Below are 228,964 nucleotides of genomic sequence, written 5' to 3'. Positions count from 1 at the left end.
CGCGCGCATTCGTCAAGGCGTGTTCGACCAGTTCCTTCTTTTCACCACGTCTTGGAACCGATACATCGACCTTGCGACCGGTGCGTTCCGTGAGCGCTTCGGAAAGAAGGTCCTGTTCCGCCAGATCATGTGACAGCAGGATCAGCTTCGGCGCGGGTTTGTCGTCATAGAACTGCGCGAGGAAACTCTCCAGGATTTCCGGCTCGTCGAGCGATTTGTCGGCCTTTGGAAAATAGGCCCGGTTTCCCCAGTTCTGGCCTGTGCGGAAGAAAAAGACCTGCACGCAGGTCTGGCCACCTTCCTGATGGATTGCGAATACGTCCGCTTCCTGAACCGATTGCGGATTTATTCCCTGATGGGCCTGCACATGGGACAGGGCCGACAGTCGGTCACGGTAAATGGCGGCGCGCTCGAATTCGAGATCGGCAGAGGCGGCCTCCATCTGCTGGGCCAGTTGCTTTTTGATCAGCTGGCTGCGACCGGACAGGAAGGCCTTGGCTTCCGAAACCAGGCCAGCATAATCTTCCTGGCCGATTTCGCCCGTGCAGGGTCCGGCGCATCGCTTGATCTGATACTGCAGACAGGGCCGGGACCGGTTTTCGTAGTAGCTGTCCGAGCAGGTGCGGATCAGGAAGGCCTTCTGAAGCGCGTTGATGGTTCTGTCCACTGCGCCTGCGGATGCGAATGGACCGAAATAGTCTCCTTTTCGCTTTCTGGCGCCGCGATGCTTGACGATTGCTGCGGACTGGTGATCGCCCGTGACCAGAATATAGGGAAACGACTTGTCGTCCCTGAGCAGGACGTTGAACCGCGGGCGCAGCCTCTTGATGAGATTGGCTTCCAGCAGAAGCGCTTCCGGTTCCGTCTGGGTGACAACGAACTCCATCGCAGCCGTCGACAGGATCATGCGCATGATGCGATTTGACTGTCCCTGCAGCCGCGTATAGCTCGTGACCCGCTTTTTGAGGCTTCGCGCCTTGCCTACGTAGAGCACCTCGCCGTTCTCGTCCAACATCCGGTAGACACCGGGCCCATTGGGCAGGCGTCTGACTTCGCTGGCGATAACGTCAACACCCTTTTTGGCGCTGGGCGTTTTTTCTTCGTCACCGTTTCCGGCTGCTTTTCGGGAATCGGATGTGTCCTGCATGAAAGACATTTAAGCGCACAGACCAGTTTGGGGAAGAGGCTGGGCCGTGCCGGGTTTGTTACAGTGGCCACATCCTGCCGTCAGCTGACATTCCCGAGCATATAGACGGTTGTGATGTAGAACGCGTAGGCGGCTGTCATGGCCAGTCCTGAAATCTTGTTCAGGCAGATTCGGTAGGCCGCGAGGAATGCCAGAAGAACAGCACAGGCCAGCATTACCCAGACGTCCAGTTTGAGCACTTCCGGCGGTACGTCTATCGGAACCACAACGGCCGTGATGCCGATGATCGCGAGCAGATTGAAGATGTTCGAACCGATTACGTTGCCGATGGCGACCGCGCCGTGCTGACGGATGGCAGCCATCACTGTCGTCGCCAATTCGGGAAGCGACGTACCAAGGGCGATGACCGTCAGGCCAATGACGGCTTCGCTGACGCCCCAGTGCATTGCAATGTCCGTGGCTCCGGTAATTGTGAAATGGGCGCCGAGCGGCAGGCCGACGAGGCCAAGAACAATGTAGACAAGCGCGATCCAGACAGAATCGGGAACATCCTCGACATCGTCGAGAGCATCTTCAGTGCCCAGATCCGCATCCACACCTGTGTCGGCAACGGCTGCGCCTGCGGAAGCCGCTGCAATCTTCTTCTGCGCCTTGCGGTGCCGCTGGGCAGTTATTGTGGACGCGGCCAGAAACATTGCGAGCAGACACAACAGAGCCACACCGTCCATCAGGCCGATCGGCGTGAAAAAGCAAATTCCGATGAAGACAACGGTGACTGCTACCATGAACAGGGCGTTGCGTGTTGCGCCGGCTTCGCCGCAGGGCGTGGCTGCAATCAGTGCCGGCAATCCCAGAACCAGCAGGACATTGGCGATATTGGAGCCGACCACGTTCCCGATCGCGATGCCGCCGGCATCTTCGAGCGCCGCCTTGAGAGAAATGACAAGCTCGGGAGCGGACGTTCCGAACGCCACGATCGTCAAACCGATCACCAGGTTGGGGATTCCAAGTCGCTGCGCAATGCCCACAGAGCCCCTGACCAAGACATCGCCGGCAATAATCAGCACAACCAATCCGCCTGCGAGGCTAATATAGTCAAACAGCATCTATGAATTCCGGTTCGGGTTTTTTGCGGCCTGCGCGCATGGTTGTCGGAGGGAGCACGCAAATCAGTTGGGCGCCTTATACGCAATAGATTGGTATGGGGAAACCCAAGGACAAGCATCTTTGCACCGGCACTGTTGCAAATTGCATTTGTCTTAACGGCAAGTTCACCTTGACAGATTGTTGCCTGCTTTCGTCATCAAAACTCCCAAATCTCATTCCTGATCCGCCACAAACGGTCCCCATATGTCCGTATTGGGGGAGTGAGGGCGCGACGAAACCGTCCTTCTTAATCGGCCAAAGAATTTGGCCAACTCAGTATGGATACAGTGGATCTGGAGTATCATTCATGAAACGTCTTGCGATCGCAGGCCTGGCAGTGACTGCCGCAACAGCCGGAACTGCTCCGGTGTGGGCTGCGGACTTGCCCCAGGCGCCGGCTCCGGCCTATGAGGCGGTTCCGGCTCAGCAGCAGAGCATCGACTGGACCGGTCTCTATATCGGTGGCAACCTTGGTTGGGCTTTCGGAAATTTCGACAATCGCGCCGGTGGAACCAATCTGGATACCGATACAAATGGTATCGCCGGTGGTCTTTACACCGGTTACAATTTCCAGGTCACACCGAACATCGTGGTCGGTGCCGAAGCGGATTTCTCGCTGTCGGATCTTGAAGACACGAAATCTGCCGGCGGGGTGACGCTCACCTCCAAGTCGAACTGGAATTCGAACGTCCGGGCACGTATCGGCTACGCCTTCGACCGGTACCTGGTCTACGGTGCCGGCGGTCTTGCGCTTGCGGATCTTGAAGTTTCCGGCAATGGCGACAAGGACAGCAAAACGGCAGTCGGCTGGACCCTTGGTGCTGGCGGTGAAGCGGCGATCACCAACAATGTCACCGCGCGCCTTGAATATGCCTACCAGGATTTCGGTGATCAGGATTTCAACCTGAACGGAACCGGTGTGACTTCGGACTTCAGCAATCAGCTCGTCCGCTTTGGTGTCGGCTACAAATTCTGACATCAAACACAAACGGCTTCAAAAAGACCGGTCCCGAAAGGGGCCGGTTTTTTGTTACACCTGGATACAAGCTTTTCTGAAAATTGCCTTACATCCATGGTAAAACATGAACTTAGCGCTACATGCGGTGTCAGGTCGGAGTGATGCAGCTGACAGGCGCGACCGTTCGAGTGGAGAGGCATATGCGGTTTTTGATGCGCGGACTTGTCGGTCTGGCATTGATGGCAATCATGGTTGGATTCGCCGGGTTCGGCGCCTACAGGCTGTATGGCGCGATGACGGCGGAAGAAACCGCGCGCCAGCGGCCGGCGCGCGAACGCAGCTACACGGTCAATGTTGCTGAATTGGCTCCGCAATCGATCAGCCCGATAACCACTGCATATGGCCAGATCGAAAGTTGGCGGACGCTCCAGCTCAGGGCGAGTTCCGAGGGGCGGCTGGTGGACGTCGCCAGCAAATTCCGCGACGGCGCTGCGGTTGCCGAAGGCGAGCTGCTGCTTCGTATCGATCCGGCAAATGCCGAATTCCAGTTTCTGGATGCGGAGGCCGCACTTGCAGACGCGGACGCACAAAAGGCCGAGGCTGAAGAAGCGATTGTGGTCGCTGAACAGGAACTTGAAGCCGCGGGCCGTCAGCTTGATCTTCGCCGCCAGGCCCGTGAGCGTCAGTTGCAGCTCCGCGACAAGGGCTATTCAACCGCAGTTCAGGTCGAAACAGAAGAACTCGCCGTAGCCTCGCTGGAACAGGCCCTGAACAACCGTCTACAATCCGTAATTACCGCCAGAAAGCGCATCGAACGCATGGATCTGACCGTTCAGCGTGCGCAGCTCGCCCTGGAAGATGCCGAGCGTGTACTGAATGAGACCACGCTGACGGCGCCGTTCTATGGATACCTGGCGGAAGTCGATGCGACTTTGGGGCGCCGTGTCAGTCCGTCGGAAACCCTGGCCCTGTTGATCGATCCGTCGGCGCTCGAGGTCAGATTCTCCTTGTCCACGGCGGAATTTTCACGCTTGCTGGATGACAGCGGCAAACTGATCAAGGCACCTGTTGCCGTCACGCTTCAGCTTGGAGGCAGGTCTGTCGAAGTGCCCGGTCATATCGATCGTGCTGCTGCGATCGTAACGGAAGGCGAAGCGGGCAGAACGCTTTTTGCAACGCTCGATATTGAAGTTGGAACGGTGTTGCGACCGGGTGATTTCGTCAAGGTAGATGTCGAAGAGCCGGAACTTTCCCAGATTGCAGTTGTTCCAGCAGCTGCCGTGACTGAGGACGGCCGGATCCTGATCGTAAGTGACGGAGATCGTATCGACGAGATTCGCGCCCGTGTGCTGCGGCGCATGAAGAACGAAGTCCTGTTGGCTGATGTACCCTTCGGCACCGACTATGTTCGTGAACGTCTTCCGCAACTCGGCAAAGGTCTGAAAGTCACACCACGACGCGTCGATGATGCCGAGACGGAAAACTCTGTGCCCGTTGCAGCGCAGGTGCCACAGGCAACGTCGAGGCCTCCGGGAGATCTGATTGCGCTGGAACCGGAGCGGCGCGCTGCACTGATCGAGCAACTGAACAGTTCAAACATGCCCGAGAACCGGAAAGCGCGCCTGCTGGCGCTCCTGAACGAGCCGATGGTCCCCAAGGATCTCATTGACCGGCTCGAGCAGGGACGCGGCCGCAAGGGCTAGAACACGTCTGAAACGGCACGTGCGAATGTGCCGCAAATGGAGTGAATGAATGCGTTCTCCCGGCGGACCGCGATTTGCGTCTTTCCTGGACTACATGGTGCGTCACCGTACGGCGGCGAACCTGCTTCTGGCACTGATGCTGATTGCAGGACTTGCCGCAGGCACACAGATCAGAACGCAATTTTTTCCTGATTTTGTCCGCGAGGAAGTCGATGTAGATGTCTCCTGGCCGGGGGCCGGGCCCGATGATCTCGATCGCTCAGTTGTCGAGATTCTCGGCCCGCAGTTGCTGGCAATCAATGGTGTTGACGAAGCGACGTCCGTCTCGCGCGAAGGCAGAGCTTCCATAAATCTGGAATTTGAAGACGGCTGGGACATGGGTCAGGCGACTGACGAGGTGAAGGCTGCTGTTGATCAGGCTCGCTCGAGCCTTCCGGATGGAATTGAGGAACCGGTCGTCAGCCGTGGCGTGTACCGTGATCGTGTCACCGATGTCGTCATCTATGGTCCGGTCGATATCGACCAGTTGGCCCGGTTTGCCGAAGATCTCCAGACAGTGCTGTTTCGCGGTGGTGTAACCCGGGTCTCGATTCAGGGACTTGCGAATCCGATCATCCGGATCAATGTCGGCGAAAGCATGCTGGTGCGACATGATCTGTCACTTCGCGAAATTGCGGATGTCGTTTCGGCGGAAATGGAGACGACGCCGGCCGGTGATGTCAGCGGCAGCGGTGCCCGTCTTAGGACCGGGCAGACGCGCAGGTCTGAACAGGAACTTGGCGAAATTGTTCTGAAAGCGCCCAGTCAGGGTGAGAAACTTCAACTGCGCACCGTCGCTGACATTGTTACGGAAGGTGTGGAGAGCGGCAGAGCCTACTACCACAAGGGCGTGCCTGCCGTCGTTTTGAGGGTGGACCGCAGTGCGCAGGGCGACACCATCTCGATCCAGCGGGACGTTGAAAGGATCACCGCTTCTTTTCAGGAGACATTGCCTGAGGGCGTTGTCGTTCAGCTGACGCGAACACGGTCCCAGAACATCATCGACAGGATGAACATATTGATCGAGAACGGCCTGTTCGGCCTGAGTCTCGTTCTGGCATTCCTGTTCCTGTTCCTGTCTGCGCGCACCGCGTTCTGGGTTGCCGCCGGTATTCCGGTGGCCATGATGGCGACGATCGGCCTGATGTATGCCTTCGGATTGACCCTCAACATGGTGTCTGTCTTTGCGCTCATCATCTGCCTCGGCATTGTGGTCGACGATGCGATTGTGGTCGGCGAACACGCGGATTCGCTCCATCGCCGCGGATATCCTCCGGCAGAAGCCGCCAGTCTTGCCGCACGCCGCATGACGGCACCCGTTTTCAGCGCCTCGATCACGACCCTGATTGCCTTTATCGGCCTGATCGCCATCGGCGGACGTTTCGGAACCCTCATCGCGGACATACCCTTCACCGTTGCCGTTGTTCTGATTGCGAGCCTTGTGGAATGTTTCCTGATCCTGCCGGCACACATGAACCACGCCTTGTCAGCCAGCAAGAAACAGCGCTGGTACGACCTGCCAAACCGGGTTTTCAATCGTGGCTTCGTCTGGTTCCGCGAGCACCTGTTCCGCCGGTTCATCAACTGGATCATCACGGTCAGGTATCCGGTTCTCGGTTTCAGTGTCATGATCCTTCTGCTTTCGCTGACCCTCTTCATGGACGGCAGCGTGCGCTGGCGGTTCTTCAACGCCCCCGAACGCTCGGTCGTTTCCGCCAGCATCGCGATGATGCCCGGCGCCGAGCGGGACGACACGAAAGACATGATCGCTGAGCTCGAGCGGGCGCTGGACGTCGTCAATACGCGTTACAGCGAGGAGTATGGGGAAGAAGCCGTCCTGTTCGCCCTGTCGACAGTTGGAGGAACCGCCGGACGCGGATTGAGAGGGGCGGACAGCAAGGATGTCGATCAACTCGGCGGTATTTCCATCGAATTGATCGATCCTGATCTCAGGCCGTACTCGGCATTTCAGTTCATTGGCGATTGGCGAAAGGAGATCAACCGGCCGCCGCTTCTGGAAACACTGGCCCTGCGCGGTGAGCGATCCGGGCCGGGTGGAGATGCCATTGATGTCCGGCTCTATGGAACCTCGACGGAAAACCTCAAGACCGCTGCTGAAAGCCTGAAGCAGGCGCTTGCTCCGCTTGATGGCGTAAGTGCGCTTGAAGACACGCTTGCCTACGACAAACCGGAACTAAGCCTGACGTTGACGCCGAAAGGCGAAGCGCTCGGATTCACGACAGACGATGTTGCCCGCATCCTTCGCAACCGTCTGGAAGGCATTGAGGTTGCTGAATTCCCGGTTGGCCGCCGAACGGCCAAGGTGAAGGTCCTGATGCCGGACGAGGAAACGGACGCCTCATTCCTGTATACGACCCGCATCCGGACAGATGCCGGTACCCACGTGTCGCTGAGCGAAATCGTTCAGGTCGACAGCAGTTACGGCTTTGCTTCCGTCAGGCGCAGCGACGGATTGCGCACGCTGTCCGTAAGCGGAGATGTGTCGGAAGATGATCCGGAAGCGGCGTCCCGGGTAACAAGTCTCCTGGAAAATGAACTGCTTCCTCAGTTGGCTGCCGAATTTGATGTTGAGAGCGAGATGAGCGGTCTGGCGGAACAGGAAAAATCCTTCCTCTCCGACGCAATGATCGGCTTCGCACTCTGCCTCGCCGGCATCTATCTGACGCTATGCTGGATTTTTGAATCCTGGACGCGTCCATTGATGATCATGGTCATCATCCCTTTCGGGTCCATCGGAATGCTGTGGGGGCACTATATTCATGGTGTTCCGCTGTCGATGTTCTCGGTCGTCGGCTTTATCGGCATGTCCGGTATCATCATCAACGACAGCATCGTTCTGGTCACGACCATTGATGAATATGCCAGAAATCACTCGTTCCGGCAGGCATTGGTAAATGGGGTCTGCGACCGTCTGCGGGCGGTTGTTCTGACGACGGCAACGACGGTATTCGGTCTGGCGCCGCTGTTGTTTGAGACCAGCCGTCAGGCCCAGTTCCTGAAGCCGACGGTGATCACCCTGTCCTATGGACTGGGTGTCGGCTTGTTCCTGGTGATCCTGCTGGTGCCAGCGCTGCTTGCGTTGCAAAGAGACTTCGGCCAGTCGGTTTCGAGCGGACGCCGTCTGCTGAAGGCGAAAGGACGCCGTGCGCTGCCGGGTGGCCCGGCCAAGACTTCATAGGTCCCTGAGTGAAAGGACAGGCAACGGGCAGCGACCGTCGTACCGACATGCCGCCGCATTTTGCACGTCTTATTTAAGTTCAACTGCAGCATCGTCGGGAAGCAGTGCTGCCGGTTGTCTTGTATCTGCGTAGGCCGGCACCGCGACTTCGAAAGCAGCCAGCCACCTGACAAGCCCGGGATGATCCCGGCGCCAACCGTCACCAAAGCGCAAATCCAGATAACCGAGTGCGCAGGCAAGCGTCAGACCGGCGGCATCCACGTCTTTCGCCGAAGCAGGCTCTGGCGGGGTGTTCTGTTCGAAATAAGCGAGACCGCGCACGACCTTTTCGCTCTGGTAGGCGTCCCAGGCGGGATCCCGAAATCCCGGTTGCTTGAAGCGCTTTTCATAAACGCGCAGCAGGGCGGCATCCATGATGCCGTCAGCCAGGGCCTGGTCCCGGAGAACTGCAAATCGCGCCTCGCCGGCAGGAAAGAGCTTGTTGCCACCCGCCAGGAAATCGAGATATTCGAGAATGACGGCGCTGTCATAAAGCACGTCACCATTTTCAAGGACAAGCGCCGGGATTTTACCGAGCGGATTTTGCCCCCTCAGACTGTCTGCAGGATCAGCTGTATTGGCCTCTACGATTTCGATCCTGTCCTTGAGGCCCAGCATCGCCATGGCGAGTTTTACCTTGCGGCCAAAAGGGGAGGGTGGCGACGAGCGAAGTTTCATTGTTATGTATCCTTCTGATGCCTGAACAGGGTTGAGGGATCTTTGCGCGTGGCAGTCCGCTTTGATCAACGGCTCAGAGGCGGCGGTACGGAGAGGCTTTTTGCGCGACAGCCGGACCGGTCAACACCCGCACAAGACCGGAATTCGAGATCCTTGGTTAGGCAGATACGTATCTCGTCCAGTTCACCTTTGGAACAGGTGACGGCCATCGCATTGTTTCGCAAGCCGGGATTTGCCAGTCGAAAGGCTTTTTCGACCGTTTCCGGCGAGGCCTTGCCACGTTTGTCCAGCCTGGAAAAGGCCCCGGGGATAGCCACTTTTTCATATGCTTGCCGGGTCAGATCGAAATACTCGTCAGGTGTCAGACCTGAACAGGTGCCATGTTTGCGCCACTGGTGGAACACGAGCCCGTGGCTGGGCATGATGTCTTCCATTGTGACGGCGATACTTTTGTCGATCCGTTTCGGCCCCGCGCAGGAATGCGGATATCCGCGCTCATACTGCGGCCAAAGTCCATGCACCACAAAGCGGAACGGATTGCGCGCATCACATTGGTAGGGGTTCGCGTCATCGCCTTCCTGTCTGCAATAGGTCGGCGACCAGGACAACGACAACACATAGAAATCGAATTCACCGGGCTGATCCGCCGAGGCGGGAAGTGGCAGCAGCATCGTCAGGAGAAATGCCGAAATCAACCTTATGCAGCCTGAAGACGTCATCTCTCCGGAAGCTTCAATGCGGCCGGGCCGTACTGCAATGTGCGCCGTAGACATGCCATTTGTCGAGCGGTGCAAGGCATGTCTCGACATTCCAGCTCACGCCGACGAAGCCGGCGTTTTCTTCAATCAGGTAGTGCAAGTGCTGCAGTGAACCATCAGACAAGCTGGCTTCACCGGTGCAATAGCGCCTGGCGAGCGGACTGACACCATTGACGTGATAGGCGACTTCCCGAATTTCATTGATACCGAGTATCGTCCTGCCACCGTAGTAGTCTTTTTTCGCTCTGGCGACAGAGCCCGCGACGGCGCTCTGGACCGAGGAAGCCGTGCAGTCAGGCAATCGCTTTTTGCCACTTAGTGACCAGTAGGCGCGATTCTCATCTGCAACAGACGGCACCACAAAAGCTGTGCAGACAGCGAGTGCGGACAAAATCAGAAGGGCGAAACGGGCGAAATGCACGGCAAAATCTCCGAAAGGCAATCTTTGCGACAGACGATGGGGGAGTGGAGCCGGAAGGTCAAGAACCAGATCCGGCAAAAACGACCTTGAACGAGAGTTATTCGCCAATCAGTTGCGTGATGTCCCACCCTGTTCCCGGTCCTTGCCGCAATATGTCGCAATACCAGGGCAGGATCCGACTCATTTCATCTGCGAGCGTGAAGGGCGGATTGATGAGTGTCATTCCGGAACCCAGCATTCTCGTGTCCGGTCCGCTTTTGCCGACGCTCAGTTCAAGGGACAGGACATCACGCATTTCCGCGTCACCAAACGCCTCGTGCATGCGTCGGATCGCTCTGGCGTCTTTCAGGGGATACCAGAGAGCGTATGTGCCGGTCGTCCATTTTTTCCACGCTTTCAAAACAGCGCCTGTCATCCGGTCGAATTCGTCGGTGACTTCATATGCCGGGTCGATGAACACGAAACCGCGCTTTTCCTTCGGCGGTAGAAAACTGCCCATCGCCAGCCAGCCGTCAAGGTGAATGGTCTTGACCTGAAAATCTGCGGAAAACAGACCTGAAAGGATTTCAAAATCCTGCGGATGCAGCTCCGTCAGTGTCAGCCTGTCGTTCGTGCGCATGAGATGACGGGAAAGGTCAGGTGAACCCGGATAGGTCCGAAGGTTCCCGTCCGGGTTGAGGCTGCGAACGACGTCCAGCCAGGGAGATAGCAGTTCGGCGACCTGGAGGGGAATATCCGCGTTCAGGATTTTGCCGATCCCTTGCTGCCATTCTCCCGTTTTGCGGGTTTCTTCTGACGTGAGGTCGTATCGGCCAATTCCGGCATGCGTATCGAGGATCCGGAATGCCTTGTCCTTGCGTTGAAAATAGACGATCAGACGTGCAAGTACGGTGTGCTTCAGCACATCACCGATGTTTCCTGCGTGATAGGCATGCCGATAATTCATCTGGTATTCCCTATGCCGGGCTGGATCAGGGTGCAGGTTCGGGCGCGCGTTTCAGGTAGACGACAGACTTGTCACCATTGTTGGCCCTGCCGATTTCTTCAAAGCCCAGGTTCTTGTGAAAACGCAGCGACCCCGGATTGGGAGGGCGTTCGTTGACTTCGCATACAAAGGAGCGTCCTGATCCGGCAAGGAGTTTGAAGAGAGCCGCGTATAGACGATCACCAATGTTCAAGCCGCGCTGGTGTTCGTCAACCACGATACGATCCGTGTAGGCAAAGCTTGTCAGACGTTCGCAGAGCCAGAGATAGTTGGGGCTTTCATATCCCTTGCCGTCCGCGATGCACAGAAGCAGTCCGGCCGGTGCCTCGTCCACTTCGGCGACCAGGCAAACAAGCGCCTGATTGACAAGATCGAGCAATTCTTCCGCCGTTAATTCGTTTACTGCAGGTACAGCGGTGTTGTTCATCAGCAACAAGGTGCTCAGGTCACCCGGTTCGTACGGGCGGATTTTTGCGGGTGACTTTGTAGCGGACATCAAATGGTACCTGAACTTGAGCGGACCCGCCTTATAGGTGGAGCAAGCGCCCATGAAAAGGTACGGTTCGTGTCACTTGAAAAAGAAAGGGCGCAGACAAGCTGCGCCCAATGTCCCGGTCAGTGCCGTCAAAAGGCAAAGACCCACTTATTCCTGTTCGGGTGCGTCTTGCTCAGGCGCTGCTTCGACACTTTCCTCGGGTGCAGCTTCGCTACCTTCCTCGACGACCTGCAGGTTCACGGCCTTTGGGCCCTTGCCCCGGCGATCCGGTTCAGTCTCGAAGGAAATGCGCTGGCCGCTATCGAGTGTCGTGAGGCCGGAGCGTTCGACAGCCGAAATGTGTACGAACACGTCTGCGTCGCCTTCATCCGGCGTGATAAATCCGAAACCCTTGTCGGTTTTGAAGAACTTCACAGTTCCGCTCTGGCGCGGACCGCGCTCTACAGGCGGTCCATCTCTGCGAGGAGGACGGCCTTGCCGGAAACCGTCGCCTTCGCCGCCTTCACGGTTGCCGTAGGCTCCGCGGCCAGCGCCGCCACCGCCGCCGTAGCCACCGTCCCGACCGCCGCCATATCCACCACGACCGCCACCGCCGCCATAGCCGCCGCCTTCTCGGTTGCCGTATCCACCGCGTCCACCACCGCCGTAGCCGCCGCCTTCGCGTCCACCGCCACCGCCGCCGTAACCGCCTTCGCGTCCACCGCCGCCGCCATAGCCGCCTTCGCGCCCACCGCCGCCGCCGTAACCGCCTTCGCGTCCACCACCGCCGCCGTAGCCGCCTTCGCGTCCACCGCCGCCGCCGTAGCCGCCTTCGCGTCCACCACCGCCGCCGTAACCGCCTTCGCGTCCACCACCGCCGCCGTAGCCGCCGTCACGGCCGCCGCCGTATCCACTGTCTCTGTTGTCGCGGCCGTAGCCGCCACCAAAATCATTGTCGCGTCCGCCCCGGTAGCCACCATCCCGGCCCCCACCGAAGTCGCTTCCGCCAAAATCACTGCCGAAGTCTTGCGGACCGCCAAACTCGCGCTTGCCGCCGCGCCGACCACGCGACCGCCGGTCCGAATCGCCATCGTGCATTACAGAATCACCTTAATTACTGTGCCCCTCCGGCACAAATCAGCCAATCTCACCCGCCTTCACAGTCGAGTCACCTCAGGCAGGCGCACTCAGTGCGCCCGATCAACATTCTGGGGTCAGGCTGAAGCATTCTTGCCGCATCCCTCACCAGCCGCTGCGGCTCCATCATAAGGGCGAGAGGCATGAAATCGCAAGAAATTCCTTGGCGGAAGCTTTATTCGGGCTTGTTTTTTAAAGGCCAAGTACTTGACCAATTGGACAAGTCCGGCTCCGTGCCATCACAGGTTTTTCGTGTGGCTTCCTCCAACAGAACAAGACCCGTACCGTTCCAGACCCAGCGGTTCCAGAGACCGCACTCGCCGACGCCGGATCCCTTGAAGTAGCTTACAAGTTGCTGGTCGGCCGGAATCCATCTTGCGTTATAGATCAGATCGGACGCGATCGGACCCTTGTCGGACATCCTTGAGACATGGATCTGACGGGCTGCTCCATCCTTGCCGGAAAGAATGGCTACGTAGGGGCTGTTGTAGGGCGTGGGTGCGCCGCAGGGGACGATGTAAAGCGATGCGTTCTCGGCGAGCGGGACACGAACGGCATTCAGGCTTGCAAATATTGTCGGATCGATCGCCGAGCAAAGACGGTTTGCCGACCAGATGGCGGCGACTTCAGGAGGAAGCTGGTCCGCGCTCAGGATCGGAAGTGCATGAGGAGCATCTTTGGCAGGGTCCGTGCCGGGCGCGACTATCGCGGCAAGTGTTCCGGTTCGGTCCTGCCGGTTGTCGAGCCAGAGCAGGCTTGCCTTGAGACCCTGTAGCGGAACAGGCACGGACGTCGGATCCGTGCCGTCGCCTGCAGCCAGGTGAATCGTAAGGATCTTGCCCTTTTGCATCGCTTCCAGAAGCGTAACGGAGGCGGGGCCCGCGGGATACCAGAAGCCTTCACCGCCAAGCGGGCGGAAGCCGGCAGGCGGGGTAATGGCAGATTGCATCTCGCGCAGTTGCTCGATCGGCAATTCTTCAATCGCGGCTCCGTCCACATCAAAGCGGAGCGTTCCTTCCTGAGGCAGTTCGGTGTTCGTTGTCAGGCGGATCAGCGGCTGGGCTTCCGCCTGCCAGTCCCGGACGATACGCAGATCCACCCAGACCGATTGGCTTCGGGTGAATGACGATGCAAAGCATGCCCCCGTATTTCCGCAGTCGACCGTCCATCCCTCAAAACTCGGCGCAACCCGTCCCGGTTGCGCCGTGCTTCCGGTCGCGGTCATCAACGCGGTCGCGGCAGTGATCAGGAAAGTCAGCAGTCTTAGCGTCATTATGTCCGGTTACCCGATTTTGATTGCCGTTTTCTCATGGGCTTATACATCTTGTACGAAATGCGCGCGGCAAGGTGAAGCCGCTATGATACAGAAACACGACACCGACTTGCTTTGTCCCGCATTTGTTGCTGTGTTGAGCAAGGTTGTTGCAGAGGGAGGCGCGTGTGCCGCAGGAAACGACGAATTCAGACATGGAAGACACGCCACCGATCCAGGTGATGGTCATTCCGGTTACTCAATTTCAGCAGAACTGTTCGCTCATCTGGGATCCGCAATCCATGCGCGGAACCGTGATCGACCCGGGCGGTGATGTTGCGCGCATACAAGAGGCGATCGGCAAACACGACGTCAATGTAGAGAATATCGTGCTTACGCATGGCCACATTGATCATGTCGGCGGTGCGGCTGACCTGGCCGCGGCGCTTGGTGTACCGGTAGAAGGTCCCCACGAGGCGGACAAACCGCTTATCGACCGTGTTGCCGATCAGGCCGTCCAGTTCGACGTTTCCGACGTAAAGCCGGTAACGCCCGACCGCTGGATGGTCGAGGGTGACAAAGTCGAAATTGCCGGCAGATCGTTCGATGTGCTGCATTGCCCGGGGCATTCACCCGGTCATCTGGTTTTTTTCGACGAAGAATTGCGCTTTGCGATTTCGGGTGATGTGCTGTTTGCCGGCTCGATCGGGCGGACGGATCTACCCGGTGGTGATCATGACACGCTGATCCGGTCGATCCAGGAGAAAATGCTGCCGCTGGGAGACGATGTTTCCTTCATTCCCGGCCACGGCCAGGCGTCCACGATCGGTCAAGAACGCGAGACAAACCCGTTTCTGACTTGAAGATCGCTGATGAATTCCCGGCGAGCCGCGGTTGCCTTGCCTGGAGTCAAAGCAGTGTGCGCAGTTCATCGATGCGGTCGTTCACGAGCCACCCGTAGTAGTTTTCGCGCGGCCAGGATCGACCGGTTCGGCGAAACTTGGCTGCGCGGCTCCAGGGATCACCAAGATTGTAAAGGGTTGCGGTTACCCCCGGATTCTTGGAAATGTCCACCTTGCCTACCGATTTGTAGGCCGCGATAGAATCCTGAATGATCGCGGCCATGTAGTGAAGCGAAATGTTCGGATCCATCGTCGCCTTGTAGACCGCGTCCGAATTCGACGCCTTCAGTTTGCGGAAATTGCTCTGGCGCGAAACACGATCCGTCATTTTCAGGACGGTGAGCGGGCTGAGTTGTCCCAGTCCGAAGCTCTGTCCGGCATAAAGCGGTTGGAAAAAGGCTTCGTTGAAGTTCTTTTTTGGGTAGCGGACACCGTCAACGCGTCTTCCCCGAAATTTGCTGCTCCAGACGTTTTCGTAGCAGGACCAGCGGCGGTCGCTGCTTTTTTGGATGTGCTCCTTGCGGCATCGGTCGAACTGCGGACGTTGCACGAATGTATCGACGTGTTCCCCGTTGAGCTCGAAATCGAAATTGATGCCGGCATATGCCAGTGCTTTCACGTAATACGACTGGGCACTGTCCAGTGTGTCGTAATTGTACGTGTGTTCTCCCACGATAGCGCCGATGATATGGATCGGATCGATGCCGTATCTGCGAGCCACCCTCTTGATGGACGACATCAGGCGCCGGTCGCGCTTCAGAACTGCAAGGACCTTGTTGAACTTGGCGTCATAGCTGGATTTGTTGGACGACGTGCGCCGTGCGGAAGCATAGGGAATCTTCGGCTGGTTCCTGAAACGATTGCCTTCGGGAACAACGCGGACGGATTGCGCGTGAGCGTGCTTTGTAACGCTTAGGATCGGGAGCTCCGGGGAAAACATAATTCCCAACGCCATGCAAACCGTGATCAGTCTTGGAAAAAAACTCAAGGGGCCAGTCTTCCTGCACATCATGATCGTTCTGCGCTCGGCGCTATATTATTTACCCGGTGCACGGCACCGGCCTTCAAACCTGTCAATCCAAGCAGAGTTACATAGTTCACTGAGCGCGACAGTAAATAACACATATTTCTATAACCCCCCGTAAAAAGCATCGCTGTGTCAAAGATGCAACTGCAACCTTTCGCTACGGCATTCCCATCAACAAGGAAGTGATCGCGGTCACAATCATCCTTTTCCTGATGTGACCGGCGTCAAGATCGCGATTTGAAACGGTATTTCATGCTGATCGCCGGTCCCATATTCAGGCGTACGGCGCGGGGAACACGGAGGTGATCGTTAAATTCACGGTGATGGCGGAGACCGCATAGCTCGCGCTGGATGGTTACGTTCCAGAGCGCTTCTCCTGCTTCCGCCAGCCGGTCGAGCCGGACCTGGTCCGTTGCTTGCGGGTCATTCTCCAGTTCATTCAATAGTTCGAGAGCCTTTTCCAGTTTCTTGATCAGGCGGGACAGTGTTGACGCTTTTTCATTGAAGATTTCCTGTTCAAGCGCTGCTGCGAGCGGGTCCTTGTCAGCGGGCTTCGTCAATTGAGGGTGTCTGACTGTCATCTTCTTCGGCCGAAAAACAGGTTCAATATCCTGATGTTTGTTTGAAAGATGTCGAACAATCAACATTCAGGAGGTCAATTTTCCAATTTCGAGATCTTTCTCAAAAATAACCAGGCCTCCCAGGGCGGCAAGCTTGAAAATACAGGGGAGGCCCGCATAGGTGACGCTTAACATGAAATTCAATTGCGGTGTCATGTCGACATTCGGATGGTAGCCGGACAGACCGAGCAAGGGCAGCGCGAGTCCGGTTGCGACAGCAAGCGCAGCCTTGGACTGAAAGGCCATGACCGAAAACAGTTTGGAAGCTTCCTGTTGCCGTCCATCAGCTTCGATATGGTCTGCAAGCAGCGCCGGAGGCAGGGCGAGATCCGCGCCAAGAGCGAGACCTGAAAATGCGCAGACCACGCCATATGCGACCAGATCTCCCTCCTGAAGCAAGGCTGCCCAGCAGAAAGTGAAAATCGCTGCCGCGAGCGAGAATTGCCAGGCACGCAGTTTCCCGAATTTTCGCGCCGCGGTTGTCCAGAGCGGCATCGACAGCGCACCGGCAAGAAAATAGATCAGCAAAAAGAGACCGGTATAGGCCTCGGCATCAAGGCGGTCCCGAATGAAAAAGAGAACGAGCACGGCGGGAACCGCGCTTGCAAAAGTGTTAAGGAAGACAAGCCCGAAGAACAGTGCCCGCCATCTGTTTTTCAGAAGTGGCAGCCAGCTTTCCCGCTGACCCTGATTTGCAGGAACATCAAGAGGAGCATTTTGCATCCATCGCACAAGTAGCCAGAGCGTTCCGCAAAGCAGAGGTAGATAGACCAGCGACAGCCAGTGAAATGCCTCGGCGGCGCCGACAACCTGCATGAGCACCGGCGGGGTTACGGCGGCAAAAAGAAGTCCGATCAGACCTATCGCTTCGCGACTGGCGGTGATCCTCGTGCGTTGGCCGGATGTTGTTCGCCAAAGACCGCCCAGAGCCTGAAAGTTGATGGAAACGACAGAAAAACCGGTGGTGCAAATCAATACAGAAATTGCGAACCAGAGCACAGGAGCCGATGCGACTGGATGAAAAAGCATCCAGAACCCGGCGCCGAGCAGGACCGTGCCGAATGCCAGAATTGCAGAGCGAAACGTATGGAACCTGTCGCTCAGGCTGCCGATAAACGGATCCTGAACGGCGTCGACAAGCCGGAGAGCAAGAAGAACCGAACCGAGTGTCGCCAGGGGAAGCTGCAACGACACGGCATAAAAATCGGGAGCATGCAGGTAGATGGGCAATCCGACGAACGCCAGGGGAAACGCCATGGCACCGTAGCGGGCGAGACTTGAGCTTCCGATGTGCCGGTCAACCGGGATCGCGTGAGGTCCTTCTTCTTCACCGTCACGCAATTCCGGTTGCCGGTATGAACTGTCTGATATTGCTGTCGTTTCCTGCCCGCGGCGGTTCACGAACCGGATCCGACCAGTCTGGTGCGCAGGCCCGGGTTCCGCGTCTTGTTGCCCAACCAGATCGAGAAGAATTTCCTTGTAAAGGCTGCATCGCTGATCGTGCCGATCTTGCGTCCGTCGAGGAAGAAGGCTGTACTTCCCTTTGCCGTTCTAACCCCGGTGATTGATTGACCGGGGGAAACATTCGGGAAGATGGCAAGCATCTGTTTTTCCCAGGATGCGAGCTGACCTGCCGAGGCACCGCCCTGACGCCTGATTTCCTTCACCGAACTTTCGGCAATGTCCTGACCCGTGAAGTTTCGCAAATAGGTCAATTTGAGAGCGAAAGGACTTGTGGCACTGTAGACGCCGTTCGGAGCATAGAGTTCGGCGTCGAACACCTTGAAACCGAGATAGGTCATGCGGCCCTTGCCGACCAGTTCGGCGGAGGGGACGGAACGCGCGGCGGAACCGAGATCCGCTGCAGCCTGCGTCGGAGTGAGAATTGTTGCGGACAAGAACAGGCACAAAAAAGCAAATATCGACCAGTTCATGGCTTGCATCGAATTACGCGACATCGTCGACACCCCTTCGGATGAGTTTGATATTGACCACACCAGCTCTTACGCAGGGCAAGTCGTGCCGGATCGCTTTAAGGACCTCAAACTGGCCGAGTAACGCTTCAGGCTTGCAATTCTCGCAATTGCACGACAGTCATGTTTCCTTTGAAAATTCGATGCATTATACTGGGAATAGATAAACCGGCGTCCCGGAGGGCTGCGCCAAGCTATCCAATCGCCTGAAAAGTTCTAGATACACCGGAATTGGTCCGGCGAAACTTCCGCGATATCGGTAAAGGATCTCGAACGGACCCGGTACCAGTCGCCAGGTCAGATTTTGAATGCTCAGTCCCTGCCGAGTGCGCATTCAAAACCTGACGCCATTCATGATGTCCCGGAACAGGGTTCCGGGGATAGAGTCCGGACAAGTGCCATGAGTGAAACCGATCTGAAGCTGAAACAGAAGACGAAAGTCCAGAAGCCGAAACTCTACAAGGTCATTCTGGTAAACGACGATTACACGCCGCGCGAATTTGTCGTCCTGATCCTGAAGGCGGAATTCAGGCTGGACATGGCACAGGCGGAAGTCGTCATGCTGACGGCGCATCAGAAGGGGGTCTGTGTCGTCTCAGTCTATCCCAAGGACGTTGCAGAAACGAAAGCAACGCGCGCAATTGATGCCGCGAGCCAAATGGGTTATCCGCTGCAATTCACCGTGGAACCGGAGTGAAAACCCGAAAGCTGCCGGACGGGTCCGTATCCTAATTCGAAATCTCGGTGTCGACCGGGCTTATCCATCTGCTGTCCATGTCCTTCAGAACACCGGCTTTTCGGGACAGGTCCATCCAGTAGTTGAAGTAGGCTGCCAACCCCGGTGAAGCAGGTGGCATCAGATAAGCGAACAGGAAGCGGCTTGCCGTATCCTCCGGCACAACTGCGGAGTAACCTTCCAATGATATGGCCAGGGCCCGAGCCTGTTCCCGCGTCCAGAGAGCGGCGTCGACCCCCTTCAGCTCTTGAAGATTGCTGTAGTTCTCGACGACACGGAGTTTCGCGGATGGAAAACTCCGCTTCGCAAGCGGTATGAGCACCGGGTCATCAAAAACCGCGATCGTGAGGTCGGGGTTTGATGCAATGACAGCCTTTGACTTGAACTCCTCGACCCGGCTTCGTTTCACGACCAGGGCAAGTGGACTTTCGAAGTAAGGGGCACTGACTGTCAGTGAATTCAACCGATCATCCGTTATGTACAAACCACCTATGGCTATGTCGAACTTCTTCTGCTCGAGGCTTTCCGCGAGGCTTTGCCATCCGTAAGGAACAAATTCCAGATCGACATTCATGCTTTGTGAGAAGCGATACATCATCTCGACATCGTAGCCGACGAGCCGGCCGTCATTATTCACATAGGCAAAGGGCATCACATTCGGGTTGATACCCACCTTCAGGACCCCTGTTGTTTCGATCCGGTCGATCGTATTGATCGCGGTGCCGACTTTCGGGTCCTGATTACCGGCGTCTGCTGCCTGCTCTGTTTTTGTCGGCAAAAGATTGGCGTTGCTTAACTGCTGCACATAGTCCGGCAGGCTGGCTGCCCGGTAACTGATTTCCGAATGAAGCGGAACGTGGGTGCCACCAAGACTTCCGAGCGCCCAGATTCCGGAAAAGGCAGCAGCGGACACGCTCAGCATCAGGACCAGGGCCTTCGGATCAAAGCGCACCTTGCCGTAGAAAATGAACGTAATGGCCGTTGTCACGAACGCGAAGGCGGATACCGAAGCGATTACCTGACCATATCGGGTGATCGCCATGGTCTCGACATAGAGGTTCGTTGTGCCGGAGGGAAGACCAAGCCAGTCGGCCATAAATGTGACGGCCCCGATTGACGACGTTGGCGAACCGATGCTCGAAAGCAGGGTAACGAAGGGCAGCTCCAGCAGTTGCTGCCTTTCGATCGGCAGGTAGTAGTAGAACGCGGCATAAATCAGAAACACCAGGATGAAGAAATTGCCGATCTGGGCAAGTGGATAACTGACAGACAAGGATGTTTCGATGATTTCCCTTTGTTGTTTTTCTTCGCCGTTATCGTTGCTCAACTTGGCCGCATATTGCTGGGCGGCTTTTTGAATCAAGGGAAGCGCCGCAACGGAGAGGGATGTCACGACCGCCACCATGAAAGCTTCCCGCAATCCTGACATAACTTCCCGGTAGGTGAGTGGCAGGAAGACAGTCAGCAACATCGGGAAAACCCAGAGTGCGAGCACAAGGGAGCTCAGCATCACGACCGCGATATAGATTGAAAGGGCGGCGAAGCCCGTCAGGCTGACGGAATTGATGGATTCAGCAAAGAGCGCGCATACGCCGAGCGGTGCCAGATAAACGATCCAGCCCCAGATGCGAATGCAGGCGTTGCGGACTATGGTCAGAATTTCAAGCAGCGGTGTCGGCTTTACGCTGTGCTGGATAGCGATGCCGAAGATCACGCCAATAAGCACAACGGATGGAATATAGTTCTGGCTGAGAGCTTCGAAGAAATTGTCCGGGACCAGCAATTTGACCAGGGAGGTGGCTGATCCCCTGTCATTTGGCAGGCTTGAGGAAAAGTCGACGACTGTTGCAGTCCCGACCAGTGGAACGGTTGAGGCCGCGACAATCAGAAACGCGAATGTCACCCCCCAAAGCAGAAGGTAGACCGGCCAGCTCTTGCGGAAGAGGGTGAGGGCGATGCTTGGCGACAGGCGACCGAGACCAAGCAAAAGGGAAGACACGAGGTAGGGAAGTACCACCACCTCCATCAACCGGATGTAAACGTCACCGAACGGTTGTAGAATCTGCGTCAACGCGGGACTGAAGGAACCGACGAAGATCCCGATGGCGCCGCCGACCAGGACGAGGATGGGCAGCAGTTTGCTTTTCACAAAGAGCGCTCCTCAACTTCGGGTAGCCGCTGGCCGGGTCGCGCAGACCCGCCTCCAAAACCCTAGCAGAAACGGTCGAAGTTGGAAATTTTGCACTATCGGTCAACAGTGCTCTGCCGACCGATAAGTCAGGGACTTGATTGCCTGGCGGTGACGCGCAATCCGAACGTCTTCAGTCGCGCAGCTTGACGATCTTGTCGTCGCCATTGCCGGGAGCGTCGTCATCCGGCCCTTCGCCATCCGTCGCGTCGGCATCCAGGTCAAGAGGTTCGATTTCGCTGTCCAGCGGCTCCGTGATCCCGAGTTCTGTCGCAGGGTCATAGGTTTCGGTGAGGCCGAGTTCTTCAGCCGGACCCTTGCCTTCCATGGCCATCTGATAGTTGGTGATCACGGATTTCAGCTGAGTGATCTGCTCATTGGCCGTATCGACCTGGATCTTGTAACGCTGAAGGCGTTTGTTCTCATCGACCAGGTCTTCCAGATTGTCGGCAAACTTCTGGTTCTGATTGCGCTGATGATTGAGATCCGTGAGTGCTGAATTGTATCGCAGGTTGACTTCACGCAGCTTGGCGTTGGTTGCCATCAGCTCGTTGCGGTCCTTTTCGTGGTTGGTCTGCGCACTGTCGAGCAGATGCTCGATTTCCTGCATGCGCTTCAGAATATCGCGACTGCGTTCCTTCAGCGTTGAGTTTTCGCGCGCCATTTCCTGCAGGGACTGGGCACCGATGCGGCGCTGGGAGGAAAGGTTCTCGATTTCAGCATTCAAGGCATAGATCTCGTTGTCATGCTTGCGCTGCTCTTCTTCCAGACGGGACTTGGCGTAGGTCAATTCCTGGTTGGCAACATCGAGATGCGACTTCAGATCAATGTTGTCGTTGCGAAACTCGATCAGCTCGCGTTTGGCCGATTCCAGTTCGCTGGTTGATTGATTGTTCTTGCGGATCTCATCTTCCAGAAGCTTGGCGCTCTCCGAAAGGTTCTGCTGCAGTTCCTTTTCCCGGTGCTTGATCGCATCCAGGTCCTCTTGCAGCCCTTCCGAGTGCCGCTCGAGGGTCTCGTGCTTGGCCATCAGGTCGTTCAGCTTGCCGCTCAGTTCGGCGACCTGGGCATTGGCTTCCACGAGCGTCGCGCTCTGGATCCGGTATTCGTCATTGACCCGCTTGTTGTTGTCACGGATCGTGACGATATCGTTGCGGGCTGTTTCCAGTGCAGTCCGAGTTTCGGTAGCGCGCTTGCGCAGCGAATGGACTTCCGCCTGGGCGTCTTCCAACTGGGTCGTCAAAGACCTGACCTTGTGGTCAGCGTCAAGCAGGTCCGTGGAAATCTTGGCATTTTCGGACTTCAGCCGAACTTCGGTCTCCACACTGTGTCGCGAGGTTTCAATGTACTCGGACATCATGCGGATGCTGGTCTGGCTTTCCGAAGCAAAGGCCGCCATCTGGTCGAACATCTGGTTGAGCCCGCCGACACGCGACTTGAGCCCGTCCAGATGGTTCATCTTTTCCTGCATCTTCAGGGCGAAGGGCGACAGCTTTTCAATGTTGCCAGTCGGTTCCGGCGCTTCCGGTACCGCCGTTTTCTCTGTTTCCACGCTTGTCTCGGCCCGCTGCTCATGGCCACCGCCCGGGCGCGGGGACTTCGAGAAAATGCCCATTCCTGTCTCCTGAATTTCCTGCCGGCGCCGCTCCGGCGAAATTTACTAGATGTTAATCCTTTATTAACCCATCTGCCACGGTCGTTTCAACGACTCACACCGGGTGGAATGAAGAATATATCGGGATATCTTGGCCCAAGAAGCGAAATGTCCCCGGCCGGCAACCGGGTTTAAACCTATGGTTAACAATTTGATGAGGCTAGGTTGTACCGCCTTGATCAGGTCTTTCGAAAAACTGCCTATATTGCCGTAGCGGCAGGTTGCTGCGCTTTTCGAGACGTTTTCTGCAAGCTGGGTTACCCCGTCGCCTGCCAGGCTTCGCTGCCGCTCGGGCTGGTTTCCGGTATCCGGACTTTCGCGGAGTGTCTTTGCACCTTTGGTGCCGTCGAAACTTCCGGAATGTCAAAGTTGCGGCTGGTCATTGGTGACACAGTGAATGCCGCCACCGCCGTCTGCGATCGACCAGGCATCGACCAGGTGGACCTGCCGGCCAGGAAAATAGCGCTGCAGATGTTGCTTTAGGTCCCGATCTGCCGCCGTATCCAATTCACTCATGGCGACAATGTAGCCGTCACCGACCAGCCAGTTCACATCACCGGGATACCATTCCACGTTGAAGCCTGCCGCCTGGAGATCTTCGGCAAGGCGCAGTTCCGGTTGGTCCTGTGTATCGGCAATCGCCACCGTCGTGGCGTTTATGAACCGCGCTGATCCGTCAATGTGACCTGTCGTAAGATCGTCGGGATGATGGCCATAGGACCAGATGATCTCTGTCAGTCCCAGAGCCTCTTTAAGTATGCGCTCGTGTTCAGACCGGGACAGCCCCGGATTGCGCTGATCCTGACAATCCCAGTTCAGCATGCCGATGCCGGAACCGTTGACTTCCAGGTTGCCCTTTTCAAGCACATAATCCGTCAAGTCCACGACGTTCAAGCCAAGCAGGCCGGCGACTTGGTTCGGTACCTTGTTGTCCTGCCGGTACTCGGCACCGGTTGTTCCGTCCCAGCCGGTAAAGGCCCAGTTCTGGACCCAGACGGTTTCACCATCGGTCAGGTAGATCGGGCCGTTGTCGCGCATCCACGCATTGTCGACCGCGACCTGGTGCCAGGTGATGTTCGCTGTCGTGACGCCCCGTTTCGCCAGAAAGTCCGCTGCAGCCCTCTGTTCCTTTTCCGTGCCGGTGAGAAGGTGCACGTTTTCATACCTCTGCACGGCTCGGATGATATCCGCAAAAGCCGGGCGCAAGGCTGTCTCGTATCTGCCCGGCCACTGCATCCAGACCGCGGCCTGCGGCTCCCATTCCGCTGGAACCCTGGGCGTTGCTGCGGCCTCACCCACGGAGGTCAAAAGCAGACCTGCCAGAGCCGCTCCCAGAAACTGTAACCTTCGGGACTGCATTGATTTCTCGCATTGTTTTGACCTGGAACGTCATCGGGAGTTCAGGTCCATGTTGTTTCAGAAATCGCACCGGTTGGTCAGTGGCCCTGTAGGCCGCGTTTCAGATCCTCCAGATTGAGCACCGGCATGATGTCGATCTGTGCACCGAGGCTTTCCATCAGGGGTTCGTTGTAGCGGGTGAGATTTGCCTGATCGGTTTCCTCGAAGTAGATCGTACCGGCACGCATGCCGTCCTTCATGTAGAAATAGGCGTCTTGGGCGCCTGTGTCTGCAATCAGTTTTTCAATTGCGGCACCTATTGTGTGCTGGGCACCGGCCTTGTTGCCCGCCTCGGTGGGGATCTTGAACGTCATCATCAGGCGCATGTGCTGTCTCCCTTTGCTTCCGGATCGGTTTTCACGGCTTGCGGTCAGCCGCCCATTTCGTCGATGGTCCAGCTGAGCGGCCAGCCCTCCGGCGCTCCGAAGACGCCGTCGCAGCTTGATTTTTCCAGATATTCGACGAGTTCGTAGTCGCCGCTTTCCGCCATCACCTCATGCCGCTCGAAGGCGCCGCAGTCCAAATTGGCGGAGTAATAGGTGGTGCCGGTGACCTGACCCGTATCGGGATCATAAAAGAGATTGTTGACCAGGGCATGATTGGGCTGGTTGAAATCCGGCGGTGTTTCGAATTCCTTCCATTCGTCAAGGGACGGATTGAACGGAATGTGGACAGCCATGAAATAGGGCACGTTGGCATCGGCAGCGGTGCAGGGCACAATCCAGGTCTCCACGTCGCCCTCTGCAAAATACTGCGCACCATAGGCCGGCAGGGTCTCCGCCAGCTTGCAGTTCAGCGTGCGGTAACCCATCATCTGGACAGATTCCGGCAGCTCTTCGACCGTATAGACGAGGCCCCTCGGCCCTGAAGACGCGTCCTGTGACGGCATCACCGGGGCGGGAATGTCGTTTGGCGGCGGCGGCGCTGCAGCAGTTTCGGGCTCCTTGGGAGCAGGCGGGGGCATTGTGGCAGCCGGAGCAATCGCTGTTGCGCTGTCCGCAGGAACACCCCCCCAGGCGACGACGGCATCCAGACGGCCGATCCGGCCCTGTTGTTCGTCCATTTTCAGGAGCGCGTGGGTCAGCCCTGAAAGCCTCACCCGGTAGATGAGGGTGCCGATCGAGCCGCCATAGTCGATCTCGACACGGGCACTCACGCCGCGGCGCAGTTTTTCGATCAGGTCCCGGTCGGCCTCGCCGCCGAAGGTCATTTCATTGCCGGTGTAGATCTTGGCGGCCTTGCCGAAATAGCCGTAATTGTCTTCTTCCAGGCTTTCGATCTCGATGCGGGCACGCATGCCGACATCCAGTTTTGTGGTCGGGCGCAAGGTGACGAAGACATCGCTTCCGGGCTTCGCGCCGCGTTCAAGCTTCAGCTTGAAGGCCTCGTCGTTCGAGCTCTCGCCTTGCGTCTCGGCAATGCAGTAGGTCTTTTCATCACAGCGGACGGACCAGTCGCCATAGTCTGTCCTGGCCAGTTCGGCGGAAACCGGTCCGGCGAGGCAAATCGAAAAACAGGCGGCAATGAATAGTCTCGTCACGCGATCCCCCCTTGCCGAAGCGATTCATCGTTCAAAGCCCGGCAATTGACAGCATGGCGCGGGATTTCCTGCTGTCAAACGAGATTTCCGGTTAGCGGGAATTGATTTGGCGGCGCAGGGCCTGCCGAAACTTGCAGATCTGGCCTGATTGACCGGAAACCTGCGCGACCCAAAAGAACTTCGCCGACCGTGCCTTGAGCCGGGCTTCTTCGTGATGTCCTGATCAGGTCCGGGTCGGTGAGACGTGTTGGCAACTGTGTTTGTCTCAATCTGACTGGCGGCCTCCGCGGAAACGATTGCGGCGCTCTGGAAGGGAATGGATCCCCGATCAAGTCGGGGATGACTTATGAGTTTGGAGCCACGCACGATACAAGACACTGCCGCGCCGGCAATGAGAGAGCGCTGGTCAGCGGCGATACACGAAGGGTTTGGATCAAGTCCGGGTCGGCGCCTTGTTTGGGGCGAGGCATCGGAACCAACCAGCAAGTCATCCCCGACTTGATCGGGGATCCAATCCACCTGTCAACATGTACGAGGCTATCGGTTCAGATCCTCATAGAGATCCCGCCATTCCGGATTGTGTTTTTCGATGGCCTGGATCTTCCAGTCCCGAGGCCAGCGCTTCAGACGTTTTTCACGTGCAATTGCTGCATCCGGGCTGTCGAAGATTTCATAATATACCAGTCGGGTAACGTCATATCGCCGGGTGAAGACACTCCCGGAATTCTCCCTGTGCTCATGTACCCGTCTCGCCAGGTCATTGGTAACACCGGTATAGAGCGTTCCGTTCTGGCGGCTGGCAAGGATATAGACGTAAAACGCCATATCCGGTTGTGACCTGGAATGGATCCCCGATCAAGTCGGGGATGACGCACGAGAATTGAACCTGAAATGCAAAATAATTAGCTCGGGTGAATTGTTTCTCAGCTTCCCTGGATTGAAGATTTGAATGATCTCTTTCACCCAAAGTTTATACTCCAACATTTATTCAATTTCAGATTGAATAACGGAGAGATTGATGCCTTTCAAAGGCTATTTTGCTTTGGGTCTTGTCGGAGTGATCCTCTGGTTAGCCATTGGAGTCTATCGAGATCGACAGGCCGACATCGCCAGGATCATGAAGGATCACAGTCTTTCTGACCTGCAGTTCGCCGCCTACAAAGCCTGCGAAAATCATATGTCGGGAATGCGGCTCAATAGCACCAACAAGTCCGTGCCGGTCGCCATTTGCGCCTGCCAGGCAAAGGCGCTGACGAAAGTCATGCTTCCAGGACAATATTCAAGCCACAAACGGGTCGTGACGTCGATGACCGAAGGCGAAGAAGAGACAGTTCCGTTTGAATTAAGAGAAACGCAATTGCGTGCCGGTTACTCGCCAGCATCAGGATTCAAAAAGTTGTACCTGTCGCTTACGGCATGTGTCTCCGGATATCGCCCGGAAAAAGAGGGGTAGCAAAGGGAACAGGACCGGGCGCGCGAGACAAGCATCTCTAACGTTTGCGAGGCGAGGCCAGTCGGCCTTAGAGCAGTCTTTCCCGAATCCATCAGGCGTGGAACGATTGAGAAGGCACAGACATCGCATCATCCAGAAGCTGTCATCCCCGGCATGATCGGTAGGATCCACTCGTTCCCAGAGCTGTTGGAACGACTACTGCCCCGGCCGCCCGCTCTTCTTCGGTCGTCCCCTACGTTTCTTCTCGTCCACCGGATCCTCATAAGACCCAGCTCCAATCTTGCCGCGCCGCACAGGCTGCACCGGATCATCATTGCCAAGGGGCACTTCAGTTCGGCCGACCGTCATTTCGTCCAGCGTGTTCTTCCGCACCTTGGCGCTTGGGGACGGGAGGGCCTTGGATGACTTTGCGCGGGCGCGGTCTTTTGCGGTTTCCTTTTTCTTGCCGCTGGCGCCTTCCTTGGTTCCGCCGGCGCCGAATTTCCTGGAACCCTTGAAGCCGCCGGTGCGGTCGTCGACGTCGGACTGGCGGGCCATGGCGTCGTCGGCAACGGCGAGTTCGGTTTCCTGGAGGCGCTTGATCTCGTCGCGCAGGCGTGCCGCGGTCTCGAAGTCGAGATCGGCGGCGGCGTCGCGCATCTGTTTTTCCAGGTCCTCGATATGGGCGGCGAGGTTGTGGCCCACGAGAGAGCCTTCCTCTGCGAAGCCCGCATCCACCGTGACGTGGTCCTGCTCGTAGACGCTGTCGAGAATATCGGCGATGTTGCGCTTGACACTTTCCGGGGTGATGCCGTGCTCTTCGTTGTAGCTTAGCTGCTTTTCCCGGCGGCGGTTGGTTTCGGCAATGGCCCGATCCATGGAACCGGTCATGTTGTCCGCGTAGAGAATGACCTTGCCTTCGACGTTACGCGCCGCGCGGCCGATGGTCTGGATCAGCGAGGTTTCCGAACGCAGGAAACCTTCCTTGTCGGCATCCAGGATCGCGACCAGCGCACATTCCGGAATGTCGAGACCTTCGCGCAGCAGGTTGATGCCGACCAGGACGTCGAAGGCGCCGAGGCGCAGGTCCCGAAGGATTTCAATGCGTTCCAGCGTGTCGATGTCGGAGTGCATGTAGCGCACACGCACGCCGTTTTCATGCAGGTATTCCGTCAGGTCCTCCGCCATGCGCTTGGTCAGCGTGGTCACCAGCGTACGGTAGCCTTTCTGGGCGACCTCGCGCACTTCACCCAGCAGATCGTCCACCTGGCTTGTGGCCGGACGGATTTCTACCGGCGGATCGATCAGGCCGGTCGGACGGATGACCTGTTCGGCGAAGATGCCGCCGGACTGTTCCATCTCCCAGGAGCCGGGGGTCGCCGATACGGCGACGGATTGCGGCCGCATGGCGTTCCATTCCTCGAAGCGCAGCGGGCGGTTGTCCATGCAGGAGGGCAGGCGAAAGCCGTATTCGGCGAGCGTCGCCTTGCGGCGGAAGTCGCCCCGGTACATGGCGCCGATCTGCGGAATGGTGACGTGGCTCTCGTCGGTGAAGACGATGGCGTTGTCCGGCAGGTATTCGAACAGGGTAGGAGGCGGCTCGCCCGGCTTGCGGCCGGTGAGGTAGCGTGAATAGTTCTCGATGCCGGCGCAGGAGCCGGTCGCCTCCAGCATTTCCAGATCGAACATGGTGCGCTGTTCGAGGCGCTGAGCCTCCAGCAGGCGGCCGTGATTGTTGAGTTCCTCCAGGCGGTGCTTCAGCTCGTCCTTGATCGACTTGATTGCCTGGTTCAGCGTCGGCTTGGGCGTGACATAGTGCGAGTTGGCGTAGATCTTGACGCTTTTCAGCTCACCCGATTTCTTGCCGGTGAGCGGGTCGAATTCGGTGATCGACTCGATCTCGTCACCAAACAGCGAAATGCGCCAGGCGCGGTCCTCGTAGTGGGCCGGAAACAGCTCGATCGTGTCGCCGCGCACACGGAAGGCGCCGCGCTGGAAGGCGGCGTCGTTGCGCTTGTATTGCAGAGCGACCAGATCGGCGATCAACTGGCGCTGGTCGATGCGTTCGCCGACCTCGATGGCGAAGGTCATTGCCGTATAGGTCTCGACCGAACCGATACCGTAGATGCAGGAGACCGAGGCGACGATGATGACGTCGTCGCGCTCCAGGAGCGAGCGCGTGGCCGAGTGGCGCATGCGGTCGATCTGCTCGTTGATCGAGCTTTCCTTCTCGATATAGGTATCCGTGCGCGGCACATAGGCTTCCGGCTGGTAGTAGTCGTAATAGGAGACGAAATACTCAACCGCGTTGTCCGGGAAGAAGGATTTGAACTCGCCGTAGAGCTGGGCGGCGAGGGTCTTGTTGGGCGCGAGGATCAGGGCCGGGCGTTGGGTGCGGGAAATCACCTGCGCCATGGTATAGGTCTTGCCTGAGCCGGTGACGCCGAGCAGCACCTGGGTCTGTTCGCCGGTCTCCATGCCTTCAACCAGTTCGGCGATGGCGGTCGGCTGGTCACCCTTGGGTTCATACTCGGACTTCAGGTCGATTTCGACCCCGCCCTCCGACTTTGCCGGTCGATCCGGCCGGTGCGGCACCCACATTTCACCGTTCTTGTGGAGAGGGTTGCCGGATTCAATCAGCGCTGACAGGGCCTCGACTGTTGCCGTTGCACCCTGGTTTCCGGTCAGCTCGCCGTATTTGGATTCCGTTTTTTTCTTCTTGTTGTCCTTCTTGTGCTGCTTGAGCCTTTCCTCAAGCTGTTCCGCCTCTTCCAGCGACATGTCCAGCCCGGCGACCGGCATCAGCCCGCCCGCGGCCCTTTCGCGCGCGCTGTCGGCCTTGCCGATTGAGGTTCCCCGCGCGGACTTTGTCGGTTTGGGTGGTTTGTCGGTTGCGGCACGGCGCGCTGTATTTCCTTTTGCGGACTTGCCGGAGGCAAGGTCCATGGTGCTGCTATCAGCCTTGCCGATGGAAGTTCCACGTACGGACTTTGTCGGTTTTGCGGGCTTTTCGATCTTGCCCTTGGCCTTCGCTCCCTTGGGAGACAGTTTCGCCTTGCGGCCTTCCTGAACATCTTTTGCGACCGCGCCGTCGCCGCCTGCACGTTCACGCTCGCGCGACGAAGTGCGCGCCGTCCGGCTGATCGTTCCGGGGGCACCGGGGGCAAGATCCTTTGGTGCTGCCGGGTCCGTGATCTTGGATTTCGGCGCCGGCCTGTCCTCTTCTTCGGCAATCTCGGCCGCCCAGTCGCTTATGGAGCCGGAGAGCGGTGTGCCGGAAAGCGGCTTCTGAGGCGCTTCGCCGAACCCTTCGGGCGCGGACGTGTCTTCGGAACGGGTTTTGGAGGAACGCTTCTGCATGGCAGCAATATGGTCCGGTTCCGCGCGCGAGAAAAGGGGGCAGGGGCCAGTTCAGACGGCTTTTCGGAACTTCCTGTCAGTCTCCTGACACAAGGGTGTCAGGAGGGGCTGGTGACGAATTCTACGAGCGGCTGATTATCGCGCCAGATCCAGATCATTCACGGCACCGAAAAAAGCGTCGACTAACCCCGATTTTCCGGCTCGAGACCGCGTTGCAACTGCTCTTTCACCTTGGCAGCGGCCTCGCCGACCGTGACCTTCTTGTCTCCGTTGAGATCGAGACCCCGGTTGCTCTTGTAGGCCTTTTCCGGATGCTTGAAAATTGCCGATCCTTCCGACTTGCCGAAGGCGACGGGCCACAGAACCGCCATGTAGACATCCGCGAGTTTTGTAAAAGGACGGCCATTGGCCTTGTTCTTCAAATAGGCCTCGACGAAATCCAGTTGACGATTTTCAGTCATTTGGGCGAGTTCGGCGGTGCTGGTGCCCAGTTCTGCAGCGGTCGTCGGCATGAACTGGATCAGGCCAGTTGCGCTGCCACCGGCAAGGTTCTTCTGCTTTGCGGAAAAGCTCCGGCCTGTCTCAAACGCCATGACCGTCATCAGGAAGTTGGGGTCGCACTGAATCCGGGTTCCAATTTCAATAACCTTTTTCTTGAATTCGTCATTACCAAATTTTCGGTCGACGAAACCTCCCCATGCGATGCCGTCTCCCGGTGGAATGGTGTCGGATGCCGTATCTTCCTTGAAGCTGCCCAGTGGTGGCCCGAGCCACCGGATCGCTGCAATCTTGGACCGGTCATAGTCTGAGTTTTTCACTGTGTCGCTTTGATTGCCGCCGAGAAGAGTTATCTTGCCGGCTTTCCCGCTCTGGTCTGGTGAACAGAAGCCGACATGACCCGAGCGGGCACTACCGGGCGGTGGCGACATGACGACGACCGCTCCGGCGGGCACGTTCCCGGTTTTTACTGGAATGGACAGATTGCCCCAGGACTTCCAATTTGCCGCCCGAGCAGCGCCTTTCACGATCGATCCGGCAACTTCACCGCCGGCCTGTTTCATGCAGAAGGCGACGAAGGCCCCGCACCAAGGCAGTACCTTGTTTGTTGCAAGATCCGTCGCCTTGAAATAGGTCAGGACACGATCCCTTCCCAACTGAGTGCCTTCTTTCAATGCGCCGTTGTTCCAGGGATCGGACTGTTCTGCAAGCGCCGTTGGAAGCCAGGTGGCGGCGCCACTTGTGACCGGCAGCAGTTCCGGCACATTTTCCTTCATTAACTTGAACGCAGATCCAAACAGCTTGTCCAGTTTTTCCTCTACAACCTCGTACAGATTGCCGACGGTTCTGGGCCCGGCCGCAATTCCGTTCGCTTCGGCCTCTGTCTTGTCCACCTTGAGGATGTGGTGGTTGTGACGAAAAATGCGCTGCATTTCCTTCTTTCGGTCGTCGTCAAGGCCGCTGACGATTTCTGTAATCAACGTGTCGGACTTTCCGCTCAGTTCCAGTTTTCTGAGTTCGATAGCTGCCAGAGGCGTGACAACGGCGGCAATGAATATGTCGGCGAAGGTTGGAATGTAGGGCCCGGCCTTGTCGGCATCAGGGCTAGAGCCAGCAGCCTTTTCGTGTGCAGTGATAACATCGCTTATTGTACGGGTGTGTTCGCGAGTCAGGAAGGCCATCCCGTAGATCTGGTCTGAGATATTGTCACGGTCATCTTCGACAAAATCCGGATCACCAGAGGCATCCAGGAACTCTTTCCAGCGGGTCGAGGTGATCTGAAATGGGCCGACCGCATCCGTGCCTGGCGTCTCGTTGCCGACATTTGCCATCTTCGTTTCGTAAATCGCGAGAGCGATGAGATAATCAGCGTGAACATAGTTCACACCGGTATCCGGCATGGCGTTGATCCACTCTTCTGCGCGGACACATGTTGTTATGAAAGCCCAGGGAATGACGCCGGGGCGTTCTGCGGCTTCTGCCTCCTCGAGAAATTCAACGGGAAGCCAGCCCCGCCGGATATTGCCAACAACCCGGAACTTGATCTTTCGAAGCTTGCCGTCGGCGGTAAGCGTTTCGTTTTCACCTTCGTCCGGGTCGTCTTCCACGATACTATTGACCGGAATTCTGGGAGACTTCTTTTTCAACTCCGGTAGCGTACCCTGAAATGGGAATTGAGCTTTCGTCAATTTGTAGAACATTTCAGGCCTCGCTATCTTAGTGAACGCTGAGATTAATCCTGAATATTACGTCATTCCAGAAGTAATTTCTGAAGATCCGGTGTGTATTGTGTATTAAGGTAAGCTTCGTTTCCAGTTCTAAATGTCTGATTTCCGATCGACTTCTTGAGTTCAGCGATCCTGGGTCGCAATGTATCGATTGTTGCAGTGTCAGAAATCTCTACATTTGCACCAAACTTCGCGCTCAGTTCGCGCAAATCTTCGCGAAGTTGTGCCAGCGCCTGTTGATTTGACGGATTGTTCTGGAATTCGCTTCGTTCCAGATAGTTCTTGAAGCTCGGATTGCAGGCTCCGGCTTCGTTGATCAGGGCATTTTCTTCACCGGTGGACAGGGTTCCTGTCACCTGCGTGTCGATCGTATTCTGGTATATGCGGATTGCCTCGGTCGTGCGAGTTCCTTTCACACCGTCAGGAGGCAGGCAAAGTGCGCTTTGTATTGCCCGGCTTATCCTCTCCTGTGTGCGCGAATTTGAGGTTCCCTGACCACGATTCGGCCGGAGCACTTGCGTGTTCGCGCGTACAACGGGGCTGCCGACCACCGGGGTCCGGTTGATCGTGTTTTCAACCGTCGGCTGAATGCCTGCAGAACCGAAGGTGGAATAGTCGTTGATGTTTGTTTCGATCGCGAATGGGAGGCAAAGGCGCAAGTAGGAACGGAGGACGTATTCGGCTTCCGGTTTGTTGGAAAACTGTTTCCCTCGAAGGTTCTTTCGAAAAGTGTGACGCGAGTTCAGAACAACAGAATTTACCGTCGACGAATCGATCTTGAGCAGCAGCCCATTGTAATTTTCGACACTTTGTACGGCCAGTCCAAATGCGAGAGCCGCAATCGTGAGTGCTTGTGTGGAAGCGCCGGTGATTCCCATGATCCCCGTCGTTGCCGCACCGATCGAGGTAATCTGGTTGATTAGCGGACCGTTCGAACGCCTGCGATTGTCCAGCCATTGCAGGTAGGAATCGCATCTGCGGTCTATATCGTTGAGGCCTTGTTGAACTATCAGGGTCCATGTCTTTGCATCGACGGCACCGATGTGACACGTCCCAGCTGGGCCACCATATGCCGCACCGGCGAGTCCAGCCTCTTGGCATAGGTAGTTGAAATAGAGCCGCTGCAATCTGTGTGTTTTGGTCATGTCCGCTTCGGTCGTGGGCAGGCTTGCACCGATGCCACGGGAAAGGAATGACTGCGAAGCGGGTTCGCAAGCAACGAGCAACAACCCGGCGAAAACGCTCAGAAAAAAGCGCAAAAAAATCCGGTGTCCGCGAACGCGCGGACTCCTGCTGGCCGTCATGAGACCACTCCGTAAATACGCTGAAACACCCATGCCGCCCGGCCGCGGGCACGCACTTTTACCAACTATCCGGGCCGGGGCTTCGACGTGTCAATTGTTTGTTAACCAATTGCAGGCCGGGGTTGTTCCAGCGAGCGGGGGGCACCCGGTGCGGTACAGCTGGATGGAACTGACGCACCGGATAAGTCTCTGCCGCATAGTTCTTATTTGAGTTGAGAGTTTCAAGACTGCTCGTGCAAGGACAATGGCGCGTGTTCAAGATTAGATGTGGACACTCTCGGTTGATGTTGCGTCCTGTTCGAATTATCGGCTCGAAGTCTTCTTTGAAATGAAAGAAATCGGCGAATCGCCGCAGTTGAGCCTGCATTTTCTACCAGCCGGATGGCTCCGGGGGCCGTTATTCTCTGCGCTTGAATTTCCAGGACTGCAAGATATCTCCCGCTTTGCCCCAGCCGTCATGCAGACCGCTGGTCCCGGTCAGCCAACCAGAGGTGAAGACTGCGTCGGTCCCGCGCCGGGTGCCGCAAAGGTAGAAAACGGGCAGGGACCACTTCAATCAACTCTTCAGGACCGCCAGTCAGCCTCCCGCCTCAAATGTCTCTGATGCAATCAGGCAACAGGAAGCCCGGATCAGAGAAACGTTTCGAACAGGGGCAGGCAGGCCGCGCCTATGGCGCCGCCTTCGGGGCCGAAGGCTGAAGTCTTGAGCGGTGCATTCGGCAATCCCCGTGAAGGTCCCGGTAACCGCGCCGTCGCGGCACGCTCGACAAGTTCCTTGTTGATCCAGCCGGGCAGCCGGCCACCGAGAACAATTTCCGCCGGATCGAAGAACCCGGTGATTGCTCTTTGTGCCAGTGCGATCTGTTGGCTCGCGCGGTCAATCCAGGCATCGAGGTCCGCTGCAAGACCGGAGGCCGGCTGCGTCAGACCGTCAAGGTCCTCAATCTTGTGACCGGCGTTGTTCATGTGTTTCAGGAGATCCTGTCCGGACGGCCGGAGTTCTTCATAGGGAAACAGGAAACCCGGCAGGCAGGCATTGCCATGAGCGCCGCGGTAGGGCTTGCCATCGAGGATGGCTCCGCCGCCGACACCGTGGCCGATATGGAGGAAAAACAGGGGGTCCTCGTCGCGGACACCTTCCCCGAGCATGAATTCGGCGATCGCAGCAGACGTGCCGTCGTTTTCGATGTGAACCGGAATGTCGAATGCGGACCTGAGGGCCGTGATCACCCGGTCGTCACCGAGCTGATCGAACAGTTCATGCGCTACCAGCAAGTCGCGATAGGTGCCGAAATTGCCCGGCAGGGAGACCCCGACACCAAGCAGAGAGTCCGGAGGGAGGTTGCGTGAAAGATCCGCAACACCGCTTGCGGCCGCCCTGGCAACGTCCTCCGGACGGGCGCCTGACAGGACTCGGTGCCGGGTGGCGCAGATGGCGCCGCGGAAATTCAGCAGAGCCAATTCCATTGTTCTCAGAGAAAAAACGATGCCGATCGAAAAAAAACGATCCGGGTTCAGCGCCAGATTGCGTTTCGGTTGACCCTGGGCGCCCGTCCTTGTGCGCGTTTCGTGGAAAAAACCGTCTTCCTGCAATCGGTTAATGAGGCGCGTCACGGACGCACCCGTCAGCCCGGTCGCCTCCGCAAGATCGGTTCGAGCCATTGTCTTGTTGCGAAAAATCAGAGCGATCAGCTTTCGCTCCGTTTGGCTGAGGTGCGCCGTCATCTTGATTCTCCCGACGTTTCGGGATAATAGGTTTTAAATTAAATTACACAACGTAATTTAATTGTCATGATGTTGTGCGACGAAATCCGGGCTTTCAGGCCGGAGGGTCTCAATCAGCAAGGAGGTAGTGGCTCATGAAAAAGACAGTTCTTACAAGCCTGGCAGGACTGCTGGCACTAGGTGGGGCGGTAGAGGCTGACCCGCTGGTCGTTTATTCGCCGCAGGGAGGAGAACGCGCGGAGTGGATCGCCGAGCAGGCAGCTGCCGCCGGACACGACATAGAAATCCTGAACGCGGGTGGCGGTGAATTGTTTGACCGCCTGCTTGCGGAAAAGAACAATCCGCAGGCTGATGTTGTTTTTGGCCTTGTCGACATGGCCATGTCGACGCTGAAATCGGAAGGGCTGTTCCAGTCCTACACGCCGACCTGGGCCGACGGGCTGCCGGACGAATATGTCGATCCGGATGGCATCGTCCACAAGTTCTGGCAGACGCCGATCGTGATCGCGATCAATACGGACAAGTTGTCTGCCGGCGAGGCGCCAAAGAGTTGGCTCGACCTGACCGACCCTGCCTACAAGGGCAAATACGTCGTGGGATCGACGTCATGGCAAACCACCCGGACCTTTCTTGCCGGTATCCTTGCCCGCTTCATGGATGAAAACGGCAAGGTTTCGGACGAAGGCTGGAAGTTCATGGAGACTTTCTATGCCAACGCCATCCTGGCGAACGATGGAGACAGCAAGACCCAGGCCTATGCCTCCGGCGATGCGCTGATCGACCTGAACTGGTTCGGAGGTGCCTACCGGCAGGCGGAAAATGTCGGTTACACCGTTGAACTGATCGACACGGAAGGCGGAACGCCCTTCATCGCTGAAGGCATTGCGATCATGGAGGGTACTGACCAGCTGGATCAGGCAAAATCTTTCGTCGACTGGTTCGGCTCGCCGGAATTCATGGGCGCCTATGCGACCCGGTTCAACCAGGCTCCGGCTCACCCGGAAGCGATCGCGCTTGCACCGACGGAGGTTCAGGAGAAGGCGAAGCTTGTGACGGCTCAACCGGTCGACTGGGATCTGGTTGCCGGCCAGATCGATGGCTGGATCCAGCGTATCGAACTTGAAATCAAATGACATGTGCCGAAAACCCGGCAGCGCAAAGGCGCTGCCGGACAGCGAGACAAGTTCGATGACACCACCGCTTCTCGGTCTTGAACAGGTTACCATCGGTTACGGCGAGCTGACCGTTGTCCATGACGTGACACTTGCGCTTCGTCAGGGCGAGTTCGTTTCCATTCTCGGACCTTCCGGGTGTGGAAAGTCGACGCTGCTGCGCGCTATCGCCGGATTTGTGCCGGTCAAGGGCGGGCAAATAAGCCTGAACGGCGAGGATGTGACCCGTCAGCCGCCCGAGGATCGAGACGTCGGCATCGTCTTTCAGAACTACGCCCTGTTTCCGACCATGTCCGTTTTCGAGAACATTGCCTTCGGATTGAGGGTCGCGGGAACCGGCAGCCGGGACATACGCGCGAAGGTCGATGCAATCGCCGAGGTTGCCGGCATTCTGGACCAGTTGCCCAAACGCCCGGCGGAGTTGTCCGGCGGTCAGCAGCAACGGGTCGCGATTGCCCGCTCGCTGATCATGGGAACCAAGGTACTTTTGTTTGATGAGCCTTTATCAAACCTGGATGCCAAGGTCAGGCAGACCATGCGCCGCGAAATCAGGCGGTTGCAGGCAGAGCTGGGATTCACTGCGCTCTTCGTGACCCACGATCAGGACGAGGCACTTTCCATGTCCGACCGGATTGTCGTTTTGAACGGGGGGCGGGTTGAACAGGCCGGCACCGCCCGGGAGATTTATCGCGCACCGCAAACCGCTTTTGTCTGCCACTTCATCGGTGCCGCGAACGCCTTGTTGCCAGCCAGCGCGGCACGGCTTTTCCCGAAATTGCACCTGCAAACAGGTGAAAGCGCCCATGTGCGATGCGAGGATCTGAAGCTTGTCGATCGCGCTCACCCTGACGCCGTCGAGGCCAGACTGGAAACATTGGACTTCACCGGCCGTGAGGCGACCCTGACCTGCTGCCTGGGTGAGGAGCGGCTGGATGTGATCATTGCCGGACACCTCGTCGATGACGACCTTGAGCCCGGCAAGGCATTGTATCTGGCTGCACGTGAGAACGCCGCCCATATCTACAGGAAACCTGTCTCATGAGCGCCGCGCGCCGGCTGGAACGCGCAGGCTTGCTGTTGGGGCTATGCGGGGTCGTCTGGTTCCTGCTGACCTTTCTGATTTTTCCGCTTATCGCCGGGTTGAGTGTTGCTTTTCCAGGTGCTGACTCCAAGGGTCTTTTCATCCTTGCCGAGGAGCTCTCCGCCGCGCGCCGTGTACGGGAGGCTGTCGCCAACACCGCCTGGATGACGCTTGCCACTGTTTTCACCGTGACGGTCGTCGGTGTGCTCCAGGTCATGTTTCTTGACTATTTTGCCATCCGGGGGCGATCCCTTCTGAAGATCGGGTTCGCGGTGCCGCTTGTCTTCGGATCGGTCGTGGCTGCGGCCGGCTACCGGTTCGTGTTCGGGCAGACCGGATCTGTCACCGCGGTGCTGACATGGCTGTTCCCGGATCTTGGCTCGGATTGGTTCGAAGGCTTCTGGGCGGTTCTTTATGCGCATACGTTCCTGATGACCGGATTGCATTATCTTTTCCTGAGGGCGGCCCTCAGACGGGTGGATTATTCCACGGTCGAGGCTGCGCGCAGCCTGGGTGCAAAGGAGCACACGATATTGCTGCGGGTTGTCCTGCCGGCAGTGATGCCGACGCTGATCGCCGTGACACTGTTGTTGACCGATACGGCCATGGCAAGTTTCGCCGTACCCGAAATCCTCGGCGGGCGTGACTTTCACATGCTGTCCCAGATGATCCTGAAATTGAACAGCCTGCGGCGACAGGACCTTGCGGTTATCCTTGCGATGATGTTCGGCATCATTGTCATGAGCCTGATTATCGCGTCGCAGATTGTCGAGCAGCGCGGGAGGTTTACCGGTGGTGCAAAGGTTCCGGTTCCCATCCAGCTCAAGACGATCCGCAATCCAGTCTGGAACGGGATTGCGCATGGAATCGCCTACCTGTTCCTTGCGGCAAATGTTCTTCCCGTTCTCACGGTGGTGCTGTTTTCCTTTGCTCCGGCGGCAAGCATCGGTGTCGAGATCATTCCCTCAAGCCTCTCCCTTCAGAACTACCTGAAGGTCTTCACCGATGCCGACGTCCTGCAACCGCTGCTGAACTCGGTGCAGATGTCGGGACTCGCCGTCTTTTTCGGCCTGGCCATCACTCTGTTTTCAGTTCCGGTCATGCTGAAATACGATAACTGGGCGGCGCGTACGCTTGATCTCAGCTTCTTTCTGCCGTGGTTCCTGCCGGGCGTTCTGCTGGCGGTCGGTATGATCCTGGCATTCGACACACCTAACGCCCTGGTGGGCGGAGCGATCTTGCTCGGCAACTGGTGGATCGTTCCGGCTGCCTACACGGTCATCATCATGCCGCTGATGGTGCGGTTTTTGAGGGCGGCTTTTGTCGGCATTGATCCGCATTACGGTGAAGCGGCACAGTCTCTCGGCGCTTCCGCTCTTTACAGGTTCCGGAGGATTTCACTGCCTCTTATCCTTCCGACCGTCGTTCTTCTGGCAGGATTGAAGTTCAACGAACTGATGACCGAGTATCCTGTCTCCGCATTTCTCTTCAACGTGAACAACAGACCCCTCTCGCTTGCAATCGTCGACGGCGCCCGATCCGCCGACCCCGAACAGCGGGCCGTCAATCTTGTCTATGTGACGCTGATCATGGCGGCGTCCATGGTGATTATCGTTCTTGCCGAGCGTCTTTCGATGGGGCGCGGCCCGGAACGCAACCGACTATGAAGGAGCACCCGAATGTCTGAACTCTGTATCACGGTCTGGCACTGGCCGAGTGAACCGCGATGGTTTGACGATGGACTGAAGAAGGACCTTGCCCTCATCCGGGAGGCCGGATTTACCCATCTCAACTGGAATCCGGATGCCGGCTCGTCCTACTGGTACACGGATGCGGAAATCGCATTCATAGCCCGAACGCTGAAAGAGGCCGGTCTGCAGATGCATTCGGTGCATGCGACCAACGGGATCAATCCTGTGACCGAGTTTACCGGCAAGGGAATGGGCGCGCGCGCGGAGACCATGGAGAGGCGGATGGACTATACTTCGCCGAATGACTGGCAACGCAGGGCTGGCGTGGAACTGATCCGCAATCGCATCGATCTTGCTGTTGCAACGGCAAGTCCGAATGTTGTCCTGCATCTCGACGTGACGGATGAGGCCTTTGCAACTTCCGCGGCAACCGACGTGTTCTTCAAACCGGTATTCGACAGTTTCGACGAGCTCTCGTCGCTTTGCCGAGAAACGGGTGTGGTGATCGCGATCGAGAACCTGTTCGGCAAGGCTGACGGCGACAACTGGCTGGCGGCGTTCGGGCTCTTGTTCGAACGGTACGGCGCGGATGTGCTTGGCCTTTGTTACGACAGCGGCCATTGGGAACTGCAGGAACCGGGCAAGCTGTCGGTGCTGCACCGTTTCGGAAACCGCCTTGTGGCCACGCATCTCCATGACAATTGGGGCATTCGAGACGATCACCTGCTGCCGGGTGACGGCCGCCTCGATTGGGATGCCATTATTCAGGCGATCGCTGCAACGCCGTACAAGCCACCACTTAACTTCGAAACGCCGAAGGACAGATATGCCGTCAGTGCACAGGCCTTTTATCGTCGTGCCGCAACAATTGCCCGCGGCCTGGAGCAAAAACTGGCAAGCGCGCGGGCCGGCTGATCATGAACAGGGTTTCCCGCCAGAAAGTACTTGAACAGGTTCTCGAAGCCGCATCCGATCTTGCAATGACCTACTTTCAGAAAAGGGAAGGGAACCTGATCGAGATGAAAGAACCCGGCGACTATGTCAGTCGTGCGGACAGGGACGTGTAAGAACTGATCCGGCAGGAGCTTGAAACCGCTTTTCCAGATGACGCACTGGTCTGCGAGGAAAGTGGCGGGGTCGCCGAAGCGGGGTTCTGGGCAGTCGACCCGATTGACGGCAGTGCCAACTTTCTGAGCGGAAATCCCCTGTGGGCGGTTTCGATTGCCTATGTGGTAGACGGGTCCCCCAGGCTGGGCGGAATCGCCCTGCCGGCCCTGGGGGAAGTCCACATTGCTGATGCCGGGCGGACGCTCAATTCCGAAAGGAGCCTCGCTCCGGCTGTCGTTTTTGGTGTCGGACGAAACGCGAAATGGAACCGTGACGACCGGATAGCATGGGAAAACCAAGCCGAAGAACTGGACCTCAACGTCTGCTGTCTTGGATCCTGTGCCGCTTCTCTTGCCTTCTGCGCCTCGCGCCGCATGGCTGGTTATGTCGAAAAATCCGTTTATGTCTGGGATATTGCCGCCGGCGCCGTACTGTGCGCGGCGGCGGGCCTCGATGTTGAATGCGAAATTGATACCCGGACCATGCGAGGTGATATTTTCGTGATGGAAAAGTCTGCCAGAATGCGCGGCCAGATCTCGTTCAACTGACCTTTGCTCCGATTGACCCGGTTCACCCCCGGACCGCGCGTCGTCTGATACTGCGGCTGTCCTCTTGATCCAACTGTTGCTGTTGCTTGTATAGATCCTCGATGCAAACCGCCATGTTGCGGCCGTTTTCCTTGGCGGAATAGAGCGCCTGGTCGGCAAGGGCGAGGAGGTGGGAAGCGGTGTCGGCGTGTTTCGGGGCAGATGCCCAGCCGATGCTGACGCCAATCTGCGCGAGGCCCCCGGAAACGGGAACGGGTTGCGCAATGGCCTCTATCAGTGTGTCGGAAAGCCAGCGCAGGCGATTGTCGTCGACCGGGCCGCGCAAGAGCGCAACGAATTCGTCGCCGCCGGTTCTGGCGATCAGAGCATGGCCCGACAGTACCTTGCGCAGCCGCTGCGCCACCTGGCGGATGACCATGTCGCCCGCCACATGTCCATAGGTGTCATTGACGGACTTGAAACGGTCAAGATCGATGGCCATCACGGCACATGGTGTTGTCTGGCATTGGTCGATTGCCCGATCAAGGGCCGCGTGAAAGTGAGGACGGTTGGCGAGACCGGTCATCAGGTCGTGACTGGCCATGCGGCGATTGAGGGCTTCGCTGTCTTCCAGTGCGCGTGATTTTTGCGCCAGCCTGCGGGCGAAAAAGACACCAATGGCGATGAACATCAGCATCAGAACCGCGGCAATCGGTCCGATCGTGCGGCGGATCTTGCTGCCTGGCGCCGCGCTGGTCCATTCGATATAGCCGATCGGTTGTTGGCCATGGGCTGAAACGGGGACGCTGGCCTGATGGTGACCGGTCCCGGCGACATAGGTGAAATTCTCAAGCAACAGTGTCTCGCCGATCTCCGAAAGAAATGCTTCTTCGATCAGGGATACGGACACGATCACGCCCGGAGGGCCATCGGGAAGCGAAAGGTCGGCGGATTCTGGAACGATGGCCATGGCACTGACAAGAGCAGGCCTGCCGTCAATGTTGCGCACATCGGTCGCATAGATCGGGGCGAGCTTGCCCTTTTCGACATATTTGACCTTGAAGCCGTCTGCGGATGGACGGCGGACGGTCTGATAACCGATGCGGGCCTTGGCAACGAGGTCCCTGGTTGTATCCAGGACTTCCTGACCGGCGGCAGACGGTACGATTTCATCTTCAGCGGCAACCAGTATCAGGTCATTTCTGCCGTCAACGATCAGGGTCCAGTCGTGGTGAAAGTCGAGCCACATCTGGCGGGCGATTTCGTGCGCAAACGTTTCGTCGATCCTGTCGTCGATCTGGACTTCCCGCGCCGTCTTGTCGTTGACGGCGACGAAAGTCTGGTGCCGCGCTTCCAGTTCCAGACTATGTTCCAGCGCCTCTGTGACCAGCGCGCGTTCATGGCGCAACGCGAGTTCGTCTGCACTTTGCGTCGTGCTCATGAAGAGATAGGCCATGGCGAAGACACCGCCGGCCAGAAGCAATGAAATCGAGCCGTAGGCAAAGTGGCGCAGCCTGACATTCTGCGCGGTCTCGCCAATGCCGTTTGCAGGTATTGTCCCTGTCTGTTTGTCTCCAGTCACGCCCCGTTTCCCCGTTTCGCAATGGTCCGTTCCCCAACCCGGTCATGGCATGGGGACGGTGAAAACGAGGTTCTTGTGCGAGGAAATAGGCGGTGTTTTGCGAGTCTGGGTTAATGGAGGGTTAGAAGAGGCAGCGGAATTTTCAGCAATTTCGACCGAGTGATCTGGCGCGCAGTCATACGCACTCACTCTCCCCTTGGAAATCTCCGCCCTTCTTCCACTTCGTTCAGATCCATGTGGTTGCGCATGTAGCGTTCGGAAGCTTTTTGCAGGGGCTGGTAGTCCCAGGGGAAATATGCGCCATTGCGCAGGGCTTCGTAGACAATCCAGCGCTTCGCCTGGGATTGACGGACTTCCGCATCGTAGGTGGCCATGTCCCAGCGAACCCTGACGGCATCGGCGAAGCGGGTGCTTGCATCGATGTGTGCCGGATCGTCCGCCAGGTTGGTCAACTCATAGGGATCGTCCGCCAAATTGAATAGCTGGGGCGGATCGAGTTCGCAATGAATGTATTTCCAGTCGCCCTCTCGAATTCCGACCAGCGGTGCATAGGAGGCTTCGGCGGCATATTCCATCAGGACCGGAGAGGTGCGTTCGCCACTTTTTGCAAGCGGCACTAGGCTTTCGCCGTCGGTCCAGGGCATGATCTCGCTCATGTCGATGCCTGCGAGGTCGCAGACAGTCGGCAATACGTCCAGCGTACTGACCGGCGCCGTGATGTGGGCCGGCGCAAGATCCTCATCGGCGACCATCAACGGTACACGCGAGGACCCTTCGAAGAAGGTCATCTTGAACCAGAGACCGCGTTCACCGAGCATGTCCCCGTGATCGGAGACAAACAGGATCGTTGTGTCTTCGGCGAGATGCATTGCCTCCAGGGCGTGGAGTATTTCGCCGATCTTGTCGTCGAGATAGGAAATATTGGCGAAATAGGCGCGACGGGACCTGCGTATGTCCTCCTCGGTTATGTCGAAGCTGCGCCAGTCATTGGCATCGAAGATGCGTTTCGAATGCGGGTCGTGCTCTTCATAAGCCCTGGCCGGAACTTCCGGCAGAAGATGCGCGCAGTCCCGGTAAAGGTCCCAGTATTTCTTGCGGGCGACATAAGGATCGTGAGGGTGTGTGAAACTGACAGTCAGGCAGAATGGACGATCAATTTTGCCGCGGCCATAGTCATGGATCTTGCGGATCGCCTGGAAGGCGACATCGTCGTCATATTCCATCTGGTTGGAGATTTCAGCGACACCGGCACCGGTCACCGAACCCATGTTGTGGTACCACCAGTCGATACGCTCGCCCGGTTTTCGATAATCCGGCGTCCAGCCGAAATCGGCAGGGTAAATGTCGGTCGTCAACCGTTCCTCGAAGCCATGCATCTGGTCCGGGCCGACGAAGTGCATCTTGCCGGACAGGCAAGTGGTATAGCCCGCCCGGCGCAGATGATGGGCGTAAGTCGGAATGTCTGAGGCAAATTCGGCTGCGTTGTCGTAGACGCCGGTCCGGCGCGGCAGTTGGCCGGACATGAAACTCGCCCGTCCCGGTGCGCAAAGTGGAGAGGCCGTATAAGTGTTCTGAAACCGCACCGAGCGTGCAGCAAGTCCCTTCAGGTTGGGAGCATGCAGAAAGTCCGCCGGGCCGTCCGGAAACAGGGTGCCGTTGAGCTGATCTACCATCAGGATCAGAATATTCTTGCGAGCGGTCATTCTACCTCCCCAACACCGAATGAAATCCCATTCAAAATTCCTAACTTTTTTTTAATTGATCAATCAATCAAAAAACACTTACATTCGAAAAAGATGCCTTCCTGCCGGTAGAAATTACTGGACAGCGAGGCCGCTTGAGCGGTTTTCTATTCACGGAACAACACGTGTAAGAATTCCACGAAACAAAAAAAGGGGACAGGACATATGAGCAGTCATCGAATTCCGATCATTCAATCCGGGATATCCCGCCGCGGCGTCTTGAAGGGAACGGCCGCGCTGGGTGCAATGACGTTTGCGGGCACGCTTGCCGGTCCAGCTGCTGCGACACCCAAGAAGGGTGGGACGTTGCGCGTGGGTATCGCTGCCGGAAGCACGAGCGAGAATTACGATCCTGGCACCTGGGACAATCAGTATGTCCAGGTATTTGCGACTGCGCGCCATGGCTATCTCGCCGAAGTTGCCGCGGATGGATCTCTCGCGGGAGAAGTTGCCGAGAGCTGGGACTCTCCCGATGCGAAGGTCTGGACATTCAAGATCCGCGACGGTGTCGAGTATCATAGCGGCGGCACCGTGAAGCCAGAGGACGTGATCGCCTCGATTGACTATCACCGCGGAGATAAGAGTACGTCGGCCGCGAAGCCCTTCGTCGATCCGATCCAGGAGATGAAAGTCGACGGAAATGCAGTCGTCTTCACGCTGGAAGCGCCGAATGCGGACTTCCCGTTCGTGATGACAGACTATCACCTTCCCATCATGCCGGCCAAGGACGGCAAGATCGACCCGACAAGCAGCGACGGCTGCGGACCCTACAAGGTGACGAATTACGAGCCGGGCGTGATCGCCGAACTGGTGCGCAATCCCAACTACTGGAAAGAGGGCCGTGCCCATTTCGACGGCGTCCATCTGCTGACGATCCTCGACCCGGCCGCCCGTCAGTCAGCGCTCCTGACCGGAAACGTCGACGTGATCGATCAGGTTGACCTGAAGACCGTCGCCCTGTTCCAACGCGCGCCGAATGTCACCATTCTGTCAACTTCCGGAACACAGCACTATACGTTTGCGATGGACACGCGCGCAGCGCCGTTCAATGACAACAATGTCCGCCAGGCTCTCAAGTACGGCATCAATCGTCAGGAACTCGTCGACAAGATCCTGTTCGGCTACGGTGAAATCGGTAACGATCATCCGATCGGGCGTTCAAACCGGTTCCATGCGAGCGATCTGGAACAGACAACCTATGACCCCGACAAGGCGAAATTCCATCTGAAACAGGCCGGGCTGGATTCCGTTGAAGTGCAACTGTCTGCTGCGGACGCAGCTTATGGTGGTGCTGTCGATGCTGCTGTTCTGTATTCCAACAGTGCGGAAGCGGCAGGGATCAAGATCACGCCCGTGCGCGAGCCCAATGATGGCTACTGGTCAGACGTCTGGATGAAGAAACCGTTCAGCGCAGTTTATTGGGGCGGTCGGCCAACGGAAGACTGGATGTTCTCCGTTGCCTATGCGTCCGGTGCACCCTGGAACGATACTTTCTGGGAAAACGAACGTTTCAACGAATTGCTGGTTACGGCACGTTCGGAGCTCGACGAGGAAAAACGCCGCGAGATGTATGGCGAGATGCAAAACATCGTGCGCACCGAAGGCGGTGTGGTCGTGCCGATGTTCGCGAGCTACGTAATGGCGCATTCCAACAAGATCAAGCACCCCGAGCAGGTCGCTGCAAACTGGACTCTCGACGGGTTCAGGGCTGTTGAGCGCTGGTGGTTCGACTGATACCCGGCCAGAGACCGCACTAGCCGGTAGGCATCGCGGCGGCCATTCAGGCCGCCGCAACCTCCTGCAGGAAACGCTCGATACGGTCGGTTACATCGGTCAGCTGCCGGGTGGCGGCACCGGTGATGTCTTCAACTTCACGGGCAGACTGACTGGTTTCACCCGATCCTTGTGACAGATCGCCGATGTTTTCCGTAACGCTGCTGGTCTGGGCAGCTGCCTGTGAAACGCCGGAGGATATTTCTGCTGTCGCGGCAGATTGCTGTTCGACCGATGCAGCCATGGCTGCGGCGGTGTCATTGACGTTTTCCATCATGCCCATGATCGAACTGATTGCCTGGACTGCCGCATCCGTCGATGTCTGGATTTCGGAAACCTGGCTGGAAATCTCATCGGTGGCCTTTGCGGTCTGACCGGCAAGCGATTTAACTTCCGAGGCAACGACAGCAAACCCTTTTCCGGCTTCCCCGGCGCGCGCCGCCTCGATAGTCGCATTCAGCGCGAGCAGATTGGTTTGCTCCGCAATGTCCTGAATCAACTGAACAACATTGCCAATCCTTTCTGCTGACGCCGACAGGCCCCTGACCTGATCGTTGGACGTACGTGTTGCCTCGGTTGCGCTTTCGACCCGGTCCAGCGTATCGGTGACCTGCCGGCCGACTTCCTGAACCGAGGCACTCAGCTCTTCTGTCGCCGCGGCGATTGTCTGCACATTGTCGCTGGCCTGGCTTGATGCGGTGCTGACTTCCTCGCTCTTGCCGCTTGTCGTGCGGGCAATACCCGACAAAAGTTCAGCGGTCCGGTCGAGCTGGTGCATGTTGCCGGTCACGGCAGAAAGGGCACCTTCAATATCCTGGCGGAAATCGGCAACAAGGGCATCCACTTTCTGCTGCCGGTCATGAACGTCCTGCTGGCGGGCCGATGTTTCCACTTCCAGGCGAACACGTTCCTTCTCGCGGTCACAGAATGTCGCGACAGCCTTCGCCATTTGTCCGACATCATCCTTGCGGTGCGTGGCCGGAATTGTCTGATCCGTTTCGCCGTCCTTCAATTTCAGCATGGCGGTCGTCAATGCCCTGATGGGACGGACAATGGCATTGGACAGAAGGAGGACGAATGTGATTCCGAGCATCAGCGCCATGGCCAAGGTGACGATAATCTGCGTCCGTGCGGCTCCTGCACCGGCAACTGCGGTTTCACCGGACAACGCGCTGATCGATTCAGCCTCATGCGTCATTGCCGCTGCAGCTTCGGCAAATTCCATTTCGCTCGTTTGCAGCATCAAAGTAGTCGACACGACATTGCCGAAACTGGTCTGAAGCTGGGGCAGGGCCGTTTGCCCTGCGGTCACCAGAGTTTTCAGCGGGCCTTCCAGAAGATCGACCTGTGCCTCGTCCGAGCTGTGCTTCAACGCACCTGCGCGAACACCCTCCAGATTTGCCAACAGGGTGGTTGCGTTATCCAGATGATTGGCAAACGAGGTCGCGGCCGGTTCCGAAGCGGTGTTCAGGTATTCGAAATATGCGCTTCTTAGTCCGAGTACGTTTGCAGCAACGCCTTGCGTATAGTTCGACATCAAAGCCAATTCATTGCTCGCACGTTCGAACTGGCGCAGGTCGCGTGTCAGCTCCCTGATTGGCTGGTCGGTGGCTTCAACGATGGAGACTGCCAGGCTGGTCAGTTCATTGACCGCGGGGTGCAAACCGTTCGTCCAGGCCGCCTCGTCAGCAGGGCCTTCCTTCAACTGGGCTTTCAGGAGTTTTTCAAATGACTTTGAGCTCTTGATCAGTTTTTTGACGCTGGATTTGATCTCGTCTGTTTTGACGGCACGGCGAACGGCCTTTGCATCTTTTCCGAGGGCCTTGATCCGATCCGAAAGGCTTTTTGCAAGGGCCGTGTCCGGATTTCTCGCGAATGTGGAGGCTTCCTGTTCAAGAACGCTGGCAACGACGCGCATGTTGCCGAGGCGGGGAGCAACCTGGGACAGTTTCGTCATCTTGCCTTCATTTGTGATGGCGATCGTCGAGCGATAGGTGGCCAAAGCGTTGTATTCTGCAATGGCATTGTTTGTGGTTTCGGCCAGGCCTTCTGTCAAAGAACCAAGTTTGGCAATCGCTGCGTCACGGTCCTGACGGTTTTTCGCCAGGGCGTGAAAACTGACCTCAAGGTCTGACACAATGGCGTCAAGTATCGGGGCCGCTTTGTGGTCTGCCTCGGCCAGATGACGACTGTCGTTGTCCAGAGCGGCAATTTCCGAGCGGACGGCACCGGCTGTTTCCGGTGTTCCGGTACGGCTGAATGCCTGAGTGTCCGTGAGCAATTCCGGAACCCTTCCCAGCAATTCGTTTGCCGTTTTCGCTATTGTAACGGAATCCTGCACTTTTGACGCTGCGATCAGGCCACTTGCACCAACGCCGATGGCACAAACCAGCATGACACCGAACCCGACCTGGAGCTGGCGCTTGATGGACCAGTCGAAGAAAAAACGCTGTTTTGCGGCGTTGTCTGCCGCAAGCCCGGGCGCGGCCGGTCTCTTAAATAATCTGGTCCATGACGTTTGGGACGGAAACTTCATCAATTGGCTCCGAAAACTGAATCGCTGGAGCATGTTTGCGGGAAATATTTAAAAAGAACGAAAAAGCGCGGTATATTCTTTGACTTGTTCACCTATTCTGTCGCGACTTTTTTGTTCATTTGATGAAATTAACATAATCGCCCCGGTTTTACTTGAAGTTCCCGGAGGCCGAGGCCGCAAGACTTCCTAAGCCCTAATCTGGTTCGGTTACGTTGGGATTTTCAATGAAGGGATGCAATTTCATCTAAGGCCTGTCGGTATGGCCCAGTGCCTTGTCGGGCCACAGCAGGTCGCGCAGGCGTTGCTTTAAAACCTTTGCCTCCGGAAATCCGCCATCGTCGGTTCTGTCCCAGATTGTCACGCCGTTGCATGAAATGACGAAGGTACCGCCGGTCGCCGGAACCAGTGTCACGGCACCGGTTTCCTCGGAAAAGGTGGAGAGGATTTCCTGGGCCATCCAGGCGGACCGCAACAGCCAATTGCATTGGCGACAATAGGTGATGATGATATGAGGCGCGGGGACGTCGGTCATGGCGTCAGACCTTTTGAAAGAACAACCGAATTACTCCGCTTGTGCCACATTCTGTATCCGATACGCCAGATATCCGAAGGGCTTTTCAAGTCCACCCGGTCCTGTTCGACATTTGCGGTCTCGTCTTGCGCGCAGTCCCGCAAACAGGACTGAGTAACCGCGTTTACCGGCTGGAGACGAACAAGGGGAGCTTCTTTCTGCGCCTGCCCAGAGCCGAGACGGCCGGGATGGTGGATCGTCAAGCCGAAGCCAGGAACATCGAGATTGCGTCCGGTCTCGGTATCGCGCTGGCACCTCTGTTTTGCGATCCGGCAAGCGGTATTCTTGTGACCGGTGCGGTAGAGACGGTCAACCCCGAGGCTGGTGATCTGCCGTCAAGATTGGGGGACGCTGTCGGACGGCTGCACGGATCAGGTAAGGTCTTTGCAGGTACGCTCGATGCCGATGCCGTTTTCAACGCGCAAAAGCTGTCCCTGGTGTCCAATTGCCAGGATGAACCGGATGTCGGACTGCTGGATACACTGATCCGGGATCTGCGATTGCTCGAAGACGAAACTTGTGCGCTGATGCCGGTTCCGAGCCATGGGGACCTCTCGCCCGGAAACTGTCTTGCCAGCTCCGGAAATCTCTGGTTGATCGATTGGGAATATTCCGCGATGGCCGTGCCCGCCTGGGATCTTGCTTATGCCATCCTGGAACATGGTTTTTCAGGAACTCAGGAAGCAGCGTTTCTCAACGCTTATCGGCAGCGTGTCCCGGCACATGTCCCTAGCAGACGACAGCTGGAAATCATGAAGACCAAGTGCGATGCAGTGTCATCGCTCTGGGCGCACGAGCAGCTTTGTAGAGGAAGCGACAAGACGGACTTTCGCTCCTTCGCACGCACGAGGCGCGAGCGGGCGCTCAAGAGGGCTCAGGAAATCATTCGATAACAGCTGGCAGTCTTTGAGGGTCTGCAAGGCACTGCTTGTATTGTTCGTTCATTTGTGCGCGCAAGGCCGGGTCTTCAGGGTCGACTGTCAGCAGTGTCCAGGTCCCGTCGGCTTCCAGGTGGGACAGAGTGCAACTGCAGGCGGCTTCGCAAACACCGGCCTCTCCCACATTGTTCACACAGGCCTTCGTGCAGTTTTGAACAAACGCATCACCAGCACGGTCGACCTGCGGACCCAGCGTTGCCGCAGTCCAGACAAGGCCGTAGAGGATCGGCTGATGCAGCAGATAAACCGGCAGCGAATGCCGTCCCAGAAATCGTGTGGACTTTCCAGCCGATCCACTAAATGAAAGCCGGGACAACCGGTCCCACATATGGACCCGTCTGAACATTTTCGACAATGCCAGGCCAGCCAGCGTCACTCCTGCCCAGGGCGCCACCGGAACATAATCAACGCTGCCGAATTCCGGCGTACCAAGTCCCGTCCATAGCCAGAGTTCGCCGTTGAAAAAGGATGAACTCGCCCAAGCCGGCAAGGTTATCAGGAAAACGGCACCGGCAAGCGAAACCCAGAAAGGCTGTCTAAGGAAGGGCAGGGCGATCAGGCTGGCTGCGGCAATGCAATGGAGAATTCCGAAGCGGACAAAACTGTTCCCGAAGGTAAAGTAGGTCACCATGGATATTGCGGCAGCAGCAACGATGACGACCACAAGACGGCGCCAGAATGATCGCCAGCGAACAGCCTTGTGATGAGCCAGGTCCAGGCTGACGCCCGCCAGAAACAGGAAACTGCCGGCAATAGAGGCGGCGAAAGACCGCCAGACAAAACCCTGTGCGACGGGCCAGTCGACAAAACCGAACCAGGAGAGGTCCCAGGAGAAATGGTAGATCGCCATAGTGACGACCGCAATGCCGCGGACAAGGTCCAGCACCGCCAATCGTTGCGCGGCCATCAATCGGCTTTCTGAATCAGAATGAACTTCATGGTCAGACCGCTAAACGAACGGATCCGTTTCATCAAGTTACGAAGAATTGTGCCCTAGCTGCTGAAAGCGACAATCAGCGTCGTAATGAGCGCGGTGGCGCCGATCATAGCGCCGACAAACGGCCACGGAGATGGGCGATGAGCGGTAAACACATCGCGGTTCGCCGGGTCTTGCAGCATTGCCCTTAACTCCCTAGTCCCACCATGACTGAGGCGAGAGTGCGGCAATTCGAAGCCGGCGAAAAGATCGCAAATGACATCGCGCCATGTTTTCCCAAGAAAAACGCCGATGTGTGGAATTTTCACCGACTCACAGTGTTACGGCTTGACGCAATTAACATATTGAAATAAATGCGATTTATTCGATTTATCTCAGATTTCCCTCCGAAGTACACCGGCTGGCGTTGTGTCCGATGATGCGTGCGATATGCGCACAATCGCCAAGGGTGAAGCTCAGCGGTATACGCATGTCGAACAAACTTGCAAGAATATGGTCCGTTTTTGGGAGCTCTTGCGGGTCTGTGTATTTCCAGCTGTGATGATTGGATGTGAAGGCGACCGGAGTGTTGTCTCCGAACCATTTCAGCTCAACGCCCATCTCCTTGTTGAGTTCAACAAATCGGAGCATCTTTTCCGGGTCGAGCGTGGGAAGGCGAAACTGTATAGAGCTGCCGACATAGTGCTCCGGATCTGGGCGGCGAGGCAGCTTGATCGCCGGGACTTCCGACAGTCCATCGGCGATGAGGTCGTATCTTTCATTCCAGCGCTGAACATTTTTGTCCAATGTCTGAAGTTGCGGCAGCAAGATCGCGGCGCGAAGATTGTCCATTCGTCCGGACATGTTGGGTGTTTCCAGCCGGATATCCTCGAATGTTGTCTCGGGAGGGGCCGCACCGTGGCGCCTGTATAGCATATAGGATCCGGAAAGCATGATTGCGCGCGCCATGAACTGCTGATCGTCGGAGGTCAGCAATCCGCCTTCTCCCGAGTTCAGGTGCTTGTAGGTCTGTGTTGAAAAACATCCGGCAAGGCCGAAACTGCCGCTCGCCCGGCCATTCCAGCTGGCACCCATCGTATGCGCACAGTCCTCGACAAGGAGCACGTCGTTGTCCGCAAGAAGCGCAACAAGCGCTTCCATGTCGCACAAATGTCCGCGCATGCTGGACAGCAGCAGCACCTTTGCACCGGTCTCGCTGATTTTTGTCTTCAGGTCATCAAGATCAAGGACAAGGTCTTCGGTGATTTCAACAAACGCCGGTCGCGCTCCGACACTCGCAACCGCGCCCGGTACAGGGGCGAGAGTAAAGCTGTTGGTCAGAACCGTGTCGCCGGGCTCTACCCCGGCGGCGCGCAGGGCGATCGACATCGCGTAGCCGCCCGAGGCGCAGGCCAGACAGAACCGGGTGCCCTGATAGTCCGCAAAGGCACGTTCCAGTTCGGAAGCGGCCCCCAATTCGTCACCGACCGTGTTGTAGCGATGCAAGCGTCCGGTACGCATCACATCGACGGCCGCTGCGATCGCATCGTCCGGTATGGCTTCCTGCTGGGTGAAAACTCCGCGAAACGGTTCCAACGACCTCTCCATTGTCTCGGCAGCATACGTCTGGTCGCATCCTAGTCAGAAACGAACGCGTTTTTGAAGGGATCTGTGGCCTTGAGCTTGCAATTGTCCGCACGCGCCTTGCATGACCGCTACGCGAGCAACTTGCAGTGTGTCTGTGCTGCGCAGTCATCAATGCTGCATCGCCAGCTTCCACTGTTGGAACGTCATTCAGTAGCGAAACATTCTGTACTGTTGTCGGCGCAGCGAACAAAGCAGCCATCGCGCAAATAAGTAGTTTCGGTCCAGCGACGACGCCTAGGGTCTGTTCGGTCGTTTGCTGCAATGCTCCTCCAAATTGGAGCTTCACGGCTTCATGACCTGATCCCGATAAATGACGTTCGTTGCGACCAGAATGAATGGCCAAGATCCGGACAAACCCGCTGCAGGTCGCCTTGTGTTTACGGGGTCGCCAGCATTGGCAGGATCACGCCCCACCGCGTTTCCTGCGGTGGCGCGGACGGTTTGAATCCGAGCTTCTTGTAGACGGCTATTGCCCGTTTGTTGTCCGGATGCGGATCCGTCGCGATCACAGGTGCACCCTCATCGAAGAGATTTTGCATCCTGATGCCGATAAACCCTGATCCATGGCCAATTCCGATCATCTCCCGATCTCCAATAAATTGATCGATGCCCCGAGAGCCCTGGGGAAGGTCGGCAAAATGGTGATCGTCCCATCCGTGCACGGAGTAGTCCTGCATGAACGCAAAAGGCCGTTCGCTTGTTGAGACGATCCAGCGCGCCACACGCGGATCCGCCAAATCCGCTTCGTCATACGGCTCGTCGGAACTCCACCACTTCAGGACGTGGGGGTTTGATTGCCACGCCTCAAGCAAAGCGAGGTCATCCAGGGTTGCTCTGTGAAAACTGTAGTGATTGGCCACGTTCATTCGACCACACTATCAGATCGTCTGCTTGAAGGTTTGTGCCCAGCTCAGGCTGTGTAGCCGTCGTCGAAACAGACCCCAAACTCTTCGTTCAGCACTCTGAGGCCGCATCTCAATGGCCGGTCTTCGTTATGGCTGTGATGCATTCACAGGACCGGAGGAAGCAGACGAATGTTGCTGAAAGTGTCAGGGCTGCCTGAGCGGACGAAGCAGTCATCCAGCAATGAAAGTTCAGGTTCGCTTGAACCAAAGCAAGTTGACTTTCTGATTATCGCCAAACGCGCAAAAGCGGGGATCTCCAGACCTTCATTGTGACAGGCCTGCCATGCGCAAGGCGGCAAAAATTTGCTCACGATCTTCCTGATGCCTAAACGAATTGATTGATTGAGCGTCGCCCAGCTTCGATCCTGCGTTATTGTTGAGCCAGGATTGTGCTTCCGCCCTTGCCTCTTCGATCTGCTGCAATCCAACGAGGTTCAGGATCCTGTAAATCTGCGTTACTGACGTGGTACCTTCGATACTGTCAAAGAGCTTCAGGCCATCATCGAAACGACCGGTGAGATAGTAGGCGAGGGCGAGATAGATCTTGAATATGTCAGGTGCATAGCGGTTCGTGGAAAATGCCTTCTCAAGCAGAACCACGGCTGTGTCGTGTTCTCCATTCCAAAGTTTCGCCAGGCCAAGCGCCATCATCATATCGCTATTGTATGGGTTCAGTTCATAGGCCCGTTCCGCGTGTGCAACACCTTGAGCATGGTCGCCATCGAAAATGCACAACCGGCTGACGAGCCGATGAATATGAGCAGAGCGTGGATACCGACGCATGAGATCACGCATTTCGCGCAAGGAAAATTCCAGTGCATCTTCACGGCCAAGGGGCCAGCCTCCCGACAACTCGCTTGCATAGGTCCAGCACAGACAGAGTTTTGGGAACATCCCATTCGGGTCGGATTGAACCAGCTTTTCGAAGAACGCTCTGGCATTCGCGCAATCTTTTGGGTTTCCCCGATGAAGCAATTGAAGACCGCGTATCATCTGTTCATGCGGATCGAGCGCGGCATCCGGTTTTGCCAGGATCGCCTTGGCCCACTCTTCACCAACTGCATCGCTCATTGTGGATGCAACGAAGGCGGTTATGTCATCCTGAAGTTCGAATGCATCCTCAAATTCGCGGTTGATCGTATCCGACCAGACACGGCTGCCACTTGCAACATCAATGAGTTGAACACCGACGCGAACTTTTTGTCCCGAAATCTGAACCGAACCTTCAAGCACGTACTCAACGCCCAGCTGACGTCCAGCGTCGAGTGTACCCAGGTTCGAGATCTTGTGAGTCGCGCTCCCGGGATCAATAATCTTGAACTCCTCGAAATGCGCCAGAGCCGCAGCCAGAGTTTCGGTCAACCCGGACGCGAGACTCGCTGCGTCGCCACCCGAGCCCAGATGGCGAAAAGGGGAAACCAAAACCGTCGCGACTTTCCAGGATGTTTGGGCGTCATCGGCCGGTCGACTTGCCAGCGTGTCTGGGGAATTGGGTTCATCAGACGCCAACCGAAAAACCCGAACGGGTTCTGATATGTTCTTGAGCGTCTTCTCACCCAGGTCCTGGAAAGTCGCGCTGACCTTCCCGCCGGATTGACGGAACACGTCTTCTGAAACAAGTATCTCGCCCGGATTTGCTACAGACTCTAGTCGGGCCGCAAGATTGACACCTTCACCATAGATATCATCGTCCTCAACGATCACGTCACCAAGGTTTACACCGATGCGAAAAGTGATCTGTGCATCTGATGCTTTCTGCCACTCCATTGCGCATTCGACAGCCGAGACAATACTTTGAAACTGGACAATGTATCCATCGCCCATTCGCTTGACGATCCGTCCGAAATGCTCTTCGACGGCGGGTTCTACAACGTTTCTCTCAAAATCCTTCAGACGGTTCAGAGTGCCGACTTCGTCTTGCTCCATCATCCGGGAATAGCCGACCACATCTGCAGCAACTATTGCAGCAAGGCGCCGCTCTGGTCTGGTTTTCGTCATCAAAGATGATTATGCAGGATTGCGACGGAAGTCTAGGTAACGATCTCATTTCCGCGCTTACGCTCTATCCGGTGTTCTCTATTTCTTATTGAAAATTTTTTTCATTTTTGATGGATCTGATGCTCCTGATATTGAGAAAATATCTCTTTTGCGGTATTTTTTAAGAATGTTGTAAACTTTTTTCACAAATAGCTGGCGATGGCTCAATCGGATTTATTGGCTTGTTGCGGCAAATCCCGCGGCAGAAGAGGTCAATTGACCGTTTTGATATCCCAAACGAACAAGTGACTTAGCGTTCGTTTTCAAAGAGAGCTTCAGCTGAATGCAGCGAGGCCGTGCGGCAGGAGAATGACCAATGTCGAGAAGGATCAAAGTAGCGGCAGCGCAGCTGGGCGGCGTTACGAACGCCATGAGCATTGACAATAAAGCGAGTAGAAAAATGGTCCTGGACCGGATGGTCGCGCTGTTGAACGACGCCGCCGACCGAGGTTGCGATCTTGTCGTGTTTCCGGAGTTCGCACTGATACCTGTTTTTGTGCGCTTTCATGTCGCCCAATTGGAGCAGTTTGACCACTTTTACGAACAAAGTATGCCATCTGAAAACACCCAGCGACTGTTCGATACTGCCCGTGAAAGGGGTATTGGTTTCAGTCTTGGATACGCCGAACTTGTAGAGGAAGAGGGCCGTATCCGACGGTTCAATACGATGATCCTGGTTGACCGATCCGGGGACATCACACTGAAGTATCGCAAGGTGCATCTGCCCGGGAGCGCGGCGCCTGTTTCAGATGATCCCTTTCAAAACCTGGAGAAGTACTATTTCGAGGTTGGGAACCTCGGTTTCCCGGTGGCAGAGTTCAACTCCTGCAAGATTGGCATTTGTATATGCAACGATCGCCGATGGCCGGAAACATATCGAATGCTGCGCCTCAAGGGAGCCGAATTAATCCTGCTTGGCTACTCGTCTCCCGTGCAAAATCCCCGCGAAGACCAGTCTCCCGAATTGCGAAATTTTCACAATCTTCTGTGCATGCAATCGGGCGCATATCAAAACAGTTGTTTCGTCGTGGGCGCAGCAAAGGCGGGCATCGAGGATGGCGTGGAATTGATTGCGGGAAGCAGCATTATCAACCCTTATGGCGAAATACTTGCAATCGCCAAAAGCTCCGATGACGAGTTGATTGTGGCGGATTGCGATATGGTGGAATGTGAACCGGGCCGGAAGGAGGAATTCAATTTCAACACGACCAGACGCCCGGAATTGTATGGAGCGCTCGTGGAGCCGCATTGATGAACAAGTGATCCCTGAGGATCAATCTGAAACCAAATTGACAGGTGAACCACGAGAGACTGCAGAGCGTTGACAGGAGATGCGAATGACAGTCGAGCCGGATGGCTGAAAAACCCGTGCTCCCAAGACGGTTCTCCCTGACTAACTGGCTTACAATGACCGGCAGACTTGCATTCGAGAGTGTCCGGCGCATCCTGAATTGTCCAGGTCCATACCACTCGCGGCAGCGACACCATGTCTGGCGATTGGTCATCCGGATCAAGCGCTGCCGGCACATTGCGACCTGCAGCGAGGCGCGCGCTGCCGGTTTCCCGGCATTTCTCGAAGACGCGGCGATGCTGCAAGGCTACGTAACTTTGGGTCCACGGTCTCGTCAGAGATCCAGCGCGTCCAGGCCAGCTTCCAGGTAGTCGGCCAGCAATGGCATGCCGAGAAGGTATTTTGCGGTGGAGCCGACCGCGCGCTCCCGGGCTTCGTTTACGACCTGGTAGAAATCTTCGGCGTCAAAATCACCCCGACCGATCCAGGTGATGGCAACCAGTTCTGCAGCCTCGTCGACATTGAAGTCCTCGATCAGCTCGCGCAATTCCTCATTGGAAAGATCGTCGCTTTCCTCCTCGGCAAGCCCGTCGTGGTTATGGCCTTCTTCCAGGGTGTCCGCATCAAACTCCACATCACCGTCGTGACCGTCCTCGAACGTGTCCTTCATGGCCGATGCAGCGGCGCGCGCCTTCTGGACGAGCATGCGGATCGTGTCAGTTGAAAGTGTGAGGTTGATGTCCATGGCTGCCTCCGACAAACCTGTCTTCTCTTTATCGATCCACTTTTCATCATTGGCAATGGTCATGACGCGCTTTCCTCGTTCCCCGGTTCCCAGGTCGTCTGGAGTTTCCCCCGGGTTATCCACGTAAGCTTGTAAAATTTAACTTCCGGCCAGTTAAAATGCCCGCATTTCCAACTCATATCGGTCGATGGTCTTGCGAACCTATTGCTCCATTGCTTTACTTGCCCGACGAAATGATGCCTGTCCTTGACCCGGATCAACGCGTGGGCGGCGATCGTGCTCGCAAGGAGCGCCGCCGAGGAACCGCGGACGGATCGGGACGTGCAGGGCAGGTTACGGGTTTCCGGGGCGGACCGGGCACTCAGGTCCGGCAACCAGGCGTGAGCTTGGTGCCGGACCTTTGTTTTCAGCTGTTCAGCCTTCGTTGAAGCGCGGAGTTCTTTTCTCAAGAAACGCAGACATGCCTTCGCGCTGGGCCGGCAGGCCATACAACGCATGATAAGTCTGCCGCTCGTATCGTATTCCCATGTCCAGTGTGCTGTTCTCGGCCATGTTTACGCAGGCGCGAGCCATCTGAACGATATCTCGGGGGAACTCTGCAATGGATTTTGCGACCTCGTTGACCTCGGTTTCCAGATTATCGCGTGGAATGACGCGACTGACCAATCCGATGCGCAGGGCTTCGGCGGCATCAATCATCCTTCCGGTCAGGATCATGTCCATCGCCATAGTCCTGCCGACCAGCTTCGTCAGTCGCTGGGTGCCACCGATGCCCGGAATACAGCCGATCTTGATTTCCGGCTGACCGAACCTGGCGTTTTCGGATGCCAGGATGACGTCGCACATCATGGCTAGTTCGCAACCGCCTCCAAGGGCGTAGCCGTCGATGACGGCTATCTTGGGCAGACGCAACGCCGCGAACCTGTCCCAGCCGGAGAAGAAGTCGCTTGCCTGCATGGAGGCGTAATCCTGGGCAGCCAGCTCTGCTATGTCGGCACCTGCAGCAAAGGCGCTTTCGTTTCCGCTGAGCACGAGGCAACCGACCTTTTTGTCGGCTTCGAACGCGGCTGCCGCCTCCAGCACTTCTTCCATGACCTGCGTATTGAGTGCGTTCAGCTGTTTGGGCCGGTTGAGGCGGATTGTTGCGACCCGATCCCTGATGCCGGTTTCTATTGTCTCAAACATGTCAGCTGTCCCAGATTGCGCCATAGGCGGGAATACCGAGCGATTCCATGTCGTAAACCACCTTTCGGGTCAGCTTTTGGTTTGAAATCACGATGACCGCCTCGGCGCCGCTTTCCCGCACTGCTTGCAGGGCCAGCGCCGACAGGTCCGGCTTGCCTTGAGCATCAGTGTCCCAGATCAGCGGCTTTTCCGTATGGGATTCGATTTCATCAATCAGATCGTCGCCATAGGTCTTGCGCGGCGAGCGTGTCGACCAGATGAGCCTGTTGGGGACCTTGCGCTTCAGCAGATGCGGCAGGATCGGGCCTATTCCGGAACCGGTCCCGACGTAGACCACCTTCGTGAACAGGTCCTCGATCCTGGCAACACCGCTCGTTGTTATGCCCTTGACCCAGACTTTCTCGGGCGGGTTGTCGATAAACGCTCCAGTCCAGTCTCCGGCGCGGGAAATGGCCAACCGGTAGCCGGGTTCGTTCGGCGCGGGAATATTTGCGAACGAGTGGTACTCACCGAAAGGGGTGTGGCTGATCGCGTTTGAGCTGCCGGCAAACGGAGTATCTCCGTAGTTGAACCGAGCGAGCACGACATGATCTGAAGGCTTGACGATTTCCACGCGCACCCGTTTCAGGGTCAGCCAGGGCGAAGCGATGGAAAGCGTGATGATGCACAGCATCCAGAAAGAAGGAGTGCCTGTCAGCGCGACACCCATATCGCCTGAAATGGAGACCGTCTGAGCCCAGAAAAGGGCAAGCACCGTCCAACCGACAAACCGGTGAATTTTTTCAAAGGCGTTGTGAAACCGTGTTCGGAACCGGCTCATGGCGGTGACGATCATCAGGCTCATCAAGGTTACCATCAAACCGCTCAGGCCAAGTGTCACGTTCGAGATCTGCAGGGATCCGGACAACCTGTCTGCCACCATGGCGTAGAGCAGAAACGCGAACCACAGCGTTCCGGCGACGGTGCCACCATAGTGAAACCCGCCGAAGTGAAACACCTTTCCGGCACCCCACCTGATCCAAAGCGGCCAGGTGACCGGAATGCGTGTTGCCAGCCAGAACAGCGCATTGATCACCCGTTGCTGGCGGATGAGAATGCCGAGCGAGAGGTTGATCAGCGCCATGTCGGCGATCGCGTCCAGGCGGAAGGTCTGACCGTCAAACCAATGTCCGTTGCGGATGCCTGCGACCAGGGTTGCCAGATTGATGACGGCGACAAGAACATAAAGCCGTCTGTATTCCATGATCGAGGGATGCCGGGTCATGCGTCGCCAGTTCGGTGCGGCGTAGTCGAGATTTGTCGTTTGTGTAGTCATCAGTTCAGCTCCACACCTTCGCTTGCGATATGGTCTTCGGCGAGCTTGTGAAGCTGGCGCTTGTCCAGCTTGCCGCGAGGCGTCCGGGGCAGTTCCGGCAGCGAGAGCACAACAGTCGGCATACAGTAGTAGGGCAGGCGATCGTTGACCTGCTGCCTGGCTTTCTCGGGACACGCATTTGCAGGTGAAATGAAACTCACCAGGTTGCGGTCATCGAGTTTCAGGGTGACGGCACGACTGCAGCAATCGGTGCTCTCAAGTGCACTGGAAACGCCGTCGAGTTCGACCCGAAATCCGCGGATCTTGACCAGGTCATCGACCCGTCCGAAATGTTCCAGTTCGCCGTCTTCGGTCCAGCGGCCAAGGTCGCGCGTGCGAAACATCATGTGACCGGGGCGGAAAGGGTCCGGCCGGTAACGTTCATCGGTCAACTTCGGATTGGCGAGATAACCGGCTGTGACACAATCACCGCCGGCCCACATCTCTCCCTTCTCGCCAATCGGCATCGGGCGCAGGTCCTCGTCCAGAATGTAGACCGTGTTGTTCGGCGTCGGACGACCAATGGACAGCACTTTCTTTTCGACAAAATGGGGTTCTGCAGTGTTGATGATTGTCGTCTCTGTCGGCCCGCAGGAATTGTAGAATGTGCAAAATGTCGACCAGGTGTCGGCAAGGGACCGGGGGCAAGGTTCGCCCGCGACTGCCGCCGCCTTGACCTCCTTGCAGCGGTCATGATCGAGCGAGGACAGGATTGACGGTGTCGCGATCAGAACGTCGACCTTTTCTGCCGTCTCCTGAATGGACTTGCCGCGAATTACCAGGGTCGCCCCGTTGGACAATGCGCCCAGGATTTCCCAGGCCGCCATGTCGAACGCGATGGACAGGATCTGTCCGACCTTGAGACCGGGCCGCATACCCAGATCTCCGGGGGAGGTCAGAAGGATATTGGCCAGGTTTCGGTGTGTTACCTGAACACCGTTGGGTACGCCGGTCGTGCCCGATGTGAACAGGATCATCGTCAGGTCGTCCGGTTCAGCCCGGTGCGAAATGAGATCCGGCGCGCTTGAAGAAAGCACTTCGTCATTCACCAGCCTGTCAATTTCGACCAGCACCTGATGTGCTTCGACCGGAACCTGGTCTGCCACGTCGCTGAGTGTGAGAATGACCTTCGCTCCGGTAACATTCGCGATATGACGCAAGCCCTTTTCAGGTGCAACGCCGACGTGCTGCGGCACGTAGGCAGCTCCCAGTTTCAGCGTCGCAACAATGCCCACCACCATTTCCAGTGAGCGTTGCAGATAAAGGCAGACAGCGTCGCCGCGTTTGACGCCATTGCGTTTCAAGAATCCGGCGAGCCGGTTTGATGCCTCATCAAGTTCCCGGTAGCTCATCGTCTGGCGGGTGCATTCAACGGCGATCGCATCTGGTTGCGAGCGCATCCAGTGGCGCAAGGCGGCGGCAATCGTGGCATGGCGCGGGCGAACCGTTTCGCCCCAACCGAATCCCCTGAATTTCCGCCGATCCGCCGGCGTCAGGCACACAAGAGGGTCAGCAAGAAATTGCGGAGCGACGGGGTCAATCGCTTGAGACCCATTCAACGTGTGAAGTGAAAATTCCGGCATGGCACCCTCCCTTATCAATGATGCGCGATCATTAATAATGGGAAATATTCCCATTTTATGTCACGATATTTAAACTCCCCGTCACGAAAATGTTGAACACCGAAATGCAGGAACTTCTGGAAAGAGTGCTAAATACCTGTTGTGACCAACTGTATGGATTAATATGTCGACCGGACCAAAGGACCCGTTTGAGACTGCGCTTGCCGATCTGCTAATACCGCTTGCAAAAGCGATGGTCGCGCGTGGCGTGACAATTGGCACGGCAACCGAGGCCTTGAAAAAGGCTCTGGTAACAGCGGCTGAAGACACTTCCGACCCGTCTCCAAATGATAGCAAGGTCAGCGCTTTGACCGGACTTCACCGCAAGGATGTCAAACGCTTGCGCAGTGAAGACGATGATGCACCCGAGCGGCGTAGTTGCAGTGCAGCTTCGCTTGTCGTCGGTTACTGGTCGACAGCACCGCAATACCTGAACAAGGACAACCAGCCAAAGGATCTGCTCCGGAAAGGGTCAGAAAGCGATCCGGGGTTTGATGACCTTGTCCGGCAGGCCCGCATCGACATGGCCCCGGGAACCGTCTTGAAAACGCTTCTGGATCAAAAGCTCGTTGCCAAGCTGAAAGACGGCAGCCTCCGTTTGCTTGGTGATGCCTTTGTACCGACAGCCGGCAGCGCGGAGCAGGTGGCCGCGTATCGGGCAACTCTTTCAGCGCATCTGGCTGCCGCGACGCACAACCTGATTGCGGGTCAGGAAACGCAACGGCATTTCGACCGTGCCGTACGATATTCACATTTGTCTGCTGCATCTGTTGAAGAGTTGCGCGCCCTGTCGGCAGACAAGGCGCAGCAACTGCTTCAGGACATCAACTCCAGGGCGCGCCATTTGCAAGACAAGGACCAGGACAGCAATCAGAATGGCCGGTTTGTCGCCGGTGCCTATATCCTGCCGACAATCCCGAAAGACAAGGAAGGGTGACAGTGCTCCTCCGTTTCATCGCAGTAGCAGCAGTGCTTTTCAGCGTCGGCCAGACATTTGCCCAGGACAGCGAAGAGCGCGAAGGGGGTATTGTCGGCACGGGCATTGTTGGAGTGATCACCGAGCTTGGCAGCATCTATGTCAACGGGCAGAAGATCGAGATCACGAACGATTTGCAGGTGACAGGTTCCGTTCCCGGCATTGCCGCTGGTGAACTGAAACCCGGTCTCACGGTCGCAGTTGTCGTTCGCCTTGAAGGCGACATCTGGCGCGCCGAGCATATCCGGCAGGTGCTGCCCCTGGTCGGGCCGGTGGAGGCAATAGGTGACGGGATGCTGACCGTCCTTGGAACACAGGTCGATCTGGGAGCATTGCCACTGAATGCGACCATTGGCGATTGGGTCGCCGTCAGCGGATTGTGGAAATCGGAACGCGTTTCTGCGTCTTCGATAGACCTGCTGCCGGATTGGCAGGGACCGGCGGAGGTCAGCGGAACGTATTTCCGGCCGGCAACCGGTCAGCCGGACAGAATTGGGCGGACCGAGATCTCCGGGATCAGTCCCAGACATCTCTCGTCCGGCGACTTTGCCCGCATTACAGGCTCTCCGGTTCCCGGTGGCATTGAAGCGGAACGTTTGGAGAGCGGGGTTTTCGATGCTCGGGTGGGTATTGTTCAGGTCGAAGGCTTTTATTCAGAACCCAAGCCCGACGGTCTATACACCGTGCTTGGATCGGGTTTGATCGCATTTACCGACCGGCCCGGGATGATCGACCTGGCGTCCAGAACAATTCAATGCGGAATCGACGGCAAACTGGGCGAATTTTCTTCAAGTACATTGTCGCCCGAGGAGATCGAAGCTGTCCGGACAAAGCTGGAGTGTTTGTAGTCGCGGTTCGGGAGCGGGTCGGAGCACTTCCGTTTTTCAGGTGTTTAGTGTTCCGGTCAGCAGGCGATCAAGTGTTTCATAGCAACCCGGATCCCGCATCTGGCTGACATTGAACCGCATGAAGGATCCCATGGTCTGCGTGACGCTGAAGACGTTGCCGGGAGCAAGAACGAGGCCTTGCTGCAAGGCCGCGCGGGCAAGCTCCGTGGCATCATGCTGACCCGGCAGTTCGCACCACAGCAGGAAACCGCCGCGAGGCTCGATCCAGGGCGAAAAACCGAGTTCTCCCAGTCGTTTGATTGCATCACCGCGACAGGCAACGAGTCTTGTTTTCAGTGCATCCAGGTGTTTGCGGTATCCGCCATCAGTAAGGACGGAATAAAGCAGGCTGGCGACCATCGGACTGGGACCGCTGAAATTTGTTGCCACCTGCAGGTCGGTCAGTGCCTCGATCCAGTTAGGCCGCGCGGTGATGTAGCCACACCGGAACGAGGCGGACAGCGTTTTGGAGAAGCTGCCGACCCGCAGCACCCGCTCCAGGCCGTCGAGCGATGCCAGGCGCGGCGAAACATCGGGTTCGAAATCCGAGAAGATATCGTCTTCGACGATCACCAGATCGTGGATTTCGGCGAGGGTCAGAAGCCGATGCGCGGTTGGCGCGGACATCGTCGCACCGGTCGGATTGTGAAGTGCCGAGTTGGTAAGATAGAGGCGTGGGCGGTGCTCAGTCAGAGCTGCCTCGAATTTTGCCAGATCCGGCCCCAGTGCGGTGTAAGGAACACTTTTTATGGCGACCTGGTGCGCTCGAAGGAGAGCCTGAAAATTAAAGTAGCAGGGATCGTCCACCAGTACCGTGTCGCCGGGTTTCAGGAGCATCCGGCAGACCAGGTCCAGTGCCTGAGACCCGGAACCCGTCAACAGGACCTGATCCGGATCTGCCGCCAGACCCTGGTCGTGCAATCGACGGGACAGGAAACGGCGCAATCCGGTTTCGCCCTTGGCGCTTCCATAGTTGGTCAACAAGTCGAGACGAGCGCTTGACATCGAGCGCATTGCCTTGCGCAAGGAAGAAACCGGCATCCAGTCCGCAGGCAGCCAGCCGCAGCCCGGCTTCTGTTTTTCCTCTCCGGTGTCGATGGATTGGCGGGCGACCCAGAGCGGGTCGACTTCCCGCTCCAGCTGGGGACCCGTTTCGGCAACGGCAAATGGTTGAGGCTTGTCGGCGACAAAAAAGCCGGCACCCCGACGGGCTTCTATCACACCATCGGCGACAAGAAGGTCGTAGGCCTCCACAACGGTTGAAGGTGAAATGCCAAGTCTCGCAGCGCAGCTCCGAATGGAAGGCACCTTGTCGCCGGCAACAAGTGCGCGGGAGGTTATCCGGCGTCCGATGTCGTCCATCACCAGCGTACGCCGTCCGGCTTTCATCTTCATGGACTCCTCTGTATGGGCATAACATGCAATACAATTTGTCAATATTGTACTGTTTTGTGTCTGTCGCTGTCACGCCCCACGGAATAGGAAAGTGAAAAAATCAGAGGACAGAATGACCAATTCGTTTTCCGGCTGGGGCAGCGGCTTTGTGGGCGTGCTTATTTTCAGCGGTTCGCTGCCCGCGACACGTGTTGCCGTCGGATCGCTCGATCCGATGTTTCTGACGTCGGTACGCGCTGTGCTCGCCGCTCTGCTTGGTGGTGCGATCCTTCTGGCCCTGCGGCAGTCAAAACCGGACCGCGCCGATCTTCCGTCGCTGATCATTGTCGCAGCCGGGGTCGTGATCGGCTTTCCACTCTTGACGGCCTCGGCGCTTCAGCACATCACGGCGGCTCACTCGGTTGTCTTTATCGGATTGTTGCCGCTGGCGACGGGAGCCTTCGGGGTCCTGCGCGGCGACAAACGGCCCAGGCCCCTGTTCTGGCTGTTTTCGGTTCTCGGCAGCTTGGCGGTTGTCGGTTTCGCCCTGAACCAGAATGCAGACGTCTCGCTCCTCGGCGATGCCCTGATGCTCGCGGCCGTTGTCGTTTGCGGGCTCGGCTATGCGGAAGGCGCAATGCTGTCTCGACGGCTTGGGGGGTGGCAGGTAATCTGCTGGGCCCTGGTCCTGGCTCTGCCGCTGATGGCGGCACTGGCACTTGTCTTCCGGCCGGAGACCTTGACCGGATTGCCGGTAACTGTCTGGATCAGCGTCGGATACGTATCCATGTTTTCCATGCTGATCGGCTTTTTTTTCTGGTATCGGGGTCTCGCTCTCGGGGGCACGGCAGGGGTCGGGCAACTGCAACTCCTGCAACCATTCTTCGGCCTGATCCTGTCCGCGCTGTTGCTGTCGGAGCCGACGCCGCCACTGATGATTGCAGTGACGGTGTTCGTTGTCCTTTGCGTCGCCGGGGCAAAACGTTATGCCTGAGACAATCGGAACGACCCGCGTCAGACCATGAGACGCCCAGGGGATGTCAAGCTGCCTTGGCCCTGCTGCGGCAGTAGCAGGAGGCGTGGATCGGAACAGTCGCGCGTGCAGCGGCCTTGTCCAGAAGCAGTTTGACATGCCGGGCCTCTGTCAGCTCGCCACGCCGGACCAGGCACTCGTGAAGGCCATGAAGGCTCCAGATGTTTTGAGGATGCTGACAGGCCCTGGCCAGCGTATCGTCCAGCCCGAGGTCGGCGCGGTAAACCGCTTCCGCTTCCTCAAAACGGTTGTCCTCCAGCAGCAAGGCGCCGAGTGCGTGGCGCGTGGGCTGCATCCAGCCCCAGGGCTCGTCATAGAGGAGACCGTCATCGAGTTCGACTGAACGCCGCAGGTGGTTCAGGCCCTCATCCCTCTGCCCGGATTTGAAAGCGAGTTCACCGTCCATCATCGCTTCGCCGATCGCCAGCACATCGTCGGCGGTATTGTTGAAAACCATCCGGCTTTCAGGCACCGCCTTGCGCGCGGCAACTGCAAGTTCCCGCTCTTCTGCCGCGTCTTTCAGACGACCGAGATTTGCCAGAGCGACCGCGCGTGCCTGATGGATGGCTGCCGTCGTGTAACTGTAGAGTTCCCTGTCTTGCGGGAACATTTCGTTCAAAATCTCGCGCCACTGGCCGAAGCGAACCATGACGTGAATTTTCTTGCCGTAAAAGGACTCGAACAAATCCGGAAAAAATCGCACGACTTCGTCAGGCAACATGCGCATCAGTTCTTCCGATGCCGCCAAGGCTCGTTCAGGTTGCCCCAGGAACATCGCGCCATAGGCTTCAAAGTGCACATTGTGGATGCGGTAAAGCGTGTAGAAATTCTGCGAACCGGCAAAATTCTCGTATTTTCGGTCAACCTGCGCGGCCCTGTGATTTCGCCAGACCACATTCTGATAATCGCCGCACAGGACGTCGATATGCGTTGCCATGTGGCAAAGGTGACCACTCTCGGGCACCAGATCCACCAGCCGATCGCCGTGCTTCAGAGCCTTTTCCGGTGTCGGCGACATCTCCATGAGATGGATATACATGTGGAGAAGGCCAGGGTGTTCCCAGGCGTCGGCGCGTTCGTTGAAAACCGTTTCCAGCGCGGTCTGGGCCTCCAGGGTTGACGCACCCTCCGCAGGCCGCCCGTTCGGCAAGTCCCAGAGCTGCCAGGGCGAGCGGTTCATCAGGGCTTCGGCGAATATCGTCACGATATCCAGATCGTCCCCGTGCGCAGCATGTACCTGACGCATTGCGTCTGCAAACGCGTCGTGCCAAGGGAGATAGTCCTCTACAGAAGGGTCATCCGGAAAACGCTTTCCGATCGCTTCGAGAAGGGCAATTTCAACCGGTTGCAGTTTTGTTGCAAGGCTCAGGCCGGTCTCGACGGTCTCCTTGGCCTTTTTCAGCATCGAGATACGTTCTTCGGGCTCAAAGAACTCCCAGGGCTTGTTGTAGTTCGGGCCAATCGCATAGGCGAGACCCCAATAGGCCATGCCGCAATCGGGGTCACTTTCAATGGCCTTTTCAAAACAGCCGGCTGCAGCTTCATGATTATAGCCGTAAAGCCAGACCAGCCCCTGGTCGAAGTGATCTTTTGCTTCTTGCGATTTCGTCGTGATCTTCCGCGAATAGGTTCCCAGGTCGAATTTCATGTCGTCGCCTCCCAATGCTGCCTGCCGCCGGCCTGCAGCCTCCGGGCGGTGGAAGGCAAGGCGGTTCGCAATTGTGTCAGACAATTCAGACGCATGGGTAACGCGGCGTCAAGTTACCGTTTTCAGTCGACACGCCAGGCAAAGGGCAGGCAAGCACAGAATCGTCAGCGAGCTTGAATGCCTGCAGACATGAAATCGATGACTGCCAGTCGTTGGTGTACCGTCGCACCCAATCGTCCGGCGAACACTGTTTTGCAAATAGATCGCGGAGTGAATTGTTGTCCAGCCCAGGGCCGGAAACGACCGGAAACCCCGAACTTCGTGCAGGGCGGGCTTCACTCGTATCGATATTGAGTCCATTCGCCAATATTTTGTTCATCTCGCTGATAAATATGGAATAATTCTAAACTTGAGTATTTTATTCAAATTTTAAATTCTTGTGATTGACAACGTTTGGGTTGGGAAATATCTGGATGCAAACAACCCAGCAGGCTCGCCAGGCAAACACATATTCATCATGCTCGGGAGCCTCAAATGGCACGACTTATTTCACGCGTTAACAACGGCATTCTGGTTGGGGACCAGCGACACGACCAGTTGTTGCTTTTGCAGGATCTGGACGGCGACGGCACCGCGTCCGGTGCCGGTGAGACCTCCGTCTTCTTCGACGAGACCAATGCCTCGGGCCTCTCGCTTCCGACCAATAACGTCTTCACCGTCCATCAAGCTGCCGACAAGTCCGTCTATTACGGGGATGGTACGGCGGATGCCGTCATCCGATTGATGGACAAGAACAATGATGGTGACGCGCAAGACGAGGGGGAGGGAAATGTCTGGTTTTCTGCCGACAATGCGGCCGGGTTCTCAACCATCACTCCGAACGGGATCCACGAGGGACTCGATGGTGCCATTTACGTAACCAACGCCGGAACCCGGTCCACACCGCAGGATGCGATCTACAGGACGGTTGATCTGAATGGGGACGGCGATGCCAACGATGAAGGCGAGGCGACGCTCTGGCTCGACGTGCAGACGGTCATCGACACGGCCGTTCCCTTCGATATCAGTTTTGACGGCAACGTGGCCTACCTCAATGACCTGACCGGAGCGGCAACGGACGCCATTTACCGGATCGAGGACAAGAACGGCGACGGCAAGATTCAGGATGGCGAAGTCCAGACCTTCATTTCCGACGACATGAACTTCGGAGCGCCTGTTGACATAGCAAACGCTGTATCTGTTGACGGCTCACTCTATACGCTTACCTGGTTTCCGGAGACCGGAGAAGAACTCAAGCTTTACCGACTGACAGATCTGGACGGTTCCGGCCAGATCGACGATCAAAGCGAAGCGACCGAAGTCTGGAATGCCTCGGCGATGCCCGAAGGATTTGGCGCCGATATCGGATTTTCCGTCGCGGCGGATGAAGACGGCAACCTGTCCCTGACAGCAAATACATTCGGGGCTGCGAACAATGTCGTGCGGCTGAGCGATCTGAACGGCGATGGCGACTATCTGGATGCGGGAGAAACCAGCGTTTTCGGGTCCTCCAGTTATGACGACCAACTCGACCGTCCGCGTGCTGTCGAATTTTACGAGGGTAAGGCCGAGGTCACATCGGCGACTGCCGGCGCAGGCAACCATTTCTCCGTCTTCCTCGACCAGGAAAGCAATACGCTCTACACGTCGGGAGAAAACGTCGTTGGCCAACTTGGAAACGGCACGAACGGATTTGATATCAAGACACCTGTCGAAGTCTCGATGCCAGACGGTTTCGATTCCAAGATCGTCTCCGTTTCCGCTGGTCTGCTGCACACGACCTTCCTGACCGAAGACGGTGACGTTTACGCATTCGGCTTCAACAACAACGGGCCTCTTGGTACCGGTGATGAAGAGACCCGCACAACCGCGACCCGCGTCGAAGCGCTTGACGATGTCAACATCGCCACCATCGAGAACGGCAATGGCGTTTCGTACGCAATTTCAGACACCGGTACACTCTACGCCTGGGGAACGAACTCCAACGGACAACTGGGTCTCGGTGATCAGAGTGAACGTCATGTACCGACAGTGGTCGAGGCGCTTGTAAACGAAACGGTTGTCCTGGTTTCCTCCGGAACGTCCCATACGCTTGCATTGACCGCCGATGGCCAGGTCTATGCATTTGGCAGCAACACCGACGGCCAACTCGGTTCACCCGATGCGCTTGAGGACGACGGAACTCCCGCACGCCGCGCCGTTGAACCTGTTCTTGTCGAAGGCCTGCCGTCGAATGTTGTTTCCGTGACTGCGGACACAAAGACGTCTTACGCCGTAACCGAAGACGGACGGGTATTCGGCTGGGGTGAAAACCGGTACGGGCAGCTTCTTCAGGGAACGGACAATGGTGACGGAACGTTTGACGTCGATACGGCCGATGTTCTTGCCCCGGTCGAGCTACCCGGTCTTCCAGGCAATGTCGTCGAAGTCAAAGGTGGCGCGCGTTGGGGCGCTGCATTGACCGAAGACGGGGATGTCTACGTCTGGGGTCCGAACGACGAAGGCCCGAGTGGCGGTCTTGACGGTGATCCGGCGACTGAAACGGATGCGTCCTTCTATCCTACGCTGATCCCGCAGCTCGACGATGTAAACATCGTTGAACTTTATACCGGCCCGAATTCGATCATTGCGGTTGCCGATGACGGTGCGATTTTCACCTGGGGATCGAATTCCGACGGGCGCCTCGGTTTTTCATCTGAAGGGTCTGTCTATTTCCCGGTCGTAGTAACCCTTGACGGAGAGGCGGATCCCTATCTCGTTTCGGCGACACCGACGGACAACGAGCGTGATGTCTCGAACGATGCCTCTCTTGCCCTCACATTCACCGAAGAGGTCAAGGCCGGGGAAGGATTCCTCACTCTGGTGAACCGTTCGACCGGCGAACGGACCCAGATTGACGTGACAGACGCGCGCCTCGTTCAATTCGACGGGACCACGGTGGTGGTAACGCCTCCCGAACATCTCGAGGCTGACACTCGCTACTCGGTCGAAATCTCCGACGGAGCTTTTGTCGATTCGGACGGCAACACATTTGAGGGTATTGAAGAAGGAGACACATCGACCTTCAACTTCACCACGTTCGACACCGAAGTTGCCTCGCTTCCCGTCAAAGGGACCAGGAATGACGATCTGTTGCGCGGTGGTGCCGACGATGATCGCATCAACGGACGCGACGGGGACGATATCATATCGGGTGCGGGCGGAAATGACCGGCTTAACGGCGGTCGGGGAGACGACTTTCTCTCTGGTGGTGCCGGTAATGACAAGCTAAATGGGGGGTGGGGCGACGACATTCTCTGCGGCGGTGGCGGCAGCGACAAACTGAACGGAGGTTGGGGTGAAGATCTTCTGTACGGGGGAACCGGCAATGATCGACTTTCCGGAGGATGGGGCGATGACATTCTCGATGGCGGGGCAGGTGATGATCGGCTCAATGGCGCTGCCGGCAATGACAAGCTTAGTGGTGGAACCGGTGACGACAGGTTGATCGGGGGATCGGGAAACGACAAGCTTTTCGGTGGTGATGGCAACGACCGGATTGAAGGTGGCAACGGCAACGATGTCATCGCGGGTGATGCCGGTGACGACTTATTGATTGGTGGCAGGGGCCTGGACACATTTGTGTTCAACGGCGGCTCTGACGTTGTCAAAGACTTTGATCCAGGGTTTGACTGGTGGTTCTGGTCGAGACCTGGGGACACGGTTTCGATTTCGATCGAAGGGGTTGAAGACTTCAATGACTTGATGGCGACAGCGTCGCAACAGGGTCGTGATGCGGTATTTGAGTTCGGCGAGACGGACAGCCTGACCCTTCAAAACACATTGCTGTTCTCCCTCGAAAGCGACGATTTCCAGTTCGTGTGATCGGTAAAATACTTTTCGGAGGGGCGAGGTAACACGCGCCCCTCACAGGACTGTGAAGCTACGTGTCTAGGTTTCATTAACCTGCTTCTGTAAATTGTTGTTCATGTTCCGGATTTTACTCATTGTTGGACTTTTGATCGCGGGCGCGCAGCAAGGTTTTGCGCGCGGGGCGGTTGATGTGTCCCTGGATGGGGTGTCCGACGTGATTACAATGGATGTCGCAGTTGCTCAATTGCAGGAAGACACCTGCTGTGGCGAGGAGCCGATAGCCGAAAGCAAGCCGTCATTTTGCAAGAACTCCGAATGCAAGGCGGTGATGGCCGGGGCTGCATTTGTTTCCAGGGACGTTCAGGACCACCCCGACTGGGTTTCCGTTCGTCATCACACATCGGTTCCGAAAAGGCTGGAACCCAAACCACCCAATTCCTGATTTGACCGTCTTGTGAGGCGAACCCGAAGGTTCGCCATAAGGTTGTTGAAAAATCAGGAGAAATCCTCGTGTTGAACAAACGGGAATTATTGCTCGGCGGTGCTGCAGCGCTGGTTCTGGCACAGCCGGGACTTGCAAATGCGCATCACACTGCGAAATACAAGAATTTTAAACTCGACCCTCAGTATGCGCCGCAGCGTGTGTTCTTTTCCATGAACTATGCGCCTGGAACCATCGTGGTCGATCCACGTAACCACTTCCTCTATCTGATGGAGCGCTGGGGACGCGCGCGCCGCTACGGCGTTGGCGTCGGCAAGGCCGGTCTTGCTTTCAGAGGCAAGGCGACAATCGACAGGAAAGCGGAATGGCCACGCTGGACACCGACCAGAAACATGATCCGTCGCGAGCCGCAAAAATACGCGCGCTATGCCGATGGCGTGCCCGGAGGGATCAATAATCCACTCGGGGCCCGTGCGCTTTATCTCTACAAGAACGGCCGCGATACCTATTACCGCATCCACGGGACGACACAGCCACGATCCATTGGCAGGTCGGTTTCCAACGGTTGCATCCGCATGATCAATGACCATGTCGTCGATCTCTACAATCGCGTTCCGCTTGGAACGCAAGTGGTTGTGCTTTAGGCGCCGCGTTTCGGAAAAGACATCGATGACTAGTAACGTGACACGGCGTAAGGCGCTGTCCGGCGGGCTGGGTATGTTGGCCCTGACCCTTGCCGGCTGTTCCACAAGAACAACGCCCGTTCCAACCCCGACACCGGCGCAGCCGGCGGTGGACGCAAATTTCCTGCAGAACTACGGGCCGCGCCCGCAGGAAGAGTTTCCGATCCCGGCGGTCGATCCGAGGGTGCTTGCGCCCGCTTTCAGGCGGCAGCGTGTTGCCTACCAGACCAGCGAGGACCCCGGGACCGTCGTGGTCGATACCGGGAGTTTTTATCTCTATCTGGTGGAGCCGAGCGGAACGGCCATGCGTTACGGCGTTGGCCTCGGGCGACAGGGCTTCGAGTGGTCCGGCCGCGCCCGGATTGCGTGGAAACGGCCCTGGCCGACATGGACGCCTCCCGATGAAATGATTGCCCGTGAACCGGAACTGGAGCAGTTCAGCGCGAAAAACGGCGGTATGGCTCCAGGGTTAGGCAATCCGCTCGGTGCGCGCGCGCTCTACATCTTCCAGGGCAATGTCGACACGCTTTACCGGTTGCACGGGACCAACCAACCGACCTCGATCGGCAAGGCCGTGTCTTCCGGATGTGTCCGCCTTGTCAACCAGGATGTCATCGACCTCTTCGACCGTGTCCGCCCGGGGGCCGCAATCATTGTTACGTGACCCCTCTGCCGCAACCGGCAACCGCCGGGGTCGCGGGCGTGCGGGTCCAGATTTCAGACAGGTGATTTATGAAGAAACAACGGAAATCAACCAGATCTACCAATAGAAAACACCGGCAAAACGAAGCGCTGAACGCGCAGTCCGGCGCTGAACAGGGCAGGCGCAAGTTTCTGCGCCTTGCGCGCAATCTCGGAATAGGGGCCGTGCTGCTGGGCGGTACCGGCTACGTCTTTGCAAACAATTTCGCGAGCATGCGCCATGAACACGACCTGACACGGGTCGGCAACGGCCTCCCGACAATCGTTCAGGTTCATGATCCCCAATGTTCGCTTTGCAGATCTCTCCAGGCAGAAACCCGCGAGGCATTGGCAATGTTCGAGGAGGGGCAACTTGACTACGTGATCGCCAATATCCGCACGGACAAGGGCAAAGGTTTTGCAACCCGCCACGGCGTGCCGCATGTCACGTTGCTCCTGTTCGACTCCAAGGGTGAGCTCAAAGAGGTCTTGCAGGGCCAGCGCGGTCAATACGAACTGCGCAATCATTTTCAAAGCCTGCTGGAAAGCTGATTTGCGGCCGTGCAACTTCGATTGATACGGGGGCGTGCGTTCACATTACGGCATGTCGAGGGTTGTCACCAGCGAGACGATCTTTCCGTTCGATAGGGTGAAAACATTCTTGCCGCTTCCGCTGCCACCTGGAATGGCCTGTGAAAAACAGGTCCATTGCACGGTTATCGTCTCGTGATCGACTTCAACTGCGCCGAGATTGATAACGGCGTCGTTGAATGCGTCGGTTCGGCTGGAGGCAAAGGCTGCGAGAATGGCGCTGCGACCGCGATGAGGTTCGGGCTGGCCGGAGAAGGGCTCCGAATAGACAGCATCTTCGGCAAATAATGAGCCGAGCAGGTCTGCACCGGACGGCCCGGCTTGCATTGCCAGGAAGAAGTTTGCAATTTCCAGAGGCATGTTGCTCATGAGGAGTCCTTTCGAATGTCTGTCGAACCTGAAGTGATCGAAGCGTTGACGGCCGTTCTGAAAGACCTGCGCGAAACGGCGCCTGCTCCCGTGCCAGCCGCTGTTCTTGAATTATTGGCGCCATTGGCAATTCGAGGCACGAAATTGACGATCGATCTGGATGCCAGCAGGACGATCGGTGCGCCTCTCGTGACCGTTGTTGAAAAGCCTTCGGATACCGAATTGCTTGCACCGCTCACACCTCGCCAGAAGCAAGTCACGATGCTTGTCATCCAGGGAAAATCAAACAGGCAGATCGCAGAGGAATTCGGCATCAGTATCGCCACAGTCAAGGATCATGTACATGCCGTCCTGCAACGGCTGAACCTGCCATCACGGCGCGCCGTCATGGCGGCTTCACAGGCAGCAACCCGACAATAACCAGTGCGATTTTCCTGCACAATCCATCCGAAGATGGATGACCTCCGGTCGTTAACCGGCGGCCTTCACCCGGTACGGCACGATGCCGCGCTGTCCCGGATCGATGAAGGGTTCCTTGTCGATTGCCGGGAAAGCCCGTTGATCACAATCGTCTCGCGGACAGATGCGGCAATTGACACCAATGGGCTCAGGCAAGGACGTCTCGTCAACCGCCAACCTGTCAGCATAAACGATCGCGTCCGAATACTTGACCTCGCAGCCGATGCCGAGCGCATACCTGCGTTCGCCGGTGCCATAGTCCGGCTGATGCTTGGTGACGCTGGTGGCGATGCAAAGATACTCGACACCATCCGGCATCTGCGCGATCTGGGCGGTAAATTTGTTCGAGTTCTGCTCAAAGGCCTGATGTACGTTCCAGCGTGGGCATGAGCCTCCAAAGCGGGCGAACTGGAAGCGGGTTGCACTGTGCCGTTTGACGACATTGCCGGCGCGGTCAATCTTGACGAAGTAAAAAGGCAGGCCGTTTGCGCCCTGGCGCTGAAGTGTCGATAGCCGGTGGCAAACAGTTTCGATGCTGGCGTCCATCGTGTTCGACAAAAGCTGAATATCGTGCCGGCACTTTGTTGCCGTGCGCAGAAAGTCGTCATATGGCAGCAGCAATGCGCCGGAGAAATAGTTGCGAAGAGCGAGCGTTGCGATGCTCTCCGCCGAGCCGGTTCTGAAATTTGCGCGCCTGACTTCTTCCGAAATCAGATCTTTTACACACAGTTCCGCGATGACCGTCCCAAGGAGAAAGTTCTTGGTGGACTGGGGGATTGCGCGATAGATCGAGATTTTGCGGGTGTAGTCCTGATGCCGGATCAGCGTACCCTGGTAGTCCTGAACCTGTTCGACGCCAATGTCGAAGCGCTTGCGAAGCCAGCCGGTCAACATGTCGAACTTGCTCTGGCAATTGTGCAGGCTGATTTCGTGGGAGAGTTTTTCAGCCGCCCGATCGAGGCTGTCGACATAGTTGTCCGTATAGTGAAAGAAATCACGCACTTCATCATAGGCGGATTTGCGGACACCTACACCGGCCTCGTCGGCTCCGCTCATCTGCACAAGATCATCTTCAAGCACATCCCGGTCATGGTAGCTGCGCAGCGCTCCGTAAAGATCCATGATGGTCTGGGTTACGCCGGGCGCCCGCGTCACCAGTTCCTGAATTTCCTGTCGGCTGACAGTAGAACTGTGAAACTGGGTGTCGGCAAAAACCTCCTCCAGATCCTGAACCACCCTGTCGAGGTCATTCTTCTCGAACGCGGCAAGGTCGATGCCGAAAATCCGGTTGATAGTGAGCAGGACGGAGGCAGTGACCGGTCTGTTGTTGTTCTCGATCTGATTCACATAGGCGGTGGAGAGCCCGATCTTTTTGGCGAACTCGGTCTGCGAGAGGCCAAAGTCGGATCTGATCTGGCGCAAGGTGTGGCCTGAATAGAGTTTCCTGTTCATCGTCGCGTCCGATTGGTGAATTGCTAATTTTTAGCTTTTATCTGTAAACATTTTAACATTTTACAATATAAGCACTTTGGAGGAAAGTCCTCTCACCAAGGATGGAAACACCTCAAGTGGGAACACGGTGATGAACGCTCATTTTGCACTCGATACACATGAAGCCCAGACCGGACTCTGCAAGTCTCTTTCAGGCAGCGTCCAACTGCCACTGAACCTGAGTGACAAACTCACACAGCGTCAGCTTGAAATCCTGCTTTTGCTCTGTGAGGGGAAAGTGAACAAGCAGATCGCCTATGACCTCGGTGTCTCGACGGCAACGGTCAAGGTTCACATCCGGAATGCCATTACCCGCCTCGGCGCCAAGAACAGAATGAATGCGGTAGCGATCGTGGCGGCCAACAGCGCCATTTTCAGGAATGCCGCCTTCTGATTGGCTTGAACATTCAAAGAGCTCCACGAGTCTTGCGGCCGCTCGCTCAGAACGGATTGTGACATTACCCTGGATGAGGCCGGCGGGCTGTTTGTGACGGCAGGGAACGGCATCGCAAAATAGCCAGTTCATCTGAAGAGATGTGTCCGGCAGCAATCCGGCGGCTTGCACGCAGCCTTGCTTCACCTGCCTGCTTGTGTGTATGCAGCTTCAATCATGAGCAGCAGTCTACTGGGCCTCTTCGGAATATCTTTCCTGGCCGCAACCTTGCTACCCGCGCAATCCGAACTGGGGCTTTCCGGTCTGATCTACCTGGAAACCGCGCCCGTCTTGTTGCTCGTAATGACGGCCAGTCTCGGTAACACGCTCGGATCGCTGGTGAACTGGGGGCTGGGACGCGGTGCGATCCGTTTCTCGGATGCAAGGTGGTTTCCCGTCAAACCGGAAAAACTTGAAAGAGCCACAGCCTGGTATCAGCGCTACGGCCGCTGGAGCCTTCTGATGAGTTGGGCACCGGTCATCGGGGACCCGCTGACGCTTGCTGCCGGTCTATTGCGGGAACGGTTCTGGCCATTTCTCCTGTTGGTGGCGCTTGCCAAAACCGGCCGATATGTGGTGGTTGCGCTCATTGCGACCCGCATTGTTTAGAGCAAGTACAACGTGCTCACCGTCCGTGAGGGTCCTGCCTCACCTTGCCGTCAGGGAGCGATTGTTCGATTTCCGTGTCCTGAAGTGCCCCGTTTTCGTCGGCTTCCGAATTCGCCATTGTGGCCGCGGCAACCAGTGCGACGGCAAGAACCATGCCCAGGAAAATGGCCTGCAAGAGGGGTTTGGCGTCACGCAGGTCACTGCCGCCGGAAACGTGTTTCCGTCCGTTCGGGTTCTCAATATTTGCCATAGTTCAGTGCGAGCCGGTCTTTGTTTCGTGTTCTTGTTAGACGTGGTGATCTACTGCTTGCGTCAGATCATCGTAAAGTCGCAGGCCCAGCAACCGCGTCACAGCCGCCATGGCGACGAATGCAACGAGGGGAAGCGCCAGCGTCGGGGCGATCGCCAGCGACATCATCATCAACAGACCGATGGCCAGCGGGAAAAGCAACACCGGCCGGAAACCGGACTTTGGTGTCGCGCGAGACGTGTCGGGTGATGTCAATAACGGCATGGAAACCTCCATCGTCTTCCAGCTTGCAATGTCGATTGCAATTGGGCCGTCAGACAGACTGCATTCTGGCGATGGATGAGAGTTTTCGTGACAATATTGCGGCACGGCCGCGATCCCGAGAGAATTCGGGAACAGAAGTTCCTTTCGCTTGAACACTGTGTTTCGACGGGCGCGCGACTTTAGCCGGTGCATTTTAGTGTTTGTTTGCTTTTACCTGCGATACTCGATGTCTTGGAAAGTTTTTTGAGAAACAGGTCGGGCAGAAATGACACTCAACGCAGCACAGAGCGCTCTGGCCGAGAAGCCGCAGGAAACGGATGGACCCTCCGCGCCGGCCGAGAAGTCGGAGCAGATACAAACGCAGAACGACAAACCGGCGCTTTCCCTGTCCGGTCTTCAGTTCTTTATCGCCGATATCAGCAAGAAAACCATTTTGTGGCATGAGGTCGGGTCTCAAAGTTTCGATAGCGAAGTGAAGGACCTGCAGGAAGCACCTTCCAACGAGGCTTTGCGTCTCCTTTCACCGGAAGACCGCAAGACGATCCTGCGTCTGGTGCAAGGTGCCATACGCGAAGGACAGGCCGGGCCATTCGATGTCGGCGGAGGTCCCGACCACAGAATTCCGGGTGTTCCCATCGTTGCGTACCGTTATGAATTGCCGGACGGACGCATTCTTGCAATCTGCTTTCCGTCAATCGGGAAAAATGAGGACAATCCGGCGCAGATCGCGCTCGGGCTTTCGCCGATCCTGCAGCATTTCGTTGCCTCGTCCTCCCGAATCGTTCTGCTGGCGGACAATTTCGGCTATGTGCGTTTTGCCAGTGACGGATTCCTGAAGAGCTTTCAGATTGAAGATGCGCGCCTGATCCTGGGCCGAAACATCTCCCATATTCAAAACCGTGTCGGGCGCACAATTGTATCCCTGGTGCTGGCATCGCTTTCCCGGCGGGCGAGTGCGACAGGACGCGGCAAGTTTCTGATTACGGCCAGCGAAGGTCTCGATCTGAATTACGATGCCATGTATTTTCGCATGGGCGGGACCGTGGGAGGTGTCCTGTTTTCCGCAGGACACGTCGGCGGCGATGTCGATTTCGCTCAGGTCTTCGAGATTTGCAGCGCGCCGATGCTCGTTGTCAACACGAAGACGCGCATGATCATTGCCGCCAATCAGTCCGCGATGAAAACCTATAATTTGACTCCGGAAAGTCTGGATGAAAAGGCAATCACCGATTCTCTGCTTCAAGCCGATGATTTTCAGTCTTTGCTCGGCTCTGCCAAGCAGGAATCCGACGTGCCGATTTCCGTTCCCGTAACAACTTTGAACGGTCAGACAAAAAAGAAGAGATTCAAGTGCAGCCTCATCGATGAGAACAAGGATGAGCCGAAGCTCATCCTTGAGACGCGAAGCTGAGGAAACGCCTCCAGGTCCTGGCGCCAAAAAAGTTGCCTTGACGGGATTGCGGGAGCTGATTGGGACTTGTCTTCCGGCACGCACGGGCCTACGGTCCGCGCGCTGTTAATTCCGTTTCCCCCTGGAGGATATTATGGGCTTTCTTGCTGACGCATTGGCGCGTGTTCAACCTTCTGCGACCATCGCTGTCACCAACAAGGCACGCGAGCTAAAAGCTGCTGGCCGCGATGTAATCGGTCTCGGCGCTGGCGAGCCGGATTTCGATACCCCGGACAACATCAAGACGGCGGCGATCGCGGCGATCAATGACGGCAAGACCAAGTACACCGCTGTCGATGGTATTCCCGAACTCAAGGCCGCAATCGCCGAGAAGTTTCAACGTGAAAACGGGCTCACCTACGCGACAAACCAGATCACTGTGGGAACCGGCGGCAAGCAGGTGCTCTACAATGCTCTCATCGCGACGCTCAATCCCGGTGATGAGGTCATCATCCCGACACCCTACTGGGTCAGCTACCCGGACATGGTGCTGCTTGCTGGCGGTGAGCCGGTTATCGTCGAAGCAGACAAGTCCACTTTCAAGATCACGCCTGAAGCGCTTGATGCGGCGATAACCTCGCGCACGAAATGGCTGATCTTCAATTCGCCGTCCAACCCGTCCGGCGCGGCCTATACCGAGGCAGAGCTGAAGGCCCTGACAGATGTGCTTTCGAAGCATCCGCAGGTCTGGATCATGACCGACGACATGTACGAGCACCTGGTCTATGACGACTTCAAGTTCACGACGCCAGCACAGGTCGAGCCGTCTCTTTACGAGCGCACGCTGACTGTCAACGGCGTCTCCAAGGCCTACGCTATGACAGGTTGGCGGATCGGTTACGCCGGCGGCCCTGCCGATCTCATCAAGGCAATGGCAAAAGTTCAGTCCCAATCGACCTCGAACCCTTGCTCCATCGCCCAATGGGCGGCAGTCGAAGCGCTTTCCGGTCCGCAGGATTTCATTCCGCGGAACAATGAAGTCTTCAAGGATCGCCGGGATCTGGTCGTTTCCATGCTGAACCAGGCAAATGGCATTACGTGCCCCGTGCCAGAAGGTGCCTTTTACGTGTTCCCGTCCTGCGCAGGCACGATCGGCAAAACGGCGCCGTCCGGCAAGGTGATCGAGGACGATGCGGACTTCGTGACCGAACTCCTGGAAACGGAAGGCGTTGCAGTCGTGCACGGGTCCGCGTTCGGTCTTGGTCCGAATTTCCGGATTTCTTACGCAACATCCACCGAAGCCCTGGAAGAAGCCTGCACAAGGATCCAGCGTTTCTGCGGAAACCTGAAATAGTCTATCCGGACAGTGCGAGATTACAGCTGAAGGGCGGCTCTTGCCGCCCTTTGTTTTGTGTATCTGCCAGAGAGCCGGAAGAATTCACGTCGCCCCGATTTTGACGCGATAGGGTTGCATATCACGGTTGCTCCCGTTGCCATTCAAAGGCAATCGGGGCTCCTCTTGACATGGAGAATTTCAATATGCGCTTTTTGAGCGTCTCACTTGCCGCCGCGGTTCTTGCTGTCACAGCTTCCGCTCATGCATCGGAAAACAGCCCAAAGGTCGAGATCGGTACCTTAAGCTGCCTGGTGGAAGGAGAGCACAGCTTTATTGTGGGATCATCGGCAAAACTCGGTTGCAGTTTCAAGCCGGTCGACGGCGGGGAGATCGAGTACTACCGCGGTAATGTCAGGGACTATGGCCTTGATATCGGCACGACCAAAGAGGCAACTCTTGTCTGGGGCGTGTTGGCGCCGTCTGCAAACCGCAAACCGGGCCTTCTCGCAGGGACCTACGGTGGATTGACCGCCGGTGCCAGCCTGGGCGCCGGGATCAAGGCCAACGCGCTACTGGGCGGGTTTGACCGTTCGATCGCACTCAATCCGTTCAGCCTGGAAAGTCAGACCGGCACCAACCTGACGCTCGGCGTCAGCAAACTGACCCTGGAAGCCATCAACTAGACAGTAACTCCGCCCGTTTCACTTCCGGGAAACGGGCGGACCATATTCAGGTGTCCCGCGTTACAAGGCGGTTCATCTTTGAGTGGCGCAGGGCGAATTCACGCGCGCGCACGGATCTGAATAAATACTTCTTTCAGCATTGCGACGATTCAACTGATCAATCTGGTTCTGCCGGACTGCCCTGTCGATCTGCCGTTGCGTTGAAAAATCGGTTTTCTGGCGATCGAGGTTCTGGTTCAGTTGTTGCTCAGCCGAGGGAAGGAGTGAAGTTCCAGGTTGCGGCAACCCGCGCAACTGAACGTTCTGCGCGGCTGCCGGAACAGCGAACAACATCGGGCAAAGCACGAAGAACCAAGAGCACTTACGTATTGTCATGAACACACACCTGCACAGTCGAATTTCCGTTGCGCCTTGTCGGGCGTCTTGAATCTTGCGGAACAGATTAGCTTGAAGCCAGCAGCACGCACAAGATCGGATGACTTTCTCCCGACCTGGAGCTGGAAACCAGTCACTCGACATCTTCACACATCAATACGGCAAGAAACTGTTTCTGCTTCATGTTTGTGCGAGGATCGGCTGAATTGCTGCACTGCGACGTAATATTCCCTTGCTTTGCAGTCATGTTCGGCGCGACGATACGTGATCGCCCCTGGTCGATGTGTCGTCAAAACAAAGGTCCGGCACCGCAAGGCAAGGACTTCGACCTTCGATCCCATCCGGGCGAGACGCGGCAGGCCCGCGTTCCTCACCGGCCAAGCCGCGTATTTCCGGGGATATCCTCGAGCATACGGGAGGCTCTTTATGGCAAACTCTACTAACGGAAAAGGAACAGCTGCCGGCAGTACGCCGCGCTGTATCGCCCTAGTCGGTCCGTTCGGCAGCGGGAAGACCAGTCTCTTGGAGGCTTTGCTGGCGCGAACGGACAAACTGGCCCGGCAGGGGACAGTTACCGACGGCAATACTGTAGGTGATGCTTCGCCGGAGGCGCGGTCTCACGGCATGAGCGTGGAGGTCAATGTTGCAGATACGGAATATCTGGGCGACCGGTTCGTCTTTGTTGACTGTCCCGGGTCGGTTGAATTCCTGAGTGAAATGGACGGAGCGCTCAGCGGCGTCGATATGGCGGTCGTTGTGGCGGAGGATGACGAGCGCAAGGTTCCCGCGCTTCAACTCATCCTGAAAGCTCTCGAAGCCCGCGCCATTCCGCGGGTTTTGTTTTTGAACAAGATCGACAAGAGCAGCCGGCGTGTACGGGATGTATTGACCGTTCTGCAACCGGCATCCGAGGTTCCGCTGGTATTGAGGCAGATCCCGATCTGGGAAGACAGCCAGGCGACCGGATTTATCGATTTGGCGCTTGAGCGGGCCCATGTCTATCACGAGAAGGAACCCAGCACGGAAATCGACATGTCCGATGAAGACCGGACGCGCGAACACGAAGCCCGCTTTACCATGCTCGAACATCTCGCCGATCACGACGATGATCTGATGGAAGCGCTTCTGGAGGATATCGCACCGGATCGCGACCTCGTTTTTTCCGATCTGGTCAAGGAAATGCAGGACGGACTGATCTGTCCGGTCTTCTTCGGATCGGCCGATCACGGCAACGGTGTCAGCCGGCTTTTAAAGGCGCTCCGGCACGAGGCACCCTTCGTCGATACCCTGTCAAACCGGATTTTGGATGACAACAGCCGTGCGGCACTCCAGGTGATCAAGACCCTGCACACACAGCATGGTGGCAAGATTTCCATTGCACGTGTTCTGGAAGGGCAGGTTTCCGACGGGGACAGCCTCTTCCGCAACGGTCGGGACGAAGTCAAGGTTTCCGGGCTGTTTTCGGTCTTTGGTCAAACTGCCAGCAAAATCGCAACAGCGGGAAAGGGCGATCTCGTCGCACTCGGGCGTCTTGAACACGTGGAAACAGGTGATCTTCTCAGTCACGATGAAGGTGCATTTACCGGGCTTAACTCGCCCGAGCCGCGCAGCCCGGCCCTTGCGACCGCTATTGAAGCGGTGCAGAGAAAAGATGAAGTCCGTTTGTCCGCTGCACTGGCCAAGCTAGCGGAAGAAGATCCATCTCTGTCCATCAGCCAGAACCAGACCACGGCAGAAACACTTTTGAAAGGCCAGGGCGAGATGCATCTGCGGGTGGCGCAGGAACGTCTGGCAGGCAAGTACGGTCTGGATGTATCGGCACATACGCCGCATATCCCCTACGCGGAGACCATCCGTGCCAGGACAAAGGTTCGGGGGCGCCACAAGAAACAATCCGGTGGACACGGTCAATTCGGAGATGTCGTACTGGAGATTTCGCCGCTTCCCAGAGGCGAGGGAATTCAGTTCTCCGACACGATCACCGGTGGAGTTGTACCCAAACAGTACATTCCCTCCGTCAGGGATGGTGCATTGGATGCGTTGGGACGCGGCACGTTCGGATTTCCGGTTGTGGATGTGGCGATCTGCCTGACCGACGGCTCCTATCACTCCGTCGACAGTTCGGACCAGGCCTTCAAAATGGCCGGCGCGCTGGCAATCCGAGAAGGCTTGCCGGATTGCAAACCGGTGCTTCTGGAGCCAATCCACAAAGTGGTTATCGCCTGCCCCAACGATGCCACCGCGAGGGTCAATGCGATCGTGTCTGCAAGAAGGGGACAACTTCTCGGCTTTGACGCAAGGCCGAGCTGGCCAGGTTGGGATGAGGTGCAGGCGCTGTTGCCGGAAGCAGAAATCGGCGACCTGATTATCGAACTCAGATCAGCCACGGCCGGCGTTGCCAGTTATGTATCGGAATTCGACCACATGGCGGAACTTTCCGGCAAGGCTGCCGAACAGGCACTGCAACGCTCGGGCAAGCAGGCCGCATAGAAGGCACTGGAGCGCGTTGAAACGGCAGCTCGGAGAGGGGTCAAGCTGTCCCTCTCCAATATCACGTGGTCGCGATGGCAAGACCGGCGTCCAGCCCGGTTTACAAACTTTTGGACGAGACTGAACGGCTCCATCCTGATCACTCCCGATCAAGTTCTTCCCATGCCCGGTCACCAGGGCGTTATTTGCCTTTGAAGGCCGATTCCGGTTCTGTCTTTGGCAAACAGGAGTTGGACCATGAATATCTTGAAAAAGCGCAGCTGGGAGCTTCCGGGGCGTGATGCAACGCCGGAGCACGTGTTTTTGAACCGCCGCCAGATCCTTGCCGGAATAGTTGGAGGTGGAGTGCTTGCCGGATCGGGTCTTGGCGTGCGGCCCGCCTTTGCCGAAGAAGACCCGAGTGCGGGGCTTTATCCTGTCAGCCGCAATCCAGCCTTCAAGCTGGATCGTGAGCTAACGGCGGAAGATATCGCGTCCAAGTATAACAATTTCTATGAATTCGGATCACACAAGCAGATCTGGCCTGCTGCCCAGAAACTGCAGATCAGACCCTGGACGGTGACGCTGGACGGCCTGGTCGACAATCCGCAAATCGTCGACATAGATACGTTGTTGTCCAAAATGCCTCTTGAAGAACGGCTCTACCGTCATCGCTGTGTGGAAGCCTGGTCCATGGCCGTGCCCTGGTCGGGATTCCCGCTCGCCGAACTGGTGAAACTGGCTGGACCGCAGTCGGGCGCAAAATATCTGCGTTTCGAGACTTTCCTTGAGCCGTCCGTTGCCAACGGTCAGAAGCAGAGCTGGTATCCCTGGCCCTATGTCGAGGGGCTCACGCTGGACGAGGCAACCAACGAACTGGCTTTCATGGCCACCGGTGTTTACGGTAAGCCGCTCGCCAAACAGTTCGGAGCACCGATACGACTGGTGACACCGTGGAAATACGGCTTCAAGTGCATCAAGTCGGTTGTCCGGATCTCTTTCACCGATCAGCGTCCGGTGAGCTTCTGGGAAGAAATCCAGCCGAAGGAATACGGTTTCTGGGCGAACGTGAACCCGGAAGTACCGCATCGCCGCTGGTCTCAGGCTTCCGAAAAAATACTTGGAACGGACGAGCGCCGTGACACGCTTCTTTACAATGGCTACCAGGAACAGGTCGCCGGACTCTATAAAGATCTGGGCGGTGAAAACCTGTTCATGTGAGGAATTGTCAGTGTGATTTGCTGCGCCGCAGCATGCTCTGGGCAAAAAAAGAGCCGGGTCCTAAAAGACCCGGCAGTTTATTTTGATTCACTGAAAACAGTGGAATCACCTTCCAGAGGGGAACAGCTGGTCTGGGCATCACTGGGAGGAGGACGTGACACCCGTGTGACCAACAGTGATGCTTATATGCGGTGCACAAGCTGCATAAACAAGTGGCAGTGGTGCAAATCTGCTATGCACTTACCGCAGGGCTATGTGTCGAAAGATTTTGGCGTGCAAAAAGTTATTTGATTACAGATAATTAACAATCCAGTTGAGCTGGTTTCAACTAAATTTAATCGATTATCCTGCTGAAAACATTCGTATCAAATGTCAAAAAACAGGTTTTCCTGACTGTTCGTCGAAGTCGATTTTGCCTAAATCCAAATCAGCAGACCGCGGTCAGCTTGCCTTTCGTGGCCTGTCTCAATAGACCCACTTTTCGGCGCTGCTCAGCAAGAATTCCCGGAAGGCCTTGACGCGTGCAGTGTTCTTCAGCTCAGACGGATAGACGAAATAAGTATCGAACGAGGGGACCTTGTCTTCCTGTTCTGTCAGAACCGGCACCAGATTGGTTGCATGGTCGATAATGTAGTCAGGCAATATGGCAATGCCCACGCCCGACTGGACTGCACGTTTGATCGCAACCAGATTGTTGACTTTCAGGACGGACCGGCGTGGTTCGGTTGCCGGCCTGCCGGCAGCTTCCAGCCAGTTCATCGAGCGAAGGTAAGCCGGAGCCTGTTCGCCGAACGTGATGATCCGGTGATTGTCGATATCTTCAATCGAGGATGGGGATCCGAACCGCTGTATGTATTCAGGCGCGGCATAGACGTGAAAATGCACGGTAAACAGCTTGCGCTGAATCAGATCCGGCTGCGTGGGTTGGCGCAATCGGATGGCGACATCCGCTTCACGCATGCCGAGGTCGAGTTCGTCATCATCGAAGATCAGATGCAGGTCGACGTCAGGATAGAGTTCGACAAAGCTCTTTATCCGTGAGGTCAGCCAGGTCGAGCCGAGGCCGACCGTGGTGGTAACACGCAAAATCCCGGACGGTTTGTCCTTGCTGTCCGTGAGGCTGGACTGAACGGACTCCAGCTTCATCAGAACGTCGGCAGCGGTTCGGTAAAGCAATTCGCCCTGTTCGGTCAACAACAGTCCGCGAGCGTGACGGTGGAACAGCGACACGCCCAGGTCATGCTCAAGAGCACTGACCTGACGGCTGACGGCCGACTGGCTCATATGCAGGGTGTCGCCTGCATGGGTGAAGCTGCCCGCCTGAGCGGCCGCATGAAAGATGCGCAATTTGTCCCAATCCATGCGTGCCCCTCCGCAGGACGTTCAGGCTGCCTTATTCGGCTGCCTGTCGTGTTGATGCCGTCTCATGCTCGGCCAGAAACTTCTCCGCTTCAAGGGCAGCCATGCAGCCCATTCCAGCCGCAGTGACGGCCTGACGGTAAATGTCGTCCGTAACGTCACCGGCTGCAAAGACACCCGGAATGGATGTTTTGGTCGAATCCGGTGCTGTTTCCAAGTAGCCGTTCGGTTTCAGCGTCAGCTGGTCCTTGAAGAGTTCCACGGACGGTGCGTGTCCGATTGCGATGAAGACGCCATCGGTCGAAATCTCCCGGAGTTCGCCGTTTCCGGTGTTTTTCAGGCGAACGCCCGTAACCCCTTTCGGCTCGCCACCGCCAAGAATTTCATCAACCTGATGATCCCAGACAACCTCGATTTTGGGGTTCCGGAAAAGGCGGTCCTGAAGAATTTTTTCCGCGCGCAAGCTGTCGCGGCGGTGCACCAGTGTAACCTTGGAAGCGAGATTGGCAAGATAAAGGGCTTCTTCGACCGCCGTGTTGCCGCCGCCGACCACGACGACTTCCCTGTTGCGGTAGAAAAAACCGTCACATGTCGCACATGCAGAAACGCCGGCGCCCATGTAGTCCTGCTCGGAAGGCAATCCGAGCCAGCGGGCCTGGGCACCGGTGGCGATTACGAGTGTGTCCGCGGTAAACACCGTTCCGCTGTCTGCTTCAAGCCGGAATGGTCGTTGCGACAGATCGGCCTTCACGATCGTGTCGTAAACAAGCTTTGTACCGACATTTTCCGCCTGTTTCTGCATCTGCTCCATGAGCCACGGACCCATGACGGGATCGGCAAAACCGGGATAATTTTCCACGTCAGTGGTTATGGTCAACTGCCCCCCCGGCTGAATGCCGGCGACCAGTGTCGGTTCGATCATGGCGCGCGCGGCGTAGATAGCAGCGGTATATCCGGCGGGCCCGGAGCCGACGATCAAAAGCTTGCTGTGTTCCGTGCTCATGAAGTTACCTGTTTCCTGTCTTCTTCCTCAGCCTGTTCGTCAACGATGCGGTGACTCAGGTTGCCGCTTCCCTCTGTCGTGAAGCTGAAAAATCACTCCTGATGCGATCCGCTATGACAGGCGTCGCGTCTATCGGCTCGTAGGTAGTGGTTTTTATCGGACCTGGAAAGGGGTGTATTACACCCTGGCGTTCCAAACTCTCCAAAAAATTGGTGATTTTGCCGTGACCGCCGCCCGGGTGAAACACATGAACGGGTTTTCCTGTCGCAGCGGCCTCGCCGATCATGTTGGTCGAATCAGCCGTTGCGATTATTGCATCTGCCTTTGCCAGATAATGTCCAAGCGGATTCGGCGCGTCGCCGGCCCAGAACAGATGCTTGCCGGACGTCGCCAGCCCGGCCAGACCTGACGAGAGTGCCGGTGGCGTGCGACGGGACACGGTGATCATGAAGTGGGCGCTTTCTTCCTCTTCTGTCCGTTTCAAGCTGTTCAGAAGGTGCTGCTGATCGTCCGGGCTGAAGGTATGATGGCGGCTGTCACCTCCAATGAGAACGGCTACTCGAGGATGTGGCAACCGGTCGATGTCAGGAATACTTTCATCGCGCAGCGAAGCGAGTGTCGAAGACGAAAAACGGTGCGGCGAAGTCGGTGTGACGAGAACATTGCGGCCACGCAGACTGTCGTGCGCCGGCACCCAGATCAGATCTGCAGCGTGCGGTCCCGTTCTGGGATCCTTCAGGAAAACCGTAAACGTCCGTCCTCCTGAAAGTCTCTTGATCCGGCGAAGATAAGCCGCGGCGCGACGGCCCGAGCCAATGACGATATCAGGGTAAGGCGGGGCGATCGGGCTGCCGGGACGTGTTTCCCACTCGCGCGGGTCGGTTGGCCCGTAAGGAAGCCACCAGGAAAACGGTGGTCGTGGGGCAATGGTCCGAACCTCGTATGGAACACCCAACGCACTCGCGACGCCGATACACTGGGCTAGGTCTCCGGCCTTGCCATCCGTCACAATCCAGATGGATGCAGGGGAGGTCTCCGGCTCAATGTGCATTTAAGGAGAACTTCCCCTATCGTAATCTTTCGGAATCGTGCGCGATTTTGTTATAGTCTTGCACAAATGCGCAAATAATCATAACTCGGCACCATCAAAAGCTTATAGCGGGGAACTCGCTTCCTGCAATATGCCAACCCGGTTCAGCAACACCTACCCACAGTCGGGTCAACAGGCAAACCTCAAAGGAGACAGGATTGAAAGCGCGGCTTGATGCCATTGATTGGCAGATCCTGAAAGAACTGCAAGACGACGGCCGGATGACCAATGTCGAGCTGGCGCGACGCGTCGGCATATCCGCACCGCCTTGCCTGCGCCGCGTCAGGGCTCTGGAGGAAGCGGGGCTCATCCAGGGCTACCGGACCCTGTTGGACGAGAAACAGCTGGGCTATGACGTAACCGCCTTTGCCATGGTGGGCCTGCACAGTCAGACAGAGGCGGATCTGATTGCCTTTGAACAGACGGTGCAGAACTGGTCGCTGGTTCGCGAAAGTTACATGCTCTCAGGAGAAGTGGATTTCCTGTTGAAATGCGTGTCGCCGGACCTGCAGACCTTCCAGAATTTCGTGATCCGGGAGCTGACCGCCGCGCCGAACGTCGACAGCGTGCGCACTGCCCTGACCATTCGCAGGACCAAGGATGAGCCTGTGGTTCCGATCACAGGATAACGATCACAAGCTCTAGTTTGCGGCAGCTTGTGTCTGACGCTCTTTCATACCCTGGAGTTTCTTGTTCAGCCTGGACATCATGGAAATGTCCCTGAGAGCAGTCGCAACGAGTGTAAAGGCAACACTCAGGAGCGCGCAGGTTGTCAGGATTGCGACCGGCAGAAACTGATCATAGTGATAAGCGTCGAGCGCCCTGTCGATCGGATCGACGCCGGAATAAAGCCTGTTGCGGATGGTTTCGCGATAGGCGCCGAGTTCCAGCGAGCCCTGCTTGATGTATCTGAGGCCGAGAACGAGCAGAATGACCGCAGTGGCCAGCGCAATCAGAAAACCGAACATCTGCAATGCAAACGCGTAGGCATTCTCATGCCGGCGCTTGACGATGCGTGTGAAAACACGCCGCTCACGCGCATCCAGCCTGGAATACACATACCAGCGATAGATCCAGAGCGGGACGGCAGCGACCAGCAGCCACACTCCGATTGCATGAAAGACCATCACCAGACCTCCGACACATACCGGTAGCTACCTTAGCGATTGACCGGCATGCGTCAAAGGGAAAACGGCAGTGATCGACTGACGCCGTGTCAGACCTTATCTGATTGGAATGTCAAAGGTTCAGGTGAATTTGACTTGAACAATTTCGTAAGAGCGGGCTCCCCCGGGAGCGGCCACTTCAACGCTGTCACCAACCGACTTTCCGATAAGCGCGCGTGCGATCGGAGAGGAGATGGAAACCTTGTTCTGCTTCACGTCGGATTCAACGTCACCGACGATCATGTAGCGCTTTTCCTCTTCGGTGTCCTCATCGATGAGCGACACGGTCGCTCCGAATTTGATGATTTCGCCGGACAACTTGGTGACATCGATGACTTCTGCGCGCGACAGTTTGTCCTCAAGTTCCGCAATACGGCCTTCGTTCAGGCTCTGGGCTTCCTTGGCAGCATGGTATTCGGCATTTTCCGACAGATCGCCGTGCGCTCGCGCTTCGGATATGGCATCGACGATGCGCGGACGCTCAACCGTGGTACGTTCCTTCAGTTCGACCTGAAGCATATTGTAACCGGCAGAGGTCATCGGAACTTTTTCCATGGGTCTCAGACCTTCAGCTTATTGGATCCTTTTAAGCTGGTTTCGCTCTCTATAAGGACCACGTATTTACAAAAACAAACCAACCGGGAAAGGCGCGCTTTCCCGGCCGGTCGCGTATATAATAGCCTTAGCCGAAGTAGGATTGTAAAGGTCTTACTTCAAGGCTTCCCGCCTTGTGGGCGGTGATGCCTTTGGCTGCTGCGACGGAACCTGCAAGGGTCGTGTAATACGGAACCTTGTTCAGGAGCGCCGCCCGGCGCATCGACCGGCTGTCGGCAATGGCCTGCGCACCTTCCGTTGTGTTGAAGACAAGCTGGACGTCACCGTTCTTGACAGCATCGACGATATGCGGGCGGCCTTCAAGCACCTTGTTGATTTTCTTCACCGCAATGCCCTGGTCTTCCAGGAATTTCTGGGTTCCGCCCGTGGCAATTATGGAAAATCCGGCCTGCTCCAGGCTGCGCACGGCATCCACGACGCCTTCCTTGTCTGCGTCGCGCATCGAAACGAAAACTGTTCCCTGATCAGGAACGCCGGTGCCCGATCCGATCTGGGACTTGGCAAATGCCGTTCCGAATGCCGTGTCCAGACCCATGACTTCTCCGGTGGAGCGCATTTCCGGGCCAAGGATGGTGTCGACACCGGGGAAACGGGCGAACGGGAAGACGGCTTCCTTTACCGCAATGTGATCCAGCTTGCTCTCGCTCAAGCCAAAGGAAGCGAGGCTTTCGCCGGCCATGACCCGGCTGGCGATCTTGGCGATCGGCGCTCCAACCGTCTTGGCGACGAAAGGAACCGTCCGTGACGCTCTCGGGTTGACCTCAAGAACATAGATCTCGTCGCCCTTGATGGCATATTGGACATTCATCAGACCGCCGACTTCAAGACCCAGCGCCAACGCTGTTGTCTGGCGCTTGAGTTCTGCAATGAGCTCTTCAGACAACGAGAATGGGGGCAATGAGCACGCGCTGTCGCCGGAGTGAATTCCCGCTTCTTCGATATGCTCCATGATGCCGCAGACAAAAACGTCCTTGCCGTCGCACAGCGCGTCGACATCGACTTCGATTGCACCCTGCAGATAGCGATCGAAAAGCAGCGGATTGGTGCCAAGGACGGTGTTTATCTGGCCCGTCTTGTCATTTGGATATTTTGCACGAACCTCGGCAGGTACGAGCTCGGGCAGGGTGCCGAGGAGGTAGGAGTTCAGGGCTTCCTCGTCGCGAATGATCTGCATTGCGCGGCCGCCGAGAACATAGGAGGGACGGACCACGAGCGGCAGGCCGAGCTGACCCGCGATCAGGCGACCCTGTTCAACGGAATAGGCAATGCCGTTTTCCGGTTGCTTCAGGCCGAGCTTGATCAGGAGCTTCTGGAACCGGTCTCGATCTTCGGCAAGGTCAATCATGTCCGGCGATGTGCCGAGGATTGGAACGTTCGACTTGACGAGGGCCTGGGCAAGCTTGAGAGGCGTCTGGCCACCGAACTGGACGATCACGCCATGAAGCGTTCCGTTGTCCTGTTCCTTGCGGATGATTTCAAGAACATCCTCAGCCGTGAGCGGTTCGAAATACAGGCGGTCGGACGTGTCGTAGTCCGTCGAAACCGTCTCCGGATTGCAATTGATCATGATGGTTTCGTAGCCGGCCTCGTCGAGGGCGAATGCCGCGTGGCAACAGCAGTAGTCGAATTCGATACCCTGACCGATTCTGTTCGGTCCTCCGCCCAGGATAACAACCTTTTTCCTGTCCGACGGGTTGGCTTCACACGCCGGGGCACCCATGAACGGTGCCTCGTAGGTGGAATACATATATGCGGTCGGCGAGGCAAATTCTGCAGCGCATGTGTCGATGCGCTTGTAAACCGGATGAACATTCAGTTCTTCACGCAGTTTGACGACATTGTCGGCGTCAAGGCCTGCAAGGCTTGCCAGGCGCGCATCGGAGAACCCCATGGATTTCAGCTTACGCAGGTTTGCGGCATCCCGCGGCAATCCGATATTTCTCACCTTGGCTTCCATCGCGAGAATGTCTGCGATCTGTTCCAGGAACCAGGTGTTGATACCACTTGCCTGATTGATTTCCTCGATGGTCATGCCGAAGCGCATGGCCTGCGCGACATTGAGCAGACGCATCGGGGTCGGCGTCGAAACGGCAGCACGCAGGGCGTTCCTGTCATCGCCCTGGTCGAGACCGGCAATTTCAGTCTCGTCGAAACCATTTATGCCTGTTTCCAGGCCCCGCAGTGCCTTTTGCATGCTTTCATTGAATGTCCGGCCAATGGCCATGACCTCGCCGACCGATTTCATGGCCGTGGTCAGTGTCGCTTCCGATCCCGGAAATTTTTCAAAGGCAAAGCGCGGGATCTTGGTTACGACGTAATCGATCGTGGGCTCGAATGACGCGGGGGTCGCGCCGCCGGTAATGTCGTTTTCAAGTTCATCAAGCGTATAGCCGACTGCCAGTTTAGCTGCGATCTTGGCGATCGGAAAGCCAGTTGCCTTCGACGCCAGGGCAGAAGACCGGGAAACCCGCGGGTTCATTTCAATGACCACAAGACGTCCGTTGTCGGGATCGACCGCGAACTGAACGTTGGACCCACCTGTTTCCACGCCGATCTCGCGCAGGACCGAAATCGAGGCGTCGCGCATCATCTGGTATTCTTTGTCGGTCAGGGTCAGGGCAGGCGCGACCGTGATCGAATCGCCGGTGTGGACACCCATCGGGTCGACGTTTTCGATCGAGCAGATGATGATGCAGTTGTCCGCCTTGTCGCGGACGACTTCCATTTCGTATTCCTTCCAGCCCAGAAGGCTTTCATCGATCAGAACCTGTCCGACCGGCGAGGCGTCTATGCCCGAGCGAACGATGGTTTCAAATTCTTCACGGTTATAGGCGACGCCACCGCCAGTGCCGCCGAGCGTAAATGCAGGGCGGATGATTGCGGGCAGGCCGATTTCGTCAAGCGCACGCATCGCCTCCAGATAACCGGCATTGCGATCGTAGCCGGTGATCCTGCCGTTCTCGTCCCGGATGGCGGGTGACGAGGCAATGGCGGCGCGCGGGTTTTCAAGTCCGATCGTGTCCATTGCGGCCCGGAACTTTTCGCGGTCCTCGGCTTTTTCGATCACATCACCGCGGGCGCCGATCATCTCGACACCGAACTTCTCCAGAACACCCATCTGTTCCAGGTCGAGCGCACAGTTGAGCGCGGTCTGTCCGCCCATGGTCGGCAAAAGCGCGTCCGGCCGTTCCTTCTCGATGATCCTGGCGACGAGGTCAGGCGTGATTGGCTCGATATAGGTCGCGTCCGCAAGGTCAGGATCAGTCATGATCGTGGCCGGGTTGGAATTGACCAAGATGATCCGGTAGCCCTCTTCGCGCAACGCCTTGCAGGCCTGAGTACCGGAGTAGTCGAATTCGCAGGCCTGCCCGATAACGATCGGACCGGCACCAATAATCAGGATGGAAGAGATATCTGTGCGTTTGGGCATCTCGGCTCTCAGCTCGCAGTGGCCAGTCCGGAGTAGCGCTTTCGCTATTCGGTCTGGTTCTGTCTAAAAGTAAGTGACGATGTTGGCTGAGCGCGTCTTATAGGGAAAAGCTCTGCACTATGAAACCCCGGCAGGACGACAAGACGACGTTTTCCGAATGGAATTGATGCGATTAGTCGGTTTCTGACGGTTCGATTTTCAATGGTGTTGCCGAAAGACCGTCAAAGTCGCTGATTCCTTCCGACAGTGCGTAGCAGGCGAGACGTATGGATTTCGGTATTTCGACAGGCCGGCCATCGCGATTGCCCTTCTCGTAGTACTGGATCATGCGTTTTTTCAGACCGAGCCGCTCAGCTGCGTCTTTCTGTTTCAATCCGAGTGTTCGCCTCCAGTGTCGGAATTGTTGCGGAGTCATGCCTGGCACGGAGATTTTTGTTTTCGATTCGGCCATATTTCAATTTATCCAGAGTAACTTGCTTCCGCGTGACCGCACTTTGGAACGGATACGCCGATCAGATTGACAAAAATAACCTGGATCGGTCTTTGTCAATCAAGAAGTGCACAATGTGCTCTTTTTTGCGCGATAGGCGCTTGTTGAAGCGTTTTGACGACCGGTCCAAGACAAGGTGTTGGAGCAATCGGTCATTTATGGGAGAAATTCGAGGAGGCGAGTTTCACCTTCCGGTAAGGGAGGAAAGTCTTCGGCAGCGTGAGTTCTCCACAGGCAACGGAATCCTCAACGTCACTTGGAAAAAAATACAGTATTGTATTTAATCTATGGCAATGCGCGCACTGATAAATTGTTTTTTCGAACTCAATTTATGGTTGTGTATTGGTTTTTATCGAAACGGCCGTGCCACCGGCTAGGTATCATTTAAAAAAAATCAGGTACCTAAATCATTTTGTTTGGGTAAGTTGAGGAAAATTAAGTATTTTTCCCTTTTCTTGCTCCCGTGAAGTTAGTATGGACTGCTGCGGAATTCACGAGAATTGAAAATGTGGTTTATTGGATCTGGATTATCGATAATTAATATTTATGCCCCCTAGTTTGTCCGTGGGGGTGTTTATGGACTGCCAGCTTGGTGATCTTTCTGTCATAATTCAGGGTTTAATTTTCGGTCTTCTGAAACTTCTGCGAAAAATGATCAATATTTCCGATTTTTGCGTAGATTTTAACTATCGAACCAGTGTATTAGTCTGATTGCTAAGTCTCGGCCGTGCAGAGCTGGGGCTTTTCGCCGTGTGCGATGGTAAATAACCGAGAGGTTGTTTTGCATCACTAGTGGGACCTGAGGATCCGGATGTGGGACCGGAAAATCAGGGGTGCTGCAAAGCCTGACCGAACTCGGAACAAAAAAACAAGATCGGGCTTAACATTATGAACAATGTCGCTACCAAAATGGTCGTTGTTCCGGACATAGCAGGTCCGGGACAGGACGTGGTGCTTGATGACCGCGCCCTTGCTATCTCTGAGATGTCTGAGCGCTTCAACGTAACGCTGCGTACCCTGCGGTTCTACGAAGAAAAGGGTCTGCTTAACCCTGTGCGCAAAGGTGCTCGCCGTTTTTATGGCACGCGTGATGTGTCGCGGATGCGGGTCATCCTTCAAGCCAAGAAAATCGGACTGACACTTGCTGAAATTCGGCGGGTGATCAAGCTGGTCGAAAGCAATACCAACAAACAAGACCAGTTCAAGGAATTGCAGGAAATCTGCCAGGGGCAACAAGAGATCCTTGTCGAGCAGAAGCAAATGCTTGATGAGCAGGTTGCCGAGGTTGAACAGATCCTGTCGGCCTTTGATGAACTGATCGCCTGACTCGCCTCATTCAGACAATGCAATGCCCCCGGTTCAGAAATGAGCCGGGGTTTTGCTTTTCCGCGTCCAACTGCGGTGTGTCGAACTCATGAGGCGGACTTCCATTCGTGTTGGAACCGGTTGCCCGCCGGCAGGGCAGACCCTGAATTCACGCGGGTCGGCCGGCCTGCATCAGATCGGTGAACCGCTTGAACAGATAATGGCTGTCACGCGGCCCCGGAGAGGCTTCCGGATGGTACTGGACTGAAAAAACAGGTTTGTCCTTCATGGCCAGACCGCAGTTCGAGCCGTCGAAAAGAGAGACGTGAGTTTGTTCGACATTTTCCGGCAGGCTGTTTGCGTCGACCGCAAAGCCATGATTCATTGATGTGATTTCGACCTTGCCAGTCGTGTGATCGAACACCGGATGATTGGCGCCGTGATGGCCCTGATGCATTTTGATCGTGTCGCCCCCGAGCGCGAGCGCGAGCATCTGGTGACCAAGGCAAATGCCGAAAGTCGGGACACCCTTGTCCAAAACGCCCCTGATCATGTCGACTGAATATTTGCCCGTCGCTGCCGGATCGCCGGGACCGTTGGACAGAAACACACCATCGGGTTCGTGGGCCAGCACATCACTTGCAGTTGCCGTTGCAGGCACAACAGTGACATCGCAACCCGCATCGGTGAGCAGTCGCAGAATATTTCGTTTGATACCAAAATCGATGGCGACGACCTTGTAGGTTGAGCCTTCGGTTTCTCCGTAGCCCTCGTCCCAACGCCAGGTCGTCTGGGACCAGGGGTGTGACTGGGTCGTCGAGGCGTCTTTCGCCAGATCCATGCCGACGAGGCCAGGCCAGTTGGCGGCGGCTGTTTTCAGGCTTTCAACGTCGAAACGACCATCAGGTGCATGAGCGATCACACCGTTGGGAACACCTTTCTCCCTGATCAGCGCGGTCAATGCACGGGTGTCGACGCCGCAGATACCGATCATGTTCCGGCTCTTGAGCCAGGCATCAAGATGTTTTGCAGCCCGGTAGTTGGCCGGATCGGTTATCGGCGCAGCAAGAACGACACCTCGAATTCCGCTGTCGGCGGCCATGTTGACGGTTTCAATATCCTCGTCATTCGTGCCCACATTCCCTATATGCGGAAAAGTGAACGTAATAATCTGACCCGAATAGGAGGGGTCGGTGAGGATCTCCTGATATCCGGTCATGGCCGTATTAAAACAAATCTCACCAACGGCTTGGCCGGTGGCGCCGAGGCCTTGCCCTTCGATTATGCTGCCGTCGGAAAGGACAAGCAGGGCGGTCGCCGGGGTCTCAGACCATGCGTCTGCAGTCGTCATGTCTTGTATCCAGAGTCTGTTGGTGACATCATGCGCTGCAGGATAGGCGTCTGCGACTGGCAAAAATGCCTTTATGCGGCCGTCTGCATCAAGCGCGGGACTCTATGGGAAGCGGCTAGGATCGTCAATATTGATCCTTTGAAAAAAGACCATTAAAATTCAATAGCTTGGCTGAGAAATGTGAAAGGGCGTCAAAACGCCCGCAGGCTCAGTGCGGCAGGGATAGGGTGAACCATGCGCGACGACTTGCGCGAGAGAATCGGCATTGCGTTGAAATCGGCGCAAGAAGAAGGCGACAAGCGGCGCTGCGCGACCTTGCGTCTGATCCAGACCGCCGTCAAGGACAGGGAAGCCTCTGCACGCGACAACGGCAAGGATGGTGTCGGCGATAGCGACGTCATCGAAATCCTTCAGAAAATGATTAGCCAACGGGTAACGTCGGCAAACGAGTTTGAAACCAGCGGGCAGCTCGACCTTGCAGAGCAGGAACGCGTGGAGCAGGAAATCATTCGCGAATTCCTGCCCGTTCAGCTTACCGAAGACGAGATGCGCACACTTTGCGAGGCTACCGTCAAGGACATCGAGGCACATGGTCTGCGCGACATCGGGCGTTGCATGAGCGAGCTGAAAAGCCGGTATCCGGGAAAGATGGACTTTGTTCAGGCGTCCTGCCTTGTGAAGGATATGTTGCGCACGGAAGGCAATGGTCATCACCAGCAACAGGGTGCGGACGAAACCCCGAAGGGCTAACTTGCGAAGCGTCCGGCTTTTGGGTCGAGGGAGTGGGAACCCTTTGCAAGTTGTCCCCGGCTATCAACAGATCTTCAGTTTCCCACTCCCGGTGAAGATCTGAGACTGGCGCTAACCGGCAAGTCATTCTATTTTGTCGGATCATCCTGAAGGTGCGTAGACCAACCGTCAGGCAAAAGCATTCAATCACAGCTGATCGTTCGTCCTCCATGCGTTTTGAACCGCGTCTTCTCGATGAAATCCGCGCCCGTCTGACACTCTCGGATATCGTTGGACGGCGTGTCTCGTGGGACCGTCGCAAAACCCAGCCGGGAAAGGGAGACTTTTGGGCCTGCTGTCCGTTTCATCAGGAAAAAAGCCCGAGCTTTCATGTCGATGACCGGCGCAACAGGTACAAGTGCTTCGGATGCGGTGCGTCCGGCGATCACTTTACCTTCCTGTGTGAAACAGAAGGCCTCAACTTTCCAGAGTCCGTTGAACGCCTTGCCGAACAGGCAGGTGTCGCTTTGCCGGCGCCCGATCCGCAAGCGGCCAAGCGGGAGAAGAGGCGTGCGGGACTTGCCGACATATGCGAAATGGCCGCGCAGTTTTTTCAGGCCGAGCTTGCCGGATACAGAGGCGAAGTTGCACGTTCCTACGTTGCCAAACGTGATCTGACATCCGAGACACTGATGGAATTCCGCTTCGGTTTTGCCCCCGACAGCCGCGATGCACTGAAGACGTTCCTGGCCGCGAGGGACATTCCGGAAGCTGCAATGGTGGAGGCAGGACTTGTCATCCGGCCGGACGACGGGCGGCCTTCCTATGACCGTTTTCGTGGACGCCTGATGATCCCGATCCATGATGACAAGGGCCGAGTGGTCGCGTTTGGCGGGCGGACACTGTTACCCGACGGACAACCAAAATATCTGAATTCGCCCGAGACCCCCCTGTTTCACAAGGGCATCATGCTCTTCAATGCGCATCGTGCCCGCGAACCGGCCTTCAAGACGGGTGAGGCGGTGGTCGTGGAAGGCTATATGGACGCCGTCGCCCTGTGGCAGGCAGGAATCCGGCACGTGGTCGCGTCGCTCGGCACTGCCTTCACGGAAGACCAGGTGGTCCGGCTCTGGAGATTTGCACCCGAACCGGTGATCTGTTTTGACGGTGACGTTGCCGGTGTGTCTGCCGCACATCGGGCAATCGACCGGATCTTTCCGGTCCTCAAAAGCGGCTTTTCGTTTCAATTCTGCTTTCTGCCCGATGGCATGGATCCGGATGATCTGGTCAAGCAGCGCGGGCTGGACGGGTTCCACCAGGAAGTCAGCAAGGCCCAGTCACTGTTCGATGCGGTCTGGGAGCGCGAAATCTCGGTTTCCCGTATCGACACGCCTGAGCGCAAGGCAGCGCTTGAGAAACGCTTTGACGACCTGATCGGAACGATCCGGGACGAACGGGTAAGGCGTCGCTATCAACTCGACCTGAAATTCAAGCTGTCCAACCTGTTTTTCGAGCAGGCCCGGCAATCGCGGCGCGACGGCAAGAAAAGCGCCGAGACGTCCACGGGACTGGGCATGGTGCGTGAGCGGGTTGCCACCAGCAACGACTTTGGAACAGAGCGTCTGGTTCTGGGGTTGTGCATGCGGTTTCCGCATCTGCTTGACAGAAATGTCGAGCGCATATCGCGATTGCCGTTCACCAACGATCTGCACCGGCAGCTTCGCGATATTCTGTGCCGGATCGTTGATGATCTGGAAGCGGCGCCGATAGCGGACCTGACCGGTTCGTTCGATGAACCCCTGCGTGACATCATGCACGAGTTGATGTTGGAAACCATTGGTCTGCAGGAGCAGGGCAAGGCGGAGTTCTTTGCGCTCAACCACCGGTTCCCACTCTTGAAATCCAATCCGCCGGAAGATTTCGTCGAGGCGGCGTACCTGCATTTTCTGGATATTCTAGAATTGACCGCACTTGAAGTGGAGCTTTCCAGCGAGTTGGTCACCGCCGATGAACATCTGGACGAGTTTTCCTGGGCACGCATCCAGGCCCTGACACAGGATTTGAACCGCAGGCGCGAAGAGTGTGCGCGTGATGAAGCCGATCTTGCAGAACGCGCCAAGAAAATCAGAACCGCACCTCCGGTCGCCGTGGCACAATGACCGCCATGCGGCCGCCGGACGTGGTCCAAACCAATGCGAGGGCGAGCTCAGCGCGGGCGAAATTGTTTTTTTGCTGCAAAATCACCCTGTAGACGTGTGAAAAACCACAAAAAACGCATTTTCCAATTGACCGGTGACGAATCACACTTGCGAATCGTGCGCACCGAGCTAAATAGAAGTTTTGCAGCTCTCAAGCGCCGCAGCTTAAAAGCCAGCTAGCGGCAAATAGTCTGAAAAACGCTGCAACCCGTTTGAATACCTCTTCGGCGCTTGCAATTGCGAGGGCCAAATTGAAAGGCCGCGTGCTTCATTGATGCTGAGTACTGTCAATGTCGTGAAGAGCACGGTTAATTGGGACTTAAGGGACACGGCTTACAAACCTATTCACACTGATTCTTCCGGACGCGGCCGCAGGTATTGCCGGCGCGCTGAGGGTAAGTTGGTTTGAAGCCGTTAATAGGGCGCTGCGTGACCCTGATGGTCACGAACTGGAGCACGATATGGTAGCCAAAGCGACACAAGCAGACGAGACACAGGAAGCAAGCTCGGACGGACCGGACGGTCCGCTGCTCGACCTGTCGGATGCCGCTGTCAAGAAAATGATCAAAGCCGCCAAGAAGCGCGGCTACGTCACATATGACGAGCTGAACGAAGTTCTGCCTTCCGAGCAGGTTTCGTCAGAGAAGATCGAAGACACCATGTCCATGCTCTCCGACATGGGTATCAACGTGATCGACTCCGAAGACGCTGAAGACGGCCCGGATGAAGTCGATGGCGGCGAATTGGCGACCACCACCACCACAGCCGTTGCGAAAACAACCAATACCAAAGAACCCGCCGACCGAACCGACGATCCGGTGCGCATGTATCTGCGCGAGATGGGGTCGGTTGAACTGCTCTCCCGCGAGGGCGAGATCGCGATTGCCAAGCGCATCGAGGCCGGTCGGGAAGCCATGATCGCCGGTCTTTGCGAAAGTCCGCTGACATTCCAGGCAATCATTATCTGGCGCGATGAACTCAACGAAGCCCAGGTGCTTCTTCGCGACATTATCGACCTGGAAGCCACTTATGCCGGACCGGACGCAAAGGCAGGCCCCGCAGTTGCAAATGACGATGTTGCCCCGAGCGAAGCCGGCGAGGAAAAGTCCAAGGACGGCGTCTCCGAAGATACGGAGAACGAGGAAGGCGAAGGCGACAGCGACGAGGATGACGACGACGAGTTTGAATCCAACGTCTCCCTCAGCGCGATGGAAGCCGAGCTGAAACCGGGCGTTCTGGAAACCTTCGACAACATTGCGGACAACTACAAGAAACTGCGCCGTCTTCAGGACCAGCTGGTTGAAAACAAGCTGGCCAACAAGACCCTGTCACCGAGCCAGGAGCGCCGTTACAAGAAGCTGAAAGAAGACATCATCGTCGATGTGAAGAGCCTGTCGCTCAACCAGAACCGTATCGATGCTCTGGTTGCCCAGCTCTACGACATCAACAAGCGCCTGATGGGATATGAAGGCCGCTTGCTGCGCCTTGCTGACAGCTACAACGTCGATCGCTCCGATTTTCTGAAGCAGTATCAGGGTGCGGAACTGGACCCGAACTGGCTTCGCAAGGTGGCGAACCTGTCCACTCGCGGCTGGAAGAACTTCATCGCCCGGGAAAAGGAAACCGTTCGCGAGCTGCGCCAGGAAATCCAGACGCTGGCCACGGAAACGGGCCTTGAGATCACCGAATTCCGCCGCATCGTGGCAATGGTGCAAAAGGGTGAGCGCGAAGCACGTATCGCCAAGAAGGAAATGGTCGAGGCGAACCTGCGCCTCGTGATTTCCATCGCCAAGAAATACACCAACCGCGGACTGCAGTTCCTGGATCTCATTCAGGAAGGCAATATCGGCCTGATGAAGGCGGTTGACAAATTTGAGTACAGACGCGGCTACAAGTTCTCCACCTATGCCACTTGGTGGATCCGGCAGGCGATCACGCGCTCGATTGCCGACCAGGCCCGCACGATTCGTATTCCGGTGCACATGATCGAGACGATCAACAAGATCGTCAGAACATCGCGCCAGATGCTGCACGAAATCGGCCGTGAGCCGACCCCGGAAGAACTTGCCGAAAAGTTGCAGATGCCGCTGGAAAAGGTCCGCAAGGTTCTGAAGATTGCCAAGGAGCCGATTTCCCTCGAAACCCCGATCGGGGACGAGGAAGATTCCCACCTCGGCGATTTCATCGAGGACAAGAACGCGGTCCTGCCGATCGATGCGGCGATCCAGTCGAACCTGCGCGAAACCACCACGCGGGTGCTTGCTTCGCTGACACCACGCGAGGAACGTGTTCTTCGCATGCGTTTCGGCATCGGCATGAACACCGACCATACGCTGGAAGAAGTCGGTCAGCAGTTCTCGGTGACGCGCGAGCGTATTCGCCAGATCGAGGCCAAGGCGCTCCGGAAGCTGAAGCACCCGAGCCGTTCGCGCAAGCTGCGCTCGTTCCTGGACAGTTAAGAGGCCGGTCGACGTCTCGCATTTTTTAAAAACCCGGCTGCCATGCCGGGTTTTTTGTTTGGGAGCATGTGGATTTTGGAGCGTTTTCCAACTTAAAAATCTGTTGATACGCTCTAGTCTTCAAGTTTGACGTAATTCCAGACAGAACTCCGATCTCCACCTTTCCCGGAAATGTTCTGTTTGATCGAAGACTTCCGTTCGAGGGCTCATTTTTGGCCATAACCGCAGATACCAACCGTCCGATGACAGAGGCGGCAACGGAAGATCGGCAAGCATTTGCCTGGGGGCTGATGACCTCCCTGGTGCTGCACGGATTGCTGGGACTCGTGCTGCTGGGCGGTATCTCCGGGTATGTCACTGAGCCGGCACAAGAGCCTATCGAGGTGGAGATCGTCACTGTTCCCGCGCTTGAGCTGCCAGAACCGGCCGAAGAGAATTCTGCAGATGAAGAGCCTGCGGCGGCAGAAGAAGAAGCTGAAAACCAGCCTCCCGAACCGGCACCTGAAGAACAGGAAACAGAAGAGCAGGCTCCCGAGCCGACGCCTGCTGCAGAGGCGGAAGAGGAGACACCTGCACCAGTTCTGCAGCCAGTCGAGGAATTTGCCGAAGAAGATTCCGAATCTCAGAACAACGAGCAGGAACCCGTCACCGAACCGCTGGAAGAGGTTGTTGAAGAGGAGGTCCCTGAACTGGAGGAAAGCGAACCTCGCGAGGAAGCGCAGGAAACTGCGGACCTTGACACAGAGGAAGCTGAAGATTTCACAGAGCCAGAGCCAGAGCCAGAGCCAGAGCCAGAGCCAGAGCCAGAGCCAGAGCCAGAGCCAGAGCCGGAGCCGGAGCCGGAGACCGAAGTCGAAACCGAGGTGGAGCCCGAGGTTGAGGTTGAGACCCAGGTGGAGCCCGAGGCTGACCCAGAACCAGAAACTGTTATCGAAACTGAGGTCGCTGAGGATTTCGATCCTTTGGCCGGACCGGTAAACGACACCGGGACCGCGGAAACGCCTGCACCCGAGCCCAAACCTGTGGCGGAAGCGGAAGCCGGAACAGAGGCCGAGACCGATGTGGGCGAGGCGGACGAAATTGCACCGGATGATTTCGGAACGGTTGGGCCGATCTTGACGCAAGCGGCTCCGGCGCCCAAGCCTGCACGCAGGGTCGCGCGGGCAACGCCGCCGACTTCGTCACCGTCGTCCGTCGCCGTTCGTCGCCCGGGTCATGTCCAGGCAAGGCAGCTTTTTTCCAGGACACTGCTGGACAATCAGCGATCCCAAACCGCAATGCGCGGCATGTCACCGGGTCAACGTCTCAATCTGTTGTGCATGACCGAGTTGCGCGCTCAACTGTCGGCAGCCAGTGCGGTGCCACCTGAGCTTCTGCCGTCATTTCGGCCGCAGCCCGGCAGTGTGCTGGAACCTCGCAATGCGGCCTTCCGCAGCCTTGGTCGCTGGTTCGACGTGTCCTTCAGATGCGAAACGGATAGTGACGTGAGAAGAGTGGAAAGATTCAGTTTCAGAATCGGGAACGAAATACCCCAGTCCCAATGGCTTCGCCGGGGATTGACCCAGTTCTGAGTGACAACCCGCGTGCTCTACTTCAGATCGTAGACATCGACCGATCCGAGTGGCCCGGTCATGAGCAACTTCTGGGACTCGAAGGGGAACGGGTCGAAGGCAGCTCGCGTGCCCTGATCGGTCGGCATGGCTTTTACCAGATCGTTTGTGCCGTCGACGCCCAGAAAATAACCCAGCCGGAACCAGACATTCAATTTCATCACCCCCTTTGCTTCGGGAATGCTGTCGTGGTCGGTGTAGGGCGTCCAGGGAAAGACAGGCTGAACCTGCCGGACGGTCTTTTCGACCGAGAAGCCCGGCTTGATTGCCGTGACGAAGGGTATGTTTTCCGATTCGACCAGGATGTCGTCCGGGACTGTGATGATCTGCCGGCTCAGAACCAGCTGACCCTGTTCGATCGTCGCATAGCAGGCATCAACGAGCGGGTAGGCGGAACCGTCAAACTCGCCGTGCAGAACGTCGAAGAGATACATGGTTCTGCCGGACGTATTGTTTACCTGATAGGTCAGCAGCAGCAGACCCTTGTCCTCGCGCAGGTGCGCAGACAGGGTCATGTCGCTGTTCTGGTTCGTGATTGCTGACATTGCTGCCGCCTTTTTCTCGATAGCGCAGGTGAGGCCGAACGCCGTCAGACCTGCCATGAAATTGCGCCGATTAATAGTATGGACGTTGAGGTTGCTTGGGATCCCATTCATCGCGGATCTTGTTCTCGCTGTAAGGTTCCTTGTCGTGTGGCGGGAAACCGACGGTTCTGGCTTCTTCCTTGATGACCTTGGCTTTCTTGGTCGGATCAGACGGATCTGGTTTGCTGTCATTGTCCACCTTTGAAAAGTCCAGTTCACCATCCGCGGCGTGTTGCGCGTGGATCAGCTCATGGGCAAGTCCGATTTCCGGAGGGCGTGTTTTCCAGGCTTCGTCCGAGCCGAGGGTGGTCCGGTTCGGATTGTAATGCACAGTGGTGTCGCAGCCGGATCCCGGCTTGCCGCTGGAATCGAGTTTACCGTCGCTGTTGAAGCCGGTGACCTTGTTGCCGCCGGATGTCTCCTTGATCGTGATCGTCTTGCCGGACTTGTGGAGATCGTTCAGCAACTTTGCCCCGGATGGCGTCTGGGCAATCTTGGCCAGTGCCTGAACGGTTTTTTCCCGGAATTCTTCTGTGCCCTCGATCTTGATGGAGGGCCCGACATTGGTTGTGCCGACAGGGCCGGGTCCGGCCGCTGCTCCACCGCCAGCGCCGCCACCGGCTCCGCCGCCGGCACTCATGCCGATAAGCACGCGCGGGTACCCGGTAACGATGGATCCGGCTTTCAATGTCAGGTCCGTCATCCGTGCGGCTGGCAATTTTTCCACCAGTACATTCCAGGCGCCGGTCACGATCGGGTCGCCACCGATGGGGGGAGGCGGGCCGACACAGACGCACAGGTCGGTCACGCGCGCTTGCGGTGACATCCCGGTTATCACGGTCCACGCGCCCTTCCATACAATGGGAGCGGGAACGCCCATGCACATCGGGCAAGTATGCATATCGAAAAGAATGCGCGCTGCTGGAAACTTCATGGACAAACCAGTTCTTGAAAATATCTTGCGAAAATTTTCGGCTGTCCCGCTCGTTTAGTCAATGCCGCTGCGTCACACTTTGCGCGGTTGTCATTTTCTGCAGGCGGGGAGTGCTTCTTGACCGCATTCACCTACTTCGAAGTCACGCGTTCGCTTGCTTCCAGCCCAATGAGCCTGTGCCGGAGAACCAGCATCGCGCAGGTCGGCACGATTGTCAGCGCGGCGTTGATGTAAAAAATCGCGGCCCCGGACCGGGAAACCGCCTCGGCAGAGACAAGCGTGGTGTCTCCTGCGCTTACCAGCCCGGTGAGTACTGCGATCAGCCCGGTCAATCCGCCACCGATGGCAATGCCGGCAGACGACAGCGTCGGCAGAATGCTCGATACAAGATCCTGTTCCCGGTTGCCGGCGGTGTACATCAAAGACCGAAGCAGGATCTGATTGCTCAGTCCGTGACCGGCACCGGTGACAATGGCTGCGAGAGCGAAAGTCGGCAGCGAAGCCATCACAATCGATGCGGCCGTCATCACCATTCCCGCAACGATCAGAAGCGGACCGAGCACGAGGTAGTTGAGTTCTCTTCGTCTTGAGGGGGCCTTCGACGAAACCCAGGCGAAAAAGGACCAGGAAAAAGCAAGGCCGGCAGCGACATAACTTGCCTGTGTGACGCTCAAGTCCCAGTAGACCTGACCAAATGTCGTGATGAAAACGGCACGGACGGCAGCCGAGACCGAGATCAGAAACACGATCCAGGTGCCCAGACCTATGACCGTCCGTGCCTTGAAGGCGTTGAGCGGAAAAAGGCGCTGAACACTGACGCGATCGATTTTCAACAACAATGCTGCCGCAATCAATCCTGTCAGGATCGTCGCGGCGAGCGGCAATGGCTGGTGGACTTCACCGATCATTGTCAAAAGAAGAATGCTGGCAGTCAGAAGGGTGAAACGCAGCACCATCCGGTCACCGCCTCTTCGACCGGTATCAACAGCTTTTTTATCCGGCTCCGCGCGAGACCGGGCAGGCAATGCTGAATTCATCAGCAGGAACAGCAGGACAGTCAGCGGGATGTTGATCAGGAAAGCAGCGCGCCACGACCAGAGTTCCGTGAGCAATCCTGCCGATACAGGACCGATGCCGGCGGCCAGGGCCCAGACACCGGCCAGCATCGCAAACACTCGCGGAGCAACATTGTTCGGAAACAGATCCGGGATCAGCGAATAACAGAGCGCGACAATCATGCCTTCACCAAATCCTTGCACGGCGCGCCCGGCGATTAGGCCCTCCAGAGAGGTGCTCAGGCCTGCCAGGACAGAGCCGCCTGCAAGGAGGGATGTTGCCACCATGAACGGCAACCGGGCCCCCAGCCGCACCTTTGTTGCGCCTGTCAGACACCCGGCCAGAATGGCCATCATTTCAAAAGAACTGAAAACCCAGAATGCCCTGTTCTGCCCTCCGAGTTCCCGAATGATGTCCGGCAGAACGGCTGTCGTCACGAAACCGTTCAGGGCATGGGAGCCGACGCCAAGGATGAGTGCAATCGTGCCGGCAATCCTGTCGGGTGAGAACAATGCAGAATTGGCTACATTTCCGGTTGCAGGCGATTGCGCTGGTGAACTGACAGACATGGCGGCCTCAATAAAGAAAGAGTTATCTTTCTATATTAGGTTGCCATATAAAGAAAGCAATTTATTATTTTATTCAGATCGACGCGGTGTCTTCTACAAGAGACAGGAATTGGGGAGGGACAGTATCTACAAGCCAGACACCGTTGGCCGTGCAGTAGAATTTGTGCCTGTTTCGAGCCATCTTTCCGGCCGCTACATTGAGGACTATCGGTTTTCCGTGACGTTTTCCGACCATTTTGGCCGTCGCCGGATCACCTGACAAATGGACGTGGTGTCGGTTCATCGGCTTCAGACCGTCCCGCATGATTGAATTCAGATACCGCTCCGCCGTCCCATGAAACAGAAAGTCCGGTGGAACCATCGGAAGCAAGCCGAGATCGACTTCAATCGAGTGTCCTTGCCTGGCTCGAATGGACTGGCCGTCATCGGAAAACTCGAAGCGTTTCTTGTCATTGCGGGCGACGACTTCCACCAGCCGCTTCAGGTCGCATGCGATGCCTTTTTCACCAAGTGCGCTCAGGAGAGCGGTGACGTCGGTCCAACCGGCTTCCGACAGCTCAAGTCCGGCGTCTTCGGGGCAGTGCCGCAGCCAGAACGACATCTGTTTGGAAATTTTCTTGTCGTTTGTCATTTTCATTAATCGATTTTGCCGGGCGTTTGACCGCTCCGGCGGGGAAAAGGGTCAGTCTGGATATTGATGCCAATGGTCCCGGAATGGCGGCGGGAAGGAAAACGGCGCGGGTTGCCCCGCGCCATCCTATCTTATGCCGCGCTGTCGTCGCGAAGCCTGACGAGATCGTTCATCAGGCCACCGGTGCCGTTGTGGACCGTCAGGCGATCCACCTTGCCGGCAATGGATTCCAGCGCTTCCAGTTCCTTCAACCGCAGCATGACCGGGTTTTCGGCCATGACCTTGGCGGTGTTCAAAAGCGAACGGGTTGCGTTGGTTTCTTCCCGGCGCCGGATCACGTTGGCTTCGGCCTCTTTTTCAGCCGTCACCACCTTGTTGAGGATCTCACGCATTTCGCCGGGCAGGATGACATCCTTCAGGACGATATCGTGGATCTCGACACCGATCGCAGCCATGTCCGACTTGATCCGCGCAGTTGCTTCCGCATTGACCTCGCCCTTGCGTTCGAGGATCTGGTCAAGCTTCAGCGCACCGAGCTGTTTCCGGAACACCATCTGCAGCGCCCGGTGCAGCGTGTCAGTGAAGTCCTTGACCTCCTGGGCGGCCTTGACCGGGTCAACCACGCGGAATTCCGCAGACAGGTTGATCCGGATCGTGACACGATCAAGCGTCAGCACTTCCTGGCCAGTGACATCGAGGCTCTGCCGTTTCAGATCGATGAGCTTTTGCGTCAAAGACCGACCGGCCTTCCAGAACGCATACACACCAGCCTGAAGTGTCCGGGTAAGGACACCGTCGACAAACAGCAGTGCAACACTTCCCTCGCTCACCCGAACGATTTCAAACTGCTGCGTCTGCTTCGCATCGCCCAACCGGCGCAGCAGTTTCTGCGTCAGCTCCGGCTGGTCCTGCGTGTCGATCAGTTCCCAGGTCCACGGTCCTGTATCCGTCCACAGAACGAGCCTTTCGTCAGGACCCAGAACCTTGTGAACCCGGCCGTCCCGGTCGACAACCGCCACTTCGGCGGACCGGGTCCGCACGACGGTCAAGTGCTTTTCAACCACGTCTGGGAGTTTATCGAAGAGCGCCTTCTCGTAACCGGAACGGAACTCGGGCACCGCCATAGAATGACGTTCGACCACCAGTGTGCCACGTCCGTTTTTCAGGCTGTGGACACCCGGTTCAAGTATGCCCTGGAGCTCACCGTTTACGAGGTGAAGCGCCCGTTCGTTTTCGGAAATTACCACGCGGGTCCGCCCGCGGATCTTGTCGAGAATAGTCATCATTTCAATACTCCTTCCATAGCGCTAGGGCACCTGGCTGTCCTTTCTTCACATTGATGTTCTGTTTGCAGTTGGTGGTTTCCGGTACGCCTGTCGGGCGATCCGGGGCGAAAAACACTAAGCGATATTGTGGAGACCTGAAGGGTGCACGAGGGCTCCCGACGGGTTCCCGGCCAGAGGGCCTTGCGGCGATGAGACGGGTTGCGCCCCTTCGAAAAGGGGTACGTCCAGCAAAATCGCAGCACAGCCTTCGACGGCAACCGGGCGAGGGCGCCTGGCGTCGGCAATCCGCTCGCCTTGTCCGAAGACAGGGCTACACGTCCTGCGTCCGCAAGATCCCTTCAGATCCCCTATGATTTGAACAGCACCTAAAGCTGCCGGCTTAAGAAGCCAGTCCGGTTTTCAAGGCCGGGTTGTGGAGCGGGAGTTGAACCCGCGACCGTCGGATTCGCAGTCCGATGCTCTACCTACTGAGCTTTCCATGGTACACATGACAGGAGTCGAACCTGTTGCCTCCGGGTTACATCCCGGCGTTCAACCGTTGAACTTCATGCGCGGATCTCCGATCTGTCAGAACAGCATCCGTACGTAAACTCGGCAGGGCCGGATCACGCGGGCGGCAGAAAAACGGCCTAACCGTTGATGTCTGTGCCAACCTCTTGATCGGTGCCGTGGTGATACCTCGTTTTCTCGAGTGGCTGCAAGTGGTAATTCCGTGCCATGCCGAATGTGGTGCATTTGCATCACAATATGTTGCTGTTTTACAACTATACTGGATTTAGGCATTGAGCTCGGCAGACGGGTAAAGAACACGGGATTTCGACAGGCAAGGCATTGTAGACCGGCGGAAGCCATCCCCCTTGCGCGACACCCTAACGGCAGGCAAACTCGCCGCAGAGTTGCGAACCAATCCGTGCGAGTTGTCATGCCAAACAAACAGTCCCGCTTTCTGATCGACACCTATTTTGCCGCATTCAATGCCGGTGACACCAAGAAGATGGAAAGCCTTGTTACGGAAGATCTCATTCATGAGGTCAATCAGGGTGAGCGGCGGGTCGGCAAGGACAAATTCTGGTCGTTCAACGTTCACATGTCGCGGTGTTACAAGGAGCGCCTTTCGGATATTGTCCTGTTCGTAAATGAGGAAGGAACACGTGCTGCCGCCGAATTCATAGTTCACGGCACCTATATCAACACGGACGAGGACCTGCCTCCGGCGCATGGCCAAACCTACGATCTTCCGGCGGGAAGTTTCTTTGAAATCCGCGACGGCCGGATCGCCCGCATTACCACCTATTACAACCTTCAGAACTGGATCGATCAGGTAAAGTCTGCAGAAGAAGGTGAAACGGGTGACCTGACCGGGGAAACCTGAGGGCGAGACGCCGTCAGCCCTAGCCAGTCCGTCCGTCGTTTCGTGCTCAACCGTAGTCGGGTGATCTGCGCTCGATCCAGGCGTTCAATCCTTCATGAACGTCCGGTGTTGCTGCCATGCGGGCAAATTGCTCGCACTCGATCGACAAACCTTCCGCGATGCTCGTATTCAATCCGCGCGTGACCGCTGAAATGATCCGTGCGGCGGCGTGGGGCGAGTGGCGCAATATGCGACCTGCCAGGTCGAATGCCGCCTCGAGCACCTTGTCCGGTGAAACAACAAGATTGACCAATCCAAGCTCATAGGCTCTCGTCGCCGTGAAGCTGTCTCCGGTCAGAAGAAGTTCAAGCGCGCGTTTGCGCCCTGCCAGACGCGGCAGCCTCTGGGTTCCGCCGAAGGTCGGTGGAATGCCTATATTGATTTCCGGCTTCGCGAACAACGCGTCCCTGCTGGCCACCGCCAGATGGACAGCTTCGGTGATTTCACAGCCGCCGCCATAGGCAAGTCCGTTGACTGCGGCAATGATCGGTTTTGGAAAAGCTTCGAGGCGGCCTGTCATCAGCTGTCCGCGCCTGCAGAAATCACGAACCGCAATGTCCGGTCCGGCGTCAATGCTGCGGGCAAATTCGTGGATGTCTCCACCGGCGGAAAAGGCCCTGTTGCCGGCTCCTGTTATCACTATGGCTCGAATGCTGTCGTTTCGTTCGATCTCGTCGAGATAGTGAAGGACGAGATCATTGGTGGCGTAGTTGAGCGCGTTGAGCCTTTCAGGCCGGTTGATCGTCAAGAGCGCAATGGCACCGCGTTGATCGAATAGGACGGTATCGGTCATTTCATCTGTTTCCTGAATTTGTATTCACCAAAAAACGTTAGCTGTGACCGCCATTGATGTATATTCACTGGTGAGTATACTTACCGGATGAGCAGACCAACTCCCAATGCGCGGGATCGTATCCTGACGGCCGCCAACAAGCTGTTTTATTCAGAAGGAATTCGTGCCGTCAGCCTCGACAACATCGCCGAGAAGGCGGGCATCACCAAAAAGACCGTCTACTACCACTTCAAGAGCAAGGATGATCTGGTCGAAGCCTATCTGGTGTCGCGCGACCAGCCTAACCTGACGCTTTACAGGAAGTGGTTTTCGGAAGCTGACGGCGGACTGCCTGACAAGGTTGCCGCGATCTTCTCTCAGATTGCTGTTTCTGCCCGTCATCCCAAATGGAAAGGGTGCGGCTTCCTGCGCACCGCAGCGGAGCTTGCCAACATGCCCGGACATCCGGCCATGAAAGTCGGTGCGGCGCACAAGAAAAAGTTCGAGACCTGGCTCACGGAAGAATTTCAAGCCGTTGACCTCGAACAGCCGGAGGCCCTGGCACGTCACATCGTCCTGCTCCTGGACGGTGCATTTTCAACGATCCTTGTGCATCGTGACGCGGACTATGCGGAAGCTGCGGGCAACGCCGCCAGCGCGCTGGTCCTGGGTGCCATGCAGAAAGGTCCGGTAGCCGGGAAACCCTCTGTCAAATCGATGGGATAATGGTGATCGTCAGTCCAAGACGTCCTGTCACCTCACCTTTATTGCTCAATTTTCATGTCGAGGTCGGTCAGGCCGGCGAGACGCCAGACCCGATCGTCTTCAATCATGTCGATCCGCGCCCGGTAGTTGACATCGCGCAGATGAAGGCGGCCCCAGTGCTGGCCAATGGCTTCTGCAGACCATTCAGCAACTGCCGAAAAACCGCGGCCAGCATCAAGCGGGCGGATCTCGGAAATGGTGACTTCGCCAATGTTGCCGGCTCGTGCTGTCGTCCCTCCCTCCAACGCGATCCGATTGGCCCGTTCCAGTTCGGTGGAAACGATCGGTGCCAGTCCAGGATCAACGAATTTCGAGAGTTCCGTTTCAAGACGATTGTCGTCAACTTCATAAAATGCGGCGCTGGCGTTTTCAAAAACGGCCTGGACCGCGTTAGAGGCTTCCATGTTGCCGGGCAGGCTCGCAAAGGGGTTGGGGAGGGTTGCGATCGCCCACTTGGTCGTGGAAGCGGCGCCTGCCACCAGTATGATCGCGGTTGCCACTCCAATTGCCCGCGCCCATCTGCGGGCCTTTATTGCAAAGGCAACCGCGTTCAAGGCAAAAACCGCGAGCACGATCGTCAACAGCGGGAGCTTAAGTGCCCTTTCATCCGAGACGGGCACGGCTTCGACGCGCGGGTCCTCATATCTGAGCAGGTGGTTCGTCCAACTGTGTGCAGGTTCGGTTATGCCGACCTCTGTGGGAAAGGGCCCGACCGGGTCGATGGAAGTCACGGGGACACGCTCAATTCTGTCGCTGAAGAGTTCCCATATCGTGGTGACTTCTTCCGGCATCCGTTCGACCGGATAGGACAGGGTGACCCCGAGAACGGCCGTGGCGGGATCCAGGTTCCGATCATCGTCTATGACTTGAATACCGGTTAGTGAAAGATCGAGGAAATCGGAACCGACGCTTGTGGCCGAGGCAGGAGACCCGTCAATAATGACCGGATTTTTCTCGGCAAAGAAGCGGTTGACAGCGTTGAGAATGCCGCCTCGTTTCTCCACGGTTATCGGTGTCTTCCTGGCAACTTTCAGGTCGGTCCAGTCCTCCAGATCCCTAAGCCTGACCACGACTTCGTGCCTGACTTCACGGGGTTCGACATAGAGGAATGACATGATCGGCCAGCGGTGATGGCGCTTCAGGTTGGGATTGTCGAAGGCAGAAAACCAGGGGTCTTCCCAATTGAGGTTCAGCTTGACCGGACCGGTGAGATAGCGGAAATCGATAACGGGAACACTCTCGTGGTATACGATAAATCCCATATCGAGCGAGGCGCGGCCGTTCTCATCCAGAGGAGGGATGAACGTCAGGGTTTTCGGCTTTCGGTCGAAGAAATAGTCAAGTTCGGCATGGAGAATGCGTTTGTCGTCCGGCGGTTCGGGCGCGCTTTGTCGTGTGAGCGGATGAACGATGCCACTGACTGGCGAGGAACGGTCTTTGCGAAGCCTGGGTTTGGAAAAGCGCAGTTGGGCAGTCAGGTTGGTCGTGCCATCGACGATGACCTGAAATTTCTCCTGGCTGAAGCGTTCCATCCTTTCGTCCATCGGTGGCGGTTCAACGCCTTTTTCGCGCAGCGCATCATCGGAAAGCAGCTCTTCCATGCTTTCAAGGTCGTCGACAAACAATTGCAGAACGACGTGAACCCGGTCTTCGCGAACGATGATCTCGGCAATGTTCGGCGATGTTTCGGCACCGGTGAGATTAATCCAGTCGGCGGATGCCCGTCCGGTGCCGAAGGCCGATATCAGGACTGTCAGAACAAGTAAGACACTATAAGCAGCCAGGGAAGACAGCGGTGTACCAGGTTCGAACGTCGGCGAGAATCTGAATGTCATATGATCGACCCGATCACGTTCGGGCCATCAGGAGATGCCGACAAAGGGAGCAAGTGCGTTTTTATCGTCGCGACATTCGCTCGAAAAATAAAATCATTAAATATCAATAGCATAAACACACGTCCTCACCAGAATTGCCGTTTTCTCCCACGCCCGTCCAGCTGCAATGCCAGTCGGGACCGGGCGTGATGGTCGTCTGCCACACTTAACCCGGTCTGACGTTTGCTCACGCTCAGATCCTGTCCCCGGCGTCACACCTGAAATACGGCGTGCAATGGTTACAGGACCCCTGAAATGCCAGCTTTCGTCTGCCCTCGTATTGAACGGTAGTGGAATTTCAGGTGTGACGTCAATTTCCCGATGTATCTATTCGTAGTGCACCTCGGTCGAATACTGGATCCTGTATGTGCCGTGGACGACGACGAGGGCCGTGAATTTTCTTCGCATCTCAACGGAACATCTTGACGTGGCGGTCACCCGCGAGGTTCGTCCGGTCTGGTCTTTCGCGAGCACTGGTTGACGAAGTATCCTGCGCTATATCCGATGCGGTCGGTGTATTTCGGGAGCAGCTTCATGACTGGACATGTTTTGATCGTCGGTGCCGGTGCAGGCTTGAGCGCATCGCTTGCGCGTGTCTATTCATCAGCCGGTTATACCGTAGCTGTTGCTGCCCGAAATCCAGACAAACTTGCAGAACTGTGTGAGGAAACGGGGGCGCGCGCGCATGCGTGCGATGCGACGGACAATGACAGCGTCAAGACTCTTTTCGAAACGCTTGATGCCGAAGGCGCAACGCCGGATGTCGTCATCTACAATGCAAGCGGACGGACGAGAGGGCCAATTGCAGAACTGGACCCAGACCAGGTGCGCGCTGCGCTGGACGTGACTGCCCTTGGGGCGTTTTTTGTTGCACAGGAGGCGGCCAAACGCATGGTGCCGCGAGAAGCGGGCACTCTGCTCTTTACCGGGGCTTCCGCCGGCATCAAGGGTTTTCCGCAATCGGCTCCGTTTGCGATGGGCAAGTTTGCCTTGCGAGGCCTGTGCCAGTCGCTCGCCCGCGAACTTCATCCGAAGAACATCCACGTTGTTCATTTCGTCATTGACGGTGCCATTCACCGTGCGGACAGGGGCGCACCGTACAGCGATCCGGAAAAGACCCTGCATCCTGACGAAATCGCTCGTGCCTACCTTGAAATGACCCGGCAGCACCGAAGCATCTGGACAAACGAAATCGAATTGCGCCCGCATGTTGAGCGGTTCTAGCCTGTTCGGCATCGCGTGGGTTCAATAGGCCTGGCGAAGCGGCAGCCGATTTGGTGTTTTGTGAAAAAACCGTATTTGGACAAATCCAGCTAGCATCCGCCGTCTGTCACACAACACGCCCTTACTGTCGGGTTGTTCTTGCAGCAATCCTCCAAAATATAGCGCATCAGGGCGCCGACCACCGCGAAGTCGAGGCGGTAGGTGATCTGGCGAGCCATTCTGCTGGAGGCGACCAGACCTGCTTCAGACATATTGGACAGGTGAAAAGAGGTTCTTGACGGCGTTGCACCGACTGCTGCTGCAATTTCCCCTGCAGAAAGCCCATTGGTGCCGGCCTCTACAAGGAGCTTGAGAATGCGGAGACGCGTTGCACTCGAGATCGAGGCAAACGCGGCCAGAGCATCGGTTTCATTCATATTTCAAACTTTCTTGAAATGGGAGGCGATCTGTGCTTGAAGTATATTTCAATAAAACTTGAAATGAAAGGTTGCCATCATGACACCCCAGATGCTTCTCGAAACGCTGCAGACACTGCCTGCCGATTTGCCTCTCGTGTTCCAGACAGCGGAAGGTGACGTCGGTGACGGTTACCATGTTACCGAGTTCAAACTCGCCCAGGTCAACAGCATTGACTGCGGCGGACGGCTGAGGTCCTGGAGGGAAGCCGCGTTGCAACTTCTCGACGGTCACGGTGGCGGTCACATGAATGTCGGCAAATTCTCCTCGATTCTCGGTCAGAGTATCACCAGGGTGACCGGTCTTGGTGAAAGTCCGCTGCACGTGGAATTTGCCCATGAGAACAGGGGAATGCGGATTTATGAAATCTCAAGGCCCCGGTTGCATGAAGGCCAGGTCGGCGTCGATCTGAATGAAATCCGCGCGCATTGCAAACCGGCGTTGGAACATGCTGCGACTGCCGAAACGGCTGGCTGCTGCGGTTCTGCTTCTGCCTCGTCTTGTTGCGCCTGAGGGCGGCATTCATCTGCTTTCCCAGACGGGTCCCTTGCCGATCTTTTCCAAAAGAAAATCGATGAAGACCCTGACTTTTGCCGTCAGAACATTCGATTTCGGGTAAACCAGCCAAAGGACGGACTGATCATCCACCTCGAACTCGGGGAGCACCCTTACCAGTGTTCCCTCCTCGAGTTCGGCATATGTGTTCCACAGGGAATTCATCGATATGCCGGCACCGGCAAGCGTTGCGAGTTTCAGCGAGAGGCCGTCGTCAATGACCAGGCGGCTGCCTGCCGCACGCGGGTCGAAATGCGATGACGTTGTTGCGCCGGGCCCGGTCAGTCGACGTGCCGACAGATCCTGAAACGCAATGAGTTGATGGTCGATCAGGTCGGCCGGGGCTTTCGGGTGTCCAAACCGCGAAAGGTAGTCCGGCGAAGCGCACAGGATACGGATGTCGTCGGCCAGCTTGCGGAATTTCAGGCTGCTGTCTTCGAGGGCAGAGTTGCGGAGTGCCAGGTCGAAACTGCCTTCAATCAGGTCAAATCGTGTGTCGGAGAGTTTCAGGTCCAGCTTGACTTCCGGATATCTCGCCAGGAATTCCGGCAGTAGAGGCACGATGTAAAGCTGCGCGAAGCTGCTCGAAGCGGCAAACCGGAGAAGACCGCTGACTTGCGGGCTGGAAAGACCGAGAGCGGCACGTGCTGCATCTTCCTGCGCGATGATTTCCCGGGCAAAAGGCAAAAACTCCTCGCCTTCGACGGAAAGTGCCACCTTGCGGGTGGAGCGATGCATCAGGTCCGAACCCAGACTTTGTTCCAGTTTCGCCAAACGGTTGCTGGCGACTGCAGGAGGCATGCCGAGTTCGCGCCCGGCCGCACTGATGTTCAGTTTTTCGGCTGCCAGAACGAAAAGCCGCAAGCTATTGGTGTCCATCTGTTTATATCCAAAACCCGAATTATGAACTCATTTATTGACTATTTATATTGAAAATCAAGATCCCTATCTTCCAGGTCGACGCTGTGAAGTCCGCAGCACACCCCGAATCGAAGGACCACGTGAAATGGCATACTTGTCCGTGCTTGCCGTCACTCCGACCAGCGAAGACTGGATCCCGGACTACATCGGACCTGCGAACAGGCTGGTTGCGCAATATGGCGGCAAGTATCTCGCCCGCACTTCCTCGCATGAACAGCTTGAAGGCCCCAAAGATGATGCCGCGCTGCGCATCGTGATCGAATGGCCCTCGAAGGAGGCGGCGGTCCGTTTCATGAATGATCCCGATTACGTGCCGCATCTGAAGGCGCGGACGGAAGGGTCCCGCAGCTTCCATTTCCTCATCGAAGGAAAGGATGACCTGGCCTGAGTGTCCGGCTTCGAACGTGCAACAATCCCGCAAGCGCGCATAAAGGTTTTGTTGATGATACCGTCGTTCACGATGCGCCTGTTCCATGACCTGGAGCATTGGCACAAGGGAAATGAAAATGCTTGATCGTCTCGCTACATCCGGTTTTGAGCAGATCAACCGGGGCTACAATTCCGTTTTCAAACCCGGCAAACTTTCGCTCGGGCTGGTCGTGCCTCTGGAGAATTACGGCATGAGCGCTGTCCCGCAGATGCAGCAGCACCTGGAACGGGTGCAACTTGCGGAAAAGCTTGGCTTTTCATCCATCTGGCTGCGCGACGTGCCGTTCAATGTGCCCACTTTCGGCGATGCGGGACAGGTGTTCGACCCGTTTGTCTATCTCGGGTATCTGGCGGCCGGAACAAATGACATTGCACTCGGCGTTGCCAGCATTGTCCTGCCGCTCCGCCACCCCGCGCATGTGGCAAAGGCGGCGGCAAGCGCCGATGTCCTGTCCGGAGGGCGCCTGCTCCTCGGAGTAGCCTCCGGCGACCGGCCGGAAGAATATCCTGCACTGAACATGTTTTTCGAAGACCGGGGTGTTCGGTTTCGGGAACATCTGGACTACATCCGCCAAATGGCCCGATTTCAGCCGAAATTTCACAACACGGGTGGAGCGCCGGGCGGCGGCATGGACATGTTGCCCAAACCGGATGCCGGCAAGCTACCGATGCTGATTACAGGCGGCAGTCAACAGGACCCGGTCTGGGTTGCCGAAAACGGTGACGGCTGGATGACTTACCCACGCAATATTCCCATCCAGGAACGCGTTGTCAGGGATTACAGGACCAGGGTTCGAAATGCCGGTGGCTTCGACAAACCGGTCATGCAGCCTCTCTATCTTGATCTGGCCGAGGTTGCGGATGCAGCTCCGGAACCGATCCATCTCGGGTTCCGGATGGGTCGCGACGCCCTTCGCGGCTACCTGAAAACGCTCGAAACCATTGGTGTGAACCACGTTGCACTGAACCTGAGGTTCAACAACGCCGATATCGAAACAACGCTGAAACGGCTGGCCGAGGAGCTTTTGCCGGACTTTTCAGGATAGGGAATTCAAAAGATGAGCAAGATAATTCTGGTGACCGGCTCGACCGACGGGATCGGTCTGGAAACGGTCAAGGCCCTTCGTGCAAAGGGACATACGATCCTGCTGCATGGCCGTAATTCATCAAAGATCGAAGCAGCCAGGCAAGCGCTTCTTGCGATTGATGCCGATGGTGAGGTGGAATGTTATCAGGCAGATTTTTCGCGACCAGGTGATGTTGCGAGACTTGCCGGGGAGATCAGGTCGACACATTCAAAGCTTGATGTTCTGATCAACAATGCGGGCGTTCTGCGAACCGGAAACGATCTGACGGATGAAGGTCTGGATGTCCGGTTTGTGGTCAATTTGCTGGCTCCCCAGATTTTGACAGAGGGGCTCCGTCCACTGATGGACGCGTCCGGCAGGGTCGTGAATCTGTCCTCAGCGGCACAGGCGCCGGTCAATCTTGATGCACTCAAGGGAAAGGTCCACCTGTCCCCGATGGAAGCCTATGCCCAGAGCAAGCTGGCATTGACGATGTGGTCACGGCATCTTGCCGCGCAATTCGGTGCGGAAGGACCTGTTGTCGTTGCGGTCAATCCCGGTTCGCTGCTTGCCAGCAAGATGGTCAAGGAAGGCTTCGGTGTCGCCGGGAATGATCTTTCCATTGGCGTCGATATTCTGCTGCGCGCAGCGCTTTCAGAAGAGTTTTCAAATGCCTCCGGCAGGTATTTCGACAATGATAGCGGCCGGTTTTCCGATCCGCATGCGGACGGGCTGGACAAGGCCAAGGTCGCAGCGATTGTGCAGGTGATGAACATGCTGTCAAAGGACGATCGCACTTAACAAGGTGGTGACATCGCGTTTCACGTCCAGCCGGGATTGAAACACCGTCTCTGCACGCAGCCCATCCAGTCTGGAATTCACGTGGTGTGATCATCATCGCAGGGTTATTGTTGGAAGAAGCGCCAGACGAAGGCATCCACCACATTTACAAGAAGTCGAAAAGCGTGAGAGACACCGAATTTCGACTTACAGCTTGGCAAAGACATCGTTTGCGAGGCGATGGGGGTTGGACCAGCTGAGTTTCAGGCTGGACCAGAGGCCGGCTGCGACACCACGATTGGCGAGAATTGTGAGTGCGGCGCGTTTTTCCGGGCAAATGTAGAGAGCTGCAGTTGATCCGGCGGTGCCGCCATCGTGAAAAAGCATCCGGGGCGTGGTGGGATCGAGTTTCATCGATAGCCACCCAAGGCATTGTGAAACCGGTTCTTTCTTTCCGCGCGGCCCAAGTCCGATCAGGGGTTCGGCACACTGTCCTATGGCGCGGTCAAGAGTTGTTGTCGGGTTTGAGAGAGCGTCAGCGACCCGGGAGGAAAACAGGGCCAGGTCGCCTGCAGACGAACGCAGGGCACCTGCGCCAGCCAAAGCCTTGAACGACCATGGCACCACAGGCCGTCCACGATTGTCATGTGGTCGGGCAAAACGTTTCTTTTGTTGCGGGCTAAGGCAGGCGGAGGTTTCATTCATCCCCAGAGGGCTAAATAGTTCATCCCGCAACATTTCAAGAAACGGGCGGCTCTGACTGAGCGCGAGGACCTCACCCAGAAGCCCGAAAGCAAGGTTGGAATAGGCGTGCCCCGGTTTTTTGCGCGGTTCCTGTGAGCTCCAGACCCGAAGCCAGGCTACCAGATCATCCCGAGAAAATTCAGAGTAGGGATCATCGCCGGCGCCTTGGATCATCGCCTTCCAGATCGGAATATGCAGACGCGGCAATCCTGACATGTGCGTAGCCAGGCTCAAGGGTGTGAGCTGAAGTGGCGCGGACGAAAATTCATCGCACAGGTCCTTGATCGGGCGGTCCGGATCGATCTTGCCCTGCTCGGTTAACAGCGCCAGAAGCAGTGCGGTGAAGACCTTGGAAATCGATCCGATTTCAAAGATCAGGTCTTCAGGCGCATAGTCAGGCGTGTCTGCAGGATCGCCAAACAAACTGTAGACATTTTGGTCGCCGTGCAGAAAGCCGGTGACAGCAATGGACGCGTTTCCCTGATACGGGGAGATCAGTTTCTCGAGCTTATCCGGAAGGGCAAACGACATGTATTGTGCCTACTCACGATGACGAGCACCAGATAAGATGCCGCGGCGATAATTCAATCCGGATGTTCCGCTTGCCTTATGGTCAGATGGCACGGGTGCGCCCTGGATTTCCTTGATGGATGAATGAAACCCGGAACAAGTCGGAAACGTCTTCAGTCATGCCTGCCCAGGGATTCCTGACAAATGCGAGGCTCACAATAAGCTTGTGAAGCTCATGTCGGTCTATTTCCGTACCGGGTGGCCACCTGGCGGTCGAAGCAACGCATGACAGATTTTTCCACGGGCAACAGTCGTTGTTGACTTTTGATTTAAAACTATATAACTAGGAATATAGTTATATTGAGTGAGGCGAGAATGGTACTGGAAGAAGCGGCGCAGGGGTTTGCTGCGCTGGGCTCGGAAGCCCGGCTACAGGTGGTATTGACGTTGGTGAAAGCCGGGCAAACCGGCCTGACGGTTGGAGACATCCAGTCCCGAACAGGGATGGCGGCCTCCACGCTTGCCCATCATCTGAAGTTTCTTTCTTCCGCCGGTCTGGTGATTCAGGAAAAGGACGGCCGGTCGGTGATCAACCGCGCGGCCTTCGATCACCTTGAAAATCTCGCTGGATACATTCTCAAGGAATGCTGCGTGGACGAGGGCGGTTGCTAGCCCGGTCAGAAGGATGGACTGAAATGTCAGACACGATCGAACGCATTGAGCTTGATCAGAATAGCGGTGGAGCAAGTTGTGGCGCCCCGAAGACTGCCTGCTGCACGGCACCGGCATCAAAATGGACCTGGAAGACATTTCCCGGCAAAGACTACATTTTCTCGACCTGGGCCGTCGTGCTCGGTGGTCCTTTGCTGGTGCTGTTGCTTGACCAGGTGCAGTTCGTCCCCTTCGTAACATTTGCGATACAGGCCTTTCTGGGCACATTGCCCTACATCGCCTTTGCCGTTGCGCTGATTGCGTGGCTGAAGGCTTCCGGTGCGGAGGCCTATGTCGGTCGGGCATTCGAAGGCCGCGAGACGCAGGCCATTTTCCTGGCGGCTCTTTTCGGAGGCCTCGCGCCATTCTGTTCGTGTGAGGTCATCCCCTTCATAGCCGGTCTGCTGGCAGTCGGTGCACCGCTCTCGGCAATCATGGCTTTCTGGCTGTCATCTCCGCTTATCGATCCGCCGACGCTGCTGATCACGGCCGGTGCGTTGGGCTGGCCCTTTGCCATCGGCAAAGCAGTATCCGCCGTTGCGCTTGGTCTTTTCGGCGGGTTTCTGGTCTCCGTGCTTCTGAAGACCGGAGCCTTTGCCAATCCTGTCAAGATCGGGTCTTCGGCAAGCGGTTGCGGATGCGGGGCGTCGCCGCAGACAGGCCGTCCCGTCTGGAAATTCTGGAGGGAAACCGAACGGACTGACAAGTTTTATGTCGAGCTGAAGACAAATGCGCTCTTTCTGGTGAAGTGGCTTGCGCTTGCCTATGTTCTGGAAGCGGCACTCGTCACCTATGTGCCTGCCAACCTGATTGCCGGTGTTGTCGGCGGTGAGGGCGTCGGTTCGATCGCAATTTCCGCGCTGGTCGGCATGCCTGCCTACCTCAACAGCTATGTTGCACCGCCGCTATTGGCAGGCCTGATGGACCAGGGCATGAGCGCTGGTGCTGCAATGGCATTCATGATCGCCGGTGCTGTCAGCTCCATTCCGGCAATGGCTGCGGTCTGGTCTCTGGTGAAGCCGCAGGTCTTTGCCACCTATCTCGGGCTTGGTTTTGTCGGTGCGGTCTTGTCCGGTCTGATATTCCAGCTTGTCATTTGAGGGACATGACATGCGCACACACCTATCCGTCACTGTTGAACCGCACGAAGATGCGACCCGAACGCTGCTTGTGCCGGTCGGACTGCCGACACCGCACCAGATGCCGGTTCATTTCGATGTCACCGGTGGGAGATTCTCCCTGACGGGCGAAGAGACAACCGGCCAGATTGCGGCCCTCGTTTCACCTGAGCGGAGGGAACCGGTCGAAGTTCGGTATTCGTTCAAGGAAGGGGGTCCGGGTTATCCGGACGCCATTTTTGAACCGCATCGCAACAGATATACGCAGGCGGCCGAAGACCTTGTCTTCGATGCGATCAATATCTCCGAAACGCAACCGGATGGACATGCTGCCATTCAGGCACTGGTGAATGCAGTTGCGGAAAAGTTCCGGTATGCCCATCCGGAGGTTCGTTTCAATGATGGGTGTGATGAGGTGCCGTATCTCGCCTGCGGATTGACGGAAGGTTCGTGTATCGACATCAATACCTACCTGATCGCCTCCCTTCGGGCTGCCGGATACGAGGCCGGTTACATTACCGGTTATTTCTTCCCGGAAGAGAAAAGCGGCTGCTGTGAAGACGCCCACTGCTGGGTCGTGACGCGGCATGACGGGGTCGTTCTGGAATGGGATATTGCCCACCATCTGAAGATGGGAACGCGTGACGTTTGTTGTGGACTCAATCCGAAACCGGGTGACAGGGTAGCCGTTGCCCATTCCATGGGTCTGGGCTTTCCCGAACTCGGGATCTCCTGCGAGAAGCTGGTCAGCGAACCGGCATGGATCTCTAGCGATGCGCGGCTGGAGAAGGCAGAGGTCACAATCCGGCGGGTGATCGAGAAAACGCCCGCTGCAGCTTGATCCTGAACACTTAATGGGCTTTCGTTTTTATTGAACGGAAGCCTTTTTGTTGTTGCGTCAGATTAAGTCCCTAAAGCGAATTGCAGGCGGATGCATCAGACCTTGATGCCAACGCGTTCGATTGGCAACTTGGTTTGCCTTCGTGTCCGACAGAAGGACAAAGAGGTTTTTCGCGCCAGACAGGGCTGCTGCGATTTCACCAGACCTGACCGCGTGCTGCGACCGGCACCGGGCCGATGATGTCGGTGCCGCGAATGCAATCTACATTGTCGAGCATATTGGCAACGACGCAGGCATGATTGGGAACGATTCTCAGCCTGTCTCCGACGGCAAGACGGATCGGGCCACTCGAGACGATGCGGCCATGCTCCTCACTGAGCTGATCGATCGCGAGATCGTCCCGGTTCAGAACATGGCCATGACCCTGGAGGCCAAAGAGGTCACTCGTCAGGACCTTGGATCCGGCGTCGACGATCGCATGGGTTTCGGATGGCACGGAGACGACTGTCGCAAGAACGGTCAGGGCACAGTCCTGCCATGTGCAGGTTCCGCGAGTGACCAGCGAACGGTCGTTGTAGACATAGGTGCCGATCCGGTGCTCTGTGACCGGAGTGGCAAGATGAGCGTGCCACATATCCTGAGATCCGCCGGAGGAAACCCGTTCAACTTTCATTCCCTGCGCTTCAATCAGGCTCTTGGTTTCGCTCAGCCAGTCCGCAGCGCTGGTTACACCGCCGACGGGAGGAAAGGTCATCAGGCCGACAAATCTCAGACCGGGGAGTTCGGCGATGCGGCGTGCCAGACCGGCGGCATCGGCCGGACTTGCTACGCCGCAGCGATCTGCGCCGGTGTTGCATTCGACCAGAACAGACAAGGGTTCGGCGGCATCAGCGAACGCCCGGCTCAAGCCTGTGGCAACTATCGCGTTGTCGGCGACTACCGAGACCCTGACCCTTTCGGAAAGAGCGCGCAGACGAGCTGTCTTCCTGTGACCCAGAATATTGTAGGTGATCAGGACATCGTCGATTCCGCCTTCCTCGATCATGGCTTCTGCTTCGCTGATCTTCTGGCAGGTAATTCCTATGGCGCCTTGTGCCACCTGGTATTTTGCGAGGGACGGGATCTTGTGCGTCTTGACATGGGGGCGAAGTTTCAGTCCGTGTTCGTCGCAATAGTCCTGGTATTTGCGGATGTTGGCCTCGGCAATGTCCAGATCAACAAGGACTGAAGGTGTGTCGAGGGTTGGAAATATCATGCAAGTTCCTCTTGATGGGGATCTTCAACCATTGGCCAGAGCGCGCGCTTCAATCGTGTGTAGGCGGTCCGGCGCGGGTCGTTAGGATACGGCCCATCGATGGCGGCATAAAGAATTTCTCCTGCGATCGGGGCAAATGCACCGTGGAAATGATTGGTCGACTTGACGATCAGGATGCGCTTTCGACTGATATCGACACCGAGATTGGTGAAAAGATCGGGCGAAAAAGCCTGGGAACGGTTGGTGTTCAGGACAATGTCGAGATCACCGATCCGGATCGCCGCACTGTTGCCGAGGGGAACGACAGAGGTACCGAAACTCTGCACTGCATTTTCGACGAGCCTGATCACCTTGACCGTTGCATCGATCGGCTGACCGGCATGTGCAGAAGTTTTGCCCCCGAACCGGAGGTCAAATTCCGCCCCTTCACCTGCAGCAAAGCAGAGACGGACCGCCATCGGGTCCCAAATGGTGCCGACCGCGACTCCCTGGAGGCCCATTTCCATCACGTGTTGCAGCATGATGGTCGAGTCACCAGCAACGCCACCCCCCGGATTGTCCCAGACATCAGCGATAACGACGGGAGATCTGGAGCTGGCATCGGCGCGCCCGAGGGCTTCATGAGGCGTCAGGAACTCCGGTGCCGCCCGCCCGCGAAAACTGAACAGTTCCATGCCGAGATCGCGCGCCAGCCGGTCCCCTTTCGTTTTTTCATTGTTTGTCACCACGATAATCCTGGCACCGAGATCAGGCGAGTCTCCAGCCATGAAACCGTGAATTACGGACGCCGACAGGATGTTTCCTGATTGCTCCAGCTGCTTCAGCTTGTCGATGAAGCCGCGCATGGGCTGAATGCTGGTCGGGAGCACATCGATCATTCGGACATCAAAGACGCTGGTTGCAGGGGTAATTTCTCCGCGCGCGGATTTGAGCGTCAAGTCGACACATGCCTCCCCGGCCTCCACGAAATCGGTGTGCGGAAATTCCTTGAAGACCGTGATTACGTCGGCGTTGCGTACCCTTTTTTCACTCAGGTGACTGTGCGGATCGAAGCTTGCTCCAACGCGGCAGTCAGGACCGACAATCTGTCTCACGGCTTCCAGCAGATCTCCTTCGCAGTCGACGCAGCCATCGGCGATCATGGCGCCGTGCAAACCGAATATCGCGGCATCGAGTGGCAACGCTGCCTTGAGCTGATCGAGAACTTCATTGCGCAAACGCAGCCAGGTCGGCGCGTTGACGAGCCCGCCGGGCTCCGCCCAGGTTGCGGTGCCTTCAATCAATTCGATGCTGCCTTCGGCAGCTCGCTTTCTCAGGGCGGGAAACACCGCGCTGCAAAGTGTCGGGGTTGCCGGATGCTGTCCAGGTGGCGCGTAGAAGCTTTGTTCGAAGTCTGAGAAGTCCGTTCGCAGCGGTGAAAATGTATTGGTTTCAGTTGCGATGGAAGCACAAAAAACGCGCATGGATACCCCGGCTTGAAATGAAAGAGCGGCGAGGGGAGCCGGAGCACCCCCCGCCTGGGAGGACCTGTCAGATCAGTTCAGGTAACTGCTGTTGTTGGCCGCGTCGACCTCGCTCTTGAACAGACCCAGAAGCTCGGACGCCTTTGCGTCGAGGTTCTCGGCTACGTGGGATTCAAAAGCCGGTTGGGTTGCTCCAGCCATCGCCTTGCGCTGGTCGTCGGTCAAGGCGGTGACCTCGATCTTGTCCATCAGGCCAGCAAGGCCACGGTCGGACGCTTCGATGATCCGGGAAAGGCCCCGACTGGCTGCGACGCAGTTTTCCGCAGCCACGCGAAGAGTTTGCTGTTCCGCATCGCTCAGGCCTTCGAAGAAGGCGCGGTTGACCATGAATGTGTAAGGTGAAAACAGGTGGTTGGTGAGCGTCATGTACTTCTGAACCTCTGCGAAATTCGCAAAGGAAATGATCGGAACCGGGTTCATCTGGCCATCGATCACACCTGTCTGCAGTCCGGAATAGACCTCGCCCCAGCTGAGCGGATAGGCTTCAGCGCCCAGCGCCTGAACGATCTTCTGGTGCGAAGGCAGCGTCATGGTACGGATGCGGATGCCGTCGAAGTCGGCAAGGTCTGCAATCGGACGCTGGGAGTTCGTGACCGCGAAGAAGCCTCCTGTGTCCGGAAAACCGAGCACAACAACATCACCGAGTGCTTCCTCGATGTCCGCCGCAAGGGCTTCGCCGAAGGGCCCGTCAAAAACGGAATAGGTCGACGCATTGTTGGCAAATGCGAAAGGCAGGTTCAACACGTCGATACGCGGATAGTAGCTGGCAAGGGCGCCTGTAGACGTCAGCGTTGCCTGAATGACACCGTCGCGAACCTGCTGGACGTGTTCGGCTGCGGAACCAAGCTGGTTGGAGCCGAAGACCTCGACTGTCACACTGCCGTTGGTGTCGGCTGCGACGATGTTGGAGAAGACTGCGGTGCAGGCGTGCGCCGGGTTTTCAAACGGGTCGGTCTTGTTGTCGTGACCGAAGCGGATCACACCGCCGTCGGCGAGTGCCGTGGTCACTGTGAGCGCCGCTATGGCGCCTGCAACGAGCCCTATTTTCAAAGTCTTCATAAGTACCTCCTCTGTTGAAGACATGGCCTATTGGGCAAATCCGAAAGCGCGGGGCAGGAACAGCGCCGCATCCTCCCAGAAAGCAAACAGGAACAGGATTGTGATTTCCGCGATCAGGAACGGGGTCAGCTTGACGGCAATCCGTTCGAGCTTTTCCCCGGTGACCGAAGACAAAACGAACAGGCACGCTCCGACCGGCGGGGTCATGAGTGAAATGTTGAGTGCCAGCACGAAGATGATACCGGCATGGATCGGCTCCAGACCGATCTGTTCTGTCAACGGGACCAGAACAGGCGCCAGGATTATCAGAATGGCGGTGATGTCCATCACCATTCCGACAACCAGCAGGATGCAGATGATAATGGCGATCACGGCATATGGATTTTCGGAAATGCCAAGCACGGCTCCTGCAATTTCCTGGGGAATGCGCTCAAAGCTCATCCACCAGCCGAGAATGCCGGCAAACGCGATGATTACGAAAATCACGCCGGTAATCCGGGCAGTTCGAACCAGCATGGAATAGAAACTGCGTGCCGACAGCGTGCGATAGACGAAGAGACCGATGAAAAGTGCGTAGGCGACAGCGATCGAAGCGGCTTCGGTAGGTGTGACGACGCCGCCCAGAATGCCGCCGAGAATGATGACGGGCATCAGCAGCGCAGTGAGCGAAGACAGGAACGTGTCCCAGACTTCCCATATGGTGGCGCCACGTGCCGCCTTGGGCAGATTCTCGCGCTTGCCGCCAACGACGATTACGCCCATGCAGACGAGGCAGATGACGAGGCCCGGCAAGATACCCGCGGCAAACAGCCCGCCGATGGAAACGCCCATCAGTGAGCCGTAGACAACCATGAGACCGGATGGCGGGATGGTCGGGCCGATGATCGAACCGGCTGCCGTGACAGCGCAGGCGTAGTCGCGGGAATAGCCTTCCTTTTCCATGGCAGGCACAAGCGTGCGACCGAAGGCGGCGGCATCTGCCGTCGCCGAACCCGTCAGGCCGGCAAAGAACACCGAAGCCAGCATGTTCGTATGCGCCAGTCCACCGCGGAAGCGCCCGACAAGGACCTGCGCCAGCTTGACCAGCCGATCAGTGATGCCGATGCCATTCATGATCTCGCCGGCAAGGATGAAGAAAGGCATCGCCAGGAATGGAAAGATGTTCAATCCGTTGAAGATCTTGCTTGGCCCGATGGCCAGGAAATTCGGACCGCCGCCCATGTCTATCAGGCCGACAACACCGGCCAGGCCAATCGCGAAACCGATAGGCATGCCGAACAGGATCAGGAGAACGAATGTAACGGCGACAATCATGCGCTTGCCTCCGCCGATTGTTCAAGCTGCAGGCCCTGATCGCGTATCAGGACAAGCGCCAATTGAATGATCGCGAGAAAGGCGGACGTGGGGATTGCCCAGAAGAATGGTTCAAGCGTTACGCCGAAAATCATCGCCTGCCGCGTTGCCCCGCTTTGGGCGAAGCCGATGCCGAACCAGAACACGTAAAGGAACAGAGAGATTGCAAGGATGTCGATCGTGATCAGGACGGCGCGGCGAAACCATGCAGGCAACGTCATCAGGAAGGACGTCAGGCCGATATGTTCGCGGCGGGCAATTCCGGATGAGACCGCCAGAAGCGCTGCCCAGATCATCAGGTAGCGAGCAAGGGTTTCCGGCCAGGGCAACTGCCAGTGAAACCAGTAACGGTCGATAACGCCAATCCAGACATCAAAGACCAAAGCCAGCATCAGCAGTGCGACAACCGCCTCGATCGCTCGGTTCAGGCCAAGGCTGATTCTTTCTGCCAGGCTTTTCAAGCTTGCACCCTCCCAAATGAAACTCAGTTAGATAATTTCTTCGAATTTGGAGCCAAGTCAAGTTATTTTTGTCATTAAATTACAAAAATAGACCCAATAAGGGCCCGCTGTGGTAATTTATTGACCCGGTTTTGTAACCGAGTTACAGAACAGGCAGGAGGAATGATGCAGGCACGCTTGAAAATCGATGACGATCTGGGACACGCAGCGGTCGATGTGATCTCCAATCTCAGGAAAGCGGAGGGTCAGCTTTCCACGCGCGAGCAGAAGGTCGCCGACTTCGTGTCGGCAAACCTCGAAAAGATCAGTTCCATGACGATCGCCGAAGTGGCGCGGGCCTGCGACGTAAGTTCACCAACGGTCGTCCGCTTCTGCCGGACCATGGGCTGCGACGGGTTCCGGGAATTCAAGATCCGGCTGGCACAAAATCTTGCCGTCAGCCTGCAGTATCTCGATGTCGGTGACAGGGCCGCGACAGAGACGGGTGCAGGGGTCCTCGATCAGGTCATCGGCGCCTTGTCGGCATCATTGAACGTCGTGCGCCGTCAGCTGGACAATGACAAGTTCGAGGCTGCAAAGGATCATATCGCAAACGCGCGGACCGTTCTGGTTGGCGGCATCGGGGGCGGCTCCTCCATTGTGGCACAGGAAGCATCCAACCGTCTGTTTCGTCTCGGAATTGCGACTGTGGCCGTTTCCGACAGCTATCTATTGCAGATGCGGGCTGCAACGTTGTCCAAGTCAGACGTCATTCTGCTCATTTCCTCGAGCGGAGAAGCTGATGAGGTGCTGAGTGCAGCGGAAATTGCGGGAGGCTACGGAGCAACCACTATCGCCATCACAAAGTCTGAAAGCACGCTGTCCCGAAGTGTCGAGTGCGCCCTTCAGATAGATCTTCCGGAAGACCCCGATATCTACAAGCCGACGGCGTCGCGCTATGCCTATCTGGTCATCATCGATGCGCTGGCGATGGCCATTGCGCAGCTCAGGTCCGACAACACGGCGGAGAACCTGCGCCGGATCAGAGCCTCGCTGACGGCGTATCACGGACGAACCGGGCCTCAGCCCCTGGGAGATTGAACCAGGCTCTTGAACTGATTCCGATTGCCGCGATAACGTGTTGAAAAATTGGGTTTTCTGCGTTCTTTCGCAAGGTTCTGGAGATTGCCTCATTGTGGTATTCGAGGTGAAACCTTAACTCCTTAAACCATTGTGTGAACACGGTCCCGCCGCATATCCGGTATGCGTCGCCAGTGGCAAATCGCCTCTTGCACCGACATTCCGGCTCGTTAATCTTCGCGAAGACATCGCAGGAAAACCAACATGGCAATACTGATCGTTGGCGCCGGGATCTCGGGCCTTTCCACCGCCTGGGCGCTGACCAAGCGAGGCGTTCCTGTGACACTGCTGGAGCAGGGACCGATCCCCAACCCGCTTTCGGCCTCCGGTGACCAGCATCGCATTATTCGCCGGGCGTATGGCGGGAAGGGCGGATACCAGCGCCGCATCGGGGATGCCTATGCGGCCTGGGATGAAATGTGGGCGGATCTGGAAGCCTCGCATCTCGTTGAAACCGGCTTCATGCTGCTGTCGCAGCAACAGGGTGATGGCGGTGAAATCTATCGGCAGGGACTGATTGACGGCGGCTATCCGTTTGAAGACCTGACACCGGCAGAAACTGCAAAGCGATTTCCCTTTATCGATCCGTCGACCATCAGGTACGGGGCTGTCAGTGACGAAGGGGGGGTACTGCTGTGCCAGAAGATCGCCTCGGACCTGCGTGACTGGCTGCGCAGGAATGGAGCTGACGTCCGCGAGAATGCCAAGGTTACAGCTGTGGACACGTCTGCAGGCTCCGCCACGTTGGTGGACGGTTCCGTTCTGAACGGTGACCACCTCATCATCACCTCTGGTGCCTGGACACTCGGGCTGTTTCCCAAACTTGGCACCAGTCTGACGACCTACCGCACCGCAGTTGTCTACCTGACGCCGCCGGAAAACCTGCGCGAGGCCTGGGAGCGATCACCTGCCATTCTGGATCCGGGTGGCCCGATTGACGGCTACGTTCTGCCGCCGGTTGCCGGAACCGGGCTCAAATTCGGTGCAGGTATTCACAAACACAAGGCCGCGCCCGACCAGGACCGGGTGGCGGAGGCAGGTGAGGGTGAAACGCTGCGCAATCACTTTGCGCCTCCGTTCGCCAGGATCACGGAGTATCACGTCGATGATGTGGTGACATGCGCCTATACATTCACTTCCGATGAGCATTTCTTCGCGACAACCGAGGACAGGGCAACAATCGTGTCGGCCTGTTCAGGCCACGGTTACAAGTTCGGTGCCGTTGTCGGCCAGAAGCTCGCAGAGGGGATCGTGTCGAAGGACATGAAGACGGCGCAGGTCTGGCTCGAGGCGCGGGATTGATACCGGCTGGCTAGGAGCCGCCTCGTATTCTTCTTCGGCAGGTGCGGATCACTCAGACTCAATTGCACTGTGGCCTCAGCCCTTGTTCACGTTGGCGGATCAGGCCAGCGGGACAGTCCGAACAGGATCGGCAGATCGAGCATGCGTCCGCCGCCGGAGCGGATGGCAGGGGGCTTGCGCGGATTCGTTGCCGGATCCATGCCATCGGCGGCATCGTGTACTGCCTGGGGGTCCGCAGGTTGGCCGTCAGCCAGTTTGCAGGCGATCCACCGGGTCACTTGCGGGGCCGACACGCTTGTTCCCGGCATTGCAACGTATGAACCGCTTGCGGATCCTGCGCTCAGGACACCAGGCAAGACCATACTGTCGTCACTCCTGGCCGAAGCATCAGGTCCGGTTTTATTCGGATTGTTGGTTGGTCCGCTGGCCGAATAGAGCGCCATCGGGCTGTCTTTTTCCGGGGCCGTGCTGCGGAAGCCACCGATCACGACGGGCTTGTCGCCACTGGCAAATCCGCTGAGTGTGCCTTGTCGGCGCACATAGGCCGATGTCATGTTGGGATCGTAACCAAGGGGTCCCCCGATCAGTGGTCGATCCAGGTGAAAAATGTCCGTGCCCGGCTGGTAAAACCGCTCATATTCGGGGTCGTCAAAGTAGGACTGCCGTCCGAATACGGGAAAGCCCGGTAACGTTTCGTCGCGGATGATCCAGGCTTTTGCACCAACGTCGCCGGAACCCTGGGGGGCCTCAAGCTTAAGTTTCCAGGACCCGGACGGCGCGAACGGTCCCACGTCTGCCGGACTGTCGGTCGCATATAGAGAGACCCCAAAATGGCCGCGCTTGAACGGACCAATGCCGGCGCCGAGAAAATAGACAAGCCCTATTCTCTCACCCGTGTCATTGACGAGTTCCTGCCACGACACCGGATGGTGTGTCGGCACGCTCGCCGGCGCTATGCTGCCCGGCCCCTCTACCGTCAGGGTGGCGTAATCGGATGCGACCTTGTTTTCCGTGTCCAGCCAGATCTGAACCGCCGACATGCTTCTGTCCGACGGCTGAACACGCCAATCGAGAACTTTGCTTCGATGGGTGTCGCCTCCTATTTCTATCCTGGCATGACAACGGCTCTCGTTTCCGTTTCCGGCCGGCAGAACACACTCACACCTGAAGCACTTTTCTTCCGCTTTCAGGAGGACGTCCCTGATCTTGGTCTCAACGATCCCGGTTCCGTCGTGAGGGCCTGCATAATTTCCAAAACTGAAGTTGATCACGAGGGGTGGCACCTCGCCCGGGGGATCATCGATCACAAACCGTTTGTGGCGCCCGAGAATGTAAAAGAGGGCCTGTTCCAGCCAAAGGGCAAACAAATTGCCCGAGGGATCTTCCACATCTGATGTCCGCAGGTTGACGGCGATGATCGGACGTTTCGCGGCTTCGTCGATGCTCTTTGCACTATTTGCCGGATACCCCGCGGCCAGCCCCATGACATGGGTTCCATGCGAAAGACGATGGGCGACCGGGGTGTGCGGGCGACTGGACCAGTCCGTTGCACCAATGGAACTGTAAAATGCGGCATCATCCAACAGTCCATTGTGAATATTCGCATTGAGGTGATCTGAAAGTCCCTTGCCTGTCCATGCGTTTCCAACCGTACTGGGTTCGGTACCGGGCGGCAAATTGGAGGTGTCGTATTGGACACCGTCCATGTTCCAGTAGAATTGGACGCGGGAAACAGTTTCTCCAGCGTCAAATCGCCGGAAAAGTTCATGCCCGACAGCCATGCCGTTGTCGATGACCGCTACCACGGTCGACCCCTTGGGAAGCTTGATTGGTGGTCCAGGGTCGAAGTTGAACGGTACTTCCTGCATGACAATATCGTCTTTTCGGAACGCGGGGCCGACTTCGAACCAGGCAATGCCTGTTTCGGCTCCACGCTCTTTCACCGCATTATCGTTCACCGCGTTGATGTAATTGCGCCGCGCGTAAAGGGAAATGACAGGGGGGGCTGAGACTCCTCGCACTTCTTCCGGGTATTCGGGCGGAATCAGCAGGAATTTTTTCGGATCGTCACCCAGCCCCAGTTTTTTCGACAAGTCCCAAATTTCGTCAAGGGAGTAGTAGCCGTCACTGTCCTTGTCTCTTTTCGCCGGATTAGCAGCTATCAGCCACCAGATTTCATCTTCTGGAATCGCCAGATCCGCGGCAATGGAGCGACTTACCGTGTTAACGCGAAAATCCGCCGATGGATTCAGAACGATGTCACCAGCGTCGAATTCGTTCCAAGTGAAGACCATGTGAGCCTCCCTTCAATCATTCGGTTTCGTCAGGTGATGTCGTGCCATTCCGCCTTTGCCCGGGCCCAAAGCCACCCGAGAGGTTCAGAAACAGCATCATCGATCGAATTTTGGAAGTTAGTGCGGCTTACCCAGCCAGTCGTGTCACTCAGCCCGGGGGGACTGGAGGAGAAATCGTAATAGTCTCTCCAGTTGAAATCCATGTTCGTTGCCGAACCCGACCCGTCATGGAATTGCTCGCCGTTGAATTTCCAGCCGGTATCCGGCTGTTCTCTCTTGCATCGTTTGACGAGATATTCGCCGAGATTGAGACCCAGCACGGCACCGGCGACACTGTCGACCGGAAAGTGTACGCCGGCCACGGTTCGGTTGATCGCGATGCGCGCGGCCTGCCGCATCATCATTTCGCCCCACAGGTCACCAGAGTAAGGACTCGTTCCGGATTCCCGCAGCAACAGCCAAAGCACCTGTGCCATGCAGAACGCTTCCGTTGCATGCCCGCTGGGCAGGCTGCCATGGGTTGGTGTCCAGATCATGGGCTGGATTTGCGGCGACCATTCTATCGGCCGCTTGCACGACAACGAGTATTTCAGCCGCATTTCGACGTAGTTGGCGAGCCAAAGCGACATACCCAGCAATTCGACAGTGAATGGAGTGCGTTCCGGATCAACAAACGCAATTGCGCGCAGAAACTCCAACGGTGTTGCAAGTTGCGCGATGATTTCGCCTGAACGGTCCGGGCGCAAGTCCGCGTAGTTTGCGACCATGGTCAGCTGATCAGCGAAAATTTCCCGTGTGGGACGCTTCATTTCCATCAGTGTCTGATACTTCGTATCCGGCAACTGGAAGTCCGTCTGCAGGTGAAAGACCTTTGCGTTGCCGTTTGCGAAATTGAAGCCAATCCGGGAGCCGATTTCGAGCGCAAAGACGCTCGTCCTCACGGCGGGAGCGAGCCGTTCGAGATAGGCGGTGTCCTCCTGGTGGTTTGCCGTCACTTCAGTGTACTGCACTGGCTCCCAGGTGCCGGCGATCCCGTCACGACTGGTGATCAGTGCCTGCGCCACCAGGGGCGGATTGGCGCCGACCGATCCGAGGCTGCCCAGGCTGCCAAGGCTCCCCAGGCTGCCAAGGCTGCCGAGGCTCCCCAAACTCCCAAGGCTTCCCAGGCTGCCGAGGCTGCCCAGACTTCCGAGACTTCCTTCGGGTCCAACTCCTCCTGAATGTGCCATTATTCGCTCCTTTCAGCATAAATTGCCCAGGTGTCTGTCTATTCCGGTACACCAAGTTCCTTCAGTGAGCGGGCAAATGCCCGGCCCATTTCGTAGTCTGCTGCAGGCGATGACTGCCGCCACCAGCTGACTGTGAAATTCGGTTGTTTCTTTAAAAGTTTGGCGAGTGTTTTCCTGGCGTCGTCGGTCTTGCCCAGGCGCCACTCCGCGACGGCCTTGATCCTCAATGTCGACGTGTGTGACCGATTGAGACGCAACGAGCTGGAGGCGAGTTCAAGTGCCCGCGCATTGTCCTTGTTGGCGAGATTGGCGCCGGCCGCCATGGCCTGAAAGAAAAACCGGTTGGGATCAAGTGGTGCCAGGTGCAGTGCGCGTTCCGCGTCATTGGCCGCTTGCGGTCCTTCTCCCCGGAATGTGTAAAGACCAGCGCGCAATGCGCGTCCGGTCGCATCGTTGGGGGTCATTTCCAAGGCGCAGTCAAAAAGTTCCTCGGCTTCGTCGAGATCGTGCAAGAGGTTGTTGCGGACAAAGCCCTCCGCGACCAGGGCACCGGAGTTTTGCGGGTCGATGTCCAGCGCGCGCCCGGTGCAATCGAGCGCCAACCGGGCCTCCAGTCCGGGGTCGTCCGCCCAGCCCTGCTGCACCTTCAGAACGTGCCAGCGGGCCTTCCATGCGAGCGCAGTGGGGGCGTTGGGGATGCGTTCGATCAGGCCGGTCAGCAATTCTCCGGCAAGATTGAAATCCTGGTGAGACAGTCGGTTCAGCAATGCGATGGCGCCGAACAAAATGGCGTAGCCTTCCAGGGAGGGAATTGGCGCCGACAGGGCCCGCTTCATTTCGCGATTCAGCAAAGCGGCATGCACGTTGTTGGCGAGATCGCTGAAGATGGTGTTTTGCTGCAGTAACTCGGACGTGTCGAATTCGAGGCGCTGAGACAGGACAACCAGACCCGTGCGGGTTTCAACCACCTCCAGATCAAGCAACGTCATGCCTTTGTGATGGCGGAACGAACCTGTCACAATGAAATCAGCACTCAGTTTCGTTCGTATGTCCTCCAGTTCGACGGGCTTCGCCCGGAAATTGGCGGTGGACAGGTTCGAAATGACGCTTAACGCTGGTGAGCGTGCCAATGCGCCGACGAGATCTTCGGTAATCAGGTTCGACCAGATCATGGTCTCCTGAGATACGGTCGGAGACATCAGAGGCAGGACAGCGATCGTCGGCTGCAGGTCCTTTGCCGCTATTCTTGGCGACGGGTTCGGAACCTCGTCCGGACTGCGCAGCAGGAACGCGCTGACAGGTTGTGACAGGTTCTTGAGATGCAGTTCGCCGAGGTCTTCAAATTCTGAATCGGGATCGCTGGCCAGGACATTCCGAATTGCAGCGCTGACGATGATTTGTCCTGCTCGCGATGCGGCAGACAATCGCGCGGCGGTGTTTACGTGCTGTCCGTACAGGTCCTGGTCGGAGCTGTGGAGGATCTCGCCAACGTCCAGGCCGATACGCAATTCGATGCGACGATCCGTTCCGAGATTTTCATTCACTTTCCTGATGGCGTCCTGAATGTCCAGTGCGGTCCGTGCCGCGAAGCTGACATCGTCGAATTCAGCCAGCAGCCCATCACCCATGCGCTTGACGAGCCGTCCTTGTCCGGAGGCGGACAACCTGCGTTCAAGATCGTCGACGAAGCCGATCCAGCGGACAATTGTCCCTTCCTCGTCGACTTCAAACAGACGCACGGAGTCAACAACGTCGGCAAACAGAACCGCTTTGTTAACCCGTAGGAGCCCCGTACCTAACGTTAAAAAATCCGAGTACGAGGTTGAAATCATCGCGAGGTACCTCGCAAATTTGGGTTCGCGTATTAAAGTAATGCATTGCTGAACAACTGGGAATATAGCTAAATCCCAAATCGGATTACAGCATACAAGTGAATTACCTTGTTCGTCAGCTTAAGCGTGTAAAATTCATTCTGCAATAGTGTTTGTAATTTGTAATGTTTTTACTGATTTATCTTTTAGAATTCCGCTTGGGAAAGCAGTCTTATTTACTCACATCCATGTGTAAAAATCTATCGGCAATTTTGCAAATAACAGCAAGGCTGAATTCTAGTTAAATCTGACAGTGCAGTCCGGTTCTTACTCACGCAATTCGCACGTTCGAAACAAATGTCACGTTGTTGTTTCGAGTGGAAACATCATTTGGGATATTTATAACTTTAGTAATTTTTGACGAGCATTTTACTAAAACTTGCAAATTTGGACGGTTGAGACTTGTCGGAGATTTTCACTGTGACGAGTTCGATGACCTGGCTCGGGGGGAGTTCACCAAATGTCTGATCAAACGGAATTCGCTGAAAACGGACGCAAAAAGGTTGGCTTGCTTGACCGATTGAGGATCCGTACGCGTATCAATCTGCTTGTGCTGTTGACGATGGTGGCGGTCTCTGCGCTCGGGATTACCTATCTTGTAGGCCGTATGGGCACCGTGCATTCCCTTGAGAGCAAAAACCAGTATGCAACTCTCTACGAACTCGTTCAGTCTGTGGAGATCGGTGCCTTGCAGATGCGCCGCAGCGAAAAGGACTTCCTGCTTCGGCGTGATACCAAGTACATCGGAAAATATGATGCTGCAGTTTCGAAAGTGAACGCCGCGCTGATGCAAATGGCGGACCTGGAGGCTTCCGCAGCGGTTCTTGAGAATATCGAGAAACTCCAAAACGAAGTCGATCATCATAAAGAGCAGTTCCACAAGGTTGCGGGACTGCATCAAACCGTTGGTTTGAACGAAAAGGACGGGCTTGAGGGCGAACTGAGACAAGCCGTTCATAACGTGGAGGAACTGCTAAAGACGGCCAAACTGGATTCCTTGACCGTCAAGATGCTGATGATGCGCCGTCACGAGAAAGACTTCATGATGCGTGGCAAGGAAAAGTACGTCGCGCGTATCGATAAAAGACGCGAAGAGTTCGATGCACTCCTCGGCAACGCGGCTCTTCCCGAAGAATTGAGCGCCAAACTGACGATCCTGATGGACTCCTATCAGGCAGGTTTCAAGTCATTTGCCAAAACCTCCATGTTGCTGAAGCCGGAGACGAAAAAGCTCAGTCAGATTTTTGCGGAGATGCAGCCGGATTTCGCGAGGATCCGCGAAGCAGCCGACGAAGGCCAGGCCGCGGCCAACGCTCACTTCACTTCGACCATGAAAACGACGGACCAGACTTTTCTGGCTGCGGGAATTGGCATTCTTGCAGCGGTGATCTTTTCCGGTTTTCTGATCGGAAGGAGCATCACGTCACCAATAGCTCGACTAAACAACGCGATGAAATCGCTTGCTGAGGGGGACGTTGAGACCGAGGTTCCATTGATCGGCTTGAAGACCGAAATCGGCGAAATGGCCGGGACCGTTGAGATTTTCAAGAACACGTCCCTTGAGCGAATGGCGCTCATGAATGAAAACGAACGCGATCAGGAAATGCGTGCGGGTCGCCAGACAAAGGTCGATGACCTCATTGGCAACTTCCGTGAAACCGTCCTTGGTGTGCTTGAAGCAGTCAATGCGGAAAACCGGGAAATGGAGACTTCGGCAGGCAACCTTTCGACCATCGCCTCGCAGACAACCTCGCAGGCGGACAGTGTTTCCAGTGCGTCGAAGGACGCATCGAACAACGTCCAGGCTGTCGCTGCGGCTACGGAAACGCTGTCGGAATCGATCGGTGAAATATCCCGGCAGGTCAGCCAGACGAAGAGCATCGTCGAACAAGCGACTGATGCAACAATCGAGACAGACACCAAGATCGCAGGTCTTGCTGACTCTGCAGACAAGATTGGCGAAGTCATTCTGTTGATCCAGGGAATTGCCGAGCAGACGAACCTTCTCGCTCTCAACGCCACAATTGAGGCAGCAAGAGCTGGAGAAGCGGGCAAGGGCTTTGCGGTTGTCGCGTCCGAGGTGAAGGAACTTGCCACGCAAACTGCCAAGGCAACTGAAGCCATCTCTACCCAGATCACCGATATTCAGAAAGAGACCGAAAGTTCGGTCGATGCCATTCGCGGAATTGCCGAAACGATGCGTGAGGTTTCTTCAGCCACCGAGGCCATTTCCGCGGCGGTTGAAGAGCAAGGATCATCGACCGCGGAAATCACGGCAAACGTCAATTCCGCTGCTGCCGGATCCAATGAAGTTTCGGAGAATATTGTCGGTGTTCAGCAGGCCGCGGATGAAAGTCAGGACTCCGTTGAAAAGGTGCTGTCGGCAGCAAAGGGTGTTTCGGCGAACACGGAACAGCTTCGTGATGTCATCGAAGAGTTCCTGGGAGATGTCGCTGCTGCTTGATGTCGACTGCCGAGCAGTGGCACCTTTGATCCGCGCGATGTCTATGGCGTCCGGGCGTGAACCAGGCAGGTTGTGCCTGGTTGGGCTGTCTGTTCCCGGGTCGCGACCCGGTTCTGCAAGATCGTGCGAACCTGTCTCTGGTTCGCATTCGCAATCATTATCATCGACGCATACGCGGCCGAACGTAGATTGGCCTCGATTGGCCGCACGAATTCGGGTTTCAGAAGCCTTCTGATCTGGAACATTCTTTCAGATTGCATGCAGCCGCCTGTGCCAACTTCATTTGTCTGTCAACAAATCCGGAAACCAGCAACCGGGGAGGGTTTTGCACCTTCCCGTGATTGATACCTGCATTGCGAGAACGCTTTGGTTGCAGGCAATCGACAACGTATGTCGAGCCGGACAGAAGGCAAAATCACGACAGTTAATTTAGCGATTGCTGAGGGCGCATTGATGCCCTAACGTATTGTCATAAAAATGTCATAAATCTTGGGAGGTCACTATGAAATCTATCAAATTTGCGTTTGGTATCTCGCTATTTGCGTTTGCTGCAGCCACCGGTTCCGCGCATGCGGACAAAATGACCCTCTATTGCAGTGCGCAGGAAGATTGGTGTCAGCTGATGGCGCGCAGCTTTGAAGAGGCGACCGGAATTGACGTCAACATGACCCGGAAATCGTCCGGTGAGACGTTTGCGCAGATACGTGCCGAGTCGGCCAATCCGAAGGGTGACGTGTGGTGGGGTGGAACCGGCGATCCGCATCTGCAGGCAGCAGAGGAAGGCCTCACACAAGAGTACGTTTCCCCGATGCGCGATCAGCTGCACGATTGGGCGATCTCCCAGGCAGAGAGCGCCGGCAACCGGACGATCGGGATTTATTCCGGTGCACTTGGGTATGGCTATAACACCGACCTGGCGTCCGCCAACAATCTGCCTGAACCATCCTGCTGGAAAGATCTGCTGAAGCCCGAATACAAGGGTCATGTCCAGATGGCGAACCCGAATTCATCCGGCACGGCTTATACAACCCTTGCATCCATGGTGCAGATTTTTGGCGAGGATGAGGGTTTTGAATTCATGAAAGGTCTGCACGCCAATATCAACCAGTACACCAAATCCGGCTCCGCACCGATCAAGGCAGCAGGCCGTGGCGAGAATACGATCGGAATCGTGTTCATGCATGATGCCGTCAAGCAGGCGGTGTCCGGATTCCCGATCAAGGTCGTCGCCCCTTGCGAAGGTACAGGCTACGAGATCGGGTCCATGTCCATCATCGACGGTGCCAGAAACCTCGATGAAGCCAAGAAATTCTATGATTGGGCATTGTCACCCGAAGCGCAGAACCTCGCACTCGAAGTCAACGCGTTCCAGGTGCCGTCCAACAAGAATTCGGAAACGTCACCTTCCGCGCCCGATATGAGCCAAATCAAGCTGATTGACTATGACTTCGCCAAATACGGTTCATCGGACGAGCGCAAGCGGTTGCTGCAAAAGTGGGACGAGGAGGTGTCCACGCTGCCGCAGTAAATCATGCGCAACGTATCCGTTGAAAACACCGGCCTGTCCGTTCTGATATTCTGGATTGCCGCCGGATGGGCCGGGTTTTGCCTATTGCCCTGGTATGGGATTGAGGACGGTTTCTTCTCATTCGCCTGGCTGCTCGACGGATACCCGTTGGATGAAGACTATGCGCCAGCCGCATTTCTGATCGCTCAATCGGAAAAAATGTGGCTGGCGCCATTAATTGCACCACTGTTGGCCCCGCTGTTCGTACTGCGTCGGCGAAAATCCGACCCAGTCTATTCGGCAACGCTGATCCTTGCAGGCGGCCTTGGCTTCGCCTGGCTGATTGCACAAGGGTTTGGAATTGGCATCAGAGGCTTCAGCTATGAATGGCTCAATGCCGTTTTTGGTGAGCTTGGTGATCGTCAGTTCGGGATGGGCTACGGGGCCCTGCTCGTCGCAACCGCGTTCCTTTTTCTGTTCACGCAGGGCATTGCCGCACGCGGTGCGATAAACGGTGACGTCTTTGTCGTAAGCGCCATCGGCGGCGTTATCATCATCGTTGCCACATTTGTCTTTTTCCCGATCGTGCGGATGCTTGTGGCTGCCTTCGTAACCGATGGCGGCCACTATTCCATAACGGTATTCGTATCGAAGTTCTTCGACGACCGACTGTGGGGACTGGGGTGTTTCTGGGGCGCTCGCTGCGGCGCGGCGTGGAACTCGTTGTTCCTGGCAGTGCTGGTCGGCATCATTACCACGGGCCTGGGCCTTGTTTTTGCGTTGGTGGTGACGCGTTCCGGCTTCCGCTTCAAGCGGGGTTTGCGCGCGCTGACGGTTCTGCCGATCATTACGCCACCATTCGTGATCGGTCTGGCACTCATCTTGTTGTTCGGCCTCTCCGGCTCCGTGACCGTGTTTGTATCGGAGCTGTTCGGCATACAGCCGACAAGGTGGCTCTACGGACTTCCCGGGATACTGATTGCGCAGACATTGGCCTTCACGCCGATCGCCTTTCTTGTTCTGATCGGCGTGGTCGAGGGGGTCAGCCCATCCATGGAAGAAGCCGCGCAGACACTGCGCGCCAACCGTTGGCAGACATTCAAGACCGTTTCGTTGCCCCTGATGCGTCCAGGTCTTGCCAATGCCTTCCTGCTGGGGTTCATCGAAAGCATGGCGGATTTCGGCAATCCGCTCGTTCTGGGTGGCAACTTCGATGTGCTCAGTACCGAGATCTTCTTTGCAATCGTCGGTGCACAATATGACCAGAGCCGTGCGGCGGTCCTGGCAATGGTGCTGTTGTTCTTTACGTTGACTGCCTTCTATTTCCAGCGGGTCTGGCTCGGAAAGAAGAACTACACAACGGTCACGGGGAAAGGGGACGCCGGCGTGCACCCGCTCATGCCTCGCAGGCTGTCTTTTCCCGTTTTTGCCGTCGCAGGGATTTGGGGTGCCTTTACGATCATCGTCTACGGCATGATTGTCTACGGGAGTTTCGTAGAGCTCTGGGGTGTTCGAAATACCCTGACTTTCAAGCACTATATCACCGCGTTTTCGGTCGGTTGGACCGAGCACGGACTTCACTGGTCTGGAGCGGCCTGGGACAGCTTCTTCACGACGATCCAGATCGCCGCAGCAGCGGCGCCGCTGACCGCGGCAGTTGGCCTCATAACGGCCTATTTGCTGACAAGACAGACCTTCGCGGGCAAGAATGCCTTCGAGTTCGGTACAATGCTGAGTTTTGCCATCCCGGGAACGGTGATCGGTGTAAGTTACATTCTGGCCTTCAACGTACCACCCATCGAAATAACCGGGACCGGCATCATTCTTGTCGTCAGTTTCATTTTCCGGAACATGCCGGTTGGTGTGCGTGCCGGCATCGCCTCGATGAGCCAGCTCGACAAGTCTCTGGACGAGAGTTCCCTCACACTTGGAGCGAACAGTTGGCAGACTTTCCGAAAGGTCATTCTGCCGCTGTTGCGTCCGGCCATTCTGGCCGCCCTGGTGTTCAGCTTTGTGCGCGCCATGACGGCGATCAGCGCAGTGATTTTCCTTGTCTCCGCCGAATACGATATGGCCACCAGCTACATTATCGGCCGGGTGGAGAACAACGACTATGGCCTCGCGATTGCATATTCAACGACGCTCATATTCGTCATGTTGTCGGTTGTCGCTCTCTTGCAGTTCATTGTCGGTCGTACCCAGATCGGCCGCCGCACTCAATTCGCCACGAGAACCTGATCCATGACCCAGACAAAAATCTCGAGCAAGGCTGCGCCCGTCAAGTTCTCCGGCGTTACAAAGGTTTACGGCAGCGACGTGGTTGCCGTCGATGACATCAATCTTGAAATCGAGGCGGGCAAACTGGTGACGTTGCTCGGACCGTCCGGCTGCGGAAAGACCACTACGTTACGCATGATCGCAGGCTTGGAAATGGCGACCTCCGGTCAAATCCTGATTGGCGAGGAAGATGTTACAAAACTCCCGGCGACCGATCGGGATGTATCCATGGTGTTCCAGTCATACGCGCTCTTTCCCCATATGACCGTTCTTGAAAATGTGGCGTATGGTCTTGGATTTTCAGGGTTTCCGAAATCCGAAGCCGGCGACAGGGCGCGTGCTGGTCTCGAACTCGTTGGCCTGAAGGGCTACGACAAACGCCTGCCGAGTGAGCTTTCCGGCGGCCAGCAGCAGCGTGTCGCGGTTGCCCGTGCACTGGTACTGGAGCCACAGGTTCTTTTGTTTGACGAACCCCTGTCCAATCTCGATGCAAAGCTCCGCCGCCAGGTACGTGAGGATATCCGTGCCATCCAGCAGGACCTGGGCCTGACGGTGGTCTACGTAACGCATGATCAGGAAGAGGCCCTGGCGGTGAGTGACGAGATTGTTGTCATGCGCAATGCGGCAATCGCGCAAATAGGAACCCCGAGAACCCTGTATGATGAACCTGTCGATGCGTTCGTCGCCGATTTCATCGGCGAGGCAAACCTGATCCCCTGCAACGTGACCGCGTTGGACGGATCAATGGCCGAGATCGATGTCGATGGTTATCGTTGCCAGCTTCCTTCACGCGGCCTTTCGACAGGTGCCGGTCAGCTGGCCGTCCGTCCCGCCCGCATCGCCCTCAACGAGGGTACGGGCTTTGATGCGAAAATTGCAAAGTCCACCTATGTTGGTGTCCGTATGGAATATTCGCTCGAGACATCATTTGGTTCGATGTTCGCGGTCCAGGATGACGTCCAGCATCCCCTGGAGCCGGGGACTGCGGTTCAGGTCAGTTTCAGGTTCCCCGGTCCCGTGCTCATACCTTCATGATCGCCATCAGGCGTTTGGCGCATTCGCGCTGCACAGAGAATTCGTAAACCGTCCACTTTCGTGAATTTGCCGGAAAACACCGCGCTTCCCGGCGACGATCTAAACTTTCGTCCGGCCTTCCTCGACGGCGTCCAGAATGAACTTCGGCAGTGCAAATGCAGCCGCGTGGACGTCCGGTGTGTAGTACCGGGTCTCGAAACCTGCCGCTTTGAAACGCTGTTCCAGAACCGGTACGGCCTGTCTGCGCAGGTCGGGGTTGTCGGTCGCCCAACCCAGGGTCATGTGACCACCGAAATAGGTCGGGATTGCCGCAATATAGGCCGCCGCATCCTTGAAGATACGGGAGAAACGTTCGACGCTTGTCACCAACTCGTCCCGCTGGAGGAAGGGGACGCCATTCTGTGTCACCAGGATTCCGCCCGGCGTCAGCATGCGGTGAGCATTTCGATAAAATTCTTCGGAAAAGAGGACTGCACCCGGTCCGTGCGGATCGGTGCTGTCGACGATGACAACATCGAACCGATGGTCGGTCTCTGCAGCGAATTTCATGCCGTCGGCAATGACCAGCTCAAAACGCGGGTCTTCCAGGACACCCTTATTGAAGTCACTGAAATGCTCTTTGGAAAAGTCGACGACCGACGCGTCGATTTCGACCTGCACCAGCTTTTCAACAGAAGCGTGCTTGAGGACTTCTTCCGCAAGACCACAATCACCACCGCCTACGATCAGGACGTTTTTGGCTGCTCCATGGGCGATGATCGGCACGTGGGACATCATCTCGTGATAGATGAACTCGTCCGCGGTCGTGACCTGGGTCACCCCGTCAAGCATCAGGATCTTGCCGAAAACGGGATTGGAGAAGAGCACCAGGTCCTGGTGCTCCGTTTTTTGCTGATAGAGGATTTCCTCGCAGCTGTAGCTGACCTGAACTCCCGGATAAAGGATTTCGTTGAATACCAGACCGTCGCTCATTCTGCGGCTTCCAGGGTGTGCGGCTTGGAGAGCTGATTGGCAACTTCCCGACCGCGCAGCAACTCCGAAACCGCTGTCTTGCCGGGATTGAAGGCGTTGCGCAGGACGTCGACACACTTTTCAGGTTTGGCATCGCCGCACATAAACACGTCGAAGGCGGCGTAACCTGCCTCCGGCCAGGTGTGAACGGAAATATGGCTCTCCGCGAGTACGGCGACACCCGAGACACCGGTCGGTTCGAACGGATGAAGGTGGATATGCAAAAGGGTTGCGCCAGCCTCCTCGACACAGGAGCGCAGCGCCTGTTCGACGTAAGGCAGGTCATCAAGCCTTTCGGCGTCGTAAAGATCAATAATCAGATGCGCACCAGCGCAGTGGACCCCTTCCTTTTGAATGAAGTGATCCAGGCGGTCGTCTGCGTAAACGCCAGCGGCCGCGGTCAAAACGTTTTCTTCCTTCTGGGTGGTGCTTCTTGGTTCGGCAACGCACGCTGCGTCTTCTGCTACACGAACCTCCAAGTCCATCCCCAGTTCGAAGAGGGCGTTGCTTTCCATATCGCTCTCCCAAACCAGCAGATGTCCCCGGTATTAATTCCGGAGCGCACTCCATACAAAAAAGAGTGTTTGATCTCAATGGGAAATCTGCAAAATCTTTCTGCAGCCAACGCATGTCTGATATGAACGCACCAGATATTCGCAGTCGTTTGAGAAAAACGGTTGCCATTTGAAAGGGTTAGCCGTGTCGATCGCAATCAGAAGCTTAATAGGCGAAGATCTGAAAAACGCGCTGAAGGATCTCGCACTTCTCAGGATATCTGTGTTTCACGACTGGCCGTATCTGTACGAAGGAACGATGGAGTACGAAGCCAGGTACCTGCAGCGCTACGTTGAGACGGAAGGTGCCGTGATTGTCGGGGCATATGACGGTGACAAACTTGTGGGAGCGGCAACGGGCGAACCGCTCGGGGACGAGTACGAGGCGTTTCAGGCACCGTTGAGGGAACGCGGATACGACACCGATAAGATTTTCTACCTCGCAGAGTCCGTTCTCGATCCCGCCTATCGGGGCCAGGGCATCGGTCATCGGTTTTTCGACGGGCGCGAGGCCCATGCCCGCAGTCTGGGATTTGACCAGGCGGCGTTTTGCGGGGTTGTCCGTCCCGATGATCACCCGATGAAGCCGGCAGACTACCGGCCTCTCGACCCGTTCTGGCGCAATCGCGGGTATGAAAAGCTGGAAAACGTTATCGTAACCTTCCCGTGGTTGGATATCGGCGAGGCGGAAGAAACAGAAAAGCCAATGCAGGTCTGGTACAGGAGACTATGAACGATCCGTTGCCGGTGACATCGCGTTTCAGCGCATGCTCAAATGGCCGAAATCAGCGAAACAGCGTGATATTTGCGGTTCAGTTTGTATTTTGCATCCTTGGAACCGTAGTGCCTTCGATCGCGTCTGACATCCGGTTTCTGACCCTTGAAGAACCGCCGACCAATTATCTGAAAGACGGCGAGATTTCCGGAACAACGGTTGACCTTGTCAACGAAATGGCACGCCGGCTCGGCGAGCAGCCGGAAATTGAGTTCCTGCCCACTGCGCGTGCGTTCCTGAAGGCGCAAAGCAACCCGAACTGCCTTGTCTTCACGGCCGGCCTGACAGAAGAGCGAAAAGCACTCGGCTACCAACCGATCGGTCCGGTCATCACCCGAAGGCACATTCTGTTTGCTCGTTCGGGCAGCAACTTCGAGATATCGAGTGTCGAGGATATTGTTGCCAGGAAGCTGACCGTGTCCGGTGTTGATGGTGACTGGCGAACCGGGTTTTTATTGTCGGAGGGTGTGACGGTCGAGACGACATCTCAGCATCTTCTCAACTTCCGAAAACTCATGGCAGAGCGCACGGATCTCTGGATATCGTCTGATCTTGAAGCACCGTCGATCCTGTCACAGGCCGGTGCTGATCCGTCAGCGATTGAAATTGCTTTCGTGTTCCGGTCTGCCCCAAGCTACATTCTCGCTTCCAGGGGCACGGACGAGAAGGAACTCGCGCGCTGGCGCGGCGTATTCTCCGAAATGACGCGGGACACGGTGTTCCTCGAACGGTTGTCGAACAAGTGGAGCTTGGAACTCGGCCTGGACCTTGGCTTCAGCGGCAGGGAAGGCTTCCATATCAAATCCGGTCCGGCCAGAAAGAAACCGTCATGAGCCATCTAGGAACAGACGGAAAGTTGCGCTGGAACGCGTGCGCCTGGCCAAGCGTTCCGGGCACAAATTCGAAAGTCCTGCCATATTCACCCCGGTTCAAGTGGGGCGCTAGTCACCACACTCGAATAATCCGGTTGAAAGAATTCTCTCATGCCGTGTTCGGATCATTCACCAGTGCAGCGATGAACAAGCAAAACGACCACTGTAACACTCACCCGGAATTGCCATCTGGATCGTTGCGGTTTGCGTTGGCGCTTGCGTTGCTCATCTGGCTCGCCGCATTGACATCAGGTATGGCACAGGCGCAGGAATTGCGATTGCTGACCTCTCCCTGGCCGCCGTCAAACTATATTCGGACTGACGGGATTCCTGCGGGGATCAGTGTCGACGTCATTGAAGCGATCAAGGACAGGTTGAAACTGGAAACGCCCGTGGAAGTCCTTCCCTGGGCGAGGGGATATCTTGTTGCCCAATCGGACCCGAACGTCCTGCTTTTCACGGCAGGGCGTACACCGGAGCGTGTCGACATGGGATTTCACTTCGTCGGACCCGTGGTGATGTGGACACATGCACTGATGGCCCGGGAAGGCTCTGAGATCGCCGTCGATGCGGTTGACGCTGTCAGATCGCAAAACCTCGTCGTTGCCGGAGTGCGAGGTTCCTGGCAGATCCGCCTGTTGCAAGATGCCGGTGTCCAGACCGTTGAAACGGAAAACCATGAGACAGGCGCAAGGATGCTTCTTGCAGAACGGGTCGATCTCTGGATCACATCGCGACTGCAGGCCTCCTCGGTGCTGAAGGACCTCGGGCGGGACGCAGACAGCGTCACGGCAATCCACACCGTGAAACGCTCGCCGTCCTACCTCATGATTTCTGCAGAAACCGATCCCGACATCATTGCCCGGTGGGAAGGGGCATATGAAGACCTCAAGCAGACCGACTTCTTCGAAAAGACCGTGAACAAGTGGAGCGATCAGCTGGGCATCGCCCTCCAGTTCAGGCCGGCTGAAGGTTTCAGCGCAAGACCGGCCCCTCACGATAAAACCGGTTCTTGAGAAGGTGTCTCTGGTTTAGAGCGTTTACTTGCGAGGAGCGAGGCACCGGCGCATGTGCCCCGCACTCCGAACCGTCGGTTACTTCAGCGCCCAGCGAATGGTTACGTTCGCGCCGATGGTTTGTTCTCCGGTCTCGACCGGAACGGCTTCAGCGCTCGCGGCCATCATGCTTCCGGCCCGCATCATGAGCGGTTGAGGCATCTGTGTGCCGGTCTCTGAAATGGATATGATGGTACCCAACTCTGCGCCCGCAGCACTTGCGAAGATCTCCGCCTTGTGACGTGCGGCATCGACGGCCTTCTTGCGGGCTTCGTCAAGCTTGTCCGCCGGGTCGCTGACTTCGAAACGAATGCCGTCCACGGAATTCGCGCCACTTTCAACAACGAGCGTAAGCAAACCACCCAGTTTTGCCAGGTCACGGACATTGACCTCAACGCCGTTGCGGACCTCGTAGCCGGCAATCCCGGGCTGTTGATCGGAGCCGCTGGCAACCCGCTCATAGCGCGGATAAATACCAAATCCCCTTGTCTGGATGTCCTTGGCTTCGATGCCGGCGCCCTTGATTGCATCGATGACCTTTGAGATCGAGGCAGAATTCTCCGAAAGCGCCTCGGCGGCCGTTTTGGCCGTGGATACGACATTCGTCGTGATGACGGCCATGTCGGGCGTGACGGCGACCGTGCCTCTTCCTTCCATGGTAATGCTGCCCGCCAGGGTTTGTGCATCCTGTGCCAAAGCGGTGTTGGCGGTTATCAGGGCAACCCCAAGGACTGAGGCAAATGCGATTTTGCGCACCAATGCAAGCGGACGGATGGGCAGAATCGTTATCGAACCGGACATGTGAAATTCCTTTCAACACTATTTGACTTGACCGGGAAGATTGTTGGCCAATGCGGCAGGGGTAAGGCTTGCCGGTTCAGCTTTCGTTCATTTTCAAGGGCTTGCATTAGTACTTCCAATGACGCGGACCGCGTTCCGGCCCTAGTTTTTGGAATCCTGAGATCCGCTGAAGCCGACATCGCCGGTTTCGGACAGTAATACTGCGACCGGCCGGGAGCTTTCGAACCGTGCGCAGACGATAACGATCATCACGGTCAACGGCACGCAAAGCACCATGCCGACAATGCCCCAGATTGCCCCCCAGAACGCGAGCGAGAGCATGATGACGAGACCCGAAAGGTTGAGGTTGGACCCCATGAGTTTCGGCTCCACCAGATTGCCGATGGCGAACTGGATCAGGCCGAGACCAGTGGCAATCGCAAAGAAGGGGCCGAGAGTGTCATAGTAGACGATCGCCAGAAGGCTCGGAAATATGACACCGATCAGCGAACCGATGGTCGGAATGTAGTTCAGCAGAAAGGCAATGAAGCCGAAGAGGGCGGCATAGGGCAGACCGATCAGGATCAGGACCAGGCTGGTGAGTACACCGGTGGCAACGGACACGGCGGTCTTGATCGAAAAGTAATGCATGATCGAGCGGTTGATTTCCGCGCGGATCGCAAACGCCGACTGGGCGCGTTCGGGAGAGGCGAACAGCCGTTCGAATTTCCGATCGAAGGTCGACTGTTCCAGGACCAGGAACAGAACATAGATGAAGACCAGGCTGGCGGAGCCGGCAAGCGCGGTCACAAGACTGGCGCCGGCCGTCACCATGCGCGGCACGACAGAGTCTGGCAGCAGGTCCTTCAACTCGATCGGATCGTTGAAGTCGAGGTGAGACGACACCTGGTTGAACAGTTCTTCAAGGCGTCTCTGGTAGGTCGGGGCATCCTGGGCGAGCTGGGACAGGTTGGCCGTCACGATGTCCAGAACGATCGTGCTGACAGCAAAGATCGACAGTAAAGACAGCGTGAAGGAAATGAAGCCTGGAAGCCGCCAGCGGCCGATCGGCACCTTTGCAAAAAGATGCGCAAGCGAATTGATCATGTACCAGACGATCAGGGCAATGACGAAGGGAAGCAGTAACGAGCGCCCGATAACCAGCAGCCAGCCGATCATGCAGACCAGTAGAACCGTCAGCGTGGCGGACAGAAGGGGGCTTCGCATTGTGGCTCCGGCAATTGCGGTAACGGCGACTCAGCCGCCACGTGTCGGTCCATTTAGACCTCAAGCCGCCTCAGACCTCAAGCCGTGCGGCAACGGTCGCCTATTGCCTTTGCGTGGAAACGTTTTGCATCGTGCCAGCCACATTTCCGTCCAGGGCCGGGGCCCTGACAGACGGCGCAACATGGGGGCCGGACTTTCCAAGACCTTTTTCACCTTCATGCCGCAAACCTCTTGCCCCGACGAATTGCCGTGGTATAGGGAACATCTGCGCCGTTCTGTCTTTCACAGAGATGCGCCGTGGGCCTGTAGCTCAACTGGTTAGAGCCGTCCGCTCATAACGGATTGGTTGGGGGTTCGAGTCCCTCCGGGCCCACCATTTCCTTTAAAATCAATGCCTTAGTTGCCGGATTGCCTAGGTGGGACATTCTAGGGGGACATTTCGGTGTTCAATCCGGACTGTTGGACCCAAACTCAAAATGTTACCTGGAACCAGGGAACCGCGACAAGCGTTGCAGATCAGTCGGGACTTTGAATAGCGCCACCATGGTGCAGCTTTGGTCGAAATTCGAACAACTTGCGCGCGGAGGCGCGGATCCAAACCGTGAAGGGCGGGAACGGTTGTAACGGCTAGAAACCGCGTTCATCTGCAGCCATTTCACGTCCTGCGAATTTTCCGGGAAAATGCCGTTGAAAGGAGCGGCTTTTAGCCGAACCCAGCTGACGAAATCCCCGGTGTTTGCGGGAAAGTTTGGCCTCGGGCAATGATCATATACGGCACAGGGCGCCGATTTCGGTGCGAAACAGGTCGGAGGCGGCGCCGACGAGTTCGTCGCTTTTGCTGCGCCGTCCTGAAACGATTTTCGGCTTCCGGCCCTTGCGAACCAGGGCGCCCTCGGGAAAAATCAGTTCAAATCTTTCTGTCAGGCGTTGGAAGGTTTCCGGGCACTGGACAAAGGGGCCTGTGAGAACAATCTCGTCCGGCATTAGCGTCAGTGTAAGATTGCGAAGCGTATGCGCCATCAGCAACAAGGGCCGTTTCAGGAAGGACTTGTCAGTGCAATCCTGCAGATAGTCCTCGAATTTTTGCTCGTTGATCGGGATTGACTGGTCTTGTGACATCGTTGCCAGCGCCCAAAGTCCGGCCTCGGCTTCCATGCAGCCGATCATGCCGCATTTGCAACTCACGGTGCTGAGCGGATCGAGTACACAATGCCCGATTTCACCAAAGCCCTCGGTGAGAACCAGTTCCCTGTCGTTGCTGATAAAAGCCGCGCCGATGCCGATACCCCAGTGTATCAGCAGTGTCTTGCCGGTGCCGAGACTTTTGCGGCGGGACGTGCGGGCCCGCAATTCGCAATTCAGGTTCTTTCGCACGATGACGTCATGTCCGAGGGTTTCAGACACTTCGGACAGGTCGAAGTCGGACAGTTTCGGCCAATAGGCGGAGTAGACCCAGCGTTTGCCGGGCTCGTCGACAATCCCCGGCAAGGACAGCGCATAGCCGCACTGTTTGGCCGAACCGGGAATATGCGCGGTGCATTTTCCGGCCAGGCTTGAAAGCACGTCGATGAAGCCTTGCTTGTCGATCTTGTCCGCCTGCACCTGCTCCGTCGTCTCGAAAAGAATCGTTCCGGCCAGATCGACCACCGCGCAATGCATCGTGTGTGACACGAAATGAAAGATCACCGCGCACAGGCGGCCAGGGGCGGGGGTGAGCAGGATCTCCGGCCGGCCTTTTTGCAGGGACTGCGCAGGGCGTGATTCCGTGATCAATCCATCATGGATCAATTCCATCACAAGGTCTGAAACTGTTGCCGGGCGGAGCGCCATATCCGTGGCCAGTTTCTTGCGGGTCGGCGCATCGCCCTGGCAGATCGCCGAAAAAATCCGTCCCTTTCGTCCGGCCGGAGCGTCAGCGCCATCATGCTCGAACTGACGAAAATAGTAGTCGCTCATCGGGAGAGAAGTCATTCGCCAGCCAGTCCTTTTCTGTGCAGAGCATAAGAAGAATTGCCGGAAACTCCAGCCAAAACTCAGCAAAAAATAATTATTGACATTTTTGTATTTAATTACATTAATGGAAAAAAATAGGAGTACCGATGAAGATTTCAATTGCCGAGACAAGTGTGGATGCAGGACATCAGGCAGCCTTGCGGGGCGCGGACTACATTCGGCGGGCCATCAGGGACCAGGGAGCGGCACGCCTTATCCTGGCCACGGGAGCGAGTCAGTTCGAGGTTCTGAAAGCGCTGGTTGCCTGTGAAGATATCGACTGGTCGAAATGCACGGTTTTCCATCTGGATGAATACATCGGATTGCCGCGGTCCCATCGCGCAAGCTTCGTCAATTATCTGAATGCGCGCTTCGTCAGTCAGGTTCCCGGATTGGGCCACTTCGAGGCCATTGACAGTGAAGCGGGTGACGTTGAAGCCGAAATCACACGATTGAACACGACGTTGAGCAAAGAACCCATCGACGTTGCCTTTGTCGGCATCGGAGAAAACGGACATCTGGCGTTCAACGATCCGCCCGCAGACTTCGAAACCACCTCACCATTCCTGCGGGTGTCACTGGATGAGCCCTGCCGCAGACAGCAGGTCAACGAGGGCTGGTTTGACACCATGGCCGATGTTCCCGCCGAAGCTCTGACCATGAGCATTCGGCAGATTATGGCTGCGAAAGCGATAGTCTGCACCGTTCAGGATCAACGCAAAGCTAGGGCCGTGAAAAATGCGGTTGAAGGACCAGTGAGCAACCTTTGCCCAGCGTCGATCCTTCAGGAACATGCCGATGCCACCCTGATCCTGGACGACGCCGCGGCCACAGAGTTGAGCCCGGGTGCCCGCAATGGCTGAAGCCAGATCCAATCCCGTTGGCATCCGCAATCGCTCGGCACCGGTACTTCTTGACGTGCTGTGCGCCGCAAGACAGACCTCGATTTGCTGTGAGCTGTCTCCCGAGGGCGGCCTGGTGGCGGAAACGATCGAAAGTGCCGAGCAACAATGGCGGACCGGCCCGGATGGCGACTTCGTCACACGGGGATTGATCGATCTTCAGGTCAACGGTTTCGGCGGGCTGGATTTCAACAGGGGAGGGATCACCGCCGACCGGTTGGATCTGGCGCTGATCGAGCTGGCCAAAACGGGGGTCACGGCTCTTCTGCCGGCGATCATCACAGGCTCGGCCGGTCGTATGGTCCGCGTGTTGCGGGAACTTGATGAGGCTGTGGCGGCCAGCCGACTCGGCCCACTCATGATTGCGGGTTACCACATCGAGGGGCCGTTTCTGTCCCCGGAAGACGGCTTCAGCGGATCTCACGACAGCGCGCATATGTCAGCGGCAAATCTTGACCTGATTGATGATCTGCAACGGAACGTGTCTCGCGGGATAAAGCTGGTGACGATTGCGCCGGAAGTCAGCGGTGCGATCGAAATGATCCGGGTGCTTGCCGGGCGGGGAATTCAGGTCGCGATCGGTCACTCCAACGCAAACGAGCAACAGATTTCAGCGGCGGTCGACGCCGGAGTGACGCTTTGCACGCATCTGGGCAACGGATTGCCGCAAATGCTGCACAAGACCGATAATCCGATTTTCTGGCAGTTGGCGGACGACCGGTTAACGGCGATGTTTATCGCCGACGGCATTCATGTGCCCAGACCGGCACTGCAAACGATGTTGCGGGCCAAGGGACACACGCGGACGATCCTGACGACCGATGCGGTGTCCGCGGCCGGGATCAATACCGGTCCCGGTTTTTACACGTTGGGCGCAGCGGAGATCGAGCGTTCACAGGAGGGATCCGTCCGAATCCCGGGCTCGAGCTATCTTGCCGGATCGTCGGTCACCATGGATCAGATGCTGCGCAACATGATGGCCTGGTATGGCCTGACCGTACCAGTGCTTGTCCAGCTCATGCGGGAAAATCCGCTGCATTTCATCCGCACTCGTCAGGACCCCGGTCCTATGGGTGCGACGGACGGTGTCGTCGAGTGGGAGACCACGGCGGACGGCCCCGTTGTTCGCAGGGCACATATTGGCCCGTTCACAGTTGAATAATCTGGAATTTCAATCGTCAAAATGGGAGGAAACCAATGACATCCGGTACTTTTAGAAAAGGTTTGATACTCGCGGCCTGCATGCTTGCAAGCGGCACGGGGCTGGCGAGCGCGGAAACCGTGTTGCGCCTTGCGGAAAACCAGCCTGAAACCAACCCAGTCACCGTTGCCATGCATCGATTTGCCGAACTTGTCGGCGAATACACCGATGGTGAGGTGAAAGTCGATGTCTATTCAGGCGCGCAGCTGGGTCAGGAAGTCGAATCCATCGAGCAGGTCCAGGCCGGGATCATTGACCTTGCCCGCGTCAACACGGTGCCGCTTGCCAATGTCACTCCGGCGGTTGGCGTGTTCACGCTGCCGTACATATTCAGCGGTTCTGAGCACAAGTACAAAGTTCTGGACGGCGAAATCGGACAGAAGGTGCGCGCCGACATGGCAGAGGCCGGTCTGGTCGGCTTTGATTTCATGGAAGCCGGATCGCGCAGCTTCTATACCCGCGAAGGCTTGCCGATTTCGGAACTTGCCGATCTATCCGGTCTGAAGATCCGGGTGCAGAACTCTCCGATCTCCATCCTCATGGTGGAATTGCTGGGCGGCGTGCCGACACCGATGAACTATGGCGAGGTGTTCTCGGCGCTTCAGACCGGCGTGATTGACGGCGCGGAAAACGACTTCGTCAGTTTTCACACCTCCGGCCACTACGAAGTGGCTCCCAACTACGTCATTGATGGCCATCTCAGCCCACCTGCGATAGTGATCATGAACAAGGCCCGCTTCGATAGTCTCCCCGAGGATCAACAGCAGGCAATTTCAAAGGCGGCGAAGGAAGCGGCGATCTATGAGCGTGAGCTGATGTTTGCGGCCAACGACAAGGCGCGCACCACGGTCGAGGAGGCCGGAGTCTCTGTCGTGGAAATAGACAATGGTCCGTTTCAGGCAGCGATCCTGCCGATCTATGAAGAGTTCCCACACCTTGGCGACCTTATTGAACAGATTCGGGCCGTAGACTGAACACGTTCCGTCTGGCTGGGTAAATTGCCTGGCCAGTCGTCCCCTCGGGAGAGGCTCATTGTCGAAAAAGTCCCCCATCATTGAAAATCTGACCTGGGCAGTTGACGGGTTGAACGGCATCGCCAGCTGGATTTGCAACCGTCTGCTGGAGTTGATCGTTGCGATCACCTTCATGCAGGTTGTCCTGAGATACGTCTTCAACAGTCCGACAAAATGGTCCGAGGAAGCAGCCATGCTGTGCCTGGTCTGGTACGGCATGCTGGCAACGGCAATTTGCGTGCGCACCCACCACCATGTCGCCATCGTCTTCTTTCGCGATCTGCTGGGCGAAACCGGCGGCATTGTCCTCGACGTGTTTGCGCATCTTGTCATTCTGGGGTTCGCGCTGGTGCTCCTGTTCAGCGGCACAAAGCTGGTCGACCTGGCCGGTGTGACGCTTTTGCCGGCATCGGGCATTCCCAAATCCCTGCTGTATTACTCGGCGCTCACCGGTGGTTTCCTGATAGCGCTGAATGCCCTGACAAACATTCTGACCGGGTCACTTCGTCCAAGTGAATTCGAAGATACCGGGACGACGTCATGAGTGCGCAGGGTATCGCGATCGCCTTGCTGCTAGGCAGCTTTCTCGGCCTTATGGTGTTACGGGTTCCGGTGGCCTTCGCCCTGGGAATGTCATCGGTCGTGACCGCGTTTTACCTCGGTCTGCCGATGTTGATGATCGGGCAGCGGATGGTGAACGGCCTGTTCAGTTTTACCTTTCTGGCGGTGCCGTTTTTCATTCTGGTCGGCAACATCATGACGGAAGGCGGGATCTCCGACCGCCTGGTGAAATTCGCGGAAGTTCTTGTCGGCCGTTTTCGAGGCGGGCTCGCCCAGGGCAATGTGGTGGCGAGCACGTTTTTCGGCGGTATTTCCGGTTCTTCGGTCGCCGATGTCGCCTCGATTGGCTCATTCCTGATACCGGCCATGAAGAAACGCGGCTACACGCCTGAATATTCGGTCGCGGTCACCGTCACATCGTCGGTGCAGGGTGTGTTGATCCCGCCAAGTCAGAACATGATCTACTACGCGCTGGCCGCTGGCGGACTGCCGATCAGCAAGCTGTTTCTGGCCGGCTATGTTCCAGGCGTGCTGTTGTCTGGCGCCCTGATGGTGCTGTGCTGGATCGCCGCCGTGCGCCACAATCATCCCAAGGGCGATGTCTACGGACTAAGGGACAGCCTCGGCATCGTCGGGCGTGCCTCGATCGGCCTGTTCACCATCGTGATCATCATCGGTGGCATTGTTGGTGGCGTTTTCACCGCCACGGAGTCCGCGGCTGTCGCCGTCGTCTATGCGTTGTTGGTGACGGCGTTCGTCTATCGCACCATGGACCGGACCAAGATTCGCCGGATCATGGCCGGCACTCTGGCCTCGCTCGGCATGGTGGTCGCGATCATCATGACGTCGTCCGCATTTGGTTTTCTGTTGTCCTACCTGAAGGTGCCGACGATCCTTGCCGACCACATTCTGGGCCTGTCTTCGAATGTCGTGATCATTCTCCTGATGATCAACCTGCTGTTGCTGATCCTCGGGATGCTGATGGACATGGGTGTGCTCATCCTGATCATGACCCCGATCCTGTTGCCGATCGCCGTGAAGATCGGGATTGATCCGATCCATTTCGGCATCATCATGATCCTCAATCTGGGAATAGGTGTGTGTACGCCGCCGGTGGGGACGTCTCTGATGGTCGGCTGCGGCATCGGAGGGGTGAAGATCGAAAACACGGTGAAGGCGATGCTGCCGTTCTATCTGGCCATGGTTGTGGTGCTGATGCTGGTGACCTTTATCCCGGTGTTGTCCCTGGGTCTGGCCGGGGTGCTGGACTGACGGCGAGACCGGCAGGCGGAGGTGCTTCCGTACACTCAAACCGGTCTGACGGTAGAGATCACCGGCGCTCTTCAATCATGTTCGTGAACGCACAAGAGCAAATGTGCAGCTCTGGAATGCAGGCAGCCAATCTAACTGTTGGACAACAGAGTCAGCTTGCCAAGGGAAACGGCCGGAGCCGATCTGACAACCACAGCATTCAAGGCTGCAGCCGTCAGATCAAATCCAAACGTCCAAACGTCAATTTGCAGACATTTCTGTCTTGATCAATTCATAGGCCGCGAGCGCGTCGATGCCTGTATCGTTGACTTCGGAGAGGACCTTTTCCCGGATTTCGGCCGAAATATCCTGAAACCTGGCCAAGTCGGTATCGCTTGCCTCATTGATTGCGTTGCCTTCGGTCGAGCGGGTCAGCGCTATACCGTCCTGATCGATTTCATCCCACATCGCACCTCCCATACGGCTTAAGGGCTCACCAAAGACCTTTTCTTCAAGGGCGGACTGCAGCTCCGGCGGCAAGTCGGCAAAGGCTTCCTCGTTCATGATCAGGGCGAACGAACCGCGGTAAAGTCCACCCGGCATCCAGTAGACGTTCCTGGCGACTTCCGTCAGCTTGAATCCCTGCCGCGTTTCCATGGGCATCACCACGCCGTCCGCCGCATTGGATGCGAGCGTCTCATAAACTTTCGGCGCCGGAACCTGAATGCCGGTGGCGTCAAGTTTCCTGCCAACATCGCCACCGACACCGCCGGGAATGCGTATCTTCATACCGGCAACCTGGTCCAGCGTTGTCACGGGCCTGTCTGAATGGAGTTGCGCCGGGCCATGGGTCACCAGACCTATGAGTTTGACACCCCTGTGCTCGTTGGCCTTGGAGAGAAACTTCTCATAGACCCGCCAGTAGGCTACGGAGGCGGCCTCCGCGGAGCCTTCATAACCAGGCAGCTCGATCAGTTTTGTAGTTACGAAACGGCCAGGTTGATAGCCGTGAAAAATGATTGACGCATCCGCGGCGCCATCCATCACGAGATCCATTTGTGATGGCGGTGGTGCAAGACCGAGCTTCACCTCGGCCGTGACCTTTCCATCGGTTGCTTCTTCCACCATTTCGACAAAGCGCGGCCACATCTTTGCGTTCATGCCATGTGATGGCGGAGCCCACGATGAAATTGTCAACGTGTGTTCAGCTGAAAGTGCAGTGCCTCCGCCAAGGCCAATGGCAGCGGCAGCGAACAGGCCTGCGAGTCTCACCAGTTTCATATTTTCCTCCCTCGGTCGTTTTTGTATTGGTTCTACTGTGTGTCGGGCAGCTTCACCTTTTGGCCTTCAAGGCATCGGGACACGATGACCTGACAGCTCAGCCTGCTTCCGGGTTGCCGGTCTGTTGCCGCAAAATCCAGGAGATCGTTTTCGTGTTCGTGCATTGGCGTCAGTTCGCAAAGCAGTTCCTGTGCGAAAAAGGCATGACAGGTCGCACAGGCAGCTGAGCCGTTACAGTCGGCACGGATCCCGTCGACACCATTGTCGACCGCAACTTTCATGATGCTGTCACCTTCCGTTGCAGAGACAGGCACTTCGCTTCCATCGGGTTGGACAAAGACAAATCTGATCATGGTCATGTCCTCAACGGTCCCAGCGAACCGGCAGGGCTATCGGTCCGCGGAAGACCCAACCTCGCAGGATTGGCGAATTTCCGGCTTGAAGCCTCAGGTTGGCCAGACGGTTGAAGAGCATCGGTACGGTAATTTCGCCAACCATTTGCCGCGCGACCCAGGTTCCGGCACAAAAATGCGGCCCCGCACCGAACCCAAGGTGCCGTGAAGCTGTCCTGTTGAGATCGAAACGGTCGGGCTGGTCGAAGTGGCCGGTGTCCCTGTTGGCTGCCCCCACACATATGCCGAGCTGGTCTTCGGCCTTGAGACGGGTGTCACCCAGAACGGTGTCTTGTGTGACCCGGCGAGGATACATGCCAATGGGCGAAATCCAGCGAACCGACTCCTCGAAAGCCCTGGCAAAGAGTTTTTCGTTTGCCTGCGCCTGAGCCAGCTGTTCCGGGTTTTGCAGCAATCCCAAAACGGTGGTCAAAATGGCGTCTCTCGGCTCGTTCAGCCCGCCGCCAACGATCACCTTGATATTGGCACGAATTTGCTCGCGTGAATGTTTGTGTCCGGCATGGGCCATCGACGACAAGATAGAGGGATTTTCCGTTTCCACATGCCGTGCGAGGACGTGGTCGATTGCCTGATCTATGGCCGCAGAGGCGCGCCTGGCGCGGTTCGAGATTTCCGGATCGGCTTGGTAATTCCCCACACCATCCATCAGTGCCTGCGACCACCAGGCGATGTCTTCCCAGGCAACGTCCTCGAAGCCTAGCAAATCGATCAGGGACAGCGACGCCATGGGAGCTGCAAAACTGCTGAAGAGATCCGTTTCGCCATCGGCCTCAAACTGATTGATCAGGTCATTTGCGATCGACCGGAAACGGGGAGCCCAATGCTGTTTCACAACACCGGGACGAAATGACGGTTCAACAGCGGCGCGTTCCAGCTTGTGCGGTTCGTCATCCTTGCGCATGAGAGAATGCCCCATGACCTTGTTCATGAGTGAACCTGGATTAGTCGACGCAAACAGGTGATGGTTGCGCTCTACAGTCATGATGTCATCGAACCGTGTCACCAGGTGAATTCGCGCACTGTCGACCCATACCGCCGAGGCCATCGAACGAATTCTGTCGAAGGTCGGGTAGGGGTCTTTCGCCAACTCCTCGATGGTTACGTCTGACAGGACCGGGGGCGGTTTCATCTGTGCCTTCCCTTCTGATTTGGCGGCAACATCAAGGGTGAGGCCGAATTGCGCATATTGGCAATCCAATGGGCTGAATATAAGTTATCGAAAAATTCGATTGGAAAGACATTTCATGGACTTGGCCAAGAAAATTCTGAAGACGAATTTTGCGTCGCTGCAAGTGCTCCAGTATGTGCACGATTTCGGTTCGTTTTCCGTGGCTGCGGAGAGGCTGGGTTTGACGCAATCGACCGTCAGTTACACGATCGCGCGTCTTCGCTCCATTTTCAAAGATCCGCTGTTCGCAAGGGAAGGCAACAGGGTTGTTCCGACGCAGAGATGCAGGGTGATCGTCGGACACATCTCCGGTTTGCTGGCCGAATTCGAAGGCCTGACGAGCGAACCGGATTTCAATCCTGCCGCAGCGGAGGGGTCAATCACGATCTCATGCAATCACTATGAGCGCATGACGATCCTGCCGGAATTCATACCGAAAATCCGCAAGCAGGCGCCGAACCTCAGACTCCGGTTCATGACATCCAGCGCGTTGGGTGAAGACCAGTTGAAACGCGGTGAATGTGATCTCCTGATCGGGCCTGTTCAACTGTCCGGCGATCATATCTTCAAGCGGCACCTCCTGTCTGATGCCTATGTCTATGTCATGGACGCGGACAACCCCCTGGCCAGCCGTCCCCTGGATCTGGACAAAATCAGAAGTGCTCATCATCTTGTTGTGCAGTTTTCAGGAGGCTGGCAACCTTTGTATATCGACGCTCTGAAGTCCCATGGCCTGAGTTTGAGCCCGATGGTTGAATTGTCCGACTATGGAGACATTGCGGCCTATCTCAAGGGATCTGATTTGATCGCCTGCATGCCCAGGCGGTTGGCGAGCACACTGGAACCGGCATTGCTCTGCGTTGAGGTTCCAATTCCGGTTCCGCTTGAAATCGATCTCTTCTGGACCACACGCACGCACCATTCCAAACTGCACAACTGGGTTCGCCAGACCCTTGCTGAGAGTATCTGAACCGTTCAAGTGCCATTTCGAAAGTGAAGCACAGGGTTTGTGATCGCTTCACGGCTGGTTTCTGCGGATCTGAAACACTATGCAACGAATGCTGCCCAATCCGGCGCTGGAAAAACCTGCCTCCGGTGTGGTATCGCAAGTCGGCAGGCGCACGATCCTGTTGGCTGCCATGAGCTCGCCACAACGACCGGTGTGTCATCAATGGTCACCGGCTTGGCAGCAAACTGATGGACGATCGGGTTTCCGGCACTTGTCTTGTCAGCCTCGCGGTCCGATCTCTCCAAAATCACCCAGGCGGCACCCACTCAAATATCGAGAGCCAGCTGAACAAAGGTTCCGAAAATGCATTACGCCTCTATCACCGACCGGCTTGCCCATCTGGGCTCGGGCAAATGGGCCATTCACCTGAAGGCGCGCGAGATGGCAGCAAGCGGATACGCAGTCATAGAGCTGACCATTGGCGAACCGGACATCGGACCTGATACAGTCTTGCTGGACGAAGCAAATCGCTCCATGCGCGGCGGGCGCACCCGGTATTCCAACGGGCGTGGAGAACCAGTTGTCATCGACGCGCTCGTCAAGAAATACAGCAAGCGGCGGTCGGGCATTTCCAGGCGCAACGTCCTGTGTTTCCCTGGAACCCAGACGGCGCTGTTTGCAGTCATGCTTGCATTGGTGGAGGCCGGTGACGCCGTTCTTGTCTGCGATCCTTATTATGCAACATATGAAGGTGTCGTTGCAGCGACGGGGGCCTCGATGGTGCCGGTGCCGCTCCGACCGGAAAAGAAGTTTCATCTTCAGTCCGGAGACCTTGAAAAGGCTGTTGCGCCCGGGTGCAGGGTTCTTCTTCTGAACACGCCTCACAACCCTACAGGTGCTACGCTGACACGTGAGGAAATTGCCGCAATCGGTGAGGTATGTGTGCGCCATGACTTGTGGATCGTCTGTGACGAGGTCTACGAACAACTGATATTCGCCGGCGAGTTCGCCTCTCCCATTGATCTTCCCGACCTGGCAGACCGGACGATTGTCGTTTCGTCCATTTCCAAATCGCACGCCGCGCCCGGGTTCCGTTCCGGATGGGCTGTCGGACCGGAGGAGTTCTGTGATCGGCTCCTGCCGATATCCGAAACGATGTTGTTTGGCGGACAGCCATTCATTGCCGACATGACTGCAAAAGCGCTAAACGAAGAATTCGATACGGCAGATCGCATGCGTGAACGTTACGGACAGCGGGCGAAACGCATCTTCAATCACCTGGCAGGCAACGAGGTCCTTCATCCGATGATGCCGGAAGCGGGGATGTTTCTGCTCATCGATGTCAGTGCGACAGGTCTCAACGGGTTGGAATTTGCAGAGCGACTGCTGACGGAAGAGCGTGTTGCCGTGATGCCCGGCGCGTCATTCGGGCATCAGGCTTCCGGTCTGATCCGGCTGTCTCTTACGGTTTCCGAAGAGATGCTTGACAACGCAGTCACCCGGATCATGGCGTTTTCAGACCGGCTGCGAAAGGGCGAGGGAAAGCAGACATTGTCCACGTGACGGAGACAACTCGCCTTGCTCCGGCCGATTGGTTGTCCGCCGATGGTGATCAGGCAGGCTCCGGAATTAAAAGCTCATTTGTGAGTGTGTGTCCTAGCCGGCGAGGCTTGCGCGGATCAGGTCCGATGCTTTCTCACCGATCATGATGGCAGGAGCGTTGGTATTGCCCGACACAATCTCGGGCATGATCGAGCAGTCCGCAACACGCAGGCCCTCGATGCCGTGGACCTTCAGTTTCGGATCGACTACCGCGGTGTCTCCCGTACCCATCTTGCAGGTTCCGGTCGGGTGATAAATCGAGACGCTGTTCTGACGCGCCCAGTCCAGCGTTCCATCGTCGTCTTCCATATCAAGGCTGGCAGCCGGCCGGAATTCTTCGGAGATCTTGGATGTCAGCGGCGCGTGCCTGGCAATCTTCCTGGCAATCTTGACTGCTTCGACAATGGTCCGGCAATCGGTTTCCGTAGACAGGTAACGCGGAATGATCTTCGGATACCGGCGCGGATCCGGTCCGGCGAGGCGAATTTCGCCACGGCTTTCCGGCCGAAGCTGACAGACCGACATCGTGAATGCTGAAAACGGATGGACACCTTCGCCCGGAGAATCTGCGGACCAGGGTTGAACGTGAAATTGAATGTCGGGCGTCTCGAGTTCCGGTCGGGTTTTCAGAAAGCCTGTTGCAAGGCTTGCCGCCATGGTCATCGGACCGGCTCTGAAGAGGGCATATTTCAGTGCGATCCGGGCCTGGTTGAAGAGGCTGCGCACCTCGTCGTTCAGTGTCGGTTCGTTGCACTTGTAGACAAGTCTGGCCTGCAGATGATCCTGCAGGCCCCGCCCCACTCCGGAAAGCGCATGCACCGGCTCGATGCCGTTGTCGCGCAATTCACCCGGATCACCAATACCCGATAGCATCAGGACCTGCGGAGAATTGATGGCGCCTCCCGACAGGATCACTTCGCGGTTCACGGTCAAAACCCTCTCGGTCCCGGATCTGTCCCGGTAAGAGACACCGGTAACCTTCTTGCCATCGAGATTGATCCTGCTCACAAGCGCGTGGGTAATGATCGTGAGGTTTTCACGGCTTCTTGCCGGTTTCAGGAACGCGACGGCTGAACTGCACCGCCGTCCATTCTTGGTTGTCAGCTGGAAATAACCAACACCTTCCTGCTTGGCACCGTTATAGTCCGGGTTGAACGGATAGCCTGCGGTTTGTGCAGCGGCGACCCAGGCGTCGCAAATTGGTCGCTGAATGCGCATGTTGGAGACCGATAGCGGTCCACCTTCACCGTGATAGTCATCGGCGCCGCGTTCCTGGTCCTCGGACCGTTTGAAGAGTGGAAGAACGTCTTCCCAACCCCAGCCCTCGTTGCCCATCTGCCGCCAACGCTCATAGTCTTCCTTCTGTCCACGCACATATAGAAGACCGTTCAGCGATGAGGAACCTCCCAGGACCTTGCCCCGCGGCCAGTCGATCGATCGTCCGCTCAGGCCGGGATCCGGCTCGGTTCGGTAACACCAGTCAACTGAAGGGTTGTGCATCGTCTTGAAGTAGCCAACCGGGATGTGGATCCACGGGTTCCTGTCGGGGCCGCCGGCTTCAAGAAGAACGACCTTGTTGGAGGGATTTTCGCTCAGACGATTGGCGATGACGCAGCCAGCCGAACCGGCCCCGATCACGACGAAATCAGCCTCCATTTTTGTTCTCCGCTTTATTTCTTTGAAAAAAGCCTATGCAAAAAGAACAAAATAAACTAGCATTTTTTGAAACAAAACGTCTCAAAAATTGCGAAAAGGGAGGAAGCAATGAGTGTAGGAAGCAAACTAGGCAGGATTTCTCGGCGCGATTTGTTCCGTGTTGCAGGCACTTACGGAATGAGTTCGACATTGCTGGCGGCCGGTACATTCGGCGGTGCGATGAGCCTTGCCAACCTGGCTTCGGCTGCGGAATCAACATACGACAAGCGATTTTCCAAACCGGCCAAGCACACACTCAAGTTCGGTGCTGCCGGCTTCAATGCGCGCAACCTGCTGATCGAGCGGGCCGGCGCTCTTGAGTTCGCCCGGGATCTGGAGGCTCGGACCGACGGCGAAATCCGCATCGAGTTCATTGGCGACAACCAGATATGCGGGCAGCTTTCCTGTGTCGAAAAAACCCAACAGGGCATTATCGACATTTATGCCGCTTCCACGCAGAACTCCGCTGGTGGCGCGCCCTATCTGAACGTGCTTGATTATGCGTTCATGTTCCCGGGAAGGGCATCTCAATACTACTTCCTCTACAGCCCGGAATCACAGCGCATTCTGCGTGATCCGCTGGAGAAGCGGCATGGCTTGAAGTTCCTTTTCAGCCATTGCGAGTTGCGTGGAATACAGTTGGGACTGGGCTGGTCGGATCGCCCGACAGTGACCAAACTCGAACAGCTGTTCGGCACCAAAAACCGCGTCACCGGCACTCAGCTGGGACGTATCGCAATGAAAGCGCTCAACCTCAATCCGGTGCCCGTCGCCTGGGAAGAAACCCTTGACGGACTGAAACAGGGCCTGATCGATGGCGCGGAAACCTGGGCGAGCGCGGTTGCCTATGCGAACATGTCTCCGGTCGTCAGTCAGTCTGTCGACCTGAAATTCTTCTGCGGCACGGAACACACTTCCATGTCTGCAAGCGTGTTCGACAGCCTCGAAGGTCCGCTGCAGGATGCGGTGATGGAATCCGCCTATTGGGCTCAGGCCCACGTGCAGGCCGCCAACGAAGCTGCTCTGGTCAAGACAGTCGGCTTCTCCGATCCACAACTGCCAGGTACGATCTTCGTCGAAAATGACGTGCGTCCAGCATTCCTGCCGGCGAGCGAAATCAAGCTCGCGGAAGAAATGTGTTCGCCCGAGTTCCAGCCGCAGCTGTGGCAGGAATGGCGTGATCGCCTCAATGGCTGGGCGGGTGGCATCGACACCTACCAGGAAATCTACGACATCGCGCGCAGGGTTCCGGCAGACATGAAACCGGAAAACGTTGAGCCGCGCCGTTGGTGGAAAGGCTGATTACACTTTAAAGTCTGTGGGCCGGCGCGCGGTATCCGTGCCGGCCTGTCTTGTTTTCAGACCGGGAAAACCGGCGCAATGGGAGGGTCCAAATGGCAATCTGGTCGGATCTGGGTGCGATCCTGAGCGCTTTTGCATCGCAGGACAGCTGGGAAATCCGCAATGCCCTGAAATCAGAGGCCGCCTGGGTGATAGGCGCATTTGCAACTGCTGCCGGCGGGCTTCTGGTGCTGCTTCTTTACCGCCTGGTCCCGCTCCTCGACCGGCATCTGGAGCGCACCATCATGGTATGGAGCTATCTGGCGATTGCCTTCATCATATTCTGGGGCGTGATCGACCGGTTCGTCTTTGCCAACCAGCAACCCTGGTCCACTACAATCCCTCCGCTTCTCTTCATGATCATGACCTGGTTCGGAGCGGCCTTCAACGTGCGTCTTCGGACACATCTGAGCTTCGCCGAATTCAGGATGATCATGCCGAGATGGGCCCAGATGGCGTGCCTGTTCCTTGACGCAGTCCTGTGGTTCGCCTTCGCGGTCATCGTGCTGGTGACCACAACAAGGCTGACGGCCCTGTCGGCATCCAACTTTCAGATCGTTCTGGGGACTGACAATGTCATGCAGTGGTGGTTCCTGATCACCGCGCCCCTGTCTTTCGTGGCGCTCGCTGCCCGGGTGTTCGAGAATCTCGGCGACGATATCAGCAACTGGCGCTCCAACCGGCCGCTGATCAAGCCGGCCGTCATCGGGGAGGACACCTGATGACAGATGCAACCTGGGTAACACTGATCTCGATCAGCGTCACGGTCCTGTTCATGATCGGAGTTCCCGTCCTTCTGGTGATCGCCTATTGGGTGATCGGATGTTCCTTCGTGCTGGGCTTGACGCTCGACAATCTAGGCGCAGAGCTGCTGAACGTGTTCAACAAGGGCTTTGCCCTCCTGGCCATGCCACTGTTCATCCTGACGGGGGATCTCATCAACCGATCCGGAATCGCCCGGCGCCTTTCCGATTTTGCCTATGCAATGCTGGGCTGGTTACGTGGCGGGCTGGCGATGGCCTCTCTCGGCGCCTGCGGCCTGTTCGCGGCGATCTCCGGGTCGAACTCCGCGACGACCGCAACGATCGGTTCCATGCTCCACCCGGAAATGGTGAAAGGTGGCTACGATGAACGGTTTTCGGCCGCCACGGCAGCAGCCGGAGGCACGGTCGGCATCATCATCCCTCCATCGATTATCTTCATCGTCTACGGGTTCCTGATGAACCTGCCGATTTCCGACCTGTTCGTCGCCGGTATCATTCCGGGGTCACTGATGGTGATCGGCATGCAGGTTGCCTGCTGGATAATCTGCCGGATGAACGGCTGGGGATTCCTGATACCGCTGCAATTCAATCGTATCCTGAAGACCGCGTTCGGTGCCTGGCTTGGGTTCTTTGCCATCGGGCTGGTCTTGTGGGGCATCTATACCGGCAAATTCTCGCCGACCGAAGCCGCAGGCGTAACGGTCGGGTTCTGCATGATCGCAGGTTTCGTCAGCTATCCTCTCAACAAGATCATGGGTAAGCGAAGCGAACGGCCGGTGACTGAAAAGAGCTATGCGGAAATGCTGGTCGTGCAAGGTTTCACGGTTACGGAAGTTCCTTCCATCGTGATCCGCTCAGCGCAGATTACCGGCATCCTCGCACCGCTTATCGCCATATCCGTCGTGATGCAGCAGATCCTGTCGCTGCTGGGTGCGCAACAGACGATCGGAGATTTCGTGACCTCCATGGGGGGCTACCATGCTGTCCTGTTCACGTCGATGGTGATCGTGTTCGTCTCAGGCATGGTTCTGGAAAGCCTTCCGGTCACAATCATCCTGGCACCCATCCTGGCCCCGATTGCCGCGTCCGTCGGTGTCGATCCGATCCATTTCTCCGTGATCTTCCTGGTCGGCGCGTCCATCGGATTCATCACACCGCCCTATGGTCTCAACCTATATGTTGCTTCCGGGGTGACGGGAGTTCCCTATTTCAGGCTACTTCGCTATACGGTGCCATACCTTGTTGCGCTGATCAGTGTCTGGATAATCGTGTCTTTGACCCCTGAGCTGGCGTTGATGTTGTTGCCGAACAGATGATTGCCGCTGATGTCAGAAGACCAAGAAACAGAAGAAGCAGGAAAAATACCAACGAACCTGCGTTTGCTGGTCATTCTGGAAGAAGTCGCCAGAGCCGGGGTGCCGGTGGCGCCTTCAGCTCTGGTTGACCTGCTTGGTCTCCCCAAGCCGACGATCCACAGGTTGCTGCATACGGCCGAAACGGAGGGGTTCTTGCAGCGTAGTCTCGACGGCCGGTCCTATGGACCGGGCAGGCGGATGCGGAAGTTGTCCACAAATACGCTTTCCTCGCAGCGGATCCGCACTGAACGGCTTCGGGTGATGCGGGATCTTGCTTCGGAAGTGGGGGAGACCTGCAATCTGGCAGCGCCGGGCAGGGATGGCATGGTCTATCTGGATCGTGTCGAAACGCATTGGCCTCTCAGGATCCAGCTTCCGATCGGAACCCAGGTACCCTTTCACAGCACGGCGAGCGGCAAGATGTATCTGTCCATGCTGCCGACTTCGGTGCTCGACCGGTTCCTGTCCTCAGTCGAACTCGAACGGCGGACCGAACAGACTCTCGTGGAACCGGCAGATCTGGAACACGAACTTGCGCAAACAAGGTCCCGCGGATTTTCGGTCGACAACGAAGAGTTCATGGACGGCATGACAGCAGTTGCGGTCGCGATCTGCGACGACAGGGGCAGGTTGATGACAACGCTTTCGATCCATGCGCCAAAGCAGCGCCACGATGTTGAAAGCCTGATTACCCAGCTTCCCAAACTGAAGGACGCGGCCGCCCGGCTTGAACAGATTGCCGTTGAATAGGCAACTCAGAAACATCACGCGTCTCTTTGAGTTGACCAAGTCACCGTTTGTTCGGAGCAGGGGCTTTTCCGAGCGTTTCCCGAAAACAGATACTGGTCGGCAACTCGATATTGTCCGGGGCATTGCCGTTTAGGGCCGCCATGAGGGCCTGCGCTGCAAATTGGCCCATCCGACGGTGGGGAACGTGAACGGTGGTCAGTGGCACAGGTGCGACGCTGGCCAGTTCAATGTCGTCGAAGCCGGTTATCGAAACGTCGCCCGGTATTTCGAGTTTCAGTGCCGAAGAGGCCCGAAGCGCGCCGACGGCAAGAACGTCATTCCCGCACATCACAGCCGTGGGACGCGGGCGCGCTGCCATCAATTTGCGAAAGGCAACGTCACCGTTTTCAATGGAGTAGTGGGTCTCCTCGACCAGCAGCTCCGAAGGATCAAGACCTGCTTCCTTCATGGCATCTCTGATGCCGCTTACACGGTCGCGCGCACGATCGTTGGCCGATGTTTCAGCAGTGATGCAGCCCATGACCTTGTGACCGTTTTCCAGGACCAGTTCCGCCAGGGACTTCATCGCCTGCCGGTTGTTGAAGCCCACCGACAGGTGATCGCTATCCGGGTCCGAAACCCAGGTCAGAACCGCAGGAATCTTACGTTTTGCGAGGAACTCGTAGACCTTGGGATCGCGCTGATACCCGATGAGGAGCAACGCGTCTGCACCCCGCACGGTCAAGGTCTTTATCTGTTCTTCTTCCAGGTCCTGCCGGTAGGAGGAAGAGGCGACCAGAAGGGTGCAACCGTTCTGTTGAAGCTCTTCCTGAAAGGCCTGGATCCCGCGCGCGAAAATGGCGTTTTCCATTGTCGGGATGATCGCGCCAATGGTGTTCGTGCGGCCTGCAGCCAGCGCACGGGCACTATAGTTCGGCGAGTATCCAAGCCTGTCGACCGCGTCCATCACGATCTTCAGTGTCTTTTGCGTCACCCGGTCAGGACTGTTGAGACACCTGGAAACGGTGGCCGTCGAAACACCTGCTGCAACGGCAACATCTGCAAGTGTGGGAACGTCGGTTCCTGAAGGTTTGGCGTTATCTTCCATCCGTCCGGACGCTTCGCGCGCTACTGGGTGTTTGGTTCACTGCACCTGCCTTACAGGTATTTTCAATTTCAGAGAATAAATATTTCTGCTTGCAATAAAAAATGTAAGCGCTTACATTTTGGCTCGCCGGGTTAAATGATCGTTGGGAGTTGATCATGCTTTTGGTTTTGGCGGCCGTTTTGTTTGCGGTCTTTGTTGTCAATGTTTCGATCGGTTCTTTCGGTGCAACACCGCCTTTGGGAAATGTCGGTGAATTGATTCTGCTTTTGGCCGTCTCGATCGCGTTTACCGCATCGGTTCTGAAGAAAGAAGCAAATGAACGTTCCGGCAAGTAGCTGGATCTTTTCGGATTTTGGGAGGAAATGATGAAGAAGACTGAAGACATCGCGTCGAATGAGCGCAGAAATTTCTTGAAACTGGCCGGAGCCGGCAGCTTCACCGCAGCAGTTGTTGCCGGAGCAGCCGGGACACTGTGGTCCGATGAGGCCGTCGCGCAAACAGCGCAGGAAGAACGGTCGCGCGAACAGGCTGCAGCACACACAATGACGCTTGCGACCGCTTATGTGCTCGGTGCGTCCCGCAGCTATCCGATCATGCAGCTGGACCTGAAGGAAAACATACAGAACGCCACTAACGGCAAAGTCTACGTCAAGCTCGCTCCAGGTGGCCAGCTTGGTGCCGGCGGAGCGTTGGCGCAGGCCGTTCAGGGCGGCACAATTCAGGCAGCTCAGCACTCCCTGTCCAACTTTGCGCCGTTTGCCTCTGCTGTTGACCTCATCAACATGCCGTATTTCTGCGGTTCCAACCAGCGCTTCACCAATCTGGTGACATCCGACGCCTGGAAAAAGGAAGTGCATCCGAAAATCGAGGCTTCCGGCTTCAAGGCACTGTTTTATGTCGTGATCGACCCGCGGGTCGTCGCCGTGCGCAAAGGCGGCAACAAGGTGATCACGCCGTCCGATCTGTCTGGCGTGAAATTCCGCGTCCCCGGTTCGGCGATGTTGCAGCAGTATTACCGCATGGTGGGTGCGAACCCGACACCGGTGGCGTGGGGTGAAACACCGTCCGCGATCAAGCAAGGCGTGGCCGATGCTCTCGACCCGTCCGTCGGTGCCCTTTACGTGTTCGGCTTCAAGGACATCCTGAGCCATGTCACGTTCACCCAGGCAGTGCCGGACAGCCAAGTTTACTCCATGAACCTGGAGTGGTTCAATTCGCTGCCTGCCGACGTGCAGGAAGGCATCGAGTTTGCCGGCGAGATCACGGCACAGCAGAATCTCGCCAAGGTTCCGGCTGCCCGGTCCTATGCGATGGCCGAACTGGTCAAATCCGGTGTTGAATTCCACTCGCTGAGTGATGATCAGCTCGCGGAATGGAAAGCAACGGGCGGATATCAGCTTGAGGATTGGGACAAGTTCAAGGTTGAACTCGCCGGTTCTATGGAGTCCTTCGGCCGCCTTGAAGACGCAGCCAACACAATGGGCCGTTACTACGTCCACGACGCATAACGAGTTGCGTTGACTGGCCGGCGCCGACCGGCGCCGGTCTCAGTTCCGTTCAAACACACCCTAATCGCGCGACCGCCGCATCAGACCCCGAGCTGATGGGAACGGCAGAGGAGTGCCCATGTCGAATGTCCTTCAAGCCCTGGACCGGAACGGCGAACGTTGGCTGTTGCTGGTTTTCTACGTGATGCTTGTCCTGACCATGTTTATTGAGGTGGTCCGGCGCGAGGTCTTTGCATACTCGTCCATCTGGGGTGAGGAAATCGTCCGCTATTCCTTTATCTACCTGGCCTGGATTGGGGCTGCGGCAGCGGTCAAGGAACGCGGGCATATCCGTATCGATGTCCTGATGCAGTATGTCGGGCCGCGCGTGAAGGCACTGCTCTACATCTTCGGCGACCTGGTCATGGCCTTCGTTGCGATCGTTGCCTTCTACTGGTCTTTGGAAACCGTCCTCGTGTCGGCGAAATTCGGCTCCGTAACGCATGGACTGAGAATTTCCCAAGTCTGGTTCCTTTCTGCCGTTCCATTCGGGTTTGGTCTGGTCTTGTTCCGCCTTGCCCAGTCACTCCTGCGCGATCTGCGCGACTTTCGTGACGGTCGTCCCGTCTACGAAGGCGACAAACTGTTCGACTGAGGGAGGCGACCATGCTTTGGCAACAACTACAGCAACAAACCGTCGAACTGGGGTGGTCTTTCTACGGTCCCGTTCTGATCTTCGTCGGTCTCATCGCGCTCGCCGTTCCGGTCTGGGCCGCGATCGGCTCGGCGGCAATCGCAATGCTCATGATTTCCGGCGCCTTGCCGCTGTCGCTCGTCGGCGAGAGCCTTTTCCACGGGATCGATCACTTCGCCCTGACCGCCGTTCCACTGTTCATCCTGACCGGAGACGTGCTTGTACGTACCGGGCTCAGCCGCAAATTTCTTGATGTTGCTGAAGCGCTCACCTGCTGGGCAAAGGGCGGGTTCGGATCTGCGACGGTTCTTGTCTGCGGCATGTTCTCCGCCATTTCCGGCTCCGATGCCGCCGGTGCGGCTGCTGTTGGCCGGATGACAATCGAACGACTGGTGGAAAGCGGCTATCCACGCCCCTATGCCTGCGCTCTTGTTGCGGCTGGAGCGTGTACGGGGATCCTTATCCCGCCGTCAATCGCATACATCATCATCGGTCTGGTTCTTGGTATTTCCGCTTCGACCCTGTTTCTTGCCGCGCTGATACCCGGCATTGCGATCCTGCTTTCAATTCTGGTGACCAACATCGTCATGAACCGTATCTATGCCTACGAGGGCGGCGGGCTCATGACCTTCGGTGAATGGGCGGCCAATCTCGGCAAGGCGCTGAAATCGGGCTGGTATGCCTTCATCGTCCCCGGTGTGATCTTTTACGGTATCTTTTCCGGTCGCCTGACACCGACAGAGGCCGGTGCCGTGGCGGTCATGATCACGATCGGGATGGGATTTCTGCTTGGAACGCTGAAACTCTCGGACTTCCCGGCCATGCTGGTCAGCTCGGCCAAGGTCAATGGCGTGATCGTGCCGATCATCGCGTTTTCCCTGCCGCTCGCCCAAGCCCTGGCGATCCTCGGAGTTCCACAGGGGTTCGTTTATGCCGTCACGTCGTTGACGAGCGAACCGGCGCTGGTCATCCTCCTGATGATCGGGATCCTGATCGCCGCGGGCTGTGTCATGGAGACCACGCCGAACATCGTGATCCTGGCACCGATCCTGAAGCCGCTTGCCGATAACATCGGCATGAACGAAATCCAGTTCTGCATCATGATGATCACTGCACTGGGTGTCGGCTTCATCACGCCGCCGCTTGGTCTCAATCTGTTCGTTGTGTCAGGCCTGACAGGTGAATCAATTTTGAAGATAGCCGCCCGTGCCGTGCCGTTCGTCTTCTTCATGCTCCTCGTGACACTTCTGATCGCCTATGTCCCGACGCTCTCCACCACGTTTCTTCCTGACATCTACAAGTAGGTCCACAATGTCTGTTGAATATCTGAAAAAGGCGGTCCGGACATCGAAGACCGACGCCTCCGAGACCACGAAGATCGTGCAGGAGATTCTCGATACCATCGAACAGGGGGGAGATGCAGCCGCGCTCGACTATGCGGCAAAGTTCGACAAGTATGATGGCGACATCTTGTTGGACGATGCAGCAATCGAGGCAGCTGCCGCCCTGGTGCCGGACAAGCTGAAGCGGGACATCGAGTTTGCGCATGCAAACGTCAAGCGGTTTGCCGAAGCTCAGAAAGAAACCTGTCAGGACATCGAAATCGAGGTGATCCCGGGCCTTGTCGCAGGTCAGAAGAGCATACCGGTCGAAACAGCCGGGTGCTATATTCCGGGGGGCCGCTACAGTCACATCGCCAGCGCTATCATGACCGTAACGACTGCAAAAGTGGCTGGCTGCAAGAATATCATCGCCTGTTCGCCGCCACGGCCCGGCGTCGGAATCAATCCGGCGATTGTTCATGCGGCGAAGGTCTGCGGCGCAGACAAGATCCTTGCGATGGGCGGGGTCCAGGGTGTTGCTGCCATGACTTTCGGTCTTTTCGGACTACCCAAGGCGAATATTCTGGTCGGTCCCGGAAACCAGTTCGTGGCAGAAGCCAAGCGCATACTGTTCGGCCGGGTCGGCATCGACATGATAGCGGGTCCGACGGACAGCCTGATCCTGGCAGACAGCACCGCTGACCCTGCCGTCGTTGCCGCAGATCTCGTCGGCCAGGCGGAACATGGTTACAACTCGCCTGTCTGGCTGGTGACCGACACGAGATCGCTGGCCGAAGAAGTCATGGAATTGGTACCAAAGCTGATCGACGATCTGCCGGAAGTGAACCGGGACAACGCAACGGCGGCCTGGCGGGACTATGCAGAGGTCATCCTGTGCGGCGACCGGGAACAAATGGCCGTGACTTCCGACGCCTATGCACCTGAACATCTGACTGTGCAGGCACAGGATCTGGACTGGTGGCTGGGTCGGCTGGCCTGCTACGGGTCGCTGTTCCTCGGCGAGGAGACCACCGTCGCTTTCGGTGACAAGGCTTCCGGAACCAACCATGTGCTGCCGACATCCGGCGCCGCCAGCTATACCGGGGGTCTTTCCGTCCACAAATACATGAAGATCGTCACCTGGCAGCGGGCAACACGTGACGGTGCAAAACCGGTTGCCGAGGCAACGGCAAGGATCTCGAGGCTTGAAGGCATGGAGGGACATGCCCGCACAGCAGACATCCGGCTCAAGAAATACTTCCCGGACGAGACTTTCGATCTGACCGCCGATGCCGGGGCCTGATCACATGTCGAGCCTGTTTGATGTTTCCGGAAAGGTTGCCTGTGTAACCGGGGCAAGCTCCGGTCTCGGCCGGCGCGCCGCGACAGCTCTGGCGTCGGCGGGAGCATCGGTCGTCGGCGTGGCCCGCAGATCTGCCGATCTGGAGGACTGGAGACGGGAAGCAGGGGGGCAAACAGCGGCTGTCACGGCCGATCTTTCAGATCGTGACGCCATTGCGGCCGTTGCAGGCAATATCGCTGGTCCGTTTGGTCCACCGCAGATCCTTGTGCACGCTGCCGGGATCAATACCCGTGAAACAGCTGACGATGTCACACCTGAAGGATGGGACATCACACTTTCACTAAACCTGTCCGTCCCGTTCTTTCTCAGTCAGGCATTCGTTCCGTCCATGCGCGAGAAAGGCTGGGGCAGGATCGTCAATTTTGCGTCTCTGCAGACCTCTCGGGCGTTCCCCGGGGGAATTGCATATGGTGCTTCCAAAGGCGGCGTCGGCCAACTTACAAGGGCGATGGCGGAGGCCTGGTCAAAGGATGGCATCAATGTTAACGCGATCGGTCCGGGTTTTTTTCCAACGGAGTTGACCGCTGCGGTTTTCGGCGACGATGAGAGGGCGCAGCGCAATGCCGCACAGACCTGTGTCGGACGAAATGGCAAGCTGGAAGACATGGACGGACCGCTCCTGTTTCTTTGCTCGGACGCATCTGCTTATGTGACAGGCCAGGTCCTGATGGTCGACGGAGGGTTTACCGCAAAATGAAAGCACTCGTTTACACGGGTCCCGAGGCTCAGGCCTACAGAGACGTCACCGACCCGGTTCCGTCGGCCGGCGAAGCGCTCATCCGCGTTGCACATACCGGTATCTGCGGGTCGGACATGCACGCATTTCTTGGACATGACGAGCGCCGTCCCGCGCCGCTCATTCTCGGCCATGAAGTTGCCGGTACCGTGGTATCCGGTGAACTCTCCGGGCAGCGCGTCACCGTCAATCCGCTTGTCAGCTGCGGGTCTTGCGAAGCATGCCGTGCCGGCAGGGATAACCTGTGCGGCAACCGTCAGATCATTTCAATGCCGCCCCGCGAAGGCGGATTTGCCGACTATCTTGCGATGCCGGAAGCCAATCTGGTTGTCGTGCCCGACCATGTCAGCGATGCCCAGGCAGCGCTTGCCGAACCGATTTCCTGTGGCTGGCATGCCGTTCGGCTTGCCAGACAGGCACTCTTCGGCAATCCGGCCGACGCATGTGCGCTCGTCATCGGCGGCGGAGCGATCGGACTGGGCGCCGCGCTTTGTCTCAAGGCTCAGGGTATCGACAAGGTCCAGTTGGTCGAGCCGAATGTCGAAAGAGCCCGTTTCCTTGCCTCCAGCTGCGGGATTGAAGTCCTGACACCGGAAGAAGCCGATGCCAGCGGGCAATTCGATCTTGTGGTTGATGGGGTCGGATTTGCGGCGACACGTGCAGCGGCATCATCCCGCGTCAAACCGGGAGGCGTGATCGCCCATATCGGTCTGGGCTCGGCTGAAGGTGGTCTGGATATTCGACGCATCACGCTTCAGGAAATTACCTTTATCGGCACGTATACCTACACTGCCGAAGACTTTCGTGACACTGCGAAAGCCATGTTCGACGGACGGCTTGGATCGCTTGACTGGGTCGAGATCCGGCCTTTGTCAGACGGCCTGAAGGCCTTCAACGATCTGCGGGCGGGCGAGGTTGCAGTGCCAAAAATTCTACTCACGCCAAACACCTAAGGAGACTTTCATGTCTGAAATTCCCCACCTGCTCGTCCACGAACATGCCGACAATGTCGGTGTGGTCGTCGTGGAGGGTCTGACCGCCGGCACGGACATGCTGTGCTGCGTTACGCATGACAATTCCACCTTCAGGCTGACCGCCGGCGCTGATGTGCCGATCGGTCACAAAATCGCGTTGAAAGACCTCAAGGACGGCGACACCGCGACGAAATATGGCGAGGACATCGGGAAGATCATCGCTGATATTCCGAAGGGTGACCATGTCCATACCCACAACTGCAAAACCAAACGCTGGTAAGGAACCGTGTCCATGTCTTCCAAATACTCAAATGTCACGGTGAAGGGTTTCCGGCGGGAAAACGGCCGCGTCGGCGTGCGTAATCACGTCGTAATCCTGCCGGTTGACGACATTTCAAATGCCGCCTGTGAGGCAGTTGCCAACAATGTGAAAGGCACGCTTGCCATCCCGCACGCCTATGGGCGCCTTCAGTTCGGTGAGGACCTCGAACTTCATTTCCGCACCATGATCGGAACAGGCGCAAACCCCAACGTTGCTGCCGTTGTCGTGATCGGGATCGAACCCGGGTGGACCAAGCGTATCGCTGACGGCATCAGAGAAACCGGCAAGCCTGTTGCCGAGTTTTCGATCGAACAGAACGGGGACTTCGAAACCATTCGGGCCGCTTCCTGGAAAGCGAAGGAATTCGTGCACTGGTCGACTGAGCTTCAGCGTGAAGAATGCCCTCTTTCGGACATCTGGATTTCAACCAAGTGCGGCGAAAGCGATACCACGACCGGTCTTGGATCCTGTCCGACCGTCGGTAACATGTACGACAAGCTGCTACCCGAGGGCATCACCGGCTTTTTCGGCGAAACCTCGGAAATCACAGGTGCGGAGCACATCTGCCAAAAGCGCGCTGTCAATGAAGAGGTCGGCGAGCGCTGGTACAAGATGTGGAAGGCATATCAGGATGATGTGATCTTCGCTCACCAGACCGATGACCTGTCCGACAGCCAGCCGACCAAGGGCAATATCGAAGGTGGGCTGACCACGATCGAGGAGAAAGCGCTCGGCAATCTGGAAAAGATAGGCCGCACGTCGAAATACATCGACATTCTGGAGCCGGCCGAAGCACCGAAGTCCGGTAAAGGGCTCTATTTCATGGACTCGTCTTCGGCGGCTGCCGAATGCGTGACCCTGATGGCAGCCGGTGGCGCCGTGATCCACACGTTCCCGACAGGCCAGGGCAATGTGGTCGGAAACCCGATCGTGCCCGTGATCAAGATAACCGCCAATCCACGAACCGTTCGGACAATGAGCGAGCACGTGGATGTGGATGTCTCGGGCATCTTGCGCCGCGAGATGACCATCGATGAGGCCGGTGACGAGCTTATCGACATGATCCGCCGTACGGCCAACGGCCGCAACACTGCGGCCGAAGCTCTCGGGCACAGGGAATTCTCGATGACCAAACTTTACCGAAGCGCCTGACGCGTGGAGGAAGATGGCCGGCTTGCCGGCCATCGCATTGAAGGAATGCGCATGGAAGCGAGCGAACGCCTGAGCTTGAACGACGCAACTGATCTCATCAGATCGGCTTTTGTGAGCGTCGGCGTGCCCGAGCAAAACGCAAAATCCGTGGCGCGCGCGCTCGTTGCCGCAGAAGCGGAAGGGCAGGTGGGGCACGGGTTTTCCCGGGTCGAGGACTATGTCGCACAGGCGCGCAGCGGTAAGATCAAGGTAGATGCGACCGTTGATATCCGGGAAGTCGGGACAGCGAGCCTGCTTGCGGACGCAGGAAACGGCTTTGCCTATCCGGCCCTTGATGAGGTGATCGAACGGGGGGCTGAACTGGCGAAGGTCACCGGCTGTGTGTCGATGGGGATTACACGTTCCCATCATTGCGGTGCCCTGTCGGTTCAGGTGGAAAAACTGGCGCGCAAGGGCCTTGTTGCCATCATGGTTGCGAATTCGCCGGCGGCCATGGCCCCCTATGGGGCAAAGGAAGCGGTTTTCGGCACAAACCCGATAGCTTTTGCAGCGCCGCGTCCGGGCCGTGACCCCCTGGTTGTCGATCTGTCTCTTTCCAGGGTCGCACGGGGCAAGGTGATGAGCGCGCACAAGGCGGGCAAGCCTATCCCGGAAGGCTGGGCGCTCGACCGGGACGGAAATCCGACAACGGACGCTGCAAAAGCCCTTGATGGCACGATGGCTCCCATCGCCGAGGCCAAAGGGACCGCCCTGGCACTGATGGTGGAAATCCTGGCCTCCGCCATGACCGGTGCATCATTCAGCTCCCAGGCCTCCTCGTTCTTCTCCGCGGACGGGCCGCCACCCGGTGTCGGGCAATTCCTGATCGCGATGAGGCCCCAGGACGACCGGTTCGCTGAACGCCTTGAGGAGCTCTTGACCGCCATCGACACACTTGATGGTGCGCGGATTCCAGGAAGCAGACGCATTTCCGCGATCCGCCAGGCGGAAGCGAACGGTATCGAAGTTCCGGCTCGTTATCTCGAAGCGCTGCGAAAGATTGCGGAGGCTGGAACGTGACGAACCAGGGTGCTACCGCGCGCGTGTGCGGATTGGATCAATCCGCGCCTGACTGCATTTGAAAAACGGAGGTTGTTCGATCCGATGTACAAGCAAATTCTCATTCCGGTTGCGCTCGACCATGAAACGCTTATCGCCCGAAAACTCGATATAGCACGACACCTGTTGGCGGAGGACGGACAGATCACCTTGCTGACCGTTCTTGAAAGCATCCCCGGTTTTGTTTCCGAATTCGTGGATCTGAAGATCGACAATCATCTAACTCAGAAAGTTGCGGAGAAGCTTCGCGCCGCGGTCGGTGAAGACCAGCATATCGCCTGTGAGGTGGTGACAGGCAAACCCGGGGTGCAGATTGCCGCATATGCCGAAGCCAATGATACGGATCTCATTCTTGTCGGCTCGCACCACCCCTCCGCACAGGACTATTTCCTGGGCTCGACGGCTTCGCGCGTTGTCAGAAGAGCGGGATGCTCCGTTTTCGTCGTCCGTGACGGCGACAGCTGATCACCCGCATCCAGATTTGATGCCGGCTTGAAGCACAAGGACGGACAGACGTTGTATGCAAGCTCAGGAGAGGCCGTTGCCGGTGACCGGTCCGGCACTACACGGTGACCGTCATCCCGAAGGCGCGCCGCCGGTGGTACGTGGATTTGAGGAAGCGGGATGCAGCAGCATCGAGATCGGCGATTTCGAGCTGAAGTTCCCTGTTGAGCCGATTGCCGAGATCGATGATGGCCTCGTGCCGACGGGCGTCATCCTGCCAATCGGCATAAACTGTTTTCTCCCAAAAATCTCTTACCCAGCCGTAGTCTGCAACGTGTGCATGCTCGAAACCGTCCAGTGCCGTCATGACGCAGCCGAGACGTGCGCCGAGGATTGCCCAATCGCCGTTCGGAACATCCGCGCCGACACTGCACCAGATTCTCAAACGTTCAAGATTTGCATCACCTATGTGGCTGAGCAGCGCCTCACCTTTCGGCAAGTCGGGATAGACCTTGTAAGCGAGCGTGCCACCGGCGAGATTGAATTTGACCCCTTCGCGAAAGCCGCCGCGAAATGCCTGGAACGGCGTATCGGTCATATGCACTTCCGACAGCACCCTGTTGACCTGGAAGTAGGGTGTCGTCCAACAGAAGTCGACGGCTGCCTCCGGGCGCCGCGCGTTTTCATGCGATCGCAAGGTCACCAGGGTTTCCCGCGGCCAGATCTTTACGCCGCCATTTCCGTACTCGAGGGCATTCAGCACATTACGGGCGCTGAAGGAAAAGACAGCTTCCCTGTCACGGGGGGACACATCAAACCGTCCGGAAAAGAACTCCTCATCCGTCAGCAGATTGTCGGCGTCGATCGTGATCACGTGGTCGCTGCCGCAGATTTCACCGGCATGGCGATGAGCAGCATCGAAGCCCTTGATGCCGTGCACCCTTTTTGCGTGCGGCAGATATTCCAGAGCACGGTCATAGTGCGAATCCGCGTTCGGCTCGTCAAAACTCAGGAAAACCGCATCGCATGTCGTCAAGTCAAGCACGGTCTTACCAATCCTGATCACTGCCGAGGTGGACAATCGCCTCGGGTTGCCACTTTTCGATCAATAGAGCTTTCCGGCGGGCAAAATATGCGCGCCAATCAAGATCGGGTAGAATTGGTGAATTGGCCCGAACACTGGGCAGCACGTCATAGGCCAGGCTGGTGTTTCGCAGTGGAACAAGGTCTGTCATGTCGACGATGATGACCGGCAGCATGTCCTGCTCCCTGGCTCCTGCACGCGCGACGGGCAGAAGCGGTTCGATCTCGACCCAGTCCAGTCCGCACAGATTAACGAGCATGATCGACAGCGTTCTGTCCTGGCGAACGACATCTTGCAGAACAGGACTGTCTGTATTGAATGGCCAGGCTGCCTCATCCGCATCCAGGATCTCCAGCGCCTGTTTGCCTGCCCAGCGCGCCTGAATCAGGAAATTCAACATCACGGTCCTCCCAAGCGGCTGTAATCCTTCCGGACCAGAGAATTCATGACGTCCCGCCAGGTTGCCGCAATCGCTAACTGGTTGCGGGCTCTCGCCAGGCCGGCAGCCGCCTTTCCACGTTCTGCCCAGGTCTCTGCCTCTTCATCAAGCGCATTGTGCAAGGCATCGGCGAGGCCGCCGTTTTGGTAGATGATACCGGTGCTTGGCGGCGCGACCACGTCACGGAGCCCAGGCGTGTCCTGTCCGATAACCGCCCTGCCCAGGGTGGCGGCCAGAATTGCCGAGCCCGAGGTGAGCGATGCACGATAAGGCAAAACCACGAAGTCCGCAGCCGCGTGCAGGCGCCCGACTTCTTCCGGAGTGGCAAATCCTTCGCGGTGAATTAACCGTGCGTCCGAAGGAAGGTTAAAATCGAAATTTCGAGCGGTTTCCCCAGCAATAATCAAACGATCTTCCGGAGATGCTGCTTTCAGAAATTCCGACACGAGTTCGTGTGGTTGCTTGTAGGGCGCAACACGACCAGGACAGAGTACAACCATTCGAGCGCCGGACAGGCCAAGTTCAGCGCGAGCGGCCTTGCGCGGGAATACCGGATAAGCACCTTCATAGTTATGATGGGAAATCACCCGGATTTTGCGTTCTGGCAGGTCCAGTTCGTCCCGTGCTGCGGCAACTGCGGGGAGCGAGTGCAGGTGAAGAACATCCGCCATTTTCGATAGTCCCGACTGAAGATCATCATTGGCATTGCTCTTGTGGCCATCGTGGGGTCTCAGATTGTGGATCGACCAGATCACCTTGCCTCCGGCCGAGTGGAAGCGACTGATATCGTCGAGAAACCTGTCAACAACTTGAGGCTCACCCGAACCCGTGAAAACCGCGTGTTCCCAATGCAGATGAAACAGGAGCGGTTTGCCTGGAGAGGCTTTTTGAAGCGCGAGTGCATCCTCGATTGTTCCCGGTTCTGCCTTGAACGCAGGACCGAGATTCTCGTAAAGAAGCGTCTGATAGGGGTTTGTCGCCCGATAGTCCGGGAAAAACGTTACCGGGACTGGGGTTACGTTGGCCGCATCGTTCATGTGTTCACCTTTACACGTCTTCGCATTGCGAGCTAGTGAGCATCACGTGTTGCTGAACCGTGCCGTGTTAGCCTTGACACGTTACTAAGGCTCGCATCTAATTGCGCCAATGGATTTCTGATTTTTTATGTCAATCAATTCGGGTAAATTCGGTTATGCCTCGTTGGGTCCTTGGAAAAGTGCTGGCCTTGCTGAGTGTGCTCGGCATTCCGTTGACGAGTGCCGTCGCACAAAATTCCCGGCAATTTGAATCGCCCGCCTCTGCACGCGCCTATTTGCGAAGCAACCCGGACGGACCAGAGGCGAACGCGGCTTTTCTGGCGCTCGTTGAATTTCGGCTGATGCGGGAAAATCCGGGCCTATCGAGGGACGAGATCATTAACATGTTCAACCAGAACACTTCGGCCTCGACCGGAGTTCGCCAGGTTCAGGCACCTGGCCTCTATTGAGATTTCCAATGCAGCGACCGATGCGGTTTTTGCTGAAAACGACAAGTGCCATTTCGGTGGCCGTCGTATTGCTGTGCGCCCCCTCATACGCGCAAACGCCGGACGCCCTGGCCAATTCCACCTCGCGTGTGGCGCTGGTCATTGGCAACTCGGCCTACAGATCAGTCGCCCCGCTTCCCAACCCGGTGAATGACGCGGAGCTTGTCGCGGAAAAACTCTGGGAAGCCGGTTTTGAAGTTATCGAAACGATCGATGGTGACCGCGAGAAGATGCTCGCCGATCTGGCGACATTCCGCAGCCGTCTGCGAGAGGGCAGCGAAGCGCTGTTCTATTATGCAGGTCACGGTGTTCAGGTCGGTGGACGCAACTATTTGCTGCCCGTTTCCGTGGCGCCGCAATCCGTCGAAGAGTTGATAGATCAGTCGATCGACGCCCAGCTGTTTGTCGACATCATGTCCAACTCGGGCGCGAAGCTTAATATCGTTCTCCTCGATGCCTGCCGAAACAATCCGTTTGGCGAAATCACCGATGAGGAAGCGGAAACAATCGTCTCGCGTGCCATAAGCCTGGGAGCTTCCCAGGAAGAAGTCTCGCGCGGCCTGGAGCAATTGTCACAGTCCAGTCGTGGCGGGCTGGCGGAAATGACGGCCGGTGATGCTGAAACAGTGATCAGCTTTGCCACCGCACCCGGTTCAGTCGCCTATGACGGCGAGGGCAAGCACAGTCCCTACACGCAGGCAATTTCCGACAATATCAGCGAGCCCGGGCTTGAAATTATCGACCTGTTCCGCCGAATTCGCGGCCATGTGCGCGAAACAACCGAAGGGGAACAGATCACCTGGACGACCAGCACGCTTGAAAGCCGCTTTTACTTCATGCCGCTTGTGGATGATTTGCGCAGCGCGACCACCGGTATGAGTATTGCCTCCGATACGCTGGGCGGGTTGCCGCCGCGCCGCATCATCGACAGGACCTTCTGGCGCTCGATCCGCGACAGTGACCGGGCGGAGGCATTTGCTTCCTATATCCGCACCATGCCGACGGGAGCATTCCTTGAGGACGCGAAAGAGCGCCTGAGTGAACTGGGTGGCAACCCCGATGATATTCTCGTCTCCGATACCTCGCTGCCGGAAATTGCCTCCCGACCGGTTGATGCGGTCAATGGCTCGGCCAGATCGGAGATCGTCGCTGCGCTCGACAATGCGCAACTGACCGTACCGATCGGCGTCGGCGAAAAGCCCCTTGGCAGCAAGAATGGTGAAAACGGCTGGATCTATGTCGAAAGTGCGTCGCGTCTCGGAGTGGTGACGGAAGGTTCGGGCAAGCCGCTTCATGGCGGAACGGTTCATTGGCTGCCGGAAGACAATCAGCTCTCCTATACTCCGCAAGTCGGTTCGAATGGTGGACGCGACAAGTTTCGCAGCATCGCATTGCGCGACGAGGGGGACACAGATCCGATCGAGGCGCAACTGGATGTTTACGTGGATGCCTGTGACATCCTGGCGGGCAACCCTTACGACAGCCAGCGTGTCACTGCCGGCACGCGTCAATTCATTATCGACCGAAACTTCGATGCCGCCATCGAGGTTTGCGAAATCGCCGTTGCAAACTATCCCGATGTGGTGCGGTTCTGGGCTCAGCTCGCACGTGCCTATCGGTCTGCCGGTGATTATGATCAGGCAATCGAATGGCAGCAGAAGGCAGTCGATGCCGATTATGCCTCCGCCATGGTTTATCTCGGTCAGATGCATCTTGATGCCCAGGCGGTGCCGCGCGACTATCCTCGTGCGAAAGCGCTTTTCGAAATTGCTGCCGACCGGGGGGAAACTGCCGCTTATACCGCGCTTGCATGGATCTACAGGGCGGGCGTAGGCGTCGCCCAGGATTATACCCAGGCTCTGGACTACTACCGGCAGGGTGCCGACCTCGGCAATGACTGGGCCATGACAAACATCGCCGAATTCTATCAAAAGGGTCTTGGCGTCGAGAAGGACGTGAACGAGGCCGTCACATGGTATACGGCGGCGGCGAAAAGCGGCGAGCTGACCGCACAGACGCGCCTGGCCCGGATGTATCAGACCGGTGACGGCATTCCGCAAAATTTCGAAGAAGCCCGTTTCTGGTTCGAAACCGCCGCGGGGCGAGGAGTGCCCAATGCCCTGACGCGGCTCGGGATCATGTATGAGAACGGGCAGGGGATCGACAAGGACGTAGAGGCGGCTGTTCGCCTGTTTGTGCGGGCTGCGCGTGAGAACGATCCCGAAGCGTTCTACAGGCTCGGCCGGGTCTATGCGTCCCGCCATCCGCTGTTTGATGATCCTGGCCGCGCCGCTGCATTGTTTGAAAGGGCCGTCACAGAGAAGGTTTACGGTGCCGAACGCGATCTCGGGCGCCTGTTGTTCGAGGGCCGCGGTGTCTCCAAGGACGTGTCGCGTGCCCGTGATCTCTTCGTGGCTGCCGCAGACAAGAACCCATGGGCGGCACGGGATGCCGGCCGCGCCTGGGCGTCCTCGGATGGTGCCGAGCCTGATTTTGAAGAAGCCGCACGCTGGTTCCGTGTCGCCGCGGAGGGCGGTGTTCCCTGGGCGGCGCTGGACATGGCGCGCCTGTCGGAAGCCGGGAGGGGTGTGCCCGAGGACAGGTTGGCAGCACTCATCTGGTACGCTACGGCAACCGGATTGAGTGACGATGTCAATCTGGTGGACGCCGTGAACAAGAGCACAGCTTCATATACCCGGAACGAATTCGTTGCGGCTGCGCAGACCTTGCTGATACGTCTGGGTGTGCTTACCGGAGCAGCTGACGGTCAATTCGGACCTGCCACGCGGCAGGGCTTGAACGACGCATTCTCCTCACGCGGGCTTGCTGCGCCCGGTGATGACATCACACTCGACATTCTGTCGAGACTGACGCAAATGCAGTGAGACACAGGCGGGATCCCCATGATCAAAAGCAGTGCAGCTCTAATCGTCTTATTGGTCTTTCTCACCGGATGCGTCAGTTCGTCTGTCAATCGTCCGGATGTTTCGGTCGATGAGGAGGTTGCGCGGTTGAAGCAACTCGGCTTCCGGCAGGTGACACGGCGTTCTGATGGCACGCGTATCCTGCGCTATAGCGGTCGTATGACCAGGGCGGTCGAATGCCGGCAGGGTTCGGGCAGTTTCGCGCCCATACCGTCCAGGCGCCGTGCCGCCAATGGTCAGAGCGAGACGATTTCGCTCGATGCTTACCTGAAACTTTCGCCGGGAGCCGACGGTGTGCTCAGCAATCATGAGCGCGACGGCATTTACATTGTGACAATCAAGACGCGTGGTGGCGGTGCGTCGTCGCTAAGAGGGATCAAGTTCGGCCCGCGAGGGCAGGATACCTTCCGCTCGGGCCTGACCTGCCGCGCAGCCTGAGCGGAAACGCGTAATTGGCTCGCTCCGCAGCTGTCCGGCTTGATATCTGTGCATTTGCAGATATCCGCAAAGGGGACGTCGCCGCGCCGTTGCATGCCGCTGCTCTCGAAGCATTCGTTGCTGCGGGATACAGCGTCGGCGTATTGCCGGTAGCACCCTCCACGATCGAGGTGGATGCCTATTCAGTCGACCCTCGCTATCACAGACTGTTCCAAGAAGATCGCATAACGCGCCTTGCTCCCGGCGCCATTGTGGAATGTGCGCTTGCGCTTTCATTCGACGTTCGTCTGTTTGCAGAGCCCTGGGACCAGGCCTGCCGCATCAAAGCAGACCATCGCATCGTTACCCTCGAGCGCCCGGCAGCGTTGGCGTCCTTGACTGCGCAAGAGCGTGAATGTGTCGCTGAAAATGCTCGCGAGGCACTTGGCGGACCGGTGGTCTGGGCGCCGAACTCAAGACTCAGCCGCGATGCGCTGTCTGCGCTTGTGCCCCATTGGCCAGCGACCGATAGGGACTGGAACCCGGTGGTTCCCGATTGTCCGCCTCGTTCCCGTGACGCGATAGAACGGGCGCGACCGGTTGTCGGAATGGCCCGTATTGCGCGTTCAAGACCAGGGACCTGGCCGGTATCCGTGAGAGAGGGCGCACGCGCGTTTCGCGTCTCGAAGGTCATGTGGCGGTTGCGCGCAGCACCGAATGCAGAGCGTCCCGTCTGGCCGCAATCTGCTCCCATGGAGGTTTGGCCGGATGACCAGATCGATCTTGCGGATTTTCTCGCAAGTATAGACATTCTGGCGAATGCCGATCTCGCCGCTGACGATCCCTGTCCGGCCGAAGCCATGATGGCGCTCGGCAATCGCGTCGTGCCATTTCTTGAACCGGAGTACAGAGCCGTCTTCGCAGGTTCTGCCATCTACGGGCGACCTTCGGAACTGGCCCAGCGCGCGCTCGAGTTTCATGAAAATCCGGATCTTGCAGCTGACCTGCGCAACAGTGGCAAGGATCTGGTCGCCAAGGTTTATTCTCCCCAATCTGCGGTTGAGCGTGTGCAGCATCTGATCGGTGCACCACGACCAAATCCCTACACTCCCGCCGTTCACGCAATGCCGGGAGGCCGAGCGCTGTTCTTTTCAACAAACGGCGTCGGACTTGGCCATCTGACGCGGCAACTTGCCGTCGCACGCAGGATGCCCGCCCGTCTGACACCGGTGTTTGTCAGCCACTCGCAAGCGGTGGATGTCGTGGGTGACTACGGATACGTTGCTGAATATCTGCCTTACCATGCTGCCTATGGCGAGCGGAAAGAACATTGGAACGCGGCTTTGGCGGAAGCACTGACGACCGCGATCGAGTTCTATGATCCGCGTGTTGTGGTCTTTGACGGCAACGTTCCATTTGCAGGACTTATGAAGGCTTTGGATTCGTGCCCGGGTGTGGCACGCGTTTGGATCCGGCGAGCGCTCTGGGGTCCGGATCGCGATCTGGACGCACTGGAACGCGGCTCTGCCTTCGACCTGATCCTTGAGCCAGGCGAACATGCCTGGGCACGGGACGATGGCCCGACGGTGGCCCGGCGCGAACAGGCGCTTCAAGTGCCACCGGTGCGGCTGCTCGACGAGGATGAGTTGCTGGAGCGTAAAGCCGCGTGTGATGAAATCGGTCTGGATCCTGATCAGACCAACGTTCTGGTTGCGCTCGGATCGGGAAACAATATCGATACCAGCAGGATGACAGCCCGCGCTCTTGCCTATCTGCATGGTCGCCACGGTGTCGGGGCCACGGTTGCACAGTGGCGGATCGCCGATACACAGGTTGACCTGCCCGCCGGGGTCACCCGGCTCACGGATTATCCGTTCGGCAAATTCCTGCGCGCTTTCGATTTCGCAATCGCCGCCGCCGGATACAATACCTTTGCGGAACATCTTGCCGAAGGATTGCCAACGGTCTGGGTGCCAAACGAACATGCCCAGCAGGATCGCCAGATCCTGAGGGCGCGGTATGCAGAGGCGCGGGGGCTTGGGTGCCTGGTTCGACATTCGGCGGATTTCGGCCTGAATGAGGCCCTCGACCGAATGCTTCACTCAGAGACACGAGCTCAAATGCGAAACGCTCACCTGCAGATTGAAGACGACCTCGTGCGAAACGGAGCAAACACTGCAGCCGAAGCAATCACTGTCCTGTCCGAGACAGTAATTGTCCGGGAGCGACTAGCGAGCCTCGCGCAACAAGTTGGAGAACATTTGACCACGGTGACGGGGGATGCAGGAAACGACAGTGATCAGGTCGCAACGAAAAACGGCCCCGAAGGGCCGTTAAACAATGGTGGACGGTCTCAAGGCTGATCAGATCAGCTCTGCATCTTTCTTCTGCGCCATCCCATGAAGGTCATCAGGCCAAGACCTCCCGCAAGCAGCGGCAAGGCTGCAGGCACAGGGACCGGGGTCAGCTCGACGTTGATATCTCCCTGACCACTTGCGTTTTTCAATGCCGCGTTCGTGCCGGTCGTGTTCCAGAAGAACCACGTGGACAGGCCGAACTCGTCAATGTTCTTGTTGTTTGCGCCATACCCGAGTTGTGGCGGGTATTTTCCATCGGCAGGAGCCTCGGTAAGATCAAGCAGCAAGCCTGCCAGCATACCGAGGCCGGTCAGCGTGGCGCTGCCATAGCTGAAATATTCGAAGAAGTTTTCCTGATTGGCATACTGGAGCGACGAACATGCACCACCCAATTCGCATTTCGCTGTGCGGCCGCCTTTTTGGGTGAAGTTCAGGTTGACATCGACGCCGAATTTTTTCGTGGAATCCGTGTTATTGACGATCGTACCGGTCAGTTTGGCAGTTGAGCCGTCGTAGTTGAATGACCCACCTGCGGTATCGAATTGCCAATAACTGCTTGCGCCATGGAGCAAGTTCGGTAGCCAGAAAGTATGAAGATTGGAACCGGTATTGACGCTCTCGGTCTCATACGAGCCAGCGTAACTGCCATTCAGCGGAGGCAGTGGGGCCGCATTTGCGGGCGCGACAACCGCGAAAACCGCAACGACCGCTGCGGCTTTAAATAGTCCTGTCATGTGCACACTCCAAAAATCAATTATCCCGCTTCAGCGGTAGTTTTTAATATTGCCCAATTTTCTGCCCTTGGTTTAACCTTCAATTAACCCAGCGTAAAATGTCAAGGTACACACATACGTGTTAGGGACACGTTGTTGTGAAGGCATTTAAATGAAGCCTTTCCGGACCCGGTTTGCCGGTGTTCAGGAAACGCCAAGCGTTCCCCAATCCCCGCACTATGCTGTTTCTGATTGAAAAACAGCGCACCGGACCGCGGATCCGAAATTTTCGGACTCGCGTTGCTCAAAGGGTAAATTCAATCTCGCATGGCGGTGTGCTGAAAATCCAATTGCCGGACTGTTATGGCAGACAAATCCGCGACTGTTCTGTGCGATGAAACACTGCAGGGCGCACTGCTAGTTCATGATCTCCTGCAAATGCTGAATGCTCTCCTCACGGTCCCATTGCGCCGGACCGGGCATTCGGCCGATTTCTCGGCCATCAGGATCGATCAGGACAGTCGTTGGAATACCGAACACGTTCAGAGACCGCATGACAGCCTGGGATGGGTCGATATAGACAGGAAGATCACGCAATTCATATCGCCGGTAAAAGCGTTCAACCGTACCGGCGCCAGTGACATCAATGGAGATCGGCAGGATGCGGATATTCTGACCGCTCAGATCGCGCGTCAGCTGATCAAGCGCGGGCATTTCCTCGCGGCATGGTTCGCACCAGGTTGCCCACACATTGACGAACAGATACTGGCCCCGAAAATCCGCCAATTTGAAGGTTTGCCCTTCCGCATCCGAGAACTCGAAGTCCGGAACATCGCGGGGTGTATCGAGACGGGCGAATTTCCCGACCGGCAACTCCCGGGTGAAGAGTATCGGGTAAAGGTTCGCAACGGCTACAAAGCTTCCGATGAGAATCAAAAAAGTAATGAATGAAGTACGCATAACACCTAAAAACCCGGTCAACTTCGCGCATCGATACGCACATCCGGCACACTATACAGGCAAGTATCTCCAGAACCTTATCGTTGGTTCCAAATTCAATTGTCTCGCCGTTCACAAGCGCGTGCGTTGTTCGCCTACCGTTTTTCGAAGGCGTAATGAAGGCTGCTAAGTGGTGTTTACCGGGCCGATGGGAAGCACAGTGACTCAACCAGCGTGCTGCCGTTGTGATCGACCGTGCCGATGGATTCGCGGCGCTGTCGCCTGACCCAGAATGCTGCGCTGCATTATCACTTGGTAGAATAGGAATACCGCATCTGCTGTGTCCTGTTTCCGCCTGATTGGGGATCACGCGCCTATTTGACCAAGCAAATGGGAGAATTATTCTCAAAATTCGCGGAATTCTGCCAATTTTTATTGATATACCTAAGTATTAATCCGTTGAGATAATAGTATGGTTACGTATGATTATACCTAAGTATCGTAATTCGTAAGTAGTGTTGAATCCGGTTTTGCCGCTGGTAGGGTCCCGACCTTAGTTCTGGTCAATTTTCAGTTTGGTCTGAAAGGATGTCCCGAAACCCTTGTGAATCCCGAGTGAGGCGGGCAGGGCAAGGGTTTGGGGCAAGGGGGAAGTCGTGCCATGTGTTGCCGGATTCATCAGTGTCTGTCGTATCATCACGGCCATTCTCCGGCTTCGTCCTTTCTGAATTGACCCTTTAGCGTTCAGCCTCCCGTTATCAAACAGGCCGCTCATTTTGTGCGTTGCGACGAACACATGTTGCTTCGGTCAGTGCGGTCACCGGGAGAGCTGTTCAGGAAATCCGGAGCCGTCATGCGAGACGGTTTCCGGAAGACGACGGGACGAAGTGGAGGAGATGCCATGTCCGAGAATTCATCCAACAACGGGTATTGGTCCGCCAACATGCGGATCATCTCGATCAGCCTCGTGATCTGGGCGCTGGTTTCTTTCGGGTTCGGCATCCTGCTGCGCCCGCTCCTGAGCGGGATCGCCGTCGGCGGTACCGATCTCGGCTTCTGGTTTGCGCAACAAGGCTCGATCCTTGTGTTTCTGGCGATCATCTTCTTTTACGCATTCCGGATGAACAAAGTCGACCGTGAACACGGCGTGGACGAAGAATAGGGGCATTTGAACAGATGGATCAGTTTACTATCAATCTGCTGTTTGTGGGTAGCTCCTTCGCGCTCTACATCGGCATCGCGATATGGGCCCGGGCGGGCTCGACGTCGGAATTCTACGCTGCCGGGCGCGGTGTGCATCCTGTCACCAACGGGATGGCAACGGCTGCCGACTGGATGTCGGCCGCGTCCTTCATCTCCATGGCCGGACTGATCGCCTTCACCGGATACGACAACAGTTCCTTCCTCATGGGCTGGACCGGTGGCTATGTCCTTCTGGCACTTCTGCTTGCACCGTATCTGCGCAAGTTCGGCAAATTCACGGTATCCGAATTCATCGGCGACCGCTTCTACAGCCAGACGGCGCGGATCGTCGCGGTTGTCTGCCTGATCGTTGCCTCGACCACCTACGTTATCGGACAGATGACGGGTGTCGGGGTTGCCTTCGGCCGCTTCCTGGAAGTCGACAACACGACCGGTCTCCTGATCGGTGCCTGCGTGGTATTCGCCTATGCCGTCTTTGGTGGCATGAAGGGGGTTACCTATACACAGGTGGCGCAGTATGTGGTGCTCATTACCGCATACACAATTCCTGCAATCTTCATCTCCCTTCAGCTCACGGGCAATCCGATCCCGGGTCTCGGCCTGTTCGGCGATGACGTTGCCAGCGGCGTGCCGCTGCTGACCAAGCTGGACCAGGTGGTGACGGAACTTGGCTTCAATTCCTACACCGCCCACCATTCCAACACTCTCAACATGGTGCTGTTCACGCTGTCGCTGATGATCGGAACCGCGGGTCTGCCGCACGTGATCATGCGTTTCTTCACGGTACCAAAAGTGTCGGATGCACGCTGGTCTGCCGGGTGGGCGCTGGTATTCATTGCGTTGCTTTACCTGACGGCTCCAGCAGTTGGTGCGATGGCACGTCTCAACATCACCGAAATGATGTGGCCGAATGGCGGTATCAATGGCGGAGCTGTTTCCGTTGAGGCCATTGCAGACGACCCGAAATACGACTGGATGGACACCTGGCAGAAGACGGGGCTTCTCGATTGGGAAGACAAGAACGGCGATGGCAAGATCCAGTATTACAACGACAAGAATGCAGAGATGCAGACCCTTGCCGAGGAAAAGGGATGGAAGGGCAATGAGCTGACAAAGTTCAACCGCGACATTCTCGTTCTTGCCAACCCGGAGATCGCGAACCTGCCTAGCTGGGTGATCGGTCTGGTGGCAGCCGGCGGTCTTGCGGCAGCACTTTCGACTGCGGCCGGTCTGTTGCTTGCAATTTCATCTGCGGTAAGTCACGACCTGATCAAGGGGGCCTACAATCCGAAGATTTCGGAAAAAGGAGAGTTGCTGTCTGCACGGATTGCCATGGCGGTTGCCATTGTCGTTGCGACCTATCTGGGACTCAATCCGCCAGGATTTGCAGCGCAAACCGTGGCACTCGCCTTCGGTCTGGCAGCCGCCTCGATCTTCCCGGCACTGATGATGGGGATCTTCTCGACCCGTATCAACAACATCGGTGCTGTTTCCGGGATGCTGGCAGGCCTGGTCGTAACCCTGGTCTACATCTTCCTGCACAAGGGTTGGTTCTTCATTCCCGGAACCAACAGCTTTACCGATGCCGATCCGTTGCTTGGCCCCATCAAGTCCACGTCGTTCGGTGCGATCGGTGCAGCGGTCAACTTCCTTGTCGCCTACGTGGTCACAGGCATGACCAAGGAAACGCCGCAGGCGATCAAGGACCTGGTTGAAAGTGTCCGGGTTCCCCGCGGCGCCGGTGTTGCGCAGGATCACTGACTACGAATGCGGGCGGCTGTTTGCAGCTGCCCGACATGACCATGATCGCGTCCTGCCCGGGCTGCTGCCGGGCAGGATATTTCCGTTCCTGCCGAGGTCACCCTGATGTCGCCAAGTGTCGATCAGATATTGCGATTTCTGAAAACCCTGCACCCTTACGATGCCCTGTCGCATGAGGTGCTGGAAGCACTTGCAAACCGTTTCGAGGTTCGCAAGGCCGGGCCCGACGATCATATCTACAAGTTCGGTGAGACCCTTCCCGGTCTCTTCGTCATCTATGAAGGGGCGGTCAAGGTCAGGGACGAGAACAATGTCGTCGTCAGCCATCTGGTTCTGCGAAACACATTCGGGGAACGGGGGTTGCTGAAGGAAGGAACGGCTGTCACGTCCGCACAGGCGGACGAACACACACTTCTGCTTGTCCTTCCTCCTGCTGACTTCCGAAAACTTCTCGATGAACACAAGGTCTTTGCGCGCTTTTTCGACCGCGCGCGCAAATCAAGCACACGCGGCAGGGATCTTGCCACGAGCCTGGCGGAAACGCTGATGGCGCGAAATCCGATTACCTGTCAGGCCGATACGTCGGTCCAGGAAGCCGCGCGGGTCATGCGAGACCGCCACATTTCTTCGCTATGCGTGACAGATCATGCCGAAAGGCTGCTCGGGATCGTGACCAACCGCGACCTTGCGGGCAAGATCCTTGCGGAAGGACGACAAGGCGATACTGCCGTGTCAGAGGTCATGACAAGCACCCCGGTCACGTTGCCGCCATCGGCGATCGGAACCGATGTCCTGCACCTGATGATGGAACGCTGGATCGGGCACGTGCCGATTGTTGAGGGAGACAAGCTCGTCGGAATGGTGACGCAGACCGATCTGACCCGTTTTCAGGCAATCAGTTCCGCGGACATGGTTGGTCAGGTTACCCGTGCTGCGACCGCTGATGACATGGCTGGGGTCACAGCCCATATTCCACAACTTCTGCTGCAGCTTGTGGCCGCCGGCAGCCCACATGAGGTGGTCACGCGGCTGATCACCGATATTGCCGATACCGTAACCCGCCGCCTTTTGGCATTGGCGGAAATCAAACTCGGTCCGCCGCCAGTGCCCTATCTCTGGCTGGCTTGCGGATCCCAGGGACGCCAGGAACAGACGGGTGTGAGCGATCAGGACAATTGCCTGTTCCTCGACGATGCGGCGAGCGAGAACGACCGGGTCGGATACTTTGCGGATCTGGCGACGTTCGTCTGCGATGGCCTGAATTCCTGCGGTTACATCTATTGCCCGGGGGACATGATGGCGACGAACCCGCGCTGGTGCCAACCGGTGAATGTCTGGAAGAGTTACTTCGAGGGCTGGATCCAAACGCCGGATCCGGAGGCGCAGATGCTGAGTTCGGTGATGTTTGATCTACGTCCCATCGGGGGCCGCAAAGAGCTCTTTGAAAACCTTCAGGAGGACACGCTCCAGAGCGCGGCTTCGAATTCCATTTTCGTGGCGCACATGGTCAGCAACTCGCTGAAACATCATCCACCACTGAACCTGGTGAGGGGGCTGGCGACGATCCGGTCCGGAGAGCACAAGAATACGCTCGACACAAAGCTCAATGGTGTCGTACCGATTGTCGACCTTGCCCGGATATATGCATTGCAAGGTCAGATCAGCGCGGTGAACACCAAGGCACGTTTGCTGGAAGCGAGGGCAAACGGCCGGCTCAGTCAATCAGGCGGCAGCGATCTGCTGGATGCCTACGACCTGATTGCCGAAACGCGTTTGCTTCATCAGGCAGGGCTGATCAAGCAGGGCCAGAAACCCGACAACTTCCTTCAGCCTTCGACCTTGTCCGATTTTGAACGAAGCCATTTGCGGGACGCCTTTGTCGTGGTCAAGACAATGCAGTCTTCCATCGGGCACGGGCGCGGCATGCTGGGTTAGGAATTTTTCAGAAGCGAACCGGTGGGAGGAAGACCGAAGTTTCGCGCGGGAGGAAGAATATGTTTGTCGAGTTGATTGCAGCCTTTGTCGCCGGTATCGCGGCCGCGGGCGTCGTCATGCTGGTGAACAGGGTGCTCGGCGGACGTTTGCCGCGCTGGTTTGCCCCAGTGGCGGCCGGGATAGCGATGATCGTGACCACTGTCTCGAATGAATATGGATGGTTTGCGCGAACCAAAGAAACCCTGCCGGAAGGCATCGTCATCGCGCAGACGATTGAAAGCAGAGCCGTCTACAGACCCTGGACCTATATCCAACCATTCGTAGAGCGGTTTGTTGCCATCGATGTCGAGACCATTCGTACCCATCCAGAGCGGCCGAATGAAAGGCTTGCCGATACCTATTTCTTCGGTCGATGGGCTCCGGTGAACAAACTTACCGTTCTTGCCGACTGCACACGCAATCGGCGCGCCGCGCTGAGCGATGCGATTTCCTTCGAAGAAGGCGGTGTTGTTTCCGGGGCCGACTGGATCCATGTAACTGCCGACGATCCCATCGTTTCAACAATCTGCGGAGCGGAATGATGTTGACGTCGCTCAGCCTGCGCGTGCGCACCTTTCTGCTGTTTTCTGGTTCTGCGGCGGTTTGCTCGATCCTGGTCGGACTGTCGCACTATTTCGCATTCAGCCGGCTGGACGAAGGTGGGGTCACGTCCGCCTTTCTGATTTCGGGTTTCCTCTCGGTGTTTGCGACCCTGGCCGTGACGACCACGATCTGGCTGCTTTTCGACGAAAATGTTGCCAAGCCGATCGATCGTCTTGCTGCCGGGATCAGAACGCGTGCGCATGCGGGTGTCGATGCAATGGTCGATTTGCACGGTTCCCGTTTTCTTGGAGACCTGGGACCCGCGGTCCAGGCCGTGACGGGGAAACTTTCCAGGGTATCGGCCGAAACCGATGATGAGGTTGCAATTCAGACAGCGCGTCTGATGGCCGAAAAAGCGCACCTTGCCATGCTTTTGACCGAGATTCCGGTTGCAATCATTCTGGTCAGTCCGAACCACAGGATCATGCTCTATGACGGGCAGGCAGCAGATGTGCTGGGACAGGTGCATGTTCCGCGCCTCAGTGCATCCGTCTTCGACTATTTTAACGAAACCGAATTGAGTGCCGCTCAGGAAAAGCTTTCGGAAGGCCGCACCGAGGCTCTTGCGCAGGTTAAATGCAGCCAGGGAAATCTGCGATTTGAACTCCGCCTGAAGAAACTCAGGCAGGTGCCCGGCTACATGATCCTGGTGGATGGGACAAAGGCAAGGATTTCGCCGGATGCGGAGCGTCCGCTGATTTACGATTTCGACCTAACCGAGCACAAAACGGAGCACGCGATTGAGGACAGGCCGTTGCAGGAGTTGAATTTTGTCGTGTTCGACACGGAAACCACTGGCCTGATGCCCAACAAGGACGAAATCGTCCAGATTGGAGCTGTTCGTGTCGTCAAAGGCAGGATCGTTCCCGGGGAAAAGTTGGATCAACTCGTCAACCCAGGCCGGAGCATACCACCTGCCTCCACGAAAGTTCATCGCATAACGGACGCCATGGTCGCCGATGCACCCGACGCCGGCACCGCCGTGACAAAATTTCACGGGTTTGCCCGTGACTGTGTGATGGTTGCACACAATGCGCCGTTCGATATGGCGTTTCTGAAACGTCACGGCAGGATATGCGGACTAAACTGGGATCATCCCATGCTGGATACGGTTCTCCTGTCCGCCGTGCTTTTCGGCGACACGGAAGAACATTCGCTGGATGCCGTCTGCAGACGTCTCGACATTACGATTGCACCCGATCTCCGGCACACCGCACTTGGTGATGCACAGGCGACCGCCGAAGCACTTTGCAAAATGTTGCCGATCCTGTCGTCCCGCGGCTACCGGACTTTCGGTGATGTCATTCAGCAGACCCGCAAACACGGCAGGTTGTTGAAAGACCTCAACTGACCGGCTGACCTGGCAGCCGGCCTCGCAAACCGCAGGCTTTGTCAGTCGAAGACGTGACCGTGCTGGTAGCGCTCGTCCCTGCCAGCTGCAGCGGTCAGGGCGGCTACATTCGACTTGGTGAAAAATCCGTCGAAAGCCTTGCAGCGTTCAATGTATTCAGTGATCAGCAGCGTATGTGGCGAGTGCTTGGAGAAGATCTGCTTCAGATCGGGTGAATCTTTGCATTCGCCAACCACATGGGCGAGGAATGGAACGCCCTGCTGGCCAAGGATGCCAACGACATAGTCGACGTTTTTCTGATTCGACGGGTGATCGCCATCCAGAATCTCAACTGCCATGTGATGCATTCTGCGGCCGAAATTACGAACAAAGTTTTCCGTCGGCATCGGCAGGTTCTCGAAGGAATTGACGAAAGACGGCGTGTTGTTGGCGGTGAACACCTTGGCCGGAGACTGCTTGTCGTCACTCACGATCGGGCAGCGGTTCACATTGGTTGAAGAGTTCATGTCGGAAATGTTGTAAGCGCCCCAGAAGTAATACGGGACCATTGTCTGGAACTCCAGAATCGCGTCTTCGCGTTCCCCGGCAAGTATGCGTGTTGCCATGTGGTCGTAGCCGAGCATCAGTTTGTCCAGTCCGTGTTCCTCGGCGAACGAGATGCCTTCCTGAAGGGACGCCTTTTCTTCGTCGGTCAATTCAAGCCGCTCACCCAGCCCGATACTTTCAGGGTCGTTGAAATCGCAATTGCTGTAGCCGATCCGGTTGCCGGTGAAATCCGAGGGCAGGGAGAACAGAACACCCTTTGAGGTATAAAAATCATTCTCTGTTTCGCCGGGGTACTCGAAACGGATGCTCTGGGCTTCCAGGGTTTTGCAGAGTGATGCGGTATCCGGACATTGGAACACTTCACCGACGTAGCGCGTGTTGGGCTTGGACCGCGACGATGGATAAAGCACGTTGAGACGCCTGATATAGTCTTCATAAGCGTCGGAAAGTGGTTCCATCAAAATGACGGCCGGAAATTCGGGCCGGTTGTGCAGAACATGAAATTTATGTGTGCCGGAGACATAGCTGGAATGATAGCGGTTCGGCGTCATCCGGTGCAGTTCAGCCATCGTCGCAACGCCGTCCCCCGCCTCGACCTGAATGACGACTGCCTTCATCTGGCCGACAAGGTCATTCACGCCTGATTCCTTCCGGCGGGCATAAATCTTCGGCAAATACTCTTCAAAAAAATCAGAGTTTTGCTTGTCGCCTTTTGGTTGGTAATCGGAGTAATCAAACGGGGTCGCATCCATGTTACTCGTTTCCTTCAAGTCAATTGCAACATTCAAACAAACCGGGTTCAGCGGGAAGTGAACTCAAGTGGGGAGTTGAATTGGTTTGGTTTGCTTTGTCCAGTTGTAAGAAGCGGACGGCAGGAAATTTGGCACACAGTCAAGCTTATCCGATGCCATAGAGCGCTGAAAAAGTAAAATCCCGAGGAGAGCGAAATGTTATCGCCATGCCGTGCGCAATCGCGTTCCTCATGGCGACGGGGAAGCCAGGAGACCGCTCCGGCTCGTTACCTGATTATGTTTTGGGTCAAATCCGTTGGTAAGTCGCAGATTGCATTTATGAAAACAGAAAGGCCACGCAGATAGCGTGGCCCTTTCTTGTGAACAATCCCTCCAGCGAGGAACCTTCCTGTTTGCTCGGCCGCTTTAAATGCTGCCGATGTCAGAGGATCCTTTTCCTGTCCTCATACTGACGACCTAGTTACGTGCGCTAAGAGCCCGTGCATTGTCAGCCTGCAAACGGCGGACGGAAACCGGCGTGTTGCCGTTCAAGTCGCCATAGGCCTGGTCGGCATAGTCTGCGAAAACACCTGCATCAGCGCGATTGCCTTTTCTGGATGGTGCGCGGAGCTGGCTGCTGTTGACGCTGCGCTGGCTGTCGGTGAAAAACACCGGCTCATCACCATTGGAGTCGCCGTAAATACCGCCGAGATCAATTGCGTTCGCCGTGCCAACGAAAGCGCCGGAAACAAAGACTGCGGCCAGAAGGGAAGTGATCAGTTTCTTTTGAGTGCGCATGGTTAAACTCCTGTTTGAATTGAATTCGGTAATCGCGATGCCTTTCCGTATACCCGGTGTCTGCATTGCGCTTACAACATAAGAACGTGCTGGATCGTAATAGGTTCCGAATTTTTTTAAAAAAATGGATGCTTTATTATATGATCTCACTACAAATGTAGAATTTTGGATTTTTTTACAGAAATATCCAATTTTTTATTTATGTGATATATGTCACTCTTCACGTTTTACTTGATGAGTAGAGTTTCGTTGGTTAATTTGGGTGAATTCGTTGAAGTGTGCCGCCCGGGGAACGCGGCGGGGCCCGCGATTGCAAATTTTCTTCAGTCAAAACCGGGTGTTAGAAATTTTGGATTTTTCTTGTTCACTTCAAGTAACAAACTTGTAAGCACTTATGTGATCGTGTTTTTTTCTATTGGCAATCAACTCATGATGAACTTGCTTTGAAGTCCATAAAATAGTTTGGCAGTAAACATTACATGCGGGTCACCCAAGCAGCCTCAAGGGAGGGCGAGATGACCCGGATGGAAAACAGTTTCACACAGGACCTGCAGTCGGAAATTCCACATCTTTGGCGGTTCGCACGATCGATTGCCGGCACGACGGAAGGTGCGGACGACCTGATGCAAACGGCGCTTGAACGCGCATTGCGCAACCGGCACCAATTTGTTCACGGCACAAAGTTGCGGAGCTGGCTGTTTGCCATTGTCCGCAATGCGCAACTCGACGAATACCGAAAGACCGAACGCCGCGGACATCATGTCCCGATAGAGGAGTGGTACGAGCAAGCCTCGTTTGCACCGGCACAGGAAAAATATGTCGAACTGGGCGATGTCGCCAGGAGCATCGAGGGTCTTCGACCTGAGGAACGGGATGTTCTAGAGCTGTGCGTGTTCTCCGGCCTGTCCCATGATCAGATCGCAAGCCAGATGGGCGTCGCTGTCGGGACCGTGAAAAGTCGTCTTTCCCGGGCGCGTCAGGCATTGGCGGCCTAGGTTTTCCGCTCGATTTGCCATAGCCATATCAAGGCTTGAGCGGCCGTCATCAGTCACTCAAGCTGCCAAATGCCCGGATGTCTGTACCGTTGATCCGGCGCTCGGCCGTGTATTGCGCAAATGCTCCGGCCACTTTTTCATTCTGCCAGTCGAGGAGCGCTTTTTTGTAGCTCGGACGGCCGGCAACCCTGCGAAACCATGATTGTAAGTTCGGTACCCGCTCGAAGGGCCAGTCCATGAGGCTGAACCGGTGGACATTCGGCATCCAGGCGACATCGGCCAATGAAAAAGTGTCACCTGCCAGAAACTGCCTGCCATCCGAGAGCCGGTCGTCCAGTATCCTGAAAGCTTCGTCGGTCCGCGTCACCGCTGCATCGATGCGGGATGTTTCGAATCCTGCCTTGTAATCCCGGCGGAACTGCTTGAGCCACTCATTCTGATGGTTTTCCTGGAAGGCATCGAAACTTTCCTTCGAACTGCGTTCAACGCCCTTGAACAGAAATTCAAACGTCAGCAGCTTCAGATCGACCTGGGCCTTGTCGGCCAACTGCAAAAGGTCCTGCGAAGTGGAATTGGCAAGATCGGAGCCGGGCTGGGCGATCCTTTGGATGATGTCGACGCTCTCGATGAAGAGCCGCCCGTCGTCGACAAAGGCCGGGACCAGTCCCTTTGGGTGTATCGCCTGGTATTCGGGTGACGCATGCTCGTCTCCTGCCAGGTCGATCAGATGGCTGGTGTAGTCCTTGCCCGTCTCCGCGAGCACGATACGGACCCTCTGTGAGCAGCTCGACATCGGGGCATGCCATAAATGCAGGCCTTCAAGGTCCTTGAGATACCGTTTCTTCGGTTCGATCTCCGGCATTTGCTTTTTCTCCTTCCGCTGCGATATCAAAACGCGACGCGGTCTCCGCCTTTCAGATCCAGCATCTCTCGTGCCTCGTCCGGGGTCGCGACTTCGCAACCAAGATCTTCCACGATGCGCCTGATCTTTGTGACCTGCTCGGCATTGGACTTGGCCAGTTGGCCTCGTGCGATCATGAGACTGTCTTCCAGGCCGACCCGCAAGTTGCCACCCATCTGGCTCGCGGTGGTCGCGAAGGGCATCTGCGCACCACCCGCACCAAGAACGGACCATTGATAGTTGTCACCGAACAACCGGTCTGCCGTGCGCTTCATGAAGATGAGATTATCGATGTCAGGTCCGATACCTCCCAGAATGCCAAAGATGAACTGGATGAAGACGGGTGCCTTGAACAGGCCGGCATCCATACAGAATTTCAGATTGTAGAGATGTCCGACATCGTAGCACTCATGCTCGAATTTGACGCCATGCGTTCCGCCAAGTTCGTTGGCGACGTAGCGGATGTCCGCGAATGTGTTCCTGAATATGTAGCCCTCGGAGTTGCGGATATAGGCTTCTTCCCAGTCGTATCTGAATTCCTTGATCCTGTCCGCGATCGGATGGAACGAGAAATTCATCGATCCCATGTTGAGCGAGCACATTTCAGGTGATGCCCATTTGGCGGGTGCGATCCGCTCTTCCATGGTGTTCACTAGACTGCCGCCGGTCGAGACATTCACTACCGCGTCCGTTGCCTGCTTGATCACCGGCAGGAACGCCTTGAAGTGATCCGGTGCGATTGAGACGGATCCGTTTTCGGGATTGCGCGCATGCAAATGCAGGATGGAGGCACCGGCCTTGGCAGCCCCGATTGCCTGATCGGCGATGTCTTCCGCGGTAAAGGGAAGCGCTTCCGACATTGTCGGGGTGTGGATGGCGCCGGTGATGGCGCAGGTGATGATTGTCTTTTTCCGTTTGCGGGCCATCTTTGCTTCCTAACTGTCCGATTTTTCTTCAACAACTCGACGTGAGAGCGGGAACAATTCAATGCCGGTCCTGTCCTTTACGAAGCCCCAAATGCCTCTTGGTGCCTTCAGCATGACGACAATGGCAACCAGTCCCAGGATCAGGAGATAGGTGGTGCCCAGGTCTGCAAGCGTCTCGCGGAGGAGAAAAAACACGATGACGCCGATAATCGGACCTTCGAGCGTGCCGATGCCGCCGATGACGACTATGAAAATTACGAACGCCGTCCAGTCATTTACGCTGAACGCGGCGTCAGGGGAGATGCGCAGTTTCTGCAGAAAAATCAGCGCTCCCGTCGAAGCTGTCAGACCGGCGGCGATGACGTAAACAAAGAACTTGTGACGCCAGATGTCGATGCCGAAGCTGTTTGAAGCGACCTCGCTGTCCCGGATGGCGGTCAGAGCCAGGCCGTTGCGGGAACGCAGGAGCAGGTAGATGACGGCGATCACGATTGCGGCCATGCCCAGCGCCAACCAGTAGGTTGTTGCTTCGCGCATGGAGCGGCTGGACGCCATGGAGCGGACGATCGCCACTGGAAGGCTTGTGCCGGATCCTCCACCAAGGGCGGAAACCTGGGCGAAACTCAACCGAAATACCTCCGCAATCACCCAGGTGCCGATCGCGAAATAGGCGCCGCGCAATCGAAAAATCAGGACCGCGACGGGAATGGCAACAAGCGCGCCGAGCAGACCCGCGATCGGGATTGCAGCGAGCGGAGACAGGCCGGCGAACATCGCCAGCGCGAAGAGCATGTAGCCACCGAAACCGACAAACGCCTGTTGTCCGACGGAAACGAGCCCGGCGTATCCCGCGAGCAGGTTCCAAAGGCAGGCGAGGGACAGATAGAGGAAGATCTCGCTCAACAGGCGCATGTCCGCCCGTCCGGCCCACCAGGGAGCCGCAATCAATGCGGCCAGCACCAGAATGCCTATCCCCGCTGCAAAGCGGCTTGCGGGAGATGATCTCGATATCGTGTAGTTTGCTGAGGTCATCAGTCGATCCGTGGAAACAGGCCGCGCGGTTTCACCGCGAGCACGATCAGGAAGGCGATATGGCCGGCGAGGAGTTGCCAACCCGGATTGATCTGGGCGCCGATATTCTGGCTGACACCAAGGATGATGCCACCGATCATGGTGCCCCACAGGTTGCCGAGACCGCCGATGATGACCGCTTCAAAGCCAAAGATCAGACGGCCTGGCCCGATCGAAGGGTCGAAACTGGTGCGGATGCCGAGAAAGACACCGGCAATGCCGACAACCGCGAGCGAAAGCGCCATGGCAAGACCAAAGACGTGAGCCTTGTTCAATCCCATCAGCTGAGCGATGTCCTGCTTGTCGGAGACGGCACGGAAGGCCCGTCCGAGCGCTGAGCGATAAAAGACCCACTGCAGACCCGCGATCACCGCGACCGACACGCCAAACATGACAAGGGGCAGTACTCCGACGTTCAGGTTCCCCGGAAGCGCAAGGCTGGCGGTTTCAATTGCGCCTGCGTTCATTTTTTGAGGGTCAGCGCTGTAGATTTCGAGTAGCCCGTTCTGAATGATCACGGACAGGCCGAAAGTCACCAGCAGTGGCGGCAGAATGTCATCGCCCAGGGTCTGGTTGAGAACTCCGCGTTGCAAAACATATCCGATGACCGCCATGACAGGCACAACGACGACAAGCGTCAGAAGCGGGTTAACACCGAGCGCGCTGGTGGTCGACAGGGCCAGGAACGCAGCCAGGACAATGAAATCGCCATGGGCGATATTGACCAGGCGCATGACACCGAAAATCAGGGACAGCCCTGCTGCGAACAGCGCGTACAGACCGCCAAGAAGGACCCCTTGAACGATTGCGTTGATCCATTCCATTTCAGAGACCTTTTGAGAAAATGTCAGGAACCCGGTCCGGGAATGTGGATTGCCAATCTGGCGTGGTGGTCTGTTCTTTCATGTTTCAGACTCCGAAATAGGCGGCGCTGATCTGTTCGCGCGTCAGTTCGTTCGAGCGGCCTTCCAGCGATATCCGGCCCTTCTGCATGCAGTAGACCCTGCCGGCGACGCTCAAGGCCTTGGCAATGTCCTGCTCCACGATGACGGCGCTCATGCCTTCGCCGATGATGTCCGGCAGGACCTCGTAGATCGACTTGATGATGATCGGGGCAAGACCCAGACTGATTTCGTCGAAGAGGATGAGTTCCGGGTTCGACATGAGTGCGCGGCCGATCGCAACCATCTGCTGCTGGCCGCCGGATAGTGCCGTTGAGGGAACGGCGCGGCGCTCCTTGAGGATCGGAAAGAGCCGGAACACCTTTTCCAGTTCCCAGGGACCCTTGCGTCCGATCTGGCCGCCGATAATCAGGTTTTCCTCCACGGAAAGCGACTGAAACAACTGACGCCCCTCCGGCACCATCGCGATGCCTGTCCTGGCTACCTGGTCCGCCCGCAGCGCGCCGATCGGAGTATTGCGGTAGGTGACCATGTCGGGCCTGTTGGCGAGCAATCCCGTGATTGAGCGCATTAGGGTCGTTTTGCCTGCACCGTTTGCCCCGATGATCGCGATTACCTCGCCAGCGTGAATGTTGATGTCGACACCGAACAAGGCCTGAAAATCGCCGTAGTGGGCGTTGAGTCCATGGGTGGACAGAAGTGACTCAGGCATCGGCATCCACCCCCATGTAAATTTCCTGAACTTCGCGGCTCGCCATTGTTTCCTTCGGATCGCCCTCGGCGATCTTCCGTCCGAAATCAATGACGATCAGCCGGTCGACAACCGATAGAAGGGCGTGAACGATATGCTCGATCCAGATGATCGATATTCCGGTGGCACGGATTGTGTTGATGGTCTCGACAAGAGACAGACACTCGTTTTCCGTCAGGCCTCCCGCGATTTCATCCAGCAGCAACAGTTTAGGTTTGGCGCAAAGTGCGCGCGCAAGCTCCAGTCTCTTGCGGCCAAGCAGCGTAAGAGAGCTTGAAACATCGTTCGCCTTGTCGATCAGGCCGGTGAGTTGCAGCATCTCAAGGCAATATTCGTCAGCTTGTTGGGCCGGCATCTTGGCGCCATGGGTTGCAGCGACCAGAACGTTTTCGAATACGGTCATCCCGGCGAATGGCTGCGGGATCTGAAAGGAGCGCGCGATGCCTGAGCGACACCTTCTGGCGGCAGACAATCTGGTGATTTCATCGCCGTCGAAGAGTATCTGTCCGTGATCCGCCCGGACCGTTCCGGTGATCAGGTTGAACATGGATGTCTTGCCGGCACCGTTGGGACCGATCACGCCAAGCGCTTCACCGTGTTCGAGCTGACAGGTGAGCTTGTCGGCCACTGTTATAGCGCCATACGACTTGGACAGATCCCTTAATTCAAGAACGGGCGCCATGAAGATCCCTTGACTGGAACAAAGATGGACGGCGCACGGCCAAAGGCCGCGCGCCGGAGGTTCGTTACGACAGCAGTTTCAGCTTGCCCGTTGTGGGAATTTCGGGCGCACTGTGATTTGACGTAATGACCAGTTCCATTCCATTGGCGCCTTTCTGCCATTGTCCGGCAACGAGAGGCGTCTTTGAGACATTCTTGACCGGACCGAAACCCCAGTTGACGTGACCGACGACTGTCGGCAGGTCCGTTGCCTGGATGGCTTCCAGAATGGAATTCGGGTCGTCGAGATCAGCAGTGCGCCTGATGACGTCCGTTGTGACCTCGAAAAGCGCGTGTTTGAAGCCGATCGGCTGGGTCCAGGGTCTGCCGGATGCCGCGACATATCCGTCCGCCAGCTGCCGGGCGGATTCACCCGTCAAAGAGGACGAGAAAGGATGATCGGGCGTCCACCAGATTTCGGAAGTCAGTCCGTCGCCGCGGTCACCGAGAGATTCAATAACGGAAGGAAAGAGCAGGGCCTTGCCGATTGTAACGACCTTTGGCTGGAATCCTTGCTGGGCGGATTGGGACCAGAAGGTTGCGAAGTCGGGCGGGATCATGTTGCCGGTGACGATCTCGCAGCCGGCCTCCTTGAAGGCCGAGATCTGAGTGGAAAAATCGTCTGTCAGCGGCTGGTACCGGCCCGGGTCGGTCAGCTCGAAACCACTGCCGATCAGGGCGGGCGGGAAACCGCGCTGGTCGTCACCCCAGGCGTTGCCGTCCGCATCATTGGGGAACAAACCGCCAACCTTGCGGGCGACACCTGCTTCTTCCCAGAGGGCGAGGAATGCCTTGATGACGTCTTCCAGTCCCCAGAAGAAGTGGTACGTATAGTCAAACCCCTGGGCCGGGTCGCCGTTCCGACCAAAGAAGTATGGCTGCCAGGGACAGTCCGTCGTGATGCAGGGAACCTCGTTGAGCTCGGCCTGATCCGATATCGGGTTTGTCGTATCGGGTGTCGACGCGCCGACGAGAATGTCGACTTCATCACTGAGGATCAGTTCGGAAGCGACCTCGGCAGCCCGGTTCGGGTTGGACTGACTGTCCTTGGAAATGATCTCGATCTTGTACGACTTGTTGTTGTTTTCAACACCACCAGCGAGCGCCTTTTCGATGCCGGCCAAAACGAATTCATCAGCTTCCGCAAAACCGGCCAATGGTCCGGTGCGCGGGCTGACGTGACCGATCCGGATGACCGGATCAGCGGCATATGCCCTGGTTCTTGTCAGGATTGCCGGAGCTGCCAGGCCGGCCGTGGCGCCGGCAATGAAGTGGCGGCGGTTAATACCGAATTTTTTTCCCATTAGCGTCATCGTCTTTCCTCCCAGATGCGCTGATCAAGGTCGCAAGGCACATCAACTCAAGATGGTTTCAAGCTTCCGTAAATGAACCGCGACGCGCTGACGGACGTTGTCCGCTTCCTCAGGCGTCCAGCTCTGAAAACCCTCTCCCGATTTCATTCCGAGCTTTCCTGCCTCCACAAGATCGCGCAAATAAGGGGAAGGTTTCGGCCGATTGTCCAAATCGGCCAGAACATTTTCATGGATGTCGAGCGTCAGATCAGTGCCGACCAGGTCGGCATTTGCCATCGGCCCGAGGACAGACAGCCGTCTGCCGAAGCTTGTGTTGACGACCGTGTCGACGTCAGCGGCGGTGCAAACGCCGTTTTCAACAAGGCTGATCGCCTCGCGCCACATGGCATGCTGCAGACGGTTGCCGATGAAACCGGCAACGTCCTTTTCGACGCGGACCGGTGTCTTGCCCACCGACGCCAGGAGATCCGTCATTGCTGTCAGTGCTGCGTCCGAAGTCCATTCGGTCCGGATCACCTCGACCAGCGGGATCATGTGCGGCGGGTTCCACCAGTGGGTTCCCAGTGCCCGAGAGCGGTCCTTGAGATCCGCCATGATCGTTGTGATCGGGATTACGGATGTATTGGATGCAAAAATGCAGTCTTTTGACGCAAAGCGCTCGACATCGGCGAACAAGGCGCGCTTCAGTTCGGGTTTTTCCGGAGCTGCCTCAAAGACAACGTCCGCGTTGGCTACACATTCGGCGAGTTCCGTTCCGGGCGTGATGCGGGCGATGGCTTCGGTGGCCTCGTGATCAGCCAAACCGAGTGCCGTCAAGCTGGCGCGCACACGCTCCAGCAGTGAGTCGAGACTGGCAGGAAAAGCGTCGTAGACAAAAACGTTGTGTCCGGCACGAGCGAATGTGAGCGCAATTCCATGTCCCATGAGCCCGGCGCCCAGGACCGCAATGTTGTTTGTGTCCTTCATCACCTATCCCGCCGTGTAGCCGCCATCGGCATAGAGAATGTGCCCGGTGTAAAAGTCCGATGCCCTGGAAGACAGGAACAGAAGCGGACCGATGAGGTCCTCCGGTTCGCCAAGGCGACCTTTGGGGACGCGGGCGAGAAAGCCGTCGCGGAAACCCTTTGCCAGTTCGTCGTCTTCAAACATCCAGGCCGTGAGGGGAGATCGAAAAACGGTCGGTGCAATTGCATTGACCGTGATGTTGTCGGCGCCCAGTTCGCAGCCGAGGGCCTTGGTGATGCCGTCCACGGCCGCCTTCGACGCGCAATAGGCCGTGTATCCCGCGGGATGGCCCAGCAGGCCCCTGGCCGATGAAACCAGAACGATCTTGCCACCTTGCGGTTGCGTCATCATCTGCGAGGTGGCAGCACGCGCCAGCAGCCAGGACTGGGTCACATTCGCTTCCATGACGTTCGAAAAGTCTTCCGGGGTCAGGTCGTTGATTTTGGCAACCTTGTTCATGCCGGATGCGACAACAAGGATATCAAGAGAGCCATGATGCGCGACGCAATTCTCAACCATTTCCGCGCAGACTTCCGCGCTGGAAGGGCGTTTGTTGACCGTCTCGACTGCCGCGCCCTTGGCGCGACATTCTCCGGCGATCTTTTCGAGTGCATCACTGTTTCCCGCCGCCAGCACGAGATCGCAACCAGCGCCCGCAAGCGCATTGGCAGCAACCGCGCCAAAAGCGCCTGTGGCACCGGTTACAAGGGCGACCTTGCCCTTGATATCGAACAATTCGAGCGGATGGGTCCAGACATCAGCCATCAATTTGCCTCCGGCGGGTAGGGAATGACGACGAGCATCGTGCAGACGTGATTGGAGCGATTTTCGATTGAGCGAACTTCGTTCGGTGCGATCGTGCAGCTGTCGTATTTTTTCAGCACTGTTTCGGCATCATTGACCAGGACGGTCATTTCACCTTCCAGGACGACATAAACTTTCTCGAACGGGGTCGAATCCGGTCCGGCGCCACCGCCCGGAAGAAACTGGCTCAGGCCGATCCATTGATTTTCCGGACCACCATCTTCAAATCCCTGAAGGCGCAAGCCGACCACGCCCCTGTGATTGGGCGCCTCGTATGGCTGTGCGTCGTCAAAACGCTTTACGTGCATCGCTTCCTCCCAGACGCGGCAATAGAGACCGCCAGGGTTGCCTGGCGGTCCTGTTGTTTCAGGTAATCAGAACTCTTCGCCGGGCTCTATGCGGTACTGTTGCCCGCGATCGGTCATTGCGACGAGACGAATGATGCAGCCGTCTCCGCGATCCCAGTTCCATGGAAAGAAGGCAAATGTGCAGCGTTTTCCGGTGACCGCATCAAGATCACCGCCGACATTTTCAATGCCGAGAATGCCGTTGGAAAAGAGCGTGTTGTGAACCGGTTCCCACTCGGGAAAATCGTCTTTCCAGTCGCGACCGCCTGACCATTCAAGGTATTCGGCTTCAAGGTGTGGCATGATCGGCCCGTTCCGTTGCGGTCCGATTGCCGTTGCCAACGGGTGATCATTGGCCTGGGTGTCGTGCCCGACGACCTTGACGCCTTTCTCGACCATCCAGTCGGCAGCCGAGGGAACCAGTCCAGGGCAATAGGCGAAGTAGTCACCGTCCTCATACTGCTTGTGCCAGCCGGTGTTGATGATCAGCACATCGTTCTTGCGGATGGCATGGCCGCAAGCCTTTTCCAGATCGTCGCCGGTGATCTGCTCCCACTTTTGCTTGGGAATCGAGACCACGAGTCCGGAGCCGAAGAAATGCGGCAACGGAACCTCGTCGATAAAGGGTGTGCCCTGAACGACGTGTGCAGGCGCATCAATATGCGTGGTCACGTGCATCGTCGTCGTGATGGTCTGTGAGAGCACGCCGGATTTCGCCATGTAGTGCTTCCGGTCGATCTGGACATCCTGGAAATAGGGCCAGTTCGGGCACTGAAAGCCGTAGCGGTGGGACAGGTTGTAGAATTCAACGCCCATATCATTGTTCAGGTTTTCCTGAAACTCGATGCCGCGAATAGTCACTGACATATGTGTTCCTCCCGTCAGTCAGTGTATCACTGTATTGCTAAACGGTACAGATGCATCATAATGCGGTCAATAGGAAATCTCGACATAGACCAGAATTTGACCTATATGCTGCATTCAGCGCTGTGCAGAAAGGCGAATCCGGGGTCCGGTTGGAGGGGGCAAAAAAGTGGTTTTGACGATGGAATCAGAAAAGAAAATACAGACAAATCAAGGTGTTCAGGTTATTTCACGGGCAGCCGAAATTCTGCGAGTCTTAAAAAACGACAACACGGGACTAAGCCTGGGGCAGATTGCCGAACGTGTACATCTGCCCCGCTCTACGGTACAGCGGATCGTCAACGCCCTTCTTACGGAACGCCTCGTCATGTCCTCATCCGCTGAAGGTGGACTTCGTCTCGGTTCGGAAATTCAGTCGCTCGCCGCGGCCGGCCGTGTCAACATGACGGAACTTGTTCATCCTGTTCTGACGGATCTCGCGAAGCGGACAAAGGAGACGGTGGATCTTGCCGTCTTACGAGATGATCATATGGTGTTCCTGGATCAGGTCGTCGGTACGCATCGGCTCCGGACCGTTTCTGCGGTCGGCGAGGTTTTTCCGATGACGGATACGGCAAACGGCAAGGCTGCCTTGTCCTTGTTTGAAGATGATCGTGTCGTTGCAATTGCCAGCCGCGAGCTGAAGAATGCCGGCCAAAGTCAGCGTCCGCTGTCCGACTTTCTCAAAGAGATTGAAGACATCAGGGAAACAGGTATTGCCTGGGATCTGGATGAGCATACACAAGGTATCTCGGCAGCCGGATTTGCCTTTCAGGACCCTGTCGGTCTGGTCTATGCCATCTCCGTGCCGGTTCCCTCACATCGATTTGCTGGATTGCGAGAAAGTCTGGCCAAGCAGCTTCTGGGCGCACGCGAGGCGGTGGCAAAGCTGGTTTGACAATTTGCAAACCCCTCAAAACTGTTTGTGATTAGGCCGCAATGCGGCGCGCCACGCCTGCCAGTTGGCCGTCAATTCGTTCGCTGCGATAGCCGACGTTTTCCCCGGCCGGGTCATTGTCGCTGTCTTGCATATCCGGGAAGGCTGCTGACAGGACGTCCTCGGTGATGTCGCTGCACCAACCCTCGACCGGATTGAATTCCAGAATCGCTTTGACCTGTTCGAGCTGTCCGGTCTTGATGTCTTCCACGAGTTGACGTTTGTGCATGTCGGCCAACTCGAGCTCTGGCGTGTACAAGGTCCTCCCTAGTTCGCAAACAACAGAGAAAAAGGATGTATCGAGATTGAGTTTCATCATGCGCCTCCTTCAAATCAATTTCAGTTTATACGCAAAATACGTACAAAGCAAGGAATTTGAATGAATATGTACGTGAATGCGTACGACAGGCGCATGGCTTCGAATCTGGAACTCCCGTGCATCCAGCGGTTTTCAGAGCTGTTTGTCCAAATCAGAGTGGCTTAAAGACCATGATTATCTTGGCCTTGATCTTGACCTCGGTATGGTCAACATCACCTTCCCGGTAGAAGATCGTGTCCTGAAATCTCGGGTCGTCCGACTCCGGCATCAATTCTGATTGGCCATTCAGGCTGACAAGGCGCTTGGCTGTGCGTTCGATGGTCATGCCATTGTCGCGTGAGCGCTCGACCAATACGAGGTCGTTTTCCTTCAGTTCTATTCCTGCGGCGAGATAGTCAACGCACAAAAGCAAATCACCATTGCCTGCAATTCTATTGAGGGACTCCCCGCGTACCCTGACAACAAACTGCGACTGGGCGGGAAAGCGAATATCATAGGATATTGTTGATTCTAATGAATTTTCAGTTTCGAAAAGTGCCGCTTCCATCCAAAGCCCGGCTGCGACCTCGCCGACGATGGGGACGCCTGTTTTCGGCAGGTCCGGCGTCTTGCGCTGAATCTCGGCAACCGAACCGTCGGCAAGTGCGAGGACTTCTTCGCGAGTGATCGCGGGGTCGCCCCTGCCGGGAAGGACAGCCAGCAATTTGCTGATGAAATTCGCAGGCAAGCCAGTTTCCGGATAGTCAGACGAAAAGTAACGCTGAATAGACGAGGCCTGGGAATATCCCATTTCACGAGCGATCGCCCGAAGGGAGAGGCTCGACCTTTCCTTCAGTTTCTGAAGCTTGTGATGAAGGGATCGTTCTTGTTCGTCCATGTTGCCGGGTGCCGCAAGTTGTTCATGATGTCCTTTTTTCTTTTACCGTATGAATTCTGCGTTGACAAGTGTACGTGAAATACGTACGATATTTTGACTGACTACGAAAGGCAAAAGGAAGCCGGGAAGTGTTTGTTCAACAACAATGCAAGAGGACCAATTGGTGAACGGACTTAAAGAGCAAATCGAGGAAGCCATGGATCGAGTGGCTCACTGCCGTTTGCGCGCCGAACGGCCGTGCGCGCGCCTGGAGGATGAATATGCGTTGGAAAAGGCGCGAACCCGCCTGCTGACGCTGGAGTTGCGTTGTTTGAGATCGGAGCTGAAATCCACTGATGTGGCCAGGCAACGACATCAGGGCGGTTCAGAAAGAAGCCGTCACGATGCCAAGGATCGTTCCGAAGTCGGGAAAATCATGAGAACAAAACATAAACATCTTAGCTTGAGTGCACGAGAAAGAGCCGAAGCGTCTTTTGCTGCCCTGCAACATGAAGTCGGAAAAACCACGGAGGACCGCTGATGACGTCAGGTGGGCAGGTGGACAGGATTGCGGCTGAATTCGGTATTCATTTCGTATCAGCCGCAAAGCGCATCGAAGGTCCGCACCAGTCCAAGGCAAGGCGCACCTGCGACACCTTGCTGAGGAAACACGGTGCAGGACATCTTCGCCTGGTACTTGGCTTGATCAATACACCCTCCAACCGCGGCAACTGGTCCGCGCCGGTTCTGACAGCCGTCTCCTGGCTGGTTTTGAACAAGCCTGATCTGGTCGAACACCCGACGTTCGTAACGTGTTTCGATCGGTTTGATCTCGAAGCCCTGTTGACACGAGCAAAAGAAGTCAACCCGAGCGCGCCGACAATCACTCTCGCTGTGTTGCTTTCATACGAACTTGACCGATCAATCAGGGTGGAAATACGGGGGAAAGCGGCGTGAGGATGGTTGTCATGCAGGGAAAGTTGGCTACATTTTCTTCTTCAATCACTGGCTGTGTAGAGCGCCTGGAAAAAGTCGCGCTATTGGTGTGGAGTGCTGCGCGGCCGGTGGAGACAAAGGGCGGTTGCCGGAGGCAAATCCTTGCAATCGTCGGTGGGGCAAATGAATACGTATCAGACAAAAGCGCAGGTCCATGCCTTCGAACGTGGCGTGGAGGCATACCAGAAGGGCAAGTCGCAGACCGACAACCCCTATCCGCGTCAGGCCGACTATTTCGAGTTCTGGGAACAGGGGTATCAGAAGGCTCGGGAATCGAACGCAGATTAACGACGGCTCGCCAAAGTCGACCGACCGGATATCCGGTACGATCGGCGATCTTCAAGTTGGAATAGAGCTCACCTTCCGGGTTTTATGAATTCCAGCTTGCAGAAAGGATCGTAGACATGTGTGAAGCCAATCTATCCGTGGTTCCTGATCAGGTTCTGGAGCGGCTGATCGAGGCTGTTGAAGTGGTCGCCGTGACGGGCAAGGGGGATGGTCCCAAGTCCATTCTTTCCGCCTGGCCGGATTACCGGAGAAAGATTGCGCGGCGGCAGAAAACGTTTCCGCCACATCAGATATCGCGTGCAGAGGAAGCCCTGACCTGGTTTTCTCTGATTGAAGATCCGGACAGTCGCCGGGCGCTGCAGTTTGAAGTTATGTGCAAGGCCGGCGGCGGAAAATTCAGCAGGATATGCGAGAAATACGGCTGGAAGCGGAGTACCGTTACAAGCAGGAACCGCGTGATATTGCAAAACCTGGCTTGCCGGCTCAAAACGGCGGTCTGACTGTCGATTGGTTTCCTTCAACCGGGGAGATCGCAAAGGTCGCCCGGTTGAAGTCCGGCCTGCTTCCTGGAACTGCCGGCCGTATAATCACCGCTCACAGATGCGACAATCCAGTCCCTGAAGGTGAGGGCGGCCTTCGTTTTCGATTTTACCGTAAGGAAATAACTCTCATTGGCCGCGATCGAGACCTGGTGAGCCTGTTCAATCAGGCCTTGCTGCATCGGCGCGGTCGCAAGGAGTTTGTGAACGAGACATGCACCGTTGCCGTAAATAGCCATCTGAAGGGCAGGTCCGTAACTATCCACGAACAAGGATGGCGACAACGACGCGACATCGGCTGCCTGCGCCCAAGGTTTCCAGCCGTCCGAGGTTCCGACGGCTTCGATCAACGGCAGATTTTCGATCTTACCCTTCAGATTGGGGGCTTTCAGGGCAATCAGTCGGTCGGACCCCAGCAGTTCGGCGTCAAACCCTGCCTGTTTTCGAGACCCGAAACGAATTTCGACGTCAGCTGCGGTCTGCGTGAATTCGTCCGGCCACACGGCACCGATCAACCGAAGCAGAACATCCGGGTGGCATTTGGTGAATTCCGGGAGCATCGGGGCGATGACCCACTGGATGACGCTGATTGATGCGGAAACCGTGAGCAAGTCCGAAGTCTGGTCAGCCACGAAGGCGCCGGTCGCGCTGGTCAGTGTTGCCAGTGCGGTATCCACTTGTGGCAGCAGTCGGCGACCATGATCTGTGAGGGCAAGACCCCGCGCCTTGCGTTCGAAAAGCAGGACGCCAAGACGAGTTTCCAGAGATTTGACTTGTTGGCTGACTGCGGACTGCGTCATGCCGATTTCATCCGCTGCCGCCGTAAAGCTCAGGTTTCTGGCGGCGGATTCGAACGCGCGAAACCAGTTCAAGGGTGGCAGTGTGCGTGCCATGGTCAAGTTACCTATAAGTTGCACTAATACCTAAGGCTGAAAATCATTCGTTTGTTCCAAATGTCAAGGCGTTCGATAGTGGTTTGATCAGCCTGGAGGGGCAAACGGAGGACGGGAATGGATCCTGACATCAGGAAAATTGTGACCTTTGACGAGGAAGTGCTGACCGAAGGCTTCAAAAAAACGGATACGCCCTGGCGCATGTTTGCGGTGGCGGCTGTGGTCCGCAACCCCTGGGCCGGACGTTTTGTCGAGGACCTGACCCCGGAAATCCAGGCCTATGGGCCGGTTCTTGGCAGCCTTATGACGGAACGGATGATCAAACTGGCCGGAACCGGAGATGCTATCGAGGCCTATGGCAAGGCCGCGGTCGTCGGGCTCGATGGAGAGGTGGAGCACGCGTCCGGCCTGATCCATACGCTGCGCTTCGGCAACCACTACCGGCAAGCAGTCGGGGCAAAGTCATATCTGGCATTCACCAACACGCGCGGCCCCGCCAACGCGCCGATCATGGTTCCGTTGATGGACAAGAACGATGCCGGGCGGAGGTCTCACTATCTGACCATACAATTCGCAATTCCCGACGCTCCGCGTGCTGACGAGATCGTCGTCGTGCTTGGTGGCGCGACTACCGGCCGGCCGTTTCACCGAATTGGCGACAGGTATCAGGACCTCAAAGAGATGGGCCATGATGTGGACAACCCGGCAGCGGTCTGAGACGGGCGGTCTTGCGCTTGTATCGACGGGGTCAGGACCTCGCGTTCTGCTGATCCATGGTGTCGGCCTTCGGGCGGAGGCCTGGAACGCGCAAATTGCCGCGTTGTCCCAACGTTTCGAAATACTGGCTCCGGACCTGCCCGGACATTGCGGCAGCGCAGAACTGCCAGGTGAGCCGGCATTGCAGGCTTATGGCGACCGGATCGCCAGCCTGCTGGACCGGCCGGCTGTTGTTGTTGGACATTCGATGGGCGCCATGATCGCGCTGGATTTGGCCTCGCGATATCCGGGGCAGGTTCAAGGCGTTGCCGCCCTGAACGCAATCTACATGCGAAGCGGAGCTGCGCAGGCTGCGGTGCGCGCACGCGCTGCGGGTCTCGATGGCGTCAGTGTTTCCGATCCGTCTGCCACGCTCTCCCGCTGGTTCGGCGAGGCGCAGTGCCCGGAACGCAATGCCTGCCATGCCTGGCTTTCCGATGTGAATCCGGGTGGGTACCGCACCGCCTATTCTGTCTTTTCCAATGAAAACGGTCCACGCGACGCGATGCTGAAAGCGTTGCAATGTCCGGCTCTTTTCATGACGGGTGGCCGCGAGCCGAACTCCACTCCGGCGATGAGCCGCGCAATGGCCGGTCTTGCTCCCGATGGTACGGCGCGGATTGTCAAGACGGCGGCCCACATGATGCCGATGACACATCCGTCGGAAGTGAACCGTGTCCTGCTAGATTTCGCAGAGGGATGCCAATCATGAGTGCAATCGATCCGCGTGACCTGCGGGATGCCTTCGGGCGGTTCATGACCGGTGTTACCGTGGTTACGGGGCTGGATGGAGATGGCACTCCCGTCGGCTTTACCGCGAACTCCTTTTCCTCGGTTTCGCTTAACCCGCCTCTATTGCTGGTGTGCCCGGGCAAGTTCCTGTCGAGCTTCAATGTGTTTTCCGCATGCAGGAATTTCTCTGTCAGCGTTCTGAGCGAAGGCCAGGAAGATGTTGCCAACACCTTTGCCGGTTACAAGGGCGACCGGTTCGCACGGGTGGCTCATACATCAAACTCACACGGGGTGCCGGTGATAGACGGTGCGATCGCGGCGTTTTCCTGCAAGACCCATCAAGTCATACCGGCCGGCGATCATATTGTTCTCATTGGTGAAGTTACCGAATTCCAGCAGGGTGAGGGACGGGGACTTGGATATTCAGGGGGGCAATTCTTCAGTCTCGGCCTGGAGCATCAGGCGCGTGATCCAGGTGCCAGCAAGAATATCTGCGGTGCGCTCATTGAGGTTGAAGGAGGCGTTCTGCTGAAGCCATCGCCGGATGGCTACCGGCTGCCCGAATGCGTTGCGCCTGACCGGACCGCCCTGAGGGAGTGCCTGAAAGAAGAGCTGAGCCACCTGGGAACCGATGTTGAACTTGGACCGGTTTTTTCTGTCTTCGACGACCGGTCGAAGGAAGTCCATTTTGCCTACCTGCTTGGCAAAGCGACTTCCGTGAATCCGGTCAGCGAGTATGAACGCATTCCGTTTTCCGACCTTGCCGGCCTCACATACAGTTCGTCCGCGACCGCACGTATGTTGCAACGGTTTGCGGAAGAGGCCCGGACACGCAATTTCAATCTCTATCTCGGTGATCTGGTCTCAGGCGAGACCCACCGGCTGAATGAAAAGGCCTGACCATGGAATTTTCCCTTTTTGCTCACATGGAGAGGTTGTCACCGGACGAGCCGCACGCGAAGCTCTATGAGGATTTTCTGGCGCTCTGCAGGACGGCCGACGATGGCGGCATGCGGGCGATCTGGACCGGTGAACATCACGGCATGGAATTCACCATAGCCCCCAACCCGTTCCTGTCGCTGGTCGACCTCGCGCACCACACAAAAAATGTGCGGCTGGGAACCGGCACGATCGTCGCTCCGTTCTGGCATCCGATCAAACTGGCCGGCGAAGCGGCCGCGGCCGACCTGATGACGGGCGGCCGGATCGAACTTGGAATTGCCAGGGGCGCCTATTCCTACGAATACGAGCGGATGATGCCGGGAATGGATGCATGGGAAGCCGGCCAGAGGATGCGCGAGACGACACCACTCCTAAGAAAGCTCTGGCAAGGAGATCACGCTCACGAGGGAGAGTTCTTCAATTTTCCCGCAAGCACCTCATCACCGAAACCCGTTCAGGAAAACGGACCTCCGATCTGGATTGCAGCGCGGGATCCGAACAGTCACGAATTCGGTGTTCACAACGGCTTCAATATCCAGGTCACGCCCCTATGGCAGGGGCATGATGAAGTGGAAACGCTGATGGGCCGGTTCAACGACGCCTGCGCGTCCTGGGATGGGCCCAGGCCCAAAATCATGCTGCTGCATCACACCTATGTCGGCTCCGACAGCGATGATGTTCTCAGAGCAACGCGGGAACTCTCTCGTTTTTACTGTTACTTTGGCGCATGGTTCCAGAACAAGCGCCCGGTGTCGCAAGGCCTGATCGCCGAGCTTTCGAATGAGGAATTGGCGGCGAACCAGATGATGGCGCCGGAGAACCTTGCCAGGGACCTCACGATCGGAACGGCGAGTGAGGTCATCGACCGGATCAAGCGCTACGAGGACCTCGGCTATGACGAGTTTTCGTTCTGGATCGACAGCGGCATGAGCGCGGAGCGCAAGCGCGCGTCGCTCAGCCGCTTCATCGACGATGTAATGCCGGCGTTCGGCTGAGAGGACATGATGCAGCATTATCAGCTTTTCATCGACGGCAGCTGGACGGATGGACGTACCGGACAGGTGATGTCGTCGCAAAACCCGGCAACAGGGCAGGACTGGGCGACATTTGCCTGCGCAGCAGCTGAGGATGTCGATCGGGCTGTTGCCGCCGCCAAGCGCACGCTGGCTGATCCCGGATGGCGGGACATGACCCAGACGGCGCGCGGCAAGCTGCTTTACCGGTTGGCGGAACTGATCGAGGAACGTGCTGCTCACATCGGTGAAATCGAAACCACCGACAGCGGCAAGTTGCTCGCCGAAACCGCCAGCCAGACAAAATACGTCGGTGACTACTACCGCTACTACGCAGGCCTTGCAGACAAGATCGAAGGCCAGGTTCTTCCGATCGACAAGCCTGACATGCATGTGTTCACACGGCGCGAACCTATCGGTGTCGTTGCTGCGATCGTTCCCTGGAATGCCCAGATGTTTTTGACGGCAACCAAGCTCGGACCGGCTCTGGCAGCCGGATGTTGCGTGGTGTTGAAAGCCTCCGAAATCGCTCCGGCGCCAATGCTGGAATTTGCGCGGCTGATCGAAGAAGCCGGTTTCCCGGCCGGCGTCGTTTCGGTGATCACGGGGGACGCGGAAAATTGCGCCATTCCGCTGACACGGCACAAGGATGTCGACAGGGTAGCTTTCACCGGCGGCCCAGAAACCGCGCGGCACGTGGTGCGCAATTCTGCGGAAAATTTTGCGGTCACCACGCTCGAGCTCGGTGGCAAGTCTCCCATTCTTGTGTTTGAGGATGCGGATCTTGAAGGGGCCGCCAACGGTTTGATCGCCGGCAATTTCGGTGCGTCCGGACAGAGCTGTGTCGCCGGCACCCGCGGACTGGTTCAAAGACCGGTTTTCGAAGAACTGGCAAGACGAATAGCCGAGAAGTCGGAAGGCATTGTCGTCGGCGATCCACTTGCGGCGTCGACCCATGTCGGACCGCTTTGCACCCGCGCACAGGTAGAAAAGATCGGGGCGACCCTCGAGGCAGCCAAATCGCAAGGAGCCCGGATACGGTTCGGCGGTGCGCCGCTTGATCGGCCTGGCAACTACATGGCTCCGACGCTTGTGGAATGCAAAACGCCCGAGACCGAGACACTTCAGGTCGAGATGTTCGGTCCCGTCATGTCACTCCTGCCTTTCGACACCGAAGAAGAGGCAATTGCACTGGCAAATGATACGCCATATGGCCTTGGATCGGGTGTCTTCACACAGAATGTGGCGCGGGCCCACCGCGTATCTTCTCGGCTGAGGGCCGGGATCTGCTGGGTGAATACCTATCGGGCCGTTTCCCCGATCGCTCCCTTCGGTGGGTTCAACCAGTCCGGATATGGCAGAGAAGCGGGGCTAGAGGCGATCCTGGATTACACACGGACCAAAACGACCTGGATCAACATATCTGAAGCACCCATGAGCAATCCGTTCGTGATGCGCTGATATCATCCGTCGCTGTTCGTGTCTTGAGAGCGAACGGCGGCACGATCCCCAAGCAATCTGTCTAAAGCTTAATTTGCAATCCAGATAGTGCCGGTGTCATGTGGTGCTGCACTTGACAGAGCTTTGTCGATTATCGAAAAAATATCCAACTTTTTCGTAATTAAGGCACAGAATGCTTTTTGGTGGACGCAATAGTGATGACGAGACGGTTGTGGCCATGCTCGCCTCGGCGATCCGCCGCGACATCTCTTTCGGTGTTCTTCCCCCGGACGAAAAGCTGAAAATCGAAGCGCTCCGCCAAGCCTATGGCGGGTCCAACCACTCCATGCGCGAGACGTTGAGGATGCTGTCGGCGGAAGGTCTGGTCGAGGCGACCAGCCAGCGCGGGTTTCGAGTGATGTCCGCGACGCAGGAAGATCTGGAAGACATTCTGCTGATGCGGATCCAGACCGAGAAGCTTGGTCTGTCGCGGGCGATGGAGCGCGGGGATGTCGCATGGGAATCCAGAGTGGTTGCCGCCTTTCATGCGCTCAGCCGCGCGGAAGCAGCCGTCGTCGCGCAACCCGAGGATATCACCGCGCTGGAATGGGACGAAGCCTGCCGCGCAGCATCGGAAACACTTTTGTCCGCTTGTGGTTCGCGCCGGCTCATCCAGATCGCCGGAAAATTCTACAATCAGTCGCGCCGGTTCCGTCTTGCGCTCTTGCGTGAAGGCCGGATCGACTTTCTGGAACGAGCAGACCGGTTGGAGAGGCTTCAAAGAGCCGTTCTCAGCCGGGACGAGGTGAGTGCACTCGCGCTGCTTGAAGAAGACATTCGCGCCGATCTCGGTGCAGGCAAGACAACAGCAAGAACGCAATGAAACGGGAGGATTGAAAGATGAAATTCAACAGACGCCAGACCCTTGGCCTGATGGGGGCAGCTGCCGTGACGAGCCTGGCCGCACCGGCCATTGCGCAGAACAGGAAGATCGTGGTGGGCGCGCTGCGCTTCACTTCCCATTCCGGCAGTTTCATTGCACTTGAACGCGGATACTTCAATGATGCGGGCCTTGATGTCGAGTTGAAATTCTTTCAGGCGGCGCAGCCGATGGCCGTGGCGATCGCGTCCGGCGATGTCGACTATGCGGTAACTGCCGTGTCCGGCGGCCTGGTTTCGCTCGCCGACAAGGGAGCAATCAAGGTGATCGGCGGTGCGCTCAGCGAAGAAAAGGGCATTGATGGCCAGAAAATCCTGGCGTCAGATGCAGCATTCAAGTCTGGCCTCACGTCACCTTCGCAGCTCGGTGGCAAAACGTTCGGCATGTCCACGGCTGGATCGTCCTTCCACTACATGGGCTCGAAAGTCGCCGAGGCCGAGGGCGTCGAGATGTCCTTCAAGCCGCTGCAAAAGGTTGGCGCAATCATCGGGGCACTCAAATCCGGGCAGATTGATGCCTGGTCGATCGTGCCGCATATTGCCAAGCCGCTGGCCGGATCAGGTGCCGTTCACATTATCGGAAATATCTCGGACTACCTTCCCGGCTACCAGGTGACGACGGTCTTCACCTCGGCAAAGAATGCCGCCGACGAGCGCGACCAGACCAAAGACTTCCTGACCGGGTTCGGCAAGGGAGTCAGCGACTACAACTCGACCATGATCGACAAGGCCGGTGGCGATGCCGGCGTCAACGAGATGGTCGATCTGATCCACAAATACGTCTACACCGACCGTCCGCGCGAAAAGGCTGCGCCGTCCATCATCAACGGCACGATGCGGATAAACGAAGGTTCCAAGCTGAACATTGCGTCCCTGCGCGACCAGCTGGAGTGGTTCCAGGCCGAAGACCTGGTCGGCAAGGACATCACGCTCGACACACTGGTCGACGGAAGCTACGTCGAAACATACGAAGGCTGAGCATCAACGCAGCGAGAACGGTGGCCGAAAATGGCCGCCGTTTCGTCTCATGCGGGCATGTTGTCAGGCAGCTATCGGGTAGGCATGGATATCAAACTGGACGGCATCAGCCATCACTATGGTCATACCGAAGTGCTGCGAAATATCTCGTTGGACATCCCCGCGGGACAAATCGTTTGTCTGGTCGGTCCATCGGGATGCGGCAAATCCACATTGTTGCGTCTGATCGGCGGTCTTGAAAGGCCCGGCAACGGCCGCGTGCTTCAAGTCGGCGTACCGCCTGCCGACAGCCTCAACCCGCTGACCTTCGTGTTCCAGGATTTTGCACTGCTGCCCTGGCGGTCCGTGAAGGGCAACGTCTCGCTTGTGCTGGAGGATCACGGCATTCGCGGCAAGCGCTCCAAGGCAATCATCGATGACGTGCTGAACCGCACCAAACTTGCCGATTTCGCCGATGCGCTTCCAAAGCAGCTTTCCGGCGGAATGAAGCAGAGAGTGGCCATTGCCCGTGCGCTCGCGGTCAACCCGGCCGTCATGCTGATGGACGAACCGCTCTCGGCGCTCGACGCGCAAACACGCGAATTGCTGATGGACGACCTGGTCGCCCTCTGGACGCGCCAGCCCTTTACCGCCGTCTATGTAACGCACAACCTGGCTGAAGCCGTGCGGCTTGGCCATACGATCGTGGTGCTTTCGCGCCGTCCCGGGCGGATCCGGGAAATTATCAGCATCGATACACCGATCAGTGAGCGCCGGGCCGGCGACCCGGTCTGTCAGCGCAAACACGACCATCTGTGGGAACTCATGCGCGAGGAAGCGCGAGCTGCGGACGAGGAGCTGATCGATGGCTGACACGGGGGCGGGGAAAAAACGTGATGGTGACGGGCCGATCGAAGTGCGGTTCCGTGGCGGCGGATTTGCACCCAGGTCACTGCGCTGGGTTGGTGTCGCGGTTTTCGTCGTCCTGATCGCGATGGTCCAATGGGGCACCGAGAGTGGCTGGATTTCCGCGTTGACGCTGCCCAAGCCGACAGATGTGCTGGCAACCTTCCGAGAGCTGTGGGAAAGCGGTCTTCTGTCCAAGCATCTGCAGCCGTCGCTGACCCGTCTTGTTATCGGAGCAGCACTCGGGGCGAGCACCGGAATTGCGATCGGTGTTCTGATCGGGCTGTTTTCCTACGCCCGGGCGGGACTGGTGCCGCTGGTCGCAGCTATTTTTCCAATCCCCAAGATTGCGCTCCTGCCGCTTTTCGTGATCTGGTTCGGCATCGATGAGGGCTCGAAATACGCGCTGATCGCCTTCGGTACCTTCACGCCGACCGTGGTTGCGACCTATGGCGCGGTGGACAATGTCGATCGCTCGCTGATCCGCATGGGACAGAGTTTCGGGCTTTCCTGGTCCTCGATCGTGCGCAAGATCGTGTTGCCCGGCGCGATGCCGGGTATTCTTTCGGGACTGCGCATCAGCCTTGCGATTGCGATCATTCTTCTGGTCGCGGCGGAAATGCTGGGCGCGGAATACGGCATCGGCGCCTATATTCTGGAAGCCGGGTCGCTATACGATCTGGAGCGTTTGTTTGCCGGTGTGGTTATCCTGTCGCTGCTGGGTGTTCTCGTCAGTGCGTTGATCGGCTTCCTGGAAAAACGGCTCCTCGGTTGGAGAATTTGAAAAAACATCTTCTACGCGCTCAACACAATATCTGGGCTAATATCTTGTTTTGAAATTACTTTTCCGACCGTTTGGTCTGAAAACACACTTCAGACATCTTCGTCTGATGGACGCTTCGTCAAAACAGGGCTAAAACAGGCCTCATCACGGTACATTGGGAAAGTGCGGGCAGGATCGCACGACACAGGAGAGCAGCTTTTTCTGAGTTGCGCGAGCGGCTGCACGCGCATTGGTTGCAATTAAGAACAATTCATGAACATATTGCAGCGGCAAGACAGGATTGGTTCTGATGGCAGGTTTAGAAGATATCACCGGTTAATCGGACAAACTTCGTGCGCTCGACCCAATAGGTGGCATTCCGAATTTAGCCGAAAGAGCTGATGCTTGAATTGATCTTTTTGTGTGTGCGCACGTTTTTAAGAGCACTAGAACGAAAAAAGAATTCAAGACATTCCACGGAGCGAATGAATGGCAAGTATCAACAACATCGCCGGTTGGCGGGAAGAATATGAATATCTTGAATATGGTGACGACGACACCGACTATGATGCCGGGATCTACGATCCCGTCATGGACGATTGGTTTGCCCATAAAAACAAGTTTGTCCATGGAATGCCTCCCAAACCCCCGATTTCCCAGGTTCTGCATCTGGTTGAAGTGATGCTCGGCAATGAGGAAACGAGAAGTGCCATGAAGGAGCTCTCCGATTGGTGGGACCTTTTGGAAAAAAAGGGTCCCTTCGAAGATGACGATCCTGAAATGGCTCTTTTTCCCGATGAGGCCGTCCAGTTGCTGATCGAATTCTGGCAGTGGTTCTGTTTCAAGGCGGGGTATCCTCATCTTGGCCAGGTTTTTGACCACGTCGCTACAGAAGTCGCTGATGAGATTCTGCAGGGTCGTCTTCCCGGTGTTCATGCACGCGAGACCGAGGAATATCTGCTTCAGAATTTCAGCCTTTTTGTCAGCGCAGATGATGAAGGGGCGTCGCAATGAAAAAGCAAAAGGTGGTCCTCCTGGACCAGGCTCAAATCGGAACAATTCTCAAGTCGGGCGGGTTTGCGGCTCTTGATGCCGTCGTCGGGCGCGGCGACAAGTTTCTGCTCGTCGAGCAAGCAATTTGCCCTGAGGTTGCGCTCTAGAACAATTCGCGAACATATTGGTGTTGACAAGCAGGATCGAAACACATGGCAAGTATCGACAATATCGCCGGCTGGCGGGAAGAATATGAATATCTTGAATATGGTGACGGCACTGATGCTGCGACCGACGATCCTGCTAGAGGCGTTTGGCGTGCCCATAAAAACAAGTTTGTCCATGGAATGCCTCCCAAACCCCCGATTTCCCAGGTTCTGCATCTGGTTGAGGTGATGCTCGGCAATGAGGAAACGAGAAGCGCCATGAAGGAACTCTCCGATTGGTGGGAACTTTTGGAAGAAAAGGGTCCCTTCGAAGATGACGACCCTGAAATGGCTCTTTTTCCCGATGAGGCCGTCCAGTTGCTGATTGAATTCTGGCAATGGTTCTGTTTCAAGGCCGGGTATCCTCATCTTGGCCAGGTTTTTAACTTTGTTGCCAAAGAAGTCGCTAATAAGATTCTACAGGGTCGTCTACCCGGTGTTCACGCACGCGAGACCGAGGAATATCTGCTTCAGAATTTCAGCCTTTTTGTCAGCGCAGATGATGAAGGGGCGTCGCAATGAAAAAGAAAAAAGTGGTCCTTCTGGACCAGGCTCAAATCGGGAGGATTCTCAAGTCGGGCGGGTTTGCGGCTCTTGATGCCGTCATCGGGCGGGGCGACAAGTTTCTGTTCGCTGCCCAAGCATTTCAGGCGGACAAGGATTTCGACAAGATCCCCGAATCTGAACGGGCGGCTTTCAAGGCGTGGCTCCAAGAGAAAACATATGCCGGCAAAGTCGTCACCGTCGACGACATAGATACAACCTCAAAAAAAGAACAAAAGGGGTACGACCCGGAGGGCCGGGCCGGCAGGCGCGGCACCAACAAGGAACTCTGGGATATGAGTGCCCGGAAATTCATGTTGGAGAACCAGGACATCTATGACTTTGAGGTCATTAGCGCGGACCACGCGTTCCTTGACAACAGGGTTGGAAAACATCATCCGCTGAAGCGCATTCACTTCGAGCGCGTCAGCATGAAATCCCTCATGAGCTGGTTGCTGGTGCACCCGAATGTTGACCTTACAGAAGCAAACTTCAATTCCATTCGCGAAACTGCTCTCAAGGGACATTTTGGCGAAAGTCATCACCTTGAGAAGCTGCAGCCGGATGTTCCGGAAAGTTACGAAGCTGCGCTCAAGCTGAAGGAAGAAGCTCGGCAAACGAATGTCTTGGAGGATCGTGAGAAGCGCAAGACCAACAGAAAACGGGCTGCAAAAAGAGGCCGGAAGCTGTTCGATCTTGGTGCGCCGATCTTTATTACCGGTGCTGCTGCCTATGCGATGCACGATCTGATTACAAGAGAAGCGGAGGAAAGCGGACTTCCCTATCTGGAGGCTGCTCAATCGCTTGGGATCGAGTTTACGAGGGAACAGCTCAAGAACCTGGCGGCCGAAGCCGGTATCGACCTTGCCATTACCTTCACGCCGATCGGACCGTTGAAGAAAGCCTGGGACGTCCTGGGCAATATCGACGATGTCGTGTCGCTAATGCAGCTTTACGGTGAAGCCTATCCGGACAACGAAGTGATCCAGCAGATGGCAGGGCTTGCCGACGATGTCGCGGACTCAGCCGCGCTTGCCGCCTATGTGGAAGGACGCGATGCGCTGACCGGGGCGGTTGGCGGGGTTCTCGACCGGGTGTTTGGCAGTGCCGAAAGCGAGGAAGAGGCCGCCGAGGCGATCGGCAAGGTGCGCGGTGCGATCCGGACCGGCGGCGAAGAGCTGGACGCAGCGCTGGCCAACGGCGCAGGCACGAACGAACTCACCGATCTGCTGCTGCACCGGGCGGAGGAAAGCGCACCGGCACGGCTGGTGGAACCGGATTTCCGCAATCCGGACCTGTCGCCCGGGCGCGTGCTTGAGGGCGAGGCACCGCTGTCGGATGTCGACCGGTTGCCGGGGTCCGACCCGATCCTGCCGCCCTCGATCTGGCCCGAGGAACGCCTGCATGGGGCGGGGCGGAGCGGCGCGGATGATTTGGCCGCAGCATCGGGCCAGGCCGGATCTGGAGCAACAGGTTCGTTTTCCGGCCGCAAGACATCCTATGACCGGATCAGGCGCTTTGGCGGAAGCCCGGAAGAAGAAGCGCAGGCGCTTGCGGAATACAATGCACAACTGAAGCAGAGCCTCATCTACATGCGGGGCGACGAGGAGGTTGCCAAGGTGACTGCTGCGCGGATCCTGGCGCTTGAATGGGGTCTGACGGCCTTTGCCACCCATGAGGACGGCACGGTGATCAAGTATCCCGTGGAGAAGGTCTACAGCGATCTGGAAGAGGACGGTTTCCGCTATGTGCGCGAGGATGCGGAGCAGGCACTGACAGAACGGGGGATCAGGGCGAAACAGGTCTATGTGATGCCGAACCGGCGAACGGGGAGTGACTGGCTGCAGGGGGGATATGACGAAGACGGTTATGGCCCGCGGATGACGCTGTCCTATGACGATGAGGCGGGTGAGCGGCTTGTGGTGACGGAGAGTTTCCAGGCGAATGTGGACCGGGCCTGGCAGCGCAGCCGCATGACCCATATGGCGCAGCTAAGGAAAAAGGCCAAGGAATTCGGCCTGACACAACCCAAACAGTCCGAGGCGGAAGCCAAGCCAATGGTCCCCGAAGCGCCTGCTGCACCTCAGGGTGTGCCGGCAGCTCCATCAGAGCACCCGGACCCAACCGAAAATTCAGTTGGACAACCTGAAAGAAGTCCTGAATTGCGTCCGATGCCAAGGGTGCAGCCAATGCCTTCCGGCTACGGAGTTGCAGGCACCAAACCTTCACCGGGAGCAAATTCAGGACCCTGATGCCAAGGTTGGTCATGACCTAAATGCCCGGCGGGGGCGCGTTTCGCAAACAGTCGCCCCAATGGGGCGGTTCATGTCTGGAGGGTGTCATTCGAACCTCAAATAGAAAATCAGTGCGGCCTGCAGAAAAGACCTTGCCGCACGCAGAAGCTCTGAAATGGCCGTCTCAGTCGGCACGGAAGAAGGCGTGCGGAGCGTTCTGTGCGCATATCGCAGCCGGGTATTCGGTCGAGAGCTTCCCGGAAGCCGATCGGAAAACCTTGCGTTACTACGCAGAACAATTTCCCGGAGATTTCCCGTCCGCGCAACTGGAAGAAGCGGCGCGGCGTGGATTGCTGGAATGGGAAAAGATCGGCAAGGAGGGCGCGCGGGGGGATCTTGCGAAATTCAACGCCAGCGCCTGGGCGTTCAACATGAAGAACAGGGCCGGATGGCGCGACCGTTCGGAAGTTGACACATGGAACGTGCTGAGCAGCCCGGAGGAAGCCTCCCGGATTGAAAAACTCAAGCCACGCAGTTCCGCCGAAATCGCTCTGGGCGTGATGGCGCTGTTAACGAGCGAGGATGCAAAAGGGAATGACGACAACCCTTCAGACCCTGATTGATCACATAGAAACCATGGACGCACCGGAAAGGGTCGCGCTGCAAAAACAACTGGACGAGGCCGGTGTCCTGGACCAGTTCGATGTCTGGCAACCACAGCCGGGACCGCAAACCGAAGGTTATTTTTCAGAAGCCGACCTCACTCTTTACGGCGGCGCAGCAGGTGGCGGAAAGACGGACCTGATTGCCGGTCTGGCCTTGTTCGCACATCACAAGGCGGCGATCTACCGGCAGTCACTGAAGTCGCTGAAAGGCCTGATCGAGCGCATGAATACCTTGATGCGCTCCGCCGGGCTCGGGAAAATCGCGGGTAATCCGCCACGCTGGACCGGGCCTGATGAGCGGATGATCGAATTCGGTCATCTCGGGCTCCCCGGTTCAGAAGAAGACTGGCAGGGGCGGGACCATGATCTCAAGGCTTTCGACGAAGGTGCGCAGATGGATCCGCGCAAGATCCTGTTCGTGCTCGGATGGCTCCGAACGACCCGGAAGGACCAGCGGTGCCGCGGTCTGATTGCGACCAATCCGCCACTTGGTGGCCAGGGTGACTTTCTGAACGAGTGGTTCGCGCCCTGGCTGGATCCACTCCACCCGCTTTACGGCACCGTGATGCCCGGAGAATTGCTCTGGGCTGTCTTTGTCGACGATGGCGACAGCGTGCGCACCGTGTGGGTTGACGGACCCGGCCCGGTGGAAGTGGAGGGCGAGGTCAGGACCCCAAAGAGCCGAACCTTCATACCGGCGAGACGCCGGGACAATGCCTATCTCGGACAGGACTACGACGCGCAACTGGACCAGATGCCGGAGCCGATGCGAACGGCCCTGAAGACGGGTGACTTCCAGGCCGCGCGGCAGGACCACGACTGGCAGGTGATCCCTTCGGAGTGGATCGAATTGGCCTTTCAACGCCATGACGACGGCGTCGATGCGGACAAGAAGATGGATGTTCTGGCCGTCGACGTGGCCCAGGGCGGCAAGGACAAGACCGTGCTTCAGCCATTGCGCGGCCGGCGCTTCGACGAGAGCATAGTCCGCAAGGGCACCGATACGCGAGATGGAGCCGACGTTGGGGCTCTTATCATCAAGGAGCGCAGGGACAATGCGCTG

At 56.9% G+C, this 228,964-nt stretch carries 208 protein-coding genes and 3 tRNA genes (2 of these 211 cut by a window edge); 109 read left to right on the top strand and 102 right to left on the bottom strand.

Going from position 1 to position 228,964, the window contains the following annotated elements:
* Both uvrC and ACO6TI_RS28135 read right to left on the bottom strand, forming a co-directional pair.
* Positions 1-1,147, bottom strand: partial view of an excinuclease ABC subunit UvrC gene (gene uvrC / locus ACO6TI_RS28140; RefSeq protein WP_104703946.1) — the 5' portion only. It extends 833 nt beyond the left edge of the window; the window shows 1,147 of its 1,980 coding nt (coding positions 1-1,147); its start codon is at positions 1,145-1,147; its stop codon lies off the left edge, out of view.
* 80 nt (positions 1,148-1,227) lie between these two features.
* Positions 1,228-2,253, bottom strand: coding sequence for a calcium/sodium antiporter (locus ACO6TI_RS28135; protein ID WP_055117788.1), 1,026 nt, complete (start codon positions 2,251-2,253; stop codon positions 1,228-1,230).
* Positions 2,254-2,600: 347 nt separating this feature from the next.
* Here ACO6TI_RS28135 and ACO6TI_RS28130 point away from each other — a divergent pair, with 347 nt between their 5' ends.
* The 3 genes from ACO6TI_RS28130 to ACO6TI_RS28120 all read left to right on the top strand — a co-directional run bounded on the left by ACO6TI_RS28130 (position 2,601) and on the right by ACO6TI_RS28120 (position 8,192).
* The gene (locus ACO6TI_RS28130) at positions 2,601-3,269 is read left to right on the top strand and encodes an outer membrane protein (protein ID WP_029065079.1); all 669 of its coding nucleotides are present in this window, start codon (positions 2,601-2,603) and stop codon (positions 3,267-3,269) included.
* A gap of 182 nt (positions 3,270-3,451) precedes the next feature.
* Positions 3,452-4,954 (top strand): efflux RND transporter periplasmic adaptor subunit, encoded by a 1,503-nt coding sequence (locus ACO6TI_RS28125; protein ID WP_282044918.1) that lies wholly within the window; start codon positions 3,452-3,454, stop codon positions 4,952-4,954.
* 49 nt (positions 4,955-5,003) lie between these two features.
* Entirely contained in the window at positions 5,004-8,192 is a 3,189-nt protein-coding gene (locus tag ACO6TI_RS28120; protein WP_055117782.1) for an efflux RND transporter permease subunit, read from the top strand.
* A 69-nt stretch (positions 8,193-8,261) separates the two neighbouring features.
* Here ACO6TI_RS28120 and ACO6TI_RS28115 read toward each other — a convergent pair whose 3' ends face one another.
* The 7 genes from ACO6TI_RS28115 to ACO6TI_RS28085 all read right to left on the bottom strand — a co-directional run bounded on the left by ACO6TI_RS28115 (position 8,262) and on the right by ACO6TI_RS28085 (position 13,958).
* On the bottom strand, positions 8,262-8,909 hold the full coding sequence (locus ACO6TI_RS28115; RefSeq protein ID WP_055117780.1) for a glutathione S-transferase N-terminal domain-containing protein: 648 nt from the start codon (positions 8,907-8,909) through the stop codon (positions 8,262-8,264).
* 65 nt (positions 8,910-8,974) lie between these two features.
* The gene (locus ACO6TI_RS28110; protein WP_235814785.1) at positions 8,975-9,682 is read right to left on the bottom strand and encodes a ribonuclease T2 family protein; all 708 of its coding nucleotides are present in this window, start codon (positions 9,680-9,682) and stop codon (positions 8,975-8,977) included.
* Positions 9,642-10,088: a hypothetical protein gene (locus ACO6TI_RS28105; RefSeq protein ID WP_208992760.1), complete on the bottom strand. Its 447-nt coding sequence runs from the start codon at positions 10,086-10,088 to the stop codon at positions 9,642-9,644. The genes ACO6TI_RS28110 and ACO6TI_RS28105 overlap by 41 nt, the downstream gene beginning before the upstream one ends.
* A 97-nt stretch (positions 10,089-10,185) precedes the next feature.
* A complete protein-coding gene (locus ACO6TI_RS28100; protein ID WP_422383824.1) occupies positions 10,186-11,034 on the bottom strand; it encodes a 23S rRNA (adenine(2030)-N(6))-methyltransferase RlmJ in 849 nt (282 codons plus the stop codon).
* 25 nt (positions 11,035-11,059) lie between these two features.
* Positions 11,060-11,569: a GNAT family N-acetyltransferase gene (locus ACO6TI_RS28095; RefSeq protein ID WP_422383823.1), complete on the bottom strand. Its 510-nt coding sequence runs from the start codon at positions 11,567-11,569 to the stop codon at positions 11,060-11,062.
* Positions 11,570-11,716: 147 nt separating this feature from the next.
* Complete coding sequence (locus ACO6TI_RS28090; RefSeq protein ID WP_321205732.1) at positions 11,717-12,646, bottom strand: cold-shock protein; 930 nt, start codon at positions 12,644-12,646, stop codon at positions 11,717-11,719.
* A 214-nt stretch (positions 12,647-12,860) separates the two neighbouring features.
* Positions 12,861-13,958, bottom strand: a complete 1,098-nt coding sequence (locus ACO6TI_RS28085) for a DUF1176 domain-containing protein (RefSeq protein WP_055117772.1) — start codon at positions 13,956-13,958, stop codon at positions 12,861-12,863.
* Positions 13,959-14,152: 194 nt separating this feature from the next.
* Between ACO6TI_RS28085 and ACO6TI_RS28080 the strand changes: the two genes are divergently transcribed.
* On the top strand, positions 14,153-14,800 hold the full coding sequence (locus tag ACO6TI_RS28080; RefSeq protein WP_055118075.1) for an MBL fold metallo-hydrolase: 648 nt from the start codon (positions 14,153-14,155) through the stop codon (positions 14,798-14,800).
* 46 nt (positions 14,801-14,846) lie between these two features.
* Here the strand turns inward: ACO6TI_RS28080 and ACO6TI_RS28075 are convergent, their stop codons facing one another.
* From ACO6TI_RS28075 to ACO6TI_RS28060, 4 genes are all read right to left on the bottom strand, one after another.
* The gene (locus tag ACO6TI_RS28075; protein ID WP_208992774.1) at positions 14,847-15,779 is read right to left on the bottom strand and encodes a DUF1402 family protein; all 933 of its coding nucleotides are present in this window, start codon (positions 15,777-15,779) and stop codon (positions 14,847-14,849) included.
* Positions 15,780-16,090: 311 nt separating this feature from the next.
* Entirely contained in the window at positions 16,091-16,426 is a 336-nt protein-coding gene (locus ACO6TI_RS28070; RefSeq protein WP_209004671.1) for a DUF6665 family protein, read from the bottom strand.
* A gap of 87 nt (positions 16,427-16,513) precedes the next feature.
* Positions 16,514-17,887, bottom strand: coding sequence for an MFS transporter (locus ACO6TI_RS28065; protein ID WP_422383822.1), 1,374 nt, complete (start codon positions 17,885-17,887; stop codon positions 16,514-16,516).
* On the bottom strand, positions 17,884-18,444 hold the full coding sequence (locus ACO6TI_RS28060; protein ID WP_082442889.1) for a chalcone isomerase family protein: 561 nt from the start codon (positions 18,442-18,444) through the stop codon (positions 17,884-17,886). Before ACO6TI_RS28060 ends, ACO6TI_RS28065 begins: the two co-directional genes overlap by 4 nt.
* Positions 18,445-18,859: 415 nt before the next feature.
* Here ACO6TI_RS28060 and clpS point away from each other — a divergent pair, with 415 nt between their 5' ends.
* On the top strand, positions 18,860-19,156 hold the full coding sequence (clpS, locus tag ACO6TI_RS28055) for an ATP-dependent Clp protease adapter ClpS (RefSeq protein ID WP_029061097.1): 297 nt from the start codon (positions 18,860-18,862) through the stop codon (positions 19,154-19,156).
* Between the two features lie 31 nt (positions 19,157-19,187).
* On the opposite strand, the gene ACO6TI_RS28050 is transcribed toward clpS, so the two are convergent.
* The 6 genes from ACO6TI_RS28050 to ACO6TI_RS28025 all read right to left on the bottom strand — a co-directional run bounded on the left by ACO6TI_RS28050 (position 19,188) and on the right by ACO6TI_RS28025 (position 26,800).
* Positions 19,188-21,344 carry a cation:dicarboxylate symporter family transporter gene (locus ACO6TI_RS28050; RefSeq protein ID WP_422383821.1) on the bottom strand — a complete coding sequence of 719 codons (2,157 nt, stop codon included), beginning with the start codon at positions 21,342-21,344 and terminating at the stop codon, positions 19,188-19,190.
* Between the two features lie 172 nt (positions 21,345-21,516).
* Positions 21,517-22,998: a hypothetical protein gene (locus tag ACO6TI_RS28045; protein ID WP_055117765.1), complete on the bottom strand. Its 1,482-nt coding sequence runs from the start codon at positions 22,996-22,998 to the stop codon at positions 21,517-21,519.
* Between the two features lie 402 nt (positions 22,999-23,400).
* Positions 23,401-24,396, bottom strand: coding sequence for an agmatine deiminase family protein (locus ACO6TI_RS28040; protein ID WP_055117763.1), 996 nt, complete (start codon positions 24,394-24,396; stop codon positions 23,401-23,403).
* A 77-nt stretch (positions 24,397-24,473) separates the two neighbouring features.
* Entirely contained in the window at positions 24,474-24,761 is a 288-nt protein-coding gene (locus tag ACO6TI_RS28035) for a hypothetical protein (protein WP_422383820.1), read from the bottom strand.
* A 44-nt stretch (positions 24,762-24,805) separates the two neighbouring features.
* Complete coding sequence (locus ACO6TI_RS28030) at positions 24,806-25,975, bottom strand: DUF1176 domain-containing protein (protein ID WP_422383819.1); 1,170 nt, start codon at positions 25,973-25,975, stop codon at positions 24,806-24,808.
* Between the two features lie 537 nt (positions 25,976-26,512).
* A complete protein-coding gene (locus tag ACO6TI_RS28025) occupies positions 26,513-26,800 on the bottom strand; it encodes a GIY-YIG nuclease family protein (RefSeq protein WP_422383818.1) in 288 nt (95 codons plus the stop codon).
* Between the two features lie 193 nt (positions 26,801-26,993).
* Here ACO6TI_RS28025 and ACO6TI_RS28020 point away from each other — a divergent pair, with 193 nt between their 5' ends.
* The gene (locus ACO6TI_RS28020; protein ID WP_196899996.1) at positions 26,994-27,428 is read left to right on the top strand and encodes a hypothetical protein; all 435 of its coding nucleotides are present in this window, start codon (positions 26,994-26,996) and stop codon (positions 27,426-27,428) included.
* 195 nt (positions 27,429-27,623) lie between these two features.
* On the opposite strand, the gene uvrB is transcribed toward ACO6TI_RS28020, so the two are convergent.
* The 4 genes from uvrB to ACO6TI_RS28000 form a co-directional block, all read right to left on the bottom strand.
* On the bottom strand, positions 27,624-30,767 hold the full coding sequence (uvrB, locus tag ACO6TI_RS28015; protein WP_422383817.1) for an excinuclease ABC subunit UvrB: 3,144 nt from the start codon (positions 30,765-30,767) through the stop codon (positions 27,624-27,626).
* A gap of 182 nt (positions 30,768-30,949) precedes the next feature.
* Entirely contained in the window at positions 30,950-32,965 is a 2,016-nt protein-coding gene (locus ACO6TI_RS28010) for a CHAP domain-containing protein (protein ID WP_422383816.1), read from the bottom strand.
* Positions 32,966-33,015: 50 nt separating this feature from the next.
* Positions 33,016-34,296 carry a hypothetical protein gene (locus tag ACO6TI_RS28005; protein ID WP_422383815.1) on the bottom strand — a complete coding sequence of 427 codons (1,281 nt, stop codon included), beginning with the start codon at positions 34,294-34,296 and terminating at the stop codon, positions 33,016-33,018.
* Between the two features lie 630 nt (positions 34,297-34,926).
* The gene (locus ACO6TI_RS28000) at positions 34,927-36,021 is read right to left on the bottom strand and encodes an ROK family transcriptional regulator (protein WP_422383814.1); all 1,095 of its coding nucleotides are present in this window, start codon (positions 36,019-36,021) and stop codon (positions 34,927-34,929) included.
* A 134-nt stretch (positions 36,022-36,155) separates the two neighbouring features.
* Here ACO6TI_RS28000 and ACO6TI_RS27995 point away from each other — a divergent pair, with 134 nt between their 5' ends.
* Genes ACO6TI_RS27995 through ACO6TI_RS27970 form a run of 6 tightly spaced genes read left to right on the top strand, consistent with a single transcriptional unit; the run spans position 36,156 to position 41,620 of the window.
* Positions 36,156-37,154: an extracellular solute-binding protein gene (locus tag ACO6TI_RS27995; RefSeq protein ID WP_422383813.1), complete on the top strand. Its 999-nt coding sequence runs from the start codon at positions 36,156-36,158 to the stop codon at positions 37,152-37,154.
* Positions 37,117-38,235: an ABC transporter ATP-binding protein gene (locus ACO6TI_RS27990; protein WP_422383812.1), complete on the top strand. Its 1,119-nt coding sequence runs from the start codon at positions 37,117-37,119 to the stop codon at positions 38,233-38,235. Before ACO6TI_RS27995 ends, ACO6TI_RS27990 begins: the two co-directional genes overlap by 38 nt.
* A complete protein-coding gene (locus ACO6TI_RS27985; protein ID WP_422383811.1) occupies positions 38,232-39,941 on the top strand; it encodes an ABC transporter permease in 1,710 nt (569 codons plus the stop codon). The genes ACO6TI_RS27990 and ACO6TI_RS27985 overlap by 4 nt, the downstream gene beginning before the upstream one ends.
* A 12-nt stretch (positions 39,942-39,953) precedes the next feature.
* Positions 39,954-40,880: a sugar phosphate isomerase/epimerase family protein gene (locus ACO6TI_RS27980; RefSeq protein ID WP_422383810.1), complete on the top strand. Its 927-nt coding sequence runs from the start codon at positions 39,954-39,956 to the stop codon at positions 40,878-40,880.
* Positions 40,881-40,882: 2 nt separating this feature from the next.
* Positions 40,883-41,032, top strand: coding sequence for a hypothetical protein (locus ACO6TI_RS27975; RefSeq protein ID WP_422383809.1), 150 nt, complete (start codon positions 40,883-40,885; stop codon positions 41,030-41,032).
* A 3-nt stretch (positions 41,033-41,035) separates the two neighbouring features.
* On the top strand, positions 41,036-41,620 hold the full coding sequence (locus ACO6TI_RS27970; protein WP_422385341.1) for an inositol monophosphatase family protein: 585 nt from the start codon (positions 41,036-41,038) through the stop codon (positions 41,618-41,620).
* 22 nt (positions 41,621-41,642) lie between these two features.
* Here ACO6TI_RS27970 and ACO6TI_RS27965 read toward each other — a convergent pair whose 3' ends face one another.
* Positions 41,643-43,181 (bottom strand): diguanylate cyclase domain-containing protein, encoded by a 1,539-nt coding sequence (locus ACO6TI_RS27965; RefSeq protein WP_422383808.1) that lies wholly within the window; start codon positions 43,179-43,181, stop codon positions 41,643-41,645.
* Positions 43,182-43,366: 185 nt separating this feature from the next.
* On the bottom strand, positions 43,367-44,884 hold the full coding sequence (gene betC, locus ACO6TI_RS27960; protein WP_196877153.1) for a choline-sulfatase: 1,518 nt from the start codon (positions 44,882-44,884) through the stop codon (positions 43,367-43,369).
* Between the two features lie 204 nt (positions 44,885-45,088).
* Here betC and ACO6TI_RS27955 point away from each other — a divergent pair, with 204 nt between their 5' ends.
* Positions 45,089-46,657 carry an ABC transporter substrate-binding protein gene (locus tag ACO6TI_RS27955; protein WP_350184079.1) on the top strand — a complete coding sequence of 523 codons (1,569 nt, stop codon included), beginning with the start codon at positions 45,089-45,091 and terminating at the stop codon, positions 46,655-46,657.
* A 46-nt stretch (positions 46,658-46,703) separates the two neighbouring features.
* Here the strand turns inward: ACO6TI_RS27955 and ACO6TI_RS27950 are convergent, their stop codons facing one another.
* Positions 46,704-49,232: a methyl-accepting chemotaxis protein gene (locus tag ACO6TI_RS27950; protein WP_422383807.1), complete on the bottom strand. Its 2,529-nt coding sequence runs from the start codon at positions 49,230-49,232 to the stop codon at positions 46,704-46,706.
* A 244-nt stretch (positions 49,233-49,476) separates the two neighbouring features.
* Positions 49,477-49,764 (bottom strand): SelT/SelW/SelH family protein, encoded by a 288-nt coding sequence (locus tag ACO6TI_RS27945; protein WP_104703838.1) that lies wholly within the window; start codon positions 49,762-49,764, stop codon positions 49,477-49,479.
* Between the two features lie 41 nt (positions 49,765-49,805).
* Here ACO6TI_RS27945 and ACO6TI_RS27940 point away from each other — a divergent pair, with 41 nt between their 5' ends.
* Positions 49,806-50,696, top strand: a complete 891-nt coding sequence (locus ACO6TI_RS27940; RefSeq protein WP_422383806.1) for a choline/ethanolamine kinase family protein — start codon at positions 49,806-49,808, stop codon at positions 50,694-50,696.
* Here ACO6TI_RS27940 and ACO6TI_RS27935 read toward each other — a convergent pair.
* The 4 genes from ACO6TI_RS27935 to ACO6TI_RS27920 form a co-directional block, all read right to left on the bottom strand.
* Complete coding sequence (locus ACO6TI_RS27935) at positions 50,686-51,648, bottom strand: heparan-alpha-glucosaminide N-acetyltransferase (RefSeq protein ID WP_422383805.1); 963 nt, start codon at positions 51,646-51,648, stop codon at positions 50,686-50,688. The two genes, ACO6TI_RS27940 and ACO6TI_RS27935, sit on opposite strands and share 11 nt — an antisense overlap.
* Before the next feature lie 399 nt (positions 51,649-52,047).
* The gene (locus tag ACO6TI_RS27930; protein WP_422383804.1) at positions 52,048-53,253 is read right to left on the bottom strand and encodes a DegT/DnrJ/EryC1/StrS family aminotransferase; all 1,206 of its coding nucleotides are present in this window, start codon (positions 53,251-53,253) and stop codon (positions 52,048-52,050) included.
* A 428-nt stretch (positions 53,254-53,681) separates the two neighbouring features.
* Positions 53,682-54,170 (bottom strand): GNAT family N-acetyltransferase, encoded by a 489-nt coding sequence (locus tag ACO6TI_RS27925; protein WP_422383803.1) that lies wholly within the window; start codon positions 54,168-54,170, stop codon positions 53,682-53,684.
* A gap of 303 nt (positions 54,171-54,473) precedes the next feature.
* The gene (locus ACO6TI_RS27920; RefSeq protein WP_055117714.1) at positions 54,474-56,207 is read right to left on the bottom strand and encodes an adenylate/guanylate cyclase domain-containing protein; all 1,734 of its coding nucleotides are present in this window, start codon (positions 56,205-56,207) and stop codon (positions 54,474-54,476) included.
* Positions 56,208-56,562: 355 nt separating this feature from the next.
* On the opposite strand from ACO6TI_RS27920, the gene ACO6TI_RS27915 reads away from it, so the two are divergent.
* On the top strand, positions 56,563-57,498 hold the full coding sequence (locus ACO6TI_RS27915) for a nitrilase-related carbon-nitrogen hydrolase (RefSeq protein WP_422383802.1): 936 nt from the start codon (positions 56,563-56,565) through the stop codon (positions 57,496-57,498).
* A gap of 373 nt (positions 57,499-57,871) precedes the next feature.
* Here ACO6TI_RS27915 and ACO6TI_RS27910 read toward each other — a convergent pair whose 3' ends face one another.
* The 4 genes from ACO6TI_RS27910 to ACO6TI_RS27895 form a co-directional block, all read right to left on the bottom strand.
* On the bottom strand, positions 57,872-58,345 hold the full coding sequence (locus ACO6TI_RS27910; protein WP_173937365.1) for a DUF3775 domain-containing protein: 474 nt from the start codon (positions 58,343-58,345) through the stop codon (positions 57,872-57,874).
* Between the two features lie 351 nt (positions 58,346-58,696).
* Positions 58,697-59,467, bottom strand: coding sequence for an enoyl-CoA hydratase-related protein (locus ACO6TI_RS27905; protein WP_104703826.1), 771 nt, complete (start codon positions 59,465-59,467; stop codon positions 58,697-58,699).
* 1 nt (position 59,468) lies between these two features.
* Positions 59,469-60,782, bottom strand: coding sequence for a hypothetical protein (locus ACO6TI_RS27900; protein WP_104703825.1), 1,314 nt, complete (start codon positions 60,780-60,782; stop codon positions 59,469-59,471).
* Complete coding sequence (locus ACO6TI_RS27895) at positions 60,782-62,404, bottom strand: amino acid adenylation domain-containing protein (protein WP_422383801.1); 1,623 nt, start codon at positions 62,402-62,404, stop codon at positions 60,782-60,784. Before ACO6TI_RS27895 ends, ACO6TI_RS27900 begins: the two co-directional genes overlap by 1 nt.
* A gap of 163 nt (positions 62,405-62,567) precedes the next feature.
* Here ACO6TI_RS27895 and ACO6TI_RS27890 point away from each other — a divergent pair, with 163 nt between their 5' ends.
* Both ACO6TI_RS27890 and ACO6TI_RS27885 read left to right on the top strand, forming a co-directional pair.
* Positions 62,568-63,380, top strand: coding sequence for a DUF6502 family protein (locus ACO6TI_RS27890; protein ID WP_196894505.1), 813 nt, complete (start codon positions 62,568-62,570; stop codon positions 63,378-63,380).
* A gap of 2 nt (positions 63,381-63,382) precedes the next feature.
* A complete protein-coding gene (locus tag ACO6TI_RS27885; protein WP_196894507.1) occupies positions 63,383-64,267 on the top strand; it encodes a DUF5666 domain-containing protein in 885 nt (294 codons plus the stop codon).
* Positions 64,268-64,303: 36 nt separating this feature from the next.
* Here the strand turns inward: ACO6TI_RS27885 and ACO6TI_RS27880 are convergent, their stop codons facing one another.
* Positions 64,304-65,695, bottom strand: coding sequence for a PLP-dependent aminotransferase family protein (locus tag ACO6TI_RS27880; RefSeq protein ID WP_422385340.1), 1,392 nt, complete (start codon positions 65,693-65,695; stop codon positions 64,304-64,306).
* Positions 65,696-65,813: 118 nt separating this feature from the next.
* Here ACO6TI_RS27880 and ACO6TI_RS27875 point away from each other — a divergent pair, with 118 nt between their 5' ends.
* Positions 65,814-66,674, top strand: a complete 861-nt coding sequence (locus ACO6TI_RS27875) for a DMT family transporter (RefSeq protein ID WP_422383800.1) — start codon at positions 65,814-65,816, stop codon at positions 66,672-66,674.
* A gap of 46 nt (positions 66,675-66,720) precedes the next feature.
* Here ACO6TI_RS27875 and ACO6TI_RS27870 read toward each other — a convergent pair whose 3' ends face one another.
* Positions 66,721-68,361, bottom strand: coding sequence for a hypothetical protein (locus ACO6TI_RS27870; RefSeq protein ID WP_055118061.1), 1,641 nt, complete (start codon positions 68,359-68,361; stop codon positions 66,721-66,723).
* Positions 68,362-68,895: 534 nt separating this feature from the next.
* Here ACO6TI_RS27870 and ACO6TI_RS27865 point away from each other — a divergent pair.
* From ACO6TI_RS27865 to ACO6TI_RS27845, 5 genes are all read left to right on the top strand, one after another.
* Positions 68,896-72,264 (top strand): Ig-like domain-containing protein, encoded by a 3,369-nt coding sequence (locus tag ACO6TI_RS27865; protein WP_422383799.1) that lies wholly within the window; start codon positions 68,896-68,898, stop codon positions 72,262-72,264.
* A 103-nt stretch (positions 72,265-72,367) separates the two neighbouring features.
* Positions 72,368-72,694, top strand: a complete 327-nt coding sequence (locus ACO6TI_RS27860) for a hypothetical protein (RefSeq protein WP_055117692.1) — start codon at positions 72,368-72,370, stop codon at positions 72,692-72,694.
* A 68-nt stretch (positions 72,695-72,762) separates the two neighbouring features.
* Positions 72,763-73,338 carry a L,D-transpeptidase gene (locus ACO6TI_RS27855; protein WP_422383798.1) on the top strand — a complete coding sequence of 192 codons (576 nt, stop codon included), beginning with the start codon at positions 72,763-72,765 and terminating at the stop codon, positions 73,336-73,338.
* A 25-nt stretch (positions 73,339-73,363) separates the two neighbouring features.
* The gene (locus ACO6TI_RS27850; protein ID WP_082442884.1) at positions 73,364-74,041 is read left to right on the top strand and encodes a L,D-transpeptidase; all 678 of its coding nucleotides are present in this window, start codon (positions 73,364-73,366) and stop codon (positions 74,039-74,041) included.
* Positions 74,042-74,109: 68 nt separating this feature from the next.
* Entirely contained in the window at positions 74,110-74,610 is a 501-nt protein-coding gene (locus ACO6TI_RS27845; protein WP_196877169.1) for a hypothetical protein, read from the top strand.
* 45 nt (positions 74,611-74,655) lie between these two features.
* Here the strand turns inward: ACO6TI_RS27845 and ACO6TI_RS27840 are convergent, their stop codons facing one another.
* Positions 74,656-75,018 (bottom strand): nuclear transport factor 2 family protein, encoded by a 363-nt coding sequence (locus tag ACO6TI_RS27840; RefSeq protein ID WP_422383797.1) that lies wholly within the window; start codon positions 75,016-75,018, stop codon positions 74,656-74,658.
* A 15-nt stretch (positions 75,019-75,033) separates the two neighbouring features.
* On the opposite strand from ACO6TI_RS27840, the gene ACO6TI_RS27835 reads away from it, so the two are divergent.
* The gene (locus ACO6TI_RS27835) at positions 75,034-75,438 is read left to right on the top strand and encodes a helix-turn-helix transcriptional regulator (RefSeq protein WP_281927262.1); all 405 of its coding nucleotides are present in this window, start codon (positions 75,034-75,036) and stop codon (positions 75,436-75,438) included.
* A 51-nt stretch (positions 75,439-75,489) separates the two neighbouring features.
* Here ACO6TI_RS27835 and ACO6TI_RS27830 read toward each other — a convergent pair whose 3' ends face one another.
* Entirely contained in the window at positions 75,490-76,929 is a 1,440-nt protein-coding gene (locus tag ACO6TI_RS27830; RefSeq protein ID WP_422383796.1) for a helix-turn-helix domain-containing protein, read from the bottom strand.
* Positions 76,930-77,059: 130 nt separating this feature from the next.
* Between ACO6TI_RS27830 and ACO6TI_RS27825 the strand changes: the two genes are divergently transcribed.
* Together ACO6TI_RS27825 and ACO6TI_RS27820 are read left to right on the top strand one after the other, a co-directional pair.
* Entirely contained in the window at positions 77,060-77,362 is a 303-nt protein-coding gene (locus tag ACO6TI_RS27825) for a LuxR C-terminal-related transcriptional regulator (protein WP_158705534.1), read from the top strand.
* Between the two features lie 216 nt (positions 77,363-77,578).
* The gene (locus ACO6TI_RS27820; protein WP_196877173.1) at positions 77,579-78,010 is read left to right on the top strand and encodes a YqaA family protein; all 432 of its coding nucleotides are present in this window, start codon (positions 77,579-77,581) and stop codon (positions 78,008-78,010) included.
* Positions 78,011-78,026: 16 nt separating this feature from the next.
* On the opposite strand, the gene ACO6TI_RS27815 is transcribed toward ACO6TI_RS27820, so the two are convergent.
* Both ACO6TI_RS27815 and ACO6TI_RS27810 read right to left on the bottom strand, forming a co-directional pair.
* Positions 78,027-78,260, bottom strand: a complete 234-nt coding sequence (locus ACO6TI_RS27815) for a hypothetical protein (protein WP_104703815.1) — start codon at positions 78,258-78,260, stop codon at positions 78,027-78,029.
* A gap of 36 nt (positions 78,261-78,296) precedes the next feature.
* Positions 78,297-78,524, bottom strand: a complete 228-nt coding sequence (locus ACO6TI_RS27810; protein WP_422383795.1) for a hypothetical protein — start codon at positions 78,522-78,524, stop codon at positions 78,297-78,299.
* A gap of 265 nt (positions 78,525-78,789) precedes the next feature.
* On the opposite strand from ACO6TI_RS27810, the gene ACO6TI_RS27805 reads away from it, so the two are divergent.
* The 5 genes from ACO6TI_RS27805 (at position 78,790) to msrP (ending at position 85,998) form a co-directional block, all read left to right on the top strand.
* The gene (locus ACO6TI_RS27805) at positions 78,790-79,935 is read left to right on the top strand and encodes a hypothetical protein (protein ID WP_196877174.1); all 1,146 of its coding nucleotides are present in this window, start codon (positions 78,790-78,792) and stop codon (positions 79,933-79,935) included.
* A 133-nt stretch (positions 79,936-80,068) separates the two neighbouring features.
* Entirely contained in the window at positions 80,069-81,268 is a 1,200-nt protein-coding gene (locus ACO6TI_RS27800; protein ID WP_104703812.1) for a pyridoxal phosphate-dependent aminotransferase, read from the top strand.
* Positions 81,269-81,453: 185 nt separating this feature from the next.
* Positions 81,454-81,933: a DUF992 domain-containing protein gene (locus ACO6TI_RS27795; protein WP_029061069.1), complete on the top strand. Its 480-nt coding sequence runs from the start codon at positions 81,454-81,456 to the stop codon at positions 81,931-81,933.
* A gap of 801 nt (positions 81,934-82,734) precedes the next feature.
* Positions 82,735-84,798, top strand: coding sequence for an elongation factor G (locus ACO6TI_RS27790; RefSeq protein ID WP_055117668.1), 2,064 nt, complete (start codon positions 82,735-82,737; stop codon positions 84,796-84,798).
* Between the two features lie 237 nt (positions 84,799-85,035).
* A complete protein-coding gene (gene msrP / locus ACO6TI_RS27785) occupies positions 85,036-85,998 on the top strand; it encodes a protein-methionine-sulfoxide reductase catalytic subunit MsrP (RefSeq protein ID WP_104703811.1) in 963 nt (320 codons plus the stop codon).
* A gap of 465 nt (positions 85,999-86,463) precedes the next feature.
* Here the strand turns inward: msrP and ACO6TI_RS27780 are convergent, their stop codons facing one another.
* Genes ACO6TI_RS27780 through ACO6TI_RS27770 form a run of 3 tightly spaced genes read right to left on the bottom strand, consistent with a single transcriptional unit; the run spans position 86,464 to position 89,411 of the window.
* Positions 86,464-87,360, bottom strand: coding sequence for a LysR family transcriptional regulator (locus ACO6TI_RS27780; protein WP_055117665.1), 897 nt, complete (start codon positions 87,358-87,360; stop codon positions 86,464-86,466).
* 31 nt (positions 87,361-87,391) lie between these two features.
* Positions 87,392-88,360: a thioredoxin-disulfide reductase gene (gene trxB, locus ACO6TI_RS27775; RefSeq protein ID WP_055117663.1), complete on the bottom strand. Its 969-nt coding sequence runs from the start codon at positions 88,358-88,360 to the stop codon at positions 87,392-87,394.
* Positions 88,361-88,415: 55 nt separating this feature from the next.
* Entirely contained in the window at positions 88,416-89,411 is a 996-nt protein-coding gene (locus ACO6TI_RS27770; protein WP_104703809.1) for a mitochondrial fission ELM1 family protein, read from the bottom strand.
* 197 nt (positions 89,412-89,608) lie between these two features.
* Between ACO6TI_RS27770 and ACO6TI_RS27765 the strand changes: the two genes are divergently transcribed.
* On the top strand, positions 89,609-90,079 hold the full coding sequence (locus ACO6TI_RS27765; protein ID WP_029061077.1) for an Lrp/AsnC family transcriptional regulator: 471 nt from the start codon (positions 89,609-89,611) through the stop codon (positions 90,077-90,079).
* A gap of 12 nt (positions 90,080-90,091) precedes the next feature.
* Here ACO6TI_RS27765 and ACO6TI_RS27760 read toward each other — a convergent pair whose 3' ends face one another.
* The 4 genes from ACO6TI_RS27760 to ACO6TI_RS27745 form a co-directional block, all read right to left on the bottom strand.
* On the bottom strand, positions 90,092-90,577 hold the full coding sequence (locus ACO6TI_RS27760; RefSeq protein WP_055117659.1) for a hypothetical protein: 486 nt from the start codon (positions 90,575-90,577) through the stop codon (positions 90,092-90,094).
* Between the two features lie 120 nt (positions 90,578-90,697).
* Positions 90,698-91,171, bottom strand: a complete 474-nt coding sequence (greA, locus tag ACO6TI_RS27755) for a transcription elongation factor GreA (RefSeq protein ID WP_055117657.1) — start codon at positions 91,169-91,171, stop codon at positions 90,698-90,700.
* 127 nt (positions 91,172-91,298) lie between these two features.
* Positions 91,299-94,661: a carbamoyl-phosphate synthase large subunit gene (carB, locus tag ACO6TI_RS27750; RefSeq protein WP_422383794.1), complete on the bottom strand. Its 3,363-nt coding sequence runs from the start codon at positions 94,659-94,661 to the stop codon at positions 91,299-91,301.
* Positions 94,662-94,833: 172 nt separating this feature from the next.
* The gene (locus ACO6TI_RS27745; protein WP_082442908.1) at positions 94,834-95,076 is read right to left on the bottom strand and encodes a helix-turn-helix domain-containing protein; all 243 of its coding nucleotides are present in this window, start codon (positions 95,074-95,076) and stop codon (positions 94,834-94,836) included.
* Positions 95,077-96,099: 1,023 nt separating this feature from the next.
* Here ACO6TI_RS27745 and ACO6TI_RS27740 point away from each other — a divergent pair.
* Complete coding sequence (locus ACO6TI_RS27740) at positions 96,100-96,477, top strand: MerR family transcriptional regulator (protein WP_208992757.1); 378 nt, start codon at positions 96,100-96,102, stop codon at positions 96,475-96,477.
* 148 nt (positions 96,478-96,625) lie between these two features.
* On the opposite strand, the gene carA is transcribed toward ACO6TI_RS27740, so the two are convergent.
* A complete protein-coding gene (gene carA, locus ACO6TI_RS27735; protein ID WP_055118055.1) occupies positions 96,626-97,807 on the bottom strand; it encodes a glutamine-hydrolyzing carbamoyl-phosphate synthase small subunit in 1,182 nt (393 codons plus the stop codon).
* Between the two features lie 246 nt (positions 97,808-98,053).
* Here carA and ACO6TI_RS27730 point away from each other — a divergent pair, with 246 nt between their 5' ends.
* The 4 genes from ACO6TI_RS27730 to ACO6TI_RS27715 all read left to right on the top strand — a co-directional run bounded on the left by ACO6TI_RS27730 (position 98,054) and on the right by ACO6TI_RS27715 (position 104,764).
* Entirely contained in the window at positions 98,054-98,557 is a 504-nt protein-coding gene (locus ACO6TI_RS27730) for a GatB/YqeY domain-containing protein (protein WP_422385339.1), read from the top strand.
* A gap of 209 nt (positions 98,558-98,766) precedes the next feature.
* Positions 98,767-100,695, top strand: coding sequence for a DNA primase (dnaG, locus tag ACO6TI_RS27725; protein WP_422383793.1), 1,929 nt, complete (start codon positions 98,767-98,769; stop codon positions 100,693-100,695).
* 500 nt (positions 100,696-101,195) lie between these two features.
* Positions 101,196-103,193 (top strand): RNA polymerase sigma factor RpoD, encoded by a 1,998-nt coding sequence (gene rpoD / locus ACO6TI_RS27720; protein ID WP_029061012.1) that lies wholly within the window; start codon positions 101,196-101,198, stop codon positions 103,191-103,193.
* 212 nt (positions 103,194-103,405) lie between these two features.
* Positions 103,406-104,764 carry a DUF930 domain-containing protein gene (locus tag ACO6TI_RS27715; protein WP_422383792.1) on the top strand — a complete coding sequence of 453 codons (1,359 nt, stop codon included), beginning with the start codon at positions 103,406-103,408 and terminating at the stop codon, positions 104,762-104,764.
* Between the two features lie 17 nt (positions 104,765-104,781).
* Here ACO6TI_RS27715 and ACO6TI_RS27710 read toward each other — a convergent pair whose 3' ends face one another.
* From ACO6TI_RS27710 to ACO6TI_RS27680, 7 genes are all read right to left on the bottom strand, one after another.
* The gene (locus tag ACO6TI_RS27710) at positions 104,782-105,405 is read right to left on the bottom strand and encodes a hypothetical protein (protein WP_422383791.1); all 624 of its coding nucleotides are present in this window, start codon (positions 105,403-105,405) and stop codon (positions 104,782-104,784) included.
* Between the two features lie 13 nt (positions 105,406-105,418).
* Positions 105,419-106,321 (bottom strand): M91 family zinc metallopeptidase, encoded by a 903-nt coding sequence (locus ACO6TI_RS27705; RefSeq protein ID WP_282044966.1) that lies wholly within the window; start codon positions 106,319-106,321, stop codon positions 105,419-105,421.
* A 131-nt stretch (positions 106,322-106,452) separates the two neighbouring features.
* Positions 106,453-107,946 (bottom strand): MFS transporter, encoded by a 1,494-nt coding sequence (locus ACO6TI_RS27700; protein ID WP_422383790.1) that lies wholly within the window; start codon positions 107,944-107,946, stop codon positions 106,453-106,455.
* 73 nt (positions 107,947-108,019) lie between these two features.
* On the bottom strand, positions 108,020-108,577 hold the full coding sequence (locus ACO6TI_RS27695; protein WP_104703936.1) for an RNA 2'-phosphotransferase: 558 nt from the start codon (positions 108,575-108,577) through the stop codon (positions 108,020-108,022).
* Between the two features lie 131 nt (positions 108,578-108,708).
* Entirely contained in the window at positions 108,709-109,863 is a 1,155-nt protein-coding gene (locus ACO6TI_RS27690; protein ID WP_144436047.1) for a slipin family protein, read from the bottom strand.
* A 413-nt stretch (positions 109,864-110,276) separates the two neighbouring features.
* Positions 110,277-110,341 (bottom strand) — tRNA-Arg (locus ACO6TI_RS27685).
* A gap of 1 nt (position 110,342) precedes the next feature.
* A tRNA-OTHER gene (locus ACO6TI_RS27680) sits at positions 110,343-110,416 on the bottom strand.
* A gap of 369 nt (positions 110,417-110,785) precedes the next feature.
* Between ACO6TI_RS27680 and ACO6TI_RS27675 the strand changes: the two genes are divergently transcribed.
* Positions 110,786-111,235 carry a ketosteroid isomerase-related protein gene (locus ACO6TI_RS27675; protein ID WP_055117645.1) on the top strand — a complete coding sequence of 150 codons (450 nt, stop codon included), beginning with the start codon at positions 110,786-110,788 and terminating at the stop codon, positions 111,233-111,235.
* 46 nt (positions 111,236-111,281) lie between these two features.
* Here ACO6TI_RS27675 and ACO6TI_RS27670 read toward each other — a convergent pair whose 3' ends face one another.
* Positions 111,282-112,067: a crotonase/enoyl-CoA hydratase family protein gene (locus ACO6TI_RS27670; RefSeq protein WP_196877183.1), complete on the bottom strand. Its 786-nt coding sequence runs from the start codon at positions 112,065-112,067 to the stop codon at positions 111,282-111,284.
* An 87-nt stretch (positions 112,068-112,154) separates the two neighbouring features.
* On the opposite strand from ACO6TI_RS27670, the gene ACO6TI_RS27665 reads away from it, so the two are divergent.
* Positions 112,155-112,772, top strand: coding sequence for a TetR/AcrR family transcriptional regulator (locus tag ACO6TI_RS27665; RefSeq protein ID WP_104703802.1), 618 nt, complete (start codon positions 112,155-112,157; stop codon positions 112,770-112,772).
* A gap of 38 nt (positions 112,773-112,810) precedes the next feature.
* Here the strand turns inward: ACO6TI_RS27665 and ACO6TI_RS27660 are convergent, their stop codons facing one another.
* Positions 112,811-114,646 (bottom strand): hypothetical protein, encoded by a 1,836-nt coding sequence (locus ACO6TI_RS27660; RefSeq protein WP_422383789.1) that lies wholly within the window; start codon positions 114,644-114,646, stop codon positions 112,811-112,813.
* Positions 114,647-115,219: 573 nt separating this feature from the next.
* On the opposite strand from ACO6TI_RS27660, the gene ACO6TI_RS27655 reads away from it, so the two are divergent.
* Entirely contained in the window at positions 115,220-115,909 is a 690-nt protein-coding gene (locus ACO6TI_RS27655; protein WP_055117637.1) for an SDR family NAD(P)-dependent oxidoreductase, read from the top strand.
* Between the two features lie 89 nt (positions 115,910-115,998).
* Here the strand turns inward: ACO6TI_RS27655 and ACO6TI_RS27650 are convergent, their stop codons facing one another.
* A complete protein-coding gene (locus ACO6TI_RS27650; protein WP_104703800.1) occupies positions 115,999-116,325 on the bottom strand; it encodes an ArsR/SmtB family transcription factor in 327 nt (108 codons plus the stop codon).
* A gap of 79 nt (positions 116,326-116,404) precedes the next feature.
* Here ACO6TI_RS27650 and ACO6TI_RS27645 point away from each other — a divergent pair, with 79 nt between their 5' ends.
* Complete coding sequence (locus ACO6TI_RS27645; protein WP_422383788.1) at positions 116,405-116,878, top strand: DUF6428 family protein; 474 nt, start codon at positions 116,405-116,407, stop codon at positions 116,876-116,878.
* A gap of 9 nt (positions 116,879-116,887) precedes the next feature.
* On the opposite strand, the gene ACO6TI_RS27640 is transcribed toward ACO6TI_RS27645, so the two are convergent.
* Complete coding sequence (locus ACO6TI_RS27640) at positions 116,888-117,799, bottom strand: LysR family transcriptional regulator (RefSeq protein WP_055117631.1); 912 nt, start codon at positions 117,797-117,799, stop codon at positions 116,888-116,890.
* Between the two features lie 127 nt (positions 117,800-117,926).
* On the opposite strand from ACO6TI_RS27640, the gene ACO6TI_RS27635 reads away from it, so the two are divergent.
* From ACO6TI_RS27635 to ACO6TI_RS27625, 3 genes are all read left to right on the top strand, one after another.
* Positions 117,927-118,229 (top strand): DUF1330 domain-containing protein, encoded by a 303-nt coding sequence (locus ACO6TI_RS27635; protein ID WP_196877186.1) that lies wholly within the window; start codon positions 117,927-117,929, stop codon positions 118,227-118,229.
* A gap of 118 nt (positions 118,230-118,347) precedes the next feature.
* Positions 118,348-119,316 carry an LLM class oxidoreductase gene (locus tag ACO6TI_RS27630; protein WP_422383787.1) on the top strand — a complete coding sequence of 323 codons (969 nt, stop codon included), beginning with the start codon at positions 118,348-118,350 and terminating at the stop codon, positions 119,314-119,316.
* Positions 119,317-119,328: 12 nt separating this feature from the next.
* Positions 119,329-120,138: an SDR family NAD(P)-dependent oxidoreductase gene (locus tag ACO6TI_RS27625; protein ID WP_422383786.1), complete on the top strand. Its 810-nt coding sequence runs from the start codon at positions 119,329-119,331 to the stop codon at positions 120,136-120,138.
* A 186-nt stretch (positions 120,139-120,324) separates the two neighbouring features.
* Here the strand turns inward: ACO6TI_RS27625 and ACO6TI_RS27620 are convergent, their stop codons facing one another.
* Positions 120,325-121,392 (bottom strand): serine hydrolase domain-containing protein, encoded by a 1,068-nt coding sequence (locus tag ACO6TI_RS27620; protein ID WP_422383785.1) that lies wholly within the window; start codon positions 121,390-121,392, stop codon positions 120,325-120,327.
* Between the two features lie 354 nt (positions 121,393-121,746).
* Here ACO6TI_RS27620 and ACO6TI_RS27615 point away from each other — a divergent pair, with 354 nt between their 5' ends.
* Genes ACO6TI_RS27615 through ACO6TI_RS27605 form a run of 3 tightly spaced genes read left to right on the top strand, consistent with a single transcriptional unit; the run spans position 121,747 to position 124,041 of the window.
* On the top strand, positions 121,747-122,043 hold the full coding sequence (locus tag ACO6TI_RS27615) for an ArsR/SmtB family transcription factor (RefSeq protein WP_196916419.1): 297 nt from the start codon (positions 121,747-121,749) through the stop codon (positions 122,041-122,043).
* 23 nt (positions 122,044-122,066) lie between these two features.
* Positions 122,067-123,182 carry a permease gene (locus ACO6TI_RS27610; RefSeq protein ID WP_196916418.1) on the top strand — a complete coding sequence of 372 codons (1,116 nt, stop codon included), beginning with the start codon at positions 122,067-122,069 and terminating at the stop codon, positions 123,180-123,182.
* Between the two features lie 10 nt (positions 123,183-123,192).
* Positions 123,193-124,041, top strand: coding sequence for a transglutaminase-like domain-containing protein (locus ACO6TI_RS27605; protein ID WP_422383784.1), 849 nt, complete (start codon positions 123,193-123,195; stop codon positions 124,039-124,041).
* Between the two features lie 196 nt (positions 124,042-124,237).
* Here the strand turns inward: ACO6TI_RS27605 and ACO6TI_RS27600 are convergent, their stop codons facing one another.
* The 5 genes from ACO6TI_RS27600 to ACO6TI_RS27580 all read right to left on the bottom strand — a co-directional run bounded on the left by ACO6TI_RS27600 (position 124,238) and on the right by ACO6TI_RS27580 (position 129,692).
* Positions 124,238-125,296, bottom strand: a complete 1,059-nt coding sequence (locus ACO6TI_RS27600) for a D-TA family PLP-dependent enzyme (RefSeq protein WP_422383783.1) — start codon at positions 125,294-125,296, stop codon at positions 124,238-124,240.
* Positions 125,293-126,759 (bottom strand): M81 family metallopeptidase, encoded by a 1,467-nt coding sequence (locus tag ACO6TI_RS27595; protein ID WP_422383782.1) that lies wholly within the window; start codon positions 126,757-126,759, stop codon positions 125,293-125,295. The genes ACO6TI_RS27600 and ACO6TI_RS27595 overlap by 4 nt, the downstream gene beginning before the upstream one ends.
* Before the next feature lie 72 nt (positions 126,760-126,831).
* Positions 126,832-127,878 carry a DctP family TRAP transporter solute-binding subunit gene (locus tag ACO6TI_RS27590; RefSeq protein ID WP_029061032.1) on the bottom strand — a complete coding sequence of 349 codons (1,047 nt, stop codon included), beginning with the start codon at positions 127,876-127,878 and terminating at the stop codon, positions 126,832-126,834.
* A 27-nt stretch (positions 127,879-127,905) separates the two neighbouring features.
* The gene (locus ACO6TI_RS27585; protein ID WP_422383781.1) at positions 127,906-129,192 is read right to left on the bottom strand and encodes a TRAP transporter large permease; all 1,287 of its coding nucleotides are present in this window, start codon (positions 129,190-129,192) and stop codon (positions 127,906-127,908) included.
* A complete protein-coding gene (locus tag ACO6TI_RS27580) occupies positions 129,189-129,692 on the bottom strand; it encodes a TRAP transporter small permease (RefSeq protein WP_281927287.1) in 504 nt (167 codons plus the stop codon). The genes ACO6TI_RS27585 and ACO6TI_RS27580 overlap by 4 nt, the downstream gene beginning before the upstream one ends.
* A 162-nt stretch (positions 129,693-129,854) precedes the next feature.
* On the opposite strand from ACO6TI_RS27580, the gene ACO6TI_RS27575 reads away from it, so the two are divergent.
* A complete protein-coding gene (locus ACO6TI_RS27575) occupies positions 129,855-130,772 on the top strand; it encodes a MurR/RpiR family transcriptional regulator (RefSeq protein ID WP_208992945.1) in 918 nt (305 codons plus the stop codon).
* 243 nt (positions 130,773-131,015) lie between these two features.
* Positions 131,016-132,113: an NAD(P)/FAD-dependent oxidoreductase gene (locus ACO6TI_RS27570; RefSeq protein WP_055117613.1), complete on the top strand. Its 1,098-nt coding sequence runs from the start codon at positions 131,016-131,018 to the stop codon at positions 132,111-132,113.
* Positions 132,114-132,199: 86 nt separating this feature from the next.
* Here the strand turns inward: ACO6TI_RS27570 and ACO6TI_RS27565 are convergent, their stop codons facing one another.
* From ACO6TI_RS27565 to ACO6TI_RS27555, 3 genes are read right to left on the bottom strand one after another with little or no spacing between them, the layout of a single operon-like run.
* Positions 132,200-134,407, bottom strand: coding sequence for a hypothetical protein (locus ACO6TI_RS27565; protein ID WP_422383780.1), 2,208 nt, complete (start codon positions 134,405-134,407; stop codon positions 132,200-132,202).
* A 29-nt stretch (positions 134,408-134,436) separates the two neighbouring features.
* A complete protein-coding gene (locus ACO6TI_RS27560; protein ID WP_196894580.1) occupies positions 134,437-135,636 on the bottom strand; it encodes a phosphatase PAP2 family protein in 1,200 nt (399 codons plus the stop codon).
* A gap of 38 nt (positions 135,637-135,674) precedes the next feature.
* Entirely contained in the window at positions 135,675-137,468 is a 1,794-nt protein-coding gene (locus ACO6TI_RS27555) for an adenylate/guanylate cyclase domain-containing protein (RefSeq protein WP_082442878.1), read from the bottom strand.
* Between the two features lie 499 nt (positions 137,469-137,967).
* Between ACO6TI_RS27555 and ACO6TI_RS27550 the strand changes: the two genes are divergently transcribed.
* On the top strand, positions 137,968-139,971 hold the full coding sequence (locus ACO6TI_RS27550) for a methyl-accepting chemotaxis protein (protein WP_055117605.1): 2,004 nt from the start codon (positions 137,968-137,970) through the stop codon (positions 139,969-139,971).
* 41 nt (positions 139,972-140,012) lie between these two features.
* On the opposite strand, the gene ACO6TI_RS27545 is transcribed toward ACO6TI_RS27550, so the two are convergent.
* The gene (locus ACO6TI_RS27545) at positions 140,013-140,231 is read right to left on the bottom strand and encodes a hypothetical protein (protein WP_055117603.1); all 219 of its coding nucleotides are present in this window, start codon (positions 140,229-140,231) and stop codon (positions 140,013-140,015) included.
* Positions 140,232-140,473: 242 nt separating this feature from the next.
* On the opposite strand from ACO6TI_RS27545, the gene ACO6TI_RS27540 reads away from it, so the two are divergent.
* The 3 genes from ACO6TI_RS27540 to ACO6TI_RS27530 are packed head-to-tail and all read left to right on the top strand — an operon-like array spanning position 140,474 to position 144,790.
* Positions 140,474-141,499 carry an ABC transporter substrate-binding protein gene (locus ACO6TI_RS27540; RefSeq protein ID WP_055117601.1) on the top strand — a complete coding sequence of 342 codons (1,026 nt, stop codon included), beginning with the start codon at positions 140,474-140,476 and terminating at the stop codon, positions 141,497-141,499.
* A gap of 3 nt (positions 141,500-141,502) precedes the next feature.
* Complete coding sequence (locus tag ACO6TI_RS27535; RefSeq protein ID WP_055117599.1) at positions 141,503-143,716, top strand: ABC transporter permease; 2,214 nt, start codon at positions 141,503-141,505, stop codon at positions 143,714-143,716.
* Between the two features lie 3 nt (positions 143,717-143,719).
* Positions 143,720-144,790, top strand: a complete 1,071-nt coding sequence (locus ACO6TI_RS27530) for an ABC transporter ATP-binding protein (RefSeq protein WP_196877199.1) — start codon at positions 143,720-143,722, stop codon at positions 144,788-144,790.
* Between the two features lie 99 nt (positions 144,791-144,889).
* Here the strand turns inward: ACO6TI_RS27530 and speE are convergent, their stop codons facing one another.
* Positions 144,890-145,762: a polyamine aminopropyltransferase gene (speE, locus tag ACO6TI_RS27525; protein ID WP_422383779.1), complete on the bottom strand. Its 873-nt coding sequence runs from the start codon at positions 145,760-145,762 to the stop codon at positions 144,890-144,892.
* Positions 145,759-146,316 (bottom strand): adenosylmethionine decarboxylase, encoded by a 558-nt coding sequence (gene speD, locus ACO6TI_RS27520; RefSeq protein ID WP_055117593.1) that lies wholly within the window; start codon positions 146,314-146,316, stop codon positions 145,759-145,761. The genes speE and speD overlap by 4 nt, the downstream gene beginning before the upstream one ends.
* A gap of 184 nt (positions 146,317-146,500) precedes the next feature.
* On the opposite strand from speD, the gene ACO6TI_RS27515 reads away from it, so the two are divergent.
* The 3 genes from ACO6TI_RS27515 (at position 146,501) to ACO6TI_RS27505 (ending at position 149,018) form a co-directional block, all read left to right on the top strand.
* The gene (locus tag ACO6TI_RS27515; RefSeq protein ID WP_422383778.1) at positions 146,501-147,088 is read left to right on the top strand and encodes a GNAT family N-acetyltransferase; all 588 of its coding nucleotides are present in this window, start codon (positions 146,501-146,503) and stop codon (positions 147,086-147,088) included.
* A gap of 110 nt (positions 147,089-147,198) precedes the next feature.
* Positions 147,199-147,963, top strand: coding sequence for a substrate-binding periplasmic protein (locus ACO6TI_RS27510; protein WP_158510409.1), 765 nt, complete (start codon positions 147,199-147,201; stop codon positions 147,961-147,963).
* Positions 147,964-148,097: 134 nt separating this feature from the next.
* Complete coding sequence (locus ACO6TI_RS27505) at positions 148,098-149,018, top strand: substrate-binding periplasmic protein (RefSeq protein ID WP_422383777.1); 921 nt, start codon at positions 148,098-148,100, stop codon at positions 149,016-149,018.
* Positions 149,019-149,096: 78 nt separating this feature from the next.
* Here ACO6TI_RS27505 and ACO6TI_RS27500 read toward each other — a convergent pair whose 3' ends face one another.
* Together ACO6TI_RS27500 and ACO6TI_RS27495 are read right to left on the bottom strand one after the other, a co-directional pair.
* On the bottom strand, positions 149,097-149,858 hold the full coding sequence (locus tag ACO6TI_RS27500; RefSeq protein WP_422383776.1) for an SIMPL domain-containing protein: 762 nt from the start codon (positions 149,856-149,858) through the stop codon (positions 149,097-149,099).
* 141 nt (positions 149,859-149,999) lie between these two features.
* Positions 150,000-151,064 carry an AI-2E family transporter gene (locus ACO6TI_RS27495; protein WP_104703780.1) on the bottom strand — a complete coding sequence of 355 codons (1,065 nt, stop codon included), beginning with the start codon at positions 151,062-151,064 and terminating at the stop codon, positions 150,000-150,002.
* A 299-nt stretch (positions 151,065-151,363) separates the two neighbouring features.
* Here ACO6TI_RS27495 and ACO6TI_RS27490 point away from each other — a divergent pair.
* A tRNA-Ile gene (locus ACO6TI_RS27490) sits at positions 151,364-151,440 on the top strand.
* 389 nt (positions 151,441-151,829) lie between these two features.
* On the opposite strand, the gene ACO6TI_RS27485 is transcribed toward ACO6TI_RS27490, so the two are convergent.
* A complete protein-coding gene (locus ACO6TI_RS27485; protein WP_422383775.1) occupies positions 151,830-153,035 on the bottom strand; it encodes an ROK family protein in 1,206 nt (401 codons plus the stop codon).
* Positions 153,036-153,163: 128 nt separating this feature from the next.
* Between ACO6TI_RS27485 and ACO6TI_RS27480 the strand changes: the two genes are divergently transcribed.
* From ACO6TI_RS27480 to ACO6TI_RS27460, 5 genes are read left to right on the top strand one after another with little or no spacing between them, the layout of a single operon-like run.
* Entirely contained in the window at positions 153,164-153,919 is a 756-nt protein-coding gene (locus ACO6TI_RS27480; RefSeq protein WP_422383774.1) for a glucosamine-6-phosphate deaminase, read from the top strand.
* Positions 153,912-155,120, top strand: a complete 1,209-nt coding sequence (locus ACO6TI_RS27475) for an N-acetylglucosamine-6-phosphate deacetylase (RefSeq protein WP_055117576.1) — start codon at positions 153,912-153,914, stop codon at positions 155,118-155,120. The genes ACO6TI_RS27480 and ACO6TI_RS27475 overlap by 8 nt, the downstream gene beginning before the upstream one ends.
* Before the next feature lie 35 nt (positions 155,121-155,155).
* Positions 155,156-156,133: a TRAP transporter substrate-binding protein gene (locus ACO6TI_RS27470; RefSeq protein WP_196999720.1), complete on the top strand. Its 978-nt coding sequence runs from the start codon at positions 155,156-155,158 to the stop codon at positions 156,131-156,133.
* 58 nt (positions 156,134-156,191) lie between these two features.
* The gene (locus ACO6TI_RS27465) at positions 156,192-156,716 is read left to right on the top strand and encodes a TRAP transporter small permease (protein ID WP_029061001.1); all 525 of its coding nucleotides are present in this window, start codon (positions 156,192-156,194) and stop codon (positions 156,714-156,716) included.
* Positions 156,713-158,005, top strand: coding sequence for a TRAP transporter large permease (locus ACO6TI_RS27460; RefSeq protein ID WP_422383773.1), 1,293 nt, complete (start codon positions 156,713-156,715; stop codon positions 158,003-158,005). The genes ACO6TI_RS27465 and ACO6TI_RS27460 overlap by 4 nt, the downstream gene beginning before the upstream one ends.
* A gap of 240 nt (positions 158,006-158,245) precedes the next feature.
* Here the strand turns inward: ACO6TI_RS27460 and ACO6TI_RS27455 are convergent, their stop codons facing one another.
* From ACO6TI_RS27455 to ACO6TI_RS27445, 3 genes are read right to left on the bottom strand one after another with little or no spacing between them, the layout of a single operon-like run.
* Complete coding sequence (locus ACO6TI_RS27455) at positions 158,246-159,265, bottom strand: TRAP transporter substrate-binding protein (RefSeq protein WP_422383772.1); 1,020 nt, start codon at positions 159,263-159,265, stop codon at positions 158,246-158,248.
* Positions 159,266-159,297: 32 nt separating this feature from the next.
* Positions 159,298-159,618: a 2Fe-2S iron-sulfur cluster-binding protein gene (locus ACO6TI_RS27450; RefSeq protein ID WP_196877209.1), complete on the bottom strand. Its 321-nt coding sequence runs from the start codon at positions 159,616-159,618 to the stop codon at positions 159,298-159,300.
* A gap of 10 nt (positions 159,619-159,628) precedes the next feature.
* Positions 159,629-160,807 carry a cytochrome P450 gene (locus tag ACO6TI_RS27445; RefSeq protein WP_422383771.1) on the bottom strand — a complete coding sequence of 393 codons (1,179 nt, stop codon included), beginning with the start codon at positions 160,805-160,807 and terminating at the stop codon, positions 159,629-159,631.
* 115 nt (positions 160,808-160,922) lie between these two features.
* On the opposite strand from ACO6TI_RS27445, the gene ACO6TI_RS27440 reads away from it, so the two are divergent.
* Together ACO6TI_RS27440 and ACO6TI_RS27435 are read left to right on the top strand one after the other, a co-directional pair.
* A complete protein-coding gene (locus ACO6TI_RS27440) occupies positions 160,923-161,816 on the top strand; it encodes a LysR family transcriptional regulator (RefSeq protein WP_422383770.1) in 894 nt (297 codons plus the stop codon).
* Positions 161,817-162,158: 342 nt separating this feature from the next.
* Entirely contained in the window at positions 162,159-163,358 is a 1,200-nt protein-coding gene (locus tag ACO6TI_RS27435; protein ID WP_422383769.1) for a pyridoxal phosphate-dependent aminotransferase, read from the top strand.
* A 93-nt stretch (positions 163,359-163,451) separates the two neighbouring features.
* Here ACO6TI_RS27435 and ACO6TI_RS27430 read toward each other — a convergent pair whose 3' ends face one another.
* A complete protein-coding gene (locus ACO6TI_RS27430; RefSeq protein WP_422383768.1) occupies positions 163,452-165,053 on the bottom strand; it encodes a GMC family oxidoreductase in 1,602 nt (533 codons plus the stop codon).
* A gap of 108 nt (positions 165,054-165,161) precedes the next feature.
* On the opposite strand from ACO6TI_RS27430, the gene ACO6TI_RS27425 reads away from it, so the two are divergent.
* The 4 genes from ACO6TI_RS27425 to ACO6TI_RS27410 all read left to right on the top strand — a co-directional run bounded on the left by ACO6TI_RS27425 (position 165,162) and on the right by ACO6TI_RS27410 (position 169,302).
* Entirely contained in the window at positions 165,162-166,394 is a 1,233-nt protein-coding gene (locus ACO6TI_RS27425) for a TRAP transporter substrate-binding protein (protein ID WP_029061000.1), read from the top strand.
* A 92-nt stretch (positions 166,395-166,486) separates the two neighbouring features.
* A complete protein-coding gene (locus ACO6TI_RS27420) occupies positions 166,487-167,155 on the top strand; it encodes a TRAP transporter small permease (RefSeq protein ID WP_055117556.1) in 669 nt (222 codons plus the stop codon).
* A complete protein-coding gene (locus ACO6TI_RS27415; protein ID WP_055117554.1) occupies positions 167,155-168,513 on the top strand; it encodes a TRAP transporter large permease in 1,359 nt (452 codons plus the stop codon). Before ACO6TI_RS27420 ends, ACO6TI_RS27415 begins: the two co-directional genes overlap by 1 nt.
* Before the next feature lie 9 nt (positions 168,514-168,522).
* Positions 168,523-169,302 (top strand): IclR family transcriptional regulator, encoded by a 780-nt coding sequence (locus ACO6TI_RS27410; RefSeq protein ID WP_104703743.1) that lies wholly within the window; start codon positions 168,523-168,525, stop codon positions 169,300-169,302.
* Positions 169,303-169,342: 40 nt separating this feature from the next.
* On the opposite strand, the gene ACO6TI_RS27405 is transcribed toward ACO6TI_RS27410, so the two are convergent.
* A complete protein-coding gene (locus tag ACO6TI_RS27405; protein ID WP_422383767.1) occupies positions 169,343-170,389 on the bottom strand; it encodes a LacI family DNA-binding transcriptional regulator in 1,047 nt (348 codons plus the stop codon).
* Between the two features lie 155 nt (positions 170,390-170,544).
* On the opposite strand from ACO6TI_RS27405, the gene ACO6TI_RS27400 reads away from it, so the two are divergent.
* The 11 genes from ACO6TI_RS27400 (at position 170,545) to ACO6TI_RS27350 (ending at position 180,002) form a co-directional block, all read left to right on the top strand.
* Positions 170,545-170,724, top strand: coding sequence for a hypothetical protein (locus tag ACO6TI_RS27400; protein WP_029060995.1), 180 nt, complete (start codon positions 170,545-170,547; stop codon positions 170,722-170,724).
* Between the two features lie 27 nt (positions 170,725-170,751).
* Positions 170,752-171,897, top strand: a complete 1,146-nt coding sequence (locus ACO6TI_RS27395; protein ID WP_029060994.1) for a TRAP transporter substrate-binding protein — start codon at positions 170,752-170,754, stop codon at positions 171,895-171,897.
* 118 nt (positions 171,898-172,015) lie between these two features.
* The gene (locus tag ACO6TI_RS27390) at positions 172,016-172,531 is read left to right on the top strand and encodes a TRAP transporter small permease (protein WP_104703546.1); all 516 of its coding nucleotides are present in this window, start codon (positions 172,016-172,018) and stop codon (positions 172,529-172,531) included.
* A gap of 11 nt (positions 172,532-172,542) precedes the next feature.
* Positions 172,543-173,874 carry a TRAP transporter large permease gene (locus ACO6TI_RS27385; protein ID WP_055117548.1) on the top strand — a complete coding sequence of 444 codons (1,332 nt, stop codon included), beginning with the start codon at positions 172,543-172,545 and terminating at the stop codon, positions 173,872-173,874.
* Between the two features lie 7 nt (positions 173,875-173,881).
* Entirely contained in the window at positions 173,882-175,195 is a 1,314-nt protein-coding gene (gene hisD, locus ACO6TI_RS27380) for a histidinol dehydrogenase (RefSeq protein WP_422383766.1), read from the top strand.
* A gap of 4 nt (positions 175,196-175,199) precedes the next feature.
* Positions 175,200-175,952: an SDR family oxidoreductase gene (locus ACO6TI_RS27375; RefSeq protein ID WP_196899933.1), complete on the top strand. Its 753-nt coding sequence runs from the start codon at positions 175,200-175,202 to the stop codon at positions 175,950-175,952.
* Positions 175,949-176,944, top strand: coding sequence for an alcohol dehydrogenase catalytic domain-containing protein (locus tag ACO6TI_RS27370; protein WP_196899932.1), 996 nt, complete (start codon positions 175,949-175,951; stop codon positions 176,942-176,944). Before ACO6TI_RS27375 ends, ACO6TI_RS27370 begins: the two co-directional genes overlap by 4 nt.
* A 10-nt stretch (positions 176,945-176,954) precedes the next feature.
* A complete protein-coding gene (locus tag ACO6TI_RS27365) occupies positions 176,955-177,245 on the top strand; it encodes a UxaA family hydrolase (protein WP_029060988.1) in 291 nt (96 codons plus the stop codon).
* Between the two features lie 12 nt (positions 177,246-177,257).
* Positions 177,258-178,439: a UxaA family hydrolase gene (locus tag ACO6TI_RS27360; RefSeq protein ID WP_104703550.1), complete on the top strand. Its 1,182-nt coding sequence runs from the start codon at positions 177,258-177,260 to the stop codon at positions 178,437-178,439.
* A gap of 51 nt (positions 178,440-178,490) precedes the next feature.
* Positions 178,491-179,498, top strand: coding sequence for an Ldh family oxidoreductase (locus tag ACO6TI_RS27355; protein WP_209012357.1), 1,008 nt, complete (start codon positions 178,491-178,493; stop codon positions 179,496-179,498).
* A gap of 84 nt (positions 179,499-179,582) precedes the next feature.
* A complete protein-coding gene (locus tag ACO6TI_RS27350) occupies positions 179,583-180,002 on the top strand; it encodes a universal stress protein (RefSeq protein ID WP_055117539.1) in 420 nt (139 codons plus the stop codon).
* Between the two features lie 97 nt (positions 180,003-180,099).
* On the opposite strand, the gene ACO6TI_RS27345 is transcribed toward ACO6TI_RS27350, so the two are convergent.
* Genes ACO6TI_RS27345 through ACO6TI_RS27335 form a run of 3 tightly spaced genes read right to left on the bottom strand, consistent with a single transcriptional unit; the run spans position 180,100 to position 182,541 of the window.
* The gene (locus tag ACO6TI_RS27345) at positions 180,100-181,026 is read right to left on the bottom strand and encodes a hypothetical protein (protein WP_055117537.1); all 927 of its coding nucleotides are present in this window, start codon (positions 181,024-181,026) and stop codon (positions 180,100-180,102) included.
* 4 nt (positions 181,027-181,030) lie between these two features.
* Positions 181,031-181,465: a hypothetical protein gene (locus ACO6TI_RS27340; protein ID WP_196899931.1), complete on the bottom strand. Its 435-nt coding sequence runs from the start codon at positions 181,463-181,465 to the stop codon at positions 181,031-181,033.
* A complete protein-coding gene (locus ACO6TI_RS27335; RefSeq protein WP_196899930.1) occupies positions 181,465-182,541 on the bottom strand; it encodes a glycosyltransferase in 1,077 nt (358 codons plus the stop codon). Before ACO6TI_RS27335 ends, ACO6TI_RS27340 begins: the two co-directional genes overlap by 1 nt.
* 155 nt (positions 182,542-182,696) lie before the next feature.
* Here ACO6TI_RS27335 and ACO6TI_RS27330 point away from each other — a divergent pair, with 155 nt between their 5' ends.
* The 4 genes from ACO6TI_RS27330 to ACO6TI_RS27315 are packed head-to-tail and all read left to right on the top strand — an operon-like array spanning position 182,697 to position 188,733.
* On the top strand, positions 182,697-182,990 hold the full coding sequence (locus ACO6TI_RS27330) for a hypothetical protein (protein ID WP_055117527.1): 294 nt from the start codon (positions 182,697-182,699) through the stop codon (positions 182,988-182,990).
* A gap of 8 nt (positions 182,991-182,998) precedes the next feature.
* Positions 182,999-185,914 carry a caspase family protein gene (locus ACO6TI_RS27325; RefSeq protein ID WP_422383765.1) on the top strand — a complete coding sequence of 972 codons (2,916 nt, stop codon included), beginning with the start codon at positions 182,999-183,001 and terminating at the stop codon, positions 185,912-185,914.
* An 18-nt stretch (positions 185,915-185,932) separates the two neighbouring features.
* Positions 185,933-186,391 carry a hypothetical protein gene (locus ACO6TI_RS27320; protein WP_029060980.1) on the top strand — a complete coding sequence of 153 codons (459 nt, stop codon included), beginning with the start codon at positions 185,933-185,935 and terminating at the stop codon, positions 186,389-186,391.
* A 14-nt stretch (positions 186,392-186,405) separates the two neighbouring features.
* Positions 186,406-188,733: a glycosyltransferase gene (locus ACO6TI_RS27315; RefSeq protein ID WP_422383764.1), complete on the top strand. Its 2,328-nt coding sequence runs from the start codon at positions 186,406-186,408 to the stop codon at positions 188,731-188,733.
* A 5-nt stretch (positions 188,734-188,738) separates the two neighbouring features.
* Here ACO6TI_RS27315 and ACO6TI_RS27310 read toward each other — a convergent pair whose 3' ends face one another.
* From ACO6TI_RS27310 to ACO6TI_RS27300, 3 genes are all read right to left on the bottom strand, one after another.
* The gene (locus ACO6TI_RS27310; RefSeq protein ID WP_422383763.1) at positions 188,739-189,461 is read right to left on the bottom strand and encodes a hypothetical protein; all 723 of its coding nucleotides are present in this window, start codon (positions 189,459-189,461) and stop codon (positions 188,739-188,741) included.
* A 396-nt stretch (positions 189,462-189,857) separates the two neighbouring features.
* Positions 189,858-190,400 carry a TlpA disulfide reductase family protein gene (locus ACO6TI_RS27305; protein WP_196999705.1) on the bottom strand — a complete coding sequence of 181 codons (543 nt, stop codon included), beginning with the start codon at positions 190,398-190,400 and terminating at the stop codon, positions 189,858-189,860.
* A 532-nt stretch (positions 190,401-190,932) separates the two neighbouring features.
* Entirely contained in the window at positions 190,933-191,076 is a 144-nt protein-coding gene (locus ACO6TI_RS27300) for a hypothetical protein (protein ID WP_158510407.1), read from the bottom strand.
* 204 nt (positions 191,077-191,280) lie between these two features.
* On the opposite strand from ACO6TI_RS27300, the gene ACO6TI_RS27295 reads away from it, so the two are divergent.
* The 5 genes from ACO6TI_RS27295 to ACO6TI_RS27275 all read left to right on the top strand — a co-directional run bounded on the left by ACO6TI_RS27295 (position 191,281) and on the right by ACO6TI_RS27275 (position 197,271).
* Positions 191,281-191,541 (top strand): DUF4212 domain-containing protein, encoded by a 261-nt coding sequence (locus ACO6TI_RS27295; protein ID WP_029060977.1) that lies wholly within the window; start codon positions 191,281-191,283, stop codon positions 191,539-191,541.
* 14 nt (positions 191,542-191,555) lie between these two features.
* Positions 191,556-193,343 (top strand): sodium:solute symporter family protein, encoded by a 1,788-nt coding sequence (locus tag ACO6TI_RS27290; RefSeq protein WP_055117521.1) that lies wholly within the window; start codon positions 191,556-191,558, stop codon positions 193,341-193,343.
* Between the two features lie 105 nt (positions 193,344-193,448).
* Positions 193,449-195,278 carry a DUF294 nucleotidyltransferase-like domain-containing protein gene (locus ACO6TI_RS27285; RefSeq protein ID WP_422383762.1) on the top strand — a complete coding sequence of 610 codons (1,830 nt, stop codon included), beginning with the start codon at positions 193,449-193,451 and terminating at the stop codon, positions 195,276-195,278.
* A 59-nt stretch (positions 195,279-195,337) separates the two neighbouring features.
* Positions 195,338-195,859, top strand: coding sequence for a hypothetical protein (locus ACO6TI_RS27280; RefSeq protein ID WP_196877222.1), 522 nt, complete (start codon positions 195,338-195,340; stop codon positions 195,857-195,859).
* The gene (locus tag ACO6TI_RS27275; protein WP_209018538.1) at positions 195,856-197,271 is read left to right on the top strand and encodes an exonuclease domain-containing protein; all 1,416 of its coding nucleotides are present in this window, start codon (positions 195,856-195,858) and stop codon (positions 197,269-197,271) included. Before ACO6TI_RS27280 ends, ACO6TI_RS27275 begins: the two co-directional genes overlap by 4 nt.
* 41 nt (positions 197,272-197,312) lie before the next feature.
* On the opposite strand, the gene ACO6TI_RS27270 is transcribed toward ACO6TI_RS27275, so the two are convergent.
* Positions 197,313-198,455, bottom strand: coding sequence for a hypothetical protein (locus ACO6TI_RS27270; protein ID WP_209003687.1), 1,143 nt, complete (start codon positions 198,453-198,455; stop codon positions 197,313-197,315).
* A 570-nt stretch (positions 198,456-199,025) separates the two neighbouring features.
* Positions 199,026-199,346, bottom strand: a complete 321-nt coding sequence (locus ACO6TI_RS27265) for a hypothetical protein (RefSeq protein WP_055117512.1) — start codon at positions 199,344-199,346, stop codon at positions 199,026-199,028.
* A 515-nt stretch (positions 199,347-199,861) separates the two neighbouring features.
* Here ACO6TI_RS27265 and ACO6TI_RS27260 point away from each other — a divergent pair.
* Entirely contained in the window at positions 199,862-200,341 is a 480-nt protein-coding gene (locus ACO6TI_RS27260; protein WP_158705504.1) for an RNA polymerase sigma factor, read from the top strand.
* A gap of 49 nt (positions 200,342-200,390) precedes the next feature.
* Here the strand turns inward: ACO6TI_RS27260 and ACO6TI_RS27255 are convergent, their stop codons facing one another.
* The 11 genes from ACO6TI_RS27255 to ACO6TI_RS27205 all read right to left on the bottom strand — a co-directional run bounded on the left by ACO6TI_RS27255 (position 200,391) and on the right by ACO6TI_RS27205 (position 209,948).
* The gene (locus ACO6TI_RS27255; RefSeq protein ID WP_422383761.1) at positions 200,391-201,203 is read right to left on the bottom strand and encodes a glutathione S-transferase family protein; all 813 of its coding nucleotides are present in this window, start codon (positions 201,201-201,203) and stop codon (positions 200,391-200,393) included.
* 26 nt (positions 201,204-201,229) lie between these two features.
* Positions 201,230-202,168 carry a 3-keto-5-aminohexanoate cleavage protein gene (locus ACO6TI_RS27250; RefSeq protein WP_422383760.1) on the bottom strand — a complete coding sequence of 313 codons (939 nt, stop codon included), beginning with the start codon at positions 202,166-202,168 and terminating at the stop codon, positions 201,230-201,232.
* A 9-nt stretch (positions 202,169-202,177) separates the two neighbouring features.
* The gene (locus ACO6TI_RS27245; RefSeq protein WP_055117501.1) at positions 202,178-203,200 is read right to left on the bottom strand and encodes a branched-chain amino acid ABC transporter permease; all 1,023 of its coding nucleotides are present in this window, start codon (positions 203,198-203,200) and stop codon (positions 202,178-202,180) included.
* The gene (locus ACO6TI_RS27240) at positions 203,200-204,063 is read right to left on the bottom strand and encodes a branched-chain amino acid ABC transporter permease (protein ID WP_108875461.1); all 864 of its coding nucleotides are present in this window, start codon (positions 204,061-204,063) and stop codon (positions 203,200-203,202) included. The genes ACO6TI_RS27245 and ACO6TI_RS27240 overlap by 1 nt, the downstream gene beginning before the upstream one ends.
* Before the next feature lie 85 nt (positions 204,064-204,148).
* Positions 204,149-204,859, bottom strand: a complete 711-nt coding sequence (locus tag ACO6TI_RS27235) for an ABC transporter ATP-binding protein (protein WP_422383759.1) — start codon at positions 204,857-204,859, stop codon at positions 204,149-204,151.
* Positions 204,846-205,574, bottom strand: coding sequence for an ABC transporter ATP-binding protein (locus ACO6TI_RS27230; RefSeq protein WP_055117496.1), 729 nt, complete (start codon positions 205,572-205,574; stop codon positions 204,846-204,848). The genes ACO6TI_RS27235 and ACO6TI_RS27230 overlap by 14 nt, the downstream gene beginning before the upstream one ends.
* A 64-nt stretch (positions 205,575-205,638) precedes the next feature.
* Complete coding sequence (locus ACO6TI_RS27225) at positions 205,639-206,925, bottom strand: ABC transporter substrate-binding protein (RefSeq protein WP_104703564.1); 1,287 nt, start codon at positions 206,923-206,925, stop codon at positions 205,639-205,641.
* A 42-nt stretch (positions 206,926-206,967) separates the two neighbouring features.
* Entirely contained in the window at positions 206,968-207,891 is a 924-nt protein-coding gene (locus tag ACO6TI_RS27220) for a 3-hydroxyacyl-CoA dehydrogenase family protein (protein ID WP_350184595.1), read from the bottom strand.
* A 3-nt stretch (positions 207,892-207,894) separates the two neighbouring features.
* On the bottom strand, positions 207,895-208,695 hold the full coding sequence (locus tag ACO6TI_RS27215) for an SDR family NAD(P)-dependent oxidoreductase (RefSeq protein WP_055117493.1): 801 nt from the start codon (positions 208,693-208,695) through the stop codon (positions 207,895-207,897).
* Complete coding sequence (locus tag ACO6TI_RS27210; protein ID WP_055117491.1) at positions 208,695-209,042, bottom strand: cupin domain-containing protein; 348 nt, start codon at positions 209,040-209,042, stop codon at positions 208,695-208,697. The genes ACO6TI_RS27215 and ACO6TI_RS27210 overlap by 1 nt, the downstream gene beginning before the upstream one ends.
* Before the next feature lie 66 nt (positions 209,043-209,108).
* Complete coding sequence (locus ACO6TI_RS27205) at positions 209,109-209,948, bottom strand: cyclase family protein (protein WP_422383758.1); 840 nt, start codon at positions 209,946-209,948, stop codon at positions 209,109-209,111.
* A 178-nt stretch (positions 209,949-210,126) separates the two neighbouring features.
* On the opposite strand from ACO6TI_RS27205, the gene ACO6TI_RS27200 reads away from it, so the two are divergent.
* Positions 210,127-210,882, top strand: a complete 756-nt coding sequence (locus ACO6TI_RS27200; protein ID WP_055117488.1) for an IclR family transcriptional regulator — start codon at positions 210,127-210,129, stop codon at positions 210,880-210,882.
* Between the two features lie 31 nt (positions 210,883-210,913).
* Here ACO6TI_RS27200 and ACO6TI_RS27195 read toward each other — a convergent pair whose 3' ends face one another.
* Positions 210,914-211,240 (bottom strand): hypothetical protein, encoded by a 327-nt coding sequence (locus ACO6TI_RS27195; protein WP_422383757.1) that lies wholly within the window; start codon positions 211,238-211,240, stop codon positions 210,914-210,916.
* Positions 211,241-211,391: 151 nt separating this feature from the next.
* The gene (locus ACO6TI_RS27190) at positions 211,392-212,117 is read right to left on the bottom strand and encodes a LexA family protein (RefSeq protein WP_055117484.1); all 726 of its coding nucleotides are present in this window, start codon (positions 212,115-212,117) and stop codon (positions 211,392-211,394) included.
* Between the two features lie 163 nt (positions 212,118-212,280).
* Between ACO6TI_RS27190 and ACO6TI_RS27185 the strand changes: the two genes are divergently transcribed.
* The 4 genes from ACO6TI_RS27185 (at position 212,281) to ACO6TI_RS27170 (ending at position 213,880) form a co-directional block, all read left to right on the top strand.
* Positions 212,281-212,637: a hypothetical protein gene (locus ACO6TI_RS27185; RefSeq protein ID WP_196877228.1), complete on the top strand. Its 357-nt coding sequence runs from the start codon at positions 212,281-212,283 to the stop codon at positions 212,635-212,637.
* The gene (locus ACO6TI_RS27180; RefSeq protein WP_108875456.1) at positions 212,637-213,053 is read left to right on the top strand and encodes a hypothetical protein; all 417 of its coding nucleotides are present in this window, start codon (positions 212,637-212,639) and stop codon (positions 213,051-213,053) included. Before ACO6TI_RS27185 ends, ACO6TI_RS27180 begins: the two co-directional genes overlap by 1 nt.
* A gap of 162 nt (positions 213,054-213,215) precedes the next feature.
* Positions 213,216-213,380 (top strand): ribosome modulation factor, encoded by a 165-nt coding sequence (locus tag ACO6TI_RS27175; protein ID WP_158510405.1) that lies wholly within the window; start codon positions 213,216-213,218, stop codon positions 213,378-213,380.
* 116 nt (positions 213,381-213,496) lie between these two features.
* A complete protein-coding gene (locus ACO6TI_RS27170) occupies positions 213,497-213,880 on the top strand; it encodes a DUF6362 family protein (protein ID WP_196999699.1) in 384 nt (127 codons plus the stop codon).
* A 17-nt stretch (positions 213,881-213,897) separates the two neighbouring features.
* Here ACO6TI_RS27170 and ACO6TI_RS27165 read toward each other — a convergent pair whose 3' ends face one another.
* Positions 213,898-214,812, bottom strand: coding sequence for a LysR family transcriptional regulator (locus ACO6TI_RS27165; protein ID WP_422383756.1), 915 nt, complete (start codon positions 214,810-214,812; stop codon positions 213,898-213,900).
* Between the two features lie 117 nt (positions 214,813-214,929).
* Here ACO6TI_RS27165 and ACO6TI_RS27160 point away from each other — a divergent pair, with 117 nt between their 5' ends.
* The 15 genes from ACO6TI_RS27160 to ACO6TI_RS27090 form a co-directional block, all read left to right on the top strand.
* The gene (locus ACO6TI_RS27160) at positions 214,930-215,529 is read left to right on the top strand and encodes an amino acid synthesis family protein (RefSeq protein WP_104703574.1); all 600 of its coding nucleotides are present in this window, start codon (positions 214,930-214,932) and stop codon (positions 215,527-215,529) included.
* The gene (locus ACO6TI_RS27155) at positions 215,501-216,280 is read left to right on the top strand and encodes an alpha/beta fold hydrolase (RefSeq protein WP_422383755.1); all 780 of its coding nucleotides are present in this window, start codon (positions 215,501-215,503) and stop codon (positions 216,278-216,280) included. The genes ACO6TI_RS27160 and ACO6TI_RS27155 overlap by 29 nt, the downstream gene beginning before the upstream one ends.
* The gene (locus tag ACO6TI_RS27150) at positions 216,277-217,200 is read left to right on the top strand and encodes a flavin reductase (RefSeq protein ID WP_422383754.1); all 924 of its coding nucleotides are present in this window, start codon (positions 216,277-216,279) and stop codon (positions 217,198-217,200) included. The genes ACO6TI_RS27155 and ACO6TI_RS27150 overlap by 4 nt, the downstream gene beginning before the upstream one ends.
* A gap of 2 nt (positions 217,201-217,202) precedes the next feature.
* Positions 217,203-218,237 (top strand): LLM class flavin-dependent oxidoreductase, encoded by a 1,035-nt coding sequence (locus tag ACO6TI_RS27145; protein ID WP_104703577.1) that lies wholly within the window; start codon positions 217,203-217,205, stop codon positions 218,235-218,237.
* 9 nt (positions 218,238-218,246) lie between these two features.
* Positions 218,247-219,716, top strand: coding sequence for an aldehyde dehydrogenase (locus ACO6TI_RS27140; protein ID WP_422385338.1), 1,470 nt, complete (start codon positions 218,247-218,249; stop codon positions 219,714-219,716).
* A gap of 172 nt (positions 219,717-219,888) precedes the next feature.
* Positions 219,889-220,578: a GntR family transcriptional regulator gene (locus tag ACO6TI_RS27135; RefSeq protein WP_104703578.1), complete on the top strand. Its 690-nt coding sequence runs from the start codon at positions 219,889-219,891 to the stop codon at positions 220,576-220,578.
* 17 nt (positions 220,579-220,595) lie between these two features.
* Positions 220,596-221,612 (top strand): ABC transporter substrate-binding protein, encoded by a 1,017-nt coding sequence (locus tag ACO6TI_RS27130; RefSeq protein ID WP_055117463.1) that lies wholly within the window; start codon positions 220,596-220,598, stop codon positions 221,610-221,612.
* Positions 221,613-221,696: 84 nt separating this feature from the next.
* Entirely contained in the window at positions 221,697-222,464 is a 768-nt protein-coding gene (locus ACO6TI_RS27125) for an ABC transporter ATP-binding protein (protein WP_196900074.1), read from the top strand.
* Positions 222,457-223,281 (top strand): ABC transporter permease, encoded by an 825-nt coding sequence (locus ACO6TI_RS27120; RefSeq protein WP_196899911.1) that lies wholly within the window; start codon positions 222,457-222,459, stop codon positions 223,279-223,281. Before ACO6TI_RS27125 ends, ACO6TI_RS27120 begins: the two co-directional genes overlap by 8 nt.
* A gap of 468 nt (positions 223,282-223,749) precedes the next feature.
* A complete protein-coding gene (locus tag ACO6TI_RS27115) occupies positions 223,750-224,274 on the top strand; it encodes a hypothetical protein (protein ID WP_196916361.1) in 525 nt (174 codons plus the stop codon).
* Positions 224,271-224,420, top strand: coding sequence for a hypothetical protein (locus ACO6TI_RS27110; RefSeq protein ID WP_196877238.1), 150 nt, complete (start codon positions 224,271-224,273; stop codon positions 224,418-224,420). The genes ACO6TI_RS27115 and ACO6TI_RS27110 overlap by 4 nt, the downstream gene beginning before the upstream one ends.
* 45 nt (positions 224,421-224,465) lie before the next feature.
* Complete coding sequence (locus ACO6TI_RS27105) at positions 224,466-224,981, top strand: hypothetical protein (RefSeq protein ID WP_196877235.1); 516 nt, start codon at positions 224,466-224,468, stop codon at positions 224,979-224,981.
* Positions 224,978-227,254: a hypothetical protein gene (locus tag ACO6TI_RS27100; protein WP_422383753.1), complete on the top strand. Its 2,277-nt coding sequence runs from the start codon at positions 224,978-224,980 to the stop codon at positions 227,252-227,254. The genes ACO6TI_RS27105 and ACO6TI_RS27100 overlap by 4 nt, the downstream gene beginning before the upstream one ends.
* A 134-nt stretch (positions 227,255-227,388) precedes the next feature.
* The gene (locus tag ACO6TI_RS27095) at positions 227,389-227,859 is read left to right on the top strand and encodes a hypothetical protein (protein WP_422383752.1); all 471 of its coding nucleotides are present in this window, start codon (positions 227,389-227,391) and stop codon (positions 227,857-227,859) included.
* A protein-coding gene (locus ACO6TI_RS27090; protein WP_158705755.1) for a terminase crosses the window boundary here: on the top strand, positions 227,831-228,964 show its 5' portion. 447 nt of this gene lie beyond the right edge of the window; the window shows 1,134 of its 1,581 coding nt (coding positions 1-1,134); it begins with the start codon at positions 227,831-227,833; its stop codon lies off the right edge, out of view. Before ACO6TI_RS27095 ends, ACO6TI_RS27090 begins: the two co-directional genes overlap by 29 nt.

This window comes from Roseibium album (genome assembly GCF_965233825.1).
Taxonomy (GTDB): Bacteria; Pseudomonadota; Alphaproteobacteria; order Rhizobiales; family Stappiaceae; genus Roseibium; species Roseibium album.
The sequence above is the reverse complement of the archived record's forward strand: the minus strand, read 5'-3'. Positions and strand labels throughout refer to the sequence as shown.

What these genes read in the sequence shown, in the direction of transcription:
- ACO6TI_RS28135 (WP_055117788.1), bottom strand. Translation starts at nt 2,253, where the DNA reads ATGCTGTTTGACTATATTAGCCTCGCAGGCGGATTGGTTGTGCTGATT.
- ACO6TI_RS28130 (WP_029065079.1), top strand. Translation starts at nt 2,601, where the DNA reads ATGAAACGTCTTGCGATCGCAGGCCTGGCAGTGACTGCCGCAACAGCC.
- ACO6TI_RS28125 (WP_282044918.1), top strand. Translation starts at nt 3,452, where the DNA reads ATGCGGTTTTTGATGCGCGGACTTGTCGGTCTGGCATTGATGGCAATC.
- ACO6TI_RS28120 (WP_055117782.1), top strand. Translation starts at nt 5,004, where the DNA reads ATGCGTTCTCCCGGCGGACCGCGATTTGCGTCTTTCCTGGACTACATG.
- ACO6TI_RS28115 (WP_055117780.1), bottom strand. Translation starts at nt 8,909, where the DNA reads ATGAAACTTCGCTCGTCGCCACCCTCCCCTTTTGGCCGCAAGGTAAAA.
- ACO6TI_RS28110 (WP_235814785.1), bottom strand. Translation starts at nt 9,682, where the DNA reads ATGTCTACGGCGCACATTGCAGTACGGCCCGGCCGCATTGAAGCTTCC.
- ACO6TI_RS28100 (WP_422383824.1), bottom strand. Translation starts at nt 11,034, where the DNA reads ATGAATTATCGGCATGCCTATCACGCAGGAAACATCGGTGATGTGCTG.
- ACO6TI_RS28095 (WP_422383823.1), bottom strand. Translation starts at nt 11,569, where the DNA reads ATGTCCGCTACAAAGTCACCCGCAAAAATCCGCCCGTACGAACCGGGT.
- ACO6TI_RS28090 (WP_321205732.1), bottom strand. Translation starts at nt 12,646, where the DNA reads ATGCACGATGGCGATTCGGACCGGCGGTCGCGTGGTCGGCGCGGCGGC.
- ACO6TI_RS28085 (WP_055117772.1), bottom strand. Translation starts at nt 13,958, where the DNA reads ATGACGCTAAGACTGCTGACTTTCCTGATCACTGCCGCGACCGCGTTG.
- ACO6TI_RS28080 (WP_055118075.1), top strand. Translation starts at nt 14,153, where the DNA reads ATGGAAGACACGCCACCGATCCAGGTGATGGTCATTCCGGTTACTCAA.
- ACO6TI_RS28075 (WP_208992774.1), bottom strand. Translation starts at nt 15,779, where the DNA reads ATGTTTTCCCCGGAGCTCCCGATCCTAAGCGTTACAAAGCACGCTCAC.
- ACO6TI_RS28060 (WP_082442889.1), bottom strand. Translation starts at nt 18,444, where the DNA reads ATGTCGCGTAATTCGATGCAAGCCATGAACTGGTCGATATTTGCTTTT.
- clpS (WP_029061097.1), top strand. Translation starts at nt 18,860, where the DNA reads ATGAGTGAAACCGATCTGAAGCTGAAACAGAAGACGAAAGTCCAGAAG.
- ACO6TI_RS28045 (WP_055117765.1), bottom strand. Translation starts at nt 22,998, where the DNA reads ATGGGCATTTTCTCGAAGTCCCCGCGCCCGGGCGGTGGCCATGAGCAG.
- ACO6TI_RS28040 (WP_055117763.1), bottom strand. Translation starts at nt 24,396, where the DNA reads ATGCAGTCCCGAAGGTTACAGTTTCTGGGAGCGGCTCTGGCAGGTCTG.
- ACO6TI_RS28035 (WP_422383820.1), bottom strand. Translation starts at nt 24,761, where the DNA reads ATGCGCCTGATGATGACGTTCAAGATCCCCACCGAGGCGGGCAACAAG.
- ACO6TI_RS28025 (WP_422383818.1), bottom strand. Translation starts at nt 26,800, where the DNA reads ATGGCGTTTTACGTCTATATCCTTGCCAGCCGCCAGAACGGAACGCTC.
- ACO6TI_RS28020 (WP_196899996.1), top strand. Translation starts at nt 26,994, where the DNA reads ATGCCTTTCAAAGGCTATTTTGCTTTGGGTCTTGTCGGAGTGATCCTC.
- uvrB (WP_422383817.1), bottom strand. Translation starts at nt 30,767, where the DNA reads ATGCAGAAGCGTTCCTCCAAAACCCGTTCCGAAGACACGTCCGCGCCC.
- ACO6TI_RS28010 (WP_422383816.1), bottom strand. Translation starts at nt 32,965, where the DNA reads ATGTTCTACAAATTGACGAAAGCTCAATTCCCATTTCAGGGTACGCTA.
- ACO6TI_RS28005 (WP_422383815.1), bottom strand. Translation starts at nt 34,296, where the DNA reads ATGACGGCCAGCAGGAGTCCGCGCGTTCGCGGACACCGGATTTTTTTG.
- ACO6TI_RS28000 (WP_422383814.1), bottom strand. Translation starts at nt 36,021, where the DNA reads ATGACGGCGCACCTCAGCCAAACGGAGCGAAAGCTGATCGCTCTGATT.
- ACO6TI_RS27995 (WP_422383813.1), top strand. Translation starts at nt 36,156, where the DNA reads ATGAAAAAGACAGTTCTTACAAGCCTGGCAGGACTGCTGGCACTAGGT.
- ACO6TI_RS27990 (WP_422383812.1), top strand. Translation starts at nt 37,117, where the DNA reads ATGGCTGGATCCAGCGTATCGAACTTGAAATCAAATGACATGTGCCGA.
- ACO6TI_RS27985 (WP_422383811.1), top strand. Translation starts at nt 38,232, where the DNA reads ATGAGCGCCGCGCGCCGGCTGGAACGCGCAGGCTTGCTGTTGGGGCTA.
- ACO6TI_RS27980 (WP_422383810.1), top strand. Translation starts at nt 39,954, where the DNA reads ATGTCTGAACTCTGTATCACGGTCTGGCACTGGCCGAGTGAACCGCGA.
- ACO6TI_RS27975 (WP_422383809.1), top strand. Translation starts at nt 40,883, where the DNA reads ATGAACAGGGTTTCCCGCCAGAAAGTACTTGAACAGGTTCTCGAAGCC.
- betC (WP_196877153.1), bottom strand. Translation starts at nt 44,884, where the DNA reads ATGACCGCTCGCAAGAATATTCTGATCCTGATGGTAGATCAGCTCAAC.
- ACO6TI_RS27955 (WP_350184079.1), top strand. Translation starts at nt 45,089, where the DNA reads ATGAGCAGTCATCGAATTCCGATCATTCAATCCGGGATATCCCGCCGC.
- ACO6TI_RS27950 (WP_422383807.1), bottom strand. Translation starts at nt 49,232, where the DNA reads ATGAAGTTTCCGTCCCAAACGTCATGGACCAGATTATTTAAGAGACCG.
- ACO6TI_RS27945 (WP_104703838.1), bottom strand. Translation starts at nt 49,764, where the DNA reads ATGACCGACGTCCCCGCGCCTCATATCATCATCACCTATTGTCGCCAA.
- ACO6TI_RS27935 (WP_422383805.1), bottom strand. Translation starts at nt 51,648, where the DNA reads ATGGCCGCGCAACGATTGGCGGTGCTGGACCTTGTCCGCGGCATTGCG.
- ACO6TI_RS27925 (WP_422383803.1), bottom strand. Translation starts at nt 54,170, where the DNA reads ATGAACGTGGCCAATCACTACAGTTTTCACAGAGCAACCCTGGATGAC.
- ACO6TI_RS27920 (WP_055117714.1), bottom strand. Translation starts at nt 56,207, where the DNA reads ATGACGAAAACCAGACCAGAGCGGCGCCTTGCTGCAATAGTTGCTGCA.
- ACO6TI_RS27915 (WP_422383802.1), top strand. Translation starts at nt 56,563, where the DNA reads ATGTCGAGAAGGATCAAAGTAGCGGCAGCGCAGCTGGGCGGCGTTACG.
- ACO6TI_RS27910 (WP_173937365.1), bottom strand. Translation starts at nt 58,345, where the DNA reads ATGACCATTGCCAATGATGAAAAGTGGATCGATAAAGAGAAGACAGGT.
- ACO6TI_RS27905 (WP_104703826.1), bottom strand. Translation starts at nt 59,467, where the DNA reads ATGTTTGAGACAATAGAAACCGGCATCAGGGATCGGGTCGCAACAATC.
- ACO6TI_RS27900 (WP_104703825.1), bottom strand. Translation starts at nt 60,782, where the DNA reads ATGACTACACAAACGACAAATCTCGACTACGCCGCACCGAACTGGCGA.
- ACO6TI_RS27895 (WP_422383801.1), bottom strand. Translation starts at nt 62,404, where the DNA reads ATGCCGGAATTTTCACTTCACACGTTGAATGGGTCTCAAGCGATTGAC.
- ACO6TI_RS27890 (WP_196894505.1), top strand. Translation starts at nt 62,568, where the DNA reads ATGTCGACCGGACCAAAGGACCCGTTTGAGACTGCGCTTGCCGATCTG.
- ACO6TI_RS27880 (WP_422385340.1), bottom strand. Translation starts at nt 65,695, where the DNA reads ATGAAAGCCGGACGGCGTACGCTGGTGATGGACGACATCGGACGCCGG.
- ACO6TI_RS27875 (WP_422383800.1), top strand. Translation starts at nt 65,814, where the DNA reads ATGACCAATTCGTTTTCCGGCTGGGGCAGCGGCTTTGTGGGCGTGCTT.
- ACO6TI_RS27870 (WP_055118061.1), bottom strand. Translation starts at nt 68,361, where the DNA reads ATGAAATTCGACCTGGGAACCTATTCGCGGAAGATCACGACGAAATCG.
- ACO6TI_RS27865 (WP_422383799.1), top strand. Translation starts at nt 68,896, where the DNA reads ATGGCACGACTTATTTCACGCGTTAACAACGGCATTCTGGTTGGGGAC.
- ACO6TI_RS27860 (WP_055117692.1), top strand. Translation starts at nt 72,368, where the DNA reads ATGTTCCGGATTTTACTCATTGTTGGACTTTTGATCGCGGGCGCGCAG.
- ACO6TI_RS27850 (WP_082442884.1), top strand. Translation starts at nt 73,364, where the DNA reads ATGACTAGTAACGTGACACGGCGTAAGGCGCTGTCCGGCGGGCTGGGT.
- ACO6TI_RS27845 (WP_196877169.1), top strand. Translation starts at nt 74,110, where the DNA reads ATGAAGAAACAACGGAAATCAACCAGATCTACCAATAGAAAACACCGG.
- ACO6TI_RS27840 (WP_422383797.1), bottom strand. Translation starts at nt 75,018, where the DNA reads ATGAGCAACATGCCTCTGGAAATTGCAAACTTCTTCCTGGCAATGCAA.
- ACO6TI_RS27835 (WP_281927262.1), top strand. Translation starts at nt 75,034, where the DNA reads ATGTCTGTCGAACCTGAAGTGATCGAAGCGTTGACGGCCGTTCTGAAA.
- ACO6TI_RS27830 (WP_422383796.1), bottom strand. Translation starts at nt 76,929, where the DNA reads ATGAACAGGAAACTCTATTCAGGCCACACCTTGCGCCAGATCAGATCC.
- ACO6TI_RS27825 (WP_158705534.1), top strand. Translation starts at nt 77,060, where the DNA reads ATGAACGCTCATTTTGCACTCGATACACATGAAGCCCAGACCGGACTC.
- ACO6TI_RS27820 (WP_196877173.1), top strand. Translation starts at nt 77,579, where the DNA reads ATGAGCAGCAGTCTACTGGGCCTCTTCGGAATATCTTTCCTGGCCGCA.
- ACO6TI_RS27815 (WP_104703815.1), bottom strand. Translation starts at nt 78,260, where the DNA reads ATGGCAAATATTGAGAACCCGAACGGACGGAAACACGTTTCCGGCGGC.
- ACO6TI_RS27810 (WP_422383795.1), bottom strand. Translation starts at nt 78,524, where the DNA reads ATGCCGTTATTGACATCACCCGACACGTCTCGCGCGACACCAAAGTCC.
- ACO6TI_RS27805 (WP_196877174.1), top strand. Translation starts at nt 78,790, where the DNA reads ATGACACTCAACGCAGCACAGAGCGCTCTGGCCGAGAAGCCGCAGGAA.
- ACO6TI_RS27800 (WP_104703812.1), top strand. Translation starts at nt 80,069, where the DNA reads ATGGGCTTTCTTGCTGACGCATTGGCGCGTGTTCAACCTTCTGCGACC.
- ACO6TI_RS27795 (WP_029061069.1), top strand. Translation starts at nt 81,454, where the DNA reads ATGCGCTTTTTGAGCGTCTCACTTGCCGCCGCGGTTCTTGCTGTCACA.
- ACO6TI_RS27790 (WP_055117668.1), top strand. Translation starts at nt 82,735, where the DNA reads ATGGCAAACTCTACTAACGGAAAAGGAACAGCTGCCGGCAGTACGCCG.
- msrP (WP_104703811.1), top strand. Translation starts at nt 85,036, where the DNA reads ATGAATATCTTGAAAAAGCGCAGCTGGGAGCTTCCGGGGCGTGATGCA.
- ACO6TI_RS27780 (WP_055117665.1), bottom strand. Translation starts at nt 87,360, where the DNA reads ATGGATTGGGACAAATTGCGCATCTTTCATGCGGCCGCTCAGGCGGGC.
- trxB (WP_055117663.1), bottom strand. Translation starts at nt 88,360, where the DNA reads ATGAGCACGGAACACAGCAAGCTTTTGATCGTCGGCTCCGGGCCCGCC.
- ACO6TI_RS27770 (WP_104703809.1), bottom strand. Translation starts at nt 89,411, where the DNA reads ATGCACATTGAGCCGGAGACCTCCCCTGCATCCATCTGGATTGTGACG.
- ACO6TI_RS27760 (WP_055117659.1), bottom strand. Translation starts at nt 90,577, where the DNA reads ATGGTCTTTCATGCAATCGGAGTGTGGCTGCTGGTCGCTGCCGTCCCG.
- greA (WP_055117657.1), bottom strand. Translation starts at nt 91,171, where the DNA reads ATGGAAAAAGTTCCGATGACCTCTGCCGGTTACAATATGCTTCAGGTC.
- carB (WP_422383794.1), bottom strand. Translation starts at nt 94,661, where the DNA reads ATGCCCAAACGCACAGATATCTCTTCCATCCTGATTATTGGTGCCGGT.
- ACO6TI_RS27745 (WP_082442908.1), bottom strand. Translation starts at nt 95,076, where the DNA reads ATGACTCCGCAACAATTCCGACACTGGAGGCGAACACTCGGATTGAAA.
- carA (WP_055118055.1), bottom strand. Translation starts at nt 97,807, where the DNA reads ATGACGACTGCAGACGCATGGTCTGAGACCCCGGCGACCGCCCTGCTT.
- dnaG (WP_422383793.1), top strand. Translation starts at nt 98,767, where the DNA reads ATGCGTTTTGAACCGCGTCTTCTCGATGAAATCCGCGCCCGTCTGACA.
- rpoD (WP_029061012.1), top strand. Translation starts at nt 101,196, where the DNA reads ATGGTAGCCAAAGCGACACAAGCAGACGAGACACAGGAAGCAAGCTCG.
- ACO6TI_RS27710 (WP_422383791.1), bottom strand. Translation starts at nt 105,405, where the DNA reads ATGGCAGGTCTGACGGCGTTCGGCCTCACCTGCGCTATCGAGAAAAAG.
- ACO6TI_RS27705 (WP_282044966.1), bottom strand. Translation starts at nt 106,321, where the DNA reads ATGAAGTTTCCAGCAGCGCGCATTCTTTTCGATATGCATACTTGCCCG.
- ACO6TI_RS27700 (WP_422383790.1), bottom strand. Translation starts at nt 107,946, where the DNA reads ATGTCTGTCAGTTCACCAGCGCAATCGCCTGCAACCGGAAATGTAGCC.
- ACO6TI_RS27695 (WP_104703936.1), bottom strand. Translation starts at nt 108,577, where the DNA reads ATGACAAACGACAAGAAAATTTCCAAACAGATGTCGTTCTGGCTGCGG.
- ACO6TI_RS27690 (WP_144436047.1), bottom strand. Translation starts at nt 109,863, where the DNA reads ATGATGACTATTCTCGACAAGATCCGCGGGCGGACCCGCGTGGTAATT.
- ACO6TI_RS27675 (WP_055117645.1), top strand. Translation starts at nt 110,786, where the DNA reads ATGCCAAACAAACAGTCCCGCTTTCTGATCGACACCTATTTTGCCGCA.
- ACO6TI_RS27670 (WP_196877183.1), bottom strand. Translation starts at nt 112,067, where the DNA reads ATGACCGATACCGTCCTATTCGATCAACGCGGTGCCATTGCGCTCTTG.
- ACO6TI_RS27665 (WP_104703802.1), top strand. Translation starts at nt 112,155, where the DNA reads ATGAGCAGACCAACTCCCAATGCGCGGGATCGTATCCTGACGGCCGCC.
- ACO6TI_RS27660 (WP_422383789.1), bottom strand. Translation starts at nt 114,646, where the DNA reads ATGACATTCAGATTCTCGCCGACGTTCGAACCTGGTACACCGCTGTCT.
- ACO6TI_RS27655 (WP_055117637.1), top strand. Translation starts at nt 115,220, where the DNA reads ATGACTGGACATGTTTTGATCGTCGGTGCCGGTGCAGGCTTGAGCGCA.
- ACO6TI_RS27650 (WP_104703800.1), bottom strand. Translation starts at nt 116,325, where the DNA reads ATGAATGAAACCGATGCTCTGGCCGCGTTTGCCTCGATCTCGAGTGCA.
- ACO6TI_RS27645 (WP_422383788.1), top strand. Translation starts at nt 116,405, where the DNA reads ATGACACCCCAGATGCTTCTCGAAACGCTGCAGACACTGCCTGCCGAT.
- ACO6TI_RS27640 (WP_055117631.1), bottom strand. Translation starts at nt 117,799, where the DNA reads ATGGACACCAATAGCTTGCGGCTTTTCGTTCTGGCAGCCGAAAAACTG.
- ACO6TI_RS27635 (WP_196877186.1), top strand. Translation starts at nt 117,927, where the DNA reads ATGGCATACTTGTCCGTGCTTGCCGTCACTCCGACCAGCGAAGACTGG.
- ACO6TI_RS27630 (WP_422383787.1), top strand. Translation starts at nt 118,348, where the DNA reads ATGCTTGATCGTCTCGCTACATCCGGTTTTGAGCAGATCAACCGGGGC.
- ACO6TI_RS27625 (WP_422383786.1), top strand. Translation starts at nt 119,329, where the DNA reads ATGAGCAAGATAATTCTGGTGACCGGCTCGACCGACGGGATCGGTCTG.
- ACO6TI_RS27620 (WP_422383785.1), bottom strand. Translation starts at nt 121,392, where the DNA reads ATGTCGTTTGCCCTTCCGGATAAGCTCGAGAAACTGATCTCCCCGTAT.
- ACO6TI_RS27615 (WP_196916419.1), top strand. Translation starts at nt 121,747, where the DNA reads ATGGTACTGGAAGAAGCGGCGCAGGGGTTTGCTGCGCTGGGCTCGGAA.
- ACO6TI_RS27610 (WP_196916418.1), top strand. Translation starts at nt 122,067, where the DNA reads ATGTCAGACACGATCGAACGCATTGAGCTTGATCAGAATAGCGGTGGA.
- ACO6TI_RS27605 (WP_422383784.1), top strand. Translation starts at nt 123,193, where the DNA reads ATGCGCACACACCTATCCGTCACTGTTGAACCGCACGAAGATGCGACC.
- ACO6TI_RS27600 (WP_422383783.1), bottom strand. Translation starts at nt 125,296, where the DNA reads ATGATATTTCCAACCCTCGACACACCTTCAGTCCTTGTTGATCTGGAC.
- ACO6TI_RS27595 (WP_422383782.1), bottom strand. Translation starts at nt 126,759, where the DNA reads ATGCGCGTTTTTTGTGCTTCCATCGCAACTGAAACCAATACATTTTCA.
- ACO6TI_RS27590 (WP_029061032.1), bottom strand. Translation starts at nt 127,878, where the DNA reads ATGAAGACTTTGAAAATAGGGCTCGTTGCAGGCGCCATAGCGGCGCTC.
- ACO6TI_RS27585 (WP_422383781.1), bottom strand. Translation starts at nt 129,192, where the DNA reads ATGATTGTCGCCGTTACATTCGTTCTCCTGATCCTGTTCGGCATGCCT.
- ACO6TI_RS27575 (WP_208992945.1), top strand. Translation starts at nt 129,855, where the DNA reads ATGATGCAGGCACGCTTGAAAATCGATGACGATCTGGGACACGCAGCG.
- ACO6TI_RS27570 (WP_055117613.1), top strand. Translation starts at nt 131,016, where the DNA reads ATGGCAATACTGATCGTTGGCGCCGGGATCTCGGGCCTTTCCACCGCC.
- ACO6TI_RS27565 (WP_422383780.1), bottom strand. Translation starts at nt 134,407, where the DNA reads ATGGTCTTCACTTGGAACGAATTCGACGCTGGTGACATCGTTCTGAAT.
- ACO6TI_RS27560 (WP_196894580.1), bottom strand. Translation starts at nt 135,636, where the DNA reads ATGGCACATTCAGGAGGAGTTGGACCCGAAGGAAGTCTCGGAAGTCTG.
- ACO6TI_RS27555 (WP_082442878.1), bottom strand. Translation starts at nt 137,468, where the DNA reads ATGATTTCAACCTCGTACTCGGATTTTTTAACGTTAGGTACGGGGCTC.
- ACO6TI_RS27550 (WP_055117605.1), top strand. Translation starts at nt 137,968, where the DNA reads ATGTCTGATCAAACGGAATTCGCTGAAAACGGACGCAAAAAGGTTGGC.
- ACO6TI_RS27545 (WP_055117603.1), bottom strand. Translation starts at nt 140,231, where the DNA reads ATGCAATCTGAAAGAATGTTCCAGATCAGAAGGCTTCTGAAACCCGAA.
- ACO6TI_RS27540 (WP_055117601.1), top strand. Translation starts at nt 140,474, where the DNA reads ATGAAATCTATCAAATTTGCGTTTGGTATCTCGCTATTTGCGTTTGCT.
- ACO6TI_RS27535 (WP_055117599.1), top strand. Translation starts at nt 141,503, where the DNA reads ATGCGCAACGTATCCGTTGAAAACACCGGCCTGTCCGTTCTGATATTC.
- ACO6TI_RS27530 (WP_196877199.1), top strand. Translation starts at nt 143,720, where the DNA reads ATGACCCAGACAAAAATCTCGAGCAAGGCTGCGCCCGTCAAGTTCTCC.
- speE (WP_422383779.1), bottom strand. Translation starts at nt 145,762, where the DNA reads ATGAGCGACGGTCTGGTATTCAACGAAATCCTTTATCCGGGAGTTCAG.
- speD (WP_055117593.1), bottom strand. Translation starts at nt 146,316, where the DNA reads ATGGAAAGCAACGCCCTCTTCGAACTGGGGATGGACTTGGAGGTTCGT.
- ACO6TI_RS27500 (WP_422383776.1), bottom strand. Translation starts at nt 149,858, where the DNA reads ATGTCCGGTTCGATAACGATTCTGCCCATCCGTCCGCTTGCATTGGTG.
- ACO6TI_RS27495 (WP_104703780.1), bottom strand. Translation starts at nt 151,064, where the DNA reads ATGCGAAGCCCCCTTCTGTCCGCCACGCTGACGGTTCTACTGGTCTGC.
- ACO6TI_RS27485 (WP_422383775.1), bottom strand. Translation starts at nt 153,035, where the DNA reads ATGACTTCTCTCCCGATGAGCGACTACTATTTTCGTCAGTTCGAGCAT.
- ACO6TI_RS27480 (WP_422383774.1), top strand. Translation starts at nt 153,164, where the DNA reads ATGAAGATTTCAATTGCCGAGACAAGTGTGGATGCAGGACATCAGGCA.
- ACO6TI_RS27475 (WP_055117576.1), top strand. Translation starts at nt 153,912, where the DNA reads ATGGCTGAAGCCAGATCCAATCCCGTTGGCATCCGCAATCGCTCGGCA.
- ACO6TI_RS27470 (WP_196999720.1), top strand. Translation starts at nt 155,156, where the DNA reads ATGACATCCGGTACTTTTAGAAAAGGTTTGATACTCGCGGCCTGCATG.
- ACO6TI_RS27460 (WP_422383773.1), top strand. Translation starts at nt 156,713, where the DNA reads ATGAGTGCGCAGGGTATCGCGATCGCCTTGCTGCTAGGCAGCTTTCTC.
- ACO6TI_RS27455 (WP_422383772.1), bottom strand. Translation starts at nt 159,265, where the DNA reads ATGAAACTGGTGAGACTCGCAGGCCTGTTCGCTGCCGCTGCCATTGGC.
- ACO6TI_RS27450 (WP_196877209.1), bottom strand. Translation starts at nt 159,618, where the DNA reads ATGATCAGATTTGTCTTTGTCCAACCCGATGGAAGCGAAGTGCCTGTC.
- ACO6TI_RS27445 (WP_422383771.1), bottom strand. Translation starts at nt 160,807, where the DNA reads ATGAAACCGCCCCCGGTCCTGTCAGACGTAACCATCGAGGAGTTGGCG.
- ACO6TI_RS27440 (WP_422383770.1), top strand. Translation starts at nt 160,923, where the DNA reads ATGGACTTGGCCAAGAAAATTCTGAAGACGAATTTTGCGTCGCTGCAA.
- ACO6TI_RS27435 (WP_422383769.1), top strand. Translation starts at nt 162,159, where the DNA reads ATGCATTACGCCTCTATCACCGACCGGCTTGCCCATCTGGGCTCGGGC.
- ACO6TI_RS27430 (WP_422383768.1), bottom strand. Translation starts at nt 165,053, where the DNA reads ATGGAGGCTGATTTCGTCGTGATCGGGGCCGGTTCGGCTGGCTGCGTC.
- ACO6TI_RS27425 (WP_029061000.1), top strand. Translation starts at nt 165,162, where the DNA reads ATGAGTGTAGGAAGCAAACTAGGCAGGATTTCTCGGCGCGATTTGTTC.
- ACO6TI_RS27420 (WP_055117556.1), top strand. Translation starts at nt 166,487, where the DNA reads ATGGCAATCTGGTCGGATCTGGGTGCGATCCTGAGCGCTTTTGCATCG.
- ACO6TI_RS27415 (WP_055117554.1), top strand. Translation starts at nt 167,155, where the DNA reads ATGACAGATGCAACCTGGGTAACACTGATCTCGATCAGCGTCACGGTC.
- ACO6TI_RS27410 (WP_104703743.1), top strand. Translation starts at nt 168,523, where the DNA reads ATGTCAGAAGACCAAGAAACAGAAGAAGCAGGAAAAATACCAACGAAC.
- ACO6TI_RS27405 (WP_422383767.1), bottom strand. Translation starts at nt 170,389, where the DNA reads ATGGAAGATAACGCCAAACCTTCAGGAACCGACGTTCCCACACTTGCA.
- ACO6TI_RS27400 (WP_029060995.1), top strand. Translation starts at nt 170,545, where the DNA reads ATGCTTTTGGTTTTGGCGGCCGTTTTGTTTGCGGTCTTTGTTGTCAAT.
- ACO6TI_RS27395 (WP_029060994.1), top strand. Translation starts at nt 170,752, where the DNA reads ATGATGAAGAAGACTGAAGACATCGCGTCGAATGAGCGCAGAAATTTC.
- ACO6TI_RS27390 (WP_104703546.1), top strand. Translation starts at nt 172,016, where the DNA reads ATGTCGAATGTCCTTCAAGCCCTGGACCGGAACGGCGAACGTTGGCTG.
- ACO6TI_RS27385 (WP_055117548.1), top strand. Translation starts at nt 172,543, where the DNA reads ATGCTTTGGCAACAACTACAGCAACAAACCGTCGAACTGGGGTGGTCT.
- hisD (WP_422383766.1), top strand. Translation starts at nt 173,882, where the DNA reads ATGTCTGTTGAATATCTGAAAAAGGCGGTCCGGACATCGAAGACCGAC.
- ACO6TI_RS27375 (WP_196899933.1), top strand. Translation starts at nt 175,200, where the DNA reads ATGTCGAGCCTGTTTGATGTTTCCGGAAAGGTTGCCTGTGTAACCGGG.
- ACO6TI_RS27370 (WP_196899932.1), top strand. Translation starts at nt 175,949, where the DNA reads ATGAAAGCACTCGTTTACACGGGTCCCGAGGCTCAGGCCTACAGAGAC.
- ACO6TI_RS27365 (WP_029060988.1), top strand. Translation starts at nt 176,955, where the DNA reads ATGTCTGAAATTCCCCACCTGCTCGTCCACGAACATGCCGACAATGTC.
- ACO6TI_RS27360 (WP_104703550.1), top strand. Translation starts at nt 177,258, where the DNA reads ATGTCTTCCAAATACTCAAATGTCACGGTGAAGGGTTTCCGGCGGGAA.
- ACO6TI_RS27355 (WP_209012357.1), top strand. Translation starts at nt 178,491, where the DNA reads ATGGAAGCGAGCGAACGCCTGAGCTTGAACGACGCAACTGATCTCATC.
- ACO6TI_RS27350 (WP_055117539.1), top strand. Translation starts at nt 179,583, where the DNA reads ATGTACAAGCAAATTCTCATTCCGGTTGCGCTCGACCATGAAACGCTT.
- ACO6TI_RS27340 (WP_196899931.1), bottom strand. Translation starts at nt 181,465, where the DNA reads ATGTTGAATTTCCTGATTCAGGCGCGCTGGGCAGGCAAACAGGCGCTG.
- ACO6TI_RS27335 (WP_196899930.1), bottom strand. Translation starts at nt 182,541, where the DNA reads ATGAACGATGCGGCCAACGTAACCCCAGTCCCGGTAACGTTTTTCCCG.
- ACO6TI_RS27330 (WP_055117527.1), top strand. Translation starts at nt 182,697, where the DNA reads ATGCCTCGTTGGGTCCTTGGAAAAGTGCTGGCCTTGCTGAGTGTGCTC.
- ACO6TI_RS27325 (WP_422383765.1), top strand. Translation starts at nt 182,999, where the DNA reads ATGCAGCGACCGATGCGGTTTTTGCTGAAAACGACAAGTGCCATTTCG.
- ACO6TI_RS27320 (WP_029060980.1), top strand. Translation starts at nt 185,933, where the DNA reads ATGATCAAAAGCAGTGCAGCTCTAATCGTCTTATTGGTCTTTCTCACC.
- ACO6TI_RS27310 (WP_422383763.1), bottom strand. Translation starts at nt 189,461, where the DNA reads ATGACAGGACTATTTAAAGCCGCAGCGGTCGTTGCGGTTTTCGCGGTT.
- ACO6TI_RS27305 (WP_196999705.1), bottom strand. Translation starts at nt 190,400, where the DNA reads ATGCGTACTTCATTCATTACTTTTTTGATTCTCATCGGAAGCTTTGTA.
- ACO6TI_RS27300 (WP_158510407.1), bottom strand. Translation starts at nt 191,076, where the DNA reads ATGATACGACAGACACTGATGAATCCGGCAACACATGGCACGACTTCC.
- ACO6TI_RS27295 (WP_029060977.1), top strand. Translation starts at nt 191,281, where the DNA reads ATGTCCGAGAATTCATCCAACAACGGGTATTGGTCCGCCAACATGCGG.
- ACO6TI_RS27290 (WP_055117521.1), top strand. Translation starts at nt 191,556, where the DNA reads ATGGATCAGTTTACTATCAATCTGCTGTTTGTGGGTAGCTCCTTCGCG.
- ACO6TI_RS27285 (WP_422383762.1), top strand. Translation starts at nt 193,449, where the DNA reads ATGTCGCCAAGTGTCGATCAGATATTGCGATTTCTGAAAACCCTGCAC.
- ACO6TI_RS27280 (WP_196877222.1), top strand. Translation starts at nt 195,338, where the DNA reads ATGTTTGTCGAGTTGATTGCAGCCTTTGTCGCCGGTATCGCGGCCGCG.
- ACO6TI_RS27275 (WP_209018538.1), top strand. Translation starts at nt 195,856, where the DNA reads ATGATGTTGACGTCGCTCAGCCTGCGCGTGCGCACCTTTCTGCTGTTT.
- ACO6TI_RS27265 (WP_055117512.1), bottom strand. Translation starts at nt 199,346, where the DNA reads ATGCGCACTCAAAAGAAACTGATCACTTCCCTTCTGGCCGCAGTCTTT.
- ACO6TI_RS27260 (WP_158705504.1), top strand. Translation starts at nt 199,862, where the DNA reads ATGACCCGGATGGAAAACAGTTTCACACAGGACCTGCAGTCGGAAATT.
- ACO6TI_RS27255 (WP_422383761.1), bottom strand. Translation starts at nt 201,203, where the DNA reads ATGCCGGAGATCGAACCGAAGAAACGGTATCTCAAGGACCTTGAAGGC.
- ACO6TI_RS27250 (WP_422383760.1), bottom strand. Translation starts at nt 202,168, where the DNA reads ATGGCCCGCAAACGGAAAAAGACAATCATCACCTGCGCCATCACCGGC.
- ACO6TI_RS27245 (WP_055117501.1), bottom strand. Translation starts at nt 203,200, where the DNA reads ATGACCTCAGCAAACTACACGATATCGAGATCATCTCCCGCAAGCCGC.
- ACO6TI_RS27240 (WP_108875461.1), bottom strand. Translation starts at nt 204,063, where the DNA reads ATGGAATGGATCAACGCAATCGTTCAAGGGGTCCTTCTTGGCGGTCTG.
- ACO6TI_RS27235 (WP_422383759.1), bottom strand. Translation starts at nt 204,859, where the DNA reads ATGCCGATGCCTGAGTCACTTCTGTCCACCCATGGACTCAACGCCCAC.
- ACO6TI_RS27230 (WP_055117496.1), bottom strand. Translation starts at nt 205,574, where the DNA reads ATGGCGCCCGTTCTTGAATTAAGGGATCTGTCCAAGTCGTATGGCGCT.
- ACO6TI_RS27225 (WP_104703564.1), bottom strand. Translation starts at nt 206,925, where the DNA reads ATGACGCTAATGGGAAAAAAATTCGGTATTAACCGCCGCCACTTCATT.
- ACO6TI_RS27220 (WP_350184595.1), bottom strand. Translation starts at nt 207,891, where the DNA reads ATGAAGGACACAAACAACATTGCGGTCCTGGGCGCCGGGCTCATGGGA.
- ACO6TI_RS27215 (WP_055117493.1), bottom strand. Translation starts at nt 208,695, where the DNA reads ATGGCTGATGTCTGGACCCATCCGCTCGAATTGTTCGATATCAAGGGC.
- ACO6TI_RS27210 (WP_055117491.1), bottom strand. Translation starts at nt 209,042, where the DNA reads ATGCACGTAAAGCGTTTTGACGACGCACAGCCATACGAGGCGCCCAAT.
- ACO6TI_RS27205 (WP_422383758.1), bottom strand. Translation starts at nt 209,948, where the DNA reads ATGTCAGTGACTATTCGCGGCATCGAGTTTCAGGAAAACCTGAACAAT.
- ACO6TI_RS27200 (WP_055117488.1), top strand. Translation starts at nt 210,127, where the DNA reads ATGGAATCAGAAAAGAAAATACAGACAAATCAAGGTGTTCAGGTTATT.
- ACO6TI_RS27195 (WP_422383757.1), bottom strand. Translation starts at nt 211,240, where the DNA reads ATGATGAAACTCAATCTCGATACATCCTTTTTCTCTGTTGTTTGCGAA.
- ACO6TI_RS27190 (WP_055117484.1), bottom strand. Translation starts at nt 212,117, where the DNA reads ATGGACGAACAAGAACGATCCCTTCATCACAAGCTTCAGAAACTGAAG.
- ACO6TI_RS27180 (WP_108875456.1), top strand. Translation starts at nt 212,637, where the DNA reads ATGACGTCAGGTGGGCAGGTGGACAGGATTGCGGCTGAATTCGGTATT.
- ACO6TI_RS27175 (WP_158510405.1), top strand. Translation starts at nt 213,216, where the DNA reads ATGAATACGTATCAGACAAAAGCGCAGGTCCATGCCTTCGAACGTGGC.
- ACO6TI_RS27170 (WP_196999699.1), top strand. Translation starts at nt 213,497, where the DNA reads ATGTGTGAAGCCAATCTATCCGTGGTTCCTGATCAGGTTCTGGAGCGG.
- ACO6TI_RS27165 (WP_422383756.1), bottom strand. Translation starts at nt 214,812, where the DNA reads ATGGCACGCACACTGCCACCCTTGAACTGGTTTCGCGCGTTCGAATCC.
- ACO6TI_RS27160 (WP_104703574.1), top strand. Translation starts at nt 214,930, where the DNA reads ATGGATCCTGACATCAGGAAAATTGTGACCTTTGACGAGGAAGTGCTG.
- ACO6TI_RS27155 (WP_422383755.1), top strand. Translation starts at nt 215,501, where the DNA reads ATGATGTGGACAACCCGGCAGCGGTCTGAGACGGGCGGTCTTGCGCTT.
- ACO6TI_RS27150 (WP_422383754.1), top strand. Translation starts at nt 216,277, where the DNA reads ATGAGTGCAATCGATCCGCGTGACCTGCGGGATGCCTTCGGGCGGTTC.
- ACO6TI_RS27145 (WP_104703577.1), top strand. Translation starts at nt 217,203, where the DNA reads ATGGAATTTTCCCTTTTTGCTCACATGGAGAGGTTGTCACCGGACGAG.
- ACO6TI_RS27140 (WP_422385338.1), top strand. Translation starts at nt 218,247, where the DNA reads ATGCAGCATTATCAGCTTTTCATCGACGGCAGCTGGACGGATGGACGT.
- ACO6TI_RS27135 (WP_104703578.1), top strand. Translation starts at nt 219,889, where the DNA reads ATGCTTTTTGGTGGACGCAATAGTGATGACGAGACGGTTGTGGCCATG.
- ACO6TI_RS27130 (WP_055117463.1), top strand. Translation starts at nt 220,596, where the DNA reads ATGAAATTCAACAGACGCCAGACCCTTGGCCTGATGGGGGCAGCTGCC.
- ACO6TI_RS27125 (WP_196900074.1), top strand. Translation starts at nt 221,697, where the DNA reads ATGGATATCAAACTGGACGGCATCAGCCATCACTATGGTCATACCGAA.
- ACO6TI_RS27120 (WP_196899911.1), top strand. Translation starts at nt 222,457, where the DNA reads ATGGCTGACACGGGGGCGGGGAAAAAACGTGATGGTGACGGGCCGATC.
- ACO6TI_RS27115 (WP_196916361.1), top strand. Translation starts at nt 223,750, where the DNA reads ATGGCAAGTATCAACAACATCGCCGGTTGGCGGGAAGAATATGAATAT.
- ACO6TI_RS27110 (WP_196877238.1), top strand. Translation starts at nt 224,271, where the DNA reads ATGAAAAAGCAAAAGGTGGTCCTCCTGGACCAGGCTCAAATCGGAACA.
- ACO6TI_RS27105 (WP_196877235.1), top strand. Translation starts at nt 224,466, where the DNA reads ATGGCAAGTATCGACAATATCGCCGGCTGGCGGGAAGAATATGAATAT.
- ACO6TI_RS27100 (WP_422383753.1), top strand. Translation starts at nt 224,978, where the DNA reads ATGAAAAAGAAAAAAGTGGTCCTTCTGGACCAGGCTCAAATCGGGAGG.